235 protein-coding genes, 1 tRNA gene and 2 pseudogenes (1 of these 238 running past the window's edge) are annotated in these 223721 nt (G+C 61.5%); 95 read left to right on the plus strand and 143 right to left on the minus strand.

Translation table 11 applies throughout. The features are described from left to right. Window positions 1-137: 137 nt before the first annotated feature. The 3 genes from M2394_RS23850 to M2394_RS23860 form a co-directional block, all read right to left on the minus strand. Window positions 138-1301: an alpha/beta fold hydrolase gene (locus tag M2394_RS23850; RefSeq protein ID WP_259174793.1), complete on the minus strand. Its 1164-nt coding sequence runs from the start codon at window positions 1299-1301 to the stop codon at window positions 138-140. A 6-nt stretch (window positions 1302-1307) separates the two neighbouring features. Beyond that, on the minus strand, window positions 1308-1895 hold the full coding sequence (locus M2394_RS23855; RefSeq protein WP_259174794.1) for an NUDIX domain-containing protein: 588 nt from the start codon (window positions 1893-1895) through the stop codon (window positions 1308-1310). Window positions 1896-2075: 180 nt separating this feature from the next. After that, window positions 2076-2945, minus strand: a complete 870-nt coding sequence (locus tag M2394_RS23860; RefSeq protein ID WP_259174795.1) for an SDR family NAD(P)-dependent oxidoreductase — start codon at window positions 2943-2945, stop codon at window positions 2076-2078. 162 nt (window positions 2946-3107) lie between these two features. On the opposite strand from M2394_RS23860, the gene M2394_RS23865 reads away from it, so the two are divergent. Next, entirely contained in the window at window positions 3108-4034 is a 927-nt protein-coding gene (locus M2394_RS23865; RefSeq protein WP_259174796.1) for an alpha/beta hydrolase, read from the plus strand. Between the two features lie 192 nt (window positions 4035-4226). On the opposite strand, the gene M2394_RS23870 is transcribed toward M2394_RS23865, so the two are convergent. After that, window positions 4227-5387: an alpha-hydroxy acid oxidase gene (locus M2394_RS23870; RefSeq protein ID WP_259174797.1), complete on the minus strand. Its 1161-nt coding sequence runs from the start codon at window positions 5385-5387 to the stop codon at window positions 4227-4229. Between the two features lie 121 nt (window positions 5388-5508). Between M2394_RS23870 and M2394_RS23875 the strand changes: the two genes are divergently transcribed. After that, window positions 5509-6294: a DeoR/GlpR family DNA-binding transcription regulator gene (locus tag M2394_RS23875; protein WP_259174798.1), complete on the plus strand. Its 786-nt coding sequence runs from the start codon at window positions 5509-5511 to the stop codon at window positions 6292-6294. On the opposite strand, the gene M2394_RS23880 is transcribed toward M2394_RS23875, so the two are convergent. Both M2394_RS23880 and M2394_RS23885 read right to left on the minus strand, forming a co-directional pair. Next, window positions 6259-6897 carry a DUF72 domain-containing protein gene (locus M2394_RS23880; RefSeq protein ID WP_405046583.1) on the minus strand — a complete coding sequence of 213 codons (639 nt, stop codon included), beginning with the start codon at window positions 6895-6897 and terminating at the stop codon, window positions 6259-6261. The genes M2394_RS23875 and M2394_RS23880 overlap by 36 nt on opposite strands. A gap of 95 nt (window positions 6898-6992) precedes the next feature. Beyond that, complete coding sequence (locus M2394_RS23885; RefSeq protein ID WP_178922141.1) at window positions 6993-7424, minus strand: DNA methylase; 432 nt, start codon at window positions 7422-7424, stop codon at window positions 6993-6995. A 265-nt stretch (window positions 7425-7689) separates the two neighbouring features. Between M2394_RS23885 and M2394_RS23890 the strand changes: the two genes are divergently transcribed. Continuing rightward, window positions 7690-8250: a type 1 glutamine amidotransferase domain-containing protein gene (locus M2394_RS23890; RefSeq protein WP_178922142.1), complete on the plus strand. Its 561-nt coding sequence runs from the start codon at window positions 7690-7692 to the stop codon at window positions 8248-8250. A gap of 58 nt (window positions 8251-8308) precedes the next feature. Here M2394_RS23890 and M2394_RS23895 read toward each other — a convergent pair whose 3' ends face one another. Continuing rightward, entirely contained in the window at window positions 8309-8515 is a 207-nt protein-coding gene (locus tag M2394_RS23895; RefSeq protein ID WP_178922144.1) for a PLDc N-terminal domain-containing protein, read from the minus strand. A gap of 189 nt (window positions 8516-8704) precedes the next feature. Between M2394_RS23895 and M2394_RS23900 the strand changes: the two genes are divergently transcribed. Beyond that, window positions 8705-8992, plus strand: a complete 288-nt coding sequence (locus M2394_RS23900) for a hypothetical protein (protein WP_259174800.1) — start codon at window positions 8705-8707, stop codon at window positions 8990-8992. Window positions 8993-8996: 4 nt separating this feature from the next. On the opposite strand, the gene M2394_RS23905 is transcribed toward M2394_RS23900, so the two are convergent. Together M2394_RS23905 and M2394_RS23910 are read right to left on the minus strand one after the other, a co-directional pair. Further along, window positions 8997-10181: a lysozyme inhibitor LprI family protein gene (locus tag M2394_RS23905; RefSeq protein ID WP_259174801.1), complete on the minus strand. Its 1185-nt coding sequence runs from the start codon at window positions 10179-10181 to the stop codon at window positions 8997-8999. Between the two features lie 56 nt (window positions 10182-10237). Beyond that, window positions 10238-10648, minus strand: a complete 411-nt coding sequence (locus M2394_RS23910) for a helix-turn-helix domain-containing protein (RefSeq protein WP_178922150.1) — start codon at window positions 10646-10648, stop codon at window positions 10238-10240. Window positions 10649-10739: 91 nt separating this feature from the next. On the opposite strand from M2394_RS23910, the gene M2394_RS23915 reads away from it, so the two are divergent. Then, the gene (locus tag M2394_RS23915; protein ID WP_259174802.1) at window positions 10740-11654 is read left to right on the plus strand and encodes an aromatic alcohol reductase; all 915 of its coding nucleotides are present in this window, start codon (window positions 10740-10742) and stop codon (window positions 11652-11654) included. Here M2394_RS23915 and M2394_RS23920 read toward each other — a convergent pair. Together M2394_RS23920 and M2394_RS23925 are read right to left on the minus strand one after the other, a co-directional pair. Beyond that, complete coding sequence (locus tag M2394_RS23920; RefSeq protein ID WP_259174803.1) at window positions 11629-12174, minus strand: putative natural product biosynthesis protein; 546 nt, start codon at window positions 12172-12174, stop codon at window positions 11629-11631. The genes M2394_RS23915 and M2394_RS23920 overlap by 26 nt on opposite strands. A 62-nt stretch (window positions 12175-12236) precedes the next feature. After that, window positions 12237-12620 carry a DUF2946 domain-containing protein gene (locus M2394_RS23925; protein WP_259174804.1) on the minus strand — a complete coding sequence of 128 codons (384 nt, stop codon included), beginning with the start codon at window positions 12618-12620 and terminating at the stop codon, window positions 12237-12239. A gap of 180 nt (window positions 12621-12800) precedes the next feature. Between M2394_RS23925 and M2394_RS23930 the strand changes: the two genes are divergently transcribed. Both M2394_RS23930 and M2394_RS23935 read left to right on the plus strand, forming a co-directional pair. After that, complete coding sequence (locus M2394_RS23930) at window positions 12801-13409, plus strand: SCO family protein (RefSeq protein WP_034106413.1); 609 nt, start codon at window positions 12801-12803, stop codon at window positions 13407-13409. Then, window positions 13409-13876 carry a copper chaperone PCu(A)C gene (locus M2394_RS23935; protein ID WP_259174806.1) on the plus strand — a complete coding sequence of 156 codons (468 nt, stop codon included), beginning with the start codon at window positions 13409-13411 and terminating at the stop codon, window positions 13874-13876. The genes M2394_RS23930 and M2394_RS23935 overlap by 1 nt, the downstream gene beginning before the upstream one ends. 129 nt (window positions 13877-14005) lie before the next feature. Here M2394_RS23935 and M2394_RS23940 read toward each other — a convergent pair whose 3' ends face one another. After that, window positions 14006-14899: a LysR family transcriptional regulator gene (locus M2394_RS23940; protein ID WP_259174807.1), complete on the minus strand. Its 894-nt coding sequence runs from the start codon at window positions 14897-14899 to the stop codon at window positions 14006-14008. Between the two features lie 198 nt (window positions 14900-15097). Between M2394_RS23940 and M2394_RS23945 the strand changes: the two genes are divergently transcribed. After that, on the plus strand, window positions 15098-16720 hold the full coding sequence (locus M2394_RS23945; RefSeq protein ID WP_259174808.1) for an argininosuccinate lyase: 1623 nt from the start codon (window positions 15098-15100) through the stop codon (window positions 16718-16720). A 60-nt stretch (window positions 16721-16780) separates the two neighbouring features. Here the strand turns inward: M2394_RS23945 and M2394_RS23950 are convergent, their stop codons facing one another. Next, complete coding sequence (locus M2394_RS23950; protein ID WP_259174809.1) at window positions 16781-17992, minus strand: cation:dicarboxylate symporter family transporter; 1212 nt, start codon at window positions 17990-17992, stop codon at window positions 16781-16783. 117 nt (window positions 17993-18109) lie between these two features. On the opposite strand from M2394_RS23950, the gene M2394_RS23955 reads away from it, so the two are divergent. Next, window positions 18110-19018 (plus strand): LysR substrate-binding domain-containing protein, encoded by a 909-nt coding sequence (locus tag M2394_RS23955; protein ID WP_178922160.1) that lies wholly within the window; start codon window positions 18110-18112, stop codon window positions 19016-19018. A 17-nt stretch (window positions 19019-19035) separates the two neighbouring features. Here the strand turns inward: M2394_RS23955 and M2394_RS23960 are convergent, their stop codons facing one another. Continuing rightward, window positions 19036-19365 (minus strand): DHCW motif cupin fold protein, encoded by a 330-nt coding sequence (locus tag M2394_RS23960; RefSeq protein WP_178922161.1) that lies wholly within the window; start codon window positions 19363-19365, stop codon window positions 19036-19038. Between the two features lie 139 nt (window positions 19366-19504). Here M2394_RS23960 and M2394_RS23965 point away from each other — a divergent pair, with 139 nt between their 5' ends. Then, window positions 19505-19990, plus strand: a complete 486-nt coding sequence (locus M2394_RS23965) for an HIT family protein (RefSeq protein WP_259174810.1) — start codon at window positions 19505-19507, stop codon at window positions 19988-19990. A 111-nt stretch (window positions 19991-20101) separates the two neighbouring features. Here M2394_RS23965 and M2394_RS23970 read toward each other — a convergent pair whose 3' ends face one another. From M2394_RS23970 to M2394_RS23990, 5 genes are all read right to left on the minus strand, one after another. Further along, a complete protein-coding gene (locus M2394_RS23970; RefSeq protein WP_178922164.1) occupies window positions 20102-20536 on the minus strand; it encodes a GNAT family N-acetyltransferase in 435 nt (144 codons plus the stop codon). Window positions 20537-20626: 90 nt separating this feature from the next. After that, complete coding sequence (locus tag M2394_RS23975; protein ID WP_259174811.1) at window positions 20627-22117, minus strand: aldehyde dehydrogenase; 1491 nt, start codon at window positions 22115-22117, stop codon at window positions 20627-20629. Between the two features lie 37 nt (window positions 22118-22154). Further along, window positions 22155-23534: an APC family permease gene (locus M2394_RS23980; protein WP_259174812.1), complete on the minus strand. Its 1380-nt coding sequence runs from the start codon at window positions 23532-23534 to the stop codon at window positions 22155-22157. 118 nt (window positions 23535-23652) lie between these two features. Beyond that, window positions 23653-25035 (minus strand): aspartate aminotransferase family protein, encoded by a 1383-nt coding sequence (locus M2394_RS23985; protein WP_259174813.1) that lies wholly within the window; start codon window positions 25033-25035, stop codon window positions 23653-23655. A 46-nt stretch (window positions 25036-25081) separates the two neighbouring features. Beyond that, entirely contained in the window at window positions 25082-25921 is an 840-nt protein-coding gene (locus M2394_RS23990; RefSeq protein WP_259174814.1) for a helix-turn-helix transcriptional regulator, read from the minus strand. Between the two features lie 154 nt (window positions 25922-26075). On the opposite strand from M2394_RS23990, the gene M2394_RS23995 reads away from it, so the two are divergent. The 5 genes from M2394_RS23995 to M2394_RS24015 all read left to right on the plus strand — a co-directional run bounded on the left by M2394_RS23995 (window position 26076) and on the right by M2394_RS24015 (window position 30327). Next, complete coding sequence (locus tag M2394_RS23995) at window positions 26076-27407, plus strand: flavin-containing monooxygenase (RefSeq protein ID WP_372339923.1); 1332 nt, start codon at window positions 26076-26078, stop codon at window positions 27405-27407. A gap of 24 nt (window positions 27408-27431) precedes the next feature. Further along, window positions 27432-27842 carry a RidA family protein gene (locus tag M2394_RS24000; RefSeq protein WP_016969085.1) on the plus strand — a complete coding sequence of 137 codons (411 nt, stop codon included), beginning with the start codon at window positions 27432-27434 and terminating at the stop codon, window positions 27840-27842. Window positions 27843-27853: 11 nt separating this feature from the next. Further along, a complete protein-coding gene (locus M2394_RS24005) occupies window positions 27854-28531 on the plus strand; it encodes a DUF1028 domain-containing protein (RefSeq protein WP_259174815.1) in 678 nt (225 codons plus the stop codon). Beyond that, on the plus strand, window positions 28528-29673 hold the full coding sequence (gene argE / locus M2394_RS24010) for an acetylornithine deacetylase (RefSeq protein ID WP_259174816.1): 1146 nt from the start codon (window positions 28528-28530) through the stop codon (window positions 29671-29673). The genes M2394_RS24005 and argE overlap by 4 nt, the downstream gene beginning before the upstream one ends. 261 nt (window positions 29674-29934) lie before the next feature. Continuing rightward, the gene (locus tag M2394_RS24015) at window positions 29935-30327 is read left to right on the plus strand and encodes a hypothetical protein (RefSeq protein WP_178922178.1); all 393 of its coding nucleotides are present in this window, start codon (window positions 29935-29937) and stop codon (window positions 30325-30327) included. A gap of 140 nt (window positions 30328-30467) precedes the next feature. Here M2394_RS24015 and M2394_RS24020 read toward each other — a convergent pair whose 3' ends face one another. Beyond that, the gene (locus M2394_RS24020) at window positions 30468-31379 is read right to left on the minus strand and encodes a LysR substrate-binding domain-containing protein (protein ID WP_010171799.1); all 912 of its coding nucleotides are present in this window, start codon (window positions 31377-31379) and stop codon (window positions 30468-30470) included. Between the two features lie 218 nt (window positions 31380-31597). Between M2394_RS24020 and M2394_RS24025 the strand changes: the two genes are divergently transcribed. Next, entirely contained in the window at window positions 31598-33013 is a 1416-nt protein-coding gene (locus M2394_RS24025) for a cytosine permease (RefSeq protein ID WP_259174818.1), read from the plus strand. A 93-nt stretch (window positions 33014-33106) separates the two neighbouring features. Here M2394_RS24025 and M2394_RS24030 read toward each other — a convergent pair whose 3' ends face one another. Next, the gene (locus M2394_RS24030; protein WP_259174819.1) at window positions 33107-33781 is read right to left on the minus strand and encodes a hypothetical protein; all 675 of its coding nucleotides are present in this window, start codon (window positions 33779-33781) and stop codon (window positions 33107-33109) included. A gap of 136 nt (window positions 33782-33917) precedes the next feature. Between M2394_RS24030 and M2394_RS24035 the strand changes: the two genes are divergently transcribed. The 4 genes from M2394_RS24035 to M2394_RS24050 all read left to right on the plus strand — a co-directional run bounded on the left by M2394_RS24035 (window position 33918) and on the right by M2394_RS24050 (window position 35882). After that, the gene (locus M2394_RS24035) at window positions 33918-34304 is read left to right on the plus strand and encodes a hypothetical protein (RefSeq protein WP_178922186.1); all 387 of its coding nucleotides are present in this window, start codon (window positions 33918-33920) and stop codon (window positions 34302-34304) included. A 64-nt stretch (window positions 34305-34368) separates the two neighbouring features. Next, the gene (locus M2394_RS24040; protein WP_259174820.1) at window positions 34369-34860 is read left to right on the plus strand and encodes a GNAT family N-acetyltransferase; all 492 of its coding nucleotides are present in this window, start codon (window positions 34369-34371) and stop codon (window positions 34858-34860) included. Between the two features lie 315 nt (window positions 34861-35175). Continuing rightward, the gene (locus M2394_RS24045; RefSeq protein WP_259174821.1) at window positions 35176-35439 is read left to right on the plus strand and encodes a hypothetical protein; all 264 of its coding nucleotides are present in this window, start codon (window positions 35176-35178) and stop codon (window positions 35437-35439) included. 17 nt (window positions 35440-35456) lie between these two features. Beyond that, window positions 35457-35882, plus strand: coding sequence for a GNAT family N-acetyltransferase (locus M2394_RS24050; protein WP_259174822.1), 426 nt, complete (start codon window positions 35457-35459; stop codon window positions 35880-35882). Here M2394_RS24050 and M2394_RS24055 read toward each other — a convergent pair. Together M2394_RS24055 and M2394_RS24060 are read right to left on the minus strand one after the other, a co-directional pair. Beyond that, complete coding sequence (locus M2394_RS24055; RefSeq protein WP_259175040.1) at window positions 35869-36339, minus strand: GNAT family N-acetyltransferase; 471 nt, start codon at window positions 36337-36339, stop codon at window positions 35869-35871. The genes M2394_RS24050 and M2394_RS24055 overlap by 14 nt on opposite strands. A gap of 56 nt (window positions 36340-36395) precedes the next feature. Further along, window positions 36396-36941 (minus strand): hypothetical protein, encoded by a 546-nt coding sequence (locus M2394_RS24060; protein WP_178922194.1) that lies wholly within the window; start codon window positions 36939-36941, stop codon window positions 36396-36398. Window positions 36942-37063: 122 nt separating this feature from the next. On the opposite strand from M2394_RS24060, the gene M2394_RS24065 reads away from it, so the two are divergent. Beyond that, window positions 37064-37741, plus strand: a complete 678-nt coding sequence (locus M2394_RS24065; RefSeq protein WP_178922196.1) for a class I SAM-dependent methyltransferase — start codon at window positions 37064-37066, stop codon at window positions 37739-37741. A 131-nt stretch (window positions 37742-37872) separates the two neighbouring features. Here M2394_RS24065 and M2394_RS24070 read toward each other — a convergent pair whose 3' ends face one another. Together M2394_RS24070 and M2394_RS24075 are read right to left on the minus strand one after the other, a co-directional pair. Next, entirely contained in the window at window positions 37873-39081 is a 1209-nt protein-coding gene (locus tag M2394_RS24070; protein ID WP_259174823.1) for a YgcG family protein, read from the minus strand. 75 nt (window positions 39082-39156) lie between these two features. Beyond that, entirely contained in the window at window positions 39157-40380 is a 1224-nt protein-coding gene (locus tag M2394_RS24075) for a YgcG family protein (protein ID WP_259174824.1), read from the minus strand. Window positions 40381-40507: 127 nt separating this feature from the next. On the opposite strand from M2394_RS24075, the gene M2394_RS24080 reads away from it, so the two are divergent. Next, window positions 40508-41323, plus strand: coding sequence for an alpha/beta fold hydrolase (locus M2394_RS24080; protein WP_259174825.1), 816 nt, complete (start codon window positions 40508-40510; stop codon window positions 41321-41323). Continuing rightward, window positions 41313-42446 (plus strand): PAS domain-containing sensor histidine kinase, encoded by a 1134-nt coding sequence (locus tag M2394_RS24085; protein WP_259174826.1) that lies wholly within the window; start codon window positions 41313-41315, stop codon window positions 42444-42446. Before M2394_RS24080 ends, M2394_RS24085 begins: the two co-directional genes overlap by 11 nt. Here the strand turns inward: M2394_RS24085 and dapF are convergent. Further along, window positions 42443-43246 carry a diaminopimelate epimerase gene (gene dapF, locus M2394_RS24090; protein WP_259174827.1) on the minus strand — a complete coding sequence of 268 codons (804 nt, stop codon included), beginning with the start codon at window positions 43244-43246 and terminating at the stop codon, window positions 42443-42445. The genes M2394_RS24085 and dapF overlap by 4 nt on opposite strands. A 109-nt stretch (window positions 43247-43355) precedes the next feature. Here dapF and M2394_RS24095 point away from each other — a divergent pair, with 109 nt between their 5' ends. Then, the gene (locus M2394_RS24095; protein WP_259174828.1) at window positions 43356-44387 is read left to right on the plus strand and encodes an alginate lyase family protein; all 1032 of its coding nucleotides are present in this window, start codon (window positions 43356-43358) and stop codon (window positions 44385-44387) included. Window positions 44388-44503: 116 nt separating this feature from the next. Here the strand turns inward: M2394_RS24095 and M2394_RS24100 are convergent, their stop codons facing one another. Continuing rightward, on the minus strand, window positions 44504-46084 hold the full coding sequence (locus M2394_RS24100; RefSeq protein ID WP_178922208.1) for a murein L,D-transpeptidase: 1581 nt from the start codon (window positions 46082-46084) through the stop codon (window positions 44504-44506). A 40-nt stretch (window positions 46085-46124) separates the two neighbouring features. On the opposite strand from M2394_RS24100, the gene M2394_RS24105 reads away from it, so the two are divergent. Further along, window positions 46125-46853, plus strand: a complete 729-nt coding sequence (locus tag M2394_RS24105; RefSeq protein WP_178922210.1) for a murein L,D-transpeptidase catalytic domain family protein — start codon at window positions 46125-46127, stop codon at window positions 46851-46853. Window positions 46854-46894: 41 nt separating this feature from the next. Then, complete coding sequence (locus M2394_RS24110; RefSeq protein WP_178922212.1) at window positions 46895-47641, plus strand: creatininase family protein; 747 nt, start codon at window positions 46895-46897, stop codon at window positions 47639-47641. A 118-nt stretch (window positions 47642-47759) separates the two neighbouring features. Here M2394_RS24110 and M2394_RS24115 read toward each other — a convergent pair whose 3' ends face one another. Together M2394_RS24115 and M2394_RS24120 are read right to left on the minus strand one after the other, a co-directional pair. Next, on the minus strand, window positions 47760-48101 hold the full coding sequence (locus M2394_RS24115) for a hypothetical protein (RefSeq protein WP_178922213.1): 342 nt from the start codon (window positions 48099-48101) through the stop codon (window positions 47760-47762). A gap of 35 nt (window positions 48102-48136) precedes the next feature. Beyond that, on the minus strand, window positions 48137-48781 hold the full coding sequence (locus M2394_RS24120) for an ATPase (protein WP_178922214.1): 645 nt from the start codon (window positions 48779-48781) through the stop codon (window positions 48137-48139). A gap of 143 nt (window positions 48782-48924) precedes the next feature. On the opposite strand from M2394_RS24120, the gene M2394_RS24125 reads away from it, so the two are divergent. After that, entirely contained in the window at window positions 48925-49170 is a 246-nt protein-coding gene (locus tag M2394_RS24125) for a hypothetical protein (RefSeq protein WP_178922215.1), read from the plus strand. Window positions 49171-49173: 3 nt separating this feature from the next. Here M2394_RS24125 and yfcF read toward each other — a convergent pair whose 3' ends face one another. Continuing rightward, window positions 49174-49806 (minus strand): glutathione transferase, encoded by a 633-nt coding sequence (gene yfcF, locus M2394_RS24130; protein ID WP_259174829.1) that lies wholly within the window; start codon window positions 49804-49806, stop codon window positions 49174-49176. 189 nt (window positions 49807-49995) lie between these two features. Between yfcF and M2394_RS24135 the strand changes: the two genes are divergently transcribed. Further along, window positions 49996-51435, plus strand: coding sequence for a lipase family protein (locus tag M2394_RS24135; protein ID WP_259174830.1), 1440 nt, complete (start codon window positions 49996-49998; stop codon window positions 51433-51435). Here the strand turns inward: M2394_RS24135 and M2394_RS24140 are convergent. Further along, the gene (locus M2394_RS24140) at window positions 51432-51980 is read right to left on the minus strand and encodes a DUF924 family protein (protein WP_259174831.1); all 549 of its coding nucleotides are present in this window, start codon (window positions 51978-51980) and stop codon (window positions 51432-51434) included. The genes M2394_RS24135 and M2394_RS24140 overlap by 4 nt on opposite strands. A 142-nt stretch (window positions 51981-52122) precedes the next feature. On the opposite strand from M2394_RS24140, the gene M2394_RS24145 reads away from it, so the two are divergent. After that, on the plus strand, window positions 52123-53184 hold the full coding sequence (locus tag M2394_RS24145; RefSeq protein ID WP_259174832.1) for a HoxN/HupN/NixA family nickel/cobalt transporter: 1062 nt from the start codon (window positions 52123-52125) through the stop codon (window positions 53182-53184). A 108-nt stretch (window positions 53185-53292) separates the two neighbouring features. On the opposite strand, the gene M2394_RS24150 is transcribed toward M2394_RS24145, so the two are convergent. The 3 genes from M2394_RS24150 to M2394_RS24160 all read right to left on the minus strand — a co-directional run bounded on the left by M2394_RS24150 (window position 53293) and on the right by M2394_RS24160 (window position 57267). Then, the gene (locus M2394_RS24150) at window positions 53293-55728 is read right to left on the minus strand and encodes a TonB-dependent receptor (protein ID WP_259174833.1); all 2436 of its coding nucleotides are present in this window, start codon (window positions 55726-55728) and stop codon (window positions 53293-53295) included. A 91-nt stretch (window positions 55729-55819) separates the two neighbouring features. Further along, window positions 55820-56773, minus strand: a complete 954-nt coding sequence (locus tag M2394_RS24155) for a FecR domain-containing protein (protein ID WP_259174834.1) — start codon at window positions 56771-56773, stop codon at window positions 55820-55822. Next, window positions 56770-57267, minus strand: coding sequence for a sigma-70 family RNA polymerase sigma factor (locus tag M2394_RS24160; protein ID WP_259174835.1), 498 nt, complete (start codon window positions 57265-57267; stop codon window positions 56770-56772). Before M2394_RS24160 ends, M2394_RS24155 begins: the two co-directional genes overlap by 4 nt. Before the next feature lie 129 nt (window positions 57268-57396). On the opposite strand from M2394_RS24160, the gene M2394_RS24165 reads away from it, so the two are divergent. Beyond that, window positions 57397-58551 carry a DUF1624 domain-containing protein gene (locus M2394_RS24165; RefSeq protein WP_259174836.1) on the plus strand — a complete coding sequence of 385 codons (1155 nt, stop codon included), beginning with the start codon at window positions 57397-57399 and terminating at the stop codon, window positions 58549-58551. 3 nt (window positions 58552-58554) lie between these two features. Here M2394_RS24165 and M2394_RS24170 read toward each other — a convergent pair whose 3' ends face one another. Next, window positions 58555-59157: a LysE family translocator gene (locus M2394_RS24170; protein WP_178922228.1), complete on the minus strand. Its 603-nt coding sequence runs from the start codon at window positions 59155-59157 to the stop codon at window positions 58555-58557. 167 nt (window positions 59158-59324) lie between these two features. Between M2394_RS24170 and M2394_RS24175 the strand changes: the two genes are divergently transcribed. Then, a complete protein-coding gene (locus M2394_RS24175; RefSeq protein WP_178922230.1) occupies window positions 59325-60968 on the plus strand; it encodes a sensor domain-containing diguanylate cyclase in 1644 nt (547 codons plus the stop codon). Between the two features lie 239 nt (window positions 60969-61207). After that, window positions 61208-61657 (plus strand): hypothetical protein, encoded by a 450-nt coding sequence (locus tag M2394_RS24180; RefSeq protein WP_259174837.1) that lies wholly within the window; start codon window positions 61208-61210, stop codon window positions 61655-61657. Between the two features lie 128 nt (window positions 61658-61785). Here M2394_RS24180 and M2394_RS24185 read toward each other — a convergent pair whose 3' ends face one another. From M2394_RS24185 to M2394_RS24220, 8 genes are all read right to left on the minus strand, one after another. Continuing rightward, window positions 61786-63105, minus strand: a complete 1320-nt coding sequence (locus tag M2394_RS24185) for an OprD family porin (RefSeq protein ID WP_259174838.1) — start codon at window positions 63103-63105, stop codon at window positions 61786-61788. A 138-nt stretch (window positions 63106-63243) separates the two neighbouring features. Continuing rightward, window positions 63244-64077: a phosphodiesterase gene (locus M2394_RS24190; protein ID WP_178922236.1), complete on the minus strand. Its 834-nt coding sequence runs from the start codon at window positions 64075-64077 to the stop codon at window positions 63244-63246. A 10-nt stretch (window positions 64078-64087) separates the two neighbouring features. After that, window positions 64088-65119, minus strand: coding sequence for an ABC transporter ATP-binding protein (locus tag M2394_RS24195; protein WP_259174839.1), 1032 nt, complete (start codon window positions 65117-65119; stop codon window positions 64088-64090). Beyond that, window positions 65116-65910: an ABC transporter permease gene (locus M2394_RS24200; RefSeq protein ID WP_259174840.1), complete on the minus strand. Its 795-nt coding sequence runs from the start codon at window positions 65908-65910 to the stop codon at window positions 65116-65118. The genes M2394_RS24195 and M2394_RS24200 overlap by 4 nt, the downstream gene beginning before the upstream one ends. Next, window positions 65907-66725 (minus strand): iron ABC transporter permease, encoded by an 819-nt coding sequence (locus tag M2394_RS24205; protein ID WP_259174841.1) that lies wholly within the window; start codon window positions 66723-66725, stop codon window positions 65907-65909. Before M2394_RS24205 ends, M2394_RS24200 begins: the two co-directional genes overlap by 4 nt. Further along, window positions 66726-67730 carry an ABC transporter substrate-binding protein gene (locus M2394_RS24210; protein ID WP_259174842.1) on the minus strand — a complete coding sequence of 335 codons (1005 nt, stop codon included), beginning with the start codon at window positions 67728-67730 and terminating at the stop codon, window positions 66726-66728. It abuts the gene before it with no gap. Then, the gene (locus M2394_RS24215) at window positions 67714-68733 is read right to left on the minus strand and encodes a LacI family DNA-binding transcriptional regulator (protein ID WP_259174843.1); all 1020 of its coding nucleotides are present in this window, start codon (window positions 68731-68733) and stop codon (window positions 67714-67716) included. The genes M2394_RS24210 and M2394_RS24215 overlap by 17 nt, the downstream gene beginning before the upstream one ends. Before the next feature lie 897 nt (window positions 68734-69630). Beyond that, window positions 69631-70299, minus strand: a complete 669-nt coding sequence (locus M2394_RS24220; RefSeq protein ID WP_259174844.1) for a DUF2268 domain-containing protein — start codon at window positions 70297-70299, stop codon at window positions 69631-69633. Between the two features lie 185 nt (window positions 70300-70484). Here M2394_RS24220 and M2394_RS24225 point away from each other — a divergent pair, with 185 nt between their 5' ends. Further along, window positions 70485-71582, plus strand: coding sequence for a carboxynorspermidine decarboxylase (locus M2394_RS24225; RefSeq protein ID WP_178922248.1), 1098 nt, complete (start codon window positions 70485-70487; stop codon window positions 71580-71582). 28 nt (window positions 71583-71610) lie between these two features. Further along, entirely contained in the window at window positions 71611-72855 is a 1245-nt protein-coding gene (locus M2394_RS24230; protein ID WP_176995639.1) for a saccharopine dehydrogenase family protein, read from the plus strand. 209 nt (window positions 72856-73064) lie between these two features. Here M2394_RS24230 and M2394_RS24235 read toward each other — a convergent pair whose 3' ends face one another. Next, window positions 73065-73844: an IclR family transcriptional regulator gene (locus tag M2394_RS24235; RefSeq protein WP_259174845.1), complete on the minus strand. Its 780-nt coding sequence runs from the start codon at window positions 73842-73844 to the stop codon at window positions 73065-73067. 216 nt (window positions 73845-74060) lie between these two features. Between M2394_RS24235 and M2394_RS24240 the strand changes: the two genes are divergently transcribed. From M2394_RS24240 to M2394_RS24255, 4 genes are read left to right on the plus strand one after another with little or no spacing between them, the layout of a single operon-like run. Further along, window positions 74061-74843, plus strand: a complete 783-nt coding sequence (locus M2394_RS24240) for an ABC transporter substrate-binding protein (RefSeq protein WP_178922251.1) — start codon at window positions 74061-74063, stop codon at window positions 74841-74843. Beyond that, complete coding sequence (locus tag M2394_RS24245; protein ID WP_178922253.1) at window positions 74840-75508, plus strand: amino acid ABC transporter permease; 669 nt, start codon at window positions 74840-74842, stop codon at window positions 75506-75508. Before M2394_RS24240 ends, M2394_RS24245 begins: the two co-directional genes overlap by 4 nt. After that, on the plus strand, window positions 75505-76257 hold the full coding sequence (locus tag M2394_RS24250) for an amino acid ABC transporter ATP-binding protein (protein ID WP_176995635.1): 753 nt from the start codon (window positions 75505-75507) through the stop codon (window positions 76255-76257). Before M2394_RS24245 ends, M2394_RS24250 begins: the two co-directional genes overlap by 4 nt. Next, entirely contained in the window at window positions 76254-77522 is a 1269-nt protein-coding gene (locus M2394_RS24255; RefSeq protein ID WP_259174846.1) for an FAD-binding oxidoreductase, read from the plus strand. The genes M2394_RS24250 and M2394_RS24255 overlap by 4 nt, the downstream gene beginning before the upstream one ends. A gap of 216 nt (window positions 77523-77738) precedes the next feature. On the opposite strand, the gene M2394_RS24260 is transcribed toward M2394_RS24255, so the two are convergent. Together M2394_RS24260 and glsB are read right to left on the minus strand one after the other, a co-directional pair. Next, window positions 77739-78209 (minus strand): hypothetical protein, encoded by a 471-nt coding sequence (locus tag M2394_RS24260; RefSeq protein WP_259174847.1) that lies wholly within the window; start codon window positions 78207-78209, stop codon window positions 77739-77741. A 106-nt stretch (window positions 78210-78315) separates the two neighbouring features. Further along, on the minus strand, window positions 78316-79224 hold the full coding sequence (glsB, locus tag M2394_RS24265) for a glutaminase B (protein WP_259174848.1): 909 nt from the start codon (window positions 79222-79224) through the stop codon (window positions 78316-78318). A gap of 104 nt (window positions 79225-79328) precedes the next feature. On the opposite strand from glsB, the gene M2394_RS24270 reads away from it, so the two are divergent. Then, window positions 79329-79676 (plus strand): hypothetical protein, encoded by a 348-nt coding sequence (locus tag M2394_RS24270; protein ID WP_259174849.1) that lies wholly within the window; start codon window positions 79329-79331, stop codon window positions 79674-79676. A gap of 54 nt (window positions 79677-79730) precedes the next feature. On the opposite strand, the gene M2394_RS24275 is transcribed toward M2394_RS24270, so the two are convergent. After that, window positions 79731-80141: a hypothetical protein gene (locus M2394_RS24275; protein ID WP_259174850.1), complete on the minus strand. Its 411-nt coding sequence runs from the start codon at window positions 80139-80141 to the stop codon at window positions 79731-79733. A gap of 110 nt (window positions 80142-80251) precedes the next feature. Here M2394_RS24275 and M2394_RS24280 point away from each other — a divergent pair, with 110 nt between their 5' ends. The 3 genes from M2394_RS24280 to M2394_RS24290 all read left to right on the plus strand — a co-directional run bounded on the left by M2394_RS24280 (window position 80252) and on the right by M2394_RS24290 (window position 84353). After that, window positions 80252-81106 carry a helix-turn-helix domain-containing protein gene (locus tag M2394_RS24280; RefSeq protein WP_259174851.1) on the plus strand — a complete coding sequence of 285 codons (855 nt, stop codon included), beginning with the start codon at window positions 80252-80254 and terminating at the stop codon, window positions 81104-81106. A 100-nt stretch (window positions 81107-81206) separates the two neighbouring features. Then, window positions 81207-83276, plus strand: coding sequence for a TonB-dependent receptor (locus tag M2394_RS24285; RefSeq protein WP_259174853.1), 2070 nt, complete (start codon window positions 81207-81209; stop codon window positions 83274-83276). 186 nt (window positions 83277-83462) lie between these two features. After that, entirely contained in the window at window positions 83463-84353 is an 891-nt protein-coding gene (locus M2394_RS24290) for an AraC family transcriptional regulator (RefSeq protein WP_178922270.1), read from the plus strand. A 3-nt stretch (window positions 84354-84356) separates the two neighbouring features. Here the strand turns inward: M2394_RS24290 and M2394_RS24295 are convergent, their stop codons facing one another. Together M2394_RS24295 and M2394_RS24300 are read right to left on the minus strand one after the other, a co-directional pair. Then, the gene (locus tag M2394_RS24295) at window positions 84357-86069 is read right to left on the minus strand and encodes an ABC transporter ATP-binding protein (protein ID WP_259174854.1); all 1713 of its coding nucleotides are present in this window, start codon (window positions 86067-86069) and stop codon (window positions 84357-84359) included. Then, the gene (locus tag M2394_RS24300; protein ID WP_259174855.1) at window positions 86053-87834 is read right to left on the minus strand and encodes an ABC transporter ATP-binding protein; all 1782 of its coding nucleotides are present in this window, start codon (window positions 87832-87834) and stop codon (window positions 86053-86055) included. Before M2394_RS24300 ends, M2394_RS24295 begins: the two co-directional genes overlap by 17 nt. A 255-nt stretch (window positions 87835-88089) precedes the next feature. On the opposite strand from M2394_RS24300, the pseudogene M2394_RS30575 reads away from it, so the two are divergent. The 7 genes and pseudogenes from M2394_RS30575 to M2394_RS24335 form a co-directional block, all read left to right on the plus strand. Continuing rightward, window positions 88090-89664, plus strand: a pseudogene (locus M2394_RS30575) ((2,3-dihydroxybenzoyl)adenylate synthase); the annotation flags it as partial. 84 nt (window positions 89665-89748) lie between these two features. After that, window positions 89749-91053: pseudogene (locus tag M2394_RS30580) on the plus strand (salicylate synthase); the annotation flags it as partial. After that, the gene (locus M2394_RS24315) at window positions 91050-97433 is read left to right on the plus strand and encodes a non-ribosomal peptide synthetase (protein ID WP_259174857.1); all 6384 of its coding nucleotides are present in this window, start codon (window positions 91050-91052) and stop codon (window positions 97431-97433) included. The pseudogene M2394_RS30580 and the gene M2394_RS24315, both read left to right, overlap by 4 nt. Beyond that, complete coding sequence (locus M2394_RS24320) at window positions 97430-102904, plus strand: non-ribosomal peptide synthetase (RefSeq protein WP_259174858.1); 5475 nt, start codon at window positions 97430-97432, stop codon at window positions 102902-102904. The genes M2394_RS24315 and M2394_RS24320 overlap by 4 nt, the downstream gene beginning before the upstream one ends. Continuing rightward, a complete protein-coding gene (locus tag M2394_RS24325; RefSeq protein WP_259174859.1) occupies window positions 102901-103998 on the plus strand; it encodes a saccharopine dehydrogenase NADP-binding domain-containing protein in 1098 nt (365 codons plus the stop codon). Before M2394_RS24320 ends, M2394_RS24325 begins: the two co-directional genes overlap by 4 nt. Next, window positions 103995-105077, plus strand: coding sequence for a Gfo/Idh/MocA family oxidoreductase (locus tag M2394_RS24330; RefSeq protein WP_259174860.1), 1083 nt, complete (start codon window positions 103995-103997; stop codon window positions 105075-105077). The genes M2394_RS24325 and M2394_RS24330 overlap by 4 nt, the downstream gene beginning before the upstream one ends. Further along, window positions 105067-105861 (plus strand): thioesterase II family protein, encoded by a 795-nt coding sequence (locus M2394_RS24335; RefSeq protein WP_259174861.1) that lies wholly within the window; start codon window positions 105067-105069, stop codon window positions 105859-105861. The genes M2394_RS24330 and M2394_RS24335 overlap by 11 nt, the downstream gene beginning before the upstream one ends. On the opposite strand, the gene M2394_RS24340 is transcribed toward M2394_RS24335, so the two are convergent. Together M2394_RS24340 and M2394_RS24345 are read right to left on the minus strand one after the other, a co-directional pair. Next, on the minus strand, window positions 105858-107114 hold the full coding sequence (locus M2394_RS24340) for an MFS transporter (RefSeq protein ID WP_259174862.1): 1257 nt from the start codon (window positions 107112-107114) through the stop codon (window positions 105858-105860). The two genes, M2394_RS24335 and M2394_RS24340, sit on opposite strands and share 4 nt — an antisense overlap. A 94-nt stretch (window positions 107115-107208) precedes the next feature. Continuing rightward, on the minus strand, window positions 107209-107943 hold the full coding sequence (locus M2394_RS24345; RefSeq protein WP_178926105.1) for a trans-aconitate 2-methyltransferase: 735 nt from the start codon (window positions 107941-107943) through the stop codon (window positions 107209-107211). A gap of 265 nt (window positions 107944-108208) precedes the next feature. Here M2394_RS24345 and M2394_RS24350 point away from each other — a divergent pair, with 265 nt between their 5' ends. Beyond that, on the plus strand, window positions 108209-109291 hold the full coding sequence (locus M2394_RS24350; protein WP_176995617.1) for an LLM class flavin-dependent oxidoreductase: 1083 nt from the start codon (window positions 108209-108211) through the stop codon (window positions 109289-109291). A 69-nt stretch (window positions 109292-109360) separates the two neighbouring features. On the opposite strand, the gene M2394_RS24355 is transcribed toward M2394_RS24350, so the two are convergent. Beyond that, window positions 109361-110155, minus strand: coding sequence for a class II aldolase/adducin family protein (locus M2394_RS24355; protein WP_176995616.1), 795 nt, complete (start codon window positions 110153-110155; stop codon window positions 109361-109363). Between the two features lie 173 nt (window positions 110156-110328). Then, window positions 110329-111234: a LysR family transcriptional regulator gene (locus M2394_RS24360; protein ID WP_259174863.1), complete on the minus strand. Its 906-nt coding sequence runs from the start codon at window positions 111232-111234 to the stop codon at window positions 110329-110331. Between the two features lie 217 nt (window positions 111235-111451). Here M2394_RS24360 and M2394_RS24365 point away from each other — a divergent pair, with 217 nt between their 5' ends. From M2394_RS24365 to M2394_RS24395, 7 genes are all read left to right on the plus strand, one after another. After that, window positions 111452-112063 carry a cysteine dioxygenase gene (locus M2394_RS24365; RefSeq protein WP_259174864.1) on the plus strand — a complete coding sequence of 204 codons (612 nt, stop codon included), beginning with the start codon at window positions 111452-111454 and terminating at the stop codon, window positions 112061-112063. Next, on the plus strand, window positions 112060-113643 hold the full coding sequence (locus M2394_RS24370; RefSeq protein ID WP_259174865.1) for a rhodanese-related sulfurtransferase: 1584 nt from the start codon (window positions 112060-112062) through the stop codon (window positions 113641-113643). The genes M2394_RS24365 and M2394_RS24370 overlap by 4 nt, the downstream gene beginning before the upstream one ends. Window positions 113644-113927: 284 nt before the next feature. Then, entirely contained in the window at window positions 113928-114902 is a 975-nt protein-coding gene (locus M2394_RS24375) for an ABC transporter substrate-binding protein (RefSeq protein ID WP_259174866.1), read from the plus strand. Between the two features lie 15 nt (window positions 114903-114917). Then, window positions 114918-116267 (plus strand): LLM class flavin-dependent oxidoreductase, encoded by a 1350-nt coding sequence (locus M2394_RS24380; protein ID WP_259174867.1) that lies wholly within the window; start codon window positions 114918-114920, stop codon window positions 116265-116267. Then, complete coding sequence (locus M2394_RS24385; protein ID WP_178922504.1) at window positions 116264-116947, plus strand: peroxiredoxin-like family protein; 684 nt, start codon at window positions 116264-116266, stop codon at window positions 116945-116947. Before M2394_RS24380 ends, M2394_RS24385 begins: the two co-directional genes overlap by 4 nt. Before the next feature lie 129 nt (window positions 116948-117076). Further along, complete coding sequence (locus M2394_RS24390) at window positions 117077-118255, plus strand: acyl-CoA dehydrogenase family protein (protein WP_259174868.1); 1179 nt, start codon at window positions 117077-117079, stop codon at window positions 118253-118255. Beyond that, complete coding sequence (locus M2394_RS24395) at window positions 118252-119199, plus strand: D-isomer specific 2-hydroxyacid dehydrogenase family protein (RefSeq protein ID WP_259174869.1); 948 nt, start codon at window positions 118252-118254, stop codon at window positions 119197-119199. The genes M2394_RS24390 and M2394_RS24395 overlap by 4 nt, the downstream gene beginning before the upstream one ends. Window positions 119200-119209: 10 nt before the next feature. Here the strand turns inward: M2394_RS24395 and M2394_RS24400 are convergent, their stop codons facing one another. The 11 genes from M2394_RS24400 to M2394_RS24450 form a co-directional block, all read right to left on the minus strand. Then, entirely contained in the window at window positions 119210-120091 is an 882-nt protein-coding gene (locus M2394_RS24400) for a LysR family transcriptional regulator (RefSeq protein WP_259174871.1), read from the minus strand. Between the two features lie 182 nt (window positions 120092-120273). After that, a complete protein-coding gene (gene ycaC / locus M2394_RS24405; RefSeq protein ID WP_178922512.1) occupies window positions 120274-120888 on the minus strand; it encodes an isochorismate family cysteine hydrolase YcaC in 615 nt (204 codons plus the stop codon). Window positions 120889-120919: 31 nt separating this feature from the next. Then, entirely contained in the window at window positions 120920-122758 is a 1839-nt protein-coding gene (locus M2394_RS24410) for an amidohydrolase (RefSeq protein WP_259174872.1), read from the minus strand. After that, window positions 122755-123345, minus strand: coding sequence for an antibiotic biosynthesis monooxygenase (locus tag M2394_RS24415; RefSeq protein WP_259174873.1), 591 nt, complete (start codon window positions 123343-123345; stop codon window positions 122755-122757). The genes M2394_RS24410 and M2394_RS24415 overlap by 4 nt, the downstream gene beginning before the upstream one ends. Before the next feature lie 97 nt (window positions 123346-123442). Continuing rightward, window positions 123443-124678 (minus strand): Zn-dependent hydrolase, encoded by a 1236-nt coding sequence (locus tag M2394_RS24420; RefSeq protein WP_259174874.1) that lies wholly within the window; start codon window positions 124676-124678, stop codon window positions 123443-123445. After that, the gene (locus M2394_RS24425) at window positions 124671-125153 is read right to left on the minus strand and encodes an L-2-amino-thiazoline-4-carboxylic acid hydrolase (RefSeq protein ID WP_178922520.1); all 483 of its coding nucleotides are present in this window, start codon (window positions 125151-125153) and stop codon (window positions 124671-124673) included. The genes M2394_RS24420 and M2394_RS24425 overlap by 8 nt, the downstream gene beginning before the upstream one ends. A gap of 120 nt (window positions 125154-125273) precedes the next feature. Continuing rightward, on the minus strand, window positions 125274-126413 hold the full coding sequence (locus tag M2394_RS24430) for a branched-chain amino acid ABC transporter substrate-binding protein (RefSeq protein WP_259174875.1): 1140 nt from the start codon (window positions 126411-126413) through the stop codon (window positions 125274-125276). Window positions 126414-126479: 66 nt separating this feature from the next. Next, window positions 126480-127196 (minus strand): ABC transporter ATP-binding protein, encoded by a 717-nt coding sequence (locus tag M2394_RS24435; protein ID WP_178922524.1) that lies wholly within the window; start codon window positions 127194-127196, stop codon window positions 126480-126482. Continuing rightward, entirely contained in the window at window positions 127189-127962 is a 774-nt protein-coding gene (locus M2394_RS24440; protein ID WP_259174876.1) for an ABC transporter ATP-binding protein, read from the minus strand. The genes M2394_RS24435 and M2394_RS24440 overlap by 8 nt, the downstream gene beginning before the upstream one ends. Next, window positions 127959-129044 carry a branched-chain amino acid ABC transporter permease gene (locus tag M2394_RS24445; protein ID WP_259174877.1) on the minus strand — a complete coding sequence of 362 codons (1086 nt, stop codon included), beginning with the start codon at window positions 129042-129044 and terminating at the stop codon, window positions 127959-127961. Before M2394_RS24445 ends, M2394_RS24440 begins: the two co-directional genes overlap by 4 nt. Beyond that, window positions 129041-129988 (minus strand): branched-chain amino acid ABC transporter permease, encoded by a 948-nt coding sequence (locus tag M2394_RS24450; protein WP_259174878.1) that lies wholly within the window; start codon window positions 129986-129988, stop codon window positions 129041-129043. The genes M2394_RS24445 and M2394_RS24450 overlap by 4 nt, the downstream gene beginning before the upstream one ends. Before the next feature lie 172 nt (window positions 129989-130160). Between M2394_RS24450 and M2394_RS24455 the strand changes: the two genes are divergently transcribed. After that, window positions 130161-131057 (plus strand): LysR substrate-binding domain-containing protein, encoded by an 897-nt coding sequence (locus tag M2394_RS24455; RefSeq protein WP_176995596.1) that lies wholly within the window; start codon window positions 130161-130163, stop codon window positions 131055-131057. Window positions 131058-131197: 140 nt separating this feature from the next. On the opposite strand, the gene M2394_RS24460 is transcribed toward M2394_RS24455, so the two are convergent. Continuing rightward, a complete protein-coding gene (locus M2394_RS24460) occupies window positions 131198-132211 on the minus strand; it encodes an ABC transporter substrate-binding protein (protein ID WP_259174879.1) in 1014 nt (337 codons plus the stop codon). Between the two features lie 166 nt (window positions 132212-132377). Here M2394_RS24460 and M2394_RS24465 point away from each other — a divergent pair, with 166 nt between their 5' ends. Continuing rightward, complete coding sequence (locus M2394_RS24465; RefSeq protein WP_259174881.1) at window positions 132378-132806, plus strand: hypothetical protein; 429 nt, start codon at window positions 132378-132380, stop codon at window positions 132804-132806. Window positions 132807-132854: 48 nt separating this feature from the next. Here the strand turns inward: M2394_RS24465 and M2394_RS24470 are convergent, their stop codons facing one another. The 4 genes from M2394_RS24470 to M2394_RS24485 are packed head-to-tail and all read right to left on the minus strand — an operon-like array spanning window position 132855 to window position 135455. Beyond that, window positions 132855-133319 carry a nuclear transport factor 2 family protein gene (locus tag M2394_RS24470; RefSeq protein WP_259174882.1) on the minus strand — a complete coding sequence of 155 codons (465 nt, stop codon included), beginning with the start codon at window positions 133317-133319 and terminating at the stop codon, window positions 132855-132857. A 19-nt stretch (window positions 133320-133338) separates the two neighbouring features. Further along, window positions 133339-134298 carry a trans-acting enoyl reductase family protein gene (locus M2394_RS24475; RefSeq protein WP_259174884.1) on the minus strand — a complete coding sequence of 320 codons (960 nt, stop codon included), beginning with the start codon at window positions 134296-134298 and terminating at the stop codon, window positions 133339-133341. Continuing rightward, on the minus strand, window positions 134295-134696 hold the full coding sequence (locus M2394_RS24480; RefSeq protein ID WP_259174885.1) for a VOC family protein: 402 nt from the start codon (window positions 134694-134696) through the stop codon (window positions 134295-134297). The genes M2394_RS24475 and M2394_RS24480 overlap by 4 nt, the downstream gene beginning before the upstream one ends. Before the next feature lie 15 nt (window positions 134697-134711). Next, entirely contained in the window at window positions 134712-135455 is a 744-nt protein-coding gene (locus M2394_RS24485) for an SDR family NAD(P)-dependent oxidoreductase (RefSeq protein WP_259174886.1), read from the minus strand. Window positions 135456-135593: 138 nt separating this feature from the next. Between M2394_RS24485 and M2394_RS24490 the strand changes: the two genes are divergently transcribed. Then, window positions 135594-136481 (plus strand): AraC family transcriptional regulator, encoded by an 888-nt coding sequence (locus tag M2394_RS24490; protein WP_259175042.1) that lies wholly within the window; start codon window positions 135594-135596, stop codon window positions 136479-136481. 125 nt (window positions 136482-136606) lie between these two features. Here M2394_RS24490 and M2394_RS24495 read toward each other — a convergent pair whose 3' ends face one another. From M2394_RS24495 to M2394_RS24520, 6 genes are all read right to left on the minus strand, one after another. Next, window positions 136607-138349, minus strand: a complete 1743-nt coding sequence (locus M2394_RS24495; RefSeq protein WP_178922545.1) for an ABC transporter substrate-binding protein — start codon at window positions 138347-138349, stop codon at window positions 136607-136609. Window positions 138350-138421: 72 nt separating this feature from the next. Further along, the gene (locus M2394_RS24500) at window positions 138422-138694 is read right to left on the minus strand and encodes a DUF2160 domain-containing protein (RefSeq protein ID WP_176995587.1); all 273 of its coding nucleotides are present in this window, start codon (window positions 138692-138694) and stop codon (window positions 138422-138424) included. Window positions 138695-138704: 10 nt separating this feature from the next. Beyond that, complete coding sequence (locus M2394_RS24505; RefSeq protein WP_003174634.1) at window positions 138705-139505, minus strand: carbohydrate ABC transporter permease; 801 nt, start codon at window positions 139503-139505, stop codon at window positions 138705-138707. 10 nt (window positions 139506-139515) lie between these two features. Continuing rightward, window positions 139516-140382 carry a carbohydrate ABC transporter permease gene (locus M2394_RS24510; protein WP_176995586.1) on the minus strand — a complete coding sequence of 289 codons (867 nt, stop codon included), beginning with the start codon at window positions 140380-140382 and terminating at the stop codon, window positions 139516-139518. Further along, on the minus strand, window positions 140379-141476 hold the full coding sequence (locus M2394_RS24515; RefSeq protein ID WP_178922547.1) for an ABC transporter ATP-binding protein: 1098 nt from the start codon (window positions 141474-141476) through the stop codon (window positions 140379-140381). The genes M2394_RS24510 and M2394_RS24515 overlap by 4 nt, the downstream gene beginning before the upstream one ends. Continuing rightward, window positions 141476-142570 carry an ABC transporter ATP-binding protein gene (locus M2394_RS24520; RefSeq protein WP_176995584.1) on the minus strand — a complete coding sequence of 365 codons (1095 nt, stop codon included), beginning with the start codon at window positions 142568-142570 and terminating at the stop codon, window positions 141476-141478. Before M2394_RS24520 ends, M2394_RS24515 begins: the two co-directional genes overlap by 1 nt. 290 nt (window positions 142571-142860) lie before the next feature. Here M2394_RS24520 and M2394_RS24525 point away from each other — a divergent pair, with 290 nt between their 5' ends. Further along, a complete protein-coding gene (locus M2394_RS24525; RefSeq protein WP_259174889.1) occupies window positions 142861-144687 on the plus strand; it encodes a sigma-54-dependent Fis family transcriptional regulator in 1827 nt (608 codons plus the stop codon). Here the strand turns inward: M2394_RS24525 and M2394_RS24530 are convergent. The 3 genes from M2394_RS24530 to M2394_RS24540 form a co-directional block, all read right to left on the minus strand. After that, a complete protein-coding gene (locus M2394_RS24530; protein ID WP_259174890.1) occupies window positions 144684-145616 on the minus strand; it encodes a FecR family protein in 933 nt (310 codons plus the stop codon). The genes M2394_RS24525 and M2394_RS24530 overlap by 4 nt on opposite strands. Continuing rightward, window positions 145613-146155 carry a sigma-70 family RNA polymerase sigma factor gene (locus M2394_RS24535; RefSeq protein WP_178922554.1) on the minus strand — a complete coding sequence of 181 codons (543 nt, stop codon included), beginning with the start codon at window positions 146153-146155 and terminating at the stop codon, window positions 145613-145615. The genes M2394_RS24530 and M2394_RS24535 overlap by 4 nt, the downstream gene beginning before the upstream one ends. Window positions 146156-146330: 175 nt before the next feature. Then, window positions 146331-148448, minus strand: coding sequence for a TonB-dependent receptor domain-containing protein (locus tag M2394_RS24540; protein WP_259174891.1), 2118 nt, complete (start codon window positions 148446-148448; stop codon window positions 146331-146333). A gap of 223 nt (window positions 148449-148671) precedes the next feature. Between M2394_RS24540 and M2394_RS24545 the strand changes: the two genes are divergently transcribed. Both M2394_RS24545 and M2394_RS24550 read left to right on the plus strand, forming a co-directional pair. Continuing rightward, the gene (locus M2394_RS24545) at window positions 148672-148830 is read left to right on the plus strand and encodes a hypothetical protein (protein ID WP_178922558.1); all 159 of its coding nucleotides are present in this window, start codon (window positions 148672-148674) and stop codon (window positions 148828-148830) included. Window positions 148831-148835: 5 nt separating this feature from the next. After that, entirely contained in the window at window positions 148836-149462 is a 627-nt protein-coding gene (locus M2394_RS24550; protein ID WP_178922560.1) for a helix-turn-helix domain-containing protein, read from the plus strand. Window positions 149463-149518: 56 nt separating this feature from the next. On the opposite strand, the gene M2394_RS24555 is transcribed toward M2394_RS24550, so the two are convergent. The 7 genes from M2394_RS24555 to M2394_RS24585 form a co-directional block, all read right to left on the minus strand. Beyond that, the gene (locus tag M2394_RS24555; protein WP_178922562.1) at window positions 149519-150028 is read right to left on the minus strand and encodes a hypothetical protein; all 510 of its coding nucleotides are present in this window, start codon (window positions 150026-150028) and stop codon (window positions 149519-149521) included. A 293-nt stretch (window positions 150029-150321) separates the two neighbouring features. Then, the gene (locus M2394_RS24560) at window positions 150322-150576 is read right to left on the minus strand and encodes a hypothetical protein (protein ID WP_259174892.1); all 255 of its coding nucleotides are present in this window, start codon (window positions 150574-150576) and stop codon (window positions 150322-150324) included. A 146-nt stretch (window positions 150577-150722) separates the two neighbouring features. Beyond that, entirely contained in the window at window positions 150723-151472 is a 750-nt protein-coding gene (locus M2394_RS24565) for a hypothetical protein (RefSeq protein WP_259174893.1), read from the minus strand. 152 nt (window positions 151473-151624) lie between these two features. Then, window positions 151625-152164, minus strand: coding sequence for a GNAT family N-acetyltransferase (locus M2394_RS24570; RefSeq protein ID WP_259174894.1), 540 nt, complete (start codon window positions 152162-152164; stop codon window positions 151625-151627). A gap of 32 nt (window positions 152165-152196) precedes the next feature. After that, complete coding sequence (locus M2394_RS24575) at window positions 152197-152403, minus strand: hypothetical protein (RefSeq protein ID WP_259174895.1); 207 nt, start codon at window positions 152401-152403, stop codon at window positions 152197-152199. Window positions 152404-152467: 64 nt separating this feature from the next. After that, on the minus strand, window positions 152468-152722 hold the full coding sequence (locus M2394_RS24580; protein WP_256732880.1) for a hypothetical protein: 255 nt from the start codon (window positions 152720-152722) through the stop codon (window positions 152468-152470). Between the two features lie 158 nt (window positions 152723-152880). After that, complete coding sequence (locus M2394_RS24585; protein ID WP_259174897.1) at window positions 152881-153444, minus strand: hypothetical protein; 564 nt, start codon at window positions 153442-153444, stop codon at window positions 152881-152883. Window positions 153445-153620: 176 nt separating this feature from the next. On the opposite strand from M2394_RS24585, the gene M2394_RS24590 reads away from it, so the two are divergent. After that, a complete protein-coding gene (locus M2394_RS24590) occupies window positions 153621-154313 on the plus strand; it encodes a YoaK family protein (protein ID WP_218647104.1) in 693 nt (230 codons plus the stop codon). 715 nt (window positions 154314-155028) lie between these two features. On the opposite strand, the gene M2394_RS24595 is transcribed toward M2394_RS24590, so the two are convergent. Together M2394_RS24595 and M2394_RS24600 are read right to left on the minus strand one after the other, a co-directional pair. Further along, complete coding sequence (locus tag M2394_RS24595; RefSeq protein WP_259175043.1) at window positions 155029-156084, minus strand: fimbrial protein; 1056 nt, start codon at window positions 156082-156084, stop codon at window positions 155029-155031. A 5-nt stretch (window positions 156085-156089) separates the two neighbouring features. Then, window positions 156090-156242, minus strand: a complete 153-nt coding sequence (locus tag M2394_RS24600) for a hypothetical protein (RefSeq protein ID WP_259174898.1) — start codon at window positions 156240-156242, stop codon at window positions 156090-156092. Between the two features lie 682 nt (window positions 156243-156924). Between M2394_RS24600 and M2394_RS24605 the strand changes: the two genes are divergently transcribed. The 3 genes from M2394_RS24605 (at window position 156925) to M2394_RS24615 (ending at window position 159239) form a co-directional block, all read left to right on the plus strand. Further along, window positions 156925-157236, plus strand: a complete 312-nt coding sequence (locus M2394_RS24605) for a hypothetical protein (protein ID WP_259174900.1) — start codon at window positions 156925-156927, stop codon at window positions 157234-157236. A gap of 174 nt (window positions 157237-157410) precedes the next feature. After that, window positions 157411-158853, plus strand: a complete 1443-nt coding sequence (locus M2394_RS24610; protein WP_259175044.1) for an ATPase domain-containing protein — start codon at window positions 157411-157413, stop codon at window positions 158851-158853. Between the two features lie 23 nt (window positions 158854-158876). Then, a complete protein-coding gene (locus tag M2394_RS24615; protein ID WP_259174902.1) occupies window positions 158877-159239 on the plus strand; it encodes a response regulator in 363 nt (120 codons plus the stop codon). A gap of 272 nt (window positions 159240-159511) precedes the next feature. Here M2394_RS24615 and M2394_RS24620 read toward each other — a convergent pair whose 3' ends face one another. After that, window positions 159512-159952: a hypothetical protein gene (locus M2394_RS24620; RefSeq protein WP_259174903.1), complete on the minus strand. Its 441-nt coding sequence runs from the start codon at window positions 159950-159952 to the stop codon at window positions 159512-159514. A gap of 250 nt (window positions 159953-160202) precedes the next feature. Here M2394_RS24620 and M2394_RS24625 point away from each other — a divergent pair, with 250 nt between their 5' ends. Further along, window positions 160203-160412, plus strand: a complete 210-nt coding sequence (locus M2394_RS24625) for a hypothetical protein (protein WP_259174904.1) — start codon at window positions 160203-160205, stop codon at window positions 160410-160412. Between the two features lie 93 nt (window positions 160413-160505). After that, window positions 160506-160862, plus strand: coding sequence for a hypothetical protein (locus tag M2394_RS24630; RefSeq protein ID WP_259174905.1), 357 nt, complete (start codon window positions 160506-160508; stop codon window positions 160860-160862). On the opposite strand, the gene M2394_RS24635 is transcribed toward M2394_RS24630, so the two are convergent. From M2394_RS24635 to M2394_RS24820, 37 genes are all read right to left on the minus strand, one after another. After that, window positions 160843-161346, minus strand: a complete 504-nt coding sequence (locus tag M2394_RS24635) for a lysis protein (protein WP_259174906.1) — start codon at window positions 161344-161346, stop codon at window positions 160843-160845. The genes M2394_RS24630 and M2394_RS24635 overlap by 20 nt on opposite strands. Further along, the gene (locus M2394_RS24640) at window positions 161343-161774 is read right to left on the minus strand and encodes a lysozyme (RefSeq protein ID WP_259174907.1); all 432 of its coding nucleotides are present in this window, start codon (window positions 161772-161774) and stop codon (window positions 161343-161345) included. The genes M2394_RS24635 and M2394_RS24640 overlap by 4 nt, the downstream gene beginning before the upstream one ends. A 70-nt stretch (window positions 161775-161844) precedes the next feature. Then, window positions 161845-163035: an acyltransferase gene (locus M2394_RS24645; RefSeq protein WP_259174908.1), complete on the minus strand. Its 1191-nt coding sequence runs from the start codon at window positions 163033-163035 to the stop codon at window positions 161845-161847. Window positions 163036-163118: 83 nt separating this feature from the next. Further along, the gene (locus tag M2394_RS24650) at window positions 163119-164159 is read right to left on the minus strand and encodes a phage late control D family protein (protein WP_259174909.1); all 1041 of its coding nucleotides are present in this window, start codon (window positions 164157-164159) and stop codon (window positions 163119-163121) included. Window positions 164160-164240: 81 nt separating this feature from the next. After that, entirely contained in the window at window positions 164241-164447 is a 207-nt protein-coding gene (locus tag M2394_RS24655; protein WP_176995565.1) for a tail protein X, read from the minus strand. Further along, window positions 164422-165267, minus strand: a complete 846-nt coding sequence (locus M2394_RS24660) for a phage tail protein (RefSeq protein WP_259174910.1) — start codon at window positions 165265-165267, stop codon at window positions 164422-164424. Before M2394_RS24660 ends, M2394_RS24655 begins: the two co-directional genes overlap by 26 nt. A 12-nt stretch (window positions 165268-165279) precedes the next feature. Then, window positions 165280-167736, minus strand: coding sequence for a phage tail tape measure protein (locus M2394_RS24665; protein ID WP_259174911.1), 2457 nt, complete (start codon window positions 167734-167736; stop codon window positions 165280-165282). A 139-nt stretch (window positions 167737-167875) separates the two neighbouring features. Continuing rightward, on the minus strand, window positions 167876-168181 hold the full coding sequence (locus tag M2394_RS24670) for a phage tail assembly protein (protein ID WP_259174912.1): 306 nt from the start codon (window positions 168179-168181) through the stop codon (window positions 167876-167878). Window positions 168182-168193: 12 nt separating this feature from the next. Next, window positions 168194-168697 (minus strand): phage major tail tube protein, encoded by a 504-nt coding sequence (locus M2394_RS24675; RefSeq protein ID WP_259175045.1) that lies wholly within the window; start codon window positions 168695-168697, stop codon window positions 168194-168196. 18 nt (window positions 168698-168715) lie between these two features. Next, entirely contained in the window at window positions 168716-169879 is a 1164-nt protein-coding gene (locus tag M2394_RS24680; RefSeq protein WP_259174913.1) for a phage tail sheath family protein, read from the minus strand. A gap of 99 nt (window positions 169880-169978) precedes the next feature. Then, window positions 169979-170404 (minus strand): phage tail assembly chaperone, encoded by a 426-nt coding sequence (locus tag M2394_RS24685; protein ID WP_259174914.1) that lies wholly within the window; start codon window positions 170402-170404, stop codon window positions 169979-169981. Window positions 170405-170416: 12 nt separating this feature from the next. After that, window positions 170417-171460 (minus strand): phage tail protein, encoded by a 1044-nt coding sequence (locus tag M2394_RS24690; protein WP_259174915.1) that lies wholly within the window; start codon window positions 171458-171460, stop codon window positions 170417-170419. Then, entirely contained in the window at window positions 171453-172064 is a 612-nt protein-coding gene (locus tag M2394_RS24695) for a phage tail protein I (RefSeq protein WP_259174916.1), read from the minus strand. The genes M2394_RS24690 and M2394_RS24695 overlap by 8 nt, the downstream gene beginning before the upstream one ends. 1 nt (window position 172065) lies before the next feature. Continuing rightward, the gene (locus M2394_RS24700) at window positions 172066-172947 is read right to left on the minus strand and encodes a baseplate J/gp47 family protein (RefSeq protein WP_259174917.1); all 882 of its coding nucleotides are present in this window, start codon (window positions 172945-172947) and stop codon (window positions 172066-172068) included. After that, entirely contained in the window at window positions 172944-173270 is a 327-nt protein-coding gene (locus M2394_RS24705; RefSeq protein ID WP_176995557.1) for a GPW/gp25 family protein, read from the minus strand. Before M2394_RS24705 ends, M2394_RS24700 begins: the two co-directional genes overlap by 4 nt. 5 nt (window positions 173271-173275) lie before the next feature. Beyond that, on the minus strand, window positions 173276-173482 hold the full coding sequence (locus M2394_RS24710) for a hypothetical protein (protein WP_259174918.1): 207 nt from the start codon (window positions 173480-173482) through the stop codon (window positions 173276-173278). Between the two features lie 55 nt (window positions 173483-173537). After that, on the minus strand, window positions 173538-174131 hold the full coding sequence (locus tag M2394_RS24715; RefSeq protein WP_259174919.1) for a phage baseplate assembly protein V: 594 nt from the start codon (window positions 174129-174131) through the stop codon (window positions 173538-173540). Then, a complete protein-coding gene (locus M2394_RS24720; RefSeq protein WP_259174920.1) occupies window positions 174128-174646 on the minus strand; it encodes a hypothetical protein in 519 nt (172 codons plus the stop codon). The genes M2394_RS24715 and M2394_RS24720 overlap by 4 nt, the downstream gene beginning before the upstream one ends. After that, a complete protein-coding gene (locus tag M2394_RS24725) occupies window positions 174636-175295 on the minus strand; it encodes a hypothetical protein (protein WP_259174921.1) in 660 nt (219 codons plus the stop codon). The genes M2394_RS24720 and M2394_RS24725 overlap by 11 nt, the downstream gene beginning before the upstream one ends. Continuing rightward, window positions 175292-175612: a hypothetical protein gene (locus tag M2394_RS24730; RefSeq protein WP_259174922.1), complete on the minus strand. Its 321-nt coding sequence runs from the start codon at window positions 175610-175612 to the stop codon at window positions 175292-175294. Before M2394_RS24730 ends, M2394_RS24725 begins: the two co-directional genes overlap by 4 nt. Window positions 175613-175614: 2 nt before the next feature. Continuing rightward, a complete protein-coding gene (locus M2394_RS24735) occupies window positions 175615-176610 on the minus strand; it encodes a major capsid protein (protein WP_259174923.1) in 996 nt (331 codons plus the stop codon). Between the two features lie 60 nt (window positions 176611-176670). Next, a complete protein-coding gene (locus tag M2394_RS24740; RefSeq protein WP_259174924.1) occupies window positions 176671-177009 on the minus strand; it encodes a head decoration protein in 339 nt (112 codons plus the stop codon). After that, window positions 177006-178136 (minus strand): head maturation protease, ClpP-related, encoded by a 1131-nt coding sequence (locus M2394_RS24745; RefSeq protein ID WP_259174926.1) that lies wholly within the window; start codon window positions 178134-178136, stop codon window positions 177006-177008. The genes M2394_RS24740 and M2394_RS24745 overlap by 4 nt, the downstream gene beginning before the upstream one ends. Continuing rightward, window positions 178133-179614: a phage portal protein gene (locus M2394_RS24750; protein WP_259174927.1), complete on the minus strand. Its 1482-nt coding sequence runs from the start codon at window positions 179612-179614 to the stop codon at window positions 178133-178135. Before M2394_RS24750 ends, M2394_RS24745 begins: the two co-directional genes overlap by 4 nt. Next, complete coding sequence (locus M2394_RS24755; protein WP_259174928.1) at window positions 179614-179820, minus strand: phage head-tail joining protein; 207 nt, start codon at window positions 179818-179820, stop codon at window positions 179614-179616. The genes M2394_RS24750 and M2394_RS24755 overlap by 1 nt, the downstream gene beginning before the upstream one ends. A gap of 1 nt (window position 179821) precedes the next feature. Continuing rightward, window positions 179822-181840, minus strand: a complete 2019-nt coding sequence (locus M2394_RS24760) for a phage terminase large subunit family protein (protein WP_259174929.1) — start codon at window positions 181838-181840, stop codon at window positions 179822-179824. Window positions 181841-181844: 4 nt separating this feature from the next. After that, entirely contained in the window at window positions 181845-182429 is a 585-nt protein-coding gene (locus M2394_RS24765) for a terminase small subunit (protein WP_259174930.1), read from the minus strand. Window positions 182430-182815: 386 nt separating this feature from the next. Continuing rightward, complete coding sequence (locus M2394_RS24770) at window positions 182816-183160, minus strand: phage holin family protein (protein ID WP_259174931.1); 345 nt, start codon at window positions 183158-183160, stop codon at window positions 182816-182818. Window positions 183161-183381: 221 nt separating this feature from the next. Then, window positions 183382-183777, minus strand: coding sequence for a hypothetical protein (locus M2394_RS24775; protein ID WP_259174932.1), 396 nt, complete (start codon window positions 183775-183777; stop codon window positions 183382-183384). A 246-nt stretch (window positions 183778-184023) separates the two neighbouring features. After that, window positions 184024-184476, minus strand: a complete 453-nt coding sequence (locus M2394_RS24780) for a hypothetical protein (RefSeq protein WP_259174933.1) — start codon at window positions 184474-184476, stop codon at window positions 184024-184026. After that, the gene (locus M2394_RS24785; protein WP_259174934.1) at window positions 184473-185390 is read right to left on the minus strand and encodes an endonuclease/exonuclease/phosphatase family protein; all 918 of its coding nucleotides are present in this window, start codon (window positions 185388-185390) and stop codon (window positions 184473-184475) included. The genes M2394_RS24780 and M2394_RS24785 overlap by 4 nt, the downstream gene beginning before the upstream one ends. 305 nt (window positions 185391-185695) lie before the next feature. Beyond that, window positions 185696-186085: an antiterminator Q family protein gene (locus M2394_RS24790; RefSeq protein ID WP_259174935.1), complete on the minus strand. Its 390-nt coding sequence runs from the start codon at window positions 186083-186085 to the stop codon at window positions 185696-185698. 296 nt (window positions 186086-186381) lie between these two features. Then, entirely contained in the window at window positions 186382-187710 is a 1329-nt protein-coding gene (locus M2394_RS24800; RefSeq protein ID WP_259174937.1) for a site-specific integrase, read from the minus strand. Continuing rightward, on the minus strand, window positions 187707-188003 hold the full coding sequence (locus tag M2394_RS24805) for a DUF1364 domain-containing protein (protein ID WP_259174938.1): 297 nt from the start codon (window positions 188001-188003) through the stop codon (window positions 187707-187709). The genes M2394_RS24800 and M2394_RS24805 overlap by 4 nt, the downstream gene beginning before the upstream one ends. Further along, a complete protein-coding gene (locus M2394_RS24810; protein WP_259174940.1) occupies window positions 188000-188662 on the minus strand; it encodes a replication protein P in 663 nt (220 codons plus the stop codon). The genes M2394_RS24805 and M2394_RS24810 overlap by 4 nt, the downstream gene beginning before the upstream one ends. A gap of 20 nt (window positions 188663-188682) precedes the next feature. After that, entirely contained in the window at window positions 188683-189438 is a 756-nt protein-coding gene (locus tag M2394_RS24815; protein WP_259175046.1) for a helix-turn-helix domain-containing protein, read from the minus strand. Between the two features lie 352 nt (window positions 189439-189790). Continuing rightward, entirely contained in the window at window positions 189791-190006 is a 216-nt protein-coding gene (locus M2394_RS24820) for a helix-turn-helix domain-containing protein (RefSeq protein ID WP_259174941.1), read from the minus strand. Window positions 190007-190093: 87 nt separating this feature from the next. On the opposite strand from M2394_RS24820, the gene M2394_RS24825 reads away from it, so the two are divergent. The 6 genes from M2394_RS24825 to M2394_RS24850 all read left to right on the plus strand — a co-directional run bounded on the left by M2394_RS24825 (window position 190094) and on the right by M2394_RS24850 (window position 194147). Further along, complete coding sequence (locus M2394_RS24825; RefSeq protein WP_259174942.1) at window positions 190094-190762, plus strand: LexA family transcriptional regulator; 669 nt, start codon at window positions 190094-190096, stop codon at window positions 190760-190762. Between the two features lie 105 nt (window positions 190763-190867). Continuing rightward, window positions 190868-191854 carry a hypothetical protein gene (locus M2394_RS24830; RefSeq protein ID WP_259174943.1) on the plus strand — a complete coding sequence of 329 codons (987 nt, stop codon included), beginning with the start codon at window positions 190868-190870 and terminating at the stop codon, window positions 191852-191854. Between the two features lie 170 nt (window positions 191855-192024). Beyond that, the gene (locus tag M2394_RS24835; protein ID WP_259174944.1) at window positions 192025-192276 is read left to right on the plus strand and encodes a DUF1654 domain-containing protein; all 252 of its coding nucleotides are present in this window, start codon (window positions 192025-192027) and stop codon (window positions 192274-192276) included. Between the two features lie 668 nt (window positions 192277-192944). After that, window positions 192945-193328, plus strand: a complete 384-nt coding sequence (locus M2394_RS24840; RefSeq protein WP_259174945.1) for a response regulator transcription factor — start codon at window positions 192945-192947, stop codon at window positions 193326-193328. 22 nt (window positions 193329-193350) lie between these two features. After that, window positions 193351-193635, plus strand: coding sequence for a hypothetical protein (locus tag M2394_RS24845; protein ID WP_259174946.1), 285 nt, complete (start codon window positions 193351-193353; stop codon window positions 193633-193635). A 98-nt stretch (window positions 193636-193733) separates the two neighbouring features. Beyond that, on the plus strand, window positions 193734-194147 hold the full coding sequence (locus tag M2394_RS24850) for a hypothetical protein (RefSeq protein WP_259174947.1): 414 nt from the start codon (window positions 193734-193736) through the stop codon (window positions 194145-194147). Between the two features lie 4 nt (window positions 194148-194151). Here M2394_RS24850 and M2394_RS24855 read toward each other — a convergent pair whose 3' ends face one another. Then, window positions 194152-194346 carry a hypothetical protein gene (locus M2394_RS24855; protein ID WP_259174948.1) on the minus strand — a complete coding sequence of 65 codons (195 nt, stop codon included), beginning with the start codon at window positions 194344-194346 and terminating at the stop codon, window positions 194152-194154. A gap of 381 nt (window positions 194347-194727) precedes the next feature. Further along, window positions 194728-194979 (minus strand): hypothetical protein, encoded by a 252-nt coding sequence (locus M2394_RS24860; protein WP_259174949.1) that lies wholly within the window; start codon window positions 194977-194979, stop codon window positions 194728-194730. Between the two features lie 48 nt (window positions 194980-195027). Here M2394_RS24860 and M2394_RS24865 point away from each other — a divergent pair, with 48 nt between their 5' ends. Both M2394_RS24865 and M2394_RS24870 read left to right on the plus strand, forming a co-directional pair. Beyond that, window positions 195028-195807 (plus strand): DUF2786 domain-containing protein, encoded by a 780-nt coding sequence (locus M2394_RS24865; protein ID WP_259174950.1) that lies wholly within the window; start codon window positions 195028-195030, stop codon window positions 195805-195807. A 45-nt stretch (window positions 195808-195852) separates the two neighbouring features. After that, window positions 195853-196776 carry a DNA cytosine methyltransferase gene (locus M2394_RS24870; protein WP_259174951.1) on the plus strand — a complete coding sequence of 308 codons (924 nt, stop codon included), beginning with the start codon at window positions 195853-195855 and terminating at the stop codon, window positions 196774-196776. Here the strand turns inward: M2394_RS24870 and M2394_RS24875 are convergent, their stop codons facing one another. Further along, entirely contained in the window at window positions 196777-197466 is a 690-nt protein-coding gene (locus M2394_RS24875) for a hypothetical protein (protein WP_259174953.1), read from the minus strand. It abuts the gene before it with no gap. Window positions 197467-197525: 59 nt separating this feature from the next. Here M2394_RS24875 and M2394_RS24880 point away from each other — a divergent pair, with 59 nt between their 5' ends. The 7 genes from M2394_RS24880 to M2394_RS24910 all read left to right on the plus strand — a co-directional run bounded on the left by M2394_RS24880 (window position 197526) and on the right by M2394_RS24910 (window position 201575). After that, window positions 197526-198035 carry a DUF4406 domain-containing protein gene (locus tag M2394_RS24880; protein WP_259174955.1) on the plus strand — a complete coding sequence of 170 codons (510 nt, stop codon included), beginning with the start codon at window positions 197526-197528 and terminating at the stop codon, window positions 198033-198035. Further along, window positions 198032-198562: a hypothetical protein gene (locus M2394_RS24885; protein ID WP_259174956.1), complete on the plus strand. Its 531-nt coding sequence runs from the start codon at window positions 198032-198034 to the stop codon at window positions 198560-198562. Before M2394_RS24880 ends, M2394_RS24885 begins: the two co-directional genes overlap by 4 nt. Window positions 198563-199264: 702 nt before the next feature. Next, window positions 199265-199666, plus strand: coding sequence for an HNH endonuclease (locus M2394_RS24890; RefSeq protein WP_259174957.1), 402 nt, complete (start codon window positions 199265-199267; stop codon window positions 199664-199666). A gap of 49 nt (window positions 199667-199715) precedes the next feature. After that, window positions 199716-199895: a hypothetical protein gene (locus M2394_RS24895; RefSeq protein WP_259174958.1), complete on the plus strand. Its 180-nt coding sequence runs from the start codon at window positions 199716-199718 to the stop codon at window positions 199893-199895. A 48-nt stretch (window positions 199896-199943) separates the two neighbouring features. Further along, window positions 199944-200192 (plus strand): hypothetical protein, encoded by a 249-nt coding sequence (locus M2394_RS24900; RefSeq protein ID WP_218646907.1) that lies wholly within the window; start codon window positions 199944-199946, stop codon window positions 200190-200192. 86 nt (window positions 200193-200278) lie between these two features. Then, window positions 200279-200524, plus strand: coding sequence for a DUF4224 domain-containing protein (locus tag M2394_RS24905; protein WP_178918760.1), 246 nt, complete (start codon window positions 200279-200281; stop codon window positions 200522-200524). Window position 200525: 1 nt separating this feature from the next. Then, entirely contained in the window at window positions 200526-201575 is a 1050-nt protein-coding gene (locus M2394_RS24910; protein WP_259174960.1) for a tyrosine-type recombinase/integrase, read from the plus strand. 116 nt (window positions 201576-201691) lie between these two features. On the opposite strand, the gene M2394_RS24915 is transcribed toward M2394_RS24910, so the two are convergent. Further along, window positions 201692-201782, minus strand: a tRNA-Ser gene (locus tag M2394_RS24915). A 152-nt stretch (window positions 201783-201934) separates the two neighbouring features. Between M2394_RS24915 and M2394_RS24920 the strand changes: the two genes are divergently transcribed. Then, window positions 201935-202606 carry a Bax inhibitor-1/YccA family protein gene (locus tag M2394_RS24920; protein ID WP_003192030.1) on the plus strand — a complete coding sequence of 224 codons (672 nt, stop codon included), beginning with the start codon at window positions 201935-201937 and terminating at the stop codon, window positions 202604-202606. 62 nt (window positions 202607-202668) lie between these two features. Here M2394_RS24920 and murB read toward each other — a convergent pair whose 3' ends face one another. From murB to M2394_RS24960, 8 genes are all read right to left on the minus strand, one after another. Further along, entirely contained in the window at window positions 202669-203688 is a 1020-nt protein-coding gene (gene murB, locus M2394_RS24925) for a UDP-N-acetylmuramate dehydrogenase (RefSeq protein ID WP_259174962.1), read from the minus strand. Beyond that, a complete protein-coding gene (locus M2394_RS24930; protein WP_176995518.1) occupies window positions 203685-204149 on the minus strand; it encodes a low molecular weight protein-tyrosine-phosphatase in 465 nt (154 codons plus the stop codon). The genes murB and M2394_RS24930 overlap by 4 nt, the downstream gene beginning before the upstream one ends. Then, a complete protein-coding gene (gene kdsB, locus M2394_RS24935) occupies window positions 204149-204913 on the minus strand; it encodes a 3-deoxy-manno-octulosonate cytidylyltransferase (RefSeq protein WP_178918764.1) in 765 nt (254 codons plus the stop codon). Before kdsB ends, M2394_RS24930 begins: the two co-directional genes overlap by 1 nt. Beyond that, window positions 204910-205095 (minus strand): Trm112 family protein, encoded by a 186-nt coding sequence (locus M2394_RS24940; protein ID WP_003174668.1) that lies wholly within the window; start codon window positions 205093-205095, stop codon window positions 204910-204912. The genes kdsB and M2394_RS24940 overlap by 4 nt, the downstream gene beginning before the upstream one ends. A 23-nt stretch (window positions 205096-205118) precedes the next feature. Then, window positions 205119-206129 (minus strand): tetraacyldisaccharide 4'-kinase, encoded by a 1011-nt coding sequence (gene lpxK, locus M2394_RS24945; protein ID WP_259174965.1) that lies wholly within the window; start codon window positions 206127-206129, stop codon window positions 205119-205121. Beyond that, window positions 206129-206557, minus strand: a complete 429-nt coding sequence (locus M2394_RS24950; RefSeq protein WP_259174966.1) for a biopolymer transporter ExbD — start codon at window positions 206555-206557, stop codon at window positions 206129-206131. Before M2394_RS24950 ends, lpxK begins: the two co-directional genes overlap by 1 nt. Next, a complete protein-coding gene (locus tag M2394_RS24955; protein WP_176995514.1) occupies window positions 206554-207189 on the minus strand; it encodes a MotA/TolQ/ExbB proton channel family protein in 636 nt (211 codons plus the stop codon). The genes M2394_RS24950 and M2394_RS24955 overlap by 4 nt, the downstream gene beginning before the upstream one ends. Before the next feature lie 109 nt (window positions 207190-207298). Next, on the minus strand, window positions 207299-209524 hold the full coding sequence (locus tag M2394_RS24960) for a ComEC/Rec2 family competence protein (protein WP_259174967.1): 2226 nt from the start codon (window positions 209522-209524) through the stop codon (window positions 207299-207301). 135 nt (window positions 209525-209659) lie between these two features. Between M2394_RS24960 and M2394_RS24965 the strand changes: the two genes are divergently transcribed. Then, entirely contained in the window at window positions 209660-210175 is a 516-nt protein-coding gene (locus M2394_RS24965) for a DUF2062 domain-containing protein (RefSeq protein WP_178918768.1), read from the plus strand. Window positions 210176-210179: 4 nt separating this feature from the next. Here the strand turns inward: M2394_RS24965 and M2394_RS24970 are convergent, their stop codons facing one another. Both M2394_RS24970 and M2394_RS24975 read right to left on the minus strand, forming a co-directional pair. Continuing rightward, window positions 210180-211550 (minus strand): sensor histidine kinase, encoded by a 1371-nt coding sequence (locus tag M2394_RS24970; protein ID WP_259174968.1) that lies wholly within the window; start codon window positions 211548-211550, stop codon window positions 210180-210182. Continuing rightward, window positions 211537-212265 carry a response regulator transcription factor gene (locus M2394_RS24975; RefSeq protein ID WP_178918770.1) on the minus strand — a complete coding sequence of 243 codons (729 nt, stop codon included), beginning with the start codon at window positions 212263-212265 and terminating at the stop codon, window positions 211537-211539. Before M2394_RS24975 ends, M2394_RS24970 begins: the two co-directional genes overlap by 14 nt. Before the next feature lie 205 nt (window positions 212266-212470). Here M2394_RS24975 and M2394_RS24980 point away from each other — a divergent pair, with 205 nt between their 5' ends. The 4 genes from M2394_RS24980 (at window position 212471) to M2394_RS24995 (ending at window position 217283) form a co-directional block, all read left to right on the plus strand. After that, window positions 212471-215224, plus strand: coding sequence for a response regulator (locus M2394_RS24980; protein ID WP_178918771.1), 2754 nt, complete (start codon window positions 212471-212473; stop codon window positions 215222-215224). Window positions 215225-215380: 156 nt separating this feature from the next. After that, complete coding sequence (locus M2394_RS24985; RefSeq protein ID WP_259174969.1) at window positions 215381-216370, plus strand: 2-hydroxyacid dehydrogenase; 990 nt, start codon at window positions 215381-215383, stop codon at window positions 216368-216370. Between the two features lie 71 nt (window positions 216371-216441). Next, window positions 216442-216882 carry a hypothetical protein gene (locus M2394_RS24990; RefSeq protein WP_178918773.1) on the plus strand — a complete coding sequence of 147 codons (441 nt, stop codon included), beginning with the start codon at window positions 216442-216444 and terminating at the stop codon, window positions 216880-216882. Next, window positions 216879-217283, plus strand: a complete 405-nt coding sequence (locus M2394_RS24995; RefSeq protein WP_178918774.1) for an META domain-containing protein — start codon at window positions 216879-216881, stop codon at window positions 217281-217283. Before M2394_RS24990 ends, M2394_RS24995 begins: the two co-directional genes overlap by 4 nt. 138 nt (window positions 217284-217421) lie before the next feature. Here the strand turns inward: M2394_RS24995 and M2394_RS25000 are convergent, their stop codons facing one another. Further along, the gene (locus tag M2394_RS25000; protein ID WP_259174972.1) at window positions 217422-217883 is read right to left on the minus strand and encodes a TlpA disulfide reductase family protein; all 462 of its coding nucleotides are present in this window, start codon (window positions 217881-217883) and stop codon (window positions 217422-217424) included. 115 nt (window positions 217884-217998) lie between these two features. Here M2394_RS25000 and arsC point away from each other — a divergent pair, with 115 nt between their 5' ends. The 3 genes from arsC to M2394_RS25015 are packed head-to-tail and all read left to right on the plus strand — an operon-like array spanning window position 217999 to window position 219363. Continuing rightward, complete coding sequence (gene arsC, locus M2394_RS25005; RefSeq protein WP_259174973.1) at window positions 217999-218352, plus strand: arsenate reductase (glutaredoxin); 354 nt, start codon at window positions 217999-218001, stop codon at window positions 218350-218352. Next, window positions 218349-218963, plus strand: coding sequence for an NAD(P)H:quinone oxidoreductase (wrbA, locus tag M2394_RS25010; protein WP_259174974.1), 615 nt, complete (start codon window positions 218349-218351; stop codon window positions 218961-218963). Before arsC ends, wrbA begins: the two co-directional genes overlap by 4 nt. Further along, window positions 218947-219363, plus strand: a complete 417-nt coding sequence (locus M2394_RS25015) for a DUF2069 domain-containing protein (RefSeq protein WP_259174975.1) — start codon at window positions 218947-218949, stop codon at window positions 219361-219363. The genes wrbA and M2394_RS25015 overlap by 17 nt, the downstream gene beginning before the upstream one ends. A gap of 88 nt (window positions 219364-219451) precedes the next feature. On the opposite strand, the gene M2394_RS25020 is transcribed toward M2394_RS25015, so the two are convergent. Continuing rightward, window positions 219452-220123: a DNA-3-methyladenine glycosylase I gene (locus M2394_RS25020; RefSeq protein WP_176995501.1), complete on the minus strand. Its 672-nt coding sequence runs from the start codon at window positions 220121-220123 to the stop codon at window positions 219452-219454. Window positions 220124-220190: 67 nt separating this feature from the next. Then, entirely contained in the window at window positions 220191-221015 is an 825-nt protein-coding gene (ttcA, locus tag M2394_RS25025) for a tRNA 2-thiocytidine(32) synthetase TtcA (RefSeq protein WP_176995500.1), read from the minus strand. Between the two features lie 371 nt (window positions 221016-221386). On the opposite strand from ttcA, the gene M2394_RS25030 reads away from it, so the two are divergent. Together M2394_RS25030 and M2394_RS25035 are read left to right on the plus strand one after the other, a co-directional pair. Beyond that, the gene (locus M2394_RS25030; RefSeq protein ID WP_016969278.1) at window positions 221387-221989 is read left to right on the plus strand and encodes a Yip1 family protein; all 603 of its coding nucleotides are present in this window, start codon (window positions 221387-221389) and stop codon (window positions 221987-221989) included. 129 nt (window positions 221990-222118) lie between these two features. Further along, window positions 222119-222613 (plus strand): SprT family zinc-dependent metalloprotease, encoded by a 495-nt coding sequence (locus tag M2394_RS25035; protein ID WP_176995498.1) that lies wholly within the window; start codon window positions 222119-222121, stop codon window positions 222611-222613. A 68-nt stretch (window positions 222614-222681) separates the two neighbouring features. Here the strand turns inward: M2394_RS25035 and M2394_RS25040 are convergent, their stop codons facing one another. Then, window positions 222682-223721: the 3' portion of a CaiB/BaiF CoA-transferase family protein gene (locus tag M2394_RS25040; protein ID WP_259174976.1), read on the minus strand. It continues 124 nt past the right edge of the window; 1040 of the gene's 1164 nt are visible here — the last part of the coding sequence; its start codon lies beyond the right edge, outside the window; its stop codon occupies window positions 222682-222684.

A 223721-nucleotide genomic window follows, 5' to 3' on the forward strand; every position in this document is an offset into this window, starting at 1 on the left:
CGAGTGTTGGGGCAAGAGCCCTTTTGGTTACTTTTGGCTGGGCCGGCATTCCGGGCTCTTTTCCAAAAGTGACCCGCCGTAAGGGCGGAACCATACTCCGCCATCACCCAAATAACGGATATGCCCCCTCAACAAAATTAACGCGGACAATTCCCCCCAATCCCCTCCCCCCCAAACGCCCGCCGAACAAACCCCGTCGAATCCCCCAACGACCCATTCACCGTCCCCGAATGATCCAGCTCCGGATAAAAATGCCACTCCACCCGATCCCCCACCTTGCACGCCTCCCTCACCAACGCCTTCTGCCCCGGCACAAACACATCACGGTCCTTACCGCCCGTCCCCAAAAACACCGGAACATCGGTTTTCAACGTGGGATACGCCGACTCACGATAAACCCGCTCCAACGCCACCTTGGGCGAACGCTTGAAGCTGTTATTGAACGTCAACCCATCCGCCACCACCCGCTGCTCAATGGCATGCAAGCAATCCTCCTGGCTGGCCTTGAACGCCGGCAACGCCTGATCAGCCAAGTAATCGGCCGGCACAAAGGAAGGATCAAGCAAAGCCGCCGTACTCAGCCGCAACAGGTTGTAGGCAAACGTCGGCACCACCGAACGGCGCGCCTCTTCAAGCTCGGGGCTTTTGCCGTGGGTGTGGGTCGAGGCATAAGGCGTGCCCGTCGCCACCACGCCGACAAGTTCCACCTCCGGCGCATAGGCCTTGGCCGACACCGCCGTGGCAAACGCCGCACGGCCGCCCTGGGATTGGCCAAACACCACCACCCGCCGAGACAGGTTGAATCCCCCCGCGCCCACCGCCCGAATACTGTCGAGCACGCCATAGGCCAGCGGGCGGGTCAGCCCGTAAGGGTGCAAACCCGGCGTGCCCAGCCCCTGGTAGTCAGTCGCGACAATCGCATAACCCTGGTCGAGCCAATAGTTGAGGTAACGCGTGTCCCGTGGGCTGCGCGCGTTCAGTGACGGCGCGCACCGGTCAGCGCTGCCCACCGTGCCGTGGGCCCAGGCCATCAGCGGCCAGCCACCGGCAGGCGGTGTGCCCTTGGGCACGAACAGCGCACCGGACACCGCGATGGGCGTGCGGTTGTCGAGCCCGTCGGTGGAGGAATAGAGAATGCGCAGGTTCTGCGCGGCCGACGCCAGGCTCTGTGGCGGCGTCAAAGCCTCGCTGCGCAGCAGCTTGCCTGGCACCGTCGGCACCGGGCCGTTCCAGGTGTAGAAACCCTCGGCAGCGCTGCTACTGCCCGCGATCAACACCCACAGCAACGCCCACCCACGCATCGACGATCACCAGCCTTCTTTCAATATGCGCAATTCCAGGTACTGCAACAGCATGAGGGTCTTGCCGTCGACAATCTCACCGCTCTGCACCATGGCCAGGGCCTGCTCGAAGCCCAGTTCAAGCACTTCAATGTCTTCGCCCTCTTCCTCGATGCCGCCGCCACTGCCCACCTGGTCGCCTGGCTGGTACTCACCGATGAAAAAGTGAATGCGCTCGGTCACCGAACCCGGACTCATGAAGGCCGAGTAGATTTTTTCCACATGATGGACGCGGTAGCCGGTCTCTTCTTCGGCTTCCAGGCGGATGCGTTCTTCGGGGCTGGCGTTGTCGAGCAAACCGGCAGCGGCTTCGATCAGGTAGCCGTGGTAGTCGTTGACGAAGGTGGGCATGCGGAACTGACGGATCAGCAGCACGGTGCGTTGCGCACGGTTGTACAACAGGATGGTCGCGCCATTGCCTCGGTCGTAGACCTCACGGGTCTGGGCCTGCCAGGTGCCGTCCTGGCGGCGCAGGTCGAAGCTGTATTTCTTGAGGATGTACCAGTTGTCCGAGAGGGTTTCTTCGGCGTTGATGCGAACGGGGCTGTTGTCCATGGTCGGTCCTTAGCGCGTGGAAGGTGGAGCATGTGGTTGCGCCAAGGCCAGCGTCAAGCGGATCACTTGCGGCTACAATCGCGCTCCACGAAGGATCTCTCCAGGTTCAAGGAAATGATGCTGCACATCCCGACGCTACGGATAGTGGTGCGCGTCCAAAGCGCGGGGGCGCAATCGAGTTCAGGTGCCAGCAACCGTCTGAGCCGGCGCCTGCTTGATACGCGACCAGGCGGCGGCGACTTCCTCGGCGCTGTGCGCTTTTACCCGCGCGAGGTCCCGCGGGTAATCCACTCCGGGGTTTTCCGTGAACCGCGTCGCGGTGAATTGGCCATTGCTGGCGCGCAAGATATAGCCCGTGTCGTCGCACTGCGCACTGGCCAGGAATACCACGCCCGGTGTCACCCAGTCCGGCTTGAGTTCGTCCGGCTCTTCAGTCACGCCCCACATGCGGGTCTTGGCCACCGGCGAGATCGCGTTGACACGAATACCGGCCGGCGCGCCCTCATGGCTCAGCGCATTCATGATGCCCAGTTGCGCCATCTTGCCGGCACTGTAGGCCGCCAGCCCCGTCTGCTCGTACTGCGCATACATGGCGCGGTCGGAGGTGGTGAGAATGATGCGCGGTGAGCGGGAGCGCAGCAGGTGCGGCCAGGCGTGCTTACACAACCAGAGTGGCGCGTAGAGGTTGATATCCATGGCCCGTTGCAGGAACGCGGGGTCGAGGTCTTCGATGTTTTGGTAGCCCACCCAGCCTGCGTTGTGGATCAGGATATCGAGCTGCCCGAAGGCCTCGATCGTGTGCGCGATCAGTTGCCGGCAACCCTCTTGCTGGGATAAGTCGCCCGCTACGCCGATCACCGCCAGGCCTTCAGCCTGCAACGCCTGGGCGGCGGCCTGTACCACCGATGGGTCGGCACCTGCCCCCACCTTATCGGCCCCGATGTCACTGATCACCACCCGGGCACCGCCCATGGCCAGCGCTCGTGCATAACTGAGTCCCAACCCGCGTGCGCCACCGGTGACAATCGCGGTTTTTCCTGTGAAATCCATAGACGTGCTCTCCTGTTCGGCTGCCCACCCTAACAACCCGTGACGGGCTTGTTCAATGCTGTAACACTTTGCAAGCTATCGCCCCTGACGGTGGTCGAATTAATTCCTGCCCGCGCAAGCCATCTGGTAAAACCCGTGCTTCGCCTTTGTCCTGGAACCTTCATGTCATCTCGTTTTATGTCTCGCCTGGGCCTGCGCTGGTTTCCCCTGTTGTGCATGGCGTTGTTGATCGTCGGCCTGCCGGTGGGCTGCGCCGTGCTGCAACACAAGGAACGCGAGCTGGTGTTTCGCATCGAGCCTGGCACGGCGGGTTGGTACACCGGCTTGCCGAAAGCCGTGCAGGAGTTCGACCTCAAGCCCGCCAGTTTCAAGTCGGGGCAGAATATTCACGGCTGGTGGTGGCCGGCAGACAAGCAGGACGCCCCGGCGATCCTCTACCTGCACGGCGTGCGCTGGAACCTCACCGGGCAGCTGTTTCGCATTGAGCAATTGCACGCGCTGGGCTATTCGGTGCTGGCCATCGACTATCGCGGTTTCGGCCAGAGCCAGGGCGACTTGCCTTCGGAAACCAGCGTGTACGAAGACGCGCGCATTGCCTGGGAGCGCTTCCAGGTGCTGCAGCCCGACCCAAGCAAACGCCTGCTCTACGGACACTCATTGGGCGGCGCCGTGGCCATCGACCTCGCGGCCGAGCTAAGCAAACAAAACCCGGTGCCGGTACGCGGGCTGGTGATCGAATCCACGTTCACCTCCCTGGCCGATGTCGCCACCGCCGTGGCCAACACCTCGTTGCCGGTGCGCTGGTTGCTGTCGCAGAAATTCGATTCGATCGACAAGATCGCCGAGGTGCACATGCCGCTGCTGGTGGTGCATGGCCTCGACGACCGCTATGTACCGCCGCGTTTCAGCCAGCAGTTGTTCGATGCCGCCCAGGACCCCAAGCGGTTGTTGCTGGTGCCAGGCGCCAGTCATAACAACAGCATGAGCCTGGCGGGTCGCAGCTATGGCCAGGCGCTGGACAACCTGATGCGCGCGAAGGTGCCAGCACAGGTGGTGACACACTCCACAGGTCGCAACGGCGACTCCTGAAAGCACTTTTCGGCACCCGGTCTGCGCTTGGCTGTCAAGCGCAAACCCTGCCCATACTGGCCCGCGCCGGCAGTTGATCAAATATTAACCGCGGGTTAAATCGCCAACCCTGCCGGGCCTTCGTAAAGTTATCCACAGAGATACCCACGGTTTTCGTGGACAACTCTTTTTATTTTTTTACGATTTTTTTGCTCAATAAATGCTTTCAGGAAATGTACCCGGCAGCAGAATTTCGCGGTTCACATCGCGTATATCGTTATAGCCACACAACGCCATCGACACGTCCAACTCACGGGCGATGATGTCCAGCGCCTTGGTCACGCCCGCCTCGCCCATCGCACCCAAACCGTACAAATGCGGCCGCCCGATCAGGGTACCTTTTGCGCCCAGTGCCATCGCCTTGAGCACGTCTTGCCCGGAGCGAATACCACCGTCGAGCCACACTTCAATCCGTTTGCCCACGGCCTCGACGATTGCCGGCAACTGGCTGATGCTCGACGGCGCGCCGTCCAACTGGCGGCCGCCGTGGTTGCTCACCACCAACGCATCGGCGCCGGAATCGGCCGCCAGCCGCGCATCTTCCACATCGAGGATGCCCTTGATGATCAGCTTGCCGCCCCAGCATTTCTTGATCCACTCCACATCGTCCCAGCTCAGGCGCGGGTCGAATTGCTGGGCGGTCCACGACGACAGCGAACTCATGTCGGCCACACCTTTTACATGCCCGACAATGTTGCCAAAGCCCCGGCGTTTGGTGCCAAGCATGCCCATTACCCAACGCGGTTTGGTGGCCATGTTGAGGATATTCGGCAAGGTCAGTTTGGGCGGCGCCGAGAGGCCATTGATCAAGTCCTTGTGGCGCTGGCCAAGGATCTGCAGGTCCAGGGTCAGCACCAATGCGTCCACGCCTGCGGCCTTGGCGCGCTCGATCAACTGCTCGATGAACGCGCGGTCGCGCATCACGTACAACTGGAACCAGAACGGTTGACCGACGTGTTCGGCAATGTCTTCCAGTGAACAGATGCTCATGGTCGACAAGGTGTAGCGCAGGCCGAACGCGGCGGCGGCGCGGGCGGTGAGGATCTCGCCGTCGGCATGCTGCATGCCGGCCAACCCGGTCGGCGCCAGGGCCACCGGCATGGCCATGTCCTGGCCGATCATGGTGGCGCGGATCGAACGCGAATCGATGTTGCGCGCCACCCGCTGGCGGAATTTGATCTGGGCAAAATCGCTTTCATTTGCCCGGTAGGTGCTTTCAGTCCAGGAGCCGGAATCGGCGTAGTCGTAAAACATCCTTGGGACACGTTTTTGCGCGAGCTTGCGTAAGTCTTCGATGGTTGTGATCAACGACATCGGGGTCACCTCTCCCTGAACTGAACACAGAGAGTAAGCGTAGATCCGCCATACAACCAGCCATTGCGTTTACATCACCCGAGGGCTAATCTCGCACAAACCCGCAAAAAGACGCACAAACATGCAAAACACTCATCACGCCATCGACCTGCCTTCGTTGCGCAAGCAGAAGATCCTGTTGCTGCTGGAGCGCGACGGCAAAGTCACCGCCGCTGAACTGGTGGAACATTTTGCCGTGTCCCAGGACACCATCCGCCGTGACCTCGGCGAGCTTGCGGCAGCCGGTCTTTTGCAACGTGTCCACGGCGGCGCCCTGCCCCGGCCCAAAGACACCGGCAAGGATTTCTTCACCCGCGTCGGCGAGACCAACGACGCCAAGCGCCAGCTCGCGCAATTGGCCGCAGACCGTGTGGAAGACGGGCAGATTGTGCTGTTCGATTCCGGCTCAACCACCTTGAAAATCGCCCAATCCTTGCCACGCAACATCCGCCTGACGGTGGTCACGCCGTCACCGATGATTGCCGTCGCCCTGGCCGATCACCCCAACGTCAAAGTGATTCTGGCCGGTGGCCAACTCAACCCGGCGACCCTTTCCACCAGCGGGCATGAAACCGTTCGCCTGATTGAAAGCGTCAAGGCAGACCTGCTGTTTACCGGCGTGTGCGCGCTGCACCCGCAGATCGGCATCAGCTCGCTGCATTTTGATGAAGTGGCGGTCAAACAGGCCCTGCTCGACAGCGCCTCACACGTAGTGGCGGTGACCATGGCGGACAAACTCGGCGCCGTGGAGCCCTTTATCGTGGCGCCATGCAGCCGAATCCATACGTTGATTACCGAATGGCATGTGCCGAGTGTCGAGGCGTACGAGCAGTTAGGCTTGGAGGTGTTGAGGGTGGAGGTCGAGTAGGTCCAAGGCGTCAGCCACAGCATGCCCGCTGGCGGTGTTATCGAAAATGCACCATGTGAGAATACCCTGCGCAACCGACTGCTCGAGCAGGCGCGCAAACGCCTGCACACGCTCCAGGCCATAGGCGCTGTGATAAAGACGCGGTGAACCGTGCAGACGCCAATAACGCACGCCTTGCCAACCGCCGGGGCTCGCCCCGCGTTCGATCACGGGTGGGTCAGCAGCCACCCGCGCCACCTGGAAACGCTCCAACAACGCCTCGGCCTTGAGCCAACTGGCATGACGCGGTTCAAGCACAATGGCTCCGGTATAGCGTTGGCGCAGAGCGGTGAAAAACGTTGCAGCCACGCCTGGCTCATAGCTCAGTGAGGGAGGCAGTTGCACCAGCAAACAGCCTAGCTTTTGACCCAAGTGCAGGCATTGCTCAATGAACTCATCCAGGGCGGTCTCACAGTATTGCAAGCGAAGTTCATGGGTGATGTTTTTCGGCAATTTGACTGAAAAGCGAAATGCCGATGGCACCGAGTCGTGCCAACGCTCATAGGTCTTGGCCAAATGCGGGCGGTAAAACGAACTGTTGATTTCCACCGCATTCAAGCGCATTGCGTAGCGCTGTAAATGCGTGCCCTCGCTTTTAAAGGCCGACGCGTATTGCCGAGGCAAGCTCCACCCCGCACAGCCCACAAACAGCGGCGCCGTCAAAACAGCACCGCAGCCGCATCGCGCATGAAAATCTCAATGGTCTTGGGGCCCACACCATCAAACTCACCCAGGCGTTTTTCAAACGCCTGGCGATTATTACTGGCGTCGCGCATCTGCGTGATGTTGCCCGCGTATTCCGCGTTCAGTTTGGCACTCAGATCGAGCAGGCGCTGTGCGGTGGACTCGTCATAACGCACGTAATGCGCGCGCCCCAGCATCGCGACTAATTCGCGGGAGGTGCAATGTTGCAACTTGCGCGCCGTGTCCCGGCCCTCTTCCTCGACAATCACCCGATAAGCCTGGGCCGCGATGGGCGCCTGGATGCGTTTACCCATTAGGAAGCTGGCAAGAAACCATTTGAACAGGCTGCTGTTGTCTTCAGGCGTGAGCTCAATGCCGAGTTCCGATGCACTAATTGAACGAGCCATGGTTATTCCCCCAGCATGGGATCGGAGCTTTTTTCATCACAGGCGAACGGGATCATGGCGGTGACTCCTGGCAGTTGAACGCCCCTTGAAACAGCGGCCCTGTAAACAGCAGAGGCCCACTCTGAGGGGATAGTTCAAGGAAATTGCCCGGGCAGACCATCGGAGAAATAAACGCGAATTAATTTAAACCTTCGGCGCACACGCCCGCTCAACAGACGGTAGCCACACCTTCCCACCCAACGTTCGCCACAGGAGACACCCCACCATGAGTTCCCGACTCACTGCCAAGAAGATCCTGATCATCACCTCCAACACGGGTATCGAGCGCGACGAACTGCTCAAGCCTCTGCAGCAACTGCGCGGCGATGGCGCGACCGTGACCCACGCTTCCAGCAAGGGCGGTACGACCCAGACATTTGTGGGCGACACCGAGAAAGATAAGGCGGTGGAATCCGACACTAAATTGTCCGAGGTCTCCAGCGCCGACTTTGACGCCCTGATCATCCCAGGTGGCACTGTAAATGCCGATACCCTGCGCCAGGACACGGCAGCTCTCAAGCTGATCAATGAGTTCGTCAAAGCCGGCAAAACCGTGGCGGCCATCTGTCACGGGCCGTGGGCGTTGATCGACGCTGGCGTCATCAAGGGCAAGACCCTCACCTCGTACAAAAGCGTGCGCACGGATCTGATCAACGCCGGAGCTGCCGAATGGGTGGATGCACAGGTCAAGGAGTGCAAGGCCAATGGATGGGCGCTGATCACCTCACGCACGCCAGACGATTTGCCGGCATTCAACGACGCCATCGCCAAGGCTGTTGCCGGTTGATGGCCTTCCACTGAACGAAAACAGGCGCCCTGGGGCGCCTGTTTTTTTAACGGCAGTTTCAGCTTCGACGGTGATCGGGCATCTCGCGCTTGGGCCCGAACATGGCCCAGGCGATGAGCCCAAACAGCGGCACAAAAATCAGAATGATCAGCCACAGCCCCTTGGTCTCCCAGCCACCGGTGCTGCGTAATACGATGTTGATTGCCCACAGCTCCAACAGCAGCAGAATCACCGCCAAACCGATCCAGACATAATCTATTTGCATGCGTCACCTCCTGAGGTCGTATGCATTAGGTCAAGGGATCGGCGCGAGGGTTCATTAAAACTGCCCGGCGATGGCCTTTCGTCGCGCACGGGGAAATTTTCCAAACTTTGGTTCCAGGCCATGACTCCCACTAGGTAAGCCCCCTTGAATTGACCCGGAGGCGGCGAAACATGGAAAAGGGATCACGTCATGAAGACCGATATCTCGCGCAACATCGTGTTGATCATCTGCCTCGCCGGATGGCTGGGCAGCCCGGCCCATGCGGCCTTCGGCGATGACACCAGCCCACCGCCCAGCTTGAGCGGGGACAATGCCCCAGGCTCTGCCCTGCCGCCAGGCACCTACCCCAGCAGCCCCGCCGACAGCGACAAGAAAGCCGATTCGACGCCGAAAAAAGACAGCGTCAAACCGGCCCCCAAACCCAAGCACCGCAGCGATAAAACCCAGCCGAGCCGCACACCTCGCACCGGGAGTTAGCAGCTTATTCGCTGCCGTCGTAGTCGCCGATAAAGTCCAGGCGCTGGTCCAGCCACTGCCGGACAATTTCCCGCGCTGCCCTGCGTGCGTCATCGGCCGACAGCCCGCGCTCTCGCTGCAACCAGGTCGCCGTCAGTTGCCGTGCCGGCTCGATGGCGGCCAGTGCCTGCTGACGGGATTTTTTTGGCCACAGCGCGTCATCGGTCCAGCTGCTTATAGCGGCGGCGGGATCCTGCGCGGGCGCCGCCGGCGTGAGGAAGTCCCGTGGTGATACGGTTGCCCGAAGCCCCAGTACATTCCACGCGGCGTAGCTGGCAAAGCGGATGGTGCCCGTGTTGCCGCTGGCCGTGGAGATGGCCGGGTCGAAAGCGGCGTCCAGCTGTTTCCAGGGCGTTTGCTTGAACAAGTCACCTTGCGGCGCACACACGGGCGCGAAGGTATCGCGGGTGGAGCCGTACAAAGGCCCGAATGCTGCGTACGCATCCGCGCCGTGGCGACTGAACACAAAGCAGTGCACATAGGCGCGCTGGTCACCGAAAAACACGTACTGCGCACGCTCGATCATCATGCGCAGCAGGGTCAGCATGACCTGGTCGCGGCTGACCTTGGTGTCGTTCTCGAGGTCCTGGTAAATCCCCCAGGGGAAACTGTCGGTCTTGAGCACCGCCAACACCTGCTGGCGGTTGGCGTCGGCTTCTTCAGCGGTCACCCCGCTGGTGGGTTCGAAACGTTGCAGGTACACCAGCCAGGCCGCAGCCAGCTCACTCGTCGGGTAACCGCGCAAGCCCTTGGCGGCGTCGGCCGGGCGGTCGGGAATGCTGGCGATGATCGCATCGAGCTCGGCGGTGTCCGGTTGGGTGAGCGTGCCCACTTCGACCACCCGCTGGCTCAGCAAAGGTTGCAGGCAAGTGACGTCACGGCCGCAGGCATTGCGGGTTTGCAGCCAGGCGCGCTGGCCGTTGCGCAACGCCTCACGCGGCGCGCCTTCGAGCTTGTCCATGGCACGCCGGTAGTGTTCGCCCAGCGTGGTGTCGAGGCGGCTCAATTCGGCATTGGCGCAGAGTGTCTGCTCGACGAGTGTGACGGCTTTCTTGCAGTCAAATGAGGCTGCCCAGGCCGGTGTACAAGCACCCAGCAGTACCCCGGCAAGCCACAACAACGAAGCGTATTTTTTGACCCTGCAATCCATGGCGATCCTTGAAGATGAGGCGTTGAAGGCGCGTAGTGTGCCGCGCCTGTTGCCGATTACAAAGCCTCATCTCGGGTGGCGTCAAAGCGCTCCCGCGCTTGGCGAAATGCGTCAGCGTTGTCCACCACCCAACTCCACAGCGGGAACATGTTCACCAACAACTGTGTGCCGAGGGGTGACAGCGCGTATTCGACCCGGGGCGGTACTTCTGCGAAGTCGTGGCGCAGCACCAGGCCATCGCGTTCCAACTGGCGCAGCGTGCGGGTCAGCATGCGCTGGGTCACGCCTTTCATGCGCCGGCCGATCTCGGCATGGCGCAACCGGCCGTTCACCCCCAGCACATGCACGATCCCCAGGGACCAGCGGTTGCCGGCATGGGTCAGCAGCTCGCGCTTGAGGCCGTCATCGTCTGCGCTCAGGGCATCGCAGGCCGCTTGCGAGCGTCGGATGATCTCGTGGTTATCCATGCGGGTCTCCCGGTATCACTGGTGTGCCTTCTTATGCGTGGCGATGAATTCTGCAAGCATGCCACGACTTTCAACCTCGACGGAGAACCCTATGACCCCTTCTTCCATTCTGATACTCGGTGCCGGGGAACTGGGCATGGCTGTGCTGCAAGCGCTGGCCGCTTCGACCGCCTCACACACCACGCGAATAGCGGTAATGCTACGCCCTGCCAGCCTGCAATCGGCCACCGCCCGGCAGCTGCAAACATTGGGTATCGAGTTGCTCGCCGGCGACTTGCAGAACGACAGCCAAAGCACCCTCGCCGCGCTTTTCGCACCCTTCGCCACGGTCATCTGTTGCACCGGGTTTGCCGCAGGCCCGGGCACCCAGCGCAAGCTCGCACGGGCGGCCATTGAAGGCGGCGTGCAGCGCTACGTGCCGTGGCAATTTGGCGTGGACTACGACGTGATCGGTCGCGGCAGCCCGCAGGATACCTTCGATGAACAGCTGGATGTACGCGACCTGCTACGTGGCCAACAAGGCACACAGTGGCTGATTATCTCCACCGGGATGTTCACCAGTTTCCTGTTCGAACCGTCCTTTGGCGTGGTCGATTTACCCAACAATACCGTGCATGCCCTGGGCGATTGGGACACCGCCGTCACCGTCACCACCCCGGAGGATATCGGCCGGCTGACGGCGCAGATCGTGCTGGCGCAACCGCCACTCACCAACCAGGTGGTGTTCACTGCCGGCGACACCCTGACCTACGGGCAACTGGCCGATACCGTGGACGCGGTGCTGGGCATCACCCTGAACCGCGAGCGTTGGTCGGTGCCGCATTTACAGGCGGAACTGGCCGAGACGCCGCACGACAACCTGAAGAAATACCGTGCCGTATTCGCCCAGGGCAACGGCGTGGCCTGGGACCCCGCCGTGACCTTCAATGCACAGCATCAGATTGCGGTGACAGACGTCGAAAGCTGGATCCGCCAGCACCTCACGGCACCGGCAACCACCCGTTGAACTCACCCCGGGCCGTCAACGGGCACCAGGCGAAATCCTCCAAGGGCGTCGGCAACGGCTGACGCTCGGCCGCCGTCAATGCACCGCCCTTCCAATCGAATACCCGCGTACCTCGCCAGGCCAGGACCACACCCCGGGCCTGGCTGTCGTCCGTGTTGACCCAGCACGCAGCCGCAGCGGCCATGAACGCTTCGATCGGCTCGTCGTCGATCTGCGTGCGATAGGCTGAGCCGAGCAGCCAGCGGCAGATATTCAGGTGGTAGGTCCAGTCCAGCGGCGGCTGGTTGCGGTAGGCCCACGTCATGAAACTGCGGAACAGGTTCAGGCCTTCCGGTGGGTCGAGCTTGAGCAACGCCGGGCAGATGTCGAACAAGGTGTGCCAATGGGGCAGCAGGCGTGCATCCAGGTGCACGAAACAACGGGAATTGCTCGGGTAGTCAGGCAGAGTCGGTTCTGCGCGCAGGCGACGGGACGCCTTGCTGACCAGGCGGCGAGCGCCGGCAGGCAATACAGGGTTCATGGAACGCACTCACAGTCGTGACGATAGAACGCCCCCTGGTCACAGGAGGCCCAAGGCACACGTCAGAAAGCTGGAGAAGCGCGGGGGTTGGCCGACGGCCAGGAATATCGCGGAGGCGCCTTGCTGCGCCGTTCATGGGCCGGGCGTGGGGTTTGCCCAAGGCCGAGCAACCAGGCCAGGCCGATCAGGAACACGATGGCGACGGTCACCGCGTTGCACACCGGGCAGGCAAAGTAGTTCGAGATGTTGCTGGACGCCGGGTTACTCAACCCTTTGTCGGAAAGTGGCGCCTGCTTGCCCTCCACGGAACAGAACGCGCCACCGATCCCGTTGAGCTGCTGGCCCATCATCTGGCCATGCCCCAAACCGCAGACGAACACGTTCATCAGCACGCAGAAGTACAGGGTCCAGGCGATCAGGGCGCGGTCGGGGTGGCTCAATTTCATGGCGGCGACTCTACCACCGAAGCCGCGCAGGGATGAAGCACGACGCGCCCCTGTGGCAGAACGTCGCAGATTACGTGGGCTGGCCTGGGTTGGTAGACTGTGCGCCCGCATCGTTACTCCTTTCCCAAGCCTGATGTGCAGCTCCAGAGCAATGCAGGCGTTTCACAGGATGCACAGTTGATGAGTACGTTATTCACCCGCCGCAAAGTGCTGACCGGTATGGGCCTGTTGGGCCTGGGCAGCCTGCTGGGCGGCTGTGACTACAGCCCCAAGCTGAACTTCAAGTACGGCAAGGACCTCAGTGACAAGATCATGGGCCGCACCTTCAAGCTCAAGAACACCGACGGCGAGACCGTCACCCTGAGTTCGTACCGTGGCCTGATGCCGGTGGTGTTCTTCGGTTTTACCCAATGCCCGGCGGTGTGCCCCACCACCCTGGCGCGTGCCGCCCAGGCCAAGAAGCTGATGGGCCGCGATGGCGAGATCATGCAGGTGGTGTTCATCACCCTCGACCCCGAACGCGACACTCCGGAAATCCTCGACAAGTACGTCAAGGCCTTCGACCCCAGCTTCGAAGCGCTGTACGGCACCCCGGAAGAGATCGCCGTGGCCGCCAAGGAATTCGGGATCTTTTATGAAAAGATCCCCGCCGGCGACACCTACACCCTGTCCCACACCGCCACCAGTTTTGTCTTCGACACCCGTGGCAACCTGCGCCTGGGCCTGCAGGCGTCCCTTACCGCTAAAGAGTGCGCAGAAGACCTGCTCACCGTCATGGAGGTCTGCTAATGACTGCCGTTCAACACCTCAAGCGCCTGACCCTCGGTCTCACCCTGCTGGGCCTCGCCGCCCACGCCAGCGCCCAGGTGCTGGTCACCGACGCCTGGGTGCGCGCCACCGTGCCGGGCCAGCCGTCCAGCGGTGCCTTCATGACCGTCACCGCCGATACCGACAGCAAGTTGCTGAGCGTAGCCTCGCCAGTGGCCAAGGACGTGCAGATCCATGAGATGAGCATGAAGGACGACGTGATGCGCATGGGCCCGGTGGACTCGGTTGCCCTGCCCGCCGGCAAGGCGGTCACCCTCGACCCGAATGGCTACCACGTGATGCTGATGGGCCTGACCGGCCAGATCAAAGAAGGCGACCAGGTGCCGCTGACCCTTACGGTGCAAGACGCCAAGGGCAACAAACAAACGATCGACATCAAGGCCCCCGCCCGCGCCCTCGACGGCATGGACCACAGCAAAATGCACTGACTGTAGTGAGCGGGCTTGCCCCGCGCGGCGGCGTATCAGACAACCCCCAAGCGCCAGGTAGATCGCCGTTTGGTGTGTCAGGTAGGGGTTGGGTGACTGATACGCCGCGGCGCGGGGCAAGCCCGCTCACTACAGGTTTGGCTCACGTAAAAAGTCGATCAGGGCCCGCAGTTTGCGGCTGACGCGACGGCGGCTGGGGTAATACAGGGTGTACCCGGGCAGCGTCGGGCACCAGTCTTCGAACAGGCTCACCAGTTCGCCTCGCGCAATCAGCGGGTCGATATGCCCGCTGATCATGTAGCCGATCCCCAGCCCGTCCAGCACGCTTTGCACCAGCGCCGATGAGTCATTGACGATCATCCGCCCGCTCACCGGCAGCAACAGTGTCTCCTGGCCCCTGGCCAAATCCCAACGCTCCACCACGCCACTCGACGCACGAAAGCCGATGCAGTTGTGCTGCAGCAATTCGCCCGGGTGTTTCGGCGTGCCGTATCGGGCGAGATAGCCAGGGGACGCGATCACATGCATACGCAACGCCGGCCCGACCTTGACCGCGACCATGTCCTGCTCGACGAAATCCCCAAAACGAATGCCCGCGTCGAAGCCCAGGCGCACGATGTCGACCAGGGCATTTTCCAGGGTCAGTTCCAGGTCGATCTGCGGGTGGGCTTCAAGAAACGCCGACAACAGCGGTTGCAGCACCGTCAAGTAGCCGGCACGGGGCACGTTGAGGCGCAGCAGGCCGGACGGCAAGCCGCTGCTGTCGCCCACCTCCTGGGCCGCTGCCGTCAGTGCGTTCACGGCCGGCTGCACCTTGGCCAGGAACCCCGCCCCCGCTTCCGTCAGGCTCACGCTGCGGGTGGTACGGTTGAACAGCGCGACACCCAGGCGCTGTTCCAGGTTGCGGATCACCTGGCTCACCGCCGAGGGCGACACGCCCAGGCGCACGGCGGCGGCCGAAAAGCTCGCGTGTTCGGCGACACACACAAAGGTCACCAGCCCGTCGAGTTGATCCTGGCGCATAGGTTGCTCCGCAGAAAAGGCACGGTATAGCACAGGCATTATGAAGATTGGCTTCAAAGCCTTAACGGCATACATAAAAGCTCTGCCATCAACACTTACTATATATTTTCAATCTGCAAACAGACCCGATAGCCTGATTCTGCCGCCCTCGCCTGCGCGACAGCGGCCCACAATTCCAAAAATAAATCGGGTATCCCTGTGAACACATCCCCTCGCGCCCTGAAAAGCCTGCTCCACCTGGCGGTGGCTTTCGCCCTCTTCAACAGTTTCGGCGCCCAGGCGGCCAATACCGGCGAGCTGCCGTGCGCCACCACCGAACAATGCGCTGACCAAGCGGCAAAAGTCGGCGCCACCCCCGACAGTTCGCAAACCGAACACAAAGCCAAGGGCGACCCGACCCAGACCCAGTTCGCCTGGCTGAACCGCATCAACAAAGCCTCGATCGTGATGCTCACCGAAGAAGGCATCGTCAAGCCCGAGATGGGCCAGAAGATCGCCGGTGGCGTGCGCTACGCCATCGCCCAGGCCGACCAGCCCGGTGGCACGCGCCCGAGTGACGTGCTGCAACTGGAAAAAATCATGACCGACAAGATCGGCCCGGAAGCCTCGCTGATCCACTCCGGCCGCAGCCGCCAAGACATGCTCGCCACCTACCGCCTGGCCGCCTTGCGCAGCCAGGTGCTGGCCTACAGCGAAGCGCTCAACGCCACGCGCCTGCGCCTGCTGAACATTGCCGATAAAAACGTCGACACGCTGGTGCCCGCCTACACTAATGGCGTGCAGGCCATGCCCATCAGCTATGCGCATTACCTGTTGGCCTTCGAGGCGGCGTTTGACCGCGACGGCCAGCGCATCCGTGAGCTGTACACGCGCCTGAACAAGAGCCCGATGGGCACGGCGGTGCTGGCGAACTCGGCGTACCCGCTGAACCGCGAACGCCTGGCCGAGCTGCTGGGTTTTGATGGGGTGCGTGAGAACTCGCTGGATTCGAGCCAAGTGTCGACCTACGACATCCCGATTGAAGCGGCCAACCTGGCCTCGTCCTCGGCGATCCGCGTGGGCGCGATGATCGGCGACATCCACACCCAGTACCATCAGATCCGCCCGTGGCTGCTGCTGGATGAAGAAGCCACCTACACCAGCAGCGCGATGCCGCAAAAACGCAACCCGGGCTTGCTGATGCGTGCCCGTGAAAGCGCCTCGGACGTGGTCGGCCTGGCGCAGGCGGTGACCCTGCGTGCCCACAACGTCACCACCGGCATGACCGACTACAAGTTCGCCTTCGACTCCCTGGGCGTGTTCCGCTCCACCAAGGAGATGTTCGAAGCCACCGACGCAGTGCTCGACGCGTTGCAGATCAACCCGCAGCGCGCGCTGGAAGAGCTGGAGTCGGAATGGACCACCTCGATGGAATTGGCCGACACCCTGGAGCGCCAATTCAAGGTGCCGTTCCGCATCGGCCACAGCTTTGCCTCGCTGATCGTGACCGAAGCCCGCAGCAACGGCACCACGCCGAAAACCTTCCCGTATGCCGATGCGCAGAAGCTGTATAGCCAGGCAGCGGACAAGTACAAGTGGACGCCCAACACCTTGCCACTCGATGAGGCCGGTTTCCGCGCGGCGCTGTCGCCGACCACCATGGTGCAGACCCGCAAAGGCACCGGCGGCCCGCAACCGCAAGAGGTCAAGCGCATGCTGGCGGAGGCGCGCAAGACGCTGGAAGGCGATCAGCAGTGGCTGAAAGAACGACGTGAAAAGCTGCAGAACGCCGAAGGCAACCTCGACAAAGCCTTCGACAAACTGGCCAACACCAAAGGCTGACACGCGGTTCAACAATGTGGGAGCGGGCTTGCTCGCTCCCACATTTGCTCCGCGTCGGCCTCAGCTCGCCAACTCCCGCCGCAACACCGTCCGGTCAATCGATCGTTGCCATGCGCAGATCGCCAGGCAGGCCACGCAGTTGCCCAGTACATTGGTCAACGAGCGGCACTTCATCAATCGCTCCACGCCCAGCAACAACCCGACGCCTTCCAGCGGCACCAGTTGCAGGATGTTCAAGGTCGCAATCAGGGTAAACAGCGCCGAACCCGCCACGCTGGTGGAGCTCAACGAGGTGATCAGGCAGATCACCAGTACCGCGAGCAATTGCGGCAGGGCCATCTCCACACCGGCCATGTGCGCGAGGAACATGATCGCGGTGGTCAGGTACAGGTTGGTGCCAGCCAGGTTGAAGGTGTAGCCGGTGGTCAACACCAGGCGTACCAATTGGCGGTCGCAGCCCAAGGCTTCGAGTTTGTTCACGCACCCCGGAAGAGCAGCCACGGAAGAGCCGGTGAATGTCACCAATAACAACTCTTCTTTTAAATAAATAATCAGACTGGATAACTTAACGCCGACCCAACGCGTGACAGCGGCAAATACCACACCCACAAATAACGCACTGACCAGATAAATAACCACCACAAACTTCAACAAGGGTAATACCGAACTAACGCCGTATTTACCCACCACAAATGCCATCGCCCCAAAGGCTGCCAAAGGGGCAAACTTCAAGATAATCCGCAACAGATAGAACAGGCCCTGCACACCCGCCTCCAGCCAGCCCAGGCAGCGGTTGCCGACGCGGCTACCCCGCCCCAGCAGCAGCCCGCAGACAACGGCAACGCACATCACCTGCAGCACCAGGCTTTGGGCAAACACGTGATACAGCGTGGAAGACGCCGACAACAGCGACAGTTCGTGCAGGAAGCCTTCAGCCGGTAACGGGGGCGTCGGCAACGCGCTGTGCTCCAGGTTGAACACCCAGCCGGTTGCCATGCCCACCACCAGCGCAGCGCAAGACATCAATTGGAAATACACGATGATCCGCCGCACGACATGGCGGTGATGGGGTTCGCGCTTGATCCCGGCAACACCGGTGGACACCAGCACAAACAGCAGGAACGGCATCAATAAACCGACCAACTTGATGAACGCGTCACTGAGCACTTTCATCTCGATTGCCAGGTCCGGATACACCAGGCCCAACGTCATGCCCAGTGCGATGGCAATCAGAATAGGCAGGGTTCCGTTCTGGGTATATCGGGTGAGCATCGGCACTCCGGCATGTTTTTACTTATTGTTATTGTCGGCATCCGACACTTTCGGCATATTGACCGCCTGGCCGCTGCAGGCCGCAAATAATAAAGTCTTGTCACGGGATATACCACCATGGAACTTCGCCATTTACGTTATTTCATCATGGTGGCCGAAGAGCGACATTTCACCCGTGCCGCTGCGCGCCTGAACATGCAGCAACCGCCCCTCAGCCAACAGATCCGCGCCCTTGAAAAGGAGCTGGGCTTCGACCTGTTCAAGCGTCACCCCAAGGGCGTCGACCTCACGGCCGGCGGCCTGGTGTTTCTGGAGGAGGCCCGGGTGATCCTGGCCCGGGTCGAGCACGGCTCGCTCAAGGCGTCCCGGGCCGCCCAAGGCATCGAAGGCACCCTGGTGATCGGTTTCACCAGCTCCGCCGCCGCCCACCCGCTGATCCCACGAATCATCCGCGCCTACCGCGAGCGCTACCCCGGCGTGGAACTGTCGATCAACGAAGGCAGTGCCCGGGAAGTGACCGAGGACAGTATCGAAAAACGCCTCGACATCGGCATCCTCCGCGCCCCTGTCAGCACCCACCAGAGCCTGACCTTCCACCGCCTGCTCAACGAAGAAATGCTGCTCGCACTGCCCACCGGCCACCCCCTGCTGAACGACGCGGCCATCCCCCTGGTCGCCCTTAAGGACGAGCGCTTCATCCTGGTCCGCCGCCCGGGCGCGCCGGGCATGTACGCCAACCTGATCAAAGCCTGCCAGAACGCCGGCTTCGAGCCCAGGATCGCCTTTGAAGTGGAACGCATGCTGACCAACGTCAGCCTGGTGGCAGCCGGCGAAGGCATCTCGGTGGTGCCCGCTTCCATGCGCGATGTGCACCGCGAAAGCGTGGTGTACTGCCGGATCAAGGACGCCCGCCCGAAATTGCTGGCGCCGATCACGCTGGTACGCCGTACTTTCAACCCATCAGCGCCGCTGCAAAACTTCATCGAGCTGGCGCGGGAATTAAGCGGGATCTATCGCAAGGCATGAAACGTCTTTTTTCTGCTTCAATCCACGATAAACAGCTTCGCCCCGACCCGCGTCGAGGAACGATGGCCTTCCATGTCATTGCCCACTTGATAACTCATTCCGGGTGTTAGGACGAACTGTCGACCGTCCTCCAGCTCCGTGTGCAACTCGCCTTCGAGGCACAACAGGACATGCCCTCTCCAGCACCAGTGATCCGCCAGGTAGCCCGGGGTGTATTCCACCATGCGCACGCGGGTGGTGCCGAAGTGACAGGTCCGCCATAAGGCACTGCCCGTGACGCCGGGGTGAAGCTGTGCTTCGAGGGTTGACCAATCGGTGGTGCCAAACGCAACAGCAGTGAGATCCATGATGTACTCGGTCGTCAGTTAACATGACGTGAAACTAACGGCCTGCTCGGTTGGGCGGTAGACACAGATCACCTGCTTTTGTGGGATACAGGCACGCGCCTTTGTTATCCTGCCGCCCTGCCCTCATGGACACGAGCCTATGCAGATCAACCCCGACTACATCCTTTTCGACACCGAGCACTGGCGGCTCAACCATCACCAGGCGTCGAAGCTGCCGGGTTACCTGATGCTGGGAGCCAAGGCGCCGATCCATTCGTTGGCGGATATGCCGGAGGCGGCGCTGGCAGAGTTGGGCGGGTTGCTGGCCAAAGTACAACGGGTGATGGAAACGCACCTGCAACCCAAATGGCTGTACATCAGCCGGTATGGGCACATGCCAGGCTTCCCCCTGCATTTTCATTTCATCCCGGTGTATGACTGGGTTGAAGCGGCCTTCTGGCGAGATGAGCGCTACCGCGCGCTGCAGGATTTCGGCACGCAAGGGCACGGGCATACGGTGACGGATGGCGCTGACCTGACGCTGTTTGTCTGGCGAGAGTTTGGAGAAAACCCTGTACCACCCACGATCCACGGACCTTCGGTGCCTCAAGTCATCGAAGCGCTGCGCGCACGCTTCCGGGCTTAACACCGACCCTGTAGGCGCTGGCTCGCCAGCGATAGCGGTGGTTCAGGCAACATCTGCTTCAGCCGTGCCACCGCCTTCGCAGGCAAGCCAGCTCCCACAGGGTTCCCTGATTCAGGCGTTTTCATTTCCCACCCGGGTGAATGAATAACGGTCGATATCCGTGCGCAGTGTCCAGCCCTGCCCTTGCCAATAGCGGGCCGCTTCTGTGTTGGTCTTGAACACGTCAAGGTGGCATTTGTGGATGCCCAGTTGCTCAAGCTCCGTAAGACAACGTTGCACCAAGACCTGGGCGATGCCCTGGCGACGATACGCCGGCAGCACCAGCAGGTGCTGCAAATAACCACGACGGCCATCGTGACCGCACATCACGCAGGCCACCAACCGGTCGCTGTCTTGCGCCACGAAACTCATACCCGGGTTGCGCGCCAAATAACGTTCGGTGGCCTCACGGGAGTCGGCGTCGCGCAAGGAAATACCGGGGGTGTCTTGCATCAGTTCGAGCACCGCGTCGTAGTCGGCAGTGCTCATCACACGAATGTTGACCATGGTCCTGAAAGCCCTCTGAGTGAGGGCCCAGTGTGCCTGCACTGGCAGCGGTCGTGCACCCATGAATGCACGACCGGATAAGCACTTGAATCAACGCAACTGGAACCAGGTGGTTTTCAACTGCGTGTACTTGTCGAACGAGTGCAACGACAGGTCCCGCCCGAACCCGGACTGTTTGCCGCCACCAAAGGGCACTGTCACATCCAGTGCGTCGACGGTGTTGACCGACACCGTACCGGCCTTGAGGGCGCGGGCAACGCGGTGCGCGCGGTTGAGGTCGTCGCTCCACACCGACGCGGCCAGGCCATAAATACTCGCGTTGGCTTGCTGGATCGCTTGTTCTTCCGTGTCGAAAGCACTGATGGCGAGCACCGGGCCGAACACCTCGTTACGGGCAAGCGCCATGTGCGAAGTCACGTCGCCAAACACCGTGGGCTGGATGAAGTTTGACGAGCCGTTGATCGTCAACTGCTGGCCGCCACACAAGAGCCGGGCGCCCTCGCCTTGGGCCTGTTCGATGGCCTGCAGGATATGCGCGGTTTGCCCACGGTCGACAATGGCGCCGGCAGCGCTGCGCGGGTCCAGGGGATCGCCGGGCATCCAGGCGCGGGACTTGGCAATCACGCGCTCGACGAACTCGTCATGGATGGAACGTTGTACATACAGCCGCGAGTTGGCCGAACACACCTCGCCCTGGTTGAAGAAAATCCCGAACGCGGCCTTCTCCGCTGCCAGGTCCAGATCCTGGCAGTCTTCGAACACCAGGTTCGGGCTTTTGCCCCCGCACTCCAGCCACACCTGCTTCAGGTTCGATTGCGCGGAATACTGCATGAAGTACTTGCCCACCTGCGTGGAGCCGGTGAACACCAGGCAATCCACATCAGGGTGCAGGCCCAGGGCTTTACCGGCGCTTTCGCCGAGGCCGGGCACCACATTGAGCACGCCTTCGGGGATACCCGCTTCGAGGGCGAGCTGGGCCAGGCGCAACGCAGAAAACGGCGACTGCTCGGCGGGCTTGAGCACCACGCTGTTGCCGGCCGCCAAGGCTGGGGCCAGCTTCCACGCGGCCATGTCCAGCGGGAAATTCCATGGCACCACGGCCGCCACCACGCCCAGGGCTTCACGGGTAATGGTTGCCAGTGCGGTATGGGCCGTGGGGGCGACTTGATCGTAGAGCTTGTCGAGCGCCTCGCCGTACCAGGCGAACACATGGGCCGCGCCGGGCACGTCGATGTGATAGGCGTCCATCACTGGCTTGCCCATGTTCAGCGAGTCGAGCAGCGCCAGCTCTTCGCGGTGGGTCATCAACAACTCGGAGAGTTTGATGAGGATTTTCTTGCGCTCCACCGGCGTCATGCGCCGCCACGGGCCGGTTTCAAAGGCCTGGCGTGCGCTGCGTACGGCCAGGTCGACTTCCATTTCGCCACAGGCGGCCACCCGTGCGAGCACCTGGTTGTTGGCGGGGTTGATGGCGTCGAAGGTCGCCCCGGAGGCCGCACTCACGGCGCGGCCGCCGATCAAGGCGGTGTTGATAAAGCGCTGGCGGGCAACGCGCTGTTGCCAGTAATCAAGATCGAACACGGTGTGCTCCCAATGGATGTCGGAGGGATAAGAAGGGTTATTCAGCGATCTGCAATTCGGGCATCTTCACGCTCAAGCCCCGGGTGATACCCAGCAGGCAAAGCAGCCCCAGGCCCATCCAGCACAGGCCGATGGTGAAGGACATGCTCGACAGGCTGGTCCACAACCAGATCGTGCTGAGAAACCCCAGGGCCGGCAGCGCGGCGTACAGCAGGTAGTTGCGCAGGCCACGCAGTTTCTGGTCGACCAGGTAATGCTTGATCACCGCCAGATTCACCGCCGAGAACGCGAACAGCGCCCCGAAGCTGATCATGTTGGCCACGGTGTCCAGGGTGATGAACAAGGCAATCAACGAGAACAGGCTGACCAGCACAATCGCCGTGGCCGGCACGCGCTTTTTCGTTACCAGCTTGCCGAGTACCCGGGGTAATGCGCCGTCACGGCCCATGGCAAACAGCACTCGCGACACGCTGGCCTGGGACACCATCGCCGAGGCAAAACAGCCGGCAACGTAGGTGGCGGTAAAGGCGGTCACCAGCATTTCCCCACCCACGCGGCGCATCACATCCACCGAGGCGGAATCGGGGTCAGCGAAGCTGTTCCACTCGGGAAACACCATCTGGGCGAAATACGAAACCAGCAGGAACAACAAGCCGCCAATCAATGACACCAGCAGGATGGCCAGCGGGATGGTGCGGCGCGGGTTGGGGGTTTCCTCGGCCATGGTCGACACCGCATCAAAGCCCAGGAACGACAGGCACAACACCGCCGCCCCCGCCATGATCAGTGGCGCGCTGAAACCTTCATGGTGGAACGGCGCGAGCAGCGAAACCGGTGCTGCTTGCTCGTTCAGGTTTTGCACCGACAACGCCACGAACACCACAATGAACACCAGCTGGGCCACGATCAGCACCCAGTTGACCCGGGTGATCGACTCGATGCCCACCAGGTTGAGCCCCGTCACCAGGGCAATCGAGCCGAGCACCCACACGGCGGTCGGCACACCGGGGAAGTATTCCGACAGGTAGATGCCGATCAGCAGGTAACTGAGCAGCGGCAGGAAGATGTAGTCGAGCAGCAGCGTCCACCCGGCGATAAAACCGAAGCACGCGCCGAACGCCTTGCGGGTATAGGAATAGACCGACCCCGAATAGGGATGGGCCTGGACCATGCGCCCGTAGCTGTAGGCGGTCAGCAGCATCGCGGCGAGGGTCAGCATGTAGGCGGTCGGCAAGTGCCCACGGGTCATCTGGGTGACCAGGCCATAGGTGGTGAACACCGCCAGCGGGACCATGTAGGCCAGGCCGAACAGGATCAGCCCGACCAGGCCCAGTGGCTGGCGGAAGCGTCGACCGCCAGAAGGAGCAGCAGGCGCAGGATGGGAGGGGGTATCGGCCACGTTTTTTATTGTCGTCATGGGTGACTCCTGGAAATCGGCATGCAGGGCGTCGCGGCATGCGATGAGATCGATGCCGTTCAAGCGCTGTCGGAAGGCGATCACTCACCCCTCTGCGTGGAGGGGTGAGCGGGTCACATCAGAGTTTTCCCGCGATCCGTGCGGTGCGGTCGACTGCGATGCGGGTCTTGTCGACCAGTTCATCCAGCTCCGCGCGGGTGGCCACCAGGGCCGGCGCCATGATCATGCGGCCAAGGGTTGAGCGAATGATCACGCCCTCTTCGAAGCCGAAGGTGCGGCACTGCCAGGCCAGGTCGTTTTCATTGGCGAAGCGTTTGCGGGTGCTTTTGTCTTCGGCAAACTGCAAGGCTGCGAGCAGGCCGGTGCCCTGGATCTCGCCGATCATCGGGTGGTTGCCGAATACCTCGTGCAGGATCTTTTGCAGGTACGGCCCGGTGTCATCCTTCACCTGGCGCACGATGCCTTCATCGCGAAGGGCCTTGAGGTTGGCCAATGCCACCGCCGCCGCCACCGGGTGCCCGGAATAGGTCAGCCCGTGGGCGAACACCCCGCCCCGCTCCACCAGCGCATCGGCGATGCGTTTGCTCAGCACCAGGCCGCCCATGGGCACGTAGCCGGAAGTCAGGCCCTTGGCGATCGACAAGGTATCGGGCTCGAAACCGAAGTGCTGGTGGGCGAACCACTCGCCAGTGCGGCCAAAGCCCCCGATCACTTCATCGGCGCACAGCAACACATCGTATTGACGGCAGATGCGCTGGATCTCGGGCCAGTAGCTTTCCGGCGGGAAGATCATGCCGCCAGCGCCCTGGAACGGCTCGGCGATAAAGCCCGCGACGTTTTCAGCGCCCAGTTCAAGGATCTTTTCTTCCAGTTGCAGCGCGCAACGACGTCCGAATTCGGCCGGCGTCAGGTCACCGCCCTGGGCGTACCAATAGGGTTCGTCAATGTGTGCAACGTCCGGAATCAGGCCACCCATCTCGTGCATGAACTTCATGCCGCCCAGCGCGGAAGCCGCCAGGGTGGAGCCGTGATAGCCGTTCCAGCGGCCGATCATGATTTTCTTCTGCGGCTGGCCCACCACCTGCCAATAGCGGCGCACGGTACGGATCAGCACCTCGTTGGCTTCGGAACCGGAGTTGGTGTAGATCACATGGCTGTAGTGAGCCGGCAGCAGGCTGAACAGCAGCTCCGACAGCTCGACCACCGCAGGGTGAGTGGTGTGGAAAAACAGGTTGTAGTAGGCCAGTTGATCCATCTGCGTTGCGGCGGCAGCGGTCAGGTCTTTGCGGCCGTAGCCCAGTTGCGTGCACCACAGGCCCGACATGCCGTCCAGGTAACGTTTGCCTTCACTGTCCCACAGGTACAGGCCCTCGCCGCGCACCATCACACGCGGGCCTTCGGCGTTCAGCGCCTTCTGGTCGACGAAAGCGTGGATGTGGTGGGCCGCATCGGACGCCTGGTAATCCTCGGTGCGACGGTTCAGGTGGGCGGGTAGATTCATGGCGGTTCTCTCTTATTAGTGGTGACGCAAGGGGGAGCAACGCCGCTCAGCGGTGCTTGCTCATGTAGCTTTCAAGGGGGTCTTTGCTCAGCACGCCCTGGGCTTCGGCGAGCGAGTCGATAAACAGGGCAAACAGCTCCGACTGCGCGCCGATATCGAGCTTGGTATAGATGTGTTTGCGGTGGGACTTGATCGTGTCTTCCGAGACTTCGAGGCGCTCGGCCAGCGAACGGGTGGAGTGGCCGCGCAGGATCAACTGGGCGATCCGGCATTCACGCTCGGTCAGGATCGACGAGCCAAAGTTGTTCAGTGCCGAGTGAATGCGCTGCTCCAACTCATTGGCAAAGCGCGCGCCCTGGGCGTCCAGGCCCACAAAGTGTTTACCCAGCACGGCCAGCAGCCACGGCGCGATGCGCTTGAACTGCGCGGTGGTGGCGGCGTCGAGCTTCTGGGTAAACGCCAGCGACACCGCCAGGCTGGAGCCATTGCCCGACTGCAGCAGGTAGTTGAGTTCATCCTCCAGGTGGGAGTGCCGGTAGAACGACTGGAAGTACTCGCTGAGTTCGAAGTGGTCGGGGGCGACGTCGGCCAGGGCATAGCAGCCCGAGCTGACGCCCTCGACGCAGGCGCCGTAGAACGGGTCGAGCAGATAGAACCCGGACAGGTACTGGCGCACATTGCCCTGGGGCAGCCACGGCCCATCCAGCTCGAACAAGGCGCTGGGCATGCCGCCACGCGGGTACCAATACAGTGTCGTGGCCTGGATCGGTTGCAGGTAACCGAGGGCCTCGAACAGGGTGGCGGCGAAACCCGCTTGCCCGATGCTCTCGGTGACCCGGGCCATCTGTTCAAACCACTGCGCGGAAGAAAGCCGGTCGTTTTCCACTTCGAAGACTCGCTCAAGGAACTGCGAGAATGCTCACACACATAGCCCCCTCATCGAAATCACCCGATAGGGTGAGCCTGCATTCGATATTTATGCTCACTTCCCAGCTTAATAATATTTTATTAAAAACCGCCCTCCCCCTAGCCTTGAAGTCATGCCCAAGCTGAATCCAACTGCATTACGCAAGGACAGACACATGACCCAAGCAATAACAAAAATAGACACCCTCGTCGTGGGAGCCGGTCAGGCTGGCGTGGCCATGAGCGAGCACTTGAGCAAGCAAGGTGTGCCGCACCTGGTGCTGGAGCGCAGCCGCATTGCCGAGCGCTGGCGCACCGGGCGCTGGGATTCGCTGGTGGCGAACGGCCCGGCCTGGCATGACCGTTTTCCGGGGCTGGCATTCGATGACGTCGCCGACGATGCATTCGCGCCCAAAGAACGCGTCGCGGATTACTTCGAAGCCTATGCACGCAAATTCAACGCGCCGATTCGTACCGGTGTGGACGTCACCTCCGTGGTGCGCAATGTCGGCCGCCCAGGCTTTACCGTGCACACCAGCGAAGGCGTGATTGAGGCCAACCGCGTCGTCGCGGCGACCGGGCCGTTCCAGAAGCCGGTGATCCCAGCCATCGCCCCCAAAGACACCGCGCTGCACCAGATCCACTCCGCCGACTACCGCAACCCGGCACAACTGCCAGCCGGTGCCGTGCTGGTGGTGGGCGCCGGTTCGTCCGGCGTGCAGATTGCCGATGAGCTGCAGCGCTCCGGGCGCCAGGTGTACCTGTCGGTCGGCGCCCACGACCGCCCGCCTCGCGCCTACCGCAACCGCGACTTCTGCTGGTGGCTCGGTGTGCTCGGCGAATGGGACCAAGCGGCCATGAAGCCCGGGCGCGAACACGTGACCATCGCGGTCAGCGGTGCCCACGGCGGCAAGACCATCGACTTCCGTGAACTGGCCCAGCAAGGCATGACCCTGGTCGGCCTCACCCAGTCGTTCAATGGCAGCGTCGCCACGTTCCAGCCGAACCTGGTGGACAACCTGGCCCGTGGCGATGAGAACTACCTGGCCCTGCTGGATGCCGCCGATGCCTACATCGAACGCAACGGCCTGGACCTGCCACTGGAACCCGAAGCGCGCCGCGTGTTCCCCGACGCCGAGTGCATCAAGCAGCCGATCCTGGAGCTGGACCTGGTCGCGGCCGGCATCACCTCGATCATCTGGGCCACCGGCTTTGCCGTGGACTACAGCTGGCTGAAAGTCGAGGCCTTCGACGCCGCCGGCAAGCCAGCGCACCAGCGCGGGGTCTCCACCGAAGCCGGGATCTACTTCCTCGGTTTGCCGTGGCAGTCGCGCCGTGGCTCGTCGTTTATCTGGGGGGTGTGGCACGACGCCAAATACGTGGCCGACCACATCGCCATCCAGCGCCAATACCTTGAATACCGCGAAGCCGCCCCGGTGGTTCGCCAGTCCCCTGTCAGCGCCTGATCACTTATTGCCGGAGTTTTTTTGATGCCTACTCACACTCGCATCCGCATGTTCAACACCAAGGAAACCTACCCCAACCAGAGCCTGGACAACGACCTCTGCCAAGCCGTCCGCGCCGGCAACACCGTGTATGTGCGCGGCCAGGTAGGCACCGATTTCGAGGGCAACCTGATCGGCCTCGGCGATCCGCGTGCCCAGGCCGAACAGGCGATGAAAAACGTCAAGCAACTGCTGGAAGAAGCCGGCTCCGACCTGTCGCACATCGTCAAGACCACCACCTACCTGATCGACCCGCGCTACCGCGAGCCGGTGTACCAGGAAGTCGGCAAGTGGCTCAAGGGCGTGTTCCCGATCTCCACCGGGTTGGTGGTGTCGGCCCTCGGCCAGCCGCAGTGGCTGATGGAAATTGATGTGATCGCGGTTATTCCCGAATAAGGAGCGCCACCATGACCTTTTCAATCGTCGCCCGTTGCGCCGAGACCGGCCAGCTAGGCATCGCCATCAGCTCATCGAGCATTGCCGTAGGTGCCCGCTGCCCATGGCTGCGGCCCGGCGTGGGCGCGGTGTCGACCCAGAACATCACCCTGCCGGCCCTGGGCCCGGACGTGCTCGATTGGCTGGAACAGGGCCTGGCCCCGGCTGAAGCCATCGATAAAGCATTGACGAGCAACGGCTACAGCCAATACCGGCAACTGACGGCGATTGATCACCTGGGCCGCACCGTGCATTTCAGCGGCAGTGAAACCTTGGGCACCCACCATGCGGTCTCCGGTGAGCAGTGTGTGGCGGCAGGCAACATGCTCGCCGACCGCACGGTGATCCAGGCCATGGTCACGGCGTTTGAAAGCGGCGAAGGCCAATTGGCGGATCGCCTGTTGGCCGCGATGCACGCCGCCATCGCCGCCGGTGGCGAAGCCGGCCCGGTGCACTCGGCGGCGCTGGTGGTGGTGGGCGAGCTGACCTGGCCGATCATCAACCTGCGGGTGGATTGGGCCGATGAGCAACCTATCGCCGCGCTGCAAAAACTCTGGGATGCCTACTGCCCGCAAGTGCAGGACTACATCGACCGCGCCCTCGCCCCCGATCGATCGCCGGGCTACGGCGTGGCCGGAGACGACCGATGAGCCGCAGCCGCCAACTGCTGCAGACGCTGGTGGGGTTCGACACCACCAGCCGCGAGTCGAACCTGCAGTTGATCGAGTTCGTGCGCGCTTACCTGGCCGGTTTCGGCGTGGCCAGCGAGCTGATCTACAACGAGGAACGCAGCAAGGCCAACCTGTTCGCCAGCATCGGCCCGGCTGAGTTGCCGGGGATTGTGCTGTCGGGCCATACCGACGTGGTGCCGGTGGATGGGCAGCCGTGGACGCTGCCGCCCTTTGAGCTGACCGAACGCGACGGCAAACTGTTTGGCCGTGGCACAGCGGACATGAAGGGCTACATCGCCTGCGTGCTGGCGCTGGTGCCGGCGTTGGTCGAGGCGACTTTGCGCCTGCCGGTGCATATCGCGCTGTCGTATGACGAGGAAGTCGGTTGCCTGGGTGTACGTTCGTTGCTCGCCGTACTGGAGCAACGGCCGGTGAAACCGATGCTGTGCATCATCGGCGAACCGACCGAACTCAAGCCGGTGCTGGGCCACAAGGGCAAGCTCGCCATGCGTTGTGACGTGCATGGCGAGGCGTGCCATTCGGCGTATGCGCCTTACGGGGTGAATGCGATTGAACACGCCGCTGACTTGATAGGTGAACTGGGGCGGATTGGGCAGCGGCTGCGAGACACCCGGGATGCGCGGTTCGACCCGCCGTTCAGCACCGTGCAGACAGGGGTGATCAGCGGCGGCAAGGCCTTGAACATCGTGCCGGCCGATTGCCGATTTGATTTCGAGGTGCGGGCGTTGCCGTCCCAGGACCCAGGCGAAGTGGCGATTGAACTGAAGGCGTACGCCGAACAACACGTATTGCCGCGCATGCAGGCGGTGAGCGCGCAGAGTGCAATCCGCTTTACCGAACTGTCGGCGTACCCCGGCTTGGTCACCAACGAGCGCAGCCAGGCGGCGGAGTTGATTGCAGCGTTCTCGGGCTCGCGGGATTTTGGCACCGTGGCGTTTGGCACCGAAGGCGGGTTGTTTGACGCCAAGGGCATTCCCACGGTGGTGTGCGGGCCTGGGAGCATGGACCAGGGGCATAAGCCGGATGAGTTTGTGAGGGTGGAACAGCTTCAAGGCTGCGATGAAATGCTGCAGCGGATGCTGGATTCGATCCGCACCTGAGCCGAACACCGGCCCGTCACTCAATGCAAAACCCTGTGGGAGCCGGGCTTGCCCGCGATAACGGTATAACGGTCATATGCTGGTTGACTGATACAGCGCGATCGCCGGCAAGCCGGCGCCTACATGGGTTGGTGTTGGCCTGTAAGCGAAATGTCTCGATTCACTTGCCAAATGCCGCTCAGGAACCGAGCGCATTGACCCAACCACCCACGAAAGCGGCTCATTTGCCACCCAAAATCCAACCATTTCGTGGGTATTTCTATGTCCGGTATTTCATCTCTTTCGTCTAGCACGAGCCCCCTACCCCTTCAGGCCGCACCTGAAGCGCTGCGCATGCGCCCCGCGCCGGGCACGACAGATACGTCAAACGCTCGATTCACGGTGACATTTAGTGATCAGTTCGAAGCCAAGGAAATTTTCACTGAACTGGCCAGAAAGAAAGCCATTGGTGTAGAACTCAAGTCCGACGACTTGGACTACCTTGACTTGGGTGATGGGGCACAACTGCATGTGACCTTCGATTTCCGTTTCAAACCCAATGGCCCCAACGGCACCTTCAGCCCTGCCTTGCAGATGAGAATCGACGACTTTCGCCGAGAGTTCCAACAGGAGCTGCAGCAGGCGGGTATCCGGAACTACGCCCCAGAAAGCTGACAGTTGCCCCACCGTGACACATGCCTGAAACGCCTTCCCCGTAGGAGCCGGCTTGCCGGCGATGGCGGTGCCTCAGCCAGCACAGTGGTTGGCTGACATACCGCTATCGCTGGCAAGCCAGCGCCTACAGGGGATTTGTGTTAGCCGAGAAGTCTTGCGAGTTCTTCACGGCAGTAATCCACAAACAATTGCACCGGTTTGGTCAGCGGCGCCCGCCGCAGCCACACGGCCGACAAACCCGAGCCGGTCACGGTCTCGGCCAACGGCACGCACACCACCTTCTGCCCGTCGTAGGTGTACTCGGTGAACGGCTTGGTCACCAGGATCGAAAACCCGAACCCGCGCCCCACCATCCCGCGCACCATCTCGATGGACGGCGAACTGAACACAATATTCGGCGTCAGCCCGCGCTCTTCAAAGATGCTCACGAAGTACGTACGGCTTGGCAGTACGTCGAGCAAGATCATCGGTTCCAGCACCAGGTCCGCCAGCGAGACCTTGGCCTGTTGTGCAAAACGGTGATCAGCCGGCAGCAACGCGTAAGGCTGCTGCGGCGGCATCAGCGGCGTGGTTTCGATGGTGCCGCCCAGGTCGTGCTCGAACAGCATCGCCACGTCGATACTGCCCGCCGTCAGCGCCTGCACCAGCTCTTGCTGCTCGCCGTCGCGGATGCGGATTTCCACCCCCGGCCAGAGCGCCTTGAACCCGGCGATCAAGCGCGGCAGGTACAACGGCGCCACGGTTTCAAAGCAGCCGATATCGATCTGCCCGGCCACCACATCGTTGTCGGCCAGGGCGTTCTGCTCGAACTCGTGGGCCACCCGCAACAGCTCCAGCGCCTTGCGATAAAACCGCGCGCCGCTGGGCGTCAGCGACACGCCCTGGGCGTGATGGCGGATAAACAGCTGCACGCCAAAACTGTCTTCCAACTGCTTGATGGCGGTAGAGACCGACGGCTGCGCGATATAGAGCTTGCGCGAGGCCTCGGCGACGCTGCCGCACTCGGCCGTTGTGACAAAATATCTGAGTTGGCGCAGGTTGTAGGCAGCCATCGGGACCTCCAGAAACGCGGGACTTCGCCCATAGACACAGGTAGGCAACATACCGGAGCACGCTCACGCGCGAGCTATATTTTTTAAGGTCTATAGCAACAAACTTACTAATTTACCTCCCTGCGCCCATTGCAGATGATCACTCCAACAACAAAGCGCCCGCCCGTGCGGCGCACAGCGAAGTACGTCAACGTACTCACCTTGCCTTGGAGCTCGTCATGGTTACCACTGCAACATCCTCCGCCCCGCTCATCGAAAAACACACGATAGGATACGTGCCCCCGGAAGATCGCCATGGAAAGGTAAGAGACCTGTTCACCCTGTGGTTCGGCGGCAACATCGCGCCGCTGCCGATCGTCACCGGCGCATTGGGTGTGCAACTGTTCCACCTGAACCTGCTATGGGGCATCGTCGCGATCCTCGTCGGCCACCTGGTCGGCGGCGTGCTGATGGCGTTGCACTCGGCCCAGGGCCCGCAAATGGGCATCCCGCAGATGATCCAGAGCCGCGCCCAGTTCGGCTCCCTCGGCGCCCTGCTGGTGGTGGTGATCGCCGGCGTCATGTACATCGGTTTCTTCGCCTCCAACATCGTGCTGGCGGGTAAATCCCTGCACGGCGTGGTCGACAGCGTGCCGGTGCCCGTAGGCATCGTGATCGGTGCCATTGGCTCGGGCATCATCGGCATCATCGGCTACCGCTTCATCCACGTGCTCAACCGCATCGGCACCTGGGTGCTCGGCGCCGGCATTGTGCTGGGCTTCGGCTACATCTTCACCCACGTACAGACCACGGACTTCCTGACTCGCGGCGAATTCAACATTTCCGGCTGGTTGGCAACCGTGTCGTTGGCGGCCTTGTGGCAGATCGCCTTCGCCCCCTACGTGTCGGACTACTCCCGCTACCTGCCGGCCGACGTACCGGTGGCGTCGACCTTCTGGACCACCTACCTGGGCTCTGCCCTGGGCTCCAGCCTGGCCTTCATCTTCGGCGCCGTTGCCGTGCTCGCCACGCCCGTGGGCATGGACACCATGGACGCCGTCAAACTCGCCACCGGCGCCATCGGCCCGCTGATGCTGGTGCTGTTTTTGCTCAGCGTGATCAGCCACAACGCCCTCAACCTGTACGGCGCCGTGCTGTCGATCATCACCCTGATCCAGACCTTCGCCTACCGCTGGATCCCCACGGCCAAGAGCCGCGCGGTGATCTCCACCCTGGTGCTGGCCGCCTGCGCCATTGCCGCGGTATTCGCCTCCAAGGACTTCATCGGCCACTTCGTCGACATGGTGCTGGTGCTGCTGGTGGTACTGGTGCCGTGGACGGCAATCAACCTGATCGACTTCTATGCGATCCACAAAGGCAAATACGATATTGCCTCGATCTTCCGCGTGGATGGCGGGATCTACGGCAAGTACAACCCACAGGCGCTGCTGGCGTACGCGGTGGGGATTGCGGTGCAGATTCCGTTCATGAACACGCCGCTGTACGTGGGGCCGATCTCGGCACACATTAATGGCGCGGATTTGTCCTGGGTGGTGGGGTTGGTGGTGACGTCGCCGTTGTATTTCTGGTTGGCGAGTCGGGACAGTGCGTATAAACGCAGGATGGACGGGGGGAAGTTGGTGAGTGGGGTTTGAATCAACTGCCTGTAGCGTTTAAATCGAGATGAATGGAACCACTCTCATCGTGGCTTTAAGGCCAAGACGTGAGTGGTTTTTTATTTGATCCACCTAACTAACTCCCGCCGCATCGACTGCAATACGTACAATCTCCAATAGGCCACTGATCAGCGAAGCGACCACCCCTGAGTAACAAATTGCAGCCACTATCACACCCAGTTCGAAACAAGCGAACCTAGGAAACCCTTCCAACTTACACTCTTTATGAACAAGCAACCTTATCATCTGCTGGCGAGGAAGATGATAAATCAGCCCCATGACATCCAACTGCCGAAATACCCTGACTATCGCCACCCCTCCCGCACAGACAAACATTAAAACATACAGAACATGTTTAAATTCACTGTATTCCCCTCCAAGACTGGACGGAGGCATGGAAGTATAAGTACTGGCCAATGCAAAAAAAGCAGCTTGTGAAAAGTAAATGCCCCCTGCGAACAATACAGACGTCGCCACCAATGCCACTGACACCCGTATCAATTTCTTCCGCAGGCCAACGCTGTAGCGCGTATAAGAGCGCTGACTCTCGATAAGCAAAAAAGAAAACACCGTGGCACTGGCAGCAATAAGCCAATCTATATAATTAACTCCAGTTTTCGAAACAGCCAGTGCACCCACAAAAGTGAGTGCCCGACTAAAAAATTTCCACATAATCCGTCGATCTTCACTTAGACCAGCCCAATAACCTTCAGTAATACCAAGTTTTTTACTGCGATGACTCCCCATCTACCCTCCCTTTAATCTGCCTTTCGTTGCTTCTGGATAAGACGGGTGAGCCGATTGGAACTAACCCCACCCAACGAACCACAGACTCAACTGGCCAAGCGCCCGCTTTGGCATCATTAAGTTACGAGTATCCAACATGTCGAATATTCCCTCCACACCATTGCCAGCCTTTGCGCCTCAAATCGAGACGTTCCGCCCCTCTGGAGACACCACACCGTCGCCCCGGGAAAAAATTCCTGTACTGGTGAAAGCAAGCGACGTTGATAAAACGCTGGAGATTGCCTTCAGGCTTGCTGAAGCACTGGGTTTACCGCCGCTTAACAATGAAGTTGGCGACCCTGAGCGAGCCCCCTTTGCAACGCATGAAAACGTCTATCCCATCAAGTTCGATTTCCGCCCTGACGGCCCGGACGGACGTTATACCCCTCAGATGCAGCAAAAAATCAATCAGTTCAAAGAACAGTTTGACCAGAGGCTGCGCCATGAAGGCATCGAGGACATAGGCCCCGACATGTTCACCTGATAGCTGCCTCGAGGGCGGTGTTTCACTATGATGGGGCCTTCCACTCACGGTTTCAGGAACCCACATGCCCGCCCTCACTTTCCGCAACGCCCTGCCCGCCGACGCCGCCCGTTGCTTTGAAATCGAAATCAGCGCCTACGAAGGCGACGAAGCCGCGACGCTGGAGAAGATCGCCACGCGCATCTCGCAGTACCCGCAAGGTTTTCTGATATTGGAAGCCGATGGCGAGCTGGTGGGCTTCATCAACTGCGGTTGCGCGTTTGACGTGGTGATGTCGGATGAGGCGTTCAAGGAACTGGTGGGGCATTCGCCTGAGGCGCCGAACGTGGTGATCATGTCGGTGGTGGTCGACCCGGCGCATCAGGGCAAAGGCTATTCCAAGGTGTTGATGACCGAGTTTGTGCAGCGCATGCGCGACATGGGCAAGCAGACGATTCATTTGATGTGCAAGGCGCAGCATGTGCCGTTGTATGAACGCATGGACTATGCGTATGTGCGGCCCTCGCCCTCGGATCACGGTGGGATGGCGTGGCATGAGATGGTGATGGCGCTTTAAGCCCGTTCTCTGTTGTGTGTATCGGGACGTTTTCCGGCAAACAGCCAGTTGAAAAGCCCCTGTGTTTCAACGTGCGAAAACCCTCGCCGCGCGGCCAGCTTCTGATGCACAACTTGAAACGGCACACAGAAACAAGGAAGCCGCCTACAGACAGTCACAACCTACTCTGGGGCGTGATCAGGCGCGGTTTTAACCCGTTACATCTACCCAAAAAGCCTTCATTGAGCGGCTTTTCTACGCTCTGTAGCCTGCACAACACGACCCGCCAGCCCACTGCTGACGGGTTTTGTTTCCTACCTTCAGAGAGGTGTAGTCATGTCTTCAATCAATGGTTTCAACCCGTACGTGTCGATGGCCTACTCGGCGCCTCAGAGCAAAATCGATGACGACAAACCCAAGCACAATCCACTGGATGAATCCGCCGGGGATGACGCCGAATTCTTCGATCCCGAGACACAGAGCTGGCAGCCCACCCAGGCTGCCGGCAAGGGTCAATACGCCAACTTCGGTAATCCGTATCGCGAGGCGATAGACTTCGAAATCAAGGCCGATACTATGGGTGGATGGCAGCAAGCCTAAAACCAGCGAGCCCCTTGATGACAGCCCCCCTCTTTGAACTAAGCGACCACCCTTCCCCCGACGCCGAACAGGTTCTTGGCAACGGTCTCGCCGCGTTCAATGAGGGCATCACGGGTTACAACGACCGTCGGCCATTGGCGGTACTGATCAAAGACCCCGTCACCCAGCAAATACTCGGCGGCATCACCGGCAAGACCACCTTGGGCACGGCGTTTCTCGACCTGTTCCACCTGCCCGAATCCTTGCGCGGCTCAGGCCTGGGCAGCCAATTGCTGCAGGCGTTTGAAGACGAAGCCCGGCGCCGGGGTTGCCGCCATGCGGTGTTGTATACCCTGAGTTTCCAGGCGCCGGGGTTTTACGAGAAGCACGGCTGGGTGCGGTTTGGCGAGATTCCTTGTGAGCCGCAGGGTAGTTGTCGGGTGTTTCTGTCTAAGCCGTTGTAGCACTCAGGGCTTTGCCAAACAGACGGTTCTCGTGAGTTTCCCCTTGAAAGGTATAGGTAGGCGAACCCAGCTCCACATACCCGCGCCGTGGGTAAAAACCCAGCGCCCGTTCATTCCCCACCCACACCGTCGCCCACAGCAGCGAAGCGCCGCCTGCAGCCGCCTGCTGTTCCGCCGCGTCGAGCAACTGTTGGCCAATGCCCTGCCCGGTGAAGCGCTCCTGGATGTACAGCCGCTGCAACTCGGCAACGTCATCGGCCTCGATCATCGAGTGGCGGGTGTTGAGTGTGAGCTGGGCGAAACCTACCAAGTGGTTGTTCACTTCTGCCACCAGCAACAATGTGCCGGGCTGATCGATCAGTTGGGCGATGGACTCGGGGGCAAAGGCGTGCAGCGCCTCCTTGGCAATCGCGCAGCGAATGCCTTCGGTGGCGTAGGTGTCGAGGAACACCTGCATGCCCAGCACGCCGATGCACAGGGCGTCCCGGGGGGCGGCCTGGCGGATCACGGCGCTCAACCCTGCTGCCCCGGCACCGGGAAGATGACTTCCTGGGTGTCCAGGTTGCGGATGCTCGAATAGGTACGGTATTCGGTGCTGTAGTTCGGGCCCACGCCCTTGGTGCTGGCGGTCAGGCGGAAGGTCACCACGTAACGCTGGCCGGGTTTGAAGTCGACGTCGTCGGCGCCGTTGTTGCAGAACGCGCCGCCGGTGCCCAGGGCATTCATCGACACGTTACACCAGCGCAGCGAGTGCTTGCCGGGGCTGAGTTTCAGCGCCTGCTCGCCGGTGACGTTGAGGATCGACGTGCGCCCGGCGCCGGGCAGTTTGACGCCGTCCACTTCCAGGGCCAGCACCAGGCGGTGGAACGGAATGCCCAGCTCGCGCTCGCGCCAGGTGTCGAAGTACACCAGTGCGGCGTCGGGGGCGTTGTTGGAGAGGTCGACGGGGTGCAGTTTTTCCGGGGCCCAATCGCCTTGGTAATCCTTGTAGTGGTAGTCCGAGGAACAGGCGCCGAGCAGTGGCAGGGTCAAAACGGCGGCGAGTTTCAGCAGTTTCATCGGGTGACGGTCCTTGTGAGCGATGAGATCATATCGACATGATCCCTGATTCCTTGAGGCAATTGCCACTGCTGGTTTGCCGCAGTAGGGTTGTCGCCTCGTCCACCGCGCAGGAGCCCGCCATGAGCTTTTTTTCCGACCCCGACGCCGTCGCCCGTTACGCCGAAGGCCCTGTACGCCTGGTGCCGGGCTTTGAAGGCCTGCAACGCATGACCACCCTGCTGCTACGCGAAAGCGTGCCGACCACAGGCAATGTGCTGGTGCTGGGTGCTGGCGGCGGGTTGGAATTGAAGCGGTTTGCCGAGGCCGAACCGGGGTGGCGCTTTGTGGGGGTAGACCCCTCGGCAGAGATGTTGAAGCTGGCGCAAGCGACGTTGGGGCCCTTGCTGGAGCGCGCGCAGTTGCATGAAGGGTACATCGACACGGCGCCAGCGGGCCCGTTCGATGGGGCCACGTGCCTGCTGACCTTGCACTTCATCCCGGCCGAGGAGCGCCTGCAGACCCTCAAGGCGCTGTGGCAACGCTTGCGGCCGGGGGCGCCGTTGATTGTGGCGCACCACAGTTTCCCCCAGGCGCCAGAAGAGAAAGCCCGGTGGTTGAAGCGTTATGCCGCGTTTGCGGTGGATTCGGGTGTGCCTGCGGCGGATGCCGAGCGGGCGATTGCGGCCATCAGTGAGAAGCTGCCAGTGTTATCGCCCGAGGCGGATGCGGCCTTGCTGGTTGAGGCCGGGTTCGAAGGCGTGGAGCTGTTCTACGCCGGCTTCAGCTTCAAGGGTTGGATCGCCCATAGACCCCTGTAGTGAGCGGGCTTGCCCCGCGCTGCGCCTTACCTGACGGAACGCATCGCCCCAGTCCGGGCGCCGCGTTTTCCAGGGAGAACTACGGCGGCCTCAGCGCGAGGCAAGCTCGCTCACTACAAGCGAGGAATCGTTTACCAGCTGCCGGAGGCACCGCCGCCGCCGCTGGAGCCGCCGCCCCCGGAGGAACTGCCGCTGGAGCTTGAGCTGGAACCGCCGGAACTCGAGCCCGATGAGCCGCCGCCCGACCCCGAACCGCCCTCGGAAATGCTCTGCACAAACACGATGAACGCCACGATCGAGGCAGCGGGTATCGCCACAAGCCAGTCCTGGTAACCGTGCCCCAGCAGCATCCCCACCGCCACGTACACCGCCGCCACCGCCAGCACCCGTACGATGAAAAAGCGCGGGCTCTTTCTCCAGGATTCGCGGATGACAAAAAACAGCCCCACATACAACCCCAGCACCAAGGCGCCGCCCAGTGGCATCGCCAGCCAGCGCACGAAGTCCACCGCGACGAAGTGGTCCGCTACCAGCAGCCCGACGATATACGCCAGCACCGCGACCACGCTGTAAAACACCGCGCGCGCCATCCACAATGCGCCGAAGGTGGCGCCGCCGATCAGCAGGGTCAACGGCAACACCAGCAAGTACATCGGCCAGTCAGGGCCACCGCCGTAAATCGCCAGCAACACCGTGGCCGCCACGCTGGCAATCAACGCACGGCGCCAATGCAGCTTCCCGGCCGCCATCAGCACACCGCCAATGGCCCCGGCGATAAACGCCAGCAGTAGCGCAATGAACTGAGGGTTAACCTCTCGTGCAGCCGGCGCCGGCAGATCACCGCCGTCCACCAGCAGGGTCAAATCATTGACTGCCTGCTGCACGCCGCCCGCAAAGTCGCCCTGGCGAAACGCCGGGGTGATGTGTTCTTCGATGATGCGGTGGGCCAGCAGGTCAGTCACGGTGCCTTCCAGGCCGTAACCCACTTCGATGCGCACCTTGTGGTCTTCCTTGGCCACCACCAGCAGGATGCCGTCGTTGACGTCTTTGCGCCCCAGTTTCCAAGCGCGAAACAGCTGGTTGGCATAGTCCTCGATGCTTGCGCCCCCCGTGGTGGGCACCAGCAATACCGCGACTTGCGCGCCTTTGCGTTGTTCAAGGGCAGCGAGCTGGTCTTTGAGACGGGTGGTCGTACCCGCGTCGAGGGTGTTTGTAAGGTCGATCACCCGCTGATCGAGGGCAACGCCAATAGGCGAACTCTGCGCCTGGGCGGTGCTCAACAGGCCGATGAACAGCATTGCCACCAGGCTCACGATCGATTGCCGCACAGTCGCCATCATGTTTTGTTACCTGAAGTTTCTTCCTGAAGGCGCCGACTTTACCCTATCGATGTACAACACGTACGCCCGCCTCCATTACCAACTGCCGGAAGCCCCGCCACCGCCACTGGAGCCGCCTCGGCCCGACCCGCCGCCACCGGAAGAACCACTGCTGGAAGAGCCGCCGCTGGAGGCACTGCCGCGGGACCTGAAGCGCACACGACGAGATCCACGGCCCGAGGTGAAATCACTGGGACTCAGGCCGAAGATGAACAGCGCTGCAATCGCAGCAGTACGCACCGCCGAGAACCAACTGTCGAGGCCTGCGCCAGCCTCCAATACCGCCGCAACATATACCCCCACCGTCAAACACAATCGTACGAAAAAACCTATTCGGCTCTTGTCCCAGGCGATCTTCATGAACACCGATAGTATCCATCCCCCTCCCAGCAAAACGGCTGTGCTCACCAGAATATCTAACCAGTCGAACGGGTTGTATTGGTTCACCACGAGCAGACTCACGATGTAAACCAGTAACGCTGACGCGCCGTAGAGCAGCCTGGGAAACTGCCACAACGCGGCGAATAACACGGCACTTACAAGCATGTTCGATGCAAACACCACGGGGTACAACGGCCAGTCCTGATACAGGGTTAAACCCCCTACCAGCAGCGTCAGCACCAGCGTGGCCATCACGGCGTAACGCATGCGCAGCCTGCGGCTCACCACCAGCACACCGCCCGCTGCTCCGATCACAAACGCCAGCAACACAGCAGTGACGCCCAGCGGCGACGCTTGCTCAACCAATTTGAACGAGCCGGCATCTTCCACCAGCGACACCAGGGCATTCACGCCATCGGTAATCCCCCCCGCGTAGTCGCCCTGACGAAACGCCGGTGTGATGCGCTCCTCGATGATGCGCTTGGCCAGCACGTCAGTGACGGTGTTTTCCAACCCGTAGCCCACTTCGATGCGCACGTTGCGGTCGTCCTTGGCGACCACCAGCAAAATGCCGTCGTTAAATTCCTTGCGTCCCAGTTTCCAGGCGCGGAAGAGTCGGTTGGCATAGTCTTCGATACTCGTACCCTCGGTGGTGGGCACCATTAAAACTGCCACTTGCGCACCGTTGCTCTGCTCAAGGGCATCGAGTTGGTCGGTGAGACGGGTGACGACACGGGTGTCGAGGGTGTGAGTGAGGTCGATCACCCGCTGGTCGAGCGCGACGCCGATAGGCGAAGTGTCGGCCAGGGCGACATGGAACAAGCCTGTGGTCATTAGCGCCAGCAGGCTCAAAATAGATAGGTACAACCACCGCCTCATGCTTTATTACCTGAAGTTTCTTCCTGAAGGCGTCGACTTTATCCTATCGGCGCTATAACGCGTGACCCCGCGCGCCTGACTATCTAAACTCCCAACACACTAGCAAAACGCCATAACCGGGAAGCCCATGGACCTACACCACCGCAACAACGTCAGTGTGATGGGCCACGGCACCTCGACCCTGGTGTTTTCCCATGGTTTCGGCTGCAACCAGGCGATGTGGAACGACCTGGCACCGCAATTCTTCGAGCGCTTCCGGGTGGTCACGTATGACCTGGTCGGCGCCGGGCTCTCGGACCTGAGTGCGTTCGACAAGGCCAAATACAGCACGTTGGACGGCTATGCCCGTGACCTGAACGAGCTGATCGACGCCTTTGCCGTCGGCCCGGTGATTCTGGTCAGCCATTCGGTCAGCGCGATGATCGGCACCCTCGCCGACCGCCAGGTGCCCGGGCGTATCGCCGCCCATGTGATGATCGGGCCTTCCCCGCGCTATATCGATGACGTCGGTTATATCGGCGGCTTCACGCGCAGCGACATCGACGACCTGCTCGACACCCTCGACAGCAATTACCTCGGTTGGTCCAGCACCATGGCGCCGGTCATCATGGGGGCACCCGGGCAACCGGCGCTGAGCGAGGAACTGACCGACAGTTTCTGCCGCACCGAACCGGAGATCGCCAAGCAATTTGCGCGGGTCACTTTCCTGTCGGATAACCGCCAGGACGTGGCCGGCCTCACCACCCCGGTGCTGATCCTGCAATCGAGCGATGACCTGATCGCCCCGGTCGCCGTGGGCGAATACCTGCACAGCGTGTTGCCCAACAGCACCTATTGCCTGGTCGATAACGTCGGTCATTGCCCGCACATGAGCGCGCCGCAGGCATGTGCGGCGGCCATGGAGGCGTTCCTGGCGCCATGGGCGGTCGCCGATGCCGGCTGACCTGTTCGACAGCGCCGCCTGTGCCCTGGCCGTCACGGCCGAAGACGGCACGATCCTGCAGGCCAACGCCCGCTTCAGCGACTGGCTGGGGTTCAGCGCCGCCGAGCTGTGCGGCCGGCGCTTCCAGGACCTGCTGACCATGGGCGGGCGGATCTTCCACCAGACCCACCTGGCGCCCATGCTGCGCATGCGCGGCAGCGTCACCGAAGTGAAGCTCGACATGCTGCACCGTGACGGGCACAAGGTGACCGTGCTGCTCAATGGCCTCAAGCGCGAACAGGCAGGCGGCGTGGTGCATGACCTGGCACTGTTCGGCACCACCGACCGCGACAAGTACGAGCGCGAGTTGCTCAACGCGCGCAACCTGGCCGAGGCGCTGCTGCAGGAAAAAACCGCCACCGAATTGGCCCTCAAAAATGCCCAGGCCGAGTTGAGCGAGGCGTATGCCATTGCCCAGCGTCGTGCCTTGTTTGCCGAGCAAATGGTCGCAATCGTCAGCCATGATCTGAAAAACCCGCTGACGGCCATTCGCATGGCGTCAGACTTTCTCAATCGGGGCGAGCGTACCGCCAAGGAGCGCCAGTTGCTGGGGCATATCGCCCAGTCCTCCGAGCGTGCGCAACGCATGATCGCCGACCTGCTGGACTTCACCCAGGCCCGGGTCGGCCACGGCATCACCATCAAGGCCGCGCCACTGGATTTGCATGCGGTGATTCATCGCGCCGTGGACGAACTGCGCGTGGCCTTCCCCAAGGCCACGCTGGAGCACACCACCGAAGGCAACGGCGACGCCTGCCTGGATGCCGACCGCGTGCAACAGATCATCGGTAACCTGGTGGCCAACAGCGTGGCATATGGCGACCTGCTGCAGCCGATCACCATCACCTCACGCCTGGGCGACAGCGGCTGCGAAGTGTCGGTGCACAACCACGGCGCGGCCATCCCGCAAACGTTGCTGGCCGGGCTGTTCGAACCCATGACCCGAGGCACCGACCAAGGCAGTGATGTGCGCAGCGTGGGCCTTGGCCTGTACATCGTGCGCGAACTGGCCAGGGTGCACGGTGGCGACGTGGCCGTAAGCTCCTGCGCCACCCAGGGCACCACCTTTACCGTGACGTTCTAGAAACCGCAGGCAGTGCCCTGCATGATCGGCTCCACGCGGCCGGTCAATATCACGCCGCCCTGCCCGTCCCATTGCACGGTGACGCTGCCACCGTCGCACTGCACCTCGACGCGATCGTCCAGCAACCCACGCCGGATGCCGTTGACCACCGCCCCGCAGCAGCACGACCCCGAGCCCAGCGGCACGCCGCCGCCACGTTCCCAGATGCGCAGGCGGATGCGACCTCGGTCGAGTACCTGCACGAAATGCACGTTGGTCTTGGCCGGGAACAGCGGGTGAACTTCCAACGCTGGGCCGCGTGCCGCGACGTCGACCGCGTGAATGTCCTCCACGAAAAACGTGAGGTGCGGGTTGCCCATGCTGCACGCGGCCGGGTCGCCGTCGATGGGCAGCAGACGGGTGTCCAGCGCTTCGGCCAGGGGGACGGCCGCCCAGTCCAGGGAAGGCTGGCCCATGTCCACCGAGACGCGCTGCCCGCTGGCACGCTCGCAGGTCAGCAGGCCGCGGTCGGTACGCAATACGATGGTGTCGGTGCCGGCTTCGTGCATCAAGCGGTCGGCCACGCCACGGGTGGCGCTGCCGCAGGTCGCCAGGGGCGTGCCGTTGGGGTTCCAGAACTTGATGCGCGCGGCGGCGTCGTCACAGTCGAGCACTACGGCCAGCTGGTTGAATCCGATGCCGGTGTGGCGGTCGCCGAGCGTGCGTGCGACCTGCGCGGTGATGGGGTCGTGCAGGCCACGGCGGTCGATAATGATGAAGTCGTCGCCATGGGCGTGCATCTTCACAAACGGCAAGGTCATGGGCGCTCCTGTGGGCGAGCTGAACGGGAGCCTAAGCATACGGCAGTTTCATCCCGGCGGATTCGGTCGCGTGCTAGCGTATTTTGGTGCCAATCCTGCCGAGCTCTTCATGAACAAAATCGCCTTTGCCCTGGCTGCTGTGCTGGCTGCGTTTTCCAATGCGGCCCTGGCCGCTGACCTGTGCCAGCCCGCCGCCAACCCGACGAACAAGGCCTTGCTGGCCGCCGCCGAACGCCATCTGGGCGACCAGCCCCATCCGCTGGTCCACCTGCACACCGAAGGCACCCTGCCCCATCAAGGGATTCGTGAGCAGAGCATTGCAGCGGAAAAGGATTGGCCGATCCTGCGCCAGGCGGCCCTGGCCTGGCGTTTGAGCGGTGATGCGCGATACCTCCAGCAAGTCGACGACTACCTCGCGGCCTGGGCCGAGGTGTACCAGCCGGACTTTAACCCGATCGACGAAACCAACCTCGACATGCTGATCCATGCCTACGCGCTGACGGCCGATCACCTGCGCCCGCAGACCCGCGACGCCGCCCGCCAGTTGATCAGCCGCCTGGGCAACGGCTACATCGCGCATATCCAGCAGTTTCACGGGCAGAAAAAAGGTACCCAGACCAACAACTGGCAGAGCCATCGCGTCAAATTGGTGACCGTGGCCGCCGCCGCGCTGGGCGACCGGGCGATGCTTGAGCAGGCCCATCAACTGTTCAAGCAGCAGATTGCCGATAACGTGCTGCCTGACGGTTCGGTGACCGACTTCCAGGACCGCGACGCCTTGCATTACGTGGTCTACGACCTGGAACCCCTTGTGCAAGCTGCGCTGGCGGCCAAGCCCTACGGCATCGGCGGCGACTGGCTCACCCTCAACGCCAACGGCGCATCACTGGGCGCCGCCCTGGATTGGCTGGTGCCCTATGCCACCGGGCAACGCAGCCACGAGGAATTCGTGCACACCCACGTGCCATTCGACACAGCCCGCGCCAAGGTCGGTGAAGTCGGCTACGCCGGTACCTGGCAGCCCAAGAGCAGCGCCACGCTGTTCTGGCTGGCGGCGCAGCTGGACCCGCGTTATCTGCCGGTGGCCAAACACTTGGCAGACCACCCCGTCGATTGGATCAACACCTGCTATTTGAAATAACCTGTTGTAGTGAGCGGGCTTGCCCCGCGCGGCGGTGTGTCAGATACACATGACGTACCTGACACACCGCCGCGCGGGGCAAGCCCGCTCACTACAAACCGCGTTAGGGAGATGGGTTAGAGCACGGTGCCCATGGCCTTGATCAGCACGGGGTCGCGTCCATAGATGTCGGGCGCGTAGACCAGCCCGCCGTCGCGATTGACCTCCACCGTCCAGTACCCCAGCAACACCGGCACCGGCGTGGCCAGCCGGAACTCGTGGGTCAGGCCGGTGGCCAGCAGTTCATCGGTGCGCGTACGTTCGGCCGGGCTCACCAGCAGGTCACGCAGCAGCAGCGGTTGCTCGACCCGCACACAGCCTGAACTGAACGCCCGTGGGCCTTTGGTAAACAGCGGCTGGCTGGGCGTGTCATGCAGGTACACCGAGTACGGGTTGGGAAAGCGCATCACGATCTTGCCCAGCGGGTTGCGCGGGCCGGCGTCCTGGCGCAGGAGGATGTTGCCGGGCCGGGACCAGTCCACCTGGTCCGGCATCAGTGGGTGGCCTTGGGCGTCGAGCACCTGCAGGTTTTGCTGGCGCAGGTATTCGGGGTTGAGGCGGATGGCCGGGAGTTTGTCCTCGCGCATGATGGTCGGCGGAATGGTCCAGGTGGGGTTGAGGGTCAGCCGGGTGATGCGCGACTTGAGCAGCGGCGTCTGGCGTTCGGCGCGGCCGACTTGCAGGCGCGTTTGCCACACGGGAATGCCGCTCTGATAGACGCTCAGTTGCGCTGCGGCGACGTTGACCACCACCCCTTCGGGCTCCAGGTCCTGGGCCAGCCAGCGGAAACGTTCGAGGTTGATGCGCAGTTGGTCGCGGCGGATCGCCGGGCTGATGTTGAGTTCGGCCACGGTGCCGGCACCAATCACGCCATCAGCTTGCAACGAGTGGCTGAGCTGGAACGCCTTGACCGCCTTGACCAGGTCATCACGGTATTGCTTGCCGCTCGGTGCCTTGGCCAGGTAGCCGCCACTGATCAGCCGCCGCGCCAATTCCGGCACGCGGGGGTCTTCCATACCGGGGCGCAGTAACGGGCCGGTGGCCACCGGGTCCCAGTGCGGCAATGGTTGCTGGCGCACGGCGGAATAGGCATTGCGCAGGCTGCGGTAAAGATCGGCACTGGGGCGCGCCTGGTCGAAGGCTTGGGCCATGTCTTGCAGGCCGGTGGCGGCGAAGGCGAGCACTTCGGTGTTGGCGTCGCGGGCAGGCGGTTGGGAATGCCACAACGGCTCGAAACGCGATTGCTGAAGACGCCCGTAATGCAAGTCCTGCAGGGCTTGCAGGTACTGCTGGCTGGTGCCGATATCCGTGCACAGCACGTTGGCCGTGGCATCCGCCGTGGGCAGGCTATAGTGGGATGGGTCCAGGCCGTCATCCGCCAGCATCAGCAACTGAGCGTGCAACGCTTGGCGGCGCTCGGCCTCGGTCCACAACGGCGCATCGCCCTGCTGCTGGTAGAACGCTTGCAGGCGCAGTTGGGCGGCCGGGTCGATGTGCGGGGCAAGGTCGGGGCAAACGCTGGGCAACTGGGCGAGTGCCTGTTGCACCGGGCTCACCGACAGCACGGGCACAGGGGCCAATGGCACCTCGTCAGCTGTCGCGACCAGTGGTGCAACGAGCAGGCAAATGCTCAAGTAACATGCGTGTTTTTTGAACACTTGGCTTCACTCCAATCCGCAGCGGGGGGATGTACTGCAGATGCTGACTTTTATGTACCGGTTAGGCCCGATCACCCTGGGTCTGATTTCCATGAGCCTGGCTGTATTGAGCAATTCTGCGCTCGCCGCCAATGGCAACCCTCCTACCTTGTATAGCAGCCTCGCGCGCTCGGCTCCAGAACTCAATCCCACGGTGCTTAAAAGCGCCCTGAGCGCAGTGCAATGTGCGGTCAATAACGGCGAGGAACGCTCCGAGCGACTCGCCGTCATTGACTACTCCCAGCCCTCGACCGCCCGTCGGCTGTGGATCTTCGACCTGCGCAAGAAGACCCTGGTACTGCGTGACCTGGTGGCCCACGGTGCCAAATCCGGGGAAAACTTCGCCACCCAGTTCTCCAACCGCGAAGGCAGCCACCAATCCAGCCTGGGCTTGTTCCGCACCCAGGAAAGTTACCTGGGCACCCATGGCTACTCGTTGCGCATGGACGGCCTGGAACCGGGCTTCAATGACCAGGCCCGCGACCGCGCCCTGGTGATTCACGCCGCCGACTACGTCAACCCGGCCTGGAGCAAGCGCGAAGGCCGCATCGGCCGCAGCCAGGGTTGCCCGGCCGTGCGCCCGCAGGTGGCCCGCCAGGTGGTAGACAAGCTCAAGGATGGGCAATTCATGTTTTCGTGGTACCCGGACCAGCGCTGGCTGAAGTCTTCGACCTATCTGAACTGCAAGCCCCAACAGGTGGCGAGTAGTCGTACAATCCGTGGCGGATAGCCTGTCTCCCTATATAAAAGACAGAAAAAAGAGAGCGTCGAATGCTTCTACATAAATCCACCTGGATCGAGATCGGGCAGTTTCTGGAACGCAGCCGCACGGTGGTGGTGCCCATCGGGTCCAACGAGCAACACGGCCCCACCGGCCTGCTGGGCACCGACTGGATGTGCCCGGAAATCATCGCCCATGAGGCGCAGAACAGCGCCGATATTCTGATCGCGCCGACCTTCAACATCGGCATGGCCCAGCACCACCTGGGTTTCCCCGGCACCATTTCCCTGCGCCCTTCCACCTTTATCGCCGCGATTGGCGACTGGGTGCGTTCGCTGGCCGGGCATGGTTTCGAGAAGATTCTGTTTCTGAACGGCCACGGCGGCAATATCGCCACGATCGAAGCAGCGTTTTCCGAGCTGTACGCCGAAGCGAGTTTCGCCCGCCGCCCGGCCGGTTTCGCGCTCAAGCTGGTGAACTGGTGGGACCTGGAAGGCGTCAACGACCTGGCCCAGCGCCAGTTCCCGGTGGGTCACGGCAGCCATGCCACCCCGTCGGAAATCGCGGTGACGCAATGGGCCTACCCGGAGTCGATCAAGACCGCCGAGTATTCACCGCAAATCGCCAACACCGGGCCGATTCGCGAAGCGCTGGACTTTCGCGCACGCTTCCCCGACGGGCGCATGGGCTCGGACCCGGCGTTGGCGACGGTGGATAAAGGCGGTGAGTTGGTGGCGTTGGCTGCTCAAGGGCTGATCAAAACGGTTAACAACTTCAGCAACGAAGCCAAACCCTAGCCTTGCACATCCCCAAATGTGGGAGCGGGCTTGCTCGCGAAGGCGGTGTATCAGTCAGTGATTTTCTATCTGACATACCGCTTTCGCGAGCAAGCCCGCTCCCACAGGGGATTGTGAGTTATTTGCAGTCTTGTGCGACCTGCTCCAGGCGCGACGGCGTGATGGTCGACGCCAGCGGCTTGCGCTCGTACAGGAACACCTTGGTGCCGTCCTGGGACTTGTAGGCTTCCAGCACGTCATCCGCCGCGATCTTGCTGGTGAGCACCACTTTGGCGTGGCGCGAATTCTGGGTCACGGTGGAGGTGATGCCATGTTTCTCAAGCTTGGGCAGCACGCACTGCAGATAACCTTCGGTGGTCTTGGCCGACTGCAGGGTCAGCGTCGGTGCATTCGGGGCAGACACACAACCGGCCAGCAACAGTGAAGCAGAGGCCATGGCCGGGACGAAAAAAGAGCGCATAGAGCATCCTGAATAGATAAAAAGGGTCAGTCGCATCAGCCGGCGCGGACCAGGGCTTTAAGCGACGCATCAAACTGTTTCAAGGCATCGAGCTGAACGTCACGCTGCTGCTCGATCTGGGCGGCAATCTCGGGCGCCGCCTTGTCATGCACCCACACCGACGGCACCTGTTTGCGCACCGAACCTTCGGCCTTGGCGATGTATTGCAGGTTCGCGTCATAGAACCGCGCAACAAAACGCGCCTCGACCTGATCGTTACGCTGGGTCAACAGTTGGTTATGGGTATCGAGCATCACCACCACATCGGGATGAGCCTGCACCAGTTCGTCGAGGCTGCTATAGACAGTCACCGAGAGAAAAGTGCCCTGCAGCGAGCTCATCAACCAATCAATGGCCAGTTCCGGGTCGGAGCTGTTGACGAACGCCTGGCGGATGCGCCCATCGAGGGCATCCTTGGCGCCGTTCAAGGCCATGGTGTGGTAACGCTCAAGGTAGCTGAGGTTGTCGAGGGTGTTTTCGGTGTACAACACACCCACCGACTGCGCGCGTTGCAGGGAGTCTACGCTACCGTCGATCGGTAGCAAATGGCCTGTACGCAGATCATCGGCAATCGCCGGGTTGGTCAGCACCACGGCGCTCACCATCAGCATCATCAAACCCAGTTGGATAAAAGTCCTCATCGCGCGATCTCCTTGAGCGGCGTCTCGATGGGGCAATTGTCCACTAATGGCACAAAAACAGAACTTGCGATCCTTGATGGTGACTATCATTTGAACCGATAGTGTCGCGTAGCCCGACCTCACTATAACGATAAGGACCCGCCATGAAGCCCCACCAGAAAACCTTCGACCGCATCCGCGAAGCCGTCTTGCCGGAGTTTCGTGAGCGGGTCGCCGATTACCTGGTCGAGTATGAAAGCGTGCTGCAGGACGAAACCGCCGACGCCGACCAGGCCTTCGCCAGTGCCCAGCAACTGCGCGGTTACCTGCGTGGCTTGAACACCATGCGGGTATTGGGCATGGCCGACTGGGAAGACCTGGACCGCCGCGTGGCCCAGGAATGGCTATAACCGCTACAGTGCGGGTCGCTGCAGGTTGACCCAGGCCTGCACAGAGGGTCGCTGCCACTGGCGGTGCGCGTAGTCCACCAGTTCGGCCGGCACCGGGTCACCGTTGAGGATCAGCCGATTGAGCATCACCGCCAGGTCCACGTCGGCAATCGACCACTCGCCGAACAGGTACTCGGCGTTACCCGCCAGCAGCGCCTGCGCCGCCGCTATCAACTTGCGGGCAGCGACTTGGGCCACGGGTGACAGCGGTGGCATCGTCTGCCCGTAGAACACCACCAGCGTCGAGCGCTCCTGGCGAATCGGCAGCAAGTCGCTGCGCAACCACGCCTGCACCTGGCGCGCCCTCGCCCGCAGGTGCAGGTCAGTCGGGTAGACCGGCACGTCGGGATAGGCCTCTTCCAAGTATTCGCAGATCGCCGACGACTCCGACAGCGCAAAGTTGCCGTCCTCAAGGGTTGGCACGCGCTGGGTCAGGGACAGCTGGGCAAAATCCGCCGCCTGGTTCTGCGCGGCGTCCAGGTCCAGGGTCACCGTTTCAAACGCCAGGCCTTTTTCCAGCAGGGTGACAAACACCGACATCGCGTAGGGGCTGGTGAATTGGGCATCAACGTACAGGCGCAGCGGGGCTTGGCTCATGGCGGAACTCCTTGGTTGAAAGCCCACGCTACGAGATCGGCGACTAGAATGACAATGCAGGGTTTTTATGGGGGCATTCCTGGCGGGAATAGCGGCGTTAATGGCAATATTATGGCTATCGGCCACTGTGGCGATTCGCCTCTCCTCTCGTGGTGCTCAAGGAATGAGTTTTCAAGGAATGATCAGCACATGAAACAAGCGGTTGTGGTCATCCACGGCATCGGCGAACAGCGCCCGATGGACACCTTGCGCGGCTTCGTGGAAGCGATGATCCCCGCCGACACGCCCGACGGCACGCCCTTCTACTGGAGCAAGCCGGACCGACTGTCACGCAACTTCGACCTGCGTGTATTGAAGTCATCGGGCCGCACCACCACGGACTTCTACGAGTATTACTGGGCCCACAAGATGCAGGGCACCAAGGTCGGGCACCTGCTGGGCTGGCTGTGGGACATCTTCAAACGCCCACGCCGCGACATTCCCGACGCCATCGTGCCGATCTGGCGCACCACGCGCTGGACGGTGATGCTGTTCCTGTTGCTGGTGGCCACCGGCACCCTGGCCACCGCCTGGGGCAAGTTCGAACACCACGACAACCCTTTCGCCCTGGTTCCGCTGCTGATGGGCGCCATCGGCCTGGGCCTGCGCTATTCGGCGCTGTCATACCTGGGCGACGCCGCCCGCTACCTCAGCCCCAACCCGCAGAACGTGGTGGTGCGCGAACAGATCCGCGCCGACGGCGTAGCGTTGTTGCGCGCCTTGCACAACAAGGGCGACTACGACCGCATCATCGTGGTCGGCCACAGCCTGGGCAGCGTGATTGCCTACGACATCGTCGGCTACCTGTGGCATGAACATCACGACCAACTGACCAAGGTGATCCCCAGCAACCGCGAGTTGGCCGAGCGATACGCCGACAACGAACCGCTGCAACCGGTGATCAACGACACCCTGCACGCCGCTGGCACCGCATTGGATGGCAGCCTGGGCAGCCTCTTCAGGTTTCGCGAACAGCAGGCCCAGGCGTTCATCGAACAGCGCAGCCTGGGCAACCCCTGGCGCATCACCGACCTGGTCACGGTCGGCAGCCCGATGGCCCACGCCAGCCTGTTGCTCGGCCGCAGCGTGAGTGATTTCAAGCAGCGTATGGAGCGCCGCGAAGCCCCCGCCTGCCCGCCCACTGAAGACACTAAGGGCTACGGCTACAACGCGCGCCAGGCGGTGATGCTCGGGCAAAAGCCGTTCACCCCGCAGTACCTGCACCACGCAGCGGCCTTTGCGGTGACGCGCTGGACCAACCTCTACTTCCCGGCGCCTTTGGGCTTGTTCGGCGACATTGTCAGCGGCCCGGTGAGCCCGGTGATGGGCGCCGGTGTGCTGGACCTGCCGGTGACCGTGGGCAAATGGAAAGGCTGGCTCGCCCGCTCCTGGCTCAGCCACACCCACTACTGGAGCGAGCGCGGTGGCGCCAAGGGGTATCTTGCCAACCTCACTACCCAGGCCAACGCGATCAGCCACGGCCCGCGCCCTTCGGCCACCGAGGCCCTGCGCTGGGCCGTCGACCTCAAGGGCCTGCGGCGCTTTCGTCCCGCCGGCGCCAAGGAAATCCAGGTGCCTGTCGAGGCTTAACCCGCGAAACCACCGGCGTCGAGAAACACACGCTCCTCCTCGGTGGTGGGCCTGGCCAGCACGTCATTGCGATGGGGAAACCGCCCGAACCGCTCGATGATGTCGGCGTGCTCCTTGGCCCAGTGGAAGGTGTTGGCGTCCAGGTGCTGGTTGAGGGCGACCGAACGTTGCTGGTCGGCCTTGTCTTCGGAGTGTTCGAACGGCAAATAACAGAACGCGCGCAGCGACGGCTCGACCTGTTGATCCAGGCCGGCGTCCACCATCCGCCGTGCGTACAGGCGGGCCAACGGGTCGGTGGCAAACATGTGCGCCGTGCCGCGAAACGCATTGCGCGGGTACTGGTCCAGCAGGATCAGCAACGCCAGTGCGCCCTGCGCCGTCTCCAGCCAGCCTTCCAGTTCACGCCGCGCCGCTTGCACGTGGGTGGTGTAGAAGGTGTCGCGAAACGTCGCGTCAAACGCCTCATCCTTGGCAAACCAGCGCTTGGGCCCCGCCTGTGTCCAGAATTCCAGCACCGCTTGGGCAGACTGTCCGTTCGTGTTCATCCTCAATCCCCTGTTCAACCGCAGATTTCATCATAGGCGCGTGCCGAATCCATTAACGTTCCCCGGTGCCTGAAGCATTTCAGCACCCGGAGCCGTTCCTGCGTCGGAGCGGTCGCGCCATTGCCTTGATAGGGTTTACCTGATGATCCACCGTCTTGCCCAGGTTTTCAGTGATTCGAACAGCCAGGTCCGTGGCAAATTATTCGGCATCTACGGCGTGCTGATCGCCCTCAACGTAGGCGCCTGGCTCTGGGCACTGGTGGCGTTTCATGCGCACCCGGTGTTGTTAGGCACCGCCCTGCTCGCCTACAGCTTCGGCCTGCGCCACGCGGTAGACGCCGACCACATCGCCGCCATCGACAACGCCACCCGCAAGCTGATGCAAGAGCAAAAACGCCCGGTGGCGGTAGGGTTCTTTTTCTCCCTGGGGCATTCTTCGGTGGTGGTGCTGGCGTCTATCGCCGTGGCCTTTACGGCGGCGACCCTCAAGGATCATTTCGAAGCGTTCAAGGCCGTGGGTGGTGTGATCGGCACCTCGGTCTCGGCGCTGTTTTTGCTGGTGATCGCGCTGATGAACCTGGTGATCCTGCGCTCGATCTACCAGGCCTGGCGCCATGTGCGCCAGGGTGGCGCGTACGTAGAGGATGACTTCAACCTGCTGCTGGCCGACCGGGGGTTCATGGCGCGGATCTTTCGCCCGTTGTTCCGCCTGATCAGCCGCAGCTGGCACCTTTACCCGCTGGGGTTCCTGTTTGGCCTGGGGTTTGACACCGCCACCGAAATCGCCTTGCTGGGCATCTCCGCCACGCAGGCGGCGCAAGGGTTGTCGCCGTGGTCGATCATGGTGTTCCCGCTGCTGTTCAGCGCCGGCATGTCCCTGGTGGACACCCTGGACGGGCACCTGATGCTGGGGGCTTATGGCTGGGCGTACATGAAGCCGATCCGCAAGATTTACTACAACATGAGCATTACCCTGGTGTCGGTGGTGGTGGCCGTGGTCATCGGCAGCATCGAGGCGCTGGGGCTGATCTCGGACCAGTTGGAACTCAAGGGTGGCTTCTGGGCGTTTATCGGCAGCCTGAATGACAGCTTCGGGCTGCTTGGGTACATCATCATCGGGATTTTTGTGGTGAGCTGGGGGGCATCGGTGTTGCTGTATCGGCTCAAGCGGTATGACCAGCTTGAGACCCGTCACCCTTTGTGATGCGGTGCCTGGAATGACGCTGCGCGGGGCAAGCCCGCTCACTACAACAGCGCCGTTTGTAGTGAGCGGGCTTGCCCCGCGCCGCGTCGCCCCAAACACCAGGAAGCGTTAGAAGTCGACAGTAGCCGAAACCTTGAGCGTGCGCGGCTCCCCCTGGGTCAGGTAGTTATTGGCCGTCGAAGCCGAGGCCCAGTACGCCTTGTTCGCCACGTTCTCAAGGTTGGCGCGCAGGGTGATGGTCTTGTCGTCGGCCTTGAAGCCATAACGCGCGCCGAGGTCGACGCGGGTCCAGGCCGGGATGTCCAGGGTATTGGCGGCATTCACGTACTCCCCCCCGGTGCGCAACAGGCGTGCGCTGACGGCCGCCCCCTGAATACCCGGCACGTCCCAGTCAGCCCCCACGTTGAACTGGTAGCGCGGCACACCGGCCACACGATTGCCATCGGTCAGGCCGTTGGAGGTGTTCTGCTGTTCGGTGTGCATCCAGGTCGCACCGGTCAACAAGCGCAAGCCATCAATCGGCTCGCCGAACACATTCAGCTCCACGCCTTTGTTGATTTGCAGGCCATCGACACTGAACGTATCCAGGCTATTGCCCGGCAAACGCGAGGTGGCGTTGTTCGGCTGCTCGATTCGATACACCCCGAGCGTCGCCCCGTAGCTGTCCCAATCCAGCTTGACCCCGGCTTCGGTCTGCTTGCTGCGCTTGGGTGCGAAGGTGACATTGGGGTTGGTCACACCTGTAGACGGCGACGTCGGCCCCTGGGCCAGCCCCTCGATGCGGTTGGCGTAGAACGACACGTGCTCCCACGGCTTGAGCACCAGGCCGTACACCGGCGTAGTGATCGACTTGTCGTAGTTGGCGTTGCGCGCACCGGTGGTGGTGTTCCACGCGTCCACTTCGATGGTCTGGCGGCGCACGCCCACGGTCAGCAGGACGCGGTCATCGAGAAAGCCCAGGGTGTCGGAGGCGGCGGCGCTCTTGATGCGATTCTTGCCGACCACCCGTGGGTCATGGATGTCACTGCCGAAGTAGGTCACGGTGGGGCGCGGGATCTGGGTCGGGTTGTAGAGGTTGCCGGGCTTGCGATTGGCCTGGGTGATCGCCTCGAACGCCGAACGCTGCTCACCCCAGATGCCCGACAAACCGAGGTTCATCTGATGGGTCACCGGCCCGGTGTCGAAGTGTCCATTCAACCCGGCCATCGCGCTCTTGTTGTCTTCATCGTGGGGAGAATAGAGGAAACCCACGCGCCCGCTGCCATCGTTGCCCACGTACAGCGACGAATACTCGCCGTTCTCCCGCGTATGCTTGGCACCGCCGCCCACATAGGCCGTCCAGTTGTCAGTGAGGTCGTACTCGGCGTTGAACATGCCGTAGGTGTCTTCCAGTTCCGACCAGCTCCAGTCCTGGGCGTAGTTATGCTTGGCCGAAGGCGCCTTGGGCACTTGGGTGCCGGTGGGGTACACCACGGCGCGGCCGTTGTTGATGCGTTCTTTCTGGTAGCCGAAATCGGTGGACAACCGCAGCCGATCGCCACGGTAGTCCAGGGCAATGGCCACCAGCTGCGAGCTTTTGTTTTCATCGTCGATGGCCGTGTCGCCTCCGTGCCTGGCCAGGTTGACCCGCGCACCGAAGCGGTTGTCTTCACCGAAACGCTGGCCCAGGTCGAGGTGGCCACCGGTCTGGCCGTCGCTGGCGTAGTCGAGGCTGACGCTGCGAGTTGGCGTGTCTTCGGCGCGCTTGGGCACCAGGTTGACGCTGCCGCCGATGCCCGTGCCGGCCGGCGACACGCCGTTGACGAAGGCGTTGGGCCCCTTGAACAACTCCACGCGCTCCAGGGCTTCGGTGGTGATGATCTGCCGAGGCAGCACGCCGTAAAGGCCGTTGAAGGCAATGTCATCGGTGTTCAGCGGCAAGCCGCGAATGATGAACATCTGGGAGAAGTTGCCGAACCCCGAGGACTGACGCACCGACGCATCGTTGAGCAACACATCGCCCACGGTGCGGGCCTGCTGGTCGGCGATGGTCTTGGCGGTGTAGCTGACCACGCTGAACGGCACATCATTGATCGAACGATTGCCCAGCACACCCAGGCGTGCCGTGCGCGCCACCTGGCCGCCGCCGTAGGTGTCCGCCTGTGCCCCGCCCGCCTCGCCGCTGATGGTGGTCGCGCCCAGTTGCACGGCCGCGCCACTGGCCTCGGGCACCACCGTGTAACCCTGGGTACCGGTGCTTTGCAAGGTGTAGCCGCTGCCCTGCAGCAAGTGCAGCAACCCCGACTGCGCGGTGAAGTCGCCTTGCAGCCCGGCGCTCTGCTGGTCATTGAGCAGCGTGGAGTCAAACGACAACGGCACCCCGGACAGCGCCGCGAACTGCGCCAGTACATTACCCAACGGCCCCGGCGCGACGGTGTAGCTGCGTGCCGCGCGGGTGGAAGCGGCCTCGGCGGCCAGCGCGCTGTGCAACGGTGCGATGGCCGCCAGGGCAACAGCCAGGCTCAAGGCTTTCAAGGGGCGAATGGGGTGCGGGGTGGCGGTCATGGGCATTCCTGTCGGCGCGGTGCAAAGGTGAGGGTTATTCCCCTACACCGGGCGACAACGTAAAAGGTCTCAGCGAACAGTGAAAAAAAATTCAGCGCGGCTCAACGGTGACCCAGTAACCGGTCAGGCTGCTGACCTTCACCGGCAGGGTTTCCTGCAGCAAACGCAGGCTGGCGTCGGTGTCGCGCAACGGGAACGCGCCGGAAACGGTCAAGCCCGCCACACGTTCATGGCAGCGCAACACACCGGGGCGGTAGCGGCCCAGTTCGTCGAGCAGATCCGCCAGGCGCATGTGCTGGGCCAGCAGCATGCCGTTCTCCCAGGTGGTCGCGCTGACCGCCAACGGTTCCACCGCCGCCACGCTGTCGCGGCCAAACGCGCTCTGTTCACCGGCCTTGAGGATCACCCCACGGCTGGCGTGTTCCGGCAGCATTTCCACGGCCCCCTCAAGCACGGCGACGCGACTGCTCTGCTCACCCACGCGCACGCTGAAATGCGTCCCCAGGGCGCGGGCGGTGCCGTGGCGGGTCTGCACGATAAACGGGCGATGTATCGGCGCAGGGTCTTTGGCGGTGGTAATCATCACCTCGCCTTGCAACAGCTCGATGCGCCGCACCTGGTCGGTGAAGGCGATATTCAAGGAACTGTTGGTGTTGATCAGCAGCTGTGTGCCGTCGGGCAAGGTGAGGGGGCGCTGTTCGCCAATGGCCGTGTGCTGGTCGGCCGTCCAGGCTTGCCAGGGCTTGTGCTGGTACGCCAGCCATGTCGCCGGGCCCGCCAGCAGCAACAGCCCGAGTGCGTGGCGCCGGCCCAGGGATTGTTTGCGACCGATGCGCTTGAGGGTCTCACCGGCGATGGCCCCCGGCACGCTGTTGAAGTCGCCCAATATCGCTTCCGCGCGCTGCCAGGCTTGCGCGTGCTGGGCACTGCGGCCCTGCCATTGGGCCACGGCGCGGCGGTCTTCGTCGGTGGCGCTGCCGGACTGCAGTTGCACCATCCAGTCGGCGGCTTCGCCGAGGATCTGCGGGTCGATGGACGGGTTCATGCCACGCTCAGGCACGCGAGGAAGGCATCGCGCATGTAGCGCTTGACCGAGGCCAGCGACACCTTCAGCTCATCGGCGATCTGCGGGTAGGTCAGGCCATCGATCTGCGACAACAGGAACGTTTGACGGGTTTTCTCGGGCAAGTCACGCAACATGGCCTCGATGCGGTACAGCGCCTCAAGGATCAGCCAGCGGGTTTCCGGCGACGGGACGTGCTGCTCCGGCAGATGGGCGATGGTTTCCAGATAAGCGCGCTCGACTTCCTGGCGGCGCCAGCTGTCGATCATCAGGCCCTTGGCGATATGGGTGAGCAAGGCGCGCGGCTCGCTGCCATACCCTGCGGGGTTCTGGCGCGTGAGCAAGCGCATGAAGGTGTCATGGGCCAGGTCGGCTGCGTCGCTGGCGTTGCCCAGCTTGCGGTCGAGCCAGCGGTACAACCATCCGTGGTGTTCGCAGTACAGCGCCTGGAGCGGCAGATGGAGCGAAGACGACATGCAGATCACCCGGATCCCGGAAGTAATTAAGAATTGATCGCATTCTAATCGCAGCCACAGAGACCGGCAACGCGTTAATTAATGTTATAGGATAACGCCAATTTTTCGCCTGACCTGTGACCCTCGCCCATGACCAACGCTGTCCCGCTGCGCCAACGCCTGCTTTCCATCGACGCCCTGCGTGGCCTGGTGATCCTGTTCATGTTGCTGGACCACGTGCGCGAAACCTTCCTGCTGCACCGCCAGGTCAGCGACCCGATGAACATCGACAGCACCGAACCGGCCCTGTTTGTCAGCCGCACCCTCGCCCACCTGTGCGCGCCGGTGTTCGTGCTGCTCACTGGCTTGTCGGCGTGGTTGTACGGCCAGAAATACCAGGGCCGCCAGGATGTATCGGCATTCCTGTTCAAGCGCGGTCTGTTTTTGGTGGTGCTGGAATTCACCCTGGTCAACTTCGCCTGGACCTTCCAACTGCCGCCGAGCGTGATCTACCTGCAAGTGATCTGGGCCATCGGCGTAAGCATGCTCGCCCTTGCCGCCCTGGTATGGCTACCAAGGTCGCTGTTGATTGGGTTGGCGTTGCTCATCATCGCTGGCCACAACCTGCTGGATGGCGTGCACTTCGCGCCCGGCTCGGCCCTGCAAAACCTGTGGGCGATCCTGCATGAGCGCAGCTGGATCGAAGTCGGCGATTCGCTGCGCCTGCGCACCACCTACCCGGTAATGCCGTGGATCGGCGTAATTGCCCTGGGTTACGGCCTGGGTCCGTGGTTTGCCAATGGCCTGCAGCCAGCGAGGCGTCAGCGTTATCTGCTGCTGGCAGGTACAGGGGCGCTGATCGGGTTTGCCGTGGTGCGAACACTCAATGGCTACGGTGAAAAGCCCTGGCAGAGCTACGACAGTGGCGTGCAGACGCTGATGAGTGTTTTCAACGTGACCAAGTACCCGCCTTCACTGTTGTTCCTGGCGATGACCTTGGGCGTGGGTCTGCTGCTGTTGCTGGCCTTTGAGCGCGCGGGGCACAAACGCTGGATCGCCCTGCTGGCCACCTTTGGCGCCGCGCCGATGTTCTTTTATCTGCTGCACCTGTATGTGCTGAAAATCCTGTATGTCGCGTGCGTGGCGTTGTTTGGCCTCAATCACGGCACCTACTTCGGCTTCGACAGCATCGGCGCCGTGTGGCTGGTGGCGCTGCTGCTACCGCTGGCGCTGTATCCGCCCGTGCGCTGGTTTGCCGGGCTCAAGGCACGCCGCCGCGACCTGGCCTGGCTCAAATACCTGTAACGACTACACGATGTGCACATAAAACGCGTGAAACATGAAGTACGCGCACACCGCCAACGCAATCCCCATGCACCGGTTGAACACGGTGAACGCCGAAGTCCCGTTGATACGCCGCCCCAGCCCAGCCCCGAGCAGTGCGTACACCCACGGCGCACCAAACGCGCCAAAGGCCAGCACCGCCGACACCAGCGCAATCGACACGCCGGTGATGTGCGCTGCCGGCAGCATCACACTGGTGATCGGCAGCACCGCCATGATGCCCTTGGGATTGAGCAACTGGATCACCAACCCGTTCCAGAACGTCAGGGTCTTGGTCGGCGCCGTTGACGCCGCCTCATCCACCACCGTGCGCGCAGTGAACACCTGGTACGCGAGGTACAGCGTGTACACGCCGCCCACCAACGAGATGTAGGGCAGCGCCGCCTGGGAGATGATCGCTTCGCCGGTGTAGCCAAACAGCACGAACAACACCAGCATCGCGCAGCCCACGCCGATGAAAAACCCGGTGGAACGACGGAACTGGCCGGTGAGCCCGGCATTAAGGCCCATGAAATTCACCGGGCCGGGGCTGTACATGACGCTGAATGCGTAGAGAAAAATGTCCATGGAAAACCTGCAGTAGAGGGAATGCAGCGAGTCTACTGAGGGCTGCCATGGGGGTTCTTGTACGTTCGTAGGTCGGCACGGCAGCGGGTGGGCCTACGAATCGCAACTGGCACCGGGGCTGAGATTACGCCTACCATGTAATGACACCTAGCCTGTGAACGTGCCCAATGCTCAAAGCCAGTCTGCGTACTCACCTGACCCTGTGGTTTGCCGGTTTATCGGTGCTCACTCTGCTGATCGTGGGCTTTTACGTAGGCCATATCGCCACTGAACAGGTGAAGCAGGCCAGCGGCAACGCGCTGCTCAGCACCGCCCGTTCCAGCGCGGCACTGCTGGCGGTGCAGTTGCGTGAGCGGCAGCTGGAAGTGTCGTTGCTGAGCAAGGCGCCACTGTTCCGCCAGGGCAACCTGGATGCACCGGACATCATGACCTTGATGGAGTTGCGCACCCAGTCACGCGCCGAGTACGCGTGGATGGGCGTAGCGGACGCCGAGGGCCGTGTGCGCCAGGCGGTGAAGGGGTTGCTGGTCAATCAGTCGGTGCAGCAACGCCCGTGGTTCCAGGCGGGCATGCGCGGTGAGTACACCGGTGATCCCCACGAAGCCGTGCTGCTGGCCAAGCTGTTGCCGAGTGCGGCCAAGGGTGAGCCGTTGCGCTTTATCGACTTTGCCGCGCCGATCCGCAACGCCAAGGGTGAAACCATCGGCGTGCTCGGTGCCCACGCGCACTGGCGCTGGGTGACCCAGATCGTCGATGCGGCGGTGATGCAAAAGGACGCCGCGCCCAACCTGCAAGCACTGATCATCGACTTCGACGGCAAGGTGCTCTACCCCGAGATCCTCGCGGGCGAGCAAATGCCCCAGGCCAACCTGCACTCGCCTACCGGCTGGACCACCGGCAACGGCTACGTGAGTGCCTCGGTGGCGGTGCCGAGCCCGTCCAATGCCAACCTGTCGTGGTACATCGTGGTCCGCCAGCCGCTGGACATCGCCCTGCAACCGGCACGGGTGCTGTTGTACAAATTGCTGATCCTGGGCGTGCTCGCCGCCCTCGTGTTCGGCCTGGTGGCGTACTACCTGGCACTGACCCTGAGCCGGCCGATCGAACGCCTGGCCAAGTCCGCCAAGCTTGTGCAGGAACAGCAGCCTGGCGCGGTGTTTTCCCAGGAGCATCCGGTGCTGGAAATCGCCCAGCTGGGGCAGTCCATCAGCCGCATGACTCAATCGTTGCTTAGCAAGGAACGTGAGTTGCAGGAAGCCAATGCGTCCCTTGAAGCGACGGTCGCCCAACGCACGGCCGACCTCACCCAGGCCAACGCTGACCTGTTGAAACTGGCCACTCACGACGCGCTGACCGGGGTCTACAACCGCCGTCGCTTCGATGAAAAACTCGCCGAAAACAGTCTGTTGTTCCAGCGCACCGGGCGCACCTTCGCCCTGCTGTTGATCGACGCCGACTACTTCAAACGGGTCAACGATACCTACGGGCACGCTGTGGGTGACGACGTGCTCTGCCAGCTCGCTGCCCTGATCGAAAGCACCACCCGCGCCACGGACTTTGTCGCGCGTTACGGCGGTGAGGAGTTCGCGGTGCTGCTACCCGAAGTCGAAGAACCGGACAGCCCCGAAGTAGTCGCCGAAAAAATCCGCGCCGCCGTGGCCGCCGCCCAATTCCCCACGGTGGGCCATGTGACGGTGAGCATTGGCGTGGGCGTGGCCGAGCCGTCGGACCGCGACTCCTCGGCACTGCTCAAGCGCGCCGACATGCAGCTCTACCAGGCCAAGGGTGCGGGCAGGAACCGGGTGGCGTAAACCTTGGGTTTTGCTTATCACTGAAATATCCGCCAGCGTCTGTATCCGCTGGCAGGGGCTTTTCATAATCGTGCTTCCTTAACACCTCAGGAAGCACACCATGCACCCATTGACGATAGTGCTGGCGCACGTTTTGGCACTGGCCCTCACTCTGCTTGGCGTGGGTTGCCTGGCGCTATTGCTGGCCTGTTTAGGTCGCCTGGTGTATTAACGGAGGCGGGTCTGAAAAGGGAAACGGGATGCAGGTAATAAACGACAACAGACCTGAATACATACTCAGGCTCGAACATCTTCTTTACGGCTACAACTACATGGTTTCGGTGGACAGTTATGGTCCATTGAGTACTGAGCAACCGTTGATTGAAGCGCTCAAGCAAACGGTGAGTTCATCCTGCGAAGTCACTCGCAGTGCGCCAATCAGTGCCGAGGGCGCGCGCGCACTCATGCTTGAGTCGTTCTTCTTTGTGGGCGACTCAGGTGGAGGCCCTATTGACCTGCCGGATAAACGCGAAGAAATCATCGGCTTGGTGGAGCAATTGACCCAAGGCGTTCATCTTCACCAGGCCGATGCAATCCATGAGTTCTACTTGGCCAAAGGTCATCCGGGCTATCCGGTGTGGTGGGAGTTCGCCCTGGATATTCACGCGCAAGGACAGCGCTGGATTCTACTGGGCAGCAGCAGCGACTAAGCACACGGGGCTTGTAGTGAGCGGGCTCGCCCCGCGCCGCGTTGTCCCAGGCACCCGATTTCTCCTGCGAACGGGCGGTGTCTGGGCTGGCGCGGCGCGAGCAAGCTCGCTCACTACAAAGATCGGGTTTATAGCAGGGGGATCGAGTAGCTCACGAACACGCGGTTCTGGTCCTGGTCCCGTGCGACGTCGCTGCGCGATACGCCGTTGCGCCAGCCAAACCCGACGTTCTTGAACGTGCCGCTCTGCACCACGTAATCCAGGGAGATATCCCGCTCCCACTCGCTGGCGTTGTTGCCGGCGGTGGTGAGGATGTGGTCGCCCTTGAGGTACATCACCGACGCCTTGAGCCCCGGCAGGCCCAGTGCGACGAAGTCGTAGGCGTATTGCGCAAACGCCGTGCGCTCGCCGGCCTGGATGAAGGTCTGCACGGTGCGGTCGGTGTAGAGGTAGAGGCTGGAACCGCCCTCCCCTTTGTTCACCAGACCACCCTGGTTGAGCTGGGCGAAGTTGCTGTCGTCCGACACTTGCTGGTAACCCGCCGTAATCGCGTGCGGACCCAGGGAGTAGATGAACGCCGCACTCCAGGTGTTGTTGTCGATTTCACCCGTGCCGTTCTTGGTATAGCCGCTCAACTTGTAGCCTTCGGCCCGCCCGGCGGCGCTGCTGTTTTTGCCGTCGGAGGTGGTCTTGAAGTAACGCAGGTCGGTTTTCAACGAGCCGTAATCACCCAGCGGCAACACGTGGATCAAACCGGCAAAGTGCTGCTGGTAATAGTCTTCAAGATTGGCGTAGTAGTACTGGACCATCAGGTCCTTGGTCACCTGGTAATCGGCGCCGGCATAGTTGAATTTGTTGCTTTCCTGAGTGCCGCCCGCCGCCGCCAACCCACTGCGGTCGCTGGAACCTCGACCGGTGGTGTGTTGCAACTGGCCGCCGATCAGGGTCAGGTTGTCGATGTCCTTGCTGGTGATCTGCCCGCCTTCGAACGACTGCGGCAACAGGCGGCCATCGTTACTCACCAGGATCGGCAAGTTCGGCCGCAGGTAGCCGTAGCGCAGTTCACTCCCGGCGAAACGCGCCTTGGCCGTTGCGCCGCCACGGGCCCAACTGTCTGCCGCCTTGCCGTCATCGTTGGGGATCATCGAACTGCCCACATGGCGCCCGGCGCCGCTGTCGAGGGTCACGCCGAGCATGCCGATCGCATCCAGGCCAAAGCCGACCGTGCCGTCGGTAAAGCCCGACTGGTAGTTGAGGATAAACGCCTGGCCCCACTCTTCAGTCTTCGACGGTGCCGCCGCACCGTCACGGTTATCGTTGTTGAAGTAGAAGTTGCGCATGTTCAAATTGGCTTTGCTGTCCCCCAGGAAGTCAGCCGAGGCCAAGGGGCTCAGGGCCACGCCCAACGTACCGGTCAATACGCTTAATACATTCAAAGTGGCTTTCATCAGGACGAGCTCCAGCGCGGAATTCAAGTTCCGGGCGCAAAAAATGGGCAGCAGAAAACACTCGGCCAAACTCGGGTTGGCCGGTGCGTTAACTAACGTTCAACGACTTAGTTGTGCGAAGTGGACCTCCGTAAACGGCTAGTCAATCAATCCATGAGCGTCATAAAACGGGTACGGCCCCGGGTAGTCCCCGAACACCGCGTTGTGGCTGATCAACCCTTGAGATTGATCCCAGCGGTGCAGCAGGTAACCGGCCGGTTCCAGGTTGAAATGCGCAGGGGCTGCATCCTGCAAATCAAGCACGATCTGGTGCGAGGTGCCCGGGCACACACAACTGATGCTGCCACCGAAACGCCGCTGCATCGGACGATGCAAATGCCCGCAGAGCAGGCGCTCCACCTGCGGGTGACGAGCGACCACACGCTCCAGGGCAGCGGCGTTGATAAAGGGTTCGCGGTCCATATGGCCAATGCCGCTGATAAACGGCGGGTGGTGCAGGATCAGCAAAGTGGGCGCGTCGGGGCGCAGCGCCAACTGTTCGTCGAGCCACTGTAATTGACTGTCGAGCAACTGGCCGCCGTGGCCACCGGGGATGGTCGAGTCCAGGCCGATCAAGCGCAGCGGATGTTCGTCCACCACCCAGTCCAGCGGGCCGTCAGCCGACGCTGGCAAGTAGGCGTGATCCGCAAATGCGTGAAGCAACGGCCCCCGCGTGTCGTGGTTACCTGGCACCAGGTAGCACGGCATGTGCAGGCGTGCGAGTTCAGGGTGCAGCACGGCGTATTCATCGGCACGGCCGAAGTCCACCAGGTCGCCACTGATGACCACGATGTCGGGCCGTGGGTGACTGGCGTTCAAATGGTCGACGGCTCGGCGCAGCGCGCCCAAGGTATCGACCACACCATAGGTGAGGCGTTGGCCGGCTTTGAGGTGCAGGTCGCTGATCTGCGCAACGATAAACGGACGATTCACAAATAGAGTCTCAGGCATTCAGGGTGAACAACATATGCGGCGCAATCGCCAGGGCAATCGGTGCGCCGACGGCGTAGAGTTGGTTGTCGCTGCTGTCCACCAGCAGCGGTTGCGGGCCGCCCACCTCCACCAGTAAACGGCTCTGCGCGCCCTGGAAGAACTGCGCCAGCAGGTGGCCGTGCAGGTGCCCTTCGCTCTCCATCACCTTGAGGTGTTCGGGGCGGCAATACACCGTGCTGGGCCGCTCGGCAGCATGCCACGGCAGCTCGCCGCCGCAGACTTTCAAACCATGGGCCGACGACGCGATCACCGGGAAAGCATTGAGGTTGCCGACAAAGCCTGCGACGAAGGCATTGGCCGGTTTCTGGTAGATCTCCCGCGGGCTGGCCAACTGCGCGACACGCCCTTGCTCCATCACCAGGATGCGGTCGCCCAGGGCCATGGCTTCGCCCTGGTCGTGGGTGACGAACACCGAGGTGATGCCGAGGCCACGCAGCAGCTCATTGAGCTCGCTGCGCAGGCGTTCGCGCAGTTGTGCGTCGAGGGCCGCCAGGGGTTCGTCCAGCAACAACACTTTCGGGCGCGGGGCCAAGGCGCGGGCCAACGCCACCCGCTGGCGCTGGCCGCCCGACAACTCATGGATGCTGCGCTTGCCATGATTTTGCAAGCCAACCAGTTCCAGCAACTCGTCGCAGCGCTTGTTGCGCTCCAGCGCGGCCATGCCGCGAATCTTCAAGCCGTAGACGATGTTCCCGGCCACATCCAGGTTGGGAAACAGCGCGTAGTTCTGGAACACCATGCCCACGTCGCGGCGCTCGATGGGCAGTCGGGTCACGTCCTGATCACCGAACAGCACCTGGCCGACGTCCGGGCGCTCAAGGCCGGCGATCAGGCGCAAGGTGGTGGTCTTGCCGCAGCCGGATGGGCCCAGGATCGCCAGGGTCTCGCCGCCTTCGACGGTCAGGTTCAAGTCATGCACGGCCACGGTGCCGTCGGCGAACGCCTTGCGACAGCCTTGCAGGCGGATAGTGATAGCGGTCATCGACGCTCTCCACGGGACAAACGGGCACTGATGGCCTGCAGCGCAATCAGCAGCGGCACGATCATCAGCAAAAAGATAAGGGTGTAGGCGCTGGCGATTTCCAGGCGCGCCGAGGCGTAGCTGTCGGCCAGGCCCACCGGCAGCGTCTTGGTCATGGGCGTGTGAAGCATCCAGGTCAGGTTGAATTCACCCAGGGACAAGGTCACCACCATCAACACACCGGCCAGGATCCCGGCCCGGCAGTTGGGCACCACCACGCTGAAAAAGCGCTTGATCGGCCCCGCGCCAAGGCTGGCCGCCGCCTCTTCCAGCACCGGCAGTTGCTGGCGCTGCATCACCGCCATCACCGGGCGCACCAGGAACGGCAAGGTGAACAGCACATGGCCGACCAGGATGAACAGCCAACTGCTGCGAAAGCTGCCGAACTGGCCGTAGGTCAACAGCAACGCCAGAGCACTGGCCAAGCCGGGCATGGCCACCGGCAGCACCATTAACTCTTCGAAGGCGCGGCTGAAGCGGTTGTTCATGCGCACCAGGGCGTAGGCCGCCGGTACGCCGATCACGCAGACGCACACCGCGCAGGCCAGGGCCAGTTGCAGCGACAGCCACACAGTGGGCGAATAGGCTTGCCACACCTGGACCAGCCAGTCGAAGGTCAAGCCGCTGGACAGGCCCACGAAGAAGTTGCGGGTCAAGCCGGCCAGCAGCGACATCAGCACCGGCACCAGCATGAAGGCGCACACCAGCAAGGTGAACAGCAGTTGAATCACGAACAGCGATGAACGTTTCACAGCACAGTCCCCGCGTTTTTCACCAGGCGCCGGGTAAGCAGCAGCACCGCCCAGGTCACCGCGCCCAGCACCACTGACAGCGCAGCGGCGACGGCAAAGTTGGCGTAGTTGGTGAACACGTTGTAGATCGCCACCGGGGTGACATTGAGCCTAGTGCCCAAGGTAAAGGCCGTACCGAAGGCGCCCATGGACGTGGCAAAACAGATCGCCCCGCATGACGCCAACGCAGGCGCCAAACCCGGCACGATCACGTCGCACACCACGCGCCAAAGCCCGGCGCCCAGGGAGTGCGCGGCCTCCTCCAGGCTGCGGTCGAGGCTCTCGCACGCCGCCATCACCGTGAGGATCACCCGCGGAATCGAGAAGTACAGGTAGCCCATGAACAGTCCTGCCAGAGAGTAGGCGAAGATCCAGCGCTCACCGGCCAGTTGCAGGCCCAGTGAAGCCAGCAAGCCTTGGCGACCGGCCAGCAGGATCACCAGGAAGCCCACCACCACGCCGGGAAAGGCCAAGGGAAAGGTGAGCAACGCGACCAATGCCGAGCGCCCGAAGAACTGGTGCCGGGCGAGGAACACCCCGCTGATGCCGCCGATCACCAACGCGACCAGCGTCACCACCACGGCCAGGACCAAGGTTTGCCCGAGGCTGCCCAGGTACTGCGCACTGCTGAGCACCTGCCAATAGCCGCTGCCATTGGCGTCACGGCTCTCGGCGCCAAGCGCCACCAGGTGCGCCAGCGGCAACAGCCAGAACGCCAGCAACACCGCGAAGGCCGGGGCCAGGGCCCAGGCTGCCTGTCTTGCCGATGCGGCCACTTACTTGACCTCGTTCAGGTAACGGGCGGCGAAGGCTTCCTGCACGGCGGCCATTTTTTCGTAGTCCACCACGCCGGCGCGGGCATAGTCGCTATCGGGCAGGAACTGTGCCGCCACGTCAGCCGGCATTTTCATCGCGCGCACTGGGCGCAGATAGGCCTTGGCCCACAGTGCCTGGCCTTCGTCCGACAATACGAAGTCGAGGACTTTCTCGGCATTGGCGCGGTGCGGTGCGTTGGCCACCAGGCTCATCACGTAGGGCACGCTGATGCTGCCTTCCTTGGGGATCACGAAGGCGACGTTGGCGTTGTCCTTGTAGCGGGCGCGGTAGGCGTTGAAGTCGTAGTCCACCAGGATGGGCAGCTCACCCGACAGCACCCGCGCATAAGCAGTTTGCTTGGGCACGATGGGGGCGTTTTTCGCCAGCTTCTGGAAGTAGTCGATGGCCGGCGCGAAGTTGTCCAGGTCGCCGCCCATGGCGCGATTGATCGCCACGGCCGAGACGTAGCCGACAAACGCGCTGGACGGGTCGAGGTAGCCGACCATGCCTTTGTACTCAGGCTTGAGCAGGTCGGCCCAGCTTTGCGGCACCGGCAAACCACCCAGCGCATCGACGTTGACCATGATGCCCAAGGTGCCGGAGTGGATTGCGAACCAGTGGCCGGCCGGGTCTTTCAAACCAGCAGGAATCTGGTCCCAGGCCTTGGGTTTGTAGGTGCCCACCACGTCGGCCTTCTGCGCTTGCAGGCCGAAGGTCACGCCGTAGTAAACGACGTCGGCCACGGGCGCGGCTTTTTCGGCCACCAACTGCGCCAGGGACTGGCCGGAGTTCTTGTTGTCCAGCGGCACCTGCACGCCGGTGCTGGCGGCGATGGCCTTGAGCTGGGTGCCCCAGTCGGCCCAGTCGGGCGGGCAGTTGTAGCAGATAGCGGTTTCGGCAGCCTGGGCAAGGCTGGCGGCCCCGCACAGCAGCACGACTGCCAGGGTTTTACTGAACGCGCGCATCAGGCGTCTCCTCATGGGGTTGGGTGCTGTCGCCCGGCCGGATATGGCAAGGCAGGCAATGGGAAATCGGGTCGTTGCCGGCGATCTGCGCCAGCAACTGGTCAATCACGGTGCTGGCGAGCAGCGCGATGGGCTGCACCACGCTGCACAGGGTCGGGTGCATTTGGGTGCCGAGGCTGATGCCGTCAAAGCCCATCACCGAGAGTTGTTCGGGGACGTTCCAGCGGTTGCGGCGCAGTTCGGCGATCAGGCTGATGGCCAGGAAATCGTTGGAACACACCAGTGCGGTGGGCGCGTCCGGACCTTGCAGGAAGGGTTCGATCGCGGCGAATTCGGCCTGGGTGTGGGCCGGCATTTCGATCACCGAGCGGCTGTCGAGGCCGTATTCGTTCATGGCGTCGCAGTAACCGGCGTAGCGCAGGCGCGCCCGGTCGGATTGCAACGCGGGGCCGGCGACCATACTGATACGGCGGTGCCCGGCCTCCAGCAAATAACGCGTGGCCAGGGCCATGCCGGCACGGTTATCCACCGACACGGCGCTGTAGTTGGGGTTGCTCGGTTGGTGATAAGCCAGCACGAACGGGGTTTGTTCGGTGTTCAGGCTGCTGAGCACGGCATTGCTTTCGGCATCAGTGACCGTCAGCACCAGGCCGTCGACCCGTTGGCGCAGCAGCTCTTCCACTACGATGCTCTCGCGCTCGCTGTTGTAGTCGGTAGTGGCCAGCAACAGGCTGTAGCCACGCAACCGAGCGGCGCGCTCCATGGCCTGGAACTGTTCGGCGAACACCGGGTTGAGCAGGTTGGGCACCACCACGCCGATCAACTGGGTGGTTTGCAGGCGCAACTGGCGACCCAGCAGATTGGGGCGAAACCCCAGTTCACGGGCGGCAGCGAACACCTGCTCACGGGTGGTCGGGCGCACCTGGTCGGGAGAAGCAAAGGTACGGGCGGCGGTAGCGCGTGATACGCCAGCCAGCCGTGCAACGTCTTTCAAGTCAGTCATTGTCACTCGCTTGAGATCGATCTCATTGGCGAGGACAGTAGCGAGGGAATGTGGCAGTCCAGTGGTGAGAAGATGACAATTTGATGGCAATCAGCAACGACACCCTCTGCCGCCAAGAGGAGATCCAATGGGGGAGCTGGCTTGCCTGCGATAGCGATGTGTCCGGCAGCACATCCGGCACAGGAAGACCGCTATCGCAGGCAAACCAGCTCCCACATTCGACCGCATTTCAACGGATGGACTCGGTCACCTGTGGGAGTTGTCGAGCCCCAGCGATGCTGCGAAGGCGGTGGGTCAGGCGACGTCTCTATTGGCTGTACCGACGCTTTCGCAGGCAAGCCAGCTCCCACATTCGGCCGCATTTCAACGGATAGACTCGGTCACCTGTGGGAGCTGTCGAGCTTCAGCGAGGCTGCGAAGGCGGTGGGTCAGGCGACGTCTCTATTGGATGCGCCGCCGCTTTCGCAGGCAAGCCAGCTCCCACATTCGGCCGCATTTCAACGGATAGACTCGGTCACCTGTGGGAATTGTCGAGCCCCAGCGGGGCTGCGAAGGCGGTGGGTCAGGCGACGTCTCTATTGGCTGCGCCGCCGCTATCGCAGGCAAGCCAGCTCCCACATTCGACCGCATTTCAACGGATGGACTCGGTTACCTGTGGGAATTGTCGAGCCCCAGCGAGGCTGCGAAGGCGGTGGGTCAGGCGACGTCTCTATTGGATGCGCCGCCGCTTTCGCAGGCAAGCCAGCTCCCACATTCGACCGCATTTCAAAGAATGGACTCGGTCACCTGTGGGAGTTGTCGAGCCCCAGCGAGGCTGCGAAGGCGGTGGGTCAGGTGGCACCTCTATTGGCTGTGCCATCGATTTCGCAGGCAAGCCAGCTCCCACAGGGAACGCCGTCAGGGATGGAACACCAAGCCTTCCTTGAAAGCGACTGCAAGTATGTCTTGGGCCGAAACGTTTACCCACCCCTCCGCATCGGGCGTACCGACAGTTGCCAACCAGCCCCCCACCATCTGATACCCCAGCGCATAGCCCAGCCACCTGGGCTTGTCGCCCGTGCCAAAAAACCAGGCGCTGTGATCGTAGTACGTCGCTGCCAGGTCACTCGCATCCACCGGATCCGCCTGCAAGGTTTCCAGGCTCAGCGCCCTCTCCCACGGCTCTGGCTCACTGCCCAACACGTGCCGCACAAACTGCCCGGCCAGGCCTTCGCTGATCAGAGCTTCGCCCAACGTCCAGCCATACCCGGGGCCCGCCATGCGCAGGCAGTGATGCACCTCATGAATGATGTGACGAAGCATCGCGCCGTCGCGCAGGCTGGCGGCAAAGTTTGGATTGTCGGGGTCCAGGGTCATGGAGAACATCGTACTGCGATAGGCGCGTCCCACCAGGCCGAGTTCGGCGAGGGTTTCGCCGGGCAGTCGCTGGATCAGTACATCCAGCCGAGGGGGTGGCATCCAGCGGGAAATGGCCTGGTAGGCGTTCTCGAATGCGAGGGTCAATTGACCGCGCTGCTCGACCAGTGAGCCCGAAGCCTCCAGCCAATGAAGTGTCCAAGCGTCCATTCTCACCTCTCGTCGTCCCAACCGGTTTATGTCACTGGAGCGGCCCATCATACCGTTGAGCTGTCATATCCATAGGTCAGTTTAAAAGCAGGGCAGCAAAATCCGCCCGCTAACCTTTCGATTCGATCCAAGTGCGGGCACAATGCGTGTCCTTTTTTGGCAGGCACCGCCGCAGGCTCTCAAAAATGATCAAAACGCCGTACTACCTCATCGATAAACAGAAGCTTCTGGTCAACATGCAGAAGATTGCTTACGTGCGCGAGCAGTCCGGCGCCAAGGCGTTGCTGGCGCTCAAGTGCTTTGCCACCTGGTCGGTGTTCGACCTGATGCAGCAGTACATGGACGGCACCACGTCGTCGTCGCTGTACGAGCTCAAGCTCGGTCGCCAGAAGTTCGAAGGCGAGGCGCACGCCTACAGCGTGGCCTGGGCCGACGATGAAATCGAAGAGATGCTGGATAACTGCGACAAGATCATCTTCAACTCCATCAGCCAGCTGCAGCGTTTTGCCGAACGTAGCGAAGGCAAGACCCGTGGCCTGCGTGTGAACCCGCAGGTGAGCAGCTCCGACTACCTGCTGGCCGACCCGGCGCGCCCGTTCAGCCGCCTGGGCGAATGGGACCCGGTGAAGATCGAAGGCGTGATCGACCAGATCTCCGGTTTCATGTTCCACAACAACTGCGAGAACGGCGACTTCAGCCTGTTCGACAAGATGCTCGGTGTGATCGAAGAACGCTTTGGCGCGTTGCTGCACAAGGTCGAGTGGGTCAGCCTCGGCGGCGGCATCCACTTCACCGGTGAAGACTATGCCGTGGACGCGTTCTGCGCCCGCCTCAAGGCGTTCTCCGAGAAGTACGGCGTGCAGGTCTACCTGGAGCCCGGCGAAGCGGCGATCACCAACAGCGCTTCCCTGGAAGTCACCGTGCTCGACACCCTCTACAACGGCAAGAACCTGGCCGTGGTAGACAGCTCCATCGAAGCCCACCTGCTGGACCTGCTGATCTATCGCCTCAACGCCAAGCTGGCGCCAAGCGACGGCGAACATACCTATATGGTGTGCGGCAAATCCTGCCTGGCCGGGGACATCTTCGGCGAGTATCAATTTGATCGTCCGCTGGCCATCGGCGATCGGCTGTCGTTCATCGACACCGCAGGCTACACCATGGTCAAGAAAAACTGGTTCAACGGCCTGAAAATGCCGTCCATCGTAGTGAAACAACTCGACGGTACTGTCGAGGTGGTTCGTGAATTTGGTTACGACGACTACCTGTCCAGCCTTTCGTAAGCTGGCGGATAAAGGAGAGATAAAGCAATTGAAAAAGAACGTTCTTATCATTGGTGCAGGAGGTGTCGCCAAGGTGGTGGCCCACAAGTGCGCGCAGCACAACGACGAACTCGGTCGTATTGCTATCGCGTCGCGCAACATCTCCAAATGCCAGGCCATCATCGACAGCGTCAAGGCCAAGGGTAGCCTCAAGGTTCCCGCCGACATCCAAGCCTTCGCGCTGAACGCACTGGACGTGGAAGCGACCAAGGCCCTGATCCGCGAGACCGACTCGCAGATCGTCATCAACGTGGGTTCCGCGTTCCTCAACATGTCGGTCCTGCGTGCCTGCATCGACACGGGCGTTGCGTACCTCGACACCGCCATCCACGAAGAGCCGGGCAAGGTCTGCGAGACCCCGCCGTGGTACGGCAACTACGAATGGAACCACCTGGAAGAGTGCAAACAGAAGAACATCACAGCCATCCTTGGCGTGGGCTTCGACCCGGGTGTCGTCAACGCGTATGCCGCGCTGGCGCAGCAACAGCATTTCGACCGCATTGATTCGATCGACATCCTCGACGTCAATGCCGGCTCCCATGGCAAATACTTCGCCACCAACTTCGACCCGGAAATCAACTTCCGCGAGTTCACCGGACAGGTGTGGAGCTGGCAGAACAGCCAGTGGACCAGCAACACCATGTTCGAAGTCAAACGCACTGACGACCTGCCAGTTGTCGGTTCGCAGAACCTCTACCTCACCGGCCACGATGAAGTGCACTCGCTGTCGAAAAACCTCGACGTGCCCAACGTGCGTTTCTGGATGAGCTTCGGCGAACACTACATCAACGTGTTCACCGTGCTGAAGAACCTCGGCCTGCTCTCCGAGAAGCCGGTCACCACCGCCGAAGGCCTGGAAGTGGTGCCGTTGAAACTGGTCAAGGCCGTGCTGCCCGACCCGTCTTCGCTCGCCCCTGGCTACACCGGCAAGACCTGCATCGGCGACCTGGTCAAAGGCACCAAGGACGGCCAGCCGCATGAGATGTTCATCTACAACGTGGCATGTCACGAAGAAGCCTTCGCTGAAACTGACAGCCAGGGCATCTCCTATACCGCAGGCGTGCCACCGGTGGCCGCTGCGCTGCTGGTTGCCCGTGGCGAGTGGGATGTCAAGCACATGGCCAACGTCGAAGAACTGCCGGCCGAGCCGTTCCTGAAGGCGCTGGATGTGATGGGCCTGCCGACCCGCATCAAGGACGAGCACGGTGATCGTGCGTGGGATGCGACTGCCTGATAGGCAATTGCTGACCAAAAAAATGCGCCCCACGGGGCGCATTTTTTGTTTGGGGCTCACACGAATCTCAAAGCCAATGAAGCTCTAAATGTGGGAGCGGGCTTGCTCGCGAATGCGGTGGGCCAGTCGATATCTCTAGTGACGGATACCCCGTATTCGCGAGCAAGCCCGCTCCCACATTTGGATCTCCAGTGGATTTTGAATATCGATTATTCCAGGTTCCGGGCCGAGTTACTCAGCGCTCTCGAACATTGCAACAACGCCGGCGCCAACTGTTTCTCTGCATCCGCCCGAGTCCAGCGGCTGGTGGGCGCGACCACATGCACCGCCGCCACCGGCCGGCCATTGGCACCCAGCACGGGCGCGCCGATGGTCATGTCACCCAGGAACAGCTCCTGGCCATTCACCGCATACCCCTGCTCGCGCACCTGTTGCAACGATTCCAGAATCTGCTCGACGTCCGTCAGCGTCTGGCTGGTGTGGGCAATACGTTGGCTGTGCTCGATCAACACCAGCGCCTCTTCCTGCGGCAGCGCGCTCAGATACGCACGCCCCGACGCCGTGCAATACATCGGCACTCGCGAGCCAATTGGCATGTGCACCGGCACAAACCCCGAGCTGACGAATCGTGCGATGTAAGTCATGTCGTAGCCCGCAGGCTCAGTGAGGCACGAGGTTTCGCCGGTCAGCCGGGTCAGTTCCGACAGAAACGGGTTGGCCACTTCAATCAACGAATGCGCATCCAGGTAGCTGAAGCCCAGCTCCAGCACCCGTGGGGTGAGTTGGTAATGCCGTGTGCGCGAGTGTTTCCGAAGGTAACCCAGGCTTTCGAGGGTAAACACCATGCGCTGGGCCGAACTTTTGGTCATGCCGGCCGCCTCGGCCACCTCTGCAAGGCTCATGCTGCGGCGCTGTGCGCTGAATGCCTTGAGCACCGACAGGCCTTTTTCCAGGGATTGGTTGTGCAAACTGTTGCGTTCTTCAGACATGGCGGACTCGCAGCGTAGGTGGCTCAGGCGTGGCGATATTTCTACCGCAAATTACAAAAATAGACCACTAAATATCGCATATCGATACGAACAGTTCATTTTGTCGATTTTATAAAGCGCTATACGATTTTTAACAATCGAAATGGCACAGAGCTTGCGTTTTCATCGGCAGCCGCTTGCGGTACTGACTTTCCGTTTTCCTTCTGGAGTAACCCGATGAACAGTCTTTCGCCCTTGTTTCGCCGCCTCGCCTTCGGTCTCTGTGCCGCCCTGTGCGTCACCGCCGTGCACGCAGAAAGTGCGTCCTCGTACAAAGTCGGTGCAACGGCCAGTGGTTCGCCGTTCACCTTCCTCGACATCAAGAGCAACAGCATTCAGGGGGTGATGGTCGACGTGGCCGAGGCCGTGGGCAAGGCCGGTGGATTTACCAGCCAGATCGAGCAGACCAACTTCGCCGCGCTGATTCCCTCCCTCACCTCCGGCAAGCTGGACTTCATTTCGGCCGGCATGCTCAAGACCGAGGAGCGCACCAAGGTCGTCGATTTCAGCGCCCCGGTGTATGCCTACGGTGAAGGCCTGATCATCAACGCCGACGACAACGCCAGTTACCCCGACCTGACGCCCCTCAAAGACCAAGTGGTCGGCGTGCAGGCCGGCACGATCTTTTATGACCAACTGAACAAGCTCGGCATCTTCAAGGAAATCCGCACCTACGACTCCATCGGCGAGATGGTCCGCGACCTGTCCCTGGGCCGCATTAAAGCCGCCGTGGGCGACCAGCCGGTGGTGGCGTACCAGATCCGTCAGAAGCTGTTCAAAGGCGTGAAACTGGCCGCCGACTACAAGCCCACCAACGTCGGCGAAGTGTGCCTGGTGGTGCGCAAGGGCGACACGCAAACCCTGGAACGCCTGAACAGCGCCATCGCCAGCATCAAGGCCGACGGCACCCTGGACAGCATCCTCAAGAAGTGGGGACTTGATACCCAGGTGCGCCCATGAACCCGGCTGAGTTCCTGCAAAACGCCCAGGATTTCCTGCCGATCCTGCTGCAAGGCGCCTGGGTGACGATCCAGATCACCGTGCTGTCGTTCCTGCTCAGCAGCGCCATCGGCCTGGTGCTGGCGCTGCTCAAGCTGTCGCCGATCCGTGCGCTGTCGTGGACCGCCAGCACCATCATCAACGTGATCCGTGGCCTGCCGATCATCGTGCAGCTGTTCTACATCTACTTTGTGCTGCCGGACATGGGCGTGCACCTCACCGCGTTCTATGCCGGTGTGATCGGCATGGGCATCGCCTACTCGGCGTACCAGGCCGAAAACTTCCGCACCGGCATCATTGCCGTGGAACAGGGCCAGCGTGAAGCCGCCGAAGCCTTGGGCATGCGCTCGGTGCTGATGATGCGCCGGGTGATCCTGCCCCAAGCGTTTCGCATCGCCTTGCCGCCCTATGGCAACACGCTGGTGATGATGCTCAAGGACTCGTCCCTGGTGTCCACCATCACCGTGGCGGAGATGACCCGCCAGGGCCAACTGATCGCCTCGTCGACCTTCCAGAACATGACCGTCTACACCCTGGTCGCCCTGCTCTACCTGCTGATGAGCCTGCCGCTGGTGTATGGCCTGCGCCGCATGGAACAGCACCTGGGCCGGAGGAAAAAAGCATGATCGAGATTCGCCAACTGCAAAAACACTACGGCAGCCACCGCGTGCTGCACGGCGTCGACCTGGACGTGGCCAAGGGCGAAGTGGTGTGCCTGATCGGGCCGTCGGGTTCGGGCAAGTCCACCCTGCTGCGCTGCATCAATGCGCTGGAAGCCTATGACGGCGGGCACATCAACGTGTTCGGCGAAACCGTGCAGCGCGGCAGCAAGACCGTGCACGCCCTGCGCAGCCGCATGGGCATGGTGTTCCAGCGCTTCAACCTGTTCCCCCATCGCACCGTGCTGGAAAACGTCATGGAAGGCCCGGTGTACGTCAAAGGTGAACCCGTACAGCAGGCCCGCGAAGAAGCCCTGGTGCTGCTGGAAAAAGTCGGCCTGAGCGCCAAGGCCGATGCCTACCCGGAACAACTCTCGGGCGGCCAGCAACAACGCGTGGCCATCGCCCGCGCCCTGGCGATGAAGCCCGAAGCCATGCTGTTCGACGAACCCACCTCGGCCCTCGACCCTGAGTTGGTGGGCGACGTGCTGGCGGTGATGCGCACCCTCGCCGACGAAGGCATGACCATGATCGTGGTCACCCACGAAATGGGCTTTGCCCGGGAAGTGGCCGACCGCGTGTGCTTCCTGCACGGCGGCTACATCGTCGAAAGCGGCCCGGCCGAGCAAGTGCTGGGCAACCCGCAGCAACCGCGCACCCAGGACTTCCTGCGCCGCGTGCTGCACCCCACCGGCGATACGCGGAGCCTGTCATGAAGTCATTGTGGTCAGCGACCGCTCCGGCGGCCGTGCCAACCCCGGCGCTGGGTGAGTCGGTAAAGGTCGATGTGGCAATTGTCGGCGCCGGCTATACCGGCCTGTCCACCGCCCTGCACTTGGCCGAACGTGGCGTGAGTGTGTGCGTGCTGGAAGCCAACGAGCCGGGCTGGGGCGCTTCCGGGCGCAATGGTGGGCAGGTCAACCCGACGCTCAAATACGACCCGGAACAGCTGGTGCAGATGTACGGGCCAGAGCGTGCCGAACCGTTGATTTCCACCGTGTCGAATTCGGCCGACCTGGTGTTCAGGTTGATCGAAAAACACCGCATCGATTGCGCCCCAGTGCGCAAGGGTTGGATGCAGGTGTCGTACACCGAAAAAGGCGTGGCCGGGTTGCACGCACGGGCCGAGCAATGGGCGCGGCGTGGCGTGTCGGTGCAGGCCTTGAACGCCACAGCAGTGGCTTCGCGCATGGGCAGCGAGGCCTTTGCCGGTGGTTGGCTGGATGGCCGCGCCGGGGCGATCCAACCCTTGGCCTATGCGCGTGGTTTGGTGGGCGCGGCGTTAGCGGCGGGTGTGCGGATTCATGAGCAGAGTGCGGTGACGGGCTTGCAGCGCCAGGGTTCTGGCTGGCAATTGCAGACGGCCGGCGGTGCCCAGGTCACGGCGGATCGCGTGGTGCTGGCCACCAATGGCTACAGCGGCAACCTGTGGCCGGGCATGGCCCAGAGCATCCTGGCGGCCAACAGTTTTATCGTCGCCACCAAGCCGTTGAGCGGGCGCGCGGCCGAGAGCATTTTGCCGGGGCAGGAAACGGTGTCCACTGCGCAGCGGCTGTTGCTGTATTTCCGCAAGGACAGCCACGGCCGCTTGCTGATGGGCGGACGCGGGTTGTTCAACGACCCCTCTGACCCCACCGATTTTGCTCACCTTGAGCGCTCACTGGCGCTGCTGTTTCCGCAACTGGGGCCATTGGAATTCGAGTATCGCTGGGCCGGGCGTATCGCGATCACGCGAGACTTCATGCCCCACGTTCACGAACCGGCGCCGGGGCTCACGTTGGCGTTGGGGTGTAATGGCCGAGGCATCGCGTTGTGTACCAGCCTGGGGCAGCAATTGGCCGGGCGTTTGTGTGACAACAGCGCGGAGTTTGCCTACCCGGTCACGCCGTTGCAGCGTTTGCCGATGCATGGGTTGCAGCGCTTCTACATCGGCGCGGGGGTGGCGTGGTACAGCCTGCTGGATCGGCTTAATGTGAGCTGATCCTGGCTCATCATTTCGTCACAAACCTGGCGTAGGCTCGCGGCCTTCAGACCTCAAGGATGAGACCCCCTTTTATCGTGAGTGGGCTTGCTTCGCGCCAGCGCAATGGGCCCGCCACGGCATTTACCGAACAAACGGCGGTGCCTGTGGCTGATGCTGGATGTGTTCGTGAAGCCACGCAAAACCCAGGCTTGATCGATCAGCACGGTTCGGTGACTACACACCCAGGTGCATCAACGCCGCTAGTGCATCTGTGATCAACGCCTTAAGAACGGGCGTTGATTTGGCCTGCATGCGATCACTCACTTCTTGCTGCTTGGCGCTCACTTTGCTGGCGTACTTTGAGGCCCGCCCCTCGGCGGCCAGAGACGCTATCTCTTCATCGGTGAACGACTGCTGGTAAGCCTCTGCCAGATTCAAATCCCACTGTGGCTGGTATTTGGGCAACAATTGCGTGATTTGCTCATCGAGCGCCTTCCCGGCATCGGCCGGCCCGATCTTTTCGGCAACCATCCCGTAGGTCACCGTCGTCTTCGCCAAGACTTGTGCAAACTGCGGCAGGTTCTTGCCCAGGTGCTGTTTGGCGACAAAATCACGGGCGGCGGGTGACACCGGTATATCGGCAGATGCGATGCTGGCGAGCGCCAGCAGCAATAGAAAGGCGAAGGCAGTAGAAGTCCGTTTCATGGTGCATATCCTTGGGGGTAGCCCTCAGCGTAGCGGCGCAAAGTGGCAGTTTGATGTCGTGCGCGAAATAGCTCGCTCCCACGATCTGCGTGGGAACGATCTCATCTCAAAACACCGACCACCCAATCCGCTCACTCAACAACTCCAACGCCTTCATCCCCGCCAGCGAGTTCCCCGCCGTGTTCAGCTCCGGCGACCACACGCACACCGTAAATTGCCCCGGCACCACCGCAACAATCCCGCCGCCCACGCCGCTCTTGCCCGGCAACCCAACGCGGTAGGCAAAGTTGCCCGCTTCGTCATACAGCCCGCTGGTGGCCATGATCGAGTTGACTTGCTTGGTCTGGCGCGCGGTGAGGATCTGTTCGCCGCTGTGGGCGCTCACGCCTTCGTTGGCCAGGAAGCTGAACGCCCGGGCCAGGTCCAGGCAGCTCATTTGCAGGGCGCAGTAGTTGAAGTAGCTGTGCAGCACGGCGTCCACGTCGTTGTGGAAGTTGCCGAAGGATTTCATCAGGTAGGCCATGGCGGCATTCCGTGCGCCGTGCTGGGCTTCGGAGTCGGCGACCACGCTGTTGACCAGGATATGCGGGTTGCCCGACAGGCGCCGCACGAAGTCGCGCATCGACAAGATCGGCACAGCAAAGCGTGATTGGTTGATGTCGCAGATTACCAGCGCACCCGCATTGATGAAGGGGTTGCGCGGCCGGCCGCGCTCGAACTCCAGCTGCACCAGGGAGTTGAACGGCTGCCCGGAAGGCTCGTGGCCCAGGCGTTCCCAGATGGTCTCGCCGCCATGGTCGATGGCCTGCACCAGGCTGAACACTTTGGAAATGCTCTGCACCGAGAACAAGGTGTCGGCATCGCCGGCGCAATAGGCCGAGCCGTCGTTGCCGTACACGGCGATACCGAGCTGGTTGGCCGGCACATCGGCGAGTGCGGGGATGTAGTCGGCGACTTTGCCGAGGCCGATCAGGGGGCGCACTTCGTCGAGGATCGACGAAAGCATTGCCTGCATGTCTTGTCCTGTCATCTGTCTTTGAATCAGTGATAAGCGGGGCGCGGAGGATACCTGAAGCGGGTGCTAAGATGCGCGCCACCTCTGCACTCAGGACCTCCCGAATGAAACTGCCACTCGCCCTTGCCTCCCTGCTGCTGATATCCGCCTGCACCGCTACGCCACCAGCTGCGCCACCCGCTCAGGATTCCGCAGCCTCTACCTGCCTGGCCGGTGGCGGCAGCATGAAGCAAGTCGGCAAATTGCAGACCTGGAAGTGCATCACGCCGTACAAGGACGCAGGCAAGGCCTGTACCGATTCGAGTCAGTGCGAAGGCGAGTGCCAGACCAGCGTCACCACCCAGTCGAACAAAGGCCCAGTGACCGGCGCATGCCAGGTGGACAATAGCCACTTCGGCTGCTCGGCAACCGTGGAGAAAGGCAAGCTGGGCCGTGCGATTTGCGTGGACTGACCCACCACAACCTGTAGGAGCCGGCTTGCCGGCGCCTACAGGTTGTGGTGTTGTTTAGAAATGCGCCACATCCGACACCCGCTCATCCAGTACATCCCGCGCCAGCGCCCAGGCGCGGTCCTGGGACTCCACCACCAGCAGCGGGTAGCCCCAGGCCTTGCCGAAGGTCACGGAAAACGGCTTGAGGGCCAGGCGCTTGGCCGCACTGGGCTCCACCTGAATCATGCCTTTGACGTAGGCCCGCAGCGCCGGCTTGTTTTTCTTCATCCAGATCGACGCGTGCTTGCGCTCTTCGTGGGAGTGTTCGTGATTGCTTTCATCCACGGCTTTTTCATGCAGCAGCACAAAGGCTTGCTGACGGGCCAGGAGGCCTTCGAAGACCAGGAAAGCGTCAGCCGGGCCGCCTTCGTTGGGAGCGTCGAAAACGATTTTCACCACCGGGAATGTTGTGCTGTCGAGTCGCATGGCAGAGCTCCTTGTTGAGAATGGATCTCACTATAGCGATCGACCTACTGGACGGCATTGCACAGAATAGCCAGACTGTTTCGCAATTCAGCCAAGCTGTGATGCCCACCATGAAACACCATCGCCTTGAAATGCATGACCGCTCGATGGTCAAGGATGCGGATCAATTCCCCCGCGCCGTGGTGGCCGTGGGCGCCACCAGCACGTCGGATGCCTGGGAGCATGCGCAGCACGCCCACCGCAAGGGCCAGCTGCTGTACACCCTGCGCGGGGTCATCCATTGCGAGATCGAAGCGGGCATCTGGATCGTGCCGCCGCAGTGCGCGCTGTGGATTCCCGGCGGCGTCTCCCATGCGGCACGGGGTTCTGGCGAAGCCGAAGTCTATTGCCTGCTGATCGACCCCGACGCCGCCTGCGCCCTGCCCCCGCAATGCTGCACCCTGGCGGTGTCAGGCTTGCTGCATGAGCTGATCAGCAAGGCCGTGAGTTTTCCGCTGCTGTATGACGAGGACGGTGCCCAGGGCCGTTTGATCAACACGCTGCTGGATGAATTGGCGGCCGCGCCCATCGAGGCCCTGCACCTGCCCATGCCCCAGGACCCGCGTTTGCGTCGCCTGGCCGACAGCCTGCTGGCCGAGCCCGCCGACAAGGCCACGCTCAGCCAATGGGCGGTGCGCATCGGCATGAGTGAACGCAGCATGACGCGCCTGTTGCTGGAGGAACTGGGCCTGAGTTTTGGCCGCTGGCGCCGGCAGTTGCACGTGATCCTGTCGTTGCAACGCCTGGCCAAGGGCCAGAGCGTGCAGACGGTGGCGCTGGACCTCGGCTATGAGAACGCCAGCGGCTTTATCACCATGTTCCGCAAGGCCGTCGGACAACCGCCAGCGCGTTACCTGGCAGACCGTGCCGGGGCCCTGAACGCGCCGTCCCCCGCGACCATTGCGCTAAAGGAGGCAAAAGGCTAGCTACGTTGCACTGCAATCGGGTGATTTAAGACCCGAATCGGGTAGTGCGGAAAATGAGAACCCGTATCATTTGCGCCATTCTCCTTCAGGCGTGGACACCATGGAACGCTCTTCCCTCTCCCAAGCCGTACGTTGTGCCTTGTTTTTGTCTTGCACCCTGCCGCTGATGCAATCGGCGATGGCCGCCGATGTGACCGTCGATGAGCTGGATGCCACCGTCATCACGGCCACCAAGCAGGACACGCCGCAGTTCAAGACCACCAACAGCGTCAGCGTGGTCAAGGGCGAAAAAATTGAGGACAGCCACCTCGACACCCTTGGCGAAGTGGCCCAGCGCCAACCCAACCTGTACTTCAGCACGTTCACCCAGCACACGCCGTCGCTGACCATTCGTGGCCTGGGTTTTTCCGATGATGAAGGCGATAGCATCAGCAACAGCGTGTACATCGACGGCGTGCCCATGAATGGCCTGGTGCTCGGCCAGCTGTACGACATCGACCAAGTGGAAATCCTGCGCGGCCCGCAAAACACCCTGTACGGGCAAAACAGCATGGGCGGCCTGGTGGCCCTGCGCACCCGAGACCCGGAGTTCACCGCGGGTGGCAAGGTCAAGCTCGAATACGGCACCCACAACCAGCAGCGCGCCGAAGTCACCGGCAACCTGCCTCTCACTGAAAACACCGCCGTACGGGTGACCGTCGGCGGCGAAAAGAACGATGGCATGATCGCCAACCCCACCCTTGGCCGCCACGACACAGCCGGCTGGGACAGCGGTTTCGGCCGTATCAAGTTGCTGCACCTGGACGACGACGGCGGCGAGTGGCGCTTCGGCTTGCACCACATGAACACCCATGGCGACAACGACTATTTCGCCACCCGCGACCTGGCGAAAAAGTACCAGTCCAACGCCACCGACGCCGGCACCAACAACACCGAATACACCTTGTTCACCGGCGAATACCGCAAGCGCTTTGCCGATAACACGCAACTGGTGGTCAACGTCGGCGCCAACCAGACCGAGTGGGATTACTGGTTGCCCAAATCGATCTTCGGCGGCACTGCCGGCTACGACATGAAGACCCGCCAGTACACCGGTGAAGCCCGGCTCAACGGCCAGAACGGCAACATCGACTGGCTGGTGGGCGGCTTCCTGTCCCATGTGCGCCGCGACGCACCCTACACCTTCGACCTCAGCCCGTCTTTCCTCAGCGCCACCAAGGCCAAGGTCGAGGGTGACACCGTGGCCACCTTCGGCGAGCTGGGCTGGCGCTTCCAGCCGCAATGGCGCGCCGCCGTCGGCCTGCGGGTGGAACACAACCGTCGCACCATGGACTGGAGCAGCACGCAGGGCGGCATGTTCGACAGCGATGGCGACGGCGTGCCCGACACCAGCTTCGCCAGCCTGGAATCGTTCAACGACCGCAAGGTCAGTGAAACCGTGGCCCTGCCGCGTTTCAGCCTGGAGTTCAGCCCCAACGACCAGCACTTCACCTACCTGGTGCTGGCGCGCGGCTACAAGGCTTCCGGCTTCAATACCTATTCCACCACCGCCAGCGCGGCTGGCGATGCCTACCACCCGGAATACGGCAGCTACGCCGAGCTGGGCTACCGCTACCGCGCGCCGAGCAAGGTGTGGGAAGTCGGCGCCGACGTGTTCTACACCCGCCTGCGCGATCAGCAGGTAATCGTCGAGGACGGCGGCGGCCAGACCTCCACCAGCAACGCCGGCAAGTCCCATAACAAAGGCCTGGAGCTGACCGCCACGGTGCGTCCGGTGGAGTCGGTGCAGGTCAATGCCTATGCTGCGTTGCTTGAGGCGCAGTTCGACGACTACACCCGTGGCGCGGTGGACTATTCCGGCAAGCAATTCCCGAGTACACCCAAGCACAGCTACGGCGTGTCGATGGACTGGGCGGCCACCGACCACATCACCGTCGGCACCGGCCTGACGCGCCAGGGGCAATCCTATTTGTACCCGAACGCCACGCTGTCCCAGGGCGCCTACACCCTGTGGGACGCCAACATCGATTATCGCCTCAAGCAATGGACCATCGGCCTGTTCGGCAAGAACCTGGGCGACACCACCTACTTCACCCGCGCCATGGCCAACGGCATGGTCATCGCCGGCCAGCCGCGTACCCTGGGCGTGCGGGTGGGCATGGAGTTCTGAGACTAACGTTACAACCTTGCAAATGAGAACGATTAGTAATAGCCTGCGATCCATCTTGAAAGCTCGCAGGGATTTCCGGGCAATGCGCTGGCCTCTCCGTAACAGGGGCCCGCGCAGGAACAAGGACACTTGCGAGCCGTCTGCCCCCTGCCCAGGTCTCCTGGGCGGTTGCCTGCGAGGACGACCATGTACCAGCTTCGCGCTTCCACCTTCTTTGACGAAACCGCGCCCCAGGCCGGCCCGCCCGGTTGTCACGTGCGAACCCAGGTGGTCCAACCCGGCCTGGAAGTCTCCCTGGTGACCTTCAACGCCACGGACTCGGTGCGCATCAGCACCATCGACGACAACCCTCACCTGCACTTCAGCTGCATGCTCAACGGCGATATCGACGTGCGCGTCGGCCGCAAAGGCCTGCACCTGGGCAAAGACCAACTGATGACCAGCTTCGCCCCCGCCGAACGCTTCGAGCTGGAATTCGCCCCCGCCCATCGCAACCTCGAACTGCGCATCACGCCCCAGCGCCTCAGCGAACTGGCCGGCGAGGATTACCAGCGGCTGGGCGACAGCATCGAAGGCAACTTCTGCCTGCACACCACCCACGGCAACCAGCGCATCAAGGACGCCGCCCTGCGCCTGGAACGCCTGCTGGGGGATGATTCAGCCTCGCCGCTGCTGGTGCACTCGGCCAGCCTGGAATTCCTCGCCTGGCACCTCAAGGCCTTCAACCCCAAGGACCAGAGCGAGCAGATTTCCCGGCGCGAACAGAAGCAACTGCTGGCCGCCCGCGAACGCCTGCTGATGGACCTCAGCGCCGCGCCCACCATCGAACAACTGGCCCGCGAGACCGGGCTCAACCAGCTCAAGCTCAAGCGTGGGTTCAAGGCCATGTTCGATGTGAGCATCTACGCGCTGTTCCAGCGCGAACGCATGGGCAAGGCGCGCCAGCTGCTGCAGCACCATGGGGTGACCGACACCGCCTCGATGCTCGGCTACAGCAACATCAGCCACTTCAGCGTGGCGTTTCGCAAACAGTACGGCGTACTGCCGCGCGATGCCCGGCGCGGCGCGCTGGAATAAGCCTTACCCCGCCTGCTGCTGCCACAACTCGGCATACAGCCCGCCACGTGCCAGCAACGGCGCGTGGCGGCCGCGCTCGACGATACGCCCCTGGTCCAGCACCAGAATCACATCGGCATGGCGCACCGTGCGCAAACGGTGCGCCACCATGATCAGCGTGCGCCCCTGGGCCAGGCGCGACAACGCGCGCTGGATCTCATACTGCGCCAGCGGGTCGACCGACGCTGTGGCTTCGTCCAGCAGCAAAATCGGCGCGTCCTTGAGCAACGCCCGGGCGATCGACAAACGCTGACGTTCGCCCCCGGACAAACGCTGGCCGTTCTCGCCGATGGGCGTGTCATACCCCTGGGGCAAACGCTGGATAAACTCATCACAACCGGCCTGGGCACAGGCGTGCCTCACCTGCGCCAGGCTGGCGTCGGGTTTGCCCAAGCGCACGTTGTCGAGCACGCTGGCGTCAAACAGTTGCACGTCCTGGAACACGAAACTGCACGCGGCGTAGAGCTGGTCCAGGCGCATGTCGCGTACGTCTACGCCCCCCAATTCAATGCGCCCCTGCTGCGGGTCGTAAAAGCGCGCCAGCAAGTGCAGCACGCTGCTTTTACCGGCACCAGAAGGCCCGACAATCGCCAGCATCTGCCCTGGCTCCACGGCAAAAGCCACCCCCTGCAACGCCCACTCCGGCTGTTCGGGGTAACGCAGGCCCACGTCACAAAAACGCACGCCATGGCCCTGTGGCGCCACCGGCTGCGAGGGCTCGGCAACTGCCGGAATATCCAGCAAGGCCTGCAACCGCGCTTGCGCCTGGGCCAGGCCGCGCAGTTCGCTCAGGTACGCTGCCACATCCAGCAAGGGGTCGAGCAAACGCGGCGCCACCAGCGCGAACAACATCCAGGTCAGCGCCGGCAGTTGCTCGGCATTTGCCAGCAGGCCCGCCACGAGCAACAACAGCACCAGGCTCAAGTCCACGCACAAACGGTACAACTGGATGGCGCTGCCACCCCACACTTCCACGCCCAGGCTGTGACGTTCGATCTCGCCGAACTGCTGGTCCAACCCTTCGCGCCACGCCCCGGCGCGATTGAACAGACGCAAGGTGCGCAGCCCGCCGATAAACTCCACCAGCAGTCCCGCCGCCCGCATAAAGCTGTGCTGCTTGCGCCGGCCCGCCGCCAGGAAAAACCCGCTCAAGCGGTTCAACAACACAAACGCCAAGGGCAGCGTCACCAGCAGCGCTGGGGCCAGGCGCCAGTCCACCCACACCAGCACGCCCATAAACAGCAACGGCACCGCCAGCGACGCCAGCAACTCGCCGAGCACGTGGGTGAAAATGGTTTCGATACGCTTGACGTCTTCCGTCAGGCGCTCACCCAGTTGCCCGATCCTCTCTTGGCGAAGCGCGCCCAACGGCAGATGCGCCACATGGTCGAGCAAGTGGCGCCGGTAACCGTGCATCAACTCATAACCGCCGAGAAAACTGTTGAGCTGCCCGAAGTGCGAACACACCAACTGCGCCACCAACAGCGCCGCCAAGCCCACGCTCAGCCACACCAGTGAAGGCATCGCGGGCTCAAGCAGCCACACAAACCCGAGAAAGAACGGCGCAATCGCACACGCCCGCTCCAACCCGCGCAAGCCCAAGCCCCACCACAGGCGCGGCGAGCGTGTATCGGCAATGCTCACCACTTGGCGCAGCCCTTCAATCAACCCGTGCATGCTGCGTACTCCCGTCTCGGATGGTCCAGTCTTCACTGTCGAACTGGTGCTGCCATTGCGTGGCATAAGTGCCGCTGCGCGCGAGCAACTGGGCGTGGGTGCCCGATGCCTGGATCACTCCGCGCTCGAGCAACACGATCTGTTCGGCATCGCAAATGCTGGTCAGGCGATGGGCAATCACCAGCAAGGTCTTGTCCGGCCAAGTGGCGCGCAGGGCCTGGTAAAAGCGCCGCTCCGTGCGGCTGTCGGCAAAGGCAGTGGCCTCGTCCAGCACCAGGATCGGCGTCTGCGCCAGCAGCGCCCGGGCCAGGCCAATGCGCTGGCGCTCGCCCCCGGACAAACGCACGCCACGCTCATCCATCGGCGTGTTCAGCCCCATTGGCAAGGCCCGTACAAAGTCCTCGGCCTGGGCCACGCGCAGGGCACTGTCGATCTGTTCGAGGGTCGCGTCGGGCCGGCCGATGCGCAGGTTATCCAGCAACGTGCCCTGGAAGATGAATGCGTCCTGGGACACCACGCCCACCGTGGCCGCACGGGCCGCTTCACTGAGTGCCGACAGCGGCTCACCGTTCACCCGCACCTGCCCGCGTTCAGCGTCCAGCAACCCACCCAATAACCAGGCCAGGGTACTTTTGCCGCTGCCGGAGGGCCCTACCAACGCGGTCATTTGCCCGGCAGGCAAGTGCAGGTCAACGCTCTGCAGCACGGGTTGTCGGTCATAGCTGAACGACACCCCTTCAAACATCACTTCCAGCGGCGGGTTCAAGGCTTGATCACGCGCGCCCGCCGGCTGCGGCCACACCAGCAACGGCGCGAACCGACGCACGCCGCCCATGATTTCCTGTACCTGGGAATTGAGCCGCGCCACCCGTAATAACGGCCGCAGCATGCCAGTGCCCAGGATCAACACCAGCACCAGCTCGGCCTGGGTCAACTGCCCCGCGCCGTACAACCACAACCCCACGGGGAACAGCACCGCGACGTTGGCCCCCAGCAACACCACGAACACCGACCAACCGGGCACCGTCATGCCGATCATGCGGCCGATCAATTGCCGGTAATGGACCAAGGCCTCGCGCATGCGCTTGAACGAACGGGCGTCCTGGCGGAAGGCTTTCATCAACGGTGCACTGCGCAAAAACTCCAGGGTGGCGCCATCCAGGTCATCCACCGCCCCGGCGTATTGCGCCAGCCGCTCACCCAGTCCGCGCATCATCCAGGCCTGGGCCAGCAGCGCCAACGGCACCGGCAACAAGGCACACAACGCCAGCCGCCAATCGAGCAAGCACAGGGCGATGAATACCCAGATCGGGCTCAACAGTGCCGCCACGCACTCGACGCTGTGGTGGGCGATGAATTGCTCCATGCGCTCCACATCCTGGATCACCCGCTGCTTGAGTTCGCCGCTGCTCAAGCGGCTCAACCACGGCAGCGGCGCCCACGACAAATGCTGCACCAACGCACGCCGGGTGTTGAGCAACACGCGATACGCCGCCACATGGCTCAGGTAATACGCCAGGGTGTACAGCAGGTATTTGCCTAGCAGGGCCGCCGCCATCCAGCCGGCCAGGGTGAACAGGTCAGCCCCCACGCCAGGCCCGCCCTGCACCACGCGGTTCACAGCCTGGGCCAGCAAGAAAAACGGCAGCAACTCCACTGCCGCCGCCAGCACCGCCATGGCCACCGCCAGGCCCAATCGTCGCCCCTGGCCCCGTAGCAGCCAACGCCAGCTCGGCGTTGGCGCGTCGGCCTGTTCAGTTTTCATCGCCATCCCCAGCCTGATTCGAGTGTCCCGGGATGATTGATCAAGTGGCCGGCCGACGGCTCCCCTGATCGGTTCGCACAGGCCCCGGATGGGAATTATTGCTGGCCCGGCGCTGCGCACTTTTGGGCATAAGGTTGTAACCAAAAAATTCGGATCAGGGCCATGACGTTCGGTTTCGGGCAGTCCATTCGTTGAATAAGGAGAATGATTCTCAACAAACCAGCTTTCCAGCGACCCTCACAAGGAGCCCGAACCATGCACCCTCTTCATTGGCGCGACACTCAAGCCCTGCACCTGACCGGAGGCGGCCTGTGGCAACCCCAAAGCCTGAATGAGCACCTGCAAGGCTGGGCACGCGCCTTCGGACCACGCATCGCCCTGATCGAAGGCGAGCAGCAACTGAGCTACCGCGACTTCGAACATCAAGTGTGTTGCCTCGCCGGTGGGCTGGCCGACCTCGGCATCCACAGCGGCGACCGCGTACTGGTGCAACTGCCCAACGGCATCGACTTCGCCCGCACCCTGTTCGCCCTGTTGCGGGTGGGCGCATGGCCGATCCTGGCAATGCCGGCGCACCGCGAACGGGAAATCCAGGCCCTGTGCGAGCTGGCCGAACCCAGTGCCTACATCGTCGCCGAGCGCTTCCTGGGCTTTGATTACCGGCCCATGGCCGAACGCCAATTGGCGCTGTGCCCGTCCCTGAAACAGCTGATCATCGCCGGTGCCGTGGCCACCCAAGGCGTGCCCCTGGCCAGCGTCAACGGCGCGCTGCGTGAACCGGCGAAGGTAGACCCCCACAGCACCGCGTTGCTGTTGCTGTCCGGCGGCACCACCGGCACCCCTAAATTGATCCCACGCAGCCATGCCGATTACGCCTACAACGCCATGGCGTCTGCGCAACTCTGCGGGTTCGACCAAGACTCGGTGTACCTCGCCGCCCTGCCCATCGCGCATAATTTTCCACTGGCTTGCCCGGGGCTGATCGGTGCCTTGTCCACCGGCGGTCGCGTGGTGTTCTCGCGCACGGCGGGGGCGGATGAAGCCTTTGACCTGATCGCCCGCCACCGCGTGACCCACACCGCCCTGGTGCCGCCCCTGGTAAAGCTGTGGTTGCAGGCACGCGAGTGGGACCACAGTGACCTGTCCAGCCTGCGCCTGTTGCAGGTGGGCGGCGCGCGGCTGTCCAGCGACGTCGCCGCACGCGTCACCCCCGCCTTGGGTTGCGCCTTGCAACAGGTGTTCGGCATGGCCGAGGGTTTGCTCTGCTACACCCGCCTGGATGACCCGCAATCGGTGGTGCTCAACACCCAGGGCCGGCCCCTGTGCAACGCCGACGACGTGCGCCTGGTGGACGCGAATGGCACACCCGTTGCCCCCGGCGAAGTCGGCGAGCTGATCGTGCGCGGCCCCTACACCATCGCCGGCTATTACCGTGCCGACACCCACAACCGCCAGGTGTTCGACGCCGAAGGCTTCTTCCATTCCGGCGACCTGGCGCGCTGGACCGCCGACGGCAACCTGGTGGTCGAAGGGCGGATCAAGGAACAGATCAACCGCGCCGGGGAAAAAATCGCCGCCGCAGAAATCGAACAACTGCTGCGCGAGCACCCGCTGGTGCAAGACGCCGCCGTGGTCGCCCTCACCGACGAACGCCTGGGCGAACGGGTGTGCGCCTGCGTGATCCTGCACACACCGCAACCCTTTGCCCTGAGCACCCTGCACCAGCATTTCCAGGGCCTCGGCCTGCCGCGCCACAAGTGGCCGGACCAGCTGGAAATCCTGCACAGCTGGCCCCTGACCAGCGTCGGCAAACTCGACAAACGCCAATTGCAGCAACGCTTCCAATGCAAGGCCGAACCGCGCCAGCGTTACCTGGAATGCCGCGTACCGATCAGTGCCGAACCCCAGGAACTGGCGGCGGCTCTGGCCGGTGTCTACCTGCCCGAGGACCTGACCCTTTACGAGCACCAAGGCGAATGGTCCCTCGGCGTGGGCAGCATCGCCCAGGTGCGCCTCAGCGGCAGCACCGTGCAACTGAGCGTGGCCGGCCAGCGCTGGAGCTGGCCCGCCGACGACATCCCGCTGGCCCTGGAAAAAGCCGCCCAGGCCCTGCCTTTCGAACAGTGGCGCGCCTACGGCACCGCCACCTTTGAACTGGCGCGACGCTTTTACCAACTGGCAGACCTGCCCAGTACCCGCCCGCTGCTGCAGCTGGACATCCCCACCCTGGAGATCCGCCTGCGCGAGGGCTGCGCGCTGATTCGCGCCCTGCAACCGGCCGCCCTCGCCGCTGCGCAAAGCCGCGTGCAGGCCCTGGACGCCGAGTGCGCCCTGGAGCAACCGTTACCCCGCGCCGCCAAGGTAGACGTCGCCGGGCATGACGCCGCGCGGTATTGCAGCCAGGTCGAAAGCGCCGTGGCGCAGATCGTCCGTGGCGATTACCAGAAGATCATCCTTTCGCGCAAAGTGCCTCTCGACGGCCACGTCGACCTGGTGGCCAGCTACCGCGCCGGGCGCCGCGCCAACACACCGGCGCGCTCGTTCATCCATCATCAGGGTGGGTTCTCCTGTGTGGGCTTCAGCCCGGAAACCGTGGTGGAAGTCAGTGCCGGCGGCGCCGTGAGCACCCAGCCCCTGGCCGGCACGCGCGCGCTGGGCCGTGACGTGGAAGAGGAAGCGCGCCTGCGCCAATCGCTGTACCAGGACCCCAAGGAAATCGCCGAACATGCCGTGTCGGTCAAGCTGGCGTTTGAAGAGCTGCAACCGATCTGCGAGCCACAGGGCCTGGGGGTCAGCGAGTTCATGGGCATCTCGCGGCGAGGCAGCGTGCAGCACCTGAGTTCGCGCCTCAAAGGTCGGCTCAAGCCCGACTGCAATGCCTGGCACGCTTTCGCCGCGCTGTTCCCCGCCGTGACCGCATCGGGCATTCCCAAGCGTGAAGCCATTGCCGCGATTGCCGAGCACGAGGGCCGCAGCCGCGACCTCTACAGCGGTTGCGTGCTGATCGCCGACAGCGACGGCAGCCTCGACGCCGCCCTGGTGTTGCGCAGTGTGTTCGAAGATCAGGGCCAAGCGTGGGTGCAGGCCGGCGCGGGGATTGTCTCGTTGTCGCTGCCCGAACGGGAACTGGAAGAGACCCGCGAAAAACTCGCCAGCATCGCCCCCCATGTGCGCGTGCTGGCCGTTGAAACCCAGCGCGCCGCCGAGGTGCAGCCATGAGCGCGCTGACGGTCGAACACCTGCGCGAACAGATCGGCGCGCTGCTGCACGGTGGCCCGGCGCTGGACGATCAAGCCAACCTGATCGAGCTGGGCCTGGACTCCCTGCACCTGATGCGCCTGGTCAACCAATGGCGCCAGGCCGGCGCCCCGGTGACCTTCGCCGACCTGATCGAACAACCGACCCTCGCCCACTGGCTGCCACGGCTCACGGCCACCCCGCGTAAAGCGGCCAACGCGGCTGTCGTCATCGACCCAGCGGCGCCCTTCGCCCTCACCGACGTGCAACACGCCTACTGGATTGGCCGAGGCGCCGAACAGGTGCTGGGCGGCGTGGGTTGTCACGCCTACCTGGAGCTGGACGGCAACGCCCTCGACCCACAGCAACTGGCCCTTGCTTGGCAAGGGTTGCAGCAATGGCACGGCATGTTGCGCGCGCGGTTTGATGACGAAGGCCGCCAGCAGATCCTCGACGATGGCATGTCCGCGCTGCAGGTTCATGACCTGCGCGGCCTGGCACCGGCAGCTCGTGAACAGGCCTTGCAGGCGACGCGTGACAGCCTGTCTCATCGGCAACTGGCGGTCGAACACGGCGAAGTCGCCGGGCTGCAATTGAGCCTGCTGCCCGAGGGCCGTACGCGCTTGCACTTCAACCTCGACCTGCTGGTGGCGGACGTGCACAGCCTGCACCTGATCCTGCGTGACCTGGCCGCGCTGTACCGTGGCGAACGCCTGCCCGAGGCCGGGCGCGATTGGCATTTCGCGCACTACCTGGCCCAACGCCCGGCTCCTAAAGCCAGCGCCGCGCAGTACTGGCAGGCGCGACTGGACCACCTGCCCGCCGGCCCCGCCCTGCCTTTGGCCTGCGAACCCCAGGCCATCGAGCAGGTGCGCTTTACCCGTCGCCAGCAACGCCTCACGCCAGCGGTGTGGCAACGCCTGCGGGAGGCCGCCGCCAAGCGCCAACTCACCCCGGCCATGCTGCTCGCCGGGGCCTTCGCCCAGGTGTTGGGGCGCTGGAGCGAGGTGCCGCACTTCCTGCTCAACCTGCCGTTGTTCGATCGCCAGGGCGACGCGCCGGGGCTGGATCAAGTCGTCGCGGACTTCACCAACCTGCTGTTGCTCGAAGTCGACCTGCGCCAGCCCGGCAGCCTCGCCCAGCAGTTGACGCAGGTGCAGGCGCAGTTCCACCGCGACATGGCCCACGCCGACTATTCCGGCGTGCAGGTGCAACGCGACCTCGCCCAGCGTGGCGCGGGCCAGCGCAGTTTTTCGCCGGTGGTGTTCGCCTGCAACCTCGGCACGCCGCTGTTGGGCCAAGGGGACGCGCAAACCCTCGGCGCCCTCACCCAGATGATTTCCCAGACGCCGCAGGTGTGGCTCGACCACCAGGTCTACGAAGAGGACGGCGCCCTGCTACTGGCGTGGGATGCCCAGGACGCGCTGTTTCCCGAGGGCCTGCTGGACGCCATGTTCGGCGCCTACCTGGACCTGCTCCATAATCTGCAACACGACACTGCTTGGGATGCGCCCGCCCTGCCTCATCTGCCGGTGCACCAGCACCAGGTGCGCCAACAGGTCAACGCCACCGCCACCGCGATTGCTCCACGCACGCTGCATCAAGCGCCGTTTGCCATCAGCGGTGAGCGCCTGGCCCTGATCGATGGCGAGCAGCGCATCAGCTACGCACAGCTGCAACAGGGCGCCCTGCGAATTGCCGCGGCGCTGCTGGAACAGGGTGTACAACCGGGTGAGGCAGTTGGCGTATGCCTGCCCCGTGGCCATCGCGCGGTGCTGGCGTTGTATGGCGTACTCGCGGCGGGCGCATGTTACGTGCCCATCAGCCCGAGCCAGCCCCGGGCCCGTCGTGAACGCATCTGCCAACGTGCCGCCATCGACACGCTGATCGACCCTGCCTGGCTGGATCACGCCCTGGCCTTCGCGCCGCTGCCGGCACCTGTGGCGGTGAGCCCTGACAGCCCGGCCTACGTCATCTTCACCTCCGGCTCCACCGGCGAACCCAAGGGCGTGCAGATCAGCCATCGCGCTGCCTGCAATACCCTGGATGACCTGAACCAACGCTTCTGCATCAATGAGAACGACCGCTTGCTCGCCGTGTCAGCGCTGGATTTCGACCTCTCGGTGTACGACCTGTTTGGCGTGCTGGCCGTGGGCGGCAGCGTGGTGCTGCTGGACGAAGCGCAACGCCGCGACGCCTCGGTGTGGAACCGCCTGATCCAGCAACACCAGGTCACCCTGTGGAACTCGGTGCCGTTGCTGCTGGACATGCTGCTGACCGTGGCCGACACGCTGCCGCTGCGCATGGCGTGGCTGTCCGGCGACTGGATCGGCCTCGACCTGCCTGCACGCCTGCACACAGCGAGCAACGGCGGTTGCCGTTTGATCGCCATGGGCGGCGCCACCGAAGCGGCGATCTGGTCCAACTACCAGCCGGTCGACCTGCCCTTGCCGGCGCACTGGCGCTCGATCCCTTACGGCACGCCGTTGGGCAACCAGCAATATCGCGTGGTCGACAGCCTGGGCCGCGACTGCCCGGATTGGCTGGCAGGCGAGCTTTGGATCGGCGGCGCGGGTGTTGCCGACGGTTACCGAGGTGCGCCGGACCTGAGCGCCGAGCGCTTCGTTGAACACCAGGGCGCACGCTGGTATCGCACCGGTGATCTAGGGCGCTATTGGCCCGATGGCCGCCTGGAGTTCCTCGGCCGCCGCGACCACCAGGTGAAAGTGCGCGGTCACCGTATTGAGCTGGGTGAAATCGAAAATGCCCTGCTCGTGCAACCGCGCATCCGCCAAGCCGTGGCCCTGGCGGTGGGTACGCCGTTGCACCTGCTGGCGGCGGTGGTCCCGACCGAAGGGGCGCTGTGCACCGAGGAACTGCGCCAGGCCCTCAGCATGCAATTGCCCGACTACATGTTGCCCAGCCAATGGCTGCTACTGGACGCGCTGCCCCTGAGTGCCAACGGCAAACTCGACCGCCATGCACTGGTGACACGTGCCGAGCAGGTTCACCCGCAACACGCCACCGCCAACGAAGCGCCATGCGGTGAGCGCGAGCAACAGGTTGCCGCGATCTGGGCCGAGTTGCTGCCCGGTGCCCAGGTGTATCGCCAGAGTGATTTCTTCCGTTTGGGCGGCGACAGCCTGCTCGCCACCCAATGCAGCGCACGCCTGCGCCGTGCCGGCCTGGCCAATGCGCAGAGCCTGCGACAGCTGTTTGCCACGCCGCGCCTGGCGGAGTTCGTGGCGCAGTTGCAAACCCCCGGTGTACAGGCCGAGCAACGCCTGGTGGCCGACCCCGGCCAACGCCATCAACCCTTCCCACTCACCGAAGTGCAGCACGCTTATTGGCGCGGGCAAAGCCAGGGCCTGCCGCTGTCGTGCGGCACCACCTACCTGATCGAACTGGACGGCGGAGCGCTGGATATTCCACGCTTTGAACAGGCCTGGGACCGCCTCATTCAGCGCCATGAAATGCTGCGTGCGCAGTTGGTGGGCGATGATCAGCAAGTGATCCTGGCCGAGGTACCGCCGATGCAGGTGCATCGGCACCAGGCGCCTGACGCACACGCCGCCCGCCAGCGCCTGGCCGACTGTTGGGCCTCGCGCCCACGCCAACGCCATCAGTGGCCGATGTTCGAGGTCCACGCGGTGAACTACGGCGAGCACGGCTGGCGTGTCGGGCTGTTCTTCGACTACCTGACCCTCGACGGCCTGAGCATCAAGCGCCTGCTGGCGGAACTGGCGCTGCTCTACACCCAGCCGCACACGCAATTGCCTGCGTTGGACCTGTCGTTTCGCGATTACGTGCTGCAGGTCCAACCCGACCCGGCGGGCCTTGCACTTGCCCAGGCCTATTGGCAGGCACGCCTGGACGACCTGCCCGGCCCACCCGCGCTGCCGTTGCACACCGCGCCGCAGCAGTTGGGCGAGGTGCACTTCAGCCGCCGTGAATTCCGCCTGGCCGCGCCGCAGTGGCAAGCCTTGCGCCAACGCGCACGGGAGTCTGGCATCACCGCCTCGGTGCTGTTGCTGAGCGTGTATGCCCAGACCCTGGCGCGCTGGAGCGATGGCCAGCCGCACACCCTCAACCTGACGCTGTTCGACCGCCAGGACCTGCACCCGCAGATTGGCCAGGTGCTGGGGGATTTCACCTCCTTGGCGCCGGTGAGTGTCTACCCGCGCGCCCACGCCAGCTTCCTCAGCGAAGCCCAGGCGGTGCAGGCTCAGGTCGCCGATGTGCTGCAACACGCAGCGTGCTCATCCATCTGGGTGCAGCGCGAACGCGCCCGTCGTGTCGGGCCACAGGCCGCCGCGTTGCCGGTGGTGTTCACCAGCACGCTGGGGCTGGCCGATGACCTGCTGCAAGACCTGCCCGAAGGCTTCCCGGACATCGTCGCTGGCGGCCTGTCGGAAACCCCGCAGGTGTGGCTCGACCACCAGCTTTATGAACATCGCGGCGCGCTGGTGCTGTGTTGGGACGCGGTAGATGCGCTGTTTCCCGAAGGTCTGCTGGACGCCGCCTTTGCCAGCTACACCCAGGCTTTGCTCGGGCTGATCGACGCCGACTGGCAGGCGCCACTGGCCTTGCCACTGCCAGGCAACCAAGCGCAAATACGCGCCCAGGCCAACGCCACTGCCGTCGAGATTGCCCCCCGGACCCTGCTCGACGCGCCCTTCGCCATCGCCTCCCGACGCTTGGCGTTGGTCGACGGCGAGCGCCGCGTCAGCTACGGGCAATTGCGTGAAGGCGCCTTGCGAGTGGCCGCCTGGCTGCAGGCCCAGGGCGTGCAACCCGCAGACGCCATTGGCGTACACCTGCCCCGGGGTGCTGACGCGGTGATCGCCCTGTTCGGCGTATTGGCCGCCGGCGCCTGCTACGTGCCGATGGGCATACGCCAACCGCTGGAGCGCCGCCAACGCATCGAACAGCGCGCAGCGATTCGCCTGACCCTGGATGCCGAACGACTGGCCCTGGCCCTGCACAGCGAAGCATTGCCCACGCCCGTCGCCGTCAGTGTCGACAGCCCGGCCTACGTGATCTTCACCTCCGGCTCCACCGGTGAACCCAAGGGTGTGCAGATCAGCCATCGCGCCGCCTGCAATACCCTGGACGACCTCAATCAGCGCTTCGTCATCGGTGCCGAAGACCGCTTGCTGGCCGTGTCCGCGCTGGATTTCGACCTGTCGGTGTACGACCTCTTCGGCGTGCTGGCGGTGGGCGGCAGCGTGGTGCTGCTGGATGAAGAGCAGCGCCGCGATGCCTCGGCCTGGCAGCGCCTGATCCAGCAACACCAGGTCACCCTGTGGAACTCGGTGCCGATGCTGCTGGACATGTTGCTGACCGTCGCCGACACCTTGCCGCTGCGCCAGGCCTGGTTGTCCGGTGACTGGATCGGCCTTGACCTACCGGCGCGCCTGCACGCGGCCAGCCATGGTCGCTGCCAGTTGATCGCCATGGGCGGTGCCACCGAAGCGGCGATCTGGTCCAACTACCAGCCCGTTTGCCTGCCGCTGCCCCGCCACTGGCAATCGATCCCGTACGGCCGCCCGCTGGGCAACCAGTGCTATCGCGTGGTGGACAGCCAAGGGCGCGATTGCCCGGACTGGCTCACCGGCGAGCTATGGATTGGCGGGCGCGGCGTGGCCATGGGGTATCGCGGTGCACCCGAGCTGACGGCCGAGCGCTTTGTCGAGCATGACGGCCAGCGCTGGTACCGCACCGGCGACATGGGCCGCTACTGGCCGGACGGCAGCCTGGAGTTTCTCGGCCGCCGTGACCAGCAGGTGAAAGTGCGCGGCCATCGCATTGAACTGGGGGAAATCGACAACGCTCTGCTCGCCTGCCCGCAGGTGCGCCAGGCGCTCACGGTAACCCTGGGCAACCCGCCAAGCCTGGCCGCCGCCGTGGTGGTCGACGGCGAAGTGTCGCTGGAAGTGCTGCGCCAACAGCTGCGCCAGCGCCTGCCGGACTACATGCTGCCCGCCAGCCTGCACCTGCTCAACGAGCTGCCCTTGAGCGCCAACGGCAAGGCCGACCGCAATGCACTGCGCCACTGCCTGGCGGACATCGCCATTGAGCACAGCGATGCCCCGCAAGGTGCGCAGGAACGGGAAATGGCCGAAGTCTGGAGCGAGGTGCTGCAACGCCCGATCCCCGGGCGCCACAGTGATTTTTTCCTGCTGGGGGGCGACAGCCTGAGCGCCACGCGCCTGGTGGAAACCCTCAAGCGCCGCCACTTGTGCCAGGCCCCGTTGAGCCTGCGCGAACTCTTCGCTCATCCGAGCATCGCCGCCCTGTGCGACTACCTGGGCAGCCCTACCGAACAACACGCCGAGCATTTCGAGGAAGGCACCTTATGAATTCCCCATTGAACCTGTCGCATTTTCTCGCTGAATGCGAAGCCCTGGGTATCCGCCTGTGGGCCGAAGACGGCCAACTGCGGTTTCGCGCACCGGCCGGCGCCTTGGACGACGCCCTCAAACAACGCCTGCGCGAGCACAGGGAACTGCTGTTGCAGTGGTTCAGCCCGCAGCAGGCGGAGGTGGTCGCCGACCCGGCCAATCAGTTCCAACCCTTTGCCCTCACCGATGTGCAAGCCGCCTACCTGGTGGGTCGCAGCGATGCCTACGACTACGGCGGTGTCGGTTGCCACGGCTATGTGGAACTCGATGGCCCGGCCCTCGACCCCAAGCGCCTGGAGCGCGCCTGGCACCAACTGATTCTGCGTCATCCGATGCTGCGTGCGGTGATTGCCCAAGCTGGCCACCAGCAGGTACTGCCCGAGGTGGAACTGCCATCGCTGCACAGCCAGGACCTGCGTGCACTGCCTGCCGATGCCGAGCAACAGGCGCTGCTGGCCACCCGCGAAGACTTGGCCCACCGCGTGTACGCCGCCGACGCCTGGCCGCTGTACGAACTGCGCCTGAGCCAGCGCAACAACGGCAGTCGCCTGCACTTGTCGATTGATTTGCTGGTGGCCGACTTTGTCAGCATCCAATGCCTGCTGGGGGAGCTGGACCAGCTCTATCACGCTCCCGAGCAGCCACTGCCGGCACTGGAACTGACCTTTCGCGATGCCCTGCTGGCCGAGCGCGCCGCCCTCGACACCCCCGCCGCGCAAGCCCGTCACAGCCGTGACCGCGACTACTGGCTGGCACGCCTGGAGCAATTGCCGCCGGCCCCCGAATTGCCCACTCTGGAACCGGTACAGGGCCAGACGCCGCGTTTCGAACGCCATGCCACCGGCCTCTCCCCTGAGCAGTGGCAACGCTTCTGCGCCCACGCCGCGCAACAACGCCTCACGCCCCCGGCCGCCGTGCTCGCCGCCTTCGCCGAGACACTGGGGCGCTGGTCACGCCGACCGGCGTTCAGCCTGAGTGTCACCGTGCTCAAGCGCCCGCCGCTGCACCCCGACATCGACAAGGTGCTGGGCGACTTCACGGCGGTGAACGTGCTGGCGGTACAGCCGCCCTCCGACAGTGATTTCCACCAACGCGCCAGTGCTTTGCAGGAACAGCTGTGGCAAGACCTGGAGCATGGCGCCTTCTCCGGCATCGAGGTGCTGCGTGAACGCGCCCGGGTTCACGGGCGCAGCCTGATGCCGGTGGTGTTCACCAGCACCCTGGGCGTGGGCGAAGCGCGCCCATTCATGCGTGGTTCAACCCTGGGCTATGGCATCACCCAGACACCCCAGGTGTGGCTGGACTGCCAGGTCAGCGAAGGCCCGCAAGGCTTGCAAGTGAACTGGGACGTGCGCAGCGGCGTGTTCCTCGAAGGCCTGGTGGAGGCCGCGTTTGCCAGCTTTGAACAGTTACTGCGCGAGCTTGCCGAACACCCTGCCAGCTGGCAGGCCGTAAGCCCCTCGCAGTTGCCCGCTGCCATGGCCGAACGCCGTTTGCACAGTAATGCTACCGAGGTCTACTGGCCACACGGCTGCCTGCACGACGGGTTTGTCGACAGCCTGCAACGCACGCCGCAGGCCCCGGCACTGATCACCCATGAAGGTACGTTCAGCTACCGCGCCCTGGCCGAACGAGCCAACGCCGTGGCGCAAGCCTTGCATCGTGAAGGCTGCCAGGCGGGTGCCAAGGTCGCCATCGTGCTCGACAAAGGGGTGGACCAAGTGGCCGCTGTACTCGGCACGCTGCTGCGCGGCGCAGTGTATGTGCCCATCGACAGCGGCCAGCCAGAGGCACGCCGTGACGCGATTCTTGAAGACGCGGGCATCCGCTACGTGCTCACCGACACCGCCCAGGCGGAACACCGTATCTGGCCAGAGCATGCCACGTTAATCGCCGTCGAACGCCTGGCGCCATTGCCCTTCGAGCAGTTGCCCCAGGTGAAAACCGACCCGGCCAGCCTCGCCTATGTGATCTACACCTCGGGCACCACCGGGCGCCCCAAGGGCGTGATGATGAGCCACCGCGCCACCTTCAACACCCTGCTCGACATCAACCAACGGGTGGCGTTGAGCGCACAGGACCGTGTGCTCGGCCTGGCCAATCTCGGCTTCGATCTGTCGGTGTACGACCTGTTCGGCAGCTTCCTCGCGGGCGCCACGCTGGTGCTGCCCGACCCGGCTCAACGCAGCGACCCGGCGCACTGGGCCGGCTTGATCAACCTGCATCAGGTCAGCCTGTGGAACTCGGTGCCGGCGCAGATGCAGATGCTTTGCAGCTACCTGGAAGCCGAACCCTATGCCGCCCCCAAATGCCTGCGCGTGGCGCTGTTGTCCGGCGACTGGATCGCCGTCAGCCTGCCGGGTGCGATCAAGGCCCATTGCCCGGGGTTGCGTTTGATCAGCCTCGGCGGTGCCACCGAGGCGGCGATCTGGTCGATTGGCCATGAGATCGACAGCGTCCCCGCCAACGCCCGCAGCATTCCCTACGGAACCCCCTTGGCCAACCAGCAGTTCCATGTGCTGGATGAACAGTTCCAGGACCGCCCGGACGGCGTGGTCGGCGAGTTGTACATCGGCGGCGTGGGCCTGGCGGACGGTTACCTCAACGACCCCGAGCGCACCGACCAGCGTTTTATCCGCCACCCCCACAGTGGCGCACGGCTGTACCGGACCGGCGACTTCGGCCGCTACCGTGCCGACGGGCAAATCGAGTTCCTCGGCCGCGAAGACACCCAGGTCAAGTTGCGCGGCCACCGCATCGAACTCAGCGAGATCGAAAGCCTGCTCAACGAACACCCGGACGTGGCCCACGGCGTGGTGCTGCTCAGCGGTGACAACCCGATGGAGCGCCGCCTGGCCGCGTTCGTCGAGGCGCGCCACCTGAACACCGACAGCAGCGCCGCGCCCCTGGCCGACTGTGCCCTGGCATGTGGCGCCCAGGCCACCGAACAGCTGGACCGCAGCCTGTTCGCCGAATGGGTGGCGATGGCCAACCGTATCGCCCTGCTCGACATCCTCAAGACCCTGCGCGACGCCGGGCTGTTCACCGATGCCAAGGCCCACCACAGCCTGGCCCAGGTGCAGCAGCAATGCCGTGTCGCGCCGGCCCATCAACGCCTGATGCGCCGCTGGCTCAAGGCGTTGGTCAACGAAGGCTGGCTGTTGCACGACGCCGATCAGTACCGCTTGGGCGAGGCACCGGGGGCCGAACAGCGCGCAGTGTGCTGGCAGGCCATGAATGCCTTGGAGCAACGCCTGAACTATGGTGCTGAACTGCTGCGTTACCTGCACGAATCCAGCGAGCGCCTGCCGCAGTTGCTCAGTGGCGAGGTCGACCCGCTGGCGCTGCTGTTCCCCCAGGGCAGCATGGACACCGCACTGGCGGCCTATAACGAAAACCTGTTGATGCGTTGCATGAACCAGGTGATCTGCGCCAGCGCCCAGCACATTGCCCGTGAACGCGCCACCCTCGGCCTACCGTTGAGAGTGCTGGAAATCGGCGCCGGGGTGGGTGGCACCAGCCGCGATTTGATCCCGGCCCTCGATGGGTTTGCCGTGGATTACCTGTTCACCGACGTCTCGACGTTTTTTATCAACGAAGCACGGGAGCATTTTGCCGACCGACCGTGGGTGCGCTTCGGCCTGTTCGACATCAACAGCGATGCCCTGACCCAGGGGCTGAACGCGGGAAGCTGGGACCTGATCGTCTGCGCCAACGTGCTGCACAACGCCCGCCATGCGCCCACGGTGTTGAATAACCTGCGCGAATTGGCGGCGCCCGGTGGGCACTTGCTGGTGATGGAGGCCACCCGCGAGATCCTTTCGTTACTGACTTCCATGGAGTTCAAGGAAGGCCTGGACGGCTTCACCGACTTGCGCGCCGGCAGTGACCAGACCTTTATTAGTCGCGCCCAATGGCAGGCGTTGTTCAGCGACGCCGGCGCCGAGCTGGTGGCCGCGTGGCCCCAGGCCCAGGACGTGCTCGATTGCGCGGGCCAGACCACATTTGTCACGCGCTTCCCGGCGCGGCGCGTAGCGCTGGGTGGCGAACAACTGCAGGACTACCTGCACCAGCGCCTGCCCGGCTACATGGTGCCAAGCCAGCTGCAAGTGCTCCAAAGCCTGCCGCTGTCGGCCAATGGCAAGGTCGATCGCGCACGCCTGGCCCAGCGCCTGCAGGCTCAAGGCAGCAGCGTGATGGACAGCGGTGAGGCGCCGCAAACCGATTTGGAACAGCGCATCGCCAAGCTGTGGAGCCAGGCCTTGGGTTGCACCGAGCTGGCCCGGGACCAGGACTTTTTCGCAGCCGGTGGCGACTCGCTGCTGGTGGCGCAGATCGTCGCCAGGATGCGCGAGCAACTGCCGGAAACCTCAGGCTGGGAGTGGGACCGCCTGCTGCGCGAAGTGCTGCGTGAACCCACGGTCAAGGCCATCGCCGCACGCTTGCAGGATGCGCCAGCGCAAGCGTCCACCGGCCAAGCCACTGACGCGTCGTGTTTGAGCGTACTGGCGCCGGCCCGCGACCCGGCGTGCAGCACCGTGCATGTGTTGCTGCACGATGGCAGCGGCACCCTCGCCCCTTACCGCAGCCTGCTCGCCGCCCTGCGCACGGCGCCGCAACGCCAAGGTGCGATCCTGGGCCTGAGCCTGCTGGATGAGGCGGCTTACCTGAAGGTGGACGCCGAACAATTGATCGAGCAGTTGGGCGCACGGTATGCCAGTGAACTGCTGGCCCACGGCAACCTGCGCTTCGAGTTGGTGGGCTATTGCATGGGCGGCCTGCTGGCCACTGAGGTCGCCCGCTGCTTGCTGGAAGCCGGTGCACAGGTGGGTACGGTGAGCATCATCAGCAGCGACCGCTTCCGCTATGAAATCGCCGATGAACTGTTGCTGGAACGCGCCTTCGGCCGCTTGCTCGGCGCCGATATCCAGGCGGCCGGGCATGCGGTCGACGACGCCGGTTTACACAGTGCCCTGGCGCACTTGATTGAGCGCCACGGCCGACAACTCCCGGCCGATTGCCTGCAACAGCTGGATGGTGAATGGGCGCCCATCGCGGCCAGCTACCGCCAGCTCGCCGAGCAACCCAGCGATAGGCGTCTGCAAGCCCTCGCCGCTCAGGTACCGACCCAAGCCGAGGCGATGCCAGCCGAACAAGTGCAGGCGCTGTTCCGCGTGTTCCGCCACAGTCTCAATGCCGTGGCGCGTTACCAGCCGGCGCCGTTTACCGGTGACCTGCGCATCCTGCTCGACGATGAAACCCTGCATTTCCTGCCGGGCCTGCAAGGCGATATGCGCGGCTTCTGGAATGACCTGGCGTTGGGGGACATCAGCTTGCAGACCATCAGCGGCGACCATGTGTCGTGCATGCAGGCGCCCCATGTCAGCCAACTGTTGCCCGTGCTGCTGGGCGCGCAGGTGCCCGCATGAACCGGCGTTTGGTTGGACTGGTCGGCGCCGGAGGAGCCGTGGGCAGTGCGGCGCTGGCTCAGTTGCGGCGGCAGGCGGACGTGCACGTGCGTGCAGGCCAGCGCCGGGCTCAACGCTGGCCTGACGATGTCGAGGGATGGGTGTTGGATGTATTCGACCCGCAGGCACTGGCAGCGTTTTGCAGCGGCTGCCAGGTGGTCCTCAACTGCGCGGGGCCGTCGTGGCAAGTGGGTGACCGCGTGGCCCAAGCCGCCCAGGCGGCGGGTGCGGCGTATGTGGATGCCTTTGGCAATGCGGCGTTGCTGACGGCGTTGCAGGGTGCCCGTCAGCCGTCGATCATCGGCGCCGGGGTGTTTCCGGGCCTTACTGCGTTGCTGCCGCGCTGGATGGCGAATCGGGGCTTCGACCGGGTCAGCAGCCTGCACATTCACGCCGGTGGCCGCGAGTATTGCAGCCAGGCCGGCGGTGCCGATGTGTTACTCAGCGCCTTGGGCGGCTTTGGTACGCCGAATGCCCAATGGGTGGAAGGCCGTATGCAAACATCGCCATTCGAGCAGCAGGCGCAGCGCCTGGCGGGCTTTCCCGAGGCGGTGTTTTGCAGTGCCTACTTCACCGATGAACTGCAACGCCTGGCCCGCACCCTTGGCGTGCCCCGGGCGAGCTTTCATAACGTGTTCGACCAGGCGCAGATCCCTGCGCTGATCGCTGCGTCATGCCAACGCCTGAGCCAGGACCCGAGCGCCCTGCCCGCTGCGGTAGCCCAACTGGTGCACGCCGCTGAACTGCAATTGCTCGGCCGTCGCCCGTACTACCGGCTGAGCGTGGAACTCAGCGGCTGGCGTGGCGGGCAAGCCGTGCGCCAACGCGCGGTGCTCAGCAGCCAGGACAGCTACGGGCTGAGCGCCAGTGTCGCGGTGTGTGCGACGTTGCAACTGCTGCGCGATCCGTCCTGGCGTGGCGCGCACTGGGCCGGTGACTGCCTGATGCCCGACGACGTGATCACGGCCGTGCAAGCCGACGCTGCGTGCCAGGCCCTGAGCATCGTCAACCTGGCGGCGCAGACGACCACGGCCGAAGAGGAAGGCGTGTTATGAGCACGGTATTAAAGGTGATTGTGTGCGGCACCACCTTCGGCAACGTCTACCTGCAAGGGCTTGCGCGATTGCCGGCGCACTACCACGTGGTGGGCATCCTGGGGCGCGGCAGCGCAGCGTCCGAGGCCTGTGCCCGGCGCTGGAAGGTGCCGTTGTACCGCAGTGTCGAGGAACTGCCCGAGGTGGACCTGGCCTGCGTGGCCGTGCGTTCGGCGGTGGTCGGCGGCCATGGCACCGAGCTGGCCAAGGCATTGCTGGCCCGAGGCATCAACGTGGTCCAGGAGCACCCGGTGCATCACGACGAAGTGGTCGACTGCCTGCGCCTGGCCCGTCAGCACGGCGTGCTGTACCGGCTCAATCCGTTCTACAGCGACCTGGCGCCCGTGCGGTGTTTTATCGACGCGGCGCGCCATGTGCTGAGCCTGCGTGAAGCCGAATACATCGACGCCGCCTGCAGTGTGCACGTGCTGTTCCCGCTGGTGGAGATGCTCGGCCAGGCCCTCGGAGGCCTGCGCCCCTGGGCCTTCAACCTGCACGCCGAGGCCGTGGGGCCGTTCATGAGCATCAGCGGCGAACTGGCCGGAATCCCCCTGCATTTGCGGGTACAGAACCAGATGCACCCGGGCGACCCGGACAACCACACCCAGTTGCTGCACCGCATTGTGCTGGGCACCCGTGGCGGCACGTTGAGCCTGACCGACACCCACGCCAGCGTGCTGTGGAGCCCCCGCGCCCACGTGCATCGCAATGCCCAGGGCGTGCTGGAAATGGACGGCGACGCCCCCGCCCTGGACCTGGCGGTGAGCAGCCTGATCGGTCATCCGCAGCCACCGACCTTGCGCGAGGTGTTCAGCGACCTGTGGCCCGACAGCATCGCCCAGGCGTTGCTGCGGGTACACGCGGCGATTGGCGAGCCCAACGACTCGGCCCTGGCGCAGTTCCACCTCAGTTGCTGCAAGGCCTGGCAGCAACTGGGCACCGTGCTGGGCCCCGCCCAAGCCATCCACCCCGAGCCCCCGGTGCCCCTGGCCATGCAGGCCTTGGTTACCCCAACGAGGAACCTGCCCCGTGCTCAATGAAATCCTGCATTTGCAACAGCATCAGCAACGCTGGGTGCGCCGTTTCGAACCGCGCCCCCTGGCCCGCCAGCGCCTGTTCTGCCTGGCCCATGCCGGCGGCGGCGCACGTTTTTTTGCCGATTGGGCGCGCCTGCTGCCGCCGAGTATTGAAGTGATCGCCGTGCAATTGCCCGGGCGCGAAGAGCGCATCAATGAGCCGTTGATCCCGCACATGCATGCGCTGGTGAATGCCCTGATGCCGGCCTTGCCCGCATGGCTCGACCGCCCTTATGCGCTGTTCGGCCACAGCATGGGCGCGGCGGTGGCCCATGAGTTGTGCCTGGCCTTGCAACGACAGGCGCTGAGGCTGCCGACCTGCTTGATGGTGTCAGGTCGCGAAGGCCCTGAACGTCATCACGGCGGCAGCCTGCACCTGGCAGACGATGCGCGATTGCTGGCAGACATTGCTGCCCTGGGTGGCAGCCCCAAGGCCTTGCAAACCTCACCCGAACTGCAGGCCATGGCCTTGCCGATCTTGCGCAATGACTACCAGTTGATCGAGACGTACCGGCCCGCCCCCGAGCGTGCGCGCTTGAACGTGCCCATCGAGGTGCTGGTGGGGCGTGATGATCGGGAACTGAACCCTGGGGATGCCGAGGCCTGGGCGCAGGAAACGCGTGAAGGCCTGCAGGTGCACCGCTTTGAAGGCGGGCATTTTTACCTGGTGCCGCAGCGTGAGGCGGTGTTGCGTTGTGTCAGCCGGTGCCTGGGGGTGAGTCACTCCCAGGCCCTTGAAATGCCTTAGGCGTCGTCGAGCCCCAGCCCACGGGTGCTGCGCCGTACATGCCAGAGCATGCCGAGCGCAGCACCCAGGGCCAGCAAGCCGACGCCCAGGCCACTGGCGTAGCCCCAGCTGGCCGCCACGCCGATGGCCACCGACGACACCAGGATATCGCCGAGGGTCTGCAAGCCCTGGAACACCGAACAGTCCGTGCCCGGCTGTTCGCCCAACTGTGCAAAGCGCATCGCCAAGGTGTAGGACGCCACGCTGGTGACACCAATGCCCAGCCCGCCCAGTACTGTCGCCACGCTCACATACCCCATGCCCGACAGGCCCGGTTGCAGCACCAAACCCAGCCACAGCACACCGGCCGAACCGACCATCGCCAGGCCCGTCAGCAAGGTGCTCCAGCGCGAGTAATGACGCAGCAACAGCCCGGCCACGCCACAGCCGACGATGATGGTGAGCAACTGCCCGACACCGGCCAGCACCCCCACATCACTCACCGACCAGCCATCATCGAGCAGGATCAATTTGGCCAGACCGAAGAACGTCGAGCCGCCAAGAGTCACCAGCATCACCAGGGCTGTCAGGCGCCCGGAAAATCGACGCTTGAAGAAGCGCCGCAGGCTGGCTTTGTCTGCCGCCGCCAATGCAACGGGCTCCTGCCAGAACAGCACCGGCAGGCTGCACAGCAGCACCACAGCCGCTAACAAGGTAAAGACCAGCGGTGCGCTGAAGTGATCGAACAGCAGCATCGTGCCCGGCCCGCCGAGCAGCATGCCGACCATGAAACCCGACACCTGGAAGGTGTTGACCCGACCCAGGCTGGCGCTCGGCAAACGCTCGGCGGCCAGGCCATCGACGGCGATGTCCTGGGTGGCACTGAACAGCGAGAGCAAGGCAATCAGGCCAAGCAGCAGGCCCATGTTTGGTACGTCGAAGGGCACCAATGCCATGGCTGCCAGGGTCAGCACCGAGCCTGCCTGCAACGGCAGAATCCAGCTGCGACGCCGCCCCAGGCGCGGGCTCCAGCGGTTTTCCACGGCAGCGGCCCAGAACAGCTTGGCCACCCACGGCAGGCTCGCCAACGGGGTCAGCGCCACCAGGTCGAGGGAGGCGCCCATGTTGCGCAACAGCGTGGGGTACGCCTGGAACGCCAGCCCCACCGGCAAGCCCTGAGCCAGGTACAGACCGGCCACCACCAGCACAATTCGCCAATCCCGCGTCACCGCTGCACGCGGGCTGGCGGGGGAAGTCTCGACAACCGATTGCATGTGTTCACCCTGCCCCAAACGCTGAAAAAGCCCATCTAACGGGATTCCTAAAAGGGGCGCCGCCCGTAACCCACAACGGCCCCCCGAATCGGGATTAACTGCGCTTGCGCAATACCGCGGCGGGGATCAGCGCATCGCCCAAAGGCTCAAGGACAAACCCCGCGGCGCCGGCCTCTTCAGCGACCTGTTCGAGGCCGAAGGTATGCCAGTGATGGTCGGCCTGGAACTGGCGCAACACCTGCTCGCCTGCACGCACCTGGTAGTCGAGGGTCCAGTGCATCAGGTCGCCGCCGGCGGGCTCACCCTGCAGGGCGACGTGGTAGGTGTGCTCGCCGATGGCCGCGTTGGCCACCTGCATCAGCGGCACCGTTTGCGGGGCCTTGAGCATCATCACGTCGACGATGACGAGGCCGCGCTCATCCAGGCGTTCGGCCAGTTGCTGCCAGAGGTGCTGGCGCTGCGCTGTATCGAGGTAACCAATGGTGCCGCAGATGACCGCTGCGGCCAGGCGTGGCGGCAGGGTGACCTGCTCGAGGGTGCCGGCCAACACGGTGACGCGCTGGCGCAAATCGCTGCTGCGCATGATTCGCCCCACCAGCGCCGCGCGCATGGCGGCCGAAGGTTCCACCGCAAGAATGCGCGCGTTGGGCAAGGCCTCGGCGATCACCTGCACACATGGCCCGGTGCCGGCGCCGACATCCAGAATCACCCCGTTGGGGTCCACTTCCTGCAGCGCCCGGGCGATAGGCCCGCCGCGTTGCAACCACTGCTGCTCGCACAGCACATCGTAGAATTCGGCAGATAACGCATACGGATCGGCGGTGGTCATGAAGGCATTCCCAATGGCTGATGAACGAGGCGTGATGATAACCACTCTCAACACCAATTCAACCGCGGGAATGCAAAGGGTATTTTTTACGCAGTCACAAAATGCAGATTACTGATACACAGCAAAAATCATCATTCTGGATTTTAATAATTAGGTTAGAACCAATCGGCATTTTACAGGCCCTGCCGCTGCCCCTACTTTGAAGGCGAATAACCGACCCCTTGCCCGGTGGAGGTGACCACCACGCACTGAACAAGGACAGACCATGAGCATCGAATTCATCGGCTACATCGGCGGCCACCACGCTTCCGAAATCCACCCGCGCAGCGGCCCGACCCTGCAACCGGACTACGTCGAAACCGTGGCCCGCGCCCACGAGGAAGCCGGCTTCGACCGCGCCCTGGTGGCGTTCCATTCCAACAGCCCGGACAGCACGCTGATCGCCTCCCACGCGGCGAGCGTGACAAGCAAGCTCAAGTTCCTGATCGCCCACCGCCCGGGCTTTGCCCAGCCCACCCTCGCCGCCCGCCAGTTCAACACGCTGGATGTGTTCAACGGTGGGCGCACCGCCGTGCACATCATCACCGGCGGCGACGACCGTGAATTGCGTGCCGATGGCAGCCATATCGGCAAGGACGAACGCTATGCGCGCACCGACGAATACCTGAGCGTGGTGCGCCAGGAATGGACCAGCGAGCAACCGTTCGATTTCGACGGCACGTACTACCAGGTCGAAGGCGCGCACTCCACGGTGAAGTCGCCGCAACAGCCGCATATCCCGCTGTACTTCGGTGGGTCTTCGGCGGCCGCGATTGCGGTGGCGGGCAAGCATGCTGACGTGTATGCGCTGTGGGGTGAAACCTATGAGCAAGTGCGCGAAATCGTGACCCAGGTGCGCGCCGAGGCGGCCAAGCATGGGCGCACGATCCGCTTCAGTCTGTCACTGCGACCGATCCTCGCCGAAACCGAAGAACTGGCGTGGGCGCGTGCCGACAGCATCCTGCAACAGGCCACTGCGCTGGCGGAAAAAAATGGCTTTGTGCGGCGCGAACCGCCGAATGAAGGTTCACGCCGACTGCTCGCGGCAGCGGCGCAAGGCACCCGGTTGGACAAGCGCCTGTGGACCGGTATCGCCGGGCTGCTCGGGGCGCAGGGTAACTCCACCTCCCTGGTGGGCACCGCCGAACAGGTGGCTGAAGCGCTGGTGGATTACTACGACCTGGGGATCACCACGTTCCTGATCCGTGGGTTCGATCCGCTCAATGACGCGATCGACTACGGCAAGCGCCTGATCCCCCTCACCCGTCAGTTGATTGCTGAGCGCGAACAGGCCAAACAGGTCGCTTAATCAAGATCACCACCCAACCAAATGTGGGAGCCCGCTCCCACATTTTTTAGATCTTCATTGGGCTCAAGATCAGTTTTTGTAGTCCGTATCAGTACGCTCCAACTGCCGGATCAGCGCATTCCAATGCCGCGCCACACCCGGTCCATCGCCGGCCTTGAACACTTCGGCCTGCTTCTCGACCTTGGCCACCACCTCGGCTGGCGGGAAGATCAACTCCGCATTCCCCGCCGCCTGCGCCGCGATCTGGATGTTACACGCGCGCTCCAGCCCTTGCAGCTGCTGGAAGGCATGTTCGACGCTGACACCCGCGGTCAACAGGCCGTGGTTGCGCAGGATCATCACGCTTTTGTCACCCAGGTCTGCGACCAGCCGCTCACGTTCGTCCAGGTCCAACGCTACGCCTTCGTATCCGTGGTAGGCCACGCGCCCGGAGAAGCCGATGGAATGCTGGGAGATCGGCAACAGACCGTCCTTCTGCGCCGACACCGCGATGCCGTCGCGGGTATGGGTGTGCAACACCGCCTGCAGGTCATGGCGCGCGCCGTGGATGGCGCTGTGGATCACGTACCCGGCGTAGTTGATACCCAGGCCAGTGGGGTCGTCGACAATCGTGCCGTCGAGGTCGACCTTGACCAGGTTGGAGGCGCTGATTTCATCGAACAACAAGCCGAAGGCGTTGATCAGGAAATGCTCCTCCGGGCCCGGCACGCGGGCAGAGAAGTGGGTGTAGATGTGGTCGGTCCATTTGTACAAGGCCGCCAGGCGATAAGCGGCGGCCAGTTTGACACGCACTTCCCATTCTTCCGGGGTGACGCGTTGGCGAACGTTGTTGGAAACGCTGGAAATCGAGGTGACGCTGCTCATGGCAAAACTTCCTGGATGGCCTTAAGGACTTCCAGGCAAGCCTACGGGGTGCAAAAAAATAATAAAAAGCACATTTTAATCTAAGCTAATTATTATTTTTTTTCATAACCATAACAGCGTCAAGCAGCCTGTAGGAGCCCGGCTTGCCGGCTCCTACAAGGGATGGCGAGAGGTCAGGCGGCGTTGCGGACCTTGTGCAGCGAATCCGCCACCAGCTTGCCGAAGGCGTCCACCGGCCCTTGCAAATTGCCGAGGAAGTGGGGGTAGATCAGCCACAGGTCCATCACCGGCTTGAAGTCCTTGAGGGGCATCACCGCCAGTTGCTCGCGGTGGGCACTGCGTTCCAGCAGCGGGCGCGGTACCAGGCCAAGGCCCAGGCCGTCGGCCACCAGTCCCAGTTGCAGTTCGGTGCCGAAGGTTTCCAGGTTGACCCGCAACGCCAGGCCCTGGTCCGACAAGGTGCGCTGCAAACCGGCACGGAAACCACAGCCGTCGGGGTTGAGGATCCAGCCGTTCTGGTACACGTCGGCCAGCTTGCAGGGCTTTTTCGGCAGCTGGGATTTGGCGCAGACCACCACCAGCTCCATCTTGCCGATGGACTCGCCGACGATGTTGTCCGGGAAGATCTTGCCTGCCGGGAACAAGGCCGCCGCTGCGTCCAATTCGCCACGTTCGATCTTGCCGACCAACTGGCTGCCCCAGCCGGTGGCGACCTGGGCGCGCAGGTCGGGGTATTCGGTGCGCAGGTGCTTGAGCGCATCGAGCAGCACCACATCGCCGATGGCCTGCGGCACGCCCAGGCGCAGCAGGCCGGTGGGCGGCGCGTCGGTGGCGACCAACTCCCGCAGGGCATCCATTTCGCGCAGGATCAGCCGGCATTGTTCATACACCCGGGTGCCGATCAGCGTAGGCTTGAGGGGCTTGGTGTTGCGGTCGAACAGCTCCACCCCCAGCGCCTGCTCGAAGTTCTGCACGCGGCGGGTGATGGCCGGCTGGGTCAGTTGCAGCGACTCGGCGGCGTGGCTGATGGACTGGCAACGAATCACTTCGACAAAGGCATCGATATCGTCAATTTTCATTTGGGCCGCACATAGAGAACAGTCATTAAGATGTGTGCGAAGCATAGTTGTCGGAACACGGTCTGGATAGCCCACCGACCTATCGATAACGTCTAACACTATTCAGACCGGTTCTAAATTACCTACAGCTATAAGCTAATCATTAAAAAATAGCATATTAACTATAAACATTATGCTTAGATAAACCCATCACCACCGACCACACGATGGAGTTGTCATGACCCAGGCCAAGCACCCCGAGAGACTGAGAGCCTTCATAGGCGCCCTGGCTGAATTGATCGACGGCAACCCACGCGAAGGCGACCTGTTGCACCGTGGCGGCAAGCTCTTGGCGCAGCTGGTCAGCCATGACGATTGGCTCCCCGACGAATTCGCGCAACCCGGCCCCGAGCGCTACCAGCAATTTCTGTTGCACGCCGATTCACGGCAGCGCTTCAGCATCGTCAGCTTTGTATGGGGGCCCGGGCAAAGCACACCGATTCATGATCACCGGGTGTGGGGGCTGATCGGCATGTTGCGCGGCGCTGAATTCTCCCAGGGTTTTGAACGCGCCCCCGACGGCAGCCTGGTTGCCGAAGGCAAGCCCATCCAGTTGGTGCCGGGCCAGGTGGAAGCGGTGTCGCCCAAGGTCGGCGACATTCACCAGGTGAGCAATGCCCACAGCGACCAAGTGTCCATCAGCATCCATGTCTACGGCGCCAATATCGGTGCCGTGCGCCGCGCGGTGTACCAGCCCGACGGCAGCGAGAAACTGTTTATCTCCGGTTATTCCAACGCCTTCCTCCCGAACATCTGGGATTTGTCCAAAGAAAAGAGCCCTGCCCTATGACCACCGTATCGACCCGCAGCTTCGCGCAGATTCGCCAGGCCCTGCTGGACCATGAAGAAGTCGCCCTGGTGGACGTGCGCGAAGAAGCGCCGTTTGCCGAAGCCCACCCGCTGTTTGCCGCGAACATCCCGCTGTCCAAGCTGGAGCTGGAGGTGTATTCACGTATTCCACGGCGTGATACCCAGGTCACCGTCTACGACAATGGCGAAGGCTTGGCCGCCCGCGCCGCCGAGCGTCTGGTTACGCTGGGCTACACCCAGGTCAGCCTGCTGGAAGGCGGCCTGGAGGGTTGGCGCAACGCCGGTGGCGAACTGTTCATCGACGTGAACGTGCCGAGCAAAGCCTTCGGTGAATTGGTTGAGAGCGAACGCCACACGCCCTCCCTCGCCGCCGAAGAAGTGCAAGCCCTGCTCGACAGCCAGGCCGACGTGGTGGTGCTTGATGCCCGCCGCTTCGACGAATACCAGACCATGAGCATTCCCACCGGCATCAGCGTGCCCGGTGCCGAACTGGTACTGCGCGCCCATGAACTGGCGCCCGATCCGGCCACCCGCATCATCGTCAACTGCGCCGGGCGCACCCGCAGCATCATCGGCACACAATCGCTGATCAACGCCGGCGTGGCCAACCCGGTGTCGGCCCTGCGCAACGGCACCATCGGCTGGACCCTCGCCGGGCAGAAACTCGCCCACGGCCAGTCGCGCCGTTTTGCGCCGACCTCGGAAGAACACCGCCAGATCGCTGCCAAGGAGGCACGCCACGTGGCCGACAAGGCCCGGGTCGGCCGCGCCACCCTGGCCGACCTGCAACGCTGGCAGCAGGACGCGACCCGCACCACCTACCTGTTCGATGTGCGCACCCCGGAAGAATTCGAAGCCGGCCACCTGCCGGGTTCACGCTCGACACCGGGCGGCCAATTGGTGCAGGAAACCGACCATGTGGCCAGCGTGCGCGGCGCACGTCTGGTCCTGGCGGATGACGATGGCGTGCGCGCCAATATGTCGGCCTCGTGGCTCGCCCAACTGGGCTGGGAAGTGCATGTGCTGGATGACCTGCAGCCTGAGCATTTCAGCGAGACCGGTGCATGGGTCGCACCAGTGCCCGCGCCGGCCCAGGCTGAAGTGATCAGCCCCCACACCCTGGTGGACTGGCTGGCCCATGGCGACACCGCCGTGCTGGATTTCACCCCCAGCGTCAATTACGTCAAGCGCCATATCCCCGGGGCCTACTGGGCCTTGCGCGCGCAGTTGCCGCAAGCCCTGGCAAAGGTGGCGCCCGCCGAGCGTTATGTACTGACCTGCGGCAGCAGCCAACTGGCGCGCCTGGCCGTGGCAGACGTCGAAGCCCTCACCGGCAAGCCGGTGTTCCTGCTGCAAGGCGGCACCACCCAGTGGATCGCCGAAAAGCTGCCGCTGGAAGAAGGCGAGACCCGCCTGGCTTCACCGCGCATCGACCGTTACCGCCGCCCGTACGAAGGCACCGACAACCCCAAGGAAGCCATGCAGGCGTACCTGGATTGGGAGTTCGGGCTGGTCGCGCAACTGGCCCGCGACGGCACCCACGGTTTCTACGTGATCTGACCTGTTGTAGTGAGCGGGCTTGCCCCGCGCGGCGGTGTGTCAGGTGTGTATCAGGTGCCTGGGAGACCGCGGCGCGGGGCGAGCCCGCTCACTACAGGCCGCACTCAAAATCATGCAAAATAGGAATAATTAAATAAATCATAATCAGATATTTTAATGATTAACTTATAACCAAAAAGAACTTCACAGGGAGTTTTTATGGGCATAACGTTAAGTCCTCACCGACCCCTTCTCCAGGCGGAGGTAGCCAAACCCTTTTTCGAGCTACCTGGAGCCTGCATCCCATGGTCTTTACCACCCCCTTCAAACGCCTGCTCCTGGGCACCGCCCTGGCCCTCGGCCTGATCAGCACCGCACACGCCGCCGACCTGCAACCGCTGCGGGTGGCCAATCAGAAATCCACCATCAAGGCACTGCTGGAAGTCTCCGGCGAGACGAAAAATGTGCCTTACGACATCCAATGGTCGGAGTTCCCTTCCGCCTCGCCCTTGGGTGAAGCCCTGAATGCCGGCGCCGTAGATGTCGGCGCCCTGGGCGACGCGCCTTATGTGTTCGCACTCGGCGCGGGGGCCTCGCTCAAGGTGGTCAGCATCATCCACGCCGAAGGGCGCAACACCACTGCCCTGCTGGTGCCAGAAAACTCGCCGATTAAGACCGTGGCCGACCTCAAGGGCAAGAAGATCGTCACCGGGCGCGGTTCCATCGGCCATTATCTGGCGATCAAGGCCCTGGCCAGCGCCGGCCTGACCACCAAGGACGTGCAATTCATCTTCCTGCTGCCCAGCGAGTCACGCCTGGTGCTGGACAACGGCACCGTCGACGCCTGGGCCACCTGGGACCCCTACACCACCGTCGTCACCTCCCAAAGCCACGCCCGTGTACTGATCAGCGGCAACAAGCTGTTGAGCAACCACTTGTACTTCGCGGCCACCAGCCAGGCGATTGCCGACAAGCGCGTGCAACTGGATGACTTCGTGGCGCGGGTCGACCGGGCCTATGCCTGGGCCAACGTGCACCCCGACGAGTACGCCGCCGCCCAAGCCAAGATCACCGGCCTGCCCCTGGCCGTGCACCTGGAGGTGGCCAAGGACACTCACCTGAGCCCGGTGGCGATTGACGACAGCGTGATCAGCGGCCTGCAAGCCACGGCTGACACCTACCAACAGGAAGGCCTGCTGCCCAAGCACATCGACGTGTCGCAGGGTTTCGACAAGAGCTTTAACGCCAAGCGTGTCCCACTTTCCCAAGCCTCGCGCTGAAACAAGGAGCAGAACATGAGCAAGCCACGTCAACTCAAACTCGGAGCCATGGTCCACGGCGTCGGTCACGGCTGGGGCGAATGGCGCCACCCGCAGGCCCAACCCAATGCCAGTACCAACTTCGGCTTTTACAAGCAGCAGACCGAGCTGGCCGAAAGCGCCAAGTTCGACTTCGTGTTCATCGCCGACAGCCTGCACATCCACGCCAAGTCCAGCCCGCACTACCTCAACCGTTTTGAGCCGCTGACCATCCTGTCGGCCCTGGCCGCGTTGACCACGAATATCGGCTTGGTCGCCACGGTGACCGTCAGCTACACCGAGCCCTACCAGGTGGCGCGCCAGTTCGCGTCCCTGGACCACATCAGCGGCGGCCGTGCCGGGTGGAACGTGGTCACCTCCTGGCTCAGCGGCACCGCCGACAACTTCGGCAAGGCCGAGCACCCGCCGCACGCGGTGCGCTACCGCATCGCCAAGGAACACCTGAACGTGGTCAAGGGCCTGTGGGATTCCTGGGAAGATGACGCCTTCTCCTACAATAAACACAGCGGCGAATTTTTCGCCCCCGCCAAGTTGCACGCGCTCAAACACAAGGGCGAGTTTTTCTCGGTCAAGGGCCCGCTGAATATCGCGCGCTCTCGCCAGGGCCAGCCGGTGATCTTCCAGGCGGGCACCTCCGAAGACGGGCGCAACTTTGCCGCCGAACACTCCGACGCGATCTTTGTACACGTGGAGAGCATCGAAGAAGGCCTGGCCTACACCCAAGACCTCAAGCGCCGCGCCCAGGGCTTCGGGCGTGACGCCGACAGCCTGTCGATCCTGCCGGGCATTCGCCCGATTGTCGGACGCGATGCAGCCGAGGTGGAAAGCCGTTATCAGCAGGCCGTGGATCTGGTGACCGTGGAGGATGCGATCGTCGCCCTGGGCCGCCCGTTCAATGACCACGATTTCAGCCAGTACCCGCTCGACGCGCCCTTCCCGGAACTCGGCGACCTGGGCGCCAACAGCCAGAAAGGCGGCTCCGACCGCATCAAGCAACTGGCCAGGGACGAAGGCCTGACCCTGCGCGAAGTGGCCTTGCGGTTCTCGCGGCCCAAGCGCGATTTTGTCGGCACCCCGGAGCAAGTCGCCGATGCGATCCAGACCTGGTTCGAGACCGGCGCCAGCGACGGGTTCATCATCAACTCGGTACTGCCCGATGGCTTGCAGTACTTCACCGAACTGGTGGTGCCGGTGCTGCAACAGCGCGGCCTGTTCCGTACGGAGTACAGCGGCCACACCTTGCGCGACAACCTGGGCCTGGACGTGCCGGTCAACCGCTACAGCGTTGCCAGCGAAGTGGAGACAGAGCAGGAGGCGCTGGCATGAGCGAGTCCCTGAACCGTCAGTTGGCCGACCTGCATGCCGAACGCGTGGCCACCTGGGCGCCGGCCGCCTTGCAGGTCAACATCGACCAGCGCCAGCGCCTGGTGAACGAAGCGCAGCCTGACGACTATGTGCAGGTCGGCGACGAGCTGGACCCGTTTGTGCTGCTCAACGTGGAAGGCGGCGAACTGAACCGTGAGCTGCTATTAGCCGACGGCCCGGCGGTGCTGATCTTTTTCCGCTTTGCCGGCTGCCCCGCGTGCAACCTCGCCCTGCCTTATTACGAGCGCCAACTCTATCCACGCCTGCGGGAATTGGGCGTGCCGTTGGTAGCCGTCAGCCCGCAGGTGCCGGAGCGTCTGGTGGAGATCAAGACCCGGCACACCCTGCGACTGCTGGTGGCCAGCGACCCGGACAACAACCTCGGGCGGCGCCTGGGCATTCTCTACAGCTTTGACGAGGCCTCGCGAAACGCGGCGTTGGCCAAGGGCAATCACATCGGTGACACCACCGGCACCGGGACGTGGGAATTGCCGCAACCGACCGTGGTGGTGATCGCCCGGGACGGCACCGTGGCGTTCGTGGAAGTCAGCCCGGACTGGCTGGTGCGCACGGAAGCCGAGCCGGTGTTGCAGGCGGTGGAGCGCTTACTGGGCCAACAGCCCGTGCGCCTGGCCATCTGAATAACCTCGCCCTCCCCTGTGGGAGCTGGCTTGCCTGCGATAGCAATGCATCAGTAACCAATGTGCCAACTGCAAGACCGCTATCGCAGGCAAGCCAGCTCCCACATTTTTTGACCGAGTACATTCATCATGACTTCATCGTCTCAACCGTCTCTTCGCTCCGTGGAAGTCGCCAATTTCGACGCCCTGCTCGACCGCCTCAGCGCCGAGCTGGCGAGCACCGCGCACCTGTATGACGAGAGCGGCGCCTTCCCCCACGCCAACTTCAAGTTGCTGCACGAACACGGCCTCGTCGCGCTTACCGTGCCCAAGGCCTTGGGCGGCGGCGGTGCCAGCCTGCCCCAGGCGCGCAAGGCCATCAGTGCGATTGCCAAGGGTGAACCCTCCACCGCGCTGATCCTGGTGATGCAGTACCTGCAACACACCCGCCTGCAAGACAGCAAGACCTGGCCTGCGCACCTGCGCCAGCAAGTGGCCGAGGACGCGGTGCGCAACGGCGCGCTGATCAACGCCCTGCGTGTCGAGCCCGACCTCGGAACCCCGGCCCGTGGCGGCCTGCCGGCGACCACGGCGCTACGCACGGCCGAAGGCTGGCGCATCAGCGGGCGCAAAATCTACTCCACCGGCAGCCACGGCCTGAGCTGGTTCAGCGTGTGGGCGCGCAGCGATGACCCGGACCCGCTGGTCGGCGCCTGGCTGGTGCCCAAGGACAGCCCCGGCGTAAGCATCATCGACACCTGGGATCACTTGGGCATGCGCGCCACCTGCAGCCATGAAGTGGTGCTCGACAACGTGCTGGTGCCGCTGGACCACGCCGTCGGCGTCAGCCCCTGGAGCGCACCGTCGCCGGAGCTGGATGGCGAGGGTTTCCTGTGGATGTCGGTGCTGCTGTCGTCGGTGTATGACGCCGTGGCCCAGGCCGCGCGCGACTGGCTGGTGAATTGGCTGGAAGAACGCAAGCCATCCAACCTCGGTGCAGCCCTGTCGACCCTGCCGCGCTTCCAGGAGACCGTCGGCCATATCGACACCCTGCTGTTTGCCAACCGCAGCCTGCTCGACGCCGCTGCCGAAGGCCACACCCCGGCCGCCAACGCGGCGCAGTTGAAGTACCTGGTAACCCATAACGCCATCCGTGCCGTGGAACTGGCCATCGAGGCCTCGGGCAACCCCGGCCTGTCGCGCCATAGCCCGCTGCAACGGCATTACCGCGACGTGCTGTGCAGCCGCGTACACACCCCGCAGAACGACGCCGTGTTGCAAGGCGTCGGCAAAGCGGTGTTCGCCCAACGTGAGAAGGAACGCCCATGACCCAGGTGATTATTGCCAGCCAGCTGGACGAGGATTACAACGACGTGATCCGCCAGCGCCTCGCCGCGCACCACCCCCAGGCCCAGGTGATCGGGGTACCCGTGGGCGTGCCGAGCGACCTGCCGCCCCAGGCCAACATCCTCTTGCTGCGCCCGATCAACGTGCGCGGCTACACCGCCCCGGACACCCCGCCACCGGGCTGGCCGTATGGCGCGCAATGGGTGCACCTGGTGTCGTCGGGTATCGACTTCTACCCGCAGTGGCTGTTCAGCGGCCCGCCGGTGACCACCTCACGCGGCAGCGCCGCCGACAACCTCGCCGAGTTCGCCTTAGCGGCGATCTTTGCGGCGTCCAAGCATTTGCCGGACATCTGGGTGAAGAATGCACAGTGGAGTTTCACCCCGCTGCGTCCGCTCAAAGGCACCACGCTGGGCATCCTCGGCTTTGGTGCGATTGGCGAACGCCTGGCGCACAAGGCGCTGGCCTTGGGCATAAACGTCGTGGCGTTGCGTCAGAGCGCAGCGCCATTTGGCGTCGACGGTGTGCAGGCGGCCAAGGACATCCACGACCTGTTCGCCCGTGCCGATCACCTGGTGCTGGCGGCGCCGCTGACCGAGGCGACGCGGCATATCGTCGACCGTGATGTGCTCGGCAGCGCGAAGCCAGGGCTGCACCTGATCAACATCGCACGCGGCGGTCTGGTGGATCAGGAAGCATTGGTGGAGGCGCTGGACAATGGGCAGGTCGGCCTGGCGTCGCTGGACGTGACCGAGCCGGAACCCTTGCCGGACGGGCATCCGTTGTACACGCACCCGAGGGTGCGGTTGTCGCCCCACACATCAGCGATTTCGACCCACAGCCGCCATGAGATTGCCGATGCGTTTTTGGCGAATCTGGAGCGGTATGTCGCGGGCCTCGAATTGGCCAACCTCGCCAACGGCTGACGCCGGCCTCTCAGCAGCCCTGCGCCAGTTGTTCGCGCAAAAACTCCACCAACGCCTGCACCGGCCGTGAACTCTGCCGGTGCTGGGGGTACACCGCCGACAGGGTCAGGGCTTCGGGGGCGAAGTCGTCCAGGACCGTGACCAGGCGGCCATCCTTCAACGCGTCGCCGACGATAAAGGTGGGCAAGTACGTCACCCCCAGGCCAGCGATGGCCGTGTCGCGCAGCAAATCGCCGTTGTTCACGCGCATGCGCCCACTCACGTTCAACGCCTGCACCTTGCCCTTGAAACGCCACTGAACCTGACGACCATGGCCGTAAGGCAGGCAGTCGTGTTCACTGAGGTCTTCGGGTTTCTGCGGCGTGCCGCGCAGGGCCAGGTACGCGGGGCTGGCGCAGTACAGCCGCGGGATGCTGGCGATGCGGCGGGCGATCAGGGTGGAGTCTTCCAGGGTGCCGATGCGCAGCACCAGGTCATAGCCTTCGCCGATCAGGTCGACGGGACGGTCGCTGAGATCGACTTCTACCGACACCTGGGGATGGCGTTGCAGGAACAGCGGCAACAGGCAGCCCAAATGGGCCATGGCAAACGACAACGGCGCACTCAGGCGCAGGGTGCCGCGCGGCTCGCTGTTCTGGCCAGCGATGCCCTGCTCCACTTGCTCGACTTCACCGAGCAGGCGCAAGGCGGATTCGTAGTAACTCTGGCCCAGTGGCGTGACGTCCAGGCGGCGGGTGGAACGGTTGAGCAGGCGCACGCCGAGGCGGTCTTCCAGCTGGATCAGGCGGCGGCTGACAAATTGCTTGGACAGGCCCAGTTGCTCGGCGGCGGCGGTGAAACTGCCGGATTCCATGACCTGGCAGAACAGGCGCATGTCTTCGAAGGGGTTCATTGTCGCTTCTCGGTGGACATTTAGCGGCTTTATAGCCTGACAGTGGCCACACCACAAAACAAAATGTGGGAGCTGGCTTGCCTGCGATGGCGGTGTGTCAGGAGACATTGTTGTCGACTGACACTCCGCCATCGCGGGCAAGCCCGGCTCCCACAGGGTTCAGCAGAGTTCTTTAGAAACGGTTACTTGGTAAACGCCGAGTAGCTGTTCATCAGGTTACGGTAGTTCGGGATGCGCTGGGACAACAGGTTGGCCAGGCCTTCCATGTCGTTGCGCCAGTCGATCTGCAGCTCGCAGGCCACCGAGAACCAGTTCACCAGTTGCGCGCCGGCCGCACTCATGCGCGCCCAGGCGGCTTGCTGCACGGTTTCGTTGAAGGTGCCGGACGCGTCGGTGACCACGAACACCTCAAAGCCTTCAGCCAGCGCGCACAGGGTCGGGAACGCTACGCAGACATCTGTCACCACGCCCGCGATGATGATCTGCTTGCGCCCGGTCGCCTTGACGGCCTTGACGAAGTCTTCGTTGTCCCACGCGTTGATCTGGCCAGGGCGCGGAATGTACGGCGCGTCCGGGAACATGTCCTTGAGTTCCGGCACCAGCGGGCCATTGGGGCCGCTTTCAAAGCTGGTGGTGAGGATGGTCGGCAAGTTGAAGAACTTGGCCAGGTCCGCCAGGGCCAGCACGTTGTTCTTGAACTCGTTGGGCGAGAAGTCCTGCACCAGGGAGATCAAGCCAGTCTGGTGATCGACCAGCAGGACGACGGCGTCATCTTTGTTCAAACGGTTGTAAGCCATGGGGGTTATCTCCTAACGGGGGGTTGGGTAATCAGAAGGCAAAACACGAGCAGCCGAACGCACCCCAGAAGCCCTGGAAGTCGCTGACCGGCACGCTGGAAAGACGCGCTTTTTCATGGCTGTGCACGTGCACGCCACACGGGCCGCTGCACTGGTGGACCTGCGCCTGCAACGCCGAACTCGGGCGCCAGTGCCCGGGCACCTTGACCACCGGCGACCAGTCCGGCAGCACCGGCACACGTGGCGGTGCGTACTCTTCGAAGTCGCCGGCGCCGTAGACCACCTTGCCGCCGACCACGGTGAGCACCGACTCGATCCATTTGATGGCCTCTTCATCGACGCTGAAGAAGTCCGCCGACAGCGCGGCCACGTCCGCCAATTGGCCGACCTTGATCTGGCCTTTCTTGCCTTGCTCGGACGAGAACCAGGCACTGCCGTGGGTGAACAGTTCCAGCGCGGTGAGGCGCGGCAAGCCCTCGGCGTGCAGCGCCAGGCCGCCTACCGTGCGGCCGCTGACCATCCAGTACAGCGAGGTCCACGGGTTGTAGCTCGACACCCGCGTGGCATCGGTGCCCGCCCCTACCGGCACGCCTTCGGCGAGCATGCGCTGGATCGGTGGCGTGGCTTCGGCGGCCTTGGCGCCGTAGCGCTCGACGAAGTATTCACCCTGAAACGCCATGCGGTCCTGGATCGCAATCCCGCCGCCGAGGGCACGCACGCGCTCGATGTTTTTCGGAGTGATGGTTTCGGCGTGGTCGAAGAACCACGGCAGGCCGTTGAACGGGATGTCGTGGTTGACCTTCTCGAACACGTCGAGCATGCGCGAGATGGACTCATCATAGGTGGCGTGCAGGCGGAACGGCCAGCGCTGTTCCACCAAGTGACGCACCACCGGCTCCAGTTCCTGCTCCATGGTCAGCGGCAGGTCCGGGCGGGGTTCGAGGAAGTCTTCGAAGTCGGCGGCCGAGAACACCAGCATTTCGCCGGCACCGTTGTGACGCAGGTAGTCATCGCCCTGGTGCAGGGTGACGCTGCCGGTCCAGTTCTTGAAGTCGCTGAGTTCTTCCTTGGGCTTTTGGGTGAACAGGTTGTAGGCGATGCGCACCGTCAACTGTTCGTCCTTGGCCAACTGCTCGATCACCGCGTAGTCGTCAGGGTAGTTCTGGAAACCGCCACCGGCGTCGATCGCACTGGTGAGGCCCAGGCGGTTGAGTTCACGCATGAACTGACGGGTCGAGTTGACCTGGTATTCCAGCGGCAACTTCGGGCCCTTGGCCAGGGTCGCATACAGGATCATCGCGTTGGGCCGCGCCACCAGCATGCCGGTGGGGTTGCCATTGCTGTCGCGCACGATCTCGCCGCCCGGTGGGTTGGGCGTGTCCTTGGTGTAGCCGGCCACGCGCAGGGCCGCGCGGTTGAGCAAGGCGCGGTCGTATAGGTGCAGCACGAACACCGGGGTGTCGGGCGCGGCCTGGTTCAGTTCATCGAGGGTGGGCATGCGCTTTTCGGCGAACTGGAATTCGTTCCAGCCGCCTACCACGCGCACCCATTGCGGGGTCGGCGTGCGATCCGCCTGGTCCTTGAGCATGCGCAGCGCATCGGCCAGGGATGGCACGCCTTCCCAGCGCAGTTCGAGGTTGTAGTTCAGCCCGCCACGGATCAGGTGCAGGTGGGAGTCGTTGAGGCCGGGGATCACGGTGCGGCCCTTGAGGTCGATGACCTGGGTGCCGCTGCCGCGCAGGGCCATGGCCTCGCCGTCGGTGCCCACGGCGACGAAACGCCCACCGCTGATGGCGACGGCGGTGGCGCGCGGGTTTTCACGGTCCACGGTGTGGAACTGGCCATTGAACAGAATCAGATCGGCGTTCATAGGGTTTCCTTTACAGAGGCTTCGAGCCAGGGAGCGAACAGGCGGGTAGCCGCCGGCATCAGCAGGTAGACCACCAGCAACACGATGGTCAGGGTCACCAGGAAGGTGGCGACCACGTAGTTGGAGAGAAAGGGATGCAGGCGCAGGACCGGGCCCCACACCAGCGGCACCAGCAGGGTCAGCGGCAGGATCACGAACAGGGTGACCACCGCCTGCTTCCAGCGTGGCGGCTTGGCGGCGCTGTCGGCCAGGGGCGAGAACCAGAACTCGTTGACGCCGCCGACTTCGGTCTTGTCGCCGTCGGCCAGCATGGGTGCGGCTTCGGCGATCAGGTCGTTGCGTTCGGGGGAGTCGAGCCAGCGCTCCAGCGCGTCGGTGGAGCGGTAGCGCAATACACAGGTGAACAGCGCCAGGCCGTTCTGTTGACTGCGCACCACGTCCACGCCGAGGTGGCCGGGGCGCTCACCGGCGATGCGCACGATGCGCCGCAGCCAGGCTTCGTAGTCGGCCTCGCGGCCTTGCTTGATGAGGTGTTTGACGACCAGGGTGACGACTTCGTCGGGCCCTGTCTCTGGTGCTGGGTCCATGGTGCTCCCCTCTGCCTTGAAAGATCAGCGATAAGGGGAGTGTGCCGTGGGTGGGGGTGATGAAAATTGGATGTACGTGCTGTTTGATCGCCGCTCGTCAGCGCTGGGATTTGGCCAGGATCGCCTGCAACAGCACATCGGCGCCGGCTGTCGACCATTCGGGAGAGATGGCCTCGGCTTCGTTATGGCTCAACCCGTCCACACAGGGCACAAAGATCATCGCGGTGGGCGCAACCTGGTTGAGGTAGCAGGCGTCATGCCCGGCACCGGAGATCATCGGCCGATGGCTGTAGCCGAGCTTTTGCGCCGAGGCACGCACCACCTCTACACAGTCGCCATCGAAGGCAATCGGCGCGTACTGGAAGATCTGCTTCACGCTGTGCTGCAAGCCGATGCCCTCGGCGATGCGGGCCACGGCGTCGCGCAGTTGGACGTCCTGGCGCGCCAGTACCGCTTCGTCCGGGTGACGGAATTCCACGCTGAAAAACACCCGGCCCGGCACCACGTTGCGTGAGTTGGGGAAGATGTTCGCCATGCCCACCGTGGCGCGCCCTTCGGCGCCTTGTTCCAGCCCCAGGCCGTTCACTGCCTCGACGACACGGGCAAAGCCGAGCAAGGCATCCAGGCGATGATCCATGGGCGTGGTGCCGGCGTGGGCGCTGCGCCCGCTCAGTTCCACTTCATACCAGCGCTGGCCCTGGGCGCCGGTGACGACGCCGATGGTGACGCCTTGGGCTTCGAGGATCGGGCCCTGCTCGATATGCAGCTCGAACGCGGCATGTATCGCTTGGCCGCCCACCGGATGCGCGCCGGCATAGCCGATTTCTTTCAGCGCCTCGCCAATGGTCACCCCCGATTTGTCCTCGCGGGACAAACCGTATTCCAAGTCAAAGACACCGGCGTAGACGCCCGACGAAATCATCGCCGGGGCGAAGCGTGAGCCTTCTTCGTTGGTCCAGTTGACCACTTCGATGGGTCGGTCGGTTTCAATGCCCAGGTCGTTCAAGGTGCGCAGCACTTCCAGCCCGGCGAGCACGCCGTAGATGCCGTCGTACTTGCCGCCGAAGGGTTGGGAGTCGCCATGGGAGCCGGTCAGCACCGGGGCCAGGTGGTCGTGGCGACCGGCGCGGCGGGCGAAGATATTGCCCATCGCGTCTACGCGAATGCTGCACCCGGCCGCCGTGCACCATTGCACAAACAGGTCGCGGCCACGGCGGTCTTCATCGGTGAGGGCCAGGCGCGAGACACCACCCTTTTCCGTGGCGCCGATCGTTGCCATGTCCATCAGCGAGTCCCACAGGCGCTCGCCGTTTACCCGCGCGTGATCAGTCATGAGGCTTGGCCCGGTAGCGGAAGTCACAGTGGTGGGCGCCGCCCATGATGGTCTGGGTGCGGGTCAGTTCGATGTCGGGGTTGTAGCCGACGATAAACAGCTCGTCGCGGTTGCACGACAGCAGGTGACCGATCTCGCCCAGGCCCATCTCGTGGTACATCTCGGCGTAGCGACACCGCTTGACGTCGTAATCGTAGTGCTCGGCATCGCTGGCGATGATCTCGACCTTGAGGGCGTCGTCCTTCTCCCACAGCACTTGCAGCTCGACAAAGCTCTTGAGGTCGGCGCCCTGCTCTTCCAGCGCGGCAAAATGCTTGCCGGCCTGGATCGCCGCGTTACCCACGGCCTCGCCAATCACGGCCGCAGCAAACGCCTGGCCCTGCTCGCGCTTGAGAATCTCGTAGATCGGCTTGATGATTTCGGCCTCGATCCGCCGACGGGCAAGAATGCCCAGTTCACCTTCCAGCTTGCTCATTTCATCTCTCCTCCAAACCAATGTGGGAGCTGGCTTGCCTGCGATAACCGTGTGCCAGCCTGTACATCCTTGGCTGATATACCGCCATCGCCGGCAAGCCGGCGCCTACAGCCGGGTTGTTTATTGACCGCCGGCCACGCTCACCGGCTGCCATTGGTTGGCCTTGACCTGGTAAACGGTGAACGACGGTTTCTTCAAGTTGCCTTCGGCATCAAACGCAATGGTGCCGGTTACGCCGGGGTAGCTGATGGCGCGCAAGACCGGCAGGTACTTCTGCGGGTCCACCGAGTCGGCCTTTTCAATCGCCGCCACCAGCACGCCGACACCGTCGTAGGCGAACGGTGCATGCAGCTCGATGTTGGCTTTGTAGCGTTCCTTGTAAGCCTGCTCGAACGCCTTGCCGCCCGGCATCTGCGCAACCGCCAGGCCCGGCTCCAGGGCGATCACGCCCTCGCCTTCGTTCTGCGCCAGTTGCAGGAAGGTCTGGCTGACAAACCCGCCCGCGCCCATCAGCGGTGCCTTGATGCCCAGTTGCTTGATGCGACGGGCCAGCGGTGCGGCCTGGGAATCCACGCCGCCGAAGAAGATCAGGTCCGGGTTCTGGCTGCGGATATTGGTGAGCACGGCACTGAAGTCGATGGTCTTGTCGTCCACGTATTCGCGGCTCACCACGGTTGCACCACCCGCCTCGATGGCCTTGACGAACTGGTCGGCCAGGCCCTGGCCGAACGCAGTGCGGTCATCGATCACGGCGATACGCTTGGCTTTCAGGGTATTCAACGCATAGTCGCCGGCCACGCGGCCGCCATCGTCGTCATGGCCCATGATGCGAAAGCTGGTGTCGAAGCCCTGCTGGGTATAGGCGTGGCCGGTGGCAACCGGGGCGACCTGGGCAATACCGGCGTCGTGGTACACCCGTGCGGCCGGGATGCTGGTGCCGGTGTTCCAGTGGCCGACTACGCCCACCACGCCCTCATCCACCAGGCGCTGGGCCACGGTCACGGCGGTGCGCGGGTCAGACTGGTCGTCTTCGGAGACCAACTTGAACGTCACGGCTTCACCGTTGATTTTTGGATGCTTGGCGTTGGCCTGGTCGATGGCCAATTGCGCGCCGTTTTCCAGGTCCTTGCCGATCCGTGCCGATGGGCCGGTGAGTGGGCCAGCCAAGCCGATCAGCACAGTCTGGTCGGCCTGGGCCACGGCGCTGGCGAGGCTGCTGAGGGCCAGGCCGATCAGTGCGGTTTTCTTCAATGTGTTCATCTGGGGTTCCTGCTGGTTTTCAGGCGGGTCGGAACACGCCGGGCGTCCGGTAGCGTCATGGGTTATCTATTCGCCGAGGTACGCGCTGCGCACCTCGGGGTGTTCAAGCAAATCCTGGGACGGCCCCGTTAGGCTGATACGCCCGGTATCCATCACATAAGCACGGTCGGTGACGTGCAGCGCCAGCCGCGCGTTCTGCTCCACCAGCAACAGGGTCATGCCCTGGCGGCACACGTCGTCGATCACCTGGAAAATCTTCTCCACCATGATCGGCGCCAGGCCCATGGACGGCTCATCCAGGATCAGCAAGCGCGGGCGCGACAACAGCGCGCGAGCCAGCGCGAGCATCTGCTGTTCGCCGCCCGACAGCAGGCCGGCCGACTGGTGCAGGCGTTCCTGCAGGCGCGGGAAGTGGTCGAACAACTGGCGCATTTCGCGCTGCACCTGCGCGTGGTCACGGCGCAGGAAGGCACCGGCTTGCAGGTTTTCCAGCACACTCATGCGCGCAAAAATCCCGCGTCCTTCCGGAACCATGGCAATGCCTTGGCGCAGCAGTTGGTCGGGCGCTGCGCCGCGGATCGAACGCCCGGCAAAACGGATCTCGCCCTTGGCCGCCGGAAGCAGCCCGGTCAGGGCCTTGAGGCTGGAGGTCTTGCCGGCGCCATTGGCACCGATCAGCGTGACGCGCTCGCCTTCGTGGACATGCAGGTCCAGGGATTTGACGGCTTCGATGGCGCCGTAGCGCACTTGCAAACCGTCCACACTCAACAGGGCTTCAGACATGGGCATTGGCTCCCAGGTAGGCCTGGATCACGGCCGGGTGCTGGCGCACATCGGCGGGCGGGCCCACAGCGATAACCTGGCCGTAATCGAGCACGCTGATGCGGTCGCACACGCCCATCACCAGCTTCACGTCGTGCTCGATCAGCAGCAGCGTGTGGCCGTCGTCGCGGATCTTTTCCAGCAGGCCGCGTAGCTGCACTTTTTCGCTGGCGTTCATGCCGGCTGCCGGTTCATCCAGCGCCAGCAAGCGCGGTTCGGTGGCCAGGGCGCGGGCGATTTCCAGACGGCGCTGATGGCCGTAGCTGAGGCTGTCGGCGCGGTAATGGGCAAACCCGGCCAGGCCCACATACGCCAGCAAACGATGGGCATGGGCGCGGGTTTGCGCTTCTTCCTCACGCGCCCGGCGATGCTGACTCAGCGCCGCCCACAGGCCATTGCGGGTACGCACATGGCGCCCGACCATGACGTTTTCCAGGGCGCTCATGGCGTTGAACAGGCGGATATTCTGGAAGGTACGGGCAATGCCGGCTTCGGCCACCTGGTGCACACCGGTGGGCTTGTAGTCTCGGCCATCGAGCTGGAAACGCCCGGAGTCCGGGGTGTAGAGGCCGGTCATCACGTTGAAGAAGGTGGTCTTGCCCGCGCCGTTGGGGCCGATCAACCCGTAAATCTCGCCAGGCTGGATACTCAGGCTCACGTCAGTCAGCGCCGCGACGCCGCCGAAGTGTTTGTTGACCTTGTCGATCTGCAACAACGGTGCGTTCATCGTGCCACTCCTTTGGGCCATAGCCCGGCCGGTCGGTAGAGCATCGCCAGGATCAGCGCCAGGCCGTAGAACAGTTGACGGATGATCTCCGGGTCCACCAGCACCTGGCCGAACAGCGACTGCTGCAGCGGGCCCATGCTGGCGCGCAGGGCTTCGGGCAAGGCCGCCAGCAACACGCAACCCAGGATCACCCCGGGGATATGGCCCATGCCGCCCAACACCACCATCGCCAGCACCGCAATGGACTCGTTGAGGGTGAAGGATTCCGGCGAGACAAACCCCTGGAACGACGCGAACAGCACCCCGCTCACGCCGCCGAACGCCGCGCCAATGGCAAACGCCAGCAGCTTGAGGCGCACGGTGTTGATGCCCATGGCTTGCGCCGCGTCTTCGTCTTCGCGGATGGCCACCCACGCACGGCCGATGCGCGAACGCTCCAGGCGGATGCAGGCGAACAGGATCAGCACCACCAGCGCGGCGAACAGGTAGTAATAGAGGTAAACCGACGGCAGGCGCAGGCCGAACAGGTCCTGGGTGCGGCCCAGGTTCACGCCGAGCAGGTTCACCGGGTCGACCTGGGAGATGCCTTTGGGGCCGTTGGTGATGTTCACCGGGCGGTCGAGGTTGCGCAGCAGGATGCGGATGATCTCGCCAAAGCCCAAGGTCACGATGGCCAGGTAGTCGCCGCGCAGGCGCAGGGTCGGCGCACCGAGCACTACGCCGCAGCCGGCCGCCAGCAAGGCGCCGAGTGGCAGGATCAGCCAGATCGAGGTGTGCAGGCCCGCCGGCAACAACGCCGCCAGCGCGGGGAACTGTTGCAGCAAATGCGGCGACGAGAGCAACGCCGCGAGATAAGCGCCCACCGCATAGAAAGCGATAAAGCCCATGTCCAGCAGCCCCGCATAGCCGACCACGATGTTCAAGCCGAGGGCGAGCATGATGTACAGCAGGGCAAAGTCCAGGGTGCGCACCCAGGTGTTGCCACCGGCGTGGCCGACGATCCACGGCGCCAGCACCAGGGCCACGGCGAGCAACAGCAAGCCCAGGCTCGCACGTTTGTTGGGAGTCAGGGACTGGATCATGCGCGGGTCGCCAAACGTTCGCCCAACAACCCCGAAGGCCGGAACACCAGCACCGCAATCAACACGATAAAGGCGAACACATCCTGGTAATTGCTGCCGAACACGCCGTTGGTAGCCGAGCCCAAATAGCCAGTGCCCAGGGCTTCGATCAGCCCCAGCAACAGGCCGCCGAGCATGGCGCCTTTGAGGTTGCCGATACCGCCCAGCACCGCTGCGGTGAAGGCCTTGATGCCGGGCAAAAAGCCCATGTAGAAATGCGCGCTGCCGTAGTTGCTGGCCATCATGATCCCCGCCAACGCGGCAAGCGCGCCGCCAATGGCAAAGGTGATGACGATGATGCGGTTGGGGTTGATGCCCATCAGGCTGGCGACCTGAGGGTTTTCTGCCACGGCGCGCATGGCCCGGCCGAAGCGCGTGCGCTCCACCAACACCAGCAGCGCGACCATCACCGAGACGGCGATGGCGATGGTGGTGAGGGCCGTCACGTTGGTGATCGCCGGGTGCGCGGAGGCGCCGGCCAGCACTTCAATTGGCGCCAGGGGCAGCAATTGCGGGAACATTTGCGGGTTGCGGGTCCACACCAGCATGGCGAGGGTTTGCAGTAGCAGCGACACACCGATGCCACTGATCAACGGCGCCAGGCGCGGGGCATGGCGCAGGCGGCGATAGGCAACACGCTCGATCACTACCGCCAGCACCGCGCAGAAGGCCATGGCGACGACGGTGGCGCAGAGCAACACCAGCACTGGCGGCAAGGCGGGCCAGGTCGCCTGCAACAGGCGGATCACCGACAAGCCCACCAGTGCACCGATCATCAACACGTCGCCATGGGCGAAGTTGATGATGCGCAAAATGCCGTAGACCATGGTGTAACCCAGGGCGACCAGCGCGTAGAGACTGCCCGTCATCAAACCGTTGAGCAGTTGTTGGATAAACCCATCCATCAGGACCATCGACCTCAGTGCGTACAGGGGCGGCACACTAAGCATCTATTCTGTTTTTATCAAATATCAGAAAGTCATATCGTTATACCCAACAATAAACACGCTATTTATGCCGTAAATACGGCACTTATGGCTCTTTATTCAGCGATAAAGTTGGTATTTAATTCAACACATGAATAAATCAGAACAGTTAGCCAACGACCCTCCTCTGCGCGCCGTGCGCACCTTCGAAGCCTTCGCGCGCCATGGCGGGGTAAATGCAGCCGCCCGCGAGCTGGACGTCTCCGCCTCGGCCATCAGCCATCAGTTGCATCTGCTGGAGGATTTTTTGCAGCAGCCGCTGACCTTGCGTCAGGGCCGCAACCTGGTGCTCACCGACGAAGGTCGCGAGTACTACCGGGCGATTCGCTCAGCCTTTGCGGTACTGCGCAGCGCCACCGAACACGTGCGCGAAAAGAGCGCGACGCGCCAGGTCACGATCAGCCTGATCCCGCTGTTTGGCATCAACCTGTTTATCCCGCGCCTGGCGAATTTCCTGAAGGACCACCCGGCGCTGGACATCAACGTGACCTACGCCAACCACCGCAGCTACCCCAGCGATGCGGCTGACCTGTCGATCCGTTTTGGCACCGGGCATTGGCCGGGGTACCACAGCGAGCCGTTGATCTCTGGCGCGGTGACGCCCTATTGCAGCCGCGCGTTCCTGGCGCAGCACGGGCCCATCGACACGCCCCAGGCGCTGAGTGAACTGCCGTTGCTGCACGACGAAGAACGCGGCACCTGGGGCCAATGGTTCGAGGCCGCCGAAGTCGACACCACGGCGCTCAATGGCTTGCTGTTGGAAGACGGCCAGTTGGCACTCACCGCCACCCTCACCGGCCTCGGTTGCGCGCTGTTGCGCGAGCCGCTGGTGGCGCCCCATGTGGCCAGTGGTGAGCTGGTTAAGCTGTTTGATCTGCAGGTCAATGATGGCCGCCAGTACTACTTGTGCCGGCGCGCCAACAGTGAGTTGTCGAGCGAGGGGAATGACTTGTATGACTGGATCAAGCGCAGTTTGATTGCGCAATAGACCGCAGTTCAAAAGGTGGGAGCTGGCTTGCCTGCGATTGCGGTGTATCTGCAATCAATTCTCTAGCAGGCCCACCGCTATCGCAGGCAAGCCAGCTCCCACATTTTTAACCGCGTTGGGTATCAAGACCTTGTTGCGGATCAGCTGCCGTTGCCGCCGTGCGCCTCTTCGAAGAAGTAGTCCTTCCAGCTCGCGGCCTTGTTTTTCAACACACCCAGTTCCTGCAGTTTCTCGGCATAGATGAAGGTGCGCTGGGGCACGATGGTGAAGTCGATTTCCGGGTCCTGGACGATCTTTTCCACCAGGTCCAACGGCAGCTTCGACTGCTCTACGCGGATATAGGCCTTGGCGGCCGCTGGCTTGTCGGCCTTGATGATTTTTTCAGCCTCGGCCAGCGCGTCATAGAACGCCTTGTAGGTCTTGGGGTTTTCGTCGTGGAATTTCTGCGTGGTGTACAGCACGTTGAACGTCGCCTGCCCACCCAGGATGTCGTAGGAACTGAGCACCTTGTGCACGTTGGGGTTGAGCAGCTCCTGGTACTGGAACGGCGGGCTGGAGAAGTGCGCATTGATCTCCGAACCACCGGCAATCAGCGCCGCCGTGGCGTCGGGGTGAGCCAGGCTGATGGAGATGTCGTCGAGTTTCTTGTATTGGTCATTGCCGAACTGCTTGGCGGTCTCGATCTGCAAGGTGCGCGACTGGAAGCCCACGCCAGCGGCGGGCACGGCAATGCGGTCTTTCTCGCTGAAGTCCTTGAGGGTTTTCACGTTCGGGTTGTTGGTGAGCAGGTAGTTGGGCATCGAGCCCAGCGAGGCGATGGCCTTGACGTTCTGCTTGCCCTTGGTGCGATCCCACAGCGTGAGCATTGGCGGCACGCCGGCCGAAACCACGTCCAGGGCGCCGGCCAGCAGCGATTCGTTCATCGCGGTGGCGCCGGAAATGCTGTTCCAGTCCACCTTGATGTCCAAGCCCTGCTCCTTGCCGTGCTTTTCAATCAGGTTCTGGTCGCGCACCACGTCGAGGATCAGGTAGCCGATGCCGAATTGCTGGGCGATGCTGATCTTGCCTTCGGCCTGGGCACCGGGGCTGAGCAAGGCCGTTGCGGCGGCCAACGAGGCCGCCAGGAGGGTCAGGGAGGAACGCTTGAAGGTCATGGGGGAGTCTGCCGCGCTTTTGAGAAGGTGAGCGAGGGTAGCCACGATTTTTAAGACAGGAAAAGAATATCGGGATCTATTGTTATGCAAAATGGCCCACAAACCTGCCCGTGGCTGCTATTGTGCCGCGCTTTGAAAAACCGTCGAACCTGCGAGGAAATGGACGTTGAACACTGACGAAAAAATGACCGGGGACCTGTTCGAAGTCGATAAGCGCCTGTCACTCAAGCCCGTGGTGGACTTCAATGCCTACCTGCGCAGCGCCTTCGGCGACGGCCCGTGCACCTGCGTGCGCTGCACCGCCAGCGGAGGCGATGAAACCGGCTACGCGTTCCAGCACACCTTTACTTTCGACGGCAAACCCACCCACCGCCGCTTCGCCTCCACGGCGGGCAGTGATGTGTTGATGGCGCTGAAGAAGGCGTGGTTGTCCTACACCAAGGCCGAGTTGCCGTTGAGCGGCGTGCTGGTGCTGGACACGGTGAAGGAATTTGTCGAGCCACAACTGCACAAGCGCCTGGCGCCGCTGTTTCTGGCCAGTGGGTTGGTCAAGGACGTGGATGGCGAGTTGCAGATCCAACCCCAAGCCGCCTGATAACCTGTAGGCGCCGGCTTGCCGGCTCCTGCAGTACGTTTGGTGTTCTTAAACTCCCGCCAACACCGCCGGGTCCCCTGAGCGCCAGACGTTATCCACGGTCACGCGCTGGATCAGCCATACGCCCTCTTCCCGCACCAACGCCACGTCATACCGGTTCTTCATCAGGTAATGCCGTGAAGGATCGTTTTTGGGCACGTGCTGCGCTTCCACCAATGCATCCAGCCGCGCACTGTTGCCCTCAAGGGTTACCCGCGCGTTACTCACAGAATGAGTGGTGTCGAGTTGGCTGAGGGCGCCGGACAGTGCGGTGACGATGGTGTCGCGCCCTTCCAGCACCGGGTATTCAAAACCTGCCTTGGCAGCGGCCGGGCCAAAATCCGATACGGCGTTGACGGTGAACGCCGAAGCGAGCAAAGCCGGATCTTGCAGATCAATGCCTGCTGCGAAGCGATGCAGGGTGTCGATCACCGCGAACTTATCAGCAGCGGTGTGTAGGTCGAGGGTGGTCATGGGGGTAATTCCTGTGGGATTAGTAATCGGTGATATGCGTTCCGGCAATGGTCTGGGCAAAGCCCACGCCAAACAGCCTTGCGGGGGTTTCAAAACCGGGGCGGCGTTCGCCGTCGAGCACGCGGCGCGCAGTCTCCACGGCGGCCAGTGGGGTGTAGCTGTAGCCGTTGATGGTCTCAATCACCGAGCGCGCCACCGAGCCGTCGATGCCGGTGACTTCGGCCACGGCACGGGCACGATGGGCGTCGCGCTGGCCTTGAGAGGGGCCGTCGGGCAGCAGTGACAGGTCGCCCTCAGGGAACGCTTCGCCAGTGATGTGAACGAACATGGCGATATTCGGGATAGCGCTGGAATGCCACGCAGTGACCAGGTCGCCAAAGGACAACGGGGCACACAGCACTGGGCCGTCGCCAAAATCCAGGTATTGGGGTTGCGCGCCCGGCGTGGCGACCAACTGACCGTCGAGCCGTGCCATCACGCCGGCACCGAGGATCTCGCTGACACTCATGGCCGAACCACGGGACATCGCGCCGGGCACATGCAGGGCGATTTTTATCGACTGCGGCCGCTGCACACGGCTGGCGACGTGCATGGCCAGGCAGTCGGTGGGCACCACGTCCCAGCCCACGCCGGGCAGCAACATCACTTGCGACTCAGCGCCGAGCCGCTCGGCCAGGCGGTACACGTTGATTTCGGCGGTGATGTCCAGGTAGTCGGTACCGTTGGCGATACAGGCGCGCATCAAGGCTTCGGCGGTTTGGGCGAAGGGGCCGGCGAAATTGAGCAGGACGTCGATCCCGTCCAACTGGGCGGCATCCGGGGTGAATACCCGGTAAGGCGTGCCCAACTCAGCGGCCAGGGACGCCAGGCGTTCGGCGTTGCGACCGGCCAGCACCAGGTTCAGGTCAAGTTGTTTTGCGTGTTGCGCTGCCATGCGTCCGGTGTAGCCGGTGGCGCCATAGATCATCAGGGTCTTCATGAGGTGTGCTGCCAGGTCTTGTAGACGAATTCGAGGCTGTAGCCGTCCGGGTCCAGCACATTGGCGGCGTAGTAGTTGGGGTCATAATGCAGGCGAGCGCCCGGTGCGCCGTTGTCGGTGGCACCGTTGGCCAGCGCTGCCGCGTAGGCCTTTTCCACTTCGGCGCGGTTATTGGCGACAAAGCCCACATGCACCGCTCGCCCTTCCACGGTGCCTTCGCGCAGCCAGAAAAACATGCGCCCGTTGGCGCCAAAGCCTTTCAAGTCCGGATGACCGGGCGGGCCGTCCTTGCCGTAGTAGTCCAGGCGCGCGGTGATGCCAAGGGGTTGGAGGGTGGCTTCATAGAAACGAATGGAGCGTTGGATATCGCTGACTGAGAGAAACAGGTGATCAAGCATGGTGCGGCCTCCAATTCAGATGATGTAGCCGCCTGCAACTTCGATCGTCTGGGCATTGATCCAACGACCTTCTTGCGACAGCAGCATGGCAATAACCCGTGCGACGTCTTCCGGCTCGCCGACACGACCGAGGGCGGTTTGCCCGGCCAGCAGGGCTTCGAACTCCTCGTTCAAGCCGCCGCCCAACTCCGTGCGAATGGCGCCTGGAGACACCGCATTGGCGCGGATACGCCGTTCGCCGAATTCCTTGGCCATGTAGCGGGTCAGCACATCCAGGCCGCCCTTGAAGGCAGCGTAAGGCGCGACGCCTGCTGTAGCGACGCGGGTGGTGGCGCTGGTGAGGTTGACGATGCTGGCGTGCTCTTCCAGCAGCGGCAACAAGGCCTGGGTGAGAAAGAACGGGCCTTTGAGGTGCACGTTGAACAGGCCGTCGAACTGCGCCTCGGTCACCGATTCCAGCGGGTTGAACAGGCCGTAGCCGGCGTTGTTGACCAGGCCGTTCAGGGTGTTAACGCCCCAATTAGCCCGCAGGGCCTGCGCCACGGCTTCGCCGAATGCGGCGAACGTACTGACATTCGCGACATCCAGCTCCAGGGCAACGGCCTTGCCGCCTTGGGCTTCAATACGCTGCACCACGGTTTGCGCTGCGTCGCCGTTGCGGTTGTAGGTAAGGATCACCCCATGCCCCTGGCGAGCACACAGTTCGGCCGTACTGGCGCCTATTCCACGGCTGCCTCCGGTAATCACGATGACGCTCATGGTCTGCTCCGCTGCTGAAAAGTTGAGTGCCCACAGTAGTCATCGCCCTACCCCGTCACTCAGCCGTTCCTACTCCAATCCTGCCTGTTTCTGCTTTTTGCTTGCGCAAGCTCTGCAGGAAGGAACAGCATGACCCGCATGAATACTCAATTGATCGAACTGCGTGCCTTGGCCGCAAGGGCCGAAAACCGCCGCACCGAGACCGGCATCCCACGGGTGGCGATGGTCCAGGGGGCGATTCCTGAGCACCTGCTCGCGGCCGTGTATGACCCGATGATCAACCTGATCCTGCAAGGCAGTAAGTGCATGACCGTGGGCGACCGCACGTTGCATTACGACCCGGCGACGTATTTTGTGATGTCCATCGAGTTGCCCGCCGTGGGCGTGGTGAACCCGGCGAGCAGCGGCGAGCCTTACCTGGCGGTCAGCCTGACCTTGGATCCGACCGTGCTGACCACGCTGCTCAATGATCTGCCGGCGCCCACCGGGCGATGTGAACAGGAAGCCGGGTTCTCGGTGGCAGCGGTAACCCCAGCCCTGATGGACGCCTGGGTACGCATGCTGCGCCTGATGGGTGACCCGGTGGCGATCGCCGCGCTGGCCCCTGCGTATGAGCGGGAGATCCTCTACCACGTACTGCAAGGCCCTCACGGCTGGATGCTGCGCGAGATTGCTGCGCCAGACACGGCGATGGCACGGGTCAGCCAGGCGATCCAGTGGATTCGTCGCGATTATGCCGAACCGATCCGCGTGGAGGCCTTGGCCCAGAAGGCCGCGATGAGTGTTTCGGCGTTTCATCGGCACTTCAAGGCGGTGACCAATTTGAGCCCGTTGCAGTATCAGAAACGCGTGCGGTTGCTGCAGGCGCGGACGTTGATGGTCGCCAGCGCGAGCAGCGTGACCCGTGCGGCGTTTGAGGTAGGGTATGAAAGCGCGACCCAGTTCAGCCGCGATTATGCGCGGGTGTTCGGGTTGCCGCCGGCGCGGGATACCGCGCGGATTCTGGCTGATAGCCGAGGGCATTAGTGTAGGCGCCGGCTTGCCGGCGATTGCGGTGGGTCAGTCAGCCTATTGGCTGGCTGATAGCCCGCATCGCCGGCAAGCCGGCTCCTACAGGGGTGGGTGCCAGCGTGGACCATCAGCGTAAGTAGTTACTTACGTGCAGCCTCCCACTGCTTAAGCAGGTCGCCGTAGGCTACGGTCTCGCCTTTTGGCTTCTCGTTGGCCAGTTTCGGTTTTGGTGCGCCCGGCTGGTCGAACCAGTATTGCGCGTCACGTTCTTCGTTCATTTTCGGGCCGCACACCGGTTGCACCTTGGAGCGTTCCAGGCGCGTCATGATGGCGTCCTGCTCCTTGGCCAGGTTGTCCAGTGCTTGCTGCGGGGTTTTCTCGCCGCTGGCCGCTGCGGCGATGTTGCTCCACCACAGTTGCGCCAGGCGCGGGTAGTCCGGCACGTTGGTACCGGTCGGTGTCCATTCGACACGGGCCGGGCTGCGGTAGAACTCCACCAGGCCACCGAGTTTCGGCGCCAGGTCGGTCATGGCCTGGGAGTTGATGTCCGACTCACGAATCGGCGTCAGGCCGACGATGGTTTTCTTCAGCGAGACGGTTTTCGAGGTCACGAACTGCGCGTAGAGCCAGGCCGCGAGCTTCTGCTTCTCGGGCGTCGATTTGAGGAAGGTCCAGGAGCCTACGTCCTGATAGCCCTTCTTCATGCCTTTTTCCCAGTAAGGTCCGACCGGCGACGGCGCCATGCGCCATTTCGGCGTGCCGTCGGCGTTCACCACCGGCAGGCCGGGCTTGGTCATGTCGGCGGTAAACGCGGTGTACCAGAAGATCTGCTGGGCGATGTTGCCCTGGGACGGCACCGGGCCGGATTCGGAGAAGGTCATGCCCGCCGCTTCCGGTGGCGCGTAGGCTTTCATCCAGTCCACGTATTTCTGGGTGGCGAACACGGCGGCCGGGCCGTTGGTGTCGCCGCCACGGGTAACGCTGGAGCCGACCGGGTGGCAGTCCTCCACGCGAATGCCCCACTCGTCCACCGGCAGGCCGTTGGGCAAGCCTTTGTCGCCGCCACCGGCCATGGAGAACCAGGCATCGGTGAAGCGCCAGCCCAGGGACGGGTCTTTCTTGCCGTAGTCCATGTGCCCGTAGATGCGCTTGCCGTCGATTTCCTTGACGTCTTCGCTGAAGAATTTGGCGATGTCTTCATAGGCCGACCAGTTCACTGGCACGCCCAGCTCATAGCCGTACTTTTCCTTGAACTTGGCTTTCAGGTCGGCGCGCTCGAACCAGTCGGCGCGGAACCAGTAGAGGTTGGCGAACTGCTGGTCGGGCAGTTGGTAGACCTTGCCGTCCGGCGCGGTGGTGAAGGAAATGCCGATGAAGTCCTTGATGTCCAGGGTCGGCGAGGTGAAGTTCTTGCCTTCATTGGCCATCAGGTCGGTGATGGATTCGGTCTTGCCGTAGCGAAAGTGCGTACCGATCAAGTCGGAATCGTTGACCCAGCCGTCATAGATGTTCTTGTCGGACTGCATCTGGGTTTGCAGCTTCTCCACCACGTCGCCTTCCTGCAGCAGGTCGTGGGTCAGCTTGATGCCGGTGATTTCGGTAAAGGCCTTGGCCAGTACCTTGGATTCGTACTCGTGGGTGGTGAGGGTTTCCGACACCACGTTGATCTTCATCCCACGGAACGGCTCCGCCGCCTTGATAAACCACTTCAGCTCTTCGAGCTGTTGCTCGGCGGTCAGCGTGGACGGTTTGAATTCACTGCCGATCCATTTTTTCGCGGCATCTTCATACGCATCGGCCCAGGCCGTGGCGCTCAAACCACTGAGGGCCAGTACGGCGGCCAATGAAATGCTATGTCGCAGCTTATTGTTGTTATCGAACATAGAGACCTCCTGGTTAATTTCAAACGGGACTTCAGACGCCGACCTCCTACAGGTGGGTGATCGCCGCCCGCATCAGCCCCAACGCATCACACACAACAGCCACACCAGGGACAGCGCGGACGCCACCCAGATGCTCCAGCCGGTTACGCCGATCACCAGCAGGTGCAGGTAGGCGCTGCCGAGAAGACCGATAAACAAGCGATCACCACGGGTGGTGCTGATCGGTAAAAAACCGCGCCGGGGGATGCTCGGCGAGCGCAGCTCCCACGTGGTCATGCCCACCAGCAACAGGGCAATGGCCGCGAAGAACAACGCGGTGGGGGTGGTCCAGGCCATCCATTCCATCATCGACTCCTCAGACCCGGCCCAGGGCAAAGCCCTTGGCCACGTGGTTGCGAACAAACCAGATCACCAGCATGCCGGGCAGGATGGTCAACACCCCCGCCGCTGCCAGCACGCCCCAATCGATACCCGAGGCCGAAACCGTACGCGTCATCACCGCCGCGATCGGCTTGGCGTTGACCGAGGTCAGGGTGCGCGCCAGCAGCAGTTCGACCCAGGAAAACATGAAGCAGAAAAACGCGGTCACACCGATGCCGGAGCCAATCAGCGGGATAAAGATCTTCACGAAAAACTTGGGAAACGAATAACCGTCGATGTAGGCGGTTTCGTCGATTTCCTTCGGCACGCCGGACATGAACCCTTCCAGGATCCACACCGCCAACGGCACGTTGAACAGGCAGTGCGCCAGGGCCACGGCGATGTGGGTATCGAACAGGCCAATCGACGAATACAGCTGGAAGAACGGCAGCAAGAATACCGCTGGCGGCGCCATGCGGTTGGTCAGCAGCCAGAAGAACAGGTGCTTGTCGCCGAGGAAGCGGTAGCGCGAGAACGCATAGGCGGCCGGCAGCGCCACGCTCAGGGAGATCACCGTGTTCAGGCTCACGTAGTACAGCGAGTTGAGGTAACCGGTGTACCAGCTGGGGTCGGTGAAGATCACCTTGTAGTTGGCCAGGGTGAAATCCTGCGGAAACAGGGTCAGCCCGCCGAGGATTTCGGTGTTGCTCTTGAAGGACATGTTCAACAGCCAGTAGATCGGCACCAGCAGGAACAGGATGTAGATCAGCAGCGGAATAACCTTGCGCTTGCTCATGGCTGCGGCCTCAGCGGTTGGCGTCGGAGTGGGTCATGGCGGTGTAGAACAGCCAGGACACCAACAGGATGATCAGGAAATACACCAGGGAAAACGCCGCCGCCGGGCCCAGGTCGAATTGGCCTACGGCCATCTGGGTCAAGGTCTGACTCAGGAAAGTAGTGGCGTTACCCGGCCCGCCGCCTGTGAGGACGAAGGGTTCGGTGTAGATCATGAAGCTGTCCATAAACCGCAGCATCACCGCGATCAGCAGCACGCTTTTCATCTTCGGCAGTTGGATATGTCGGAACACCGCCCAAGGCGATGCCCGATCAATCCGCGCGGCCTGGTAGTACACATCCGGGATAGCGCGCAGGCCCGAATAACACAGCAGCGCGACCAGCGAGGTCCAGTGCCACACGTCCATGATCAGCACGGTGACCCAGGCGTCCATGGTGTTGGCCGCGTAGTTGTAGCTGATGCCCAAGGCATTGAGGCTGTAACCCAGCAAGCCGATATCGGCACGGCCGAAGATCTGCCAGATGGTGCCCACCACGTTCCACGGGATCAGCAATGGAATGGCGAGGATGATCAGCACCAGCGACGACCAGCGTCCCTTGGTCGGCATGGTCAGGGCGATGGCAATGCCCAGGGGGATTTCGATCAGCAGCACGCAGGCCGAGTAGATGAACTGGCGCAGCAGCGAGTCGTGCAGACGCGGGTCGAGCAGCACCTGTTTGTACCAGTCGGCACCGACAAAATAGCGGCTGGACTGGTCGAAGATGTCCTGCACCGAGTAGTTGACCACGGTCATCATCGGGATCACCGCACTGAACGCAACCAGCAGGAACACCGGCAACACCAGCCACCAGGCCTTGTTGTTCTGCACCTTGTTCATGGCTGCACCTCCAGCAGGTAGTCATCGGCGTAGAGCATCAGCCATTGCGCAGGGAAACTGATGGAGGCTTGCCCTTCGGGGACCGGCTTGTCTTCGGCCAGGCGCACTTTCAGCGGCGCGCCATCGAGGTTGAGGGTCATGATCTTGTAGGTGCCAAGGTCTTCGACGTGTATGACGTCGGCTTGCAGGGCGTCGGCGTTGTACTCGTCCCACACGTGGATGAACTCCGGGCGGATGCCCACCTGCAGTTTCTGGTACTCCGTGCTGGCAATGCGTTGCTGCAGCGCTTCGGGCAGCGGCAAGTGGGTGCCGGCGAAACGCACCCCGCCCGCCTCGGCCTGCACGTCGATCAGATTCATCCCCGGGCTGCCGATGAAATAGCCGACAAAGGTGTGGCTGGGCCGTTCGAACAGCTCACGCGGCGTGCCGAATTGCACGATCTGCCCGCCGTACATCACCGCGATCTTGTCGGCGAAGGTCGACGCCTCCAACTGGTCGTGGGTGACGTAGACCATGGTGATGTTGAACTGCTCGTGGATCTGCTTGAGCTTGCGCCGCAGTTTCCACTTGAGGTGCGGGTCGATCACCGTCAGCGGTTCATCGAACAGGATCGCCGACACGTCGTCGCGCACCAGGCCACGGCCCATGGAGACTTTCTGTTTTTCGTCGGCGGTGAGGTTGCGGGCTTTTTTGGTCAGCAGGTTTTGCAGGTCGAGGACTTCGGCGATTTCCTGCACCTTGCTGTGGATTTTCGCTTCGGCCAGGCCCTGGTTGCGCAGCGGGAACGCCAGGTTGTCGAACACGGTCATGGTGTCGTACACCACCGGGAACTGGAACACTTGGGCGATGTTGCGTTTTTCCGGGGTGAGGTCGTTAACCACAGTGGTGTCGAACAGCACTTGGCCTTCAGACGGGCTGAGCAGGCCGGAGATGATATTAAGTAAGGTCGACTTGCCACAGCCCGAAGGCCCGAGCAAGGCGTAGGCCCCACCCTGCTCCCACACGTGGTTCATTTCCCGAATGGCGTAGTCTTCCGGCCCATTCGGTGCAGGGCTGTAGCTATGGGCGAGGTTTCGCAAATGGATCTCGGCCATCAGGCAACCCTCGCGACACGGCGCCCGGGGGCCTGGACCAACCGGCCCTGGCCATCGAACACAAACAGTTTATGGGTGGGGATATACACGCGGATCGGCGCGTCGACGTCGTACTCGTGCACCCCCGGCAGGTGCAACACCAGTAGGAAATGTTCGCTGCGCACGTGCAGGAAGGTTTCCGAGCCGCTGATCTCGGCGACTTCCACGGTCACCGCCAGCTCCAGGTCGTCATCGTTGCTCGGCACCAGGCTGATATGGCTGGGACGCACGCCAAAGCGGAATTCGCCTTCGCCGATGGGGCGCAAATCGACGTTCAGCGGGAAATGCACGAAGTTGGCGAAACTCACTTCGTTGCCGCTGATACGCCCCGGCATCAGGTTGATCGGCGGTTCGGAAAACAGCTCGGCGGCCAGCACGGTTTGTGGCTGGTGATAGACCTCGGCGGCCTTGCCGCTCTGGATCACCCGGCCCTCGTGGAGGATGGTGGTGGTGCCACCCAGGGCCAGGGCTTCATTCGGCTCGGTGGTGGCGTAGATGGCGATGGTGTGGCGCGCCTTGAACAGTTCACGCATTTCCTGACGCAACTCTTCGCGCAGTTTGTAGTCCAGGTTCACCAACGGCTCATCGAACAGGATCAGCTCGGCATCCTTGACCAGTGCGCGGGCCATGGCGGTGCGTTGCTGCTGGCCACCGGACAACTCCAACGGGTGGCGCTGCAGGAACTTCTCGATGCGCAGCATTCTTGCGGTTTCGAGCACCTTGCTCTGGATCACCTCGTTAGACACACCGGCCTGGCGCAACGGCGAGGCGATGTTTTCGAACACGGTCATGGTCGGGTAGTTGATGAATTGCTGGTACACCATCGACACGTTGCGCAGGCGTACGGGCTTTTGCGTGACGTCCACGCCGTTCATCAGGATGCGGCCGCTGTCGGGCTTGTCCAGGCCGGCCATCAGGCGCATCAGGCTGGTCTTGCCGGACAGGGTACGGCCGAGCAATACGTTGAAGGAGCCGGCTTCGAAACGCAGGTTGGCGTCGTCGATCCAGGTTTGCCCTTCAACGACGCGGGAGACATGTTCCAGGGTCAATGACATGACACGACCTTTTTTATTATTGGAATGAATCTGGCCAGTCGTCAGAGCGAGTTTCGTGCCAAAACGGCAAGTGGTTGATGTGTAAAGAAATGGGTTAAAGCGGATGTTCGGGAGTGAACACTTCGGGTGAACAACTGAACAGTGCTGGGGTTGACAATGAACAGTTCTGAACAACACTCTCATGCCTAACACAGACTAAATGTGGGAGCTGGCTTGCCTGCTCCCACAGTTTGATCCGGTTTCAACCGCTGAATAGTGCAAGACCCCATAACAATAAAAAGAAGGTCAACATGGCCGAACCCTTGGCTCACGACACTCTCATCCAGGAATCCTGGCGCCGCTGCCGTGCCTTTGGCCTGGACCACCAGAGCACGCCCAGCTTCGACCAACTGCCCGCCGAGGGCATCAGTCAATTGCTGGAAAGCCAGCATTCTTTGGTGCAGACCACCCATCAAGAGGTCCTGCCCTACTACGAAAACATCCTGAGCAATTCCAACTGCCTGATCATGCTGGCCGACAATCAGGGCCAGGTCCTGACCTCGTGGGGTACCCAGCGTTTTATCGAGCCCACATTGGCCCGTGGTTTCAGCGCCGGCGCCAGCTGGCAGGAGCGCTCCAGCGGCACCAATGCCATCGGCACTGCGCTGGCCTGTGCCCAGGCGGTGCACATCGAGCACGACGAACACTTCCTGAAAGCCAACCGCTTTATGACGGGCTCGGCGGCGCCGATCTTTGATGCCCAGCGCGAAATCATCGCGGTGCTGGATGTGTCCAGCGACAGCTACCTGCCGCCCTCCCACACCCTGGGCATGGTCAAGATGATGAGCCAGACCGTGGAGAACCGGCTGATCCTCAACCTGTTTCGCGGCGAGCATTTCCAGCTGACCTTCAACACCGGCCTGAACAACCTCGACAGCCAATGGGCCGGCTTGCTGATTTTTGATGAGAGCGGCCAGGTGCTGTCGGCCAACCGCCGCGCCGATAACCTGCTGGGCATCAGCTTGTCGCGGGTGATGGTCGACAGTTTGTTCAAGGTGTCGCTGCTGGAGCTGCTCAACCAACCGGAAGGCCTGCCGTTTTCACTGCAGGCGGCGGGACGCAATCGATTCCAGTGCTTATTGAAGCGACCAAAGCAGATGCCGGTGCAGGCGCGGGTGTTCAGTGCGCCCAAGGCCAGCGAACCGCTGCCGGCAAAGCCCACCGCGATTGGCCTCAAGACCTTGCACTTCGGCGATGTGCGGGTGGAAAAAGCTGTACGCCAGGCAGAGCGCTTGCTGGAGAAGGATATTCCGCTGCTGATCCACGGTGAGACCGGCGTGGGCAAAGAGGTGTTCGTCAAGGCTCTGCACCAGGCCAGTTCGCGCAGCCGGCAGGCGTTTATCGCGGTGAACTGTGCGGCGATTCCCGCCGAGCTGGTGGAATCGGAGCTGTTCGGCTATGAAAAAGGCGCCTTCACCGGCGCCAATCAGAAAGGCAGCATCGGCCTGATCCGCAAGGCCGACAAAGGCACGCTGTTTCTCGATGAGATCGGTGATATGCCGCTGCCGACCCAGGCGCGCTTGCTGCGGGTGTTGCAGGAACGTTGCGTGCAACCGGTGGGCAGCAGCGAGCTGTTCCCGGTGGACCTGCGCATCATTTCTGCCACCAACCGCGCGCTGCGCGAGTGGGTGCAGGCCGGGCGTTTTCGCGAAGATTTGTATTACCGCATTGGCGGGCTGACCCTGGAGCTGCCGCCCCTGCGCGAACGCACCGACAAGCAGGCGCTGTTCCAGCAGCTGTGGCAGCAGCACCGCGAACCGACGCAATGGGCCGGGCTGAGTGCCGAGGTGCTGGCGTTGTTCGACCAACACCCGTGGCCAGGGAACCTGCGCCAGGTCAGCAGCGTGTTGCAGGTGGCGCTGGCCATGGCCGAGGATCAACCGATACGCGCCGAGCATCTGCCGGATGACTTTTTTGTCGACTTGAACCAGGCGCCGCCGCTGCCCACCCAGGACGCGTTGGATGACAGCCTGGACCTGTCACAGCGCTTGAAAGCGGCCGGCGGGAACATTTCCCACCTGGCGCGGGAGCTGGGTGTGAGCCGCAACACCCTGTACAAGCGCCTGCGCCAACCCTAGCGCGGCTTGACCACCACCAGCAGGTCGGTGAAGTACTCCACCTGGATCGGCAGGTTGTCGGCCAGGGTCGCCAGTGCAGCGGCCGTGTCATCGAGCTTGAACACGCCAGACACCCGCAGGTTCTGCAGGGTTTGCGGGTCGAAACGCACCAGGCCATGACGGTAACTGGCCAGGGTTTGCAGCACCTCGCTCAAGGGCTGGTCGTTGACTTTGAGCAGGCCGCGGGTCCACGCATCCGGGTCGTTGCTGCCGGTGGCGCGTGGCGGTTGCGGCTGGCCGTGATCGAGCACCGAGCGTTGGCCGGCCGTGACCTTGACGTCCTCGCCCGTGTCGCCCTTGACCGCCACGGTGGACTCGATCACCGTCACCACCGTGGTGCCATCCGCCGCGCGCTTGACCAGATAGCGCGTACCCAGTGCCGTCGCCGTGCCCTGGTCGGTGCGCACCACAAACGGCCGCTGGGCGTCCTTGGCCACCTCCACCCACAGTTCGCCTTGCAGCAGTTCGATCACGCGCTGGTGGCCGTCGAATCTGACGTCCACGGCCGAATTGCTGTTGAGCTGCAACTGGCTGCCATCTTCCAGGGCGATCTGGCGCCGCTCGCCGACGCCGGTGCGTTGGTCGGCCATCCAGATTGGCGCCTGTTGCAGGCCCAGCCAGGCGCACAGTGCGACACCGAGCAACCCCGCCATCTGGGTACCCCGGGAGCGCCGAGGGGCGAATGCACGGTTCAACGCCAGGCGCGCGGGCTTGGCAGGCACAGTATCGAGGCTGCCCCACAGCGAGCGCATGCGCTCGATGGCCACTGCGTGGCGAGGGTCGGCCTGGCACCAGGCGTGGAAGGCGTGGCGGTCGGCGTCGCTGACGTCTTCGTCGTGCAGGCGTGTCAGCCAATTCGCAGCTTGTTGGATGATCTGTTCGGTACTCACGACAACGGGTCCGCCGCGTGCAGGCTGTGATAACAGTGCACCAGGGCGCTGGAGATGTAGTTTTTGACCGTGCTGGAGGACACCTCCAGGCGCGTGGCGATCTCGCTGTAGGTCAGCCCGTCGAGGCGACTGAGCAGGAACGCCTCGCGGGCTTTGGCGGGCAGGCCGGCGAGCAGTTCGGCGATGCGTTCCAGGGCCTGCAGCGCCACGTGAATCGCGGCCGGGTCGGGCATGCCGGCGTCTTCGCACTGGATCACTAGGGCTTCCATGTAGGCCTTTTCAATACGCCGACGCCGCGCGCCGTCGATCAGCAGGCGCCCTGCCGTGGTGGCGAGAAAGGCGCGAGGTTCCTTGATGGTGTGGGGCTCGGCCAGCATCAATACGCGAATGAAGGCATCGTGAGCCAGGTCGGCCGCGTGCTGGGAGCAACCGAGTTTTTTGCGCAGCCAGCCGTGCAGCCAGCCGTGGTGGTCGACGTACATTGCCGCGAGGGTTTGCTGACGCGTGGGCGTGCCCAGCGCGGCCGGAATGTCATGCATGCGCAAAAATTTCTCAAATAGGAAATATTACCAATTGCGCGAACAATGCCAGTAAACCGACGATGTATCAAGAACCTTTCAGACAACCTAAATTCCTGTAGGAGCCGGCTTGCCGGCGATCGCGTAGGGTCAACCGCTATCGCCGGCAAGCCGGCTCCTACAGTGAAATGGGGTGTTAGCGCCAGCTCCAGGAGACGCCGGTGTAGATGCCCCGGCCATCGGCGGGGGTCGACCGGGCAGCGTCCAGCCCTTTGTCGTCGTAACCCGGCGTGACGGTATTGGCGTAGCGCCGGTTGGTGAGGTTGCGCAGGTCGACCCAGGCTTGCCAGTCCTGTTTCGGCGCGTCGTAGCCGAAGGTCGCGCCGAAGGTGGTGTAGGCCGCTGCGTAGTAGGAATTGGCGTAGTCCACCGCCACCCGCGAGGCATGCTCGGTATTGAGGCTGGTGTAGAAACCGGTCGGGTGGCTGTAGCGCAACTGCGCCTGATAGTAGTGTTTGGGAATGCCGGGCAAGGTGTTGTCGCCGAAGCGGTCGTCGTCGCGGTAGTGGAAATCGCTGTAGGTATAGGCTTGGCGCAAGGCCAGCTGGCCGTTGCGACCGCCGTTCCAAAGCGGGCTGAGCAGGCTCAGCTCAACGCCTTGGTGCACGGTGGGGCTGGCGTTGGATTCGGCGACGATGGCGCTGCTGGTCTGGGTTTGGGCCTGGGTTTCGACGGTGAGCAGTTCATGGCGCACTTCGGAGCGATACAGCGCCAGGTCCCACTGGCCAAAACCGTGCTCGCCACGGGCGCCGACCTCAAGGGTGGTTGCAGTCTGATTGCGCAGGTTCACACCCTCACGTTGCAAACCGGTGGCCGGACCGCTGCCGGGGCCAAAGTATTTATTGGAACCCCAGATCATCGACCACGCATGCGGCGGCTCTACCGAGCGGCTGAGGTTGCCGTACACCTGCAGTTGCGGATTGAAGTCGTAACGCAGGCCGATGCGTGGCGCGTAGTCCCAGTTCTGCTGGCGTGTCGGCGTATGGGTATCGGGATAAGTGACTTCGGTTTCGCGACGGGTGTAGATCGCCGCCAGGCCAGTGGTGAGCCACAGGTCCGGGACCAGCTCCAGGTCGTTGCCGATATGCAGCACGGTGTCGGAACCTAGGTAGCTGTAGTCACGGGTCTTGGTGCCGGGGGCATAAATTGCAGTATTGCCGGCCGGCGTGCGCACGTACTCCGAGGCACCGTTGTTGGGCATCGCCTGGGTGGTGCGCAGGCCGATCGTGGTTGTGCTGGCGTGGCCGAACAGTGTGTCCTGGCGGATGTAGTTGAGGGTGCTGCTGATGTCGGTGTAGGCGACTTTCAGGCGGTTGGTGCCTTCGCGCAGGTCCATCGGGTAATCGTGGTACGCCAGCCCGACTTCGACGCGGGAGCTGTCGTCCAGCTGCAAGGTGGTCTTGTTGGCGATCCAGGTGGAGCCCGGTTGCAGGCGCTTGGAATCACGTGCAGCGTTGAGGCTGTTGGCAGCCGTGGGATCATGGCTGATCTGGTAGCGCGTCAGCTTGCCAGGGCTATCGTTGGTGGTTTCGCGGTAGCGGAAGTAGAAGCGTGTTTCCAGGTCCGGGTTGAAACGGTAGCCGAAGTTGGCCGCAATACCTTTGCCCGTGCCGGCGCTCTGGTGCTGGTAGCCGTCGGACTGCGAGTCGGTGAGGCTGATGTAGTAATCGGCCTCGCCCAGCACCTGGCCCGAGCTGATTTCACGTTGGGCATACCCACGGCTGCCCGCCTCATAGCGCACTTGCAGCTTGGGCGCATCGTAGCCGGTGTGGGTGACGTAGTTGACCGAGCCGCCCAACGCCAGCGCACCCTGATCGAACCCGTTGGCGCCGCGCAGCACTTCGACGCGGCTTTGCCACAGCGGGTCCTTGAGTTCGTAAGGGGTGCCGCCTGGGCCGGTCAGCGGCAGGCCATCGAGCATTTCATACAAGCCCGACGCATGAGCGCCCGGGCTGCGATTGAGGCCCGAGCCGCGAATCGATAGCTTCACGCCTTCGTTGTTCGCCGCCTTGGCGTACACCCCAGCCTGGTACTTGAACACCTCTTCGTTGGTGCTCACCCGGCCCTGCTGCACGCTGCTCATGTCGATGAAGTTAGTGCCGCCGGGCACGCTCCTGAGCTGTGCCTGGGCCACCTCGCCGGCACTGGCTTCGCTGCTGGTGACTTCGACCGGAGCCAATTGCAGGTCTTCGGCGCGTACCAGCGAGCTGAATGTCAGGGCGGTCAACAGGGGCAAAGGGTGGCGCAACAGCATCAGGCAGGTCCTTGGGATTCGGGGGCAATGAGGTGGGATGGCAGGCACGCCCGCCAGGTCACGCTTAATTAACGGACCAGAGCCTTCCCACAACAGCGTCGGACCTGATTTGTTTTCTAAGTCCAAAATCGAATTAACACATGCAAACTCAGTATTTAAAGAAATAACCCGTACGCATTACTGTGACCCCATCGAGTCACCCACGCCCCATGAGAACGCCCCCATGCAAACATCGGCCACCGTCATCGACTTCACGCTCCACCGTAAACGCCGCCAGGCGCGTGCTGCAGCCGAGTTGATGTGGGCGATGTACGCCGCGCGTGCCGGGCTGGCGGTGTTCACCACCCAGGCAGCGCCCTCCAGCGATACTCGCCGGGCGTAAGGCCGATGAATTTCCTGCACGTGCTGCCCGAACCACCCGAGCCCCTGCCCAAACCGAATACCGACGACGATGTGATCAGCCTGTGCGTGGCGCACAACCTGCAACGCCTGCGGGGCAAGCGCCATTTGTCACTGGATGGTTTGGCGCGGGCCTGCGGGGTGAGCCGCGCGATGCTGGCGCAAATCGAATCGGGCCGCAGCGTGCCGTCGATCAAGGTGCTGTGCAAGATTGCCAAAGGCTTGAAGGTGTCGGTGGCAGCGTTCCTGGAAGACCGCGCGTTTGAAGGCGTTGAGGTCTTGCCGGCCCAACAGAGCAAGCGCCTGGTGAGTGCCGATGGCGCGTTTACCAGCCGTGCATTGTTCCCCTACGATACGGCGCGCCAGTCGGAGTTCTACGAGATCCGCTTGCGCGCGCTGGGCGAGGAAGTGTCCGAAGGGCATGGCCCAGGCATCCAGGAAAACCTGGTGGTGGCCCAGGGCGTGCTGGAAGTCAGCGTCAACGACGAGCGCTATCTGCTCTCCACCGGCGACTCGATCCTGTTCTACGCCGACCAGCCCCACCGCTACCGCAACCCGGCCGACAGTGAAGCCGTGGCGTTCCTGGTGATCACTTATCCAGAGCGATTGGACTGACCCTGAATGCAAAAACGCCCCGAATAATCGGGGCGTTTTTTATTGCGCGCGACCTGTCAGCAGGTGCAGCACATCATCGGCATGCCGTTGCAGCTCATCATCATGGGCATGGCGCAATCGTTCATCATTTTGTTCATGAGCATGCAGCAGTTTTTCATCATGTCCATGCTCATGCCGGGCATCGGCATCATTTTGCACATCATGCTGTCGGACATCATGGTGCACTCCATCATGCACGTCATCATCGGCATCGACATGCCCATGGACATCATCGGCATCATCGGCATGTTCATGCCGGTCATCATTTTCATGGCGTCGGCCGACATGCCCATCATCGACATATTGGCGCACTGCATCATCATCGGCATGCCGCAGTTCATCATCATCGCCATCATTTCGGCGTTGGTCTTGAACTGAGCCATGTCCATACCGGCTGCTGGCTTCATGGTGCACATCATGGCGTCAGCGGCCATCTCGCACTTCATGGTGGCCATCATCATCGGCATGCCCATCATCGGCATCATTGGCATGGCGGTGTTCATCGGCATCTGCATTGCATTCATCATGTTCGAAACTCCGTAATCGACAGGAAATGGCTAAGTTCTGGCGCCGATTCTAGAGGCGCCGGGCAGCGGCGCAAGACGACGGCAGAGCAGCGGCAAAGGCTGTTCGCAGGAGAGCTTAGTTGACCCGAACAGCCATGCCAGGCGCGATAACAGCAGTTCTGACGTGATCGCGGCGCTTATGTCCATTGACGATTCGCATTCGACGCTTCAGATATTCGATCAAGGAATGGCATCCAATCACAAGGAAATAAACGTTCTAACTGCGGTGCAAAAAAAACCATTTCCGCCATGGATCAAAGCGTCTGCATCAACTCATCCGCCTCGGAGCCGGCGGGAAACCTGAAACCATACATCTCGTCACACCCCAGGATCTCGACCAGGGCTTCGCGCAGCTGCGCCTCTGTTTGTCGATCACGCAGCAACTTGTGCGCCGGCAACAACACCTCGGCGGGCACGCCCTGGGCGCTCGCAGCATCGATCACGGCAAACAGGATAAATCGCAGGCGGATTTCGCGATCAGTGGGCCAAACGGTTTTTTGCTTACCCAACGCAGGCACTCATTTTTTAAGAAAAGTCCGAGGCTATTGCCCACCGAGAGGTGTTTCAAGCCGAGGGCAACAAGATAGGCCACCTCCTACAAGTTAAAGGGAAACGGCGTACTCGATGTCACCGAAGTAAACGCCCAAACCCGTCACTACTGCACCGGCAGGAAATTCATCAGCAACAGGCTTTGCGCGTAGTTGAGGCCGATGCGTCGGTAGCGTTCATCGAGCATCTGGGTCAGCAGGTCGAGGCGTGCGACGATCTTGCCGAACTCCACGGCAAAGCTGAGGTTGCTGCCCTCCTCCGAGATCTCGTTGGAGAACAACAACAGCGCACCATTGGCATCCTGGCGCTGGCTGAGCAACCAGGTGGCTTTCTCGATATTGCGCGCGGCGTTGCTGACAAATTGCGGGTTGATCGAATCGGTCATGTAGAACTCGGTCCTCCCGCCGTGCGCGGTCACCAGCATGCTGCCGATCGCGTAGATAAACGCGCCGACCCGGTCGCCACGAAACTCGGGGCTCAGGGAATAGCTCAATGCCGTTAGGTCGCGGCGGTCGCCCAGTGCGGGCAATGGTCGACGATTCTCGATGGCCAGGCGAATCTCCCGCGCCGCGCTCACCGCATCCGGGTAACCCGACTGCCGCCACTGGCTGGGGTTGCGCAGGTAGAGCTTGTTCATCAGCAGGTAGAGGCTTTGCAGGTTGTCACGCATGCCCAGGGTGGCCATGCGGTCGACGCTGGTCTGGAAGAACTCATCGGGCTTGCCATTGCTGAATTGCTTGGCGATATCGCGGCCTTGTTGCTGGGTACAGCCGCTGCCGCACAACATGAGCACACTGGCCACTAACAGCGGCCAGTGCATCCGTCGACGTGTGAAAGGTATTAATGTTCGATCCATCGGCACCCGATCTGATTCTTCTCGCCACACACGGAATTAGCGTGGCCGGGACAGAGATAGAGCCGAAGAATGTCAAAAAGTGCGATGGTGGAGGACGATTGCTGAAGATTCACACAGCGGGCTGGAGGGCCGCGAGTGTGCAAACTGCCTCTTTATGAACGCTCGCTCTCAAAGTCGGCTCGCTCGACCTTGTAGAAGAAGTTCTCTTGCATACCGTTTGCCAGCTGTTTGGTAGAGGTGTGCGAGAACCGCCCGCCGATTTTCTCCATGGCGCGCTGTGAGCGGATGTTCTGCGCCGCCACATGAAACCAGACCCTGTCGACCCACTGGAACGCGTGCCTGAGCATCAAGCGCTTGAGCTCGCCGTTGGCGCCACCGCCCCATTTCTCCCGCGCCAGGAAGGTGTAGCCAATAGCGACCTCGCGCTGCTCTTCGTTGAATTCGTAGTAACGGGAGCTTCCCACCACCTGTTTGCTCGCACGGTCGAGAACCACCAGTACGCTTTCAGACGTTAGCGCGTCGGCAAACCATTCACGAAAGACCGGCTCTTGGTAGCGCGTGGGGCTGGGGTGTTGGGCCCAGATCAAGGGGTCGCGGGCGATGGTGTACAGGGCGTCGAAATCGGTGGCTTCGAGCGGGCGCAATTCAAGGGTTTCGCCCGTGAGTGATGGAAAAAGAGGCAGTGAATGCATGGGGTTCATCCTGAAAGATGAATGAAGCAGCGTTATTTATTGGGCTCGAATTTCACAAACATCATTGCGAAAAAAAAGCCTCCAACTGCGGCCAAGTAGGTTGACTGATATCCGGGGACGTAGTAATCGAGCCCAAAGTTGGCGGCGGTGATGACAGCGAACGCCAGGAAAAACTGTTTGCGAGAAAAACGGCTCAGGTAACGATTTGCTGCCGCGTTAATGGTCTTGAATCTGTTCATTGTGCTTCGTCCTTGAGAAAACAGGGCAATCCTAACCTGGCCGCACTTGTGCCCGTCGGGCACGTCAACGCTTATCGTGAACTTCGGGTGGCCAGGCATTGAAGAAAAATATAATCCCGGGAATCATCACGCAGACCCAGTAGGTGCTGGGATAGGAAATCAGTCCGATCATCCAAATGATCATCAAACTTGCCCCTGCCCGCCGTCGACGCTTGGGGGTGAGCCACTCCCTGAACGCTTCAAGCTTTTTACTCGCCATCGATAAATTCCCGGTCAGATAACGGACAAAACCTATCACCGCCTGAAACAGGTCGCGCAAGGCAAAGGTCCGCATTTCTGGCTATGTAAAAACAAAGCCCGCGCCGATTAAAAGCAAATGCCCCGACTAGTCGGGGCATTTGCTTGTGTGGCCTTGTATCGATCAAAGCGGCTTTTCAGCGTTGTGCATGAGCAACCACCGTCGGAACAAAGGCGTCATTATCGGGCCTGGCGAAGCACCAGTTCCGAAAGACGGGTCTTGACGCGGAAGCAGAACTCACGAATTTGAAATTGATAAGCGGGCATCACCATGTAGTTCAGGTCGGCACCGATGGAATCTTTGATTTCCATGTATTTAGCCGTCTTGGCAGCAATGGCCTGGTATTGCGCCTCGTACTTGTCGTAAGACGCCTTGCTGTAAATCTTCAAGACATCCAGCTCTTTGCGGCATTGCTCAGCGCGACTCTGGTTCAGGCTGGTGTCTGATTCGTCCTGAGCGGCCTGCGAAGAGGCCGGGGCCTCGGAGCTGACAGTGAGGGGCGCAGGTGCGGCTTCATAGCGCACAGTGTAATCGTGGGGTGTCGACGGTGCGGCTTCAGGCGGCGCTGCCTGGACGACGGCAGGTGGTGGAGCCACTTTAGGTTGTTCTGGAGTTTTCGTAGCGCAACCCGAGAGGGCAAGTCCGACCACTACTGCGATGCCACACATTTTATCCATCGGTTCCACCAAAAAGTAATTACGGTTGGCTGAGTCGTTAGGTTCTAGGTAAAAGTAGTCGCTCACTCAATGATCGAGTGTAATTTTTCTACCAGCCTCAAGGCGCTCAGCCTCTCTTCCTTGAGCGCACAGATGACGGATAATAGTAAAAAAACAAGGAGATGACGAGTAAAAGCTCATCAGAAAAGTCACAAGTTTAGTAGGACATTTAACCTGAGCCCGGCAGATGCAAGGAGTGAAAATTGCTTCCTGAACTGAACCTCTACACGGTACGCGCTAAACGCATCGCTAAGATACGCGCAAAAGTAGGCCTCTACTTCGTTGCGGCGCTGTCCTTTCTCGCCGGCATGACAGACGCCATCGGCTTCACGGCCACGGGTGATTTTGTTTCTTTCATGAGCGGGAATACCACACGACTCGCCGTTTCAATCGGGGCTCATGATGACTCCACAGTGCTCGGCATCACGGTTTTGATCCTGACTTTCATCCTCGGCAACGCACTGGGCGCAATCGTCGCCCGCATCGTCGGCCGGCGTTCCTGGCCATTGCTGTTTTGCGTTGGCGCCCTGCTCTGCCTGGCCACGGTCATGCCGACGGCATTTCTCGCACTTGTGTGCGCGGTGCTGTCCATGGGCATGATCAATGCCGTGGTCGAGGAGATAAATGGGCTTCCAATCGGACTGACCTACGTCACCGGCGCGCTATCACGCTTTGGGCGCGGCCTTGGACGTTGGTTACTGGGTGAGCGCAGGCATGGCTGGAGAGTTCAGCTTATCCCGTGGGCCGGCATGCTGATGGGGGCTGTGGCAGGTGCGTTGCTGGAGCGTGAACTGGGCCTGTTTGCGTTTACAGTCGACGGTGCGTTGGCGATTGGCCTTGCGTGTGCTTCGGTCATGATCCCACCACGCTGGCAGAGGGCTTATATGCCGGGGTAGCGCTGTCAGGCGTTTGAACGAGAGGCGCCTGATCGCGAGACCGACCTGCTGCCATTGAGGCCAAACCCCAGAAACACAAAAGCCCCGCATTCGCGGGGCTTTCGTTTGAATCTTGGCGGGAAACCAGGGATTCGAACCCTGGAGACGCTATTAACGTCCGCCGGTTTTCAAGACCGCTATGCAAAATCAAGCGGGCTGGTGCCTTGAAGGCCGCTGGCGTTCCTTTACTCGCAGCTACCAACCAAGCTACAGGCCGCATTCTGCAAGGGGTGCGGTTTTGGTTTGGGAACTGTTTTTGCCCCCTCCCCCGGCGTCCTGCCGACCGAACACAATCCACCAATAGCCCGCGACTCGTGAGACAAATCATATGGCTGCGTTCGGCCAGAAGCAGTCATTGCAGGCGCTGAATCGGACGTAGTTGACGTCTGAAGTGATGAGGGTTCGAATCTCTCCTTCATCGCCAAATTGATAAAACTCAAACCACTGATTTTACAGGAGAAATTCGGGGTTTTTGGCGTCCGAAAAATACCCCCATTGGACTGCCATGGGACTGGTGCGCTATTTTGGTGCGAAAACTAAAGCCAGTGATTGAGAGTTCTCTGGCATTTCATTTGGTCCCCAACGACTCGCCCAAAGTGTGGCTACTTTCGGCCATTGGTAGGCGCGGGAGCTGGAAAGCGCAGGCGCGGCGATTACAAGACTGTCTTGCTTTTTCCTATTTATAGGTGATGGTGAAACTGGCGGAGGCCTTGGCGATGCCGGGCTGAGGTCCGTTGGAGTCACCTGCGGTCTGGATGTAGCGGGCACCAAACTGCAAGACGGTATTACCGTCCCGGATTGGCATGATTGGCACGTCGATACCCAGTGGTAGCGGGGTTCCATCCTGCTTCAGCACTTGCACGGCGACACCGGTGGCGGTGGCCTCGCTGTTAAGGCCGAGTACACCTTGGCTGGCGTCAACAATTGTCGAGCCCTTTATGCCGTCCATGCGGATATTAGCGTTGTTACCCTGGAAGTAGTTCCAGGAGGGATTGCCAGCGTAGGTCCCCGCCACGCACCTGTTGAGCGTGATATTGAAGCTTTGAGTTGGCGTCACGGTGCCCGGCCCGTTAAAGATGCGCTTCTCCCAGTTTTTCATGGGCACATCGATGATGCTACCTACGCCTTCTGGCATACCGCAGCCAGCCACGGTGACGGTGCCCGTCAAGCGACCGTCGATCCAGTCCTGGGGCGTGCCGTTATTGTTGATCGTCGCGGTGTAGACCTGAAGGTTGCCGAAATCATGAGTACCCGCGGGGATCGCCCCAGTCTTGACCAATAACAGACTGTTATTCAGTTGTTGGCCGTATCCACCACTATTACAACTGTTCAGCATGAGAGGGAAAAACCAGTCAGCCGACGCGCGGCATAAATAGGCCGGACGAGACTCGTTGACCATTAGGGCGCCGATCCCCGGAACGTTGGTCGCGTAAAGCGCAGCACCTTGCGTAGCCCCTACTGCTGCTCTAATTGTGGGGCTCTTGGCACCCAGCATGGTGAACTGAATCGAGAACGGCGTGCTGGTGGTGCAATTAGCGATAGGAAACCGAGTGTACTTCACTAGGCCGATGGTCGAACCCACAGGAGCATCCTGAGGGATAAACAGATCACCGACGGCGTGAATACTTTGGGTTTGTCCCATGGCCGAGCAGTCGGCCATCGCCATCTCGGCCATGGCAAACGGTGCCACCGCCAATGCGCTCAAGAGTAGGCGTTTTTTCCACGTAGTCATCTGTTTCAAGGATGGTGTCCTCCGCGCACAGCATCCATCACCTGGTAACCTTCGGTGGCGAGCGTGCTGTTGATATCCATATTGGTTTCACATTGCTGGGCAGCCTTGCTGTTCCACTTCATCGTGTGCGTCGTGCCCTTGCCGGCGGACAGCAACACTTGGCCGGCCTGGCCGACGCTTCCGTACGAGGCCACGCGCTCTTGCTATACGGCGTGACGTAAGGCATTAGGGCATGCAGGCGATCAGTTGTCGGCCCCGGTCCTCTTGGTAGAACGGGCCGTTCAACGAATGTGAGTATCAGAGTTGGGACGAAAAGGTTACGTATGAATTGCGCCGTGCTCTTGTAGGAAATTTCCTACTGATAGCTGAGATCAGATCGTGCTCCATCCTTCGCCTGGCAGTTCCTTCTGTCCATGCAGCGCATCTACCGCTTCGGTCAACCGCGTGGTGCCCAGCTCGTTGCGTGCAGCCTCCAGTTTTTCACATCAGCGAATCAACCCCTGGATCTTGATGATCCGTGGGCGGCATTTGCTCCGGGGAGCTAGATCCGCAAGGTTTCGCAAGTCTTAGGGTAGTAAACAACTGCATCATGCGTGGGATTCTCGACGGCCTTTAGTTGCCTGCCGCTAAGGGCCGCTTTGGAGCGATTACGAGCTTGAAGACAGATTGATTGATGCTGTATGCGAGTAACGCCGCTTATGTTCAAAAGGCCCCCACACCGAGCCGGGTGTGGGGGCTTTTTTTGGGCGCCTGGAAACCATTTCCCCTTACACTGGTCCACCACAGCCCCCAGATATTGGTTACCCACGTTCAACCATTCGCCGGAAGAGGTTCGCGCTTATGAGCGACAACACCGCAAACCCTGCTGGGCCGCAATACGGAAGCGCACGGCGAGACACTTCACCGAGCGGGGTAACTCTCCCGACGCACTTTCTCAACTATGCGTGGGACCTTGAGTTGGCTCATATAGTTAAGGCGCCCGACGCGGAGCTTGTTGAGTATCACGTTGCGCGTTCGCAAGGGTTTGCCTGGGGGCTGCGCGCCGCTGACATGATCAATGAAGACGTGCTCAAAGCGATGACCGAAGCAATCGCTGGTGCTGAGCAGAATGCTTATACACGTATCGCGCAAAATGATCATGAGAGCGGTTGATCCATGTGGATTGCCAATCGGAGCATTAGAAAGTGCCTCCCTCTTGGCGGCTAAAATTGGGCATATCACTTTCTTAGACCTCCATGCTCTAGGCGAGAATGGCCCCAGAGCGAAAATGGCGTTAGCATTCCGCCTCACTCGGCTTAAACAGCCTGTTTTTCAGATCAGGGTCGCATCGTGGAAAAGCTAAAACGCCTCCAAAGTGGAATCGAAGGGCTCGACGCTCTGCTCAAGGGAGGGCTGGTCGCGGGCGCTTCATACATAATCCAAGGGCGGCCAGGTTCTGGCAAAACGATCCTAGCCAATCAACTCGGGTTCCATCATGCGAACAATGGAGGTCGGGTTCTGGTCGCCACACTGCTGGCCGAGTCACACGATCGTCTTTTTCAGTTTCTTTCCACTCTGAGCTTTTTCGATGCTTCTAAAGTGGGCGCTGAAATTCAGTTTGTCAGTGCGTTTGACACCCTTGAGAATGAAGGACTAGACGAGGTTGTGAAGCTGCTTCGGCGTGAAATAAGCCGGCAAAAAGCCACAGTGATGGTGGTAGATGGCTTGCTGAACGCTCGCTCAAAAGCCGACTCGCATATCGATACCAAAAAATTCATTTCTGAGTTGCAAGGGCACGCTGCGTTCGCTGGTTGCACCGTATTATTTCTCACCAGCTCCCGTCTCGACGATGGCAGCCCTGAGCACACCATGGTTGATGGTGTGATTGAAATGGGCGAAGAGCTATTTGGCACTCGCTCGGTACGTCGTATTCAACTGCGTAAAACTCGCGGCAGTGGAGCAATGACAGGCCTTCATGAGTGTGAGATTACCGACGAAGGATTGGTGGTTTACCCTCGACTCGAAAGTCTCTACAGCCATCCGTCCGCTCCCGACAGCGCCGATATGACGCGTATTCCTAGTGGCATTGGTTCGCTGGACGGCATATTGGGTGGAGGCCTTTACAGTTCCAGTGTGTCTCTGGTCATGGGCCCATCCGGGATTGGTAAAACGACTCTGGGTCTCAAATTTATATCCGAGTCGACGGTGGATGCACCAGGACTGCATTTTGGCTTCTACGAGAGCCCACAACGGTTGCGACTCAAAGGCCAATCACTGGGTATCGATATCAAGGGTATGGAGGACAGCGGCGCCCTAAGCATCGCATGGCAGCCTACTACTGAAGGCCTGCTGGATGGGCTGGGCGCACGACTGCTGAATATCGTTGAAGAAAAGGGCATCAAGCGCCTTTTCATTGACAGCCTCAGCGGTATGACACGAGTCTCGACAAATCCCGCACGGATTACTGACTTCTTTAGCGCTCTGATGAATGAGCTGCGATCCAGGGGCGTAACCGTATTCGCATCCTGGGAAATGCGCGATCTATTTGGCTCCGAGGTAAGCGCGCCAAACTCTGATCTGTCCAGCATCGTCGACAACCTGATGCTTATGCGTTTCTCTGAGAATCACTCTGAACTTAGCAGGACGCTTTCCATTCTTAAAGTACGAGACAGCTCTTATGACCCCTCGCGCTTTGAGGTAGTCATCCATGATAAAGATGTTTTCCTGACGAAGGCTTCAAGACATGAACCATCAGTTCCCACTGAGTCATCTCCAGGTTCAATTTCTTAAGCTTTTGAGTGGGTTGAACTGAAATGACCACCATCCTGGTCGTCGACGACGAGTATTTGATCGCTGACATTCTCAGCTTCGCACTGGAGGATGAGGGGTTCATGGTGGTAACCGCCAGCAATGGTCGAAAAGGGCTGGAGGTGCTCGATAGAGAAAGGCCTGCTCTAATCATTACTGACTTTATGATGCCGGTCATGGACGGTCTAGAGTTCGCTACATCTGTGCGAGCGCTTCCTTCCGGTAACGATTTGCCGATCATCTTGATGAGCGGTGCTCAGGCACACATCGGCATGCAGAGATCGGATCTGTTTGATGCAGTATTGGCAAAGCCATTCAATATCGATTTGATCATCGCCGAGGTTAGAAAACTCTTAAGTTCCGAGTAGCTGGCAACCGTTCAAAACAATGTGAATCACCCTGGGTTTCATAGATAGTCGTGGTATCCGTTTTTGGACCACAGAACTTACTCATGAACAGCCGCTTCGAGTCGGTTGCGGTCAGCCGTGACAGGCAGCAACCGGCCATTAGCGGACCTAGAAGCTCCTGCAGTTAGACTGCTTTGGGCACGGTTAAAATGAAACAGGGACGGATCGTTCAATAGCGCTAGCTAAATCATCCAATTCGCTCGCGGATAGGCTCTAAACGTCCGCTAATGAATTTAAACCGGCGGAGTTAAGCACTGCGTGCGCTTGTCATCATCAAGATAATAGAGTCCGTCGATTTGCCCCGTCATCTGTGCCATTCCAAGCAAAGGCTCGGATTCAAACGTGATCGGAAAAACCAAGCGTGTGGCTTCACCCTGAATCCAGTCCTCCCATACAGCTTTGAGAACTCCTCCCCAAAAGGTCATGGAGGACCCATCGGGTAAAAACAGGTTAGGTTGGATATGACCGATGTCGTCGGTAAGACTCCAGTACACATACCCAGCGTAACTGGCTCCATCAGCGCCGCGAAAAACTGTTCTCACCAGCACAGTCGTATCGCACTCTTCCAGGCAGGGGCGAACAATTTCCCAGTCATCATCGTCCATCGGGAAATACCAGACACCGTGCTCTCGGAAGTCTTCCTCAGTTAATTCATAAATTAGCTTGCCTTGCATGCTGACCCTCCATCTACGCCGCCGGTCTCATCCATTGCCCGCCTTGAGGCAACGTTACTTAGCCGTTAAGGCGTTGTCGATCATTCTAAGGAGCGATTTGCACACGGTCTGGGGAATGCTCGACGTCCGCTTTTGGCCGATTGCCGCCTTTCGCGAAGGGCGGCTCAAGGTCGAGAGTGGGCACTCACGACCTTGGAGTGGGCTCCCCATCGCCAACTGCTACGCTGTTCACTCCACCAGAGGAACGCCGATGCCCAACTCAGACCTGCTCCCTTCCCTACTCTCCAAGCTCTACGAAAACCAGCTGGCCCTGGAAGCATCCATCATGGAGATTTCCAACTGGGTTGAGCAGCGCGGCTCCGCTGATGTAGCTGAAAACGTCCGCGGCGCCCTGTCCGCCATCGATGAAAATGAAGAGTTCATTAAGCTCGCACTCGCAGTGCTGATGGCGCCCGACTGATCATCGGAAATAGTGTGCTGCTCGTCGCCTCAAATCGCGTCACGCCCAAACCTCGATTACTGCATGCACATACAGTATTCGAGCTTCTATACCATGCCCATCGATCAAGACACCTGCGAGTGGCTCGGATGCCCTACGCCTCTAGAAATGTACCAGCACCAGTGCGCCATGCTTGAGGACGAACTGACCCAGACCGTGGCCATGCTGCGCAAGGCGAGAGCCAACGTCGCCGGCCTGGTCCAGATGAATGACCTGCTTGCTGCCGGAAAAACCTCGGCAGAGGCAAAGCTGAGGGAAGCCCTCGAGCGCAGTTCATCCATTAGAAATGAAAAATCTGACAATTTGAGCTTTCGTACCATCGATCTTGTTACCGAGCAGCGCGACCACCTGTTCAGGGAGAACCAGCGGTTGCTTATGGAGCTGAAAGTATTCAGGGGGCGACAGCCCTGACGTACGCTTGGCACGCCCGAAGCGCGATCAATCCTTGGTCGCCGGCATCGGTGATGGCGATAATTCGTTTAGCATGCGCGGGGTCAAGTTGGGCGCGACGGGCCGCATGAACCACGCCGACGGCGTCGGCGGCGGCAGGCACGTCGCAACCACTGGCTGGATCTTCGGCGAGGAGGACTGACAGCCGAACATCAGCAGTGGCAATGCGATCGCGCAGAAGAGCCTGGCTGCGTTGTGCATCGGATAATTCCTTCGTGTGTTGTTGGTCCTGGGCGGCGAGCTTCTGCTCGGTGGCCAGGCGCTTTTGCTGCTCGGTGCGGGCCTGGGCCGCTGCAGCACTACTGATTGCTGCAAGGTCATCTTTGTGCAGGCCTGCCTGCTCGGCTAGCTGCTTGCCCATCCGCCAATCCTGAACCTGCCAGGTGCCAGCTGCTGCGATCACCATCGCCAGCAGGAGGGAGGCCAAGATCTGCCCGGTCGTCATGCTGCCCCCAGGAACATCGCCCGCTCGGCCAGGCGCCGCTTGGTTAAGCCGGCCAGCACCTGGCCACCGGCCTTGTTCCAGCGCGGAAACTGCTCTGCCGCGCTGGCGTAGTCGCCGGCATTCAGCAGCTTCAGCAGGGTCGACGAGCTCAAGTTAGCGGCGCCCAGGTTGTAGGTGAAGCTCATGAGCGCATCCCACTGCGCCTGATTCAACGGCACCTTGACCAAACGCTCGATCTCAGGCTCAAACCGCCCAATGTCGTTCATCAGCATCCGCTCGGCCTGCTCGTTGGTGATCGTCATACCGGAGGTGATTCCGCGTGTCGCGCCGTAACCGATCGTCCGGACGCTAACCGAGTCTTGGTAGGACTTGAGGCGTAATCCTTCGAACGACTTGATGAGGCTCACGCCTTTTTGTGATGTGCGCATGCTTTTCTCCAGACAATAAAATGCCCGCTCAATGGCGGGCATTTTCAATAGTAAAAAATCTATTCAAATATCAAACAGCATAAGACGCTTTTTTAGCTGCCCTCTTATTACCTCGGGCGTCTGCCCACTGCTGTATCTTTCTTCGGCAAGGCTCTTCAATAACGTGATGACCAAGCGCCGACAAAACCACGAGAACAATAAATGCAGAAACGCACAGCAGCCAGTTAATTTCAAGCAAGGGAAAAGCCTCAATCAAGTCACTGCGAAACGTCACCAACAACAGCAACACGAGCGCCTGAAAAGAATAAAAGCAGTAACTTATTTTCCCAAGCCATACAAACCACTCATTTGAAAGCAACCTTGATATACGCCCATCGGACTGGCATAGCCCTACAACCAGTACAACAATCACCGGTAGCACAAACCAATTATAGCCAATGTAGGGCAACCCAAATCTTCTTAAGTTTATTAGCACTACGAATGCTAGCAAAACACTAACAACCGCTAAATTGGGATAAGGCAGCCGAAAGCCTCTCTGAACAGCCAAAAACCCGCAAACACCTAAAAGAAACTCAGGTAGCCGAAACGCAGGTAAAGCATAGAAGAAAGGCATCGAAAGGTCCGGCCACACTCGCCCCAGCTGTCCCGGAGCCACCGAACAGAGGTACACCAGCACCGCGAACGCTGCTAGCTTCTTATTCGACAACCTCGCCATCCAGGGTGCAATAAATGGAAGCATCGCATAGCAAAAAATCTCAACCGAGATAGACCAACTTCCACCGTTATTCCAAAACTTGAAGTAGCTTGGCACCCAAGCCTGAAGCACGAATATGTTTGTTACAACAAGAACAAATGTATCCCATGCAGGCAACTTAACTGCGCCTACCTGACTGCCGAATATCCAAGGCAAAGTACTCAGCGCAGCCAACACATAGATAGGATAGATCCGAGCCAATCGCCGAACAAAATAGCTTTTTTTATCTTCGTATCTTCCTGAATACTGATAAGCGAGAAGAAACCCAGACAGCACAAAGAAAACTGACATCCCCACAGCGCCTTGGGCTATTACATGCCCAACGATGCCACCCGGAGAAAACGGCCAACTAAGCTCGAAATGAAAAAGGAATACATACAATGCCGCTACAAACCTAAGCCCAGTTAGCGGGAGTATTTCATTTTTAGTAGACAAACCAATCTTCCCTGAAGGCAAAATTCCAAAGCCGCGAATCTTACCGGACGCACCGTAGTTAAGCCACACCATTGCCAAATCCCATCTTTGATTCGAGCTGGCAAATACAAACCAATTTCATATAAGCGCCATTGATTAGCCAACACGTTACGACGTCAAAGCTCCAGAACCTTGACCTCTTTGGACTTTTTCTTCTTGGCTTTGGCTCTGGCCTTCCCTTTCTTGCCGCCATTGCACTCAACGGTGGTGGACCAGCCCGCCTGAGTGAACACCTGCTCTACCGAGTCGACCAGGTACTCACCATCAATGCCGGCCTTGAAGCCCTTGGCGCTAACGGATCGCTCGGCAAACAGATCAGTGCGCCCAGGCATTTCCAGGCGAACCCCGGCCGAGGACCGATTGAACGCTGTCAGCCGGGCCTTAGCCGCCTGCTCTGCTGCAGTCTTGTTGGGATAGATATGCCGGTCGGTGTGAACCGATGGCAGCCCATCGGGCACATCGGCGTTATCCAGGCTGATGAGCTTCAGCTCGCCGGTTTTCTTGTCTTGGTGCTTGGTGGCCACCGCCTTGTGCGCGTTGCGGTCACCTAGGCGAAATTGCCACCGGCTGACGTCTCGGCGTGTGATGGTGACGGCGCCGAAGGCTTTACCGCTCGCGCTGGTGCCGCCGTCGCGCGTCATGACAATCAGCTTCCCATCCGCCACCTTGGCCGTGCAGTCGTGCTGCTTGGCAATGCGCGTGATGAAGTTGAAGTCGGACTCGCTGAGCTGGTCAGCCCGGGGCACGTTCGTTGAGACGTTGCACACCGGTGTCCAGCCGTTACGGGCGGCCACGTCGGCCACGATCTTGGACAGCGGCACGTCTTCCCAGCTGCCGCTACGCACGGTCTTGCCGGTGCCGCGCATGTCACCGGCCTTGCCGCGCACGACGATGGTGTCAGGCGGGCCGGATATCTCGACTTCATCCACCATGTAACGCCCCAGGCGCACCATGGACGTCTCGGCGTAGCCCATGTAGATCTCAATGCCGGCACCGCGCTTTGGCAGCGCCACGGCGCTGTCACGGTCATCAATGCGTAGCTCAAAGTCGTCCGACTCCATGCCGGGCTTGTCAGTGGTTTTCAGCAACAACAGGCGGTCATTGATCAGCGCGGTAATGTCTTTACCGTCTGCAACGACGCGAAAGCGAGGGGTCATGGTTCACCCTGTTACCCCGCCAACGCGGGGGAATGTTGACGGCAGTTACGCGTAACGGGAAGGAAGGACGGCCAGGCCTGGCTAATCCCAAAGCATCACAACTTCTTCAGTCGGCGCCGGCATGTCCGGCAGTACAATCAGCACGCCGGCCCTGTACGGCTGGGCCTCATCGGCCAGGCCTTGATTGGCATCGAGCACGGCCTCCACGGTGCCGACAAGGTGCCCGTAGTAGTTGTTGCAGATGGTATCCAGCAGATCCCCATCAGACGTTCTGCATGTCGTCGCCATAGCGCACAAACTCCAGGGTGAAACCTTGCTTACGCGGGATGCCGCCAGCCAGCAGCGCGCTTTGTTCTTCGTCAACGCTGGTCATGCACCAGGTACCCAGCACGTCGCCATAGCCGGTGGTCAGCGTCAGGGGCTGCAACTTGGCCCCCAGGCTGCGCAGGGTCTCAAGCTGCTTAAGACCGCCCTTGAAGCTCGGGAAGATGGCGCCCTTAAGCGTCAACTTCTCCTCCCCCATACCGATGGCCTGTTGCGCCGGCCGACGCGTGAGGCGCTCCTGGGAGGCCCAGCGAAAGGCTGACGAACGCCGCAGCTCATCAAAGGCCGCCGTGTCGAGGTTGAAGAAGTACGGCGGCTGCTTCGGATCACGCGGCTGCATGATCATCAGATGCGGAAAGGGCTTTACCGCTTCAGGCGCCGGCGTGGCATCAGTTGCGAAGGCCCCGGTCGGAACAATGCCCGCCAGAGAGGGGCTGGCCTTGCCGGCAAGACTGTTGATCACCGATGCTGCCCGGCCGGCCTGCTCCTTCAGTGCACCCAGGCGCTCATCAATCTGAGACGCCGCCCGGGTTGCCGCGCTGTACACCGACACCACCTGGCCAACCTTCGCCTGGGCGGCCGTAACGCCACGCATAACGCGCTGTAGCTTTTCACCCACGGCCGGGCCCACAAAGGGCACACCCTCAAGTTCAGACGCGGCGCCGCTCAGCTCACTGATTGCGCCGTCCACTGGCCCAATCACCCCATCGAGGCTACGGCGGCCGGTTTCACCCGCCGCAGCCAGATACTTCACGCTTGATTGCAACTGTTCCATGTAGCCCATAAATCCCCCAGATCAAAGGTGCGAGTCGTCGTAGAGCTTGCGGCTCTCCAGCTGCTGAGTGATTTCGCGCTGCTGCTGTGCGATGTATGGCTGAAGCTCACGGGCAAGCTGTGCCGGATCCTTCACATCGCCTTGCACCGTCACCTGAATAGGCGCGCTGATATCAACCTTCTGCTCGATCTTCGGCGCCGGCGGCTTGGCCGGCACTGCCATCAGCGAAAGCGCCCCGGGCGTGCTCGATGTCGGTTGTGAGGCCAGTGAGCGCACCACGTCGCCACCCACTGGGCCTGGCGTTTTCACCGCCCCCGGCATCAACAGCGTGCTGGTGCCAGTGCCCTTGGGCGCAAAGGACGCCGCGATACCGCCCATCACAGGCGGGATGTCCTTGCCGGCATTGGCCATCATCAGCGGCCCGGCGTCCGGCATTTTCTTCAGCCCATCATCGCCACCAAAGAATGACTTACCCAGGTATCCGCCCAGGGCATCGCCGCCCATGCTGCCCAGGTACGCCCCCAGCAACCCACCAACAACGGTGCCGATCACTGGGACCACCGAGCCAATAGCCGCACCAGCGGCGGCGCCTGCGAGTGAGCCTGCCAAGCCCCCAACCGCCCCACCGTAGCCTTCTGCCTTTTCATCCTGGGTAGTGGCGTTGTCGTAGATGCCTTTGACCTTGAAACCCGCCTCGATGACCGCCAGGGCCGCAGGCAGCTTCGCGCCCTTGGGCAAGCCCAAACCGCGACCACCCGCCTTCCCGCCCTTCCCGCCCTTCCCGCCGTCAATACCACCATCGAGCCCACCCAAACCGCCTGCAGGAAGGTTGGTCACGATCACCTTTTGAGGAATGTTCGGGTTGCCCATCAGCGACCCACGGCCGATGTTCAACAGCCCTCGGCCAATCTTCAGCGCACTCAAGGCCGCGCCCAACGTGACTGCACCGGCCGCCACACCGGCAATCACCGCCGTTACGGGCTGATACTTGTTGGCCAGGTCAGCCAGTGCATAGCCGACCTTACCCAAGCCATCCGCCACCTTGTCGGTCAGCGGCCGCAGGCCATCACCCAAGCTGATCATGGACGCTTCCATGCCTGCCGTGGCTGCCGACCATTTGCGATTGGAGGTCTCCCGGGCCTTGGCCGCGTCGGCCTCGATCTTGGTCTTACCGTCGGTGTCCTTGATCGTGACCATATCGGCCTTGATCTTGTCGCCGTATTTGATTTGCGCGAGCAAACCCGCACTGGCACTCTGATCGCTGACGATGTTGGCCAGGCCGGCCGCCTCAGTCAGGGCCACCATGGCCTGCTGTTCCTCGGCGCTGCCATCCGCCGCCGCCTTGATCTTGGCCTTGAGGGCCTCGATCTTCTTGGCCTTCGCGGGATCCTGACGCTTGATCATTTCCTGGCTGAGCATGATGAAGGCGTCGACCGGATTGGCCGCCTTGCCGCTTTTCGTCGCAGCCAGAATAGAGCCGGCCAGGTCGTAGCCTTCCTTGGCGAAGCGCTCCTGACTGGTGCTGCTGATCACCGCGTTCAACAGGTTGTTCATGTTCGTTGCAGCGGCCGCAGAGTCCTGCGTTTGCGAGTATTGCGACTGCAAACTGGCCCCCAGAAAGCGCACTGCCTCCGGGCCTTCCATGCCCAGGCGTTTGATGTTGCCGAGCATGGCGGGCAGATAACGTGCCATGTCCTTGGGGCCGAAGGCGCCGATATCGCCTGCCGCCGCCACCTGGCCCAGCATGCCGGCCATGTCCTCTTTCTTGACACCGGCCTCCTTGAACGAGTTGATCAAGGTCGCGATGGTTTCAGCTTCCATGCCCTGGCCGTCGATCAAGTCGGCAATTTGGCCGGCGTATTCGCTGGCCTCCTGCCAGTCAACGCCCTTTTCGATTAGGCCGCCGACCGCTTTGGCCAGCAGCTGGCGACTCATGCCCTTGTCATCCGCGATGGTCGAAACCATCTGCGACATCTTGCCTTCGTCTTCAGTGCCGGCCGTATGCGCCCATAGCGACATCTGGCGCACTTGCGCCTGATAGTCGCCGGATATCTTGGTGGGAATGGCGACTGCCGCTGTCAGCTTTGTAGCCTGGCCGAGCGAGCCCTTTAGCCCTTCCTTGCCCTGCTGGATTTGGGTATGACCAAGCGCTTTCAGCTCAGCCCCACGGGCCACCTGGCCGAGCTTCTGGTACTCATTACGCAATTTGCCGACCTCGACGCCCTGCTCCTTCAGGGTCTTGAGGTTGGACTCCAGTTTTTTCAGCAGGCCATCTGCTGAAGCGGATCCGCTGTCATGCGCTTTTTTCCACTCATCCCGCAAACGGATGGTGTCGCCAATGGTGCTTTGCAGTACCCGGGCTTTCGAACCCTGATCACTGAGTTTTTTGATTCGCCCTTCGACGTCCTTGAAGGCAGCGCCGACGGTTGAACTGATCGCGCCACCGATGACTACGCCCAGCGCAAGATTGTTCGCCATGGGTCACTCCGAAAAGGTCCGGGCGGCTCACTCCTTGAGCCACCAGATCATCGTAGAGAAAGACATGCTCTCGATTTCGCTGGCCGAGAAAGACATTTCCCGGGCCAGCCGCTGAGCCAACTTTCTCTGTATTTCCTCGTTAAACCCGGTCCTCGCGCACCAGGCGAAAATAACCAACCTGAAGGCGTTTGTAGTCACGCACGCTCAGTTCCACCAGATCATTTGCGCCTGCGTCGGTCAGGCTGGCGAACAGGATCAGTTCGATTTGCTCCTCGTCACCAGGCGCGGCCTTTGTCGCGTTGCGAACCTCGCGAATGGTCGGGGAACGCATGGTCAACTGATCAGTGTCGACCTGATTGACCTTGACGATTTTGGACAGCTTGATGATTGCCGAGTCCGCGCTAACGGTCAGCCATTCCGGTTTTTTTTCGGTGTCTTGAGCCATGAGTTGCTTTCCTTACAGGCCGAGGTCGCGGCGAACGCCAGCGAGTTGGTCAACGCCATTGATGACGCGAACCGCGTTAACAGGATCGATTTCAAACATGCGCACGCCACCGACTTCCAGCTTGTAGTAGCTGACGCTGACGGCGTACTTGAATTCAGCGTCGCCGCCCGGCTTCCACTCGCCAGGGTCCAGCTCGGAGAGCATGCCGCGAATCGTGGCGACTACCGCAGTGGTGGGCCCCTTCTGGCCCTTGAACGAGCCCCGAAATACACCGTTGAACGCGGTCTGATCGGCCAGGCCAAAGAACTTCATCGCTGCCGCGCGGACGCCCTTGGTGCTGAAAGACGCCTCCAGCTTTTCCATGCCCTGATCCATATCAATGGGAGCATCCATACCGCCGCCCTGGTACTCGCCGGTTTTGATTTTCATCTTGGGCAAGCTCAAGGTCGGCACGTCGCCGGCAAAGCTCATGCCGTCGACGAACATGTTCATCATGAACAACGTTTGGGGAATCATGGTCATCGCGAAGCCTCCTTAGGCCTTGGAATCAATCACTTCGGTGAGCCACTGATTGGTGACTTCAATGAGGAACGTAGGGTTTTCAGCCGGTGGCACGTCGGTGAAACGAATGCGCCAAGTGACCTTGCCCTGCTCCAACTGGCTGGCCGTGTTCAACTCATCGTCGGGGAACACTTCGAAGTTGATCACCGCGCCCTGTTTCTTCAGGTCGCGCATGAAGTTCTCCAGGCCTTCGGTGACGTCGCTGACGTAGGTCTTGGTGATCGAGCGGTCGACCGCCCACTTGTGCCCATACAAGATCGCGTCCATGACGATATCTTGGGTGCGCACACGCGTAACAAACGCCCACTTCGGATCGCTGGAACAGGTCCGGTTGCCCCACAGGCGGTAGCCATCGTCGCGAATGATCGTGGTGATGTTCGCGTTGTTGAGTACGTTGGCCCGGCACGTCGCGTCGCCGTCCAAGAACTCGATAGGTCGCGTGGTCCCGGTGATGCCGACAAACTCCTTGTTCGACGGCGAGGCCCAGAAGCCGTATTCGCTATCGGTCCAGGCGAACAAGCCAGCCACCCAGGCCGAGGCCGGCGCGTCAACGGTCTCGCTCAGAGCCGTGTCCCAGGTCTGCACACCCGGATCAACCAGAAACACACGCTTGCTGCCGAAGTTCTTGGCGTAGGCAATGACTGCTTCGTCGGTAGTGTTTGGACCGTCGACGATGGCCAGGCCGCGCAGCTTACCGGCGAGTGCATCCATCGACGTGGCGACCGCCTGCGTTGCGCTATGTCCTGGGGCAATCAGCAAACGGGGCTGGGCATTGAAGCGGCTCTTACCGTCCAACAGCGCCTGTAGGCCAGTACGCTGGCCGTCGGCCAGGACGCCACCGATGATGGCCGAGGTCTGCAAGGCCGGGGTCGCCAGCTTCTCGACACCGCACGCCACGATCACAGCCTTGGCGCGCATGTAGATAGCCTTGATGGATTTCGTGATCGCCGCGTCTTCGCCCCAGGCCGCCACTGCTTCGCTTTCGCGGGTGATCAGCAGCACCTGGTTAGGCTTGGCCGTTGCTTTCGGCCCCGGGGTGAAGGTGTCGCAGAGACCGATAATCGAGGACGACGGCAGCGAGATAATGCGCGCGCCGGTGTCCACGTTGGTGACGGTCACACCGTGGAAGAAACTCATAGGGCAATCTCCAGAAACGAAAAAGCCCCGCATAAGCGAGGCCGAGGGTTGTTCGTGTTACGCGTAACGGAAAAGAAAACGCCCCGTCAGTGCGGGGCGTTATGGGGTTTGATCGGCAATCCAGGACGGCGCGACCGGGCGATGATCAGTCGCCGGAAAATCCGGCGATTGCGGCCAGTCGCGCAGAGCCTGCATATACATAAGCAGCGCTGCGAACTCCTCAGCGGTCAGCGTCGTTTGCTCCGAGATTTCAACCTGATCCCGGTGACGCTCGCGCAACCACATAAGCGAAGCCAGCTCAGCATCACGCCAAACCCTTTCATGCGACTCCAGATCAATTGGGGGCTCCGGGGCATCTACCAAGATCGGCAAGCCTCGCGAGTCATGCGAACGTACCTTGCCCGGCGTGGGGTTCCTGATGACGGCATCATAAATTGCGTCGGGTATCTCAACGGCGTCAGCCGGAATTTTCCCCAACTTATCGAGGTAGCAGCACCCCGTTTGCGCAGAGTAAAAGCGTTTCATACTGCCTCCAAGTCAGTCACCAATCGCCAACCAGCCGAACGTCAAACTACCTACAGTAGGCCCGGCGATATTGGTGTAAGTCACACCGTTGAGCCCGGTCTTATCCGTAGACACGATCTGCACGTACTCAGCGGCGGCACCGGGGCTGCTCACCTCACCTGGACATGCGAACCGGCACGCATTTGGAAACTCAAGTGGGAAGGTCGCGAGCCTGCCGTTCGCCGTATTGGCCGTGGCCTTGCCGTATTGGACGATCCAACTGCCGAGCCAAAAAGGTAGGGTGATGTAACTATTAACGCCAAAGCTGCACGAAAATCCCCAGCGCATTTTCTTAGGTGTGACGATCACATCGTCAGCCACTCCCTCCTGAGCTTGAGCCTGAGTAGCGATCTTGGCTGTACCCGCCTTCTTCTCGGTCGCCTGCACCACCAACGCTTCGACTTGCTCCTTGGTGAAAGCATCTGTAATGCCGTACCCCGCCAGCGTGGTCGGGTTAGATCCAGACACGAAAACACCCCGGTCATTGACCGTGACTTTGGTGTAAGTCCCTGCGGGCTTGTTCGCCGGCAGAAGCCCACCAACCGCCTCATCGACGTACTGACGCGTTGCCAGCACCACCGACGGGTCAATCTTCAGCTGAATGTTCGAGGTGCCGCTGGTGATGATGTGCATGCGCACCACCTGATTACGCCCCGAGCCCTGGGCCAGCACCGGTTTGTAACTCGGCGGCGCGTTGGCCACCGCAGAAAACACACCGTCCTTGTCTTCAAGGGCCAGCTCACGCACCCACCAGCCGCCCACGTCAGGTGGCAACACCACCTCAGCAATCAGCACATTGGCGTCAGTGGGTGACACCCGCAGCTGATTGATTTGGGCGCGGTGGACCTGATTGACCAGCTTGGTTTGTGAAGGGTTGGGTACCGGGTCGATGCCGTTCGCATCACCGATCAACATGTAACGCGGCTCCCACGGGATCCCGAGGGCATCGCAGTTGGTTTTCTTGGCGGCCCCCTGCGTGGTGAGCATGCCGCCAAAAATAGAGTTTTTATCAACCATGTGAGTACACATCCAGTTCGTCGAGGGTGTATTCGCCAACGCCCGTGCGCCCCTGGATTACCACGTCGATATCCGGGTTGGCCCAGGGGTAAACGTCAATCTCATCACCGTCATAAACAGCGAAGCCGGCATAGGCGTTCAAGCGCGTTTCTAGCGTTATGTCGAGGCCGGTCAGGTGTCGGCTGACGGGCTTTGCGTCGTCAATCAGGCGCTCAAGCTCACCGAACATTTCCTCAGTGATGCCGGTGTCGAGTACGCCAACCCGCAAGGCGAACGTCGCGGGCGGGCCTTCGGGCACCGTCTGCCACCACTCGATCACCTCCAGCAGATAGCCAAGCGGCTCGACCACGCGGCGCAGCGCGCCGATGGTTCCCTTGCGTGAGTGGATATAAAACGACGCCCGTACCGCGTTGCGCTTGGCCGCCTCGGACCAACGATCGTCCCAGCGATCGACAGACCAGGCCCACGCAAGGTGGGGCAGCAAATGAACGGGGCACGTCATTGGGTTGTAGAGCGAGCGCAGCGGGATCACGGTTTGATCCGTACTCGCCGCCTCAATGGCACGCTCCAGCTGTGTGCTATTGATCGGGAGTAGGCTTTTCATATCACTCCCCCAGCTTGACGCTGTAACCCGTGCAGAACGCCGCCTGTGCCTCTGTAGGCGCCAGATCCTGCCAGCCGATCAACTCGACCCGCGAAACCGCTGGTACGTGGAGCTGCGCGTCTACAGCAGAGCGCGCCACCTCAACGCCCAGGCGTTTGCGTGGGTTGATCCAGGCCGCCAGGCGCCTTTCAGCTTCGGCCAGCGCTACAGCGCTTTCAGGGCCCGGGCCCTTCATGTACAGCACTGCATCAATCCGATACGGCAGCACCTGGGCGCTTTGCACCATCACCCGGTCGCCCAGCGGCCGGACGTCTTCATCGTTGACGGCCTTTGCAACCACGGCCAGCAAATCGGGGCCGACTGACCCATCTCCTTCCAGCCCCAGCACCGTTACCGTAACGCATGCCGGCGCGGGGCTTTCAGCGGACGCATCCGCCACCAGGGCCGACGCGTTGCGGGCATGAAGCTTGTAGCTGTTGCGGGGGCCCGCAGTCGTCAGGCCCTCATAGGCCATCTGGATGCGCTCGCGGTAAGCGTCGTCACTTTCGGTGATCTTCTCCACCGGTGGAACCGCGCGCAGATCCTCGGCCTGGATTACCAGGCGCGGCGTGTTGACGTTCGCCCCAAGCTGATCGAGGTCACTCCTGATCGCATGGGCCAACATCAGCGCCTTGGCCGCATCGTTCACCCGGGCACGATCACCAATGCGCGCATAGGCGCTGGCTTCCAGCAACTTGACCACAGGATCGCTTTCAAGCGGCGCGCTCCAGTTGTCGCCCATGAACCCACGGAACACGCCGAGCGACTCCGTGTACACCTCTTCAAAGTCCAGGGGCTCAAGCACGTCCGGCGCCGGCAACTCCGACAGGTCAACGATACTCATACACTTACCTCTAGAAATACGCTGTCGCCCAGGTAGCTACCGGTGACTTGAATCTTGATCAACCCGCCCAGGACAGAGACAGCCTGCAAGCGCTCCAACTTCAAGCTCGGCTCCCAGCGCCCCAACGCCCTGCTCGCCTCGGCCTGAACGGCCCCCTTCCAACCCTCGTTAACCGGCAGGTCCACGTACCGGCGCAGTTTGCTGCCGTACTCCGGGCGCTGCCGGCGACTGCCTAGAGGGGTGCTCAGGATGTCCTCAATGCTCTGTCGAAGACGCGCGAGGCCCGAAATGGGCTGGCCGGTGTGGCGGTCCATTCCGATCATCTAGATCACTCCTGCAGCAGTTCGAATTCCTCATGGGCCTTGAGATACTCCAGCGCCTCGGCGTCCGTTGCCTGTACCGTTACCTGCGCCTTGAAAACCGCCAGAGGGCGGCCGCTGCGGGGCAGGATCAGGGTGCGCGAGGTGTAGAGCTTGTCGCGAAACGTTGAGCTTGGCTCGGCGCCGGCGACTGGTGTTTCAGAAGTCTTGGCCATGGTTTCCCCCGGGCACAAAAAAGCCCGCGCGCGGCGGGCCTGTGAAATTGAACGACTAGTGTTTGTGGTTTGCGCTGTTGCCGCCTGCGTCGAGGATCTTGCCGGCACTGGTGATGTCTTGCACCGCATGCAAAGCGCCCGTGACCGATACGTCTTGCGTTACGGATAACGACCCTTCGATGGCCACGTCAGCAATAAACTTGACGTTGGCCGACTTGACCGTCACCGCGTTATCCGTAACGTCAGCCTCAGTTTCCCCGACCTTGATGCTCACCGTACCCGAGGGAACGGTGATGGTGTAGCTCTTGACCACCCAGTCATAGACCAGGGAACCCCCATCATCGAAGCGCCACACCTCGACGTGATCGCGATTATCCGGGGCAGCACCGGCGCCGCCGTACAACCCCGGGACAAACGTACCCATACCGGCCTGGCCGCTGGGGTTGAATAAAATCCCCTGCTCGCCCAGGCTCGGCGCGCGCCAGTGGCGGGCCTTGCCCGCGGCCTGGCTGTGCCAGCGCACCCAGGCACTGACCCAATCGCCCGACTTGACCCGCACGGCCGGGGCCATCAGATCCACCCCGACCACCACGCACGGCATGATCATCGCGGCGATCATGCGGTCATGCTCGCCCTGGGCCCAGCTCATGGCGCACCGCCAGGAACATCATTGCCCCGGTAAGCTTCCAGGTTGAGTTTGAGCATGCTCGGTTTCTCTTCGGGAAAAGGCCAAACCTCAACCCCCAGATAGACCTGGTGAGTCCACTCAACGACCCAGACGACATAGCCATCCAGCTCAGGCTTGGTCCAATCCTGGGTCGCCCGCACAAATTGCGCGACGTTGACGTCAAGTCCCCAACTTTGCTGTCGGAGCAGCACCGCCAGCTGCGACACCAGGTGCACGGCCTGCTCGTGGTGATTGGGCTGGATCGGGTCAACAATCACCCGGGCCTCAAACTTACAGATAAGGCTGGATTCACCGGTACCGGTATCGATGCCCGGCTCAAATTCGGCCATTTCTAGGAACACAGAGGGCAACGGGATGCCTCGGTTTTCCTCGATCTCCGGCCAAAAAACCACCGACTGAACACCCGACAGATGCACCGTCAAATGCTGCTCGATAGCCTGATACAACTGACTCAGGCTGAACGGTTCATCGGACATTAGCGCTCCCCTTCAGGTACTTCTGCAGTTCGTAATTGAGCTCTTGTTCGAGGATCACCAGCAACTGCTCATCAGCGCGCTTGATCCAGGCATCAAAGTGCGGACGGGCTTGTTCCAGCGAGACCTTGGCTTTGGCCAAGGGAAAGCGATTGTCGCTTTCCTCGACGAAGCCACTACGGCGCCGGCCCTGAGTCGCCTCGGGGTAGTCCTCACTGTTGAAGTGCTTGCTGGCAGTACGGATCCATATATCAGCGCTGCTACCGTAGACCTTCTTGTAAAAAGCCCCCTGGTAGCGACGCCCCGCCACCGAGACACCTCTGCCGGACTGACGCGCCCGACCGATCCGACTGGCCTCGATGGCGTTGAGACCAAACCACAGCTTGCCGCGCATTGCACCGCCACTGGTTGGATAGGCCCGCAAACGCTGCCGGACCGCACCAATAGCGATGCGCTCTTGCTTACCCACTGCCCGGGCAATGTGGGTACGCAGCCACCCGAGGGTTTTGTTGATCGCTCGACGCTGTGCAGCGGCTGCTGCCTTTGGCACCAGCCGACCGAAGTCCTGAAAGCGCTGCAGATCTGCGAGCGAAGGCTGAATGTTGATCAATCCACCGTCGCGCCTGTGTTGTGCGTAGCTGCCGACACTCATGGACGTTTCCTCAAGATCAGTGCCACCAGGCCGTCACCACCGGGCTCCAGCTGCAGCAGGTCATATTCCCCGCCGCCGTCCAGAACAGGCAGATCGACAGTGACACGCAGGCCTTTGCTCAGACCGTCAGAATCACGCACGCGAATTTCAAAGCGCGGCTCTCGGATGGCCGTTTGGGTTTTGCCAAACTTCGGCGCCGTCCATGGCGCCATGAACATTCCCAGCAGCGGCTCGGCGCGGCCTTCGATCTGGGCGATGTCGCCCAGGGTTTCGAAGACCACGTCGTCGATGTCCTCGATCAGATCTCGGAAGGCCACGGTCACATTTCCAGCAGGATCTGCGCCAGTGGCCGCGTGCACATATGCAGCGGGTTGGATTGGGCTTCACCGGCCACGCCCTTGTTGAACGCCAGCGGCTCGATCTTGCTGTAGTACGGGAGGCCCTGGGTGTTGGCCGTTTCCATGTAGTCGGCCGGTGCGAACGACGAGATGTACAAATCAGGCACGCCCTCGGGGATCAGCAGAGCCTTGTCGTCGTGGACAAACGAAATGCCCGCGACCTTGCCGCGATAGCGCTCCCAGACGATCCCGCCGAACTCGAAGCTTTCACGGGCATCGCCACGCAGGGATGCAGCTTGCATCGTGTTGAGGTAGGTCTCCTTGACCGACTTGTGGACGATCAGCTTGTTCCAGAAGTTCTTGCCGCAGAAGGCGCGAGAGCCAGTGCTGGTGATGCTGCCCAGCGCATCCTCTTGCATGTCGAGCGCTTCGCCGGCGCGCACACGCAGCTCAGTGTCCGGGTTGCCCAGGCCCATCGGCAGTTTCTTGCGCTGGACGCCGAAGGTTTTATAGATGTCCAGCAGCACGGTCTTACCGTCAGCATCCAGCACCTGGCCGTTCAACGCCCCCATGCGCTGGAATTCGTGGGTGGCATCCAACTGGCGGCGCGCTTTCGCCAGGCGTTTGTTGACCACATCCTGCACCGCCTGCAGCTCACTGCGCGTACCGAAAGCACGAATGCCCTGGATCTCATCAGCCTTGATGGTGAAGCGCTCAGGCAGGTGCATGGTATTGAATGGGATCAGTTGACGCTTGGTCGCGCCAACCACTAGACCCGAAGTGCCACGTTCACCCGAGGGGACCAGGGCCAGCGTGTCGCCGTCCTTTTCGATCTGCACCGTCAGGGTGTTGATGCCCTCTTCACGGAACAAACCCAGGCTGCTGATGCGGCCCGGCAGGTATTCCTGGTCATTGATTGCAGCGGTCAGCGAGGAAACACTGAAAGCATCGTCTTCAAAAATGGCGATCTCGGCCATGGGTACTCTCCAGAAACGAAAAATCCCGCACTCGACGGGATGAATTAAGTGGGGATCGCCTTAACGGACGATGATGTGATTAACGCCCAGTGCCTTTTCAGCAGCGAGGTCGAGGCCGGTCAAATGCGCTTCGCTGACCTCGGCCAGCCGCACGATGGCACGGGCGCGACGAACAACGTCCGATTCACCCAGCGGGCCGTAGAGGATCGCAATAGCGTTCTCGGAGCCGTCCTCGGCGGTCGGCTGATACAGCGCGAACTCGCTGGTGGCCGTGACCAGGCCGAGGATCTGACCCGGCTCCAGGGCGGCACCGGCAGCGACGTTGATCGCTTCACGGGAGATATTGCCGGCACCTTCGGACAGCAAAAACTCGCCCGCGTGCATCGATTCAATTTTCATGCTTTTGCTCCTTTCGAGTTGCCGTTCTGCGCCGCCTGACGGGAAGCCCAGATCGATTGAGGGTCGGCCTGCTTGGCCTGGACCTTGGGTGCCGGGTCGTTGTCCAGCGGCAGGCTGTTGTTTATTTCAAAGGTGCCGCCGCTGCTCACCAGCTTGTCGAACAAGCGCGCACGAACTGCGGCCTCGTCGAGACCGGCGGTGACAAACTCAACGGTCAATTCCGGCAGTCGTGCTGCGACACAGAGGCCATGTAACGCTTTCGCATTGGTCAGTGCCGCCTGGATCACCGCTTCGCTCTCAAGCTTGGTGGCAGCGAGCAGAGGCTCTACCAGGTTGCTGATGCCTGCTGCTGCGCAGCCTTGCGTGACCATCAGCGCCAGCTTTGCCGCATCCGGTACGGGCACGGGATCCGGCTCCAGTGGGGCGGCTTCCGGCTCTTCATCCAGTTGGGCGAGCAGCTCAGGCGGGGCATGCTGAAAACGCTGCAGCACGCTGCCCTGGCCGAGACAAGCGCTGACCTTGAGGCCATCGCCCACTTCATCGGCCAGGCCCAATGCCAGCGCTTCGTTGGCCGTGAGCCAGGTTTCAGCGTTGACCATACGCCGCAGCTCGGCTTCGTCGATGTCCGGCGCCTTGGCTTTGTAAGCCGCGATAATCGCTTCCAGGGTCTGGTCCAGCACATCGGCAACGCGGCGAAAGTCTTCGGCATCGCCAACGGTGAAGGTGTACGGGTTGTGAATCATCAACATCGCGTTGGCAGCGATCACCACCCGATGAGCGCCGCACACCGCGACACTGGCAGCGCTGGCCGCCAGCGCATCAATGCGCCCGGTACAACGCTCGCCCAAGCGCGACAGCGCGTTGTGGATCGCAAGGCCGTCGAACAGATCACCGCCGATGCTGTTGAACGCAACGATCACCGGAGATACTCCGTCATCAATGGCGTGCAGCGCTTGTACGAACTGATTGGCGGTGATGCCCCAGGCGCCGATTTCGCCGTAGACGAAGATCTCGATGCTGCGTTGCTCGGCCTCGCCGCTGGCCTGGACGGTGTACCAGCTCTTGTCTGCGACCGTTACCTGCTTGCCCGCCTTGTCATAAACACGAGGTTTCGCTTTTTTGCTCATGGTTGTTCCTTGTCATCGATCGTCTCGATGGCTTCAAGAGTGCTGTAGTTGAGGCCGAGGCCCGTGGCTCTGGCGAGGTCGGCGGCGTTCTCCGTGTCGACTGTTTCCGCGTCGTAACCGGTGCGCAGCACCATCTCGCTGCGAGAGGCAAAGCCAGCCCGCACTTCCATCTGACGCGCCTGCACATCCTGCACCGGCTGGATGTAGGCCCAACCCTGCGGCACCCAACGTGTGCGCAGGTACTCTCGCCGACGTTGCGCGTAGTCCTCCAGCACCAAGGCGCCGGACAGCACCGCCATGTCCATCCACGCAGCCCGCACCGGGCGACACAGCTGATGCACGTACACGCCGAATTGAAGCTGCTCCAGGCGGCGCCGGAACTCGTTGAGCACCACCCGCAGCGCCCGGTCATTGACCTCGCGCATGTCGCCAGTAAGGATCTCGTAAGGCGTGCCCGATCCGGCCGCCGCAGCCATCAGCTGCTGTCGCATGAAGTCCGGGTAGTTGTTGCCGGCGTCCGGTGGTTTGGAGAACTCCACCTCTTCCCCAGGGCCTAGCTCCTGCATGGTGCCGGGCTCCAGCGCGACCATCGGCGTGAAACCGTCGCGGTCGGTGACCAAGGGTTCCCCGGTCATAGGGTTGCGTGTCAGTGGCCCGCCCTCTGGAGGTGGTCGCTTGATGAAGCCCGCGAACAGGTTCGCCACTTCCTGGCGAAACAGCACCGCGTCGTCGTAGTTGTCCAAGCTGCGCAAGCGCTTCAACACTGGTGCCAAACGCGGCACACCGCGCAGTTGCCCAGGCTCCATGGGTTCGAAGATGTGCAACACCTGTGCTGCCGGAACGCGCACCAACTGGTTGTAACCCGCATTCAACGACGACGAGTCGCGCGGGTGCGACAAGTACATCCAGTACGCCACACGCTTGCCGGCCGGGTTGAACTCGATCCCCGCGCGGATAACGTTGCCGTTTTTGGCCATCTCAAACTTGTCGTGAGGAACGAACTCAGGGGCCAACGCCTGCAACTGCAGCGGCACCGCCAAGCCTTCGCTGGGGCTGCGTGGCCGGAGCCGCACAAAGCACTCGCCGGCCGTTTCAACGGTGCGTGCTACCAGGGCCTGCATACCGTAGAAGTCGGTCAGCTCATCGGCGTCCGCCTCGTCAACCCAGTCATCCCACAGCTGCTGTTTGATTTTGCGCAGTGCCACATCATCCGTGGTCGGCCTGGGCGTGATGCCGGTGCCGATCAGGTTGCTGACGCGTTTGTCGATGACGTTGAACGCGTACGGGTCATTGCGCACTGCCGCCCGCGAACGAGCGCGCAGGTTGCGCAAGGCCGGGGTATTGATGCTGTTAATGCCGCTGTCGCTGGCCTCCCAATTGGCCGAACGCCGGCCCTCCCCGGCGCCTTCATAACTGGCCTTGATGTTCGACGGCAGCAGGAATCCGTTACGGGTCAGCGTCGGATAGTGTCGGGCCATTAGAGTCCTTTGCCTCCGTGGGTCAGCCGCACCAAGCGAGAACGCGGCCCGGCTGCGTTGGTTAGCGATGTACGAATCTCGTCGCGGGCTTTGAGCAGTTCGTCGATGGAGCGGTACTCCACCGTTCGGTCGCTGTAGCGCACAGTCTTTTCACCGCGCGCAATCGCGCGCTCGATGGCTTCGAGGTGCTTCGGGGTAAACGACATATCAACGTCTCTTCAGGTAACCGCTGGTGGATATGCGGCGTTGTGGGGGTGCAGCGGGCCGCGCTAGGGCGACTGGACCAACAGGTTGTTCGTGTTGCGCCAATGAAGGTGTAGCCAATGACGGCGCGCCCACTGGGCGACTCATACGCTCCCCGTGAATCGGCTTGCTCTGAACCGCCTCCGAACCGGCGTTCAACACAGCCTGGCTCACTCTTTCCCAATCGTGTTCCTGGTAACGATTGATACCCAAGTAATGCGCCATCGCTAAGCAGTACACCATCAGGTCGAGCGCTTCGTTACGCTCAGCTTTGCCTTTGACCCACTCGATTTTTTTATAGCCTTTGACGTATCGAGTCACCTTGCGCTCAGCAACGCACTGGTCGAAAAAATCATCCGGCAAATCATTGGCGAAATGCAGTGCGCCTGGGCCTTCCTCAATCAGATAACGGTTATAGATCCAGTCCTTGGACGTGTCAGTGCCGACAATCCAAAGCTCCGCACCGTGCCGCTCGGTCAGGCCCTTCCACGTCACATCAACCTTGGATGGCCGCTGCGCAATCACCGGCCTGCCGCGCTTGCTTGCTCCCTTGATCGCGAAAATGTTTCGCCACCGACGCAGTCGACAGAATTGGTAAACCTCATCATGGTGGTTACCACCAGAATCCACCGCTGTTGCAAGTATCCCCAGATCGGCACCACACGGATGCCGATAACGAGCCTTAAGCAACTCATCCAGCGCTAACCAGGTTCGCTCATCCGAAGGGTTGCCCGCGATCACCTGATAATCGATCACCCACCGCTCCATACCGACACCCCAGCCCATCACCATGAGTTCAAGGCGGTCATGCTGAGTATCGACCGAACAGGTCAACATCAGAACGCCGTCAGGCATCGAGCCAAGGCTGTAGGCTTCCAATCGAGCGCGATTGCGCAGCACGTCGGCGCTGGTTTGTTCTTGCGCGTTGTCCCATACCTTGGCCAAGCGGGTGTTGTAGAACACCTGCATAGGTTCCATATCGCCTTTGGCCTGGGCCTTTTTCGCTTTTTCGAACTGCTTTGCCAGCGATGCCCAGCTCGTCCAGCCTGGCGGTGAGTATAGGGCGTTGAGATTGAACCCTACGGTTTCACCGTCACCCGCTGAGTTGGCTCGCCACTCCCCTTTGCTCAACATCTCACCCTTGTGATGCTCCTCGATGAGCACATCACATCCAGGGCCGGCGCACTGGTAGTGCACCACGCTGTAGTCCTCGGAGTAGTGCAGGCGCTCCCATTCCAAAACCTGCAGGTGACCGCAGTCCGGACACGGCACGTAGTAATAGCGTTGATCGCTGGTCTCAAAAAGATCGGAAATGCGCGACGCGCCCTTGATCGTCGGCGAGCTGGAAAAGTAGAACTTGGCATTGCGTCCGAAGGTACTGCCTCGGGTTTCTGCGAGTTCAACCGGGTCACCCTCATCACCAAGATCAGTCTCCCAGCGATCAATCTCATCGCCGTAGATGTAGCGAGCGGACAACTCCGAAAGGTTCGCAGCCGAACCCGCGGTTGTCACATACAGCGTGCCGCCTTCGAACTCTTTCGTGTCCAGGGTGTTGCGTGCATCGCGTGACCGATTGGCCGCCACACGCTCGCGCAAGACGGGAGTGGCCTTGATGGTTTTGCCGATGCGCGAGGACACCCGCTTGGCCAACCCGAGGCTGGGCAGCAGGGCCAGGATGTTCGACGGCGCCATGTGGATCAGGCCGCCTATCCAATTCAGGCCGATCTGCGTTTTCATCAACTGGGAAGCGACCATGGTCACTACCCGCTTGCAAGGGTGGGCAGGCGACAGACAGCGCATCGGTTCACGAGCATAGGGCGTTCGCGATGTGCGGTACTGACCAGGCTCGGCGGCACCGGTATCACGCGGAATACGCATGAACTCATCAGCCCACTCATCCACCCACACGTCCGGGTCCGGACGCAAGCCACGGAAATACGCCTCGCGATACAGTTCTGTACCGTCAGGGTGTTCCGCTAGCATAAGGTCAACTCGGAGTCAGGGCGTGTTCTCGGTCCGCTGAAGAAATTCGTTCGGCGTCTTCTAGTGAGCGGCGGATGGCCGCCGTCAAGTGTCTTTCAATTTTCCATGGGTCGGTCATAACGGCCAACTCCGGCGCTAGTTGCGCGACGATACCAAGCAGTTGATCGCGTACCAGACGTCCCGCGCCATATGCGCCGTCCTCCACAGCCTTACGTAAAACAAGCGAGCCCTGCTGCTGGTGAAAGTTAGCCTGTTCTTGCAGAGCCAAATAATGCTCACGCATAGCGCGAGACTTCTGAAAGTCAGGCTCATCACCAACTTGCAGCATTGCGGAGCCATCGAGGCTCGGCAATGTAACGACTGCTGTACTGCCCGTAGGCACGTCCTTGGGAGAGCGCTCGCGCTTGTGACGCGCAACAACACCTGCCTTGCTTGGATCACTGGTCATGGACAGCAGCTTTTCGCTCGCGCCAACGTCCACTAATCCGGATTCGTTCAAGACCAGTCGCCTGGACTGAATCAGTTTCCCGACATACTGCCTGGACCATCCCTTCATCTCGCCATACTGCTTGCGAGTCATAAAAGTCATGTGGCCTCCCTTTTGAAACCAGGTCGACCTCGTCAACCAGTCCTGTCAACTAACTCTGTCAACTAACCCGGCAAGGTTGACAGCGATTTTCGGTGGTTTCCTGTCGGTTTTTTCGACGCTCGCTGTCAAATCCTCTTGCGCAAAAAAGGACGCTAACACCAGTGTTTACGGGGGATGAGCGTGGAAAATACCGCCCTCCGGATTACTGATAGCGTTCCCGATGTGGAGAATTTTTTACACGCAAATCCTGTCAACCTGTCAACCGCTGTCAACTAACTTTCAAACCCTGTGGCTAACGTTTTCCCGCGGGTTCTATGCCCCGTGTCCTCCGAAGATCCCCAGGGTCCCCGGCCATCCCATGACGCACCATTCCGGCGCACAGCGAGCTACTGCCCGTTTGCATTACGGCCAACAACGGAGTCATTAACACCGGCTTTTCGTGCCAAGAATTGGGTGTAAAGCCCGCCAGCGACATCAGCGCCGATCACAGCGATCACAATGCCCAGGCCGGCAGCCAGGTAGAGGTTGTTCCAGAGAGCCATTGCAAGCAGCAATGTGGCCATACCCAACAGGCCAGAAGCAAGAAAGCGCAGTGCTACTCGCTGAAGGATTTGGCGAAGGCCCAAATCACTACCAGATGCGCGAAGCATTTCTCCAGACAAACCGGCGAGGCTCAGCAGCACCAACAACCACAGAGGTACATCGGTCAGTGCCTGATGCTCGGAGTTCATCTTGAATCCTCAAATAGGTCGGCCTCCACGTCACTGGCATCCGCTTTAGGCAAGGAGACAGGCGTGGGGCCGAAAACAAAAAAGCCCTGCTCAGTGGCAGGGCTTGAAAACGGGAAGAAAAAACCCGACTCAGTGGCCGGGTTTTGGAGGCGTCTCGCTGCGTTCACAGCAATACACGCTGCTATAAAAACAAATCTATTCCGTGCGGAAAAGCATTATTTTCAATAACCGTTTATTTTCCTAAGGCTGTCACTCCCAGCAGGAGTAATGACGTACCCTCCAGAATCGTTGAGCTCAAGAAAGCCCCTTTTAACAAGTGAGTCGATAGTCTTGAGTGAGTAGGTTTCTAACTCATCTTTTTCGCGCTGAAACTTACTATCTGGGTAAAGAACGTAACCAAGGGAGGCAGAGTTGAGTGCAACACTTTGGATCTCTGTCAGCCTGACCTTGGGCGCCTGTATCGACAATGGCACCGACGGCTGCGCCTGCAACACCTGCTCTAACTCTCCCTCTCTCCAATCACTAGATACGACGGGTGCTGCTTTTTTTCTAGATCGAAGCACCACAACGATAACTACAACCGAAACAATCAACACCACTTTTACATATATATCCATGTGATCATCTCAATGATTAAATTGGGAAATTTGGCTCCACTCGAGCATCCATTTATATTCGTTCTGGCCGACGACTGCATGGAATTCAACCAATAGGCCTTGAATTCATCATCGGCAGTGAACGACCATCAACGATCATTCAAATTTTTATGGTTGCTGATTTTTCCATGCTACCAATTCGGCGGCCATGAGTGCCTCTTGCCGAGTCTGAAGAGTTATTCAAACATGAAATTTTCAAACCTTAAACTAGTCTTTTTGTTCGCTACTATATCGTTGCAATGCGATAGAAAGCGCCCTGCCAAAACTTACAGAGGACAGCAGCTCGCGTAGAGCTTCCTTGAGATCACCTGTGCTTTCGCAGATATATTCCTCTCCCTCAAAAGTTAATGTGCATGGAAAACCATTAATGTGCTGACGCCATTTGGCGATATCAGTGCGGTATTTCTTATCGACAACACCAGTTAGGGCAATCACATCTGACCTTGTATTATCGGTGGCTACACTTTCTGCCAGATGCTTAGCGCCGATCGTTGCGATTCTTGAGCCGATACTCATTGTTCTAGTTATTTTAAGTTTTCCATTTGTATAACTAGAAAGCTCCTTATTTAGCTCGACAAAAACGTCTGCAACAGATTTTAGATTTTGATTCGCCTCTTCAGCTTTCGCCACACCAGACTTTATTGACTCTAAAAATGTCATAGCTGATTCCTTACAAGATGACTCAGTACTGGGTAATGATCAGAAATATCGCTCCAAAGTAATTTGGATTCATTCTGGGGGATATCGCTCACAATTGATCCAGCACATTGAAAGATCCAGTTTTGAAGAAAATGGGAAGAAAATAATATCTGATCATAAACTGCACCTCCACTTCCCTCGATTGCAGAAGCGTGGACGTAAGACCCTGGAGGTAGTGTACCTTCGCGGTACCCCAAGCATCCCCAGTAGGGATTGTAAAAGTAGTGCGGTCGTTTACGCACGAATTCGGCGTCTCGACTTGCACCTATCCCTTTAACTATTGAGTCATGATATGGTTCATCATTGTAGTCGCCAAAAAGAATAATTGGAGCACTCGGACTCTCATCCATAATTTCATTAATTTTATTACGAAGTGCTTGGCCAAGACGAAGACGATTTACGCTGCCCTCTGCAAAAGTCTGCCTGCTTTGCCAATGAGAAAGCCCTACAAATAAATTCTCGCCACTCATAAATTGAAGCTGAGTAAACACACCTGCTTTTAACCAGGTATTACTCAGGGCGTCCCTAATATTGGCGGATTCTAAAGGGATTGCCGTAGAAAATTTCTCGGAGTTATAAATCAAGCAAAAATCGTCAATTGATTTTCCGCCAGAATATAAATCAAGGACTTTGTATCTTGCTAAGTCATAATCCTCTAGCAGCTGCTCCAAATGGCTGACATGAACTCTCGCCACTTCGCACAATCCTAGAATATCTACACCTCGCGCCAGTAGCTCACATACGGTTGCATTGAATCCATCCGTTATCGCGTATTGGGTTGCTCCATTTTTTGGTGGAGATAGCCGACAGTTCCACCAAGCGCACTTTAGCTCCACAAATTCACCCAACGCCCGGAAATATTCAGTAGAAAGCATCGTAGCTTTCCCTCATGAAATACCACCACAGTATATCGTTGAGTGATCTGACTACACCATCAGGGCAACCGCAGGTATGAGCGTTGATGCTCCAAAACGCATCGAATGACCGCCGCTGAGTTAGTTTTGGGTTAAATCTCTCGATTTTATTGGCCTCTCGTGGCGATTTCTGCCTTTCGCGAGGAGCTGCCATGGGCCGTTTTCTGACTCTCACGACGGGCAGAAAACGGCCATAAGTAGACAGTCGGATGATCTCTAGGAAGTCTTGGGCGGTTTAGATAGCAATCAAGAAGGCGTTGCAGAGGTCAAGCCACCGCCCTCATCTCACATACAGCACAATCCACCCAAGCAGCCCCAGCCCTCGCCAACTCACGTGCTTTCCCCTCACTGAGTCCGAAATACTTCCCCACTCGCAACATTGGCCACTTTTCGCCGTAGTACAGCCAAATCACGTCTCCCATCTGTTGATCTCGATGAGTGAGCCTTGCCACAGCATTATCGATAGCTACGGCCCACTCATCAGTTATGCAGTAATTCTTACTAGCTGATACCTGTGCTACCGCCTGCCGCATCAACGCCAAAGTCGGAGACGTGTAGCCGGGCACACCCATCCCGTCCATCCTCCACCAGCCCCACTGCTCAAGTAGGTATTCGGTGTCTCCCAATGGTCGACCTGCCGGCTTACGAATCATCATGCTCTCAATCCCCTGTGAAATTTGTTCCGCCTGCTCCCAAGCGGTTTGGTTGCTCGTATTGGCTCTGTGGCCCTATCGGCGTTGGAGGAGTCCTTAACGCCAAGACTTCGTGCTCTACCTGCTGCAATTTGAAACTCAGCTGGGTGACTAACTCGTCCGAAGAAAGCACCAACTTAGTCCCCTGAACAACCCAACCTGAGCCGTTGCAATCCGAGCAAACCAGCTCATAAAACACCCCTGCTACGACGGCCCTCCCCTTGCAGATCGAGCAAGGTTCAAGCTCGATCCGCTCCCGCTTAAAGCCAGGCCCCTGTTGTTTCTGCACGTTTTAAAACCTCGCCCTTAACAAATTGTGGTTCCGGCTCGCAGCCTCCGCCGTTCAAGGCGTCTACGAGGTTTTGCGAATCTTCATATCTAGCGCCTGTCTGCTCGTGAATCGCCTTGAAGCCACGCGCGTCTAACCAGCCGTGCCACTTCACCAAGGCCAGGCGACGTTGCTCTTTGGCCTGGGTGTTGATGTAGGTAGAGGCGATCTTGCCCAGCGAGTGGTTCAGCAGCATCTCGCCGATGTGGCCGTCGATGCCCAGGTCAGTCCAGGCGGTGCGGGCCACCTTGCGCAGATCGTGACTGGTCCAGGCGCCCTGCCCTAGCCGGGTGAATACGGCACTGGCCTGGTTGTCGCTCAGTGCCTTGCCACGGCGCGCCGGGAACAGGAAAGCGCCTGTGTAGCCCTCGGCAGCCTGGCGGGCACGGTAGCGGCACAGCAGCCCGACAACTTGGTCGGTCAACGGCACCCGAAGCTCGGTCTTGGTCTTGGTGTGCTCGGCCGGCAGGAACCACTCGCGCTCCGGCAGTGCAATGTCAGCCCAGCGTGCCTGGCGGGTTTCGCCAATCCGGGTGCCGTGACAAAGCATCATCAAGGCCAGCATGGCGTCACCTGGTGCACTGTCAAAGCGCTCAGCCAGCAGCGTCACCAGATCCGGCAACTGCACATCGCGCAGGCGTGCGGGCTTGGGTTGGATGCGCGCGGTGGTGAACTGACTGAATTTGAGCTCTGCCACGGGATTGACGGGGATCAGATCGAGCTTGCGCGCCTGACGGAAGGCCATGGCGACAAGGCGGAAAAGCTGTTGCACATACGACAGCGACAGTTCGGCCTGGGCCGGCCACATCAAAAGCTTGTCCAAGGTCTGGGCGTTGACGTCATTGAGCAGCAGCTCATTCAGGCGCGGTTTGAGCTGGCAGCTGATCGCTGACTTGATAGCCGCGCGGCGCTTATCGGAGAGCGCCCGCGACTTGGCCATGCGCACGCCGAACCAGTCGAGCAGCTCACCCACGGTAACCCAACCCGAGACGCTGGCAGCGCCGTCAGCCGCGACACGCAGACGTACCGCAGGGAGCGCGGCTACCACCTGTTTGCTGCTGAGGTCAGGAAAATGGCCGATCAGGTGCCATTGGCGTTTGTGGAGTAAATACCAGGAGCCGCGCGCGCGGTTCTTCAAGTACCGAAAGTGAAGCGCTGGATGACTCGCATCTCGCAGGTCGCGCACATGCTCAAGCTTGGCGTTTCGCGCGATCTCCGCATCCGACAGTTTCACCGTCAGGGTTTGGATTTTGGTGCTCAAGTGATCACCTTCCCTTCTTTGATCAAAATGGCCTGAGTGCGCATGACGCCCTCGGCAAGAAATAGACGGATCTCGTATTTGGTCAGCTGGCCGGGAGCACGCAGGCGCCCGTCTGCGATGTCGTGGCAATACGCGCAGGCCCAAGCGCCCTGAAAGTCATTTGGCTTCAGGCCCATGCCGCAGGTGCCGGCCAGACGGTAGTGCGCGAGGACGGTGGTGGATGAGTCGCAACTACACCCCGGGAACCGAACCTGGCAGTCTCGGTCGCGCGCGGCGTTGGTGAGTTTGCTCACTGGGTCACCCCCGCACGGCGGGCACGCAGCTCGGCCAACGCCCTGTTGCCGACATCCGGGGTCACTTTCGGGGCAGGCTTGGGCAACTCGGCTACCGGTACTGCATTGAGCTTCTCGCCCTGCCAGATGCGGCGGCACTGGTTCAGGTACTGTTTTTCAAAGCTGGCTAGACCTAGCTCGCGCGGCAGAAGCGGCAGGCTGTGGAAGCCCGCGGCGGCGGTCGCGTGATACACGGCCGGGTGATACCACTTCGAGCAACTACGCATAGCGGGATGGCAGTTGCGCAGGGCCTGAGCGTATGCAGATTCAACGCTTGGAAGACCCAAGCCTTCCGGCGCGAAGCACCAACTGACGAAAACGCCGGGGGCCGGGACGAAGGCCGATTTGTTCGCGCTGACGACGCGCATACCGTGATCGATTTGCTCCATTGTGGTGATGCCGGATCGCATGAACTCGCCTAGCCATTCAAGCTTTGAGGCGTTCATCACGGCCTCTGTCGGCCAGGATTGACGCCATGCACCACAAGCGCCGCGCAACCGAAGGAACAGGTCGTCAATTACTGCCCGAGTGGCATCATCAACGACAACTACGGCAGGTGACTGAACTGGCCCTTGGTACGTTGGATCGCATTGGCGGCGGGCAACCAACTGACTTGCCATTACGGGCTTGCTCGATCGGTTCACAGGCGCACCCCCTTCGATGCCCAGTCGCCAGAAGGCGCGTCATCCTCAGTGGATGTTGCCCCCAGGGCGCGCTCACGCTTTATCCAGCCGGCTAGCTTGAAGCACCAGCCGGCAGCGCTATCGACGACCGAGGTTTTGGCGACGAAGAAGCCTTTGAAGCGAGCGATCATGTCTTCAGTTGCGCAATCTTCCGGAAGGCCTGCGATCTTCAATTGCGCTTCGAGGGCGTTGGCGGACGGTACGAACTCAGCGAACATTGCGAACCGCTGACGGTCGTCTTGTGGTTCCAATGCCTGGCGATCCTGCTCCGCGACAACTTCCGAAATCTCGCGCTGCTGCTGCTTTTCGGTTAATTGATGGTTAATTGATGTATTGGGTGCAGTGGCTGCACCCCGCTCTGTCGTAGGCTGCACCCCGTTCTGACCATGGCTGCACCCCGATGCATCTTCACGGGGTGCAGCTACTGCACCCCGCTTGATCATCAGGTCATAAACCACCGGGCGGCGGTCATGACGATCAATGTAAACCGCGGCCAGAGCTTGATTGCCACGAACGATGAGCCCGACCTCCTCCAACAGATCAAGCTTGATTCGTATCGTGCGCTCGGAAAGTCCTGTGTCATCGGTGAGCGTTTTGGCTGACGGAAAAGCCCCAGCACCGTTTGAGCCTGCGTAGTTGGCCAGGCACAGCAGCACATGCCGAGCGCTGGAGTCTTTGAGGGTTTGCACGGGCAGCGAGAGCGCCCATGACATAGCTTGAACACTCACAGCGAGTTCCCTTGGGTATTGTGTATTGGTGCGGCGGTAAGACGTATGTGTCGCGACACGTTTTGATACCCGACTGAAAGTGTCGCGACATGAGGGGTATTGCCAGAGATAGGTATCGTGCTCATAACGGCCCCACAATGTTTTACAAGTTGTTGAAAGTGCCGGGTTGCAGCCCGGCTTTTTTGTGCCTGTAATTCAGCGCCCTCGTACCGTCCCTCTTCGCCGCTTCGCCTCTTTCAAAACCCACTGGATAAAACTCCAGCGACTTCAGGTTTCCTACTTCGCGGACCGGCTTGGGGCGATACTGGTTACACGGATTGGCGGATAGAGATCTCGCTTAGTCGACCATCTCGGCCCAGGGGAACGACGGACAAAGGAACTCTTTTTTGAAAGCACCTCCGGTCACCGCCTCCGCTCGCTTGGCTACCACTGGAGACATACCGTGCTTCCCGCGAACCCAACCGGAAACGGTGCTTTGATCAACCTTGAGCTTTTCAGCGGTGACATCTTGAGTGCCAATGAAGGCAACGAGGTCTCTGTAAATAGTGTTCATGCTGCCCCTCCATACGGGAATACCCATATAGTAAATTATGGGAATACCGATTTGCAAGGATATGGGAGCACCCGTAATACTCGCGGAATGGAATTCAAAGACCGTTTAAAGACAGCGCGCCGGCACGCCAAGCTCAACCAAGGCGAATTGGCCGCTAAAGCTGGTATCACGCAGACGTCAATTTCTGACCTTGAGCGTGGAAAATCGAAAGCCACCGCGCACGTCGTGAAGATCGCCGATGCTTGCGGCGTGAGCGCCAAATGGCTCTCCGATGAGATCGGACCAATGCTGGCTCCGGGGTCGAGTGCAGGCTCTGCGGAATCGAACATCTCAATTGCCGCCCAGCCCAGCAAATCATTCCGCTACCCGGTAATTAGCTGGGTTGCCGCCGGCTCCTGGGCGGAGGCCGTGGAACCCTACCCGGCCGGCTTCTCGGATAGCTATGAGTTCTCGGAATACGACTCTAAGGGCACAGCGTTCTGGCTGAAGGTTAAAGGTGACTCGATGACGGCGCCCGCCGGCCAGAGCATCACCGAGGGCACGCTGATCCTGGTGGACACTGAAGCTGAGGTTGCACCAGGTAAGCTCGTTGTGGCCAAACTACCGGACAGCAATGAAGCAACGTTCAAGAAACTGGTTAGCGATGGCGGCCGATTGTTCCTCAAGCCGCTGAACCCCAGCTACCCGATCGAGGCTGTGGACGAGAACTGCCGAATCGTAGGCGTAGTTGTGCAGGCGCTGCAGAAGTTTTACTGATTCTTTCCCGGGGATGACCTACGCCCCTCACCAAACCAAACCAGCAGATGCGCCGCTATCTGAAAGCTGGCTGCAGCTTTAACAACCGAGCATGGAATGCATTCAATGAGTGATGTTGTTGTCGTTGATGGACCTGAATCCTTCTTGGCTGCTTTGGACCGCATGGATCTTCTCGGCGAATCCTTCCCAATTTTCAGCGGCTGGCCTAAATTCGATGTAAAGGTCGAAGGCGATCGCTACAAGGGCACGCTGACCCCCAAGCTAATGGCGGGGATCATTGAATTTCAGGACCAACTGCTGCGCACTTATGCCGAGATTCGCTATGGTTCTTCATCTATTGGTAAGCTGAGCGCTGCCGATAAGGCAGATCTTGAGATAGTCTTAGCGATCACGAAGGGAAGCACCAATGGGCAAGGTCCGCTCGATGAAGTCCTTAACAAAATCATTTCGGCACTGCCCATGAACAAGATGAGCGGAGGCAACGTCACAGCCCTGCTAATCATTGCCGTGTTGTGCTTAGCGGGCTACATGGTCTTTTCGGGCTGGAACCAGTCGGACTTGGAGAAGGCTAAAATTGCCAGCGTGGAACGACAATCGACTACGCAGGCAATGCTAATGAGTAAGCTGGCTGACGCGCTAGCCTCTAAGAATCTGCCGCCCGAGGCAGTTGCTATTAAGGATAGAGCGGCCGAAGGATACAGGGCTATCGTAGCTGGTGCTCCGGACGCCACATCGATGGATATCCAAGGTGAGCATTTCAACGCCGATGAGCTAGAAAAGATAAGGACGCAGGAGCCGCAGCCGAAGAGCCGCCAAGAGCGCAGGGAAGACGTTTACATCGACATGGTGAAGCGTCACCCGGACTATCTGTCTTTGACCCTGAGGCTACCAGGATCAAATTACACTTTCCCAGGCCGAGTTGACCTGTCTAAATTTGATCAAGGAAAGGTCAATCAACTATTTGACTCACTTCGCGATTCTAGCCCTATTCGCCTCTTCCACTATTCGTCCGAACAAAAGAACCGAATCCTGAGAACGGATGTGATTGCCGTTGACGACATCACATTCAGCCAGGCCAAATCCGCGCCGTAGCTGCTTGATGTTTCAGAAAAAAGCCCGCCATCGTGCGGGCTTTTTGTTATCTGTTAGAAGGCTCGCCCCGAAAAAATATGCACTTATGCATAAAACTTCCTGCTGCCCTATTGCCAATACATGTCAGCACAAATACTGTTCTTACATACAGTATTTGCAAGGAGCAAAGCATGATCCACGCCCCCTACCCCACACCTAATCCGAGAAATTCCTACGAGCTTGTAGGCCGCCGCCTGCAGGGTCTAATTGCCTCTCCTCGGGTCCAGAGGATTCAGTTGGTCGAGGTTTCCCGGCGCGACGATGAAAGCCCTGAAGCCTGGCGCCAGGTCATCCAGGATATCGGCGACACAGCTGGCATCAAGATCGAGCACCTGGATGGCGGTGCCGTCAGGATCGGCTGGCGCGAGTACTGCGATTCGTAAGTGAGCTCGCCAGTGAACAGGCTTTTTATCGCCTCCTATTAAATATATGGGAATACCCATTGACGAAAAATATGGGATTGCCTATATTCGCATCCAGGCCAGCAATTAACACCGCCGGCCAGCCGCGAAAGCTGCGCCGTTCTTTAACAGTCAGGGCAATACAGAAACACCAACAGACCGCATTGCCTCTACCGGCGACCGGCGATCAGACGGGTCAGATAGCCCGCCCACGACAGGAGAACCCTGTACGGCTGATCGACAGCGAAACGCTGGAACCGTGCGAATGACCTGGCAAGCAATGCGCCCCGCAAATCCCAGCGGCAGAAGGGAGATCCAACTGAACAGAATTAGCGCTCTGAGCCTCGGCTATGAGGAGCGCCGGACCTCATGTGGTGTGCCGAACAAACTACCCAGGCACAGGGCTGTACACCGCATGTTGTAGATACCCAATGACCACGCCGGCAACGTTGCTGATCCAGCCGGAGTGACCAGGGAAGCCCACCGCCGCACACAGCTACCGAAACCTGCCATCAGCAGCGGGAAATAGGCACAAGCAACACGCACCGCTGACGCAACAACCCCGGCCTGTCGCCAGTTGCGAGGTCGGGGGTTTCACCGATAGTCCTTGGCAACAGGGACTAACGGGAAACCAACCGAGGGTCACCAAGATGGAAGTAACAATCATCAACGGTTCATGGAAAGGCCACCTCGGACGTGGCCTTGCGCCGCGAGAGCTTCAGTTCCTGCTTTGGATTGCTCAGGGCTTCACCTCGAAAGAGATCGCCCGGGAGGCAGGTATTGAGGCTGGTACCGTGAAGAAGCGCCTGACCAATGCGATGTTCAAGTTGGGCGTTACAAAGCGCACCGCTTTGGTGGCCGAGGCTATGCGCCGGCAAATCATCTCGCCGATGTGCTTCGTCCTGGCGGCGCTAATCGCCATGCACGCAATGATCGGTGACGAGTCGATGCGTCGTGATCGCCGGGTGCCGGAACGCCGTACAGCGCAAGTCCGGATGGTACGCCGCGCCGAACAACCTGTGCTGCTCGCCTAATTCAAACCTCAAGGGAAAACACATGCCTCCATCTATGCAGGAACGCACCGAAGGACTTGCGGCACTCCGTGTCCGCGCAACAATCGCCACTAGCGCGATGTACGCCATGATCGGCAAGGAGCAGCCCGTACAAGAGGTTCGCTTCCAGGTAATCAATAAGGGCGCCGGCGCCTACCACGTCGTCGAGCGCTCCACCGGCAAGGTCATGGGCATGTGCTTCACCTGGAAAGCTGCGGTCATCCGCGCCCAGGTACTTGAGGCTCGCGCCGACGGCAAGAACATCAACATCGAGGGATGGTCCCAGTGATCAGCGTAATCCGATGAGGCGCATCAGTAAGGTCACCGCCGCGCGGCGCCGGCCGACATGGCTGGCACTGCCAGCAAGTGGAATAGAAGAGGTAGGCCATGGCCGAGGAAGAGCAGCAGCAGCCGACGGCAGAAGCCCTGAAGCAGCGCCGCAAGCGGGAAAAGGCGAACGAGAAGAACGCTGCATTAGGCGTCGAGAAATTTACGGTTGAGATCGCTGGCGTATTCAAGGCCGACCTCAAGCGCCTGATGAAGCAGCACGGATTCAACAATCAGCAGGAAGTGTTTCAGAACCTACTGCGCAACGTGATCGCCGCCGACTTCGAAACAGCGGCGCAGATGCTTAAGTGTGTCACAACACCTTTTGTCGTTACCGAAAAAGTGTCGCAGCTCATTCGGGCGGCAGGCTTGAAGTCACTCGCCCAAGATCCGCCAGAGCCTGATGACGAAATTGAAAGGCCCATGTACCCAGGTCAGCCGCAAAAAACTTCGCGAGAAGCGGATAAAGCCTGACCCCTTAGAACTTATCCTTTAAGTGGAACAGGTAGTTAACAGCGGCAACTTTTTGATGCGGGTCACCCCGCTCCTTGCTATTCATAATCGCGAGGTGCGCCTCTTCAAACACGCTGTATGCAGACGCTTTCATTTCGTTCGACCTAAGGACTGCCATCAGCAAATGTTCTAGTGCGTCAATCTGGGCTTGATTTGTCATATATCTCACCTTGGTCCGGCTCCATGCCGGTCACCCGTAATACCCATATCAGAGAAATTGTCTGCTCAGTCGCAAACTTTTCGCCCTACGTGCTCGGATATCGGAGTAGGTCTTCATCAGCAGTGCTCAGAACCGGAACGTGATCCAACCTAGGCATTGACTTTAGTGCATGCCGAGTTGCGAGAACGTCGAAAACACGTCCTCGTTGAATCGCGAGCAAGGATCGACTGACCCGGAAGACTTTGCAGTCAGGACAGTCAAGCTCGAGATAATCGCCATAAGTAGGATTTACTTTCGCTGGCGATCCACAAACCAAGCATTCCATGTTGCCTCCTTGAACGTGTTGAGTGCCGGTCACCCGTAATACCCCATATCAACGAATCACGCCAGCGGGCCGGTGATCCCCTCGTACTCGGCAATCTCGCTATGAATCACAGGGACTTTTACACCAAGATCGTGTTGCTCTCTGATCCATTGCTGCATCGCGGTGGTGCGGAGCCACTGGCCACGATCAAGAATTCGCATAACAGTACCGGTGACTTCAAAGGCGCCACAGTCAGCGCAATCGAATCGCGCCCGATCGACGTCGCGGGCTGTTTCCGCCTCAGGCGTCTGACAAACCAAGCATTCCATACGACCTCCTTTTCAATTGTTCGCAAACTATACCCGCGAGGCCCCCCTATGTCCGCACAACAGACCGACGAAAAGAAACTCGAACGCGCGATCCGCAAGATCAAGCACTGCCTCGCACTGGCCCAAAGCGCCAACGAGAACGAAGCGGCGACGGCTCTTCGGCAGGCTCAGGCACTGATGCGGGAGTACCGGCTGACTGAAATGGATGTGAAGTTGAGCGATGTTGGTGAGGTTGAGTCCGCCCTCTTCCGAACCAAACGGCGACCAGCATGGGATCAGCAGCTCAGCATCGCTGTAGCAGAAGCCTTCAGCTGCACAACCCTACGGCGCAGGACATGGAGTTCTGCGAAAGGCCAGGTCATTGAATGCGCAACATTCGTCGGAGTGTCTCCCGCCCAGAACATCGCCCTTTACGCGTACGAGGCACTGCACACGAAGCTAACCCAGGCGCGGAAAACCTATTGCTCAGAGGTCAGATCCGGAGTTCATCGCAGTCAGTATTCGGCAGAAACAGCCGGCGATCACTTCGCATTGGCTTGGGTTTGGGAGATTCAGTCAAAGCTGAAAGCGCTTGTGCCTCAAGGCGACGATGACCCTCTCGGGCACCCCGCCACCGGCCATGACCTTGTTGCGATTCAGGCTCAGGACAAAGCGCTGATTAGCGAATATCTCGCCACCCAGGAAATCGGGAAATCGAGAAAAGGAAAGTCCGTTGAGTTGGATCTGAACGCCCAGATCGCCGGGATGCTGGCCGGGAGCAAGGTCCAACTGCACGCTGGAATTGTACGCGGCGGCCAAGACATTCTCGCCCTATCCGCTACCGCATGAACTCACGACCATCAATGATCCGGCCCCTACCGAAAAGGATCCCTCATGCTCAAAGCAATTGACCTGTTTTCCGGCTTCGGCGGATGGACCCGCGGCGGAAAGGATGCTGGACTCAACGTCCTCTGGGCCGCCAACCACTGGCCCGCCGCGGTTGAGTGGCACACCAGGAACAACCCGGACACGCAGCACGTCTGCCAGGACTTGCATCAGGCTGACTGGTCGCGGGTTCCAAAGCATGACGTGATGCTGGCCTCTCCGTGCTGCCAGGGCCACGCAAAGGCTCGCGGTAAGGCCGCGGGCAACCCGCAGCACGACAACTCGCGCTCGACCGCCTGGGCACCGGTGGCGAACGCAGAGGTAAATCGCCCCGACTTCGCCATCATCGAGAACGTCCCGGAGTTCATGGACTGGATCTTGTACCCGGCCTGGGCCGACGCGATGCAGCGCCTGGGCTATTCGCTTGCACCGCATATCGTGGACTGCGCCGACCTCGGTGTGCCTCAGCATCGTGTGAGACTGTTCATGGTCTGCTCCCGCAGCAAAGCGCCGCTGCACCTGCAGCTCCAGCAGCACCGGCATGTGCCGGCCAGCGAAATTATCGACTTCAACGCCGGCAAGTGGTCGCCAATCATCAAGCCAGGGCGGGCCGAATCCACGCTGGCCCGCGTGAAGAATGGCCGGGAGCGATTCGGCGAACGGTTTGTGATGCCCTATTACGGTTCAGGTTCCGGACTCACCGGCCGTAGCCTGGACCGCCCGATCGGCACCATCACCACCCTGGATCGATGGGCCGTGGTCGACGGTGACCGGATGCGCATGATCACCGCCGACGAGGCAATGGTCGCGCAGTCATTCCCGAAAGACACGCTGCGCCCGGAAAACCACCGGCTGACCATGCACATGACCGGAAACGCGGTTCCGCCATTGGCTGGTCGTCGAATAATTGAGGCGCTAATGAAAGCTTGCTGATTAGCTAGAGAGCCTTACCGCTTCCGCAAAAGGATGACCAAATCTAGGCTGGACTTTCCTTAAACCATAAAACTCATGACTTACTGTTCCGTTATTTTTTGTATAACTAAGAGTAGCCTTTCTTAGCTCAGAAACACTCAGCAGCCTTTCAGGCACTTCAATTTCAATTTCTTCGCTCGCAAAAACCTCCTTATACATCAAAATTATTTGCTCAGAATCAGAGGCGGAAAATATAACACTCAACGCTCGACATCTGGGCCCGGTGTTAATCAGTACAAAAGTAGCGATATTCTCAGGGCCTTTAGTGACCATATACTTAAATTTGAAACCAGTATGTGGCTCACAGTTACTTTCGTTAAGCTGTTTCTCATACTTTGCTGCATCTATCGCAGTGCGTAGCTGTTCCTTCGATACATCAACCATAGCTGACTGCTGCTGCACTGACGCCCTTAATTCTTCTGCTTGCATCTTCAGCGCCTCTGTCCCTTGCCGAAGTTCTACGCCCTGTTGGAAAAACCCCAATACGAGCCAGAGAATAGCTAAAGGTCCAAACACACCTGCTAAAAAATCCCCTACTTCATTTAGCCCCATTGTTTGCAGGGATTGAATCCTCCCCCCCACTAACCACCAAACAAAAAACAAATAAACCACTGTTACAACAATACCCACTATCGCCAGAACACGCCCCATTACACATTCGCCTCGAAATTTTTTTACCAGTTTACCGCATATAGACGCGAGGACTCCCCATGCCTACAGAAAACCGCAAGCCAGATATTCGCAGCATCGTTACCGACTCGCTCGTCAGCATGGTCGCTGCTGTTACTCGAACCACGCCGCCAGCTAACGAGCCGCTACCATCATTCATCCAGGCGCCTGTTGATCGGGCAGTTGACCGCATCAAGTCGTTCCTGCTGCCCGGCGTCACTCTGCAGACCGCCCGCGCCAACCGCGTGTACGTCGCCGGGCCTATGACCGGCATCGCCGACTTCAACTACCCGGCATTCAACGCCGTGGCTGACCAACTCCGCGCCCAAGGCTACGAAGTCGAGAACCCGGCAGACCGCGGCATCGTCGAGGGTGCACAGTGGGCAGAGTATATAGCCTACGACTTGACGCGCTTGGGCTTGTGCGGCGTGATCGCCCTGCTGCCCGACTGGGAAAAGTCGCAAGGCGCCAAGCTGGAAGTCCTGATCGCCGAACGCCTCGGAATGACAGTTGTGAATTCCGGTGATCTGGTAACGAGGGAGGCTGTATGAGTAAGCGCGCGATTCACTACGACGACTGGGACGGCGGGATAGAGGCCGACCAGGATCACCCTGAAACTCTGTTCTGCGGCACCGATATTGGAGACCCCGAGATGTCGCCCAACAAGGACCGTGTTACCTGCAAGCGCTGCCTGAAAATCCTGGCAGCAGCAAAGGCTGATCGGGCTCTTGAGGATCAGAAGTACAAGGCCGACCTGTACGACGAGGTTTGGCAGAAAGCCAGGGACATGGGGTTTTCGAATGTGACCATGGCCCTTTCGAACCTGGCTGAGCATCCCGCGCCGGTAGCAGTGGTGCCGGAGTTGACCACCGAACTTCGCTGGATCTTGGGGCAGATGTGCTTCCAGCACATCCACACCGCCCAGGCACTACGCTTGATGGGCCACCAGATAGCCAGGAAGGCCGAGGACGAACAGGCCGTAACTATTTACTGGATGCTCAGCCACTACCTGAAAGACCCTGCCAACTGGCGCCGGAACGCTTCTGCCGAGCTGAAAGAGTCAGCTCCAGCCGAATAGGAGTACATCCGTACTCCTAAAATGCAAGGAGGGCTGTTTACTCGGGCGTTGCGTACAAATGGCTCACGCAAGTACCGCAAACTTTCCTTCCAAGTTTGGCAGCCTTGGTTCTAGCCACATCTTCGCTCCGGCAGCTTTCGTTGATGTTGTCCGTATCCTTGTGCACGACCTTTCTACAGATTGATTCGGTTTGGTTACGGCATTGCAAGGGATCTGTTGTAAGCAGTTTTCCCTCAAAAATGTGGTGTTCTTCAGAATCTTTCCGTTTCCGTATTGAGTAAGTGATCATTCCGTAATCTCGATTGATGATGGCGGTGTGCCACACTCAATCATGCCTAGATACATTAATTATTAATACCCCTCCCCCTTCAAAGTCAGCCGCTGTAGCGAAAAGTATGAAGGTGCTTGAGGGGTTCGGTTAAATCGGAAGAGGTGACCGGCAGGCCAAGGCGTTGAGTTAGTAGCCCAGAGGAAGGGAGTTGTTTAACTCGCCGCAAAATGCGACAGCCTACCGATCAATGCCCACAGCAAGAGGGCCCGCTCCAACGGAGTAATAGAGCGTCTGCAGCGCAGCACCCCAACAACGAATATCTGAAATTCATGCGCGACATATCATTTCTAGCACATCCCACGGCCTCGTGTAGGCCGATTTTAATAAACCCCTCCCCCTTCAAGTCAGCCGCTATAGCGGCAAGGATACCTATGCGCCTGAAGAAAGCTGAGCGTGAAAAAGTGCGCCTGAAGTACGGCGGGCACTGCGCCTACTGCGGTGTGGTGCTGGGTGACCGGTGGCACGCCGACCACTTGGCGCCGGTAGTGCGCGAGCTGCTTTCAAAGCAGACCGCCGCCGGCACCTGGAAGCTGGTGTCGGGCAAGCCGCTCCGGCCTGAGCATGACGTGCCGGAGAACATGATGCCGGCCTGCGCGCCCTGCAACATCAGCAAGGGAGGCCAAACCCTGGAAGGCTGGCGCAGCTGGATCTCAAGACACGTCGAGTCGCTGAACAACTACACCCCAATTTACCGCCTGGCCAAGGCATATGGCCTGATCGCCGAGACAGGCGCGCCGGTGGTTTTCCACTTCGAAAAGGAGCAGCAGCCATGATCGCCACCCTCTGGTTCGCCTACGTGTTCATCTACAAGGGGCCAAAGCCATGAAGCGGCTCTTCCGCCGCAAGGTAGAGGCCTGGCTGATACTGATAGCCGCCAAAATCTTGAGCGGCCGAAACGTCCACCGATCCCCCGTTGTATCCCGTCGCGACAACAATCAAATGTTTGAAATAGCCGGGGAGCTCGAAGATATCGCACAGCGCATCAGCAAGAGCTACCCCTAACCCCAATCCCCTAAATGCCTGCCGGTGAGCGGCGGGCTAGGTATTCCTATGCCTGAAATGACCTACGAACAAAAGCTGGTCGATTACGCGACAGCGCCCAAAGCCACTGCCGGGATCATCAGCCAGATCGAGAACGGCAACTTCGTCAATCACTGGTGCGGGAAGCTGCGCGGAAAGTTCGTGCAAGTCGGTCCGACCTGGAAGGCATCCACCAGGCAGCAAGCGCTGGAATCTGCGCGACTGTTCCGGGCGCAATGCCGGGACGAAGCCAAAGCGAAAGGCCTTCTCCCGACCTAACCCACCCACTACTGCCCAGCGCGGCAAGGACACCAAATGGAAAGTATCAAGACAGAGCGGCCCAGTACGGGCGGCGGGAGGTAGTTATGCAAGCAGAGATCCTCTCGGACGAAGAGCTCGCCGAGATTACCGGCTACAAGCAGCGCGCTCATCAGCGCAAATGGTTGAAAGACAGAAACTGGATATACATCGAGAGCCGTGGCGGCCGGCCGCTGGTGGGCCGGATGTTCGCCCGCATGAAGCTCGGCATGGTCAATGCCGCGATCGCAGATCCAAACCCGCCGCCGCCGGCCCGCCCGGCTTGGACGCCCGACTTCTCCAGAGTGAACTGATATGCGCCCCCGGAACACGGAAAATAGGGACTTGCCGCCTGGAATGGTGCGGCGCAAGCGCCCAAGGAAAAACGGGAAGGTCTGGATCGGCTACTACTATCGGGACTCTAACGGCAAAGAGATCCCTTTAGGCACGGACTTGAGCAAAGCCCGTCTGAAATGGGCCGAGCTGGAGGCCAAAGAAAAGCCTGCTGATCTGACAACGATGAAGGGCATCTTCGACCGATACGTGCGTGACGTCATCCCAAAAAAGGGGGAGCGGACCCAGAAGGACAACATGGCCGAACTGAAACAGCTTCGCCCAACCTTTGATGAGGCCCCCATCGATTCAATTACGCCTTTCAACATCGCGGGTTACCGAGATGCCCGCTCAGCGAAGGTTCGTGCCAACCGTGAGATCGCCCTTCTCTCCCACGTTTTCAACATGGCTAGGGAATGGGGCCTGACTGAGCGGGAGAACCCATGTCAGGGCATAAGGAAGAACAAGGAGGCGCCGCGCGACTATTACGCCAATACGGCTGTCTGGGACGCCGTCTACGCCGTTGCTGAACAAGAACTGAAGGAAGCCATGGACCTGGGCTATTTGACCGGGCAGCGGCCTGCTGACGTGCTGATCATGCGCAGCGACGATACCGAGGGTGATTACTTCCTGGTAACGCAGGGCAAGACCGGGCAGAAGCTCAGAATCTTGATGCGTACGGATGCAGGGGAGAACAGCTTGGGGAGGCTAGTCAGGGAAATTGGCGAAAGGAATGCCGGGCACCCGTCCAAATACCTGTTGATCAACAAGCATGGAAAGCGGATGACAAAGGGGATGTTGCGCTTGCGCTGGGACAAGGCGCGTGAAAAAGCTCAGCAGAACGCCATCGAAAAAGGCGACCCGCTGCTCGCGGCCAAAATTGGAAGGTTTCAGTTCCGCGACATCCGGCCGAAGGCGGCCTCGGAAATCATCGATATCGGTGATGCAAGCCTGCTGCTGGGACACAGCAAACAGGAAATCACAAAGAGGGTTTACAGGAGGATCGGGGCGACCGCGAAACCCTCCAAATAGGCAAAGTTTCGGAACTCCTACCCGAAAGTTTCGGAACCCCTGCAAAAAGCAGCTGAAACCTTCTCAAACCCCAGATACGAAAAAGCCCCGACTAATCGAGGCCTTATCGTTTAATTTGGCGGGAAACCAGGGATTCGAACCCTGGAGACGCTATTAACGTCCGCCGGTTTTCAAGACCGGTGCATTCAACCACTCTGCCAATTTCCCTTGTGCATCACAGGATTATAGTAGCCTATCCCGTCTCAGCGGGCGCCATAATACCCGAATGAAACACACTGTCAAACTCTCGCCATAACTTGTTACAGAGCGTCTGTTATGATCTTTGCGACTGAACGTTTCAAAACTGAAGGAGTGTCGCCATGCGCGAACAGAATTACGCAGTGAATGGTAACGCGCAGGCTGAGCAGCTTGAAGTCAGCCGCGTGTTGCGCAATACGTACGGCTTGCTCGCCCTTACCCTCGCATTCAGCGGCGTGATGGCGTATGTGGCGCAACAGATGCGCGTCGGCTACCCGAATATCTTTGTCGTGCTGATCGGTTTCTACGGCCTGTTCTTCCTCACCAACAAACTGCGTGACTCGGCCTGGGGCCTGGTGTCGGCGTTTGCCCTGACCGGCTTCATGGGCTTCATCCTCGGCCCGATCCTCAACCGCTACCTCGGCATGGCCGGCGGCGCGGAAGTGGTCAGCTCGGCATTCGCCATGACCGCCCTGGTGTTTGGTGGTCTGTCGGCCTACGTGCTGATCAGCCGCAAGGACATGAGCTTCCTGGGCGGCTTCATCACCGCGGGCTTCTTCGTGTTGCTGGCGGCCGTCGTAGCCAGCATGTTCTTCCAGATCAGTGGCCTGCAGTTGGCGATCAGTGCCGGTTTCGTGCTGTTCTCCTCCGTGTGCATCCTGTTCCAGACCAGCGCCATCATCCACGGCGGTGAGCGTAACTACATCATGGCAACCATCAGCCTGTATGTATCGATCTACAACCTGTTCATCAGCCTGTTGCAGATCTTCGGCATCATGAGCCGTGATGACTGATTGCTAGCGACATAAAAAAAGCCCCGCATCGAGAGATGCGGGGCTTTTTTATTGCCCAGGGATCAGTACTGGTTGGGCTCCATCTCCAGCTCGACCTTGAAGCGTTCAGCAATATCCCGCTGAATACGCTGGGCCAGGTTGGCGATGTCATGCCCGGTGGCCGTGCCGTAGTTGACCAGCACCAGTGCTTGCATCTTATGCACGCCGGCATCACCGTCACGAAAGCCCTTCCAGCCGGCCTTGTCGATCAGCCAGCCGGCCGCAAGCTTCATCTGCCCATCCGCCTGGGGGTACGCCACCAGGTCGGGGTACAGGCTTTGCAGCTCGGCGGCCAGCACCTGGGACACCAGCGGGTTCTTGAAGAAGCTCCCCGCATTGCCCAGCTCGGCAGGGTCCGGCAGTTTTTCGCGGCGGATGCTGCAGATGGCCCGACTGACATCACTGGGTGTCGCGTCCGTAATGCCCTGCCCGGCCAGGCGCTGCTGCACTGGGCCGTAATCGAGCTTGAGGTGGCTGGCGCGGCTCAAGGCAAAGCGCACCCGCAGGATCAACCAGCGCCCGGTCTCGTGCTTGAACAGGCTGTCGCGGTAGGCAAACTGGCACTCTTGCAGGCTGAAGTCGCGCAATTCGCCCGTCTGGCGATCCAACGCGGTCAGGCCGGCGAATACGTCCTTGATCTCCACACCGTAGGCGCCGATGTTCTGCATCGGTGCAGCGCCCACCGTGCCGGGGATCAGGCTGAGGTTTTCCAGGCCGCAGAAACCGTGTTCCAGGGTCCACAGCACAAACGGATGCCAGGCCTCGCCCGCTTCCGCCTCGACGACCACCTGGAGGCCATCGTCGTGCAGCACGCGGATTCCCTGGGTGGCCATGCGCAGCACCAACGCCGGGATATCCTGGGTGAGCAGCAGGTTGCTGCCGCCGCCGATCACCAGCAGCGGCAACGCGTGGGCAGCGGCGTACGCTAAGGCTTCACGCACATCGGCGTCGCTGTGGGCTTCGGCAAACATCTGCGCGCGCACATCAATGCCAAAGCTGTTGAACGGCTTGAGCGACACTTGCGCCCGCACCTGCAAGGTCATAACCGCCCCTTCAATTCGATGACCAATGAATCACAGGCCTGCTCGATCAGGTCCAGGACCCGCTCAAACCCTTGCTCACCTTCGTAGTAAGGGTCTGGCACTTCATCCACTTCGCCTTCATAGCGACGCAGGAACAGATCCAGCTCGGCCTTGCCCTGCCCCGGCTGCAATGCCTTGAGGTTGCGCAAGTTGCTGTTATCCATCGCCAGGATCAGGTCATAACGCGCAAAGTCGGCGCGAGAAACCTGCTGTGCACGTTGAGCCGACAAGTCATAACCGCGCACCAGCGCCGCACGTTGGCTGCGCTGGTCCGGTGGGTTGCCCACGTGCCAGTCACCTGTACCGGCCGACGCGACGTCGACCTGCCCCGCCAAACCCGCTTCGCGCAATTTGTGGCGCAACACACCCTCGGCAGTCGGCGAGCGACAGATGTTGCCCAGGCAGACAAACAAAACCTCCATCAGGCCCCCAGCAGGCGACGGACGCGCTCAAGGTCTTCCGGGGTGTCGACACCGGCCGGCGGCGCTTCCAACGCGTCGCCCACATGGATACGCACGCCATGCCACAGGGCCCGCAACTGCTCCAGGGACTCGGTATTTTCCAGCCAGCACGGGCCCCAGCTGACGAAGTCATGCAGGAAACCGGCGCGATAGGCGTAGATCCCGATGTGGCGACGATAGGGCACGCCCTCGGGCAGTACGTCGCGGCTCTTGGCGAACGCGTCCCGCGCCCACGGCAGCGTCGAGCGGCTGAAGGTCAGCGCCAGACCGTTGATGTCGCTGACCACTTTCACCACGTTCGGGTTGAACAGGGTGTCGATGTCTTCGATGGGTTCGGCCAGGGTCGCCATGCGCGCTTCGCCATGGGCGGCCAGGTTGGCGGCCACCTGGTCGATCACGCTCGGCGGGATCAACGGCTCATCACCTTGCACATTGACCACGATTGCGTCCGGCGCCAGGCCCAATTGTGTCGCCACTTCGGCCAGGCGGTCAGTGCCCGAGTTATGGTCTTCACGGGTCAGCACGGCTTCAGCACCAAAGCTTTGGCAGGCCTCGATGATGCGCGGGTCATCGGTGGCCACCACCACCCGCTCGGCGCTGCTTTTGCAGGCCTGTTCCCACACCAGCTGAATCATCGGCTTGCTGCCGATCAACTGCAGCGGTTTGCCCGGCAAACGGGTGGAGGCATAGCGGGATGGAATGACAACGGTAAAGGCGGTGGTCATTTATCCAGACGCTCATCGGTGGTCAGGGTACGGGCTTCGCTTTCCAGCATGACCGGAATGCCATCACGGATCGGGTACGCCAGGCCGGCGCCTTTACTGATCAGCTCGGTTTTATCGGCGCTGAGCTTGAGCGGGCCTTTGCAGATCGGGCAAGCGAGGATGTCGAGCAGTTTGGTGTCCATGAGTGTTTCCTGGAAAGAAGCGTTTAAGGCAAAAGACGGGCAGGCAGCAGGCGCATCAGCTGCGTGTCGAACCAGGCGACAAACGCCGGCGACGGCAGCGCATCCACTGCAAGGTACCACCAGTCGGGCCTGGCAAAGGCGCGGCACTTCACCGCGTCCTTTTCGGTCATGACCAGCGGCAATGACGGTGAAAAATTCAAGACCTCGGCGCTAAACGCCGCGTGATCGGCGAACGCGTGGGGTATCGGCCGCCAGTGTAGCGTTTCAAGGGTATTGAAGAAACGTTGCGGGTTGCCGATGCCCGCCACCGCGTGCACCTGCTGGCCGGCAGGAAAATGGTCGACTGGCTGGCGCTCGCCGGTCTTGACGTTGATCAGCGCCGTGGGCAGCAGGCGAAAGGCAAAACCATCGTCACGGTCGGCGCCGGCGCCGTTGTAGAGCAGCGCATCGACGCTTTGCAAGCGCTCCACCGGTTCGCGCAGCGGCCCGGCCGGCAGGCAGCGGCGGTTGCCGAGGCCACGGGCGGCGTCGATCAGCACCAGTTCAAGGTCGCGAGCCAGACGGTAGTGCTGCAGGCCATCGTCGGAGAGGATCAGGTCCAGGGGTTCACTGGCCAGCAGCGCACGGACGGCGCGGCTGCGGTCGGGGTCAATCATCAGCGGCACGCCGCTGCGCTGCACGATCAACGACGGCTCGTCGCCAGCCACCTCGGCGCTGTGGCTGGCCTCGACCCGCCACGGCAAGTGCGGCGGCTTGGCGCCATAACCCCGGCTGACCACGCCCACGCGCAAACCGCTGCGCTGGCAGTGTTCGATCAACCACAGGATCAGCGGCGTTTTGCCGGTGCCGCCCACGGTGATATTGCCCACCACCACTACCGGCACCGGTGACTGGTAGATCGACCCCTCGCCGGCCAGGAAGCGTGCACGCTTGCGTTGCACCACGTGGCGATACAGGGATTCCAGCGGCCGCAGCAGCGTGAGCGCCGGATGGCCTTCGTACCAGGCCTTGAGGAAACGATCGGACATGGCCATCAGGGTTGGCTCGCCGCCTCGACGGTGGTCATGCGCAAATGGCTGAAACCGAGCTTGCCGGCCGCGTCCATTGCCGTGATCACCGCTTGATGCTGGGTCTTGCCGTCGGCACTGATCGACAGCAGCATCTTGGTATCGCCGCCGGATTCTTTCTGCAAGGCGTCCATCAGGCTGGTGAGGTCGTTTTTCTCCAGCAGGTGGTTATTCACCGAATACACACCGTCGGCGCTGATGGCGATGTCCAGTTGCTTGACCTCCTGGTCCTCGGCGGGCGAGCCACTCACCGCTTCCGGCAGGTCGACCCGCAGTTCGGTTTGCCGGGTAAAGGTGGTGGTAACGACAAAGAACAGCAGCAGGATAAACACCACGTCGATCAGCGACGCGAGGTTGATATCAACGTTTTCCCGTTGCTTGCGGCGAAATTTCACGCTTTGCCCTCGACCAGGTCCACATCACGGTCGCCCTGCACCACCTCAACCAGCTTGATGGCTTCTTGCTCCATGCCCACCACCAGCTCATCGATGCGCCGTTGCAGGAAGCGGTGGAAGAACACCGACGGAATACCCACCATCAGGCCCGCAGCCGTGGTGATCAGCGCCTTGGAGATACCACCGGCGAGCACCGCCGCGTTGGTGGTCATGCCCGAGCCCATGAACGAACTGAAGATGTCGATCATGCCCAGCACCGTGCCCAGCAAACCCAGCAGCGGCGCCATGGCGGCGATGGTGCCGAGGGCGTTGATGTAGCGCTCCAGCTCATGGATGACCCGGGCGGCGGCCTCTTCGATGCACTCCTTCATGATCTCGCGACCGTGCTTGGAGTTGGCCAGGCCCGCGGCGAGGATTTCCCCCAGGGGTGAATTGGCGCGCAGTTCCTTGAGTTTGTCCTTGTCCAACTGTTTGTTCTTGATCCAGGCCCAGACCTGCCCCAGCAAATGCTCAGGCGTGACGCGGCTGGCGCGCAGGGTCCACAGGCGTTCGGCAACGATGCCGAGTGCGGCGATGGAGCTCAAGATGATCGGCAACATCATCCAGCCGCCGGATTTGACCAATTCCCACACAGTGAATGTCCCCTCGAAAAAGTGCGCCACTTTACCATATAGGTTCGCTGGCTGGGTTTGTCGGCCACAGGCCCGCCCGTCGCAGTACGTGGCCTTGGGCAATGCACCGCTAGGGTAAGGGTTCGCGCCAGAAGCGACGTTGACTGCGCGCAACAACCGGTGGCTGGAAAGCGCCCAACTGCAGGCGCACCGCGCCCTGTTCCGCACTGTCATAGAGCTGGCTGCCCAACGCCCAGTAACGTTCGATGACCTGGGCATGGGGATGGCCGAACGCATTGCCACGGCCCCGTGAAATCAGCACTGACTTGGGCGCGAGCCGCTGCACGAAAGGCCAGGAGGAAGAGCTGTGGCTACCATGGTGCGGCGCCTGCAGCCAATCGACGGGCGCCGCCAAGGGTGAGCGCAGGAAGATGCGCTCGGCAGCACGATCGATATCCCCCGTGAGCAACAGGCGCTCTCCACTGGCCTCGATCAACAATACGCAGGACTTGGCATTACCAGAAATAGCGTCGGGCCACTGCCATAATTCGAACGACACTCCATCCCATGTCCATTGCTCACCGCTGATACAGGGTTGCGTGCCGAGAAACGCCGGTAAACCTGTGGTCTCCCCGCCCACCACTCGCTGGACGGGCAGCCCTCGCGCAACCGCCGCCGCACCACCGGCGTGATCGGCATCGGCATGGCTAATCAGCATCAGGTCCAACTGCCTTACTCCGAATTTTTTCAGCGAAGGCAGCACCACACGGGCGCCCAGATCGGAATCTCCCACCCGGGGGCCCGCGTCGTAAATCAGGGTGTGATGGCGCGTACGCAAGATCAACGCCTGCCCCTGTCCGACATCCAGTTGCACCACGTCCACTTGACCGTGGGGCACCAGTGTCCTCGGTGGAAATACTGCCAGCATCAGCATCGGCCATCCCAGCAGCCGAAACGGAACGCCCTTGGGCAACAACAGCAACACAGCACCTGCCACGCTGACCAGCCAATAGCCCAAAGGCACTTCGGCCGGTACCCAGGCTGGCAAGTGCCCGGCGAGCAATGCCAGCCCCCGGAACAGCCCATCCAGCGCCCCACCCGCCAACCACAGCAGCCCTTCTCCCACCCACGGCACCACCAACAATGCGGTGCCCAAAAGAGCCAGGGGCAACACCACCAGACTGATCCACGGCACGGCAAATAAATTGGCCACTGGAGCACTGAGACTGATCGGCAGCCCAAGTACGAGCAGCAGGGGGAACAGGCCGATGGCAATCAACCATTGCGGGCGGGTCCACAGTTGCCAGACGCTCCAACGCCCCAAACGCCCGCCGAAGCTCAGGGCCAACACCGCGACTGCTGCAAACGACAACCAGAACCCCGGCTGCAAGCTCGCCAGCGGTTCAAGCAGCAGCACGCCGTTGAATGCCAGCAATAACGGCCACCCGATCCCCAGATGCCGGAAGCGCAAGCGCCACAGCAAGACCAGGCCCACCATCACGCACGCGCGCTGTACCGGCACGCCGAACCCCGCCAGCAGGCCATAACCCAGCGCCGCGGCAAACGCCAAGCCACAGGCCCACGGCAGCCACGGCACCGTTCGCGGCCAGGCGCCATAACGCGCCAGGCCGGCCACCAGGCCATAGATCAGCCCCGCCAACAAGCCGATATGCTGACCGGAAATCACTAACAGATGCACCGTGCCGGTGTCTTGCAGCACGCGCCAGTCTTCGGCCTCAAGCCCGGAACCGTCCCCCAGTACCAGCGCCGCCAGGCCCGCTTCACGACCTTGGGCATCCACCGCCATCAGCCGTTGGCGCAGAGCGTCGCGCCAGGCATTACGCGCCGGCGCCAGGCGTTCGCCATCCTTGACCGAGCCGGTGGCACCCATGCGCTGGGCCAGCAACCAGGCCTCGTAATCAAAACCATGAAAGTTGAGCAACCCCGAGGGACGCTTGAGCGTAATTGCCAAGCGCCAGCGTTCGCCGCTTTTGACCGGCGGGCCGCCCCGCCAGGACACTCGGATACGCTTGGGCAATCGGGCGTTGCGCGACCGACTGTCGGCCAACTCGAAGCGCACGCCGTTACCGCTCTGTTGCGGCAACCCGACCACACGCCCCTCCACCCAGCGTGTCTGCCCGTCCAACACGGGCTTGAGGCGGTCATCCAATGCCCACTGCGCGCTGATGCACGCCCAGCTCAACCCCAGCAGAAAGAACGCCAGCGGGTAGGTGCGAAACGGCAGCAGCATCAACGCCAGCACCGGCATCGCCAGCAACCCTGCGGTCGGGGGCAGTGCCGGTAGAAATCGCAAGGCCAGCAAGCCTAGCGCGAGGGCGAACATCCCGGTTCTCATGGAGCTTCCTTTTCAAAAGTTCCAATCAGTCTTAGCCGGACCCTCAGGGCGACCTATGATGTTTTGTCACAAAGTCTGAATTTTCTGTTTATAGAATGCGGGCATACTTGCCCCTCGAACTGACCTGGACCCCTTATGCCCCGGCGCTTATTCAAACGGTACATGCCCGATCCCAGCAGTATCAGGGAACACAAGTCATTACAGTTTCTCGGCACATTGCTGCATGACCCCAACCTCTGGCACCTGAATCGCCATTCCGTCGCGCGGGCCATGGCCGTGGGCCTGTTCGCAGCGTTCATCCCGATTCCCTTGCAGATGCTGCTGGCGGCCGTGCTGTCGATTGTCGTACGGGCCAACATGCCGATTGCCGTCAGCCTGGTCTGGCTGACCAACCCGATCACCATGCCGGTGGTGTTTATCTGCACCTACCTGACCGGTGCCTGGCTGATGAATGTGCCGCCACGCAGCCTGCCCGACAACCTCACCTGGGAGTGGATCAGCAGCCAGCTGAGTACACTCTGGCAGCCTTTCCTGCTGGGTTCCGTGGTATTGGGGTTAGTGCTGGGAGCGCTGGCCTATTGCCTGACCATGATTTATTGGCGCTGGTGGGTGGCCCACCAGTGGAAAAAGCGCAAACAGCGTCGCGCCTGAGACCTCAACGGGCCAGCAAGCGCAGGTGTACCCGCAGGCCCGTTCCGGTATTTTCCGCCCATAAGCGACCACCCTGGCGTTGCACGGCGTTGCGGGCAATGCTCAGGCCCAGGCCGAACCCACCGTCACCGGGCCGTGACCCTTCAAGGCGAGTAAAGGGCGCAAAAATCCGCTCCAGGTCCTGCTCTGCGATGCCTGCGCCCTGATCCTCCAGCCACAGGTGCCAGTAGTCACCCTCACGGCACCCATCCAGTTTCACCAGACCGTGGGCGGGAGAATGGCGGATGGCATTGCGCAACACGTTCTCCAGGGCCTGGGCCAGTGCATTGAGGTTGCCGCGCACCCAGCACTCGGCCGGTAGCAGGCAAGGCATGCGCGACGCCGGCCAGTCACTCTCGAAACAGGCGTTTTCCCGCAGCATGTCCCACAGGGCCTGGACCTGGATATCCTCGTTGGGCAGCGGCGCCCTGTCACTGTCCAGCCACGCCAGTTGCAGGCTGTCTTCCACCAGGCGCTGCATGGCGTCCACTTCACGTGCCAGCCGCTCGCGCAAGTGCGTCAGGTCCTGCTCACTGTCACAGGCCACCCTCAGGCGGCTCAAGGGCGTGCGCAATTCATGGGACATGTCCCGCAGCAGCTGCTGTTGCAGCACCACCGTGCCCTGCAGGCGCTCGGACATGTGGTCAAACGCCCGGCCCAGCTCGCCCAGTTCGTCCTGGCGGCTGGTGGCTTCGCGGGACATTCGGGTGTTGAGTTGATCAGCACGCCAGGCGTTGGCCTGCTCGCGCAACTGATTGAGGGGCATGATCAAGAGGCGGTAGAGGCCAATGCACAGCAGCAAGGTAAACAGGCCGGGGATCACGCCATTGGTGACCACTCGCCAGAACAGCTGGTAGCGCCCCGGCATAAACCGTTTTGGCAACTCGATGACCAGCGAGCCCGCGCCCGGGTCCATCGGGAACGGGATTTTCACCCAGGGCAGCCCCTTGACGTGCCGGCTCACCGGCCACTCCAACCCCCGCAGGAAGGTCAGCCGCTGGCTTTCCTTGTCGCTCAAGGGGGCGCTGCTGAGGGATTGCAGGTCATTGCCAATCACGCCGATCCACGTGGACTCACGCTGGGACATGAGATAGAGCCAGGCATCCACACCCGCACTGCCCTGGGTGTTCCACGCCAGCTCGGCACCGGCGGCATAGCCCTTGAGGATCTCCCGTGATTCATCGGCCAGATAGGCGTTCTGCTCCTCCATGTAGCGGCCCCAGGACCAACTGAGCCAGATCATCAGCAAGCAGAAGGCAATCAACAGGCACGCCAGCTTCCAGAATAAGGAATGCTTGCCGGGCAGTCGTTTCAGCGCGCGCTCAAAGGCCTTCATCGTGACCGCTCAGCACATAGCCCTTGCCCCACACCGTGCGCACTTCGCGCTCGCTGTAACCGATGGCCTTGAGCTTGCGGCGGATCTGGCTGATGTGCATGTCGAGGCTGCGGTCGTGGGGGGCGTAACCGCGTTGCAACACGTGCTGGTACAGGAAGGCTTTGCTGAGCACTTCGTCGGCATTGCGGTGCAGCGTTTCCAGCAGGCGGTATTCGCTGCGGGTCAAGCCGGCCCAATGGTCCTGGTAAAAGATGTCGCACAGTTCGTCGTCAAAACGCAGGGAACGCGCGTCGTCACGTGGCGCCAGGGCGTTCGACAGCGGGCGACGGTCAAGGGCCACGCGGCGCAGGATGGCTTCGATGCGCACCCGCAACTCGATCATGCTGAACGGCTTGGGCAGGTAGTCATCCGCCCCCAGGCGAAAACCGCTGATGCGATCGGCTTCAGCGCCCAGGGCCGACATCAGGATCACCGGGATCGCATGGCTCTGGCGCAAGTGGGTGAGGATCGACAACCCATCCAGCCCCGGCAGCAGGATATCCATCAACACCACATCGAAGGCCTGGTCGCGGGCCATCTGCAGACCTTGCTGGCCATTCTGGCACCAGGTCACCTGAAAGCCACAGCGCCCCAGGTGCTCGTGGACATAGGCGCCCAGCACAGGGTCATCTTCGATGGTCAGGATACTGGGTAGGCCAACAGCTGCGGGATTCATTAGCGTCTGCAATTCATTCTCAATAGCCGATTATTCAAGATTAAACCGTCACAGGCAATCGCCACCGGGCACCGAATGGCCCGAAGATTGCCGCCCGTCAATAATTTGCGAGATTCCAGCCCGCGCAAATGGCTACACTGCGCAGGTGGTGCGGGCCGGATGCCTGCGCGGATAATCGAAAACACTGTGGTAGCAGGAGAGTGGCGTGCTTAGAAGAATGGGGATAAAAGGCCGCGTACTGTTGCTGACCTTATTACCGACCAGCCTGATGGCCCTGTTGTTGGGGGGCTATTTCACCTGGATGCAGCTCTCGGAGTTGCAGACCCAGCTGCTGCAGCGCGGTGAAATGATCGCCGAGCAATTGGCGCCGCTGGTGGCGCCGGCCTTGAGCGCCCGCAATACCGACCTGCTGGAGCGCATCGCCACCCAATCCCTGGAACAGCCGGACGTGCGCGCGGTGTCGTTCCTCAGCCCGGACCGTTCGCCCCTGGCCCACGCGGGCCCGACCATGCTCAACCAGCCGCCCGTCGGCAACAGTTCGCACCTGTTGCAGCGCACCGGCAACGACGCCACGCGCTACCTGCTGCCGGTATTTGGCCGCCACCGCAACCTGGCGGGAGAGCTGATCCCTGACGAATCCGACCGCCTGCTGGGCTGGGTCGAGGTTGAACTGTCCCACAATGGCATGCTGTTGCGCGGTTATCGCAGCCTGTTCGCCAGCCTGCTGTTGATCGCCATCGGGCTGGTCTGCACCGCAGCCCTGGCGCTGCGCATCAGCCGCACCATCAATTCGCCGATTGGCCAGATCAAGCAAGCCGTGGCCCAACTCAAGGACGGCAACCTGGAAACCCGCCTGCCACCGCTGGGCAGCCAGGAACTGGACCAACTGGCCTCGGGCATCAACCGCATGGCCGAAACCCTGCAAAATGCCCAGGAAGAACTGCAGCACAGCATCGACCAGGCCACCGAAGACGTACGCCAGAACCTGGAAACCATCGAGATCCAGAACATCGAGCTGGACCTGGCGCGCAAGGAGGCCCTGGAGGCCAGCCGCATCAAGTCGGAGTTCCTGGCCAACATGAGCCATGAAATCCGCACCCCGCTCAATGGCATCCTCGGCTTTACCCACCTGCTGCAAAAAAGCGAACTGTCGCCGCGCCAGCTCGATTACCTGGGCACCATCGAAAAGTCCGCCGACAACCTGCTGGGCATCATCAATGAAATCCTCGATTTCTCGAAGATCGAAGCTGGCAAACTGGTGCTCGACAGTGTGCCGTTCAACCTGCGGGATCTGCTGCAAGACACCCTGACCATCCTCGCCCCCGCTGCCCATGCCAAGCAGCTCGAACTGGTCAGCCTAGTGTACCGCGACACGCCGCTGGCGCTGGTGGGCGACCCGTTGCGACTCAAGCAGATCCTCACCAACCTGATCAGCAACGCGATCAAGTTCACCCGCGAAGGCACCATCGTTGCCCGGGCGATGATCGAAGACGAACAGGAAGACAGCGTACAACTGCGCATCAGCGTGCAGGACACCGGCATCGGCCTGTCCAACCAGGACGTGCGCGCGCTGTTCCAGGCGTTCAGCCAGGCCGACAACTCGCTGTCGCGCCAACCGGGTGGCACGGGCCTGGGGCTAGTCATTTCCAAGCGATTGATCGAGCAGATGGGCGGTGAAATCGGCGTGGACAGCACACCGGGCGAAGGCTCGGAATTCTGGATCAGCCTGAGCCTGCCCAAGACCCGCGACGACGTTGACGACCTGCCCTCGCCGCCGCTGCTCGGCCGGCGCGTGGCGGTGCTGGAAAACCACGAACTGGCGCGCCAGGCCTTGCAGCACCAACTGGAAGACTGCGGCCTGGAAGTCACCCCGTTCAACACCCTGGAAAGCCTGACCAACGGCATCACCAGCGCCCATCAGACCGAGCAGGCCATCGACTTGGCCGTGCTCGGCGTGACCGCCAATGACATCCCGCCCGAGCGCCTCAACCAGCACTTGTGGGACCTCGAACACCTGGGCTGCAAGGTGCTGGTGCTGTGCCCGACCACCGAGCAGATGCTGTTCAACCAGTCGGTGCCCAACCCCAACAGCCAATTGCAGGCCAAGCCGGCCTGCACACGAAAACTGCGCCGTGCCCTGGCCGATCTGATCAGCCCGCGCCCCCCACGCAGCGAGCCGGGCGAACCGCTGTCGAGCCGCGCACCGCGCGTGTTGTGCGTGGACGACAACCCGGCCAACCTGCTGCTGGTGCAAACCCTGCTCGAAGACATGGGGGCCAAGGTGCATGCCGTGGAAAGCGGATACGCGGCCATCGACGCGGTCAAACAGGAAACCTTCGACCTGGTGCTGATGGACGTGCAGATGCCCGGCATGGACGGCCGCCAGAGCACCGAGGCGATTCGCCAGTGGGAAAGCGAGCGCCACGGCACGCCGCTGCCCGTGGTGGCCCTTACCGCCCACGCCATGGCCAACGAAAAACGCGCCCTGCTGCAAAGCGGCATGGATGACTACCTGACCAAGCCCATCAGTGAGCGGCAATTGGCCCAGGTGGTACTGAAGTGGACCGGCCTGGCCCTGCGCAACCAAGGGCCGGAACGCTCGAACGACGGCTTGGGCCCCGGCCTGCAATTGCTGGTGCTCGACCACGAAGAAGGCCTGCGCCTGGCCGCCAACAAGTCCGACCTGGCCGCCGACATGCTTGCCATGCTGCTAGCCTCCCTGGAAGCCGACCGCGCGGCCATCACCGTTGCACGCGAGGCCAACGACAACAACGCGCTGATCGAACGTGTCCACCGCCTGCACGGCGCCACCCGTTACTGCGGCGTGCCGCAATTGCGCGCCGCCTGCCAGCGGGCCGAAACCCTGCTCAAGCAGGATGACGCCAAGGCCATGGCGGCGCTGGACGAGTTGGACATGGCGATTGCCCGGCTGGCCAGTGAGGCGCGGGTCAGCGCCTGACCCAGTTTTATGACATGCGGGCTTGTGTGGGAGCGGGCTTGCTCGCGAATGCGGTCTTTCGGTCATGGATGTGTTGCCTGACCCACCGCTTTCGCGAGCAAGCCCGCTCCCACAGGTGGCAGGTGTCCACTTTTAATTTTGCAGGGAGCCCTTGTTATGCGCGTTATTCTTTTCAGCAGCCAAGCCTACGACCGTGACAGTTTTCTCGGTGAGCCGCTGCCTGCGGGCGTTGAGCTGCAATTCCAGCCCGCCCGGCTCAACCTCGACACCGTGGCCCTGGCCGAGCAGCACGAAGTGGTCTGCGCCTTCATCAACGACGACCTCAGTGCACCGGTGCTGGAGCAGTTGGCCAAGGGCGGCACGCGCCTGATTGCCTTGCGCTCGGCCGGTTACAACCATGTCGACCTGGCCGTCGCCAAGCGCCTGGGCCTGACCGTGGTGCGTGTCCCCGCCTACTCGCCCCATGCAGTCGCCGAGCACGCCGTCGCGCTGATCCTGGCCCTCAACCGGCGCCTGCACCGCGCCTATAACCGCACCCGCGACGGCGACTTCAGCCTGCACGGCCTGACCGGGTTCGACCTGGTCGGCAAGACCGTCGGCGTGGTCGGCACCGGGCAGATCGGCGCCACGTTTGCCAAGATCATGGCTGGTTTCGGCTGCCAGTTGCTGGCCTATGATCCCTTCCCCAACCCACAGGTCCAGGCCCTGGGCGCCCGCTATGTGAGCCTGCCCGAACTGCTGGCCGAGGCGCAGATCATCAGCCTGCATTGCCCGCTGACCGCCGAAAGCAAACACCTGATCAACGCCAGCTCCCTGGCGCACATGCAGCCGGGGGCGATGCTGATCAACACCGGTCGCGGTGGCCTGGTGGACACTCCGGCGCTGATCGAAGCGCTCAAGGACGGCCAGCTCGGTTACCTGGGGCTGGACGTGTACGAGGAAGAAGCACAGCTGTTCTTCGAGGACCGCTCCGACCTGCCCCTGCAAGATGACGTACTGGCGCGCCTGCTGACCTTCCCCAACGTGATCATCACCGCTCACCAGGCGTTCCTCACCCGCGAGGCCCTGGCCGCCATCGCTGGCACCACACTGGCCAACATCAGCGCGTGGGCCAACGGCCAGCCGCAGAACGTCGTGCAAGGATGATCAGCGGTCACATACCAGGCTCATGATGGGCGGGCACCCGTGATAGGATGCCGCGCCTATTTGGAGGATCCATGGCCGAACACGATTTCCGCTTCAGCTTGCTGAGCCCGCAACACACCCTGATCGAATGCCGCGCCCTGGTGCCGGGCCGTTACCAGGTCACCGGCAACGGTGGCGCGATCAAGAACGGCGACGTTCTGATCGTCACCCTGCGCGGCAGTAAAACCCTGTCGATGCGCCTTACCGTCGAAGGTGACGCGCGCTACTCCATCCGCCCTGCGGGCCAATGGGTCGCCATGGCCCAGGGGCCGAAATTCGGCGAACTGGAGATTCACACCTGGAAGGTCAACTGCGACAGCTGCGACAGCGTGCTGGAGTTTGAATTTGCGGTCGAAACCAAGCTGACCAAAGAGCCCCTGCAACCGGCGGCCAATGCGCGCATCAAGGAATTGGGCTGGGCCAGTGAAGGCGACCAGCACCGCTGCCCGAAATGCCAGCAGGCCGCACAATGAAAGGCCTGCTTCTGCTCGCCGCCGTCGGGGCAGGCCTTGCCGGCTGTGCCGGGGACGCGGTCAAGCTCAAGCAGGACCACAGCTACGTGGTGGAGTGGATCGGTGAGCGGCCGTTGATGGACTACGCGCACCTGACCGTCACCCTCGGCGCCGATGGTCGCGCCTACGGCAACGGCGGCTGCAACCACTGGTTCGCGCCCTACACCGTCGATGGCGACAAGCTCAGCTTCGGCAAGATCGGCAGCACCCGCAAGCTCTGCGCCGAGGCCCTGATGGAGCAGGAACACCGCTTCTTCCAGGCCTTGCAAGGCGTACAGCGCTGGGACATTTCACCGATCGAGCAGACGCGTTTCTGGCCGGCCGATGGCATGCCGATCCGCCTGTGGCTCGAAGAAGGCTGATACACCTCCCCTGTATGTAGGGCCGGCTTGTGTGGCAGCGGGCTTGCTCGCGAAGGCGGTGGATCAGCCAATAAATCTGTTGCTGACACACCGCATTCGCGAGCAAGCCCGCTCCCACAGGGGTTATGTGTTGTTGATTTATCCGCGCAGGGCCTTGAGCTTGGCCAGCACCCCTTCCGCCGTCTGCTCACCCATCAACTGCTCGCGCACCTTGCCCTTGTCATCGATGATGTAGGTCACCGGCAACGCTTCGCTGCGCGGGATATCGAAAATCTCTTCCGGGTTCTGCGCCAGCACGGTGAACTTGATCCCCAGCTTCTCGCTGGCGGCCTTGAGTTCTTCACCCTGCACATTGTCGAAGTTGACCCCGAACACCCCTACCTTCTGCGCTTTCAGCTGCTCGGCCAGGGCATTGAGCTCCGGGATTTCCGTGCGGCACGGGCCACACCATTCGGCCCAGTAGTTGACCACCACCCACTGCTTGTCCAGGCGCTCGGCCGCCACTTTCTGGCCATATTGGTCAACGCCGTAATCGTTACCGCAGCCGCTGAGCAGCAGGGTTGTGATGATCGCCAATGCACCGATCAGTCGCCTTGTCATGGGGTAATCCTTCGCAAAAATGAACGTTGGCTGCGACCTATCGCCTCTTACGGTTTAAGGACGGGGCGCAGCCCGGGTAGAATACCCGCCACCTTACGCAAGATGCGACCCGCACATGACCGATCTGACGCTTTATCACAACCCGCGCTGCTCGAAATCCCGCGGTGCGCTGGAACTGCTGGAAGCCCGTGGCCTCACCCCGACCGTGGTGCGCTACCTGGAAACCCCACTGGGCGCGGCGCAATTGAAGGCCCTGCTGGCCAAGCTCGGCCTCAGCGCCCGCCAATTGCTGCGCACTGGCGAAGACGAATACAAAACCCTCAACCTGGCCGACGCCAGCCTCAGCGAAGCGCAATTGATTGCGGCCATCGCCGAGCACCCCAAGTTGATGGAACGCCCGATCCTGGAAACCGCCGACAAAGCCATCATCGGCCGCCCGCCGGAAAACGTGCTGGAGATCCTGCCGTGACGACGCCGTATGTGCTGGTGTTGTATTACAGCCGCAATGGCTCGGTGAGCGAAATGGCCCGGCAGATCGCCCGTGGCGTCGAGCAGGCCGGGCTGGAAGCACGCCTGCGCACCGTGCCGGCGATTTCCGCCGAGTGCGAGGCCGTGGCCCCCAGCATTCCGGACGAAGGCGCGCTGTATGCCAGCCTGGACGACTTGAAACACTGTTCGGGCCTGGCCCTGGGCAGCCCAACCCGCTTCGGCAACATGGCGGCGCCGCTCAAGTACTTCCTCGACGGCACCAGCAACCTGTGGCTCACCGGCGCCCTCGTCGGCAAGCCGGCCGGAGTGTTCACCTCCACCGCCAGCCTGCATGGCGGCCAGGAAACCACCTTGATGTCGATGCTGCTGCCGCTGCTGCACCACGGCATGCTGATCACCGGCCTGCCCTACAGCGAACAAGCCCTGCTCGACACCCAGGGCGGCGGCACGCCCTATGGCGCCAGCCACCATTCGGGACCGGACGGCAAGCGCATGCTCGATCAGCATGAAATCACCCTGTGTCGCGCCCTGGGCCTGCGCCTGGCGAAAACCGCGATCCTGCTGGAGAACGGCCGTGGCCAGGAAGCCTAAGGTCCTGCCGCCCCAGGCGTGGCTGGAGCCACGGGTGAAAGTCGCCCGCATCTTGAGCCTGCTGGCGTTCCTGGGCCTGGTGGGGTTGTTGTGCGTGTACTACCTGTTCGTCGCCGACCTGCATGGCGCGCGGCCGTGGGTGATCCTGGTGATCGAATTGGTGCCGCTGCTGATCCTCGCGCCGGGGATGTTGCTCGGTAGCGCGCGCGGCTATTCGTGGATGTGCTTTGTGGTGAACCTGTATTTCATCAAAGGCGCGCTGGCAGCGTATGACCCGAACCGGCAGTGGTTCGGGGTGCTGGAGATGTTGGCGAGCCTGGCGGTGTTTTGTACGGCGTTGCTGTATGTGCGGTGGCGGCATCAGCTCAATCGCCGGCTGGCTGGGCCTGTGGTGGCCTGAAGACCGCTATCGCCGGCAAGCCGGCTCCTACATTTGGAATGCATTCCCCTGTAGGAGCCGGCTTGCCGGCGATGGCATCACCTCAATCTCAATGATTCACCGTATAAGCCAGCATCATCGACAGCTGGCACATCGGCCGCCCACTCTCGGCATGCCACTGGTTGAACGCCCCCTGCACCGTCGCCAGATCCCGCAAGCTGGTGGGCACCTTGTCGATGATCTTCTGCGCGTTCAGCGCCGCCACCACGTCATAACTCGGCACAAAGGTGTCCTTGCCCACCATGCGCAAGAAGCGTGGCGCCGACAGCCCGCCCAATTGGTGGCCGTGCTTGCTCAGGTACTTCCACAGCCCGACGATATCCGTCACCGGCCAGTCGGCGATAAAGGCACCGAAGCTGCCCTTCTCCTGCTGGATGTCGAGGATCATCTGCGCATTGCGCGGCACGCTCTTGAGCTTGCCCAGGTGGCGGATGATGCTGGTGTCCTGCATCAGTCGCTCCAAATGCTCGGCGCCCATCAGCACGACTTTTTCCGGGTCGAAGCCGAAAAACACTTTTTCGAACGCCGGCCACTTGGCATCCACCACGCTGTGCTTGAGCCCCGCGCGAAACACCCGCAGCGCCAGGGTGGACAGGTAACGATCATCGCTGATCTTGCGCAATTGCGCCGGGGTATGGGGTACAGGCAGGTGGGCTTCCAGCTCGGCCGCCGAACCAAAACGGTTCAGACAATATTCGTGCAGCCACTTGTAATCGCGCATGCCCTCTCCTGGCAATGGAATTGAAAACGGCGCCCGCGAGCGCCGTGTGTCAGAGCGTTGATTGGGCTCAGAGGTTCACAACATTGACGAAGCGCGATGCGGCCGTCTCGTCGATCTTCAAGCTGGTGAAATCGAACAGGTTGCGGTCAGCCAACTGTGACGGCTGCACATTCTGCAGGCTGCGGAAAATGCTCTCGGTACGGCCCGGGGTCTTGCGTTCCCAGTCCACCAGCATCTCCTTGACCACCTGGCGCTGCAGGTTTTCCTGGGAGCCGCACAGGTTGCACGGGATGATCGGGAACTGCTTGAGGTCGGAGTAGGCCTGGATGTCCTTCTCGTTGCAATACGCCAGCGGGCGAATCACCACGTTGCGCCCGTCGTCGGCACGCAGCTTGGGCGGCATCGCCTTGAGGGAGCCGTTGAAGAACATATTGAGGAAAAAGGTCTCGACGATGTCGTCGCGGTGATGCCCCAGTGCCATTTTTGTTGCGCCGATTTCATCAGCGAACGTATAGAGCGTGCCACGGCGCAGGCGCGAGCACAGCGAGCAGGTGGTCTTGCCTTCAGGGATCAGTTCCTTGACCACCGAATAGGTGTCTTTCTCGACGATGTGGTACTCCACGCCCAACTCTTTGAGGTAGGCCGGCAGCACATGCTCCGGGAAGCCCGGCTGTTTCTGGTCCATGTTGACGGCGACGATCTCGAACTTGATCGGTGCGACCTTCTGCAGGTGCAACAGCACGTCGAGCATGGTGTAGCTGTCTTTGCCGCCGGAGAGGCAGACCATGACCTTGTCGCCGTCCTCAATCATGTTGAAATCGGCGACCGCTTCACCGGCCAGGCGACGCAGGCGTTTTTGCAGTTTGTTCTGGTTGACCGTAAGAGTGCCCATGGCGCTTGGATCCGCTAGAGGTGTGTGACGAAAAGCGCAGCATTTTACGCAAAAATACTTCAATGGGCGACGCCGATCCAATGTGGGAGCTGGCTTGCCTGCGAAAGCAGTGGGTCAGCCAGCTCATTTGTTTCTGACCCGCCGCTTTCGCAGGCAAGCCAGCTCCCACATCGACCGTGGCAGTCCAGACAGACCTCGCCGCGATTAAGCCCCCCGTTTACAGCGCGATTTGCTCTAAAGCCCTACAGTTTTTCCGGTCATCACTTCCTATACTGCGACTTGAGGTCGCACATATATCCAGACCTTTGTGGCCATTTGGCCCGTGGGCGCTCCGATGGGGGGCGATGGTAATAACGACAGGAGTGACTGGCATGATCCATCACGTCGTGGGGCTTTTTACCCATCCCGACCAGGAATGGCGGGAAATCCGTGGCGATAAGGAAGAAAGCATCGGCCACATGTACCTCACTCACACCCTGATTCTCGCGGCGATCCCCGCCGTATCAGCCTTTATCGGCACCACCCAGGTCGGTTGGGTCATCGGCAGCCGTGCGCCGGTGATGTTGACCCAGGAAAGCGCGCTGTGGATGACCCTCATGTCCTACGCGGCCATGCTCGGCGGCGTGGCGGTGATGGGTGCGTTCATCCACTGGATGGCGCGCACCTACGACGCCAACCCCAGCATGGCGCGCTGCGTCGCGTTTGCCACCTACACCGCCACCCCCCTGTTCATCGGTGGGCTGGCCGCGCTCTACCCGCATATGTGGCTGGGCATGATCGTGGGTACGGCGGCGATCTGCTACACGGTGTACCTGTTGTATGTGGGCCTGCCGACCTTCATGAACATCGACCCGGATGAGGGCTTCCTGTTTTCCAGCTCGGTATTGGCCGTGGGCCTGGTGGTGCTGGTGGCGATCATGGCGTTTACCGTGATCGTGTGGGGCCTGGGCGTGGGGCCGATCTACACCAACTAGCCAGTTTCAAACTGTGAGCAAGGCCACCGCAAGGTGGCTTTGTGCGTTATGCATGACCATTCGGCGCCTGACAGATTCGGAAACACCCAGCTTTGCGGCATACTGGAGGTCTCTGGAGATATGTAAAGCATGCCCGAGCAACTCAATACCCGCGTCGAAGATTGTTTCCTACAAGCCGAATCCTTTTTCAAACGAAGTTTCAAACGCCCCCAGGTCAGCCTCAAGCTGCGGGGCCAGAAGGCCGGTGTCGCGCATTTGCACGAGAACCTGCTGCGTTTCAACCCACAGCTGTACCGTGAAAACACCCAGCACTTCCTCAAGCAGACCGTGGCCCACGAAGTGGCGCACCTGATCGCCCACCAATTATTTGGCGAGCGCATCCAGCCCCATGGCGAGGAATGGCAATTGATCATGCGTGGGGTCTACGAGCTGCCGCCTGATCGTTGCCACACCTATGAAGTGAAGCGCCGCCAGGTGACCCGCTATATCTACCGCTGCCCGTGTGCGGACAGTGATTTTCCGTTTTCGTCGCAGCGCCATGGGCTCGTCGCTCAGGGGCGGCGGTATTTGTGTCGGCGGTGCCGGCAGACCTTGGTGTTTACCGGGGAAACTCGGGTGGAATGACCTTCTCTGTAGGAGCTGGCTTGCCGGCGATTGCGCCCTCAAGATCGCCATCGCCGGCAAGCCGGCTCCTACAGGATTGCGCCGGTTTGCCGCCAGGCGTCTATCTGCTGAACACTGAAACCCAGCTCTGCCAGCACTTCATCCGTGTGCGCCCCCACGGCGGCCCCAATATGCTTGGGGGCTGGCAAACCCTCGGAAAATTTCAACGGGCAAGCAATTTGCGCCTGGGTCGACCCATCCCCCCTCGGCACCTGGCTCACCAGCTGCCGCGCATTAAGCTGTGGATGCTCCACAGCCTCACTCAAGCTCAACACCGGCTCCACGCACGCATCCACCCCGGCGAACAGCTCACACAGCTCATCAAAGCTGCGCTTCTCAAATTCAACCTGCAGGGCCGCCTTGAGTTTGGGTGACAAGCCCAACGCCGCCAACTCCGGCCGCCCCAACGCCTCGCAGAGCTGCTGCATGAACGCCGGTTCCAGGCTGCCCACCGACATCCAGCGCCCATCCCGCGAGCGGTAGTAGTCATAGAAACTGCCGCCGTTCAGCACATGGTTTTCCCGCGCCGGCTCCACCCCGCACGCCAGGTAGCCCGCGCCGGCCATGGCGTTCAGGCTGAACGAGCAATCGGTCATGCTCACATCCAGGTACTGGCCCACCCCGCTCTGTTGCCGGGCGATGACCGCGGCCAGCAATCCCACCACCGCATGCAACGAGCCCCCGCCCACATCCGCCAGTTGTACGCCCAGCGGCACCGGCCCGCTGTCCTCGCGCCCGGTGTAGCTGGCCACCCCCGCCAGCGCCAGGTAATTGATGTCGTGCCCGGCGCGGTCCTTGTAGGGGCCGGTCTGGCCGTAACCGGTGATCGACACATAAATCAGCCCGGGGTTGATCGCCTTCAGCGCCTCATACCCCAGGCCCAAGCGCTCCATCACGCCGGGCCGGAACTGCTCCAGGACAATGTCGTATTCCTTGACCAGCGTGCGCACGATCTCCAGCGCCTCGGCCTGTTTGAGGTCCAGCGCCAGGCTGCGTTTGTTGCGATTGAGGTAGGCGTGGCTCGCCGAAGTGCCGCGGTCGTGGGGCGGCAACACCCGCAGCAAGTCCG

It is taken from the genome of Pseudomonas sp. BIGb0164 (assembly GCF_024810135.1).
Lineage (GTDB): Bacteria > Pseudomonadota > Gammaproteobacteria > Pseudomonadales > Pseudomonadaceae > Aquipseudomonas.

Bases quoted from the DNA above. Each gene is read 5' to 3' on its own strand.
- M2394_RS23850 (WP_259174793.1), bottom strand. From the start codon at position 1,301: ATGCGTGGGTGGGCGTTGCTGTGGGTGTTGATCGCGGGCAGTAGCAGC.
- M2394_RS23855 (WP_259174794.1), bottom strand. From the start codon at position 1,895: ATGGACAACAGCCCCGTTCGCATCAACGCCGAAGAAACCCTCTCGGAC.
- M2394_RS23860 (WP_259174795.1), bottom strand. From the start codon at position 2,945: ATGGATTTCACAGGAAAAACCGCGATTGTCACCGGTGGCGCACGCGGG.
- M2394_RS23865 (WP_259174796.1), top strand. From the start codon at position 3,108: ATGTCATCTCGTTTTATGTCTCGCCTGGGCCTGCGCTGGTTTCCCCTG.
- M2394_RS23870 (WP_259174797.1), bottom strand. From the start codon at position 5,387: ATGTCGTTGATCACAACCATCGAAGACTTACGCAAGCTCGCGCAAAAA.
- M2394_RS23875 (WP_259174798.1), top strand. From the start codon at position 5,509: ATGCAAAACACTCATCACGCCATCGACCTGCCTTCGTTGCGCAAGCAG.
- M2394_RS23880 (WP_405046583.1), bottom strand. From the start codon at position 6,897: ATGCGCTTGAATGCGGTGGAAATCAACAGTTCGTTTTACCGCCCGCAT.
- M2394_RS23885 (WP_178922141.1), bottom strand. From the start codon at position 7,424: ATGGCTCGTTCAATTAGTGCATCGGAACTCGGCATTGAGCTCACGCCT.
- M2394_RS23890 (WP_178922142.1), top strand. From the start codon at position 7,690: ATGAGTTCCCGACTCACTGCCAAGAAGATCCTGATCATCACCTCCAAC.
- M2394_RS23895 (WP_178922144.1), bottom strand. From the start codon at position 8,515: ATGCAAATAGATTATGTCTGGATCGGTTTGGCGGTGATTCTGCTGCTG.
- M2394_RS23900 (WP_259174800.1), top strand. From the start codon at position 8,705: ATGAAGACCGATATCTCGCGCAACATCGTGTTGATCATCTGCCTCGCC.
- M2394_RS23905 (WP_259174801.1), bottom strand. From the start codon at position 10,181: ATGGATTGCAGGGTCAAAAAATACGCTTCGTTGTTGTGGCTTGCCGGG.
- M2394_RS23910 (WP_178922150.1), bottom strand. From the start codon at position 10,648: ATGGATAACCACGAGATCATCCGACGCTCGCAAGCGGCCTGCGATGCC.
- M2394_RS23915 (WP_259174802.1), top strand. From the start codon at position 10,740: ATGACCCCTTCTTCCATTCTGATACTCGGTGCCGGGGAACTGGGCATG.
- M2394_RS23920 (WP_259174803.1), bottom strand. From the start codon at position 12,174: ATGAACCCTGTATTGCCTGCCGGCGCTCGCCGCCTGGTCAGCAAGGCG.
- M2394_RS23925 (WP_259174804.1), bottom strand. From the start codon at position 12,620: ATGAAATTGAGCCACCCCGACCGCGCCCTGATCGCCTGGACCCTGTAC.
- M2394_RS23930 (WP_034106413.1), top strand. From the start codon at position 12,801: ATGAGTACGTTATTCACCCGCCGCAAAGTGCTGACCGGTATGGGCCTG.
- M2394_RS23935 (WP_259174806.1), top strand. From the start codon at position 13,409: ATGACTGCCGTTCAACACCTCAAGCGCCTGACCCTCGGTCTCACCCTG.
- M2394_RS23940 (WP_259174807.1), bottom strand. From the start codon at position 14,899: ATGCGCCAGGATCAACTCGACGGGCTGGTGACCTTTGTGTGTGTCGCC.
- M2394_RS23950 (WP_259174809.1), bottom strand. From the start codon at position 17,992: ATGCTCACCCGATATACCCAGAACGGAACCCTGCCTATTCTGATTGCC.
- M2394_RS23955 (WP_178922160.1), top strand. From the start codon at position 18,110: ATGGAACTTCGCCATTTACGTTATTTCATCATGGTGGCCGAAGAGCGA.
- M2394_RS23960 (WP_178922161.1), bottom strand. From the start codon at position 19,365: ATGGATCTCACTGCTGTTGCGTTTGGCACCACCGATTGGTCAACCCTC.
- M2394_RS23965 (WP_259174810.1), top strand. From the start codon at position 19,505: ATGCAGATCAACCCCGACTACATCCTTTTCGACACCGAGCACTGGCGG.
- M2394_RS23970 (WP_178922164.1), bottom strand. From the start codon at position 20,536: ATGGTCAACATTCGTGTGATGAGCACTGCCGACTACGACGCGGTGCTC.
- M2394_RS23980 (WP_259174812.1), bottom strand. From the start codon at position 23,534: ATGACGACAATAAAAAACGTGGCCGATACCCCCTCCCATCCTGCGCCT.
- M2394_RS23985 (WP_259174813.1), bottom strand. From the start codon at position 25,035: ATGAATCTACCCGCCCACCTGAACCGTCGCACCGAGGATTACCAGGCG.
- M2394_RS23995 (WP_372339923.1), top strand. From the start codon at position 26,076: ATGCCCAAGCTGAATCCAACTGCATTACGCAAGGACAGACACATGACC.
- M2394_RS24000 (WP_016969085.1), top strand. From the start codon at position 27,432: ATGCCTACTCACACTCGCATCCGCATGTTCAACACCAAGGAAACCTAC.
- M2394_RS24005 (WP_259174815.1), top strand. From the start codon at position 27,854: ATGACCTTTTCAATCGTCGCCCGTTGCGCCGAGACCGGCCAGCTAGGC.
- argE (WP_259174816.1), top strand. From the start codon at position 28,528: ATGAGCCGCAGCCGCCAACTGCTGCAGACGCTGGTGGGGTTCGACACC.
- M2394_RS24015 (WP_178922178.1), top strand. From the start codon at position 29,935: ATGTCCGGTATTTCATCTCTTTCGTCTAGCACGAGCCCCCTACCCCTT.
- M2394_RS24020 (WP_010171799.1), bottom strand. From the start codon at position 31,379: ATGGCTGCCTACAACCTGCGCCAACTCAGATATTTTGTCACAACGGCC.
- M2394_RS24025 (WP_259174818.1), top strand. From the start codon at position 31,598: ATGGTTACCACTGCAACATCCTCCGCCCCGCTCATCGAAAAACACACG.
- M2394_RS24030 (WP_259174819.1), bottom strand. From the start codon at position 33,781: ATGGGGAGTCATCGCAGTAAAAAACTTGGTATTACTGAAGGTTATTGG.
- M2394_RS24035 (WP_178922186.1), top strand. From the start codon at position 33,918: ATGTCGAATATTCCCTCCACACCATTGCCAGCCTTTGCGCCTCAAATC.
- M2394_RS24040 (WP_259174820.1), top strand. From the start codon at position 34,369: ATGCCCGCCCTCACTTTCCGCAACGCCCTGCCCGCCGACGCCGCCCGT.
- M2394_RS24045 (WP_259174821.1), top strand. From the start codon at position 35,176: ATGTCTTCAATCAATGGTTTCAACCCGTACGTGTCGATGGCCTACTCG.
- M2394_RS24050 (WP_259174822.1), top strand. From the start codon at position 35,457: ATGACAGCCCCCCTCTTTGAACTAAGCGACCACCCTTCCCCCGACGCC.
- M2394_RS24055 (WP_259175040.1), bottom strand. From the start codon at position 36,339: ATGCAGGTGTTCCTCGACACCTACGCCACCGAAGGCATTCGCTGCGCG.
- M2394_RS24060 (WP_178922194.1), bottom strand. From the start codon at position 36,941: ATGAAACTGCTGAAACTCGCCGCCGTTTTGACCCTGCCACTGCTCGGC.
- M2394_RS24065 (WP_178922196.1), top strand. From the start codon at position 37,064: ATGAGCTTTTTTTCCGACCCCGACGCCGTCGCCCGTTACGCCGAAGGC.
- M2394_RS24070 (WP_259174823.1), bottom strand. From the start codon at position 39,081: ATGATGGCGACTGTGCGGCAATCGATCGTGAGCCTGGTGGCAATGCTG.
- M2394_RS24075 (WP_259174824.1), bottom strand. From the start codon at position 40,380: ATGAGGCGGTGGTTGTACCTATCTATTTTGAGCCTGCTGGCGCTAATG.
- M2394_RS24080 (WP_259174825.1), top strand. From the start codon at position 40,508: ATGGACCTACACCACCGCAACAACGTCAGTGTGATGGGCCACGGCACC.
- M2394_RS24085 (WP_259174826.1), top strand. From the start codon at position 41,313: ATGCCGGCTGACCTGTTCGACAGCGCCGCCTGTGCCCTGGCCGTCACG.
- dapF (WP_259174827.1), bottom strand. From the start codon at position 43,246: ATGACCTTGCCGTTTGTGAAGATGCACGCCCATGGCGACGACTTCATC.
- M2394_RS24095 (WP_259174828.1), top strand. From the start codon at position 43,356: ATGAACAAAATCGCCTTTGCCCTGGCTGCTGTGCTGGCTGCGTTTTCC.
- M2394_RS24105 (WP_178922210.1), top strand. From the start codon at position 46,125: ATGCTGACTTTTATGTACCGGTTAGGCCCGATCACCCTGGGTCTGATT.
- M2394_RS24110 (WP_178922212.1), top strand. From the start codon at position 46,895: ATGCTTCTACATAAATCCACCTGGATCGAGATCGGGCAGTTTCTGGAA.
- M2394_RS24115 (WP_178922213.1), bottom strand. From the start codon at position 48,101: ATGCGCTCTTTTTTCGTCCCGGCCATGGCCTCTGCTTCACTGTTGCTG.
- M2394_RS24120 (WP_178922214.1), bottom strand. From the start codon at position 48,781: ATGAGGACTTTTATCCAACTGGGTTTGATGATGCTGATGGTGAGCGCC.
- M2394_RS24125 (WP_178922215.1), top strand. From the start codon at position 48,925: ATGAAGCCCCACCAGAAAACCTTCGACCGCATCCGCGAAGCCGTCTTG.
- yfcF (WP_259174829.1), bottom strand. From the start codon at position 49,806: ATGAGCCAAGCCCCGCTGCGCCTGTACGTTGATGCCCAATTCACCAGC.
- M2394_RS24135 (WP_259174830.1), top strand. From the start codon at position 49,996: ATGAAACAAGCGGTTGTGGTCATCCACGGCATCGGCGAACAGCGCCCG.
- M2394_RS24140 (WP_259174831.1), bottom strand. From the start codon at position 51,980: ATGAACACGAACGGACAGTCTGCCCAAGCGGTGCTGGAATTCTGGACA.
- M2394_RS24145 (WP_259174832.1), top strand. From the start codon at position 52,123: ATGATCCACCGTCTTGCCCAGGTTTTCAGTGATTCGAACAGCCAGGTC.
- M2394_RS24150 (WP_259174833.1), bottom strand. From the start codon at position 55,728: ATGACCGCCACCCCGCACCCCATTCGCCCCTTGAAAGCCTTGAGCCTG.
- M2394_RS24155 (WP_259174834.1), bottom strand. From the start codon at position 56,773: ATGAACCCGTCCATCGACCCGCAGATCCTCGGCGAAGCCGCCGACTGG.
- M2394_RS24160 (WP_259174835.1), bottom strand. From the start codon at position 57,267: ATGTCGTCTTCGCTCCATCTGCCGCTCCAGGCGCTGTACTGCGAACAC.
- M2394_RS24165 (WP_259174836.1), top strand. From the start codon at position 57,397: ATGACCAACGCTGTCCCGCTGCGCCAACGCCTGCTTTCCATCGACGCC.
- M2394_RS24170 (WP_178922228.1), bottom strand. From the start codon at position 59,157: ATGGACATTTTTCTCTACGCATTCAGCGTCATGTACAGCCCCGGCCCG.
- M2394_RS24175 (WP_178922230.1), top strand. From the start codon at position 59,325: ATGCTCAAAGCCAGTCTGCGTACTCACCTGACCCTGTGGTTTGCCGGT.
- M2394_RS24180 (WP_259174837.1), top strand. From the start codon at position 61,208: ATGCAGGTAATAAACGACAACAGACCTGAATACATACTCAGGCTCGAA.
- M2394_RS24185 (WP_259174838.1), bottom strand. From the start codon at position 63,105: ATGAAAGCCACTTTGAATGTATTAAGCGTATTGACCGGTACGTTGGGC.
- M2394_RS24195 (WP_259174839.1), bottom strand. From the start codon at position 65,119: ATGACCGCTATCACTATCCGCCTGCAAGGCTGTCGCAAGGCGTTCGCC.
- M2394_RS24210 (WP_259174842.1), bottom strand. From the start codon at position 67,730: ATGCGCGCGTTCAGTAAAACCCTGGCAGTCGTGCTGCTGTGCGGGGCC.
- M2394_RS24215 (WP_259174843.1), bottom strand. From the start codon at position 68,733: ATGACTGACTTGAAAGACGTTGCACGGCTGGCTGGCGTATCACGCGCT.
- M2394_RS24220 (WP_259174844.1), bottom strand. From the start codon at position 70,299: ATGGACGCTTGGACACTTCATTGGCTGGAGGCTTCGGGCTCACTGGTC.
- M2394_RS24225 (WP_178922248.1), top strand. From the start codon at position 70,485: ATGATCAAAACGCCGTACTACCTCATCGATAAACAGAAGCTTCTGGTC.
- M2394_RS24235 (WP_259174845.1), bottom strand. From the start codon at position 73,844: ATGTCTGAAGAACGCAACAGTTTGCACAACCAATCCCTGGAAAAAGGC.
- M2394_RS24240 (WP_178922251.1), top strand. From the start codon at position 74,061: ATGAACAGTCTTTCGCCCTTGTTTCGCCGCCTCGCCTTCGGTCTCTGT.
- M2394_RS24245 (WP_178922253.1), top strand. From the start codon at position 74,840: ATGAACCCGGCTGAGTTCCTGCAAAACGCCCAGGATTTCCTGCCGATC.
- M2394_RS24250 (WP_176995635.1), top strand. From the start codon at position 75,505: ATGATCGAGATTCGCCAACTGCAAAAACACTACGGCAGCCACCGCGTG.
- M2394_RS24255 (WP_259174846.1), top strand. From the start codon at position 76,254: ATGAAGTCATTGTGGTCAGCGACCGCTCCGGCGGCCGTGCCAACCCCG.
- M2394_RS24260 (WP_259174847.1), bottom strand. From the start codon at position 78,209: ATGAAACGGACTTCTACTGCCTTCGCCTTTCTATTGCTGCTGGCGCTC.
- glsB (WP_259174848.1), bottom strand. From the start codon at position 79,224: ATGCAGGCAATGCTTTCGTCGATCCTCGACGAAGTGCGCCCCCTGATC.
- M2394_RS24270 (WP_259174849.1), top strand. From the start codon at position 79,329: ATGAAACTGCCACTCGCCCTTGCCTCCCTGCTGCTGATATCCGCCTGC.
- M2394_RS24275 (WP_259174850.1), bottom strand. From the start codon at position 80,141: ATGCGACTCGACAGCACAACATTCCCGGTGGTGAAAATCGTTTTCGAC.
- M2394_RS24280 (WP_259174851.1), top strand. From the start codon at position 80,252: ATGAAACACCATCGCCTTGAAATGCATGACCGCTCGATGGTCAAGGAT.
- M2394_RS24285 (WP_259174853.1), top strand. From the start codon at position 81,207: ATGGAACGCTCTTCCCTCTCCCAAGCCGTACGTTGTGCCTTGTTTTTG.
- M2394_RS24290 (WP_178922270.1), top strand. From the start codon at position 83,463: ATGTACCAGCTTCGCGCTTCCACCTTCTTTGACGAAACCGCGCCCCAG.
- M2394_RS24295 (WP_259174854.1), bottom strand. From the start codon at position 86,069: ATGCACGGGTTGATTGAAGGGCTGCGCCAAGTGGTGAGCATTGCCGAT.
- M2394_RS24300 (WP_259174855.1), bottom strand. From the start codon at position 87,834: ATGAAAACTGAACAGGCCGACGCGCCAACGCCGAGCTGGCGTTGGCTG.
- M2394_RS24315 (WP_259174857.1), top strand. From the start codon at position 91,050: ATGAGCGCGCTGACGGTCGAACACCTGCGCGAACAGATCGGCGCGCTG.
- M2394_RS24320 (WP_259174858.1), top strand. From the start codon at position 97,430: ATGAATTCCCCATTGAACCTGTCGCATTTTCTCGCTGAATGCGAAGCC.
- M2394_RS24325 (WP_259174859.1), top strand. From the start codon at position 102,901: ATGAACCGGCGTTTGGTTGGACTGGTCGGCGCCGGAGGAGCCGTGGGC.
- M2394_RS24330 (WP_259174860.1), top strand. From the start codon at position 103,995: ATGAGCACGGTATTAAAGGTGATTGTGTGCGGCACCACCTTCGGCAAC.
- M2394_RS24340 (WP_259174862.1), bottom strand. From the start codon at position 107,114: ATGCAATCGGTTGTCGAGACTTCCCCCGCCAGCCCGCGTGCAGCGGTG.
- M2394_RS24345 (WP_178926105.1), bottom strand. From the start codon at position 107,943: ATGACCACCGCCGATCCGTATGCGTTATCTGCCGAATTCTACGATGTG.
- M2394_RS24350 (WP_176995617.1), top strand. From the start codon at position 108,209: ATGAGCATCGAATTCATCGGCTACATCGGCGGCCACCACGCTTCCGAA.
- M2394_RS24355 (WP_176995616.1), bottom strand. From the start codon at position 110,155: ATGAGCAGCGTCACCTCGATTTCCAGCGTTTCCAACAACGTTCGCCAA.
- M2394_RS24360 (WP_259174863.1), bottom strand. From the start codon at position 111,234: ATGAAAATTGACGATATCGATGCCTTTGTCGAAGTGATTCGTTGCCAG.
- M2394_RS24365 (WP_259174864.1), top strand. From the start codon at position 111,452: ATGACCCAGGCCAAGCACCCCGAGAGACTGAGAGCCTTCATAGGCGCC.
- M2394_RS24370 (WP_259174865.1), top strand. From the start codon at position 112,060: ATGACCACCGTATCGACCCGCAGCTTCGCGCAGATTCGCCAGGCCCTG.
- M2394_RS24375 (WP_259174866.1), top strand. From the start codon at position 113,928: ATGGTCTTTACCACCCCCTTCAAACGCCTGCTCCTGGGCACCGCCCTG.
- M2394_RS24380 (WP_259174867.1), top strand. From the start codon at position 114,918: ATGAGCAAGCCACGTCAACTCAAACTCGGAGCCATGGTCCACGGCGTC.
- M2394_RS24385 (WP_178922504.1), top strand. From the start codon at position 116,264: ATGAGCGAGTCCCTGAACCGTCAGTTGGCCGACCTGCATGCCGAACGC.
- M2394_RS24390 (WP_259174868.1), top strand. From the start codon at position 117,077: ATGACTTCATCGTCTCAACCGTCTCTTCGCTCCGTGGAAGTCGCCAAT.
- M2394_RS24395 (WP_259174869.1), top strand. From the start codon at position 118,252: ATGACCCAGGTGATTATTGCCAGCCAGCTGGACGAGGATTACAACGAC.
- M2394_RS24400 (WP_259174871.1), bottom strand. From the start codon at position 120,091: ATGAACCCCTTCGAAGACATGCGCCTGTTCTGCCAGGTCATGGAATCC.
- ycaC (WP_178922512.1), bottom strand. From the start codon at position 120,888: ATGGCTTACAACCGTTTGAACAAAGATGACGCCGTCGTCCTGCTGGTC.
- M2394_RS24410 (WP_259174872.1), bottom strand. From the start codon at position 122,758: ATGAACGCCGATCTGATTCTGTTCAATGGCCAGTTCCACACCGTGGAC.
- M2394_RS24415 (WP_259174873.1), bottom strand. From the start codon at position 123,345: ATGGACCCAGCACCAGAGACAGGGCCCGACGAAGTCGTCACCCTGGTC.
- M2394_RS24420 (WP_259174874.1), bottom strand. From the start codon at position 124,678: ATGACTGATCACGCGCGGGTAAACGGCGAGCGCCTGTGGGACTCGCTG.
- M2394_RS24425 (WP_178922520.1), bottom strand. From the start codon at position 125,153: ATGAGCAAGCTGGAAGGTGAACTGGGCATTCTTGCCCGTCGGCGGATC.
- M2394_RS24430 (WP_259174875.1), bottom strand. From the start codon at position 126,413: ATGAACACATTGAAGAAAACCGCACTGATCGGCCTGGCCCTCAGCAGC.
- M2394_RS24435 (WP_178922524.1), bottom strand. From the start codon at position 127,196: ATGTCTGAAGCCCTGTTGAGTGTGGACGGTTTGCAAGTGCGCTACGGC.
- M2394_RS24440 (WP_259174876.1), bottom strand. From the start codon at position 127,962: ATGAACGCACCGTTGTTGCAGATCGACAAGGTCAACAAACACTTCGGC.
- M2394_RS24445 (WP_259174877.1), bottom strand. From the start codon at position 129,044: ATGATCCAGTCCCTGACTCCCAACAAACGTGCGAGCCTGGGCTTGCTG.
- M2394_RS24450 (WP_259174878.1), bottom strand. From the start codon at position 129,988: ATGGATGGGTTTATCCAACAACTGCTCAACGGTTTGATGACGGGCAGT.
- M2394_RS24455 (WP_176995596.1), top strand. From the start codon at position 130,161: ATGAATAAATCAGAACAGTTAGCCAACGACCCTCCTCTGCGCGCCGTG.
- M2394_RS24460 (WP_259174879.1), bottom strand. From the start codon at position 132,211: ATGACCTTCAAGCGTTCCTCCCTGACCCTCCTGGCGGCCTCGTTGGCC.
- M2394_RS24470 (WP_259174882.1), bottom strand. From the start codon at position 133,319: ATGACCACCCTCGACCTACACACCGCTGCTGATAAGTTCGCGGTGATC.
- M2394_RS24475 (WP_259174884.1), bottom strand. From the start codon at position 134,298: ATGAAGACCCTGATGATCTATGGCGCCACCGGCTACACCGGACGCATG.
- M2394_RS24480 (WP_259174885.1), bottom strand. From the start codon at position 134,696: ATGCTTGATCACCTGTTTCTCTCAGTCAGCGATATCCAACGCTCCATT.
- M2394_RS24485 (WP_259174886.1), bottom strand. From the start codon at position 135,455: ATGAGCGTCATCGTGATTACCGGAGGCAGCCGTGGAATAGGCGCCAGT.
- M2394_RS24490 (WP_259175042.1), top strand. From the start codon at position 135,594: ATGAATACTCAATTGATCGAACTGCGTGCCTTGGCCGCAAGGGCCGAA.
- M2394_RS24495 (WP_178922545.1), bottom strand. From the start codon at position 138,349: ATGTTCGATAACAACAATAAGCTGCGACATAGCATTTCATTGGCCGCC.
- M2394_RS24500 (WP_176995587.1), bottom strand. From the start codon at position 138,694: ATGGAATGGATGGCCTGGACCACCCCCACCGCGTTGTTCTTCGCGGCC.
- M2394_RS24505 (WP_003174634.1), bottom strand. From the start codon at position 139,505: ATGAGCAAGCGCAAGGTTATTCCGCTGCTGATCTACATCCTGTTCCTG.
- M2394_RS24510 (WP_176995586.1), bottom strand. From the start codon at position 140,382: ATGAACAAGGTGCAGAACAACAAGGCCTGGTGGCTGGTGTTGCCGGTG.
- M2394_RS24515 (WP_178922547.1), bottom strand. From the start codon at position 141,476: ATGGCCGAGATCCATTTGCGAAACCTCGCCCATAGCTACAGCCCTGCA.
- M2394_RS24520 (WP_176995584.1), bottom strand. From the start codon at position 142,570: ATGTCATTGACCCTGGAACATGTCTCCCGCGTCGTTGAAGGGCAAACC.
- M2394_RS24525 (WP_259174889.1), top strand. From the start codon at position 142,861: ATGGCCGAACCCTTGGCTCACGACACTCTCATCCAGGAATCCTGGCGC.
- M2394_RS24535 (WP_178922554.1), bottom strand. From the start codon at position 146,155: ATGCATGACATTCCGGCCGCGCTGGGCACGCCCACGCGTCAGCAAACC.
- M2394_RS24540 (WP_259174891.1), bottom strand. From the start codon at position 148,448: ATGCTGTTGCGCCACCCTTTGCCCCTGTTGACCGCCCTGACATTCAGC.
- M2394_RS24545 (WP_178922558.1), top strand. From the start codon at position 148,672: ATGCAAACATCGGCCACCGTCATCGACTTCACGCTCCACCGTAAACGC.
- M2394_RS24550 (WP_178922560.1), top strand. From the start codon at position 148,836: ATGAATTTCCTGCACGTGCTGCCCGAACCACCCGAGCCCCTGCCCAAA.
- M2394_RS24555 (WP_178922562.1), bottom strand. From the start codon at position 150,028: ATGATGAATGCAATGCAGATGCCGATGAACACCGCCATGCCAATGATG.
- M2394_RS24565 (WP_259174893.1), bottom strand. From the start codon at position 151,472: ATGGATCGAACATTAATACCTTTCACACGTCGACGGATGCACTGGCCG.
- M2394_RS24570 (WP_259174894.1), bottom strand. From the start codon at position 152,164: ATGCATTCACTGCCTCTTTTTCCATCACTCACGGGCGAAACCCTTGAA.
- M2394_RS24575 (WP_259174895.1), bottom strand. From the start codon at position 152,403: ATGAACAGATTCAAGACCATTAACGCGGCAGCAAATCGTTACCTGAGC.
- M2394_RS24595 (WP_259175043.1), bottom strand. From the start codon at position 156,084: ATGACTACGTGGAAAAAACGCCTACTCTTGAGCGCATTGGCGGTGGCA.
- M2394_RS24605 (WP_259174900.1), top strand. From the start codon at position 156,925: ATGAGCGACAACACCGCAAACCCTGCTGGGCCGCAATACGGAAGCGCA.
- M2394_RS24615 (WP_259174902.1), top strand. From the start codon at position 158,877: ATGACCACCATCCTGGTCGTCGACGACGAGTATTTGATCGCTGACATT.
- M2394_RS24620 (WP_259174903.1), bottom strand. From the start codon at position 159,952: ATGCAAGGCAAGCTAATTTATGAATTAACTGAGGAAGACTTCCGAGAG.
- M2394_RS24625 (WP_259174904.1), top strand. From the start codon at position 160,203: ATGCCCAACTCAGACCTGCTCCCTTCCCTACTCTCCAAGCTCTACGAA.
- M2394_RS24630 (WP_259174905.1), top strand. From the start codon at position 160,506: ATGCCCATCGATCAAGACACCTGCGAGTGGCTCGGATGCCCTACGCCT.
- M2394_RS24635 (WP_259174906.1), bottom strand. From the start codon at position 161,346: ATGACGACCGGGCAGATCTTGGCCTCCCTCCTGCTGGCGATGGTGATC.
- M2394_RS24640 (WP_259174907.1), bottom strand. From the start codon at position 161,774: ATGCGCACATCACAAAAAGGCGTGAGCCTCATCAAGTCGTTCGAAGGA.
- M2394_RS24645 (WP_259174908.1), bottom strand. From the start codon at position 163,035: ATGGTGTGGCTTAACTACGGTGCGTCCGGTAAGATTCGCGGCTTTGGA.
- M2394_RS24650 (WP_259174909.1), bottom strand. From the start codon at position 164,159: ATGACCCCTCGCTTTCGCGTCGTTGCAGACGGTAAAGACATTACCGCG.
- M2394_RS24655 (WP_176995565.1), bottom strand. From the start codon at position 164,447: ATGGCGACGACATGCAGAACGTCTGATGGGGATCTGCTGGATACCATC.
- M2394_RS24660 (WP_259174910.1), bottom strand. From the start codon at position 165,267: ATGGGCTACATGGAACAGTTGCAATCAAGCGTGAAGTATCTGGCTGCG.
- M2394_RS24665 (WP_259174911.1), bottom strand. From the start codon at position 167,736: ATGGCGAACAATCTTGCGCTGGGCGTAGTCATCGGTGGCGCGATCAGT.
- M2394_RS24670 (WP_259174912.1), bottom strand. From the start codon at position 168,181: ATGGCTCAAGACACCGAAAAAAAACCGGAATGGCTGACCGTTAGCGCG.
- M2394_RS24675 (WP_259175045.1), bottom strand. From the start codon at position 168,697: ATGATTCCCCAAACGTTGTTCATGATGAACATGTTCGTCGACGGCATG.
- M2394_RS24680 (WP_259174913.1), bottom strand. From the start codon at position 169,879: ATGAGTTTCTTCCACGGTGTGACCGTCACCAACGTGGACACCGGCGCG.
- M2394_RS24685 (WP_259174914.1), bottom strand. From the start codon at position 170,404: ATGAAACGCTTTTACTCTGCGCAAACGGGGTGCTGCTACCTCGATAAG.
- M2394_RS24690 (WP_259174915.1), bottom strand. From the start codon at position 171,460: ATGGTTGATAAAAACTCTATTTTTGGCGGCATGCTCACCACGCAGGGG.
- M2394_RS24695 (WP_259174916.1), bottom strand. From the start codon at position 172,064: ATGAAAAGCCTACTCCCGATCAATAGCACACAGCTGGAGCGTGCCATT.
- M2394_RS24700 (WP_259174917.1), bottom strand. From the start codon at position 172,947: ATGAGTATCGTTGACCTGTCGGAGTTGCCGGCGCCGGACGTGCTTGAG.
- M2394_RS24705 (WP_176995557.1), bottom strand. From the start codon at position 173,270: ATGATCGGAATGGACCGCCACACCGGCCAGCCCATTTCGGGCCTCGCG.
- M2394_RS24710 (WP_259174918.1), bottom strand. From the start codon at position 173,482: ATGGCCAAGACTTCTGAAACACCAGTCGCCGGCGCCGAGCCAAGCTCA.
- M2394_RS24715 (WP_259174919.1), bottom strand. From the start codon at position 174,131: ATGAGCTGGGCCCAGGGCGAGCATGACCGCATGATCGCCGCGATGATC.
- M2394_RS24720 (WP_259174920.1), bottom strand. From the start codon at position 174,646: ATGTCCGATGAACCGTTCAGCCTGAGTCAGTTGTATCAGGCTATCGAG.
- M2394_RS24725 (WP_259174921.1), bottom strand. From the start codon at position 175,295: ATGAGTGTCGGCAGCTACGCACAACACAGGCGCGACGGTGGATTGATC.
- M2394_RS24735 (WP_259174923.1), bottom strand. From the start codon at position 176,610: ATGGCCGAGATCGCCATTTTTGAAGACGATGCTTTCAGTGTTTCCTCG.
- M2394_RS24740 (WP_259174924.1), bottom strand. From the start codon at position 177,009: ATGAAAATTGAATCGATGCACGCGGGCGAGTTTTTGCTGTCCGAAGGT.
- M2394_RS24745 (WP_259174926.1), bottom strand. From the start codon at position 178,136: ATGAGCAAAAAAGCGAAACCTCGTGTTTATGACAAGGCGGGCAAGCAG.
- M2394_RS24750 (WP_259174927.1), bottom strand. From the start codon at position 179,614: ATGGCCCGACACTATCCGACGCTGACCCGTAACGGATTCCTGCTGCCG.
- M2394_RS24755 (WP_259174928.1), bottom strand. From the start codon at position 179,820: ATGTCGTTTACCCCGAAGCACCTCGAAGCCATCGAGCGCGCGATTGCG.
- M2394_RS24760 (WP_259174929.1), bottom strand. From the start codon at position 181,840: ATGCTAGCGGAACACCCTGACGGTACAGAACTGTATCGCGAGGCGTAT.
- M2394_RS24765 (WP_259174930.1), bottom strand. From the start codon at position 182,429: ATGACTTTTATGACTCGCAAGCAGTATGGCGAGATGAAGGGATGGTCC.
- M2394_RS24770 (WP_259174931.1), bottom strand. From the start codon at position 183,160: ATGAACTCCGAGCATCAGGCACTGACCGATGTACCTCTGTGGTTGTTG.
- M2394_RS24775 (WP_259174932.1), bottom strand. From the start codon at position 183,777: ATGGATATATATGTAAAAGTGGTGTTGATTGTTTCGGTTGTAGTTATC.
- M2394_RS24780 (WP_259174933.1), bottom strand. From the start codon at position 184,476: ATGACATTTTTAGAGTCAATAAAGTCTGGTGTGGCGAAAGCTGAAGAG.
- M2394_RS24785 (WP_259174934.1), bottom strand. From the start codon at position 185,390: ATGCTTTCTACTGAATATTTCCGGGCGTTGGGTGAATTTGTGGAGCTA.
- M2394_RS24790 (WP_259174935.1), bottom strand. From the start codon at position 186,085: ATGATGATTCGTAAGCCGGCAGGTCGACCATTGGGAGACACCGAATAC.
- M2394_RS24810 (WP_259174940.1), bottom strand. From the start codon at position 188,662: ATGGCAAGTCAGTTGGTTGCCCGCCGCCAATGCGATCCAACGTACCAA.
- M2394_RS24815 (WP_259175046.1), bottom strand. From the start codon at position 189,438: ATGTCATGGGCGCTCTCGCTGCCCGTGCAAACCCTCAAAGACTCCAGC.
- M2394_RS24820 (WP_259174941.1), bottom strand. From the start codon at position 190,006: ATGAACACTATTTACAGAGACCTCGTTGCCTTCATTGGCACTCAAGAT.
- M2394_RS24825 (WP_259174942.1), top strand. From the start codon at position 190,094: ATGGAATTCAAAGACCGTTTAAAGACAGCGCGCCGGCACGCCAAGCTC.
- M2394_RS24830 (WP_259174943.1), top strand. From the start codon at position 190,868: ATGAGTGATGTTGTTGTCGTTGATGGACCTGAATCCTTCTTGGCTGCT.
- M2394_RS24835 (WP_259174944.1), top strand. From the start codon at position 192,025: ATGATCCACGCCCCCTACCCCACACCTAATCCGAGAAATTCCTACGAG.
- M2394_RS24840 (WP_259174945.1), top strand. From the start codon at position 192,945: ATGGAAGTAACAATCATCAACGGTTCATGGAAAGGCCACCTCGGACGT.
- M2394_RS24845 (WP_259174946.1), top strand. From the start codon at position 193,351: ATGCCTCCATCTATGCAGGAACGCACCGAAGGACTTGCGGCACTCCGT.
- M2394_RS24850 (WP_259174947.1), top strand. From the start codon at position 193,734: ATGGCCGAGGAAGAGCAGCAGCAGCCGACGGCAGAAGCCCTGAAGCAG.
- M2394_RS24855 (WP_259174948.1), bottom strand. From the start codon at position 194,346: ATGACAAATCAAGCCCAGATTGACGCACTAGAACATTTGCTGATGGCA.
- M2394_RS24860 (WP_259174949.1), bottom strand. From the start codon at position 194,979: ATGGAATGCTTGGTTTGTCAGACGCCTGAGGCGGAAACAGCCCGCGAC.
- M2394_RS24865 (WP_259174950.1), top strand. From the start codon at position 195,028: ATGTCCGCACAACAGACCGACGAAAAGAAACTCGAACGCGCGATCCGC.
- M2394_RS24870 (WP_259174951.1), top strand. From the start codon at position 195,853: ATGCTCAAAGCAATTGACCTGTTTTCCGGCTTCGGCGGATGGACCCGC.
- M2394_RS24875 (WP_259174953.1), bottom strand. From the start codon at position 197,466: ATGGGGCGTGTTCTGGCGATAGTGGGTATTGTTGTAACAGTGGTTTAT.
- M2394_RS24880 (WP_259174955.1), top strand. From the start codon at position 197,526: ATGCCTACAGAAAACCGCAAGCCAGATATTCGCAGCATCGTTACCGAC.
- M2394_RS24885 (WP_259174956.1), top strand. From the start codon at position 198,032: ATGAGTAAGCGCGCGATTCACTACGACGACTGGGACGGCGGGATAGAG.
- M2394_RS24890 (WP_259174957.1), top strand. From the start codon at position 199,265: ATGCGCCTGAAGAAAGCTGAGCGTGAAAAAGTGCGCCTGAAGTACGGC.
- M2394_RS24895 (WP_259174958.1), top strand. From the start codon at position 199,716: ATGAAGCGGCTCTTCCGCCGCAAGGTAGAGGCCTGGCTGATACTGATA.
- M2394_RS24900 (WP_218646907.1), top strand. From the start codon at position 199,944: ATGCCTGAAATGACCTACGAACAAAAGCTGGTCGATTACGCGACAGCG.
- M2394_RS24905 (WP_178918760.1), top strand. From the start codon at position 200,279: ATGCAAGCAGAGATCCTCTCGGACGAAGAGCTCGCCGAGATTACCGGC.
- M2394_RS24910 (WP_259174960.1), top strand. From the start codon at position 200,526: ATGCGCCCCCGGAACACGGAAAATAGGGACTTGCCGCCTGGAATGGTG.
- M2394_RS24920 (WP_003192030.1), top strand. From the start codon at position 201,935: ATGCGCGAACAGAATTACGCAGTGAATGGTAACGCGCAGGCTGAGCAG.
- murB (WP_259174962.1), bottom strand. From the start codon at position 203,688: ATGACCTTGCAGGTGCGGGCGCAAGTGTCGCTCAAGCCGTTCAACAGC.
- M2394_RS24930 (WP_176995518.1), bottom strand. From the start codon at position 204,149: ATGGAGGTTTTGTTTGTCTGCCTGGGCAACATCTGTCGCTCGCCGACT.
- kdsB (WP_178918764.1), bottom strand. From the start codon at position 204,913: ATGACCACCGCCTTTACCGTTGTCATTCCATCCCGCTATGCCTCCACC.
- M2394_RS24940 (WP_003174668.1), bottom strand. From the start codon at position 205,095: ATGGACACCAAACTGCTCGACATCCTCGCTTGCCCGATCTGCAAAGGC.
- lpxK (WP_259174965.1), bottom strand. From the start codon at position 206,129: ATGGCCATGTCCGATCGTTTCCTCAAGGCCTGGTACGAAGGCCATCCG.
- M2394_RS24960 (WP_259174967.1), bottom strand. From the start codon at position 209,524: ATGAGAACCGGGATGTTCGCCCTCGCGCTAGGCTTGCTGGCCTTGCGA.
- M2394_RS24965 (WP_178918768.1), top strand. From the start codon at position 209,660: ATGCCCCGGCGCTTATTCAAACGGTACATGCCCGATCCCAGCAGTATC.
- M2394_RS24970 (WP_259174968.1), bottom strand. From the start codon at position 211,550: ATGAAGGCCTTTGAGCGCGCGCTGAAACGACTGCCCGGCAAGCATTCC.
- M2394_RS24975 (WP_178918770.1), bottom strand. From the start codon at position 212,265: ATGAATCCCGCAGCTGTTGGCCTACCCAGTATCCTGACCATCGAAGAT.
- M2394_RS24985 (WP_259174969.1), top strand. From the start codon at position 215,381: ATGCGCGTTATTCTTTTCAGCAGCCAAGCCTACGACCGTGACAGTTTT.
- M2394_RS24990 (WP_178918773.1), top strand. From the start codon at position 216,442: ATGGCCGAACACGATTTCCGCTTCAGCTTGCTGAGCCCGCAACACACC.
- M2394_RS24995 (WP_178918774.1), top strand. From the start codon at position 216,879: ATGAAAGGCCTGCTTCTGCTCGCCGCCGTCGGGGCAGGCCTTGCCGGC.
- M2394_RS25000 (WP_259174972.1), bottom strand. From the start codon at position 217,883: ATGACAAGGCGACTGATCGGTGCATTGGCGATCATCACAACCCTGCTG.
- arsC (WP_259174973.1), top strand. From the start codon at position 217,999: ATGACCGATCTGACGCTTTATCACAACCCGCGCTGCTCGAAATCCCGC.
- M2394_RS25020 (WP_176995501.1), bottom strand. From the start codon at position 220,123: ATGCGCGATTACAAGTGGCTGCACGAATATTGTCTGAACCGTTTTGGT.
- ttcA (WP_176995500.1), bottom strand. From the start codon at position 221,015: ATGGGCACTCTTACGGTCAACCAGAACAAACTGCAAAAACGCCTGCGT.
- M2394_RS25030 (WP_016969278.1), top strand. From the start codon at position 221,387: ATGATCCATCACGTCGTGGGGCTTTTTACCCATCCCGACCAGGAATGG.
- M2394_RS25035 (WP_176995498.1), top strand. From the start codon at position 222,119: ATGCCCGAGCAACTCAATACCCGCGTCGAAGATTGTTTCCTACAAGCC.